Annotated in this window: 197 protein-coding genes, 9 pseudogenes and 1 riboswitch (1 of these 207 only partly in view); of the genes and pseudogenes, 57 read left to right on the top strand and 149 right to left on the bottom strand. The window is 40.2% G+C overall.

What is annotated here, in order from left to right:
* The 7 genes in view from AC4E8A_RS20340 to pseB are tightly spaced (at most 30 nt apart) and all read right to left on the bottom strand, a layout consistent with a single transcriptional unit that may run on beyond the window.
* A protein-coding gene (locus AC4E8A_RS20340) for an NAD(P)-binding protein (RefSeq protein ID WP_490195603.1) crosses the window boundary here: on the bottom strand, positions 1–42 show its start. 1,338 nt of this gene lie to the left of the window's left edge; the window shows 42 of its 1,380 coding nt (coding positions 1–42); it begins with the start codon at positions 40–42; its stop codon lies beyond the left edge, outside the window.
* 20 nt (positions 43–62) lie between these two features.
* A complete protein-coding gene (locus tag AC4E8A_RS20345) occupies positions 63–749 on the bottom strand; it encodes a WbqC family protein (protein ID WP_490195604.1) in 687 nt (228 codons plus the stop codon).
* A 15-nt stretch (positions 750–764) separates the two neighbouring features.
* The gene (locus tag AC4E8A_RS20350) at positions 765–1,361 is read right to left on the bottom strand and encodes a methyltransferase (protein ID WP_490195605.1); all 597 of its coding nucleotides are present in this window, start codon (positions 1,359–1,361) and stop codon (positions 765–767) included.
* 2 nt (positions 1,362–1,363) lie between these two features.
* Complete coding sequence (pseG, locus tag AC4E8A_RS20355) at positions 1,364–2,446, bottom strand: UDP-2,4-diacetamido-2,4,6-trideoxy-beta-L-altropyranose hydrolase (protein ID WP_490195606.1); 1,083 nt, start codon at positions 2,444–2,446, stop codon at positions 1,364–1,366.
* The gene (locus tag AC4E8A_RS20360) at positions 2,443–3,180 is read right to left on the bottom strand and encodes a cytidylyltransferase domain-containing protein (RefSeq protein WP_490195607.1); all 738 of its coding nucleotides are present in this window, start codon (positions 3,178–3,180) and stop codon (positions 2,443–2,445) included. The genes pseG and AC4E8A_RS20360 overlap by 4 nt, the downstream gene beginning before the upstream one ends.
* 5 nt (positions 3,181–3,185) lie before the next feature.
* Positions 3,186–4,337: a UDP-4-amino-4,6-dideoxy-N-acetyl-beta-L-altrosamine transaminase gene (gene pseC / locus AC4E8A_RS20365; protein WP_490195608.1), complete on the bottom strand. Its 1,152-nt coding sequence runs from the start codon at positions 4,335–4,337 to the stop codon at positions 3,186–3,188.
* Positions 4,338–4,367: 30 nt separating this feature from the next.
* Complete coding sequence (gene pseB / locus AC4E8A_RS20370) at positions 4,368–5,336, bottom strand: UDP-N-acetylglucosamine 4,6-dehydratase (inverting) (protein ID WP_490195609.1); 969 nt, start codon at positions 5,334–5,336, stop codon at positions 4,368–4,370.
* A 224-nt stretch (positions 5,337–5,560) separates the two neighbouring features.
* Between pseB and AC4E8A_RS20375 the strand changes: the two genes are divergently transcribed.
* Complete coding sequence (locus AC4E8A_RS20375; RefSeq protein ID WP_490193931.1) at positions 5,561–6,502, top strand: IS30 family transposase; 942 nt, start codon at positions 5,561–5,563, stop codon at positions 6,500–6,502.
* 281 nt (positions 6,503–6,783) lie between these two features.
* Here AC4E8A_RS20375 and AC4E8A_RS20380 read toward each other — a convergent pair whose 3' ends face one another.
* The 29 genes and pseudogenes from AC4E8A_RS20380 to gnd all read right to left on the bottom strand — a co-directional run bounded on the left by AC4E8A_RS20380 (position 6,784) and on the right by gnd (position 35,207).
* A complete protein-coding gene (locus tag AC4E8A_RS20380; RefSeq protein WP_490195610.1) occupies positions 6,784–8,031 on the bottom strand; it encodes a motility associated factor glycosyltransferase family protein in 1,248 nt (415 codons plus the stop codon).
* Entirely contained in the window at positions 8,028–8,390 is a 363-nt protein-coding gene (locus AC4E8A_RS20385) for a DUF8042 domain-containing protein (protein ID WP_490195611.1), read from the bottom strand. The genes AC4E8A_RS20380 and AC4E8A_RS20385 overlap by 4 nt, the downstream gene beginning before the upstream one ends.
* A gap of 5 nt (positions 8,391–8,395) precedes the next feature.
* Complete coding sequence (locus AC4E8A_RS20390; RefSeq protein ID WP_490195612.1) at positions 8,396–10,186, bottom strand: motility associated factor glycosyltransferase family protein; 1,791 nt, start codon at positions 10,184–10,186, stop codon at positions 8,396–8,398.
* Positions 10,187–10,252: 66 nt separating this feature from the next.
* Positions 10,253–11,071, bottom strand: a complete 819-nt coding sequence (locus AC4E8A_RS20395; protein WP_490195613.1) for a flagellin N-terminal helical domain-containing protein — start codon at positions 11,069–11,071, stop codon at positions 10,253–10,255.
* Positions 11,072–11,223: 152 nt separating this feature from the next.
* Positions 11,224–11,445, bottom strand: a complete 222-nt coding sequence (gene csrA, locus AC4E8A_RS20400; protein WP_490195614.1) for a carbon storage regulator CsrA — start codon at positions 11,443–11,445, stop codon at positions 11,224–11,226.
* Positions 11,446–11,448: 3 nt separating this feature from the next.
* Complete coding sequence (gene fliW / locus AC4E8A_RS20405) at positions 11,449–11,898, bottom strand: flagellar assembly protein FliW (protein ID WP_490195615.1); 450 nt, start codon at positions 11,896–11,898, stop codon at positions 11,449–11,451.
* A 40-nt stretch (positions 11,899–11,938) separates the two neighbouring features.
* Entirely contained in the window at positions 11,939–12,493 is a 555-nt protein-coding gene (locus AC4E8A_RS20410) for a DUF6470 family protein (RefSeq protein WP_490195616.1), read from the bottom strand.
* A gap of 115 nt (positions 12,494–12,608) precedes the next feature.
* Positions 12,609–13,487, bottom strand: a complete 879-nt coding sequence (flgL, locus tag AC4E8A_RS20415; RefSeq protein WP_490195617.1) for a flagellar hook-associated protein FlgL — start codon at positions 13,485–13,487, stop codon at positions 12,609–12,611.
* A gap of 13 nt (positions 13,488–13,500) precedes the next feature.
* The gene (gene flgK / locus AC4E8A_RS20420; RefSeq protein WP_490195618.1) at positions 13,501–15,096 is read right to left on the bottom strand and encodes a flagellar hook-associated protein FlgK; all 1,596 of its coding nucleotides are present in this window, start codon (positions 15,094–15,096) and stop codon (positions 13,501–13,503) included.
* A gap of 17 nt (positions 15,097–15,113) precedes the next feature.
* Positions 15,114–15,611 (bottom strand): flagellar protein FlgN, encoded by a 498-nt coding sequence (locus AC4E8A_RS20425; protein ID WP_490195619.1) that lies wholly within the window; start codon positions 15,609–15,611, stop codon positions 15,114–15,116.
* Positions 15,612–15,673: 62 nt separating this feature from the next.
* Positions 15,674–16,114, bottom strand: coding sequence for a YaaR family protein (locus AC4E8A_RS20430; RefSeq protein WP_490195620.1), 441 nt, complete (start codon positions 16,112–16,114; stop codon positions 15,674–15,676).
* A gap of 107 nt (positions 16,115–16,221) precedes the next feature.
* Positions 16,222–18,030, bottom strand: a complete 1,809-nt coding sequence (locus tag AC4E8A_RS20435) for a flagellin N-terminal helical domain-containing protein (protein ID WP_490195621.1) — start codon at positions 18,028–18,030, stop codon at positions 16,222–16,224.
* 3 nt (positions 18,031–18,033) lie between these two features.
* Positions 18,034–18,486: a flagellar export chaperone FliS gene (gene fliS, locus AC4E8A_RS20440; RefSeq protein WP_490195622.1), complete on the bottom strand. Its 453-nt coding sequence runs from the start codon at positions 18,484–18,486 to the stop codon at positions 18,034–18,036.
* Between the two features lie 43 nt (positions 18,487–18,529).
* Positions 18,530–18,826, bottom strand: coding sequence for an EscU/YscU/HrcU family type III secretion system export apparatus switch protein (locus AC4E8A_RS20445; RefSeq protein WP_490195623.1), 297 nt, complete (start codon positions 18,824–18,826; stop codon positions 18,530–18,532).
* Positions 18,823–21,318: a hypothetical protein gene (locus AC4E8A_RS20450; RefSeq protein ID WP_490195624.1), complete on the bottom strand. Its 2,496-nt coding sequence runs from the start codon at positions 21,316–21,318 to the stop codon at positions 18,823–18,825. The genes AC4E8A_RS20445 and AC4E8A_RS20450 overlap by 4 nt, the downstream gene beginning before the upstream one ends.
* 48 nt (positions 21,319–21,366) lie before the next feature.
* Positions 21,367–21,672, bottom strand: coding sequence for a flagellar biosynthesis anti-sigma factor FlgM (gene flgM, locus AC4E8A_RS20455; protein WP_490195625.1), 306 nt, complete (start codon positions 21,670–21,672; stop codon positions 21,367–21,369).
* A gap of 47 nt (positions 21,673–21,719) precedes the next feature.
* The gene (locus AC4E8A_RS20460) at positions 21,720–22,136 is read right to left on the bottom strand and encodes a TIGR03826 family flagellar region protein (RefSeq protein WP_490195626.1); all 417 of its coding nucleotides are present in this window, start codon (positions 22,134–22,136) and stop codon (positions 21,720–21,722) included.
* Positions 22,137–22,204: 68 nt separating this feature from the next.
* Positions 22,205–22,918 (bottom strand): ComFC family protein, encoded by a 714-nt coding sequence (locus AC4E8A_RS20465; protein ID WP_490195627.1) that lies wholly within the window; start codon positions 22,916–22,918, stop codon positions 22,205–22,207.
* The gene (locus tag AC4E8A_RS20470; protein ID WP_490195628.1) at positions 22,915–24,414 is read right to left on the bottom strand and encodes an ATP-dependent helicase ComFA; all 1,500 of its coding nucleotides are present in this window, start codon (positions 24,412–24,414) and stop codon (positions 22,915–22,917) included. Before AC4E8A_RS20470 ends, AC4E8A_RS20465 begins: the two co-directional genes overlap by 4 nt.
* Before the next feature lie 184 nt (positions 24,415–24,598).
* On the bottom strand, positions 24,599–25,267 hold the full coding sequence (locus AC4E8A_RS20475; RefSeq protein WP_490195629.1) for an IS30 family transposase: 669 nt from the start codon (positions 25,265–25,267) through the stop codon (positions 24,599–24,601).
* A 132-nt stretch (positions 25,268–25,399) separates the two neighbouring features.
* Positions 25,400–26,245, bottom strand: coding sequence for a DegV family protein (locus AC4E8A_RS20480; protein ID WP_490195630.1), 846 nt, complete (start codon positions 26,243–26,245; stop codon positions 25,400–25,402).
* A gap of 231 nt (positions 26,246–26,476) precedes the next feature.
* Positions 26,477–26,839, bottom strand: coding sequence for a hypothetical protein (locus AC4E8A_RS20485; RefSeq protein ID WP_490195631.1), 363 nt, complete (start codon positions 26,837–26,839; stop codon positions 26,477–26,479).
* Between the two features lie 136 nt (positions 26,840–26,975).
* Positions 26,976–27,212, bottom strand: a pseudogene (locus tag AC4E8A_RS20490) (chemotaxis protein CheW); the annotation flags it as partial.
* 670 nt (positions 27,213–27,882) lie between these two features.
* A complete protein-coding gene (locus AC4E8A_RS20495; RefSeq protein WP_490195632.1) occupies positions 27,883–28,785 on the bottom strand; it encodes a DMT family transporter in 903 nt (300 codons plus the stop codon).
* Positions 28,786–28,996: 211 nt separating this feature from the next.
* Positions 28,997–29,944: a methyl-accepting chemotaxis protein gene (locus AC4E8A_RS20500; RefSeq protein WP_490198950.1), complete on the bottom strand. Its 948-nt coding sequence runs from the start codon at positions 29,942–29,944 to the stop codon at positions 28,997–28,999.
* Positions 29,942–30,784: pseudogene (locus AC4E8A_RS20505) on the bottom strand (HAMP domain-containing protein); the annotation flags it as partial. The pseudogene AC4E8A_RS20505 and the gene AC4E8A_RS20500, both read right to left, overlap by 3 nt.
* Before the next feature lie 248 nt (positions 30,785–31,032).
* On the bottom strand, positions 31,033–32,568 hold the full coding sequence (gene gntK / locus AC4E8A_RS20510) for a gluconokinase (RefSeq protein ID WP_490195633.1): 1,536 nt from the start codon (positions 32,566–32,568) through the stop codon (positions 31,033–31,035).
* A gap of 72 nt (positions 32,569–32,640) precedes the next feature.
* Positions 32,641–33,984 carry a GntP family permease gene (locus tag AC4E8A_RS20515; protein ID WP_490195634.1) on the bottom strand — a complete coding sequence of 448 codons (1,344 nt, stop codon included), beginning with the start codon at positions 33,982–33,984 and terminating at the stop codon, positions 32,641–32,643.
* 320 nt (positions 33,985–34,304) lie between these two features.
* Positions 34,305–35,207 carry a phosphogluconate dehydrogenase (NAD(+)-dependent, decarboxylating) gene (gene gnd, locus AC4E8A_RS20520; RefSeq protein WP_490195635.1) on the bottom strand — a complete coding sequence of 301 codons (903 nt, stop codon included), beginning with the start codon at positions 35,205–35,207 and terminating at the stop codon, positions 34,305–34,307.
* Between the two features lie 152 nt (positions 35,208–35,359).
* Between gnd and AC4E8A_RS20525 the strand changes: the two genes are divergently transcribed.
* From AC4E8A_RS20525 to treC, 3 genes are all read left to right on the top strand, one after another.
* Positions 35,360–36,214 (top strand): MurR/RpiR family transcriptional regulator, encoded by an 855-nt coding sequence (locus AC4E8A_RS20525; RefSeq protein WP_490195636.1) that lies wholly within the window; start codon positions 35,360–35,362, stop codon positions 36,212–36,214.
* A 497-nt stretch (positions 36,215–36,711) separates the two neighbouring features.
* Positions 36,712–38,127: a PTS system trehalose-specific EIIBC component gene (gene treP / locus AC4E8A_RS20530; RefSeq protein WP_490195637.1), complete on the top strand. Its 1,416-nt coding sequence runs from the start codon at positions 36,712–36,714 to the stop codon at positions 38,125–38,127.
* 252 nt (positions 38,128–38,379) lie between these two features.
* The gene (gene treC / locus AC4E8A_RS20535; RefSeq protein WP_490195638.1) at positions 38,380–40,074 is read left to right on the top strand and encodes an alpha,alpha-phosphotrehalase; all 1,695 of its coding nucleotides are present in this window, start codon (positions 38,380–38,382) and stop codon (positions 40,072–40,074) included.
* 393 nt (positions 40,075–40,467) lie between these two features.
* Here the strand turns inward: treC and AC4E8A_RS20540 are convergent, their stop codons facing one another.
* Entirely contained in the window at positions 40,468–41,085 is a 618-nt protein-coding gene (locus AC4E8A_RS20540; protein WP_490195639.1) for a Cif family virulence factor, read from the bottom strand.
* A gap of 114 nt (positions 41,086–41,199) precedes the next feature.
* Here AC4E8A_RS20540 and treR point away from each other — a divergent pair, with 114 nt between their 5' ends.
* Positions 41,200–41,919 carry a trehalose operon repressor gene (treR, locus tag AC4E8A_RS20545; protein ID WP_490195640.1) on the top strand — a complete coding sequence of 240 codons (720 nt, stop codon included), beginning with the start codon at positions 41,200–41,202 and terminating at the stop codon, positions 41,917–41,919.
* A 145-nt stretch (positions 41,920–42,064) separates the two neighbouring features.
* Here the strand turns inward: treR and AC4E8A_RS20550 are convergent, their stop codons facing one another.
* The 13 genes and pseudogenes from AC4E8A_RS20550 to AC4E8A_RS20610 all read right to left on the bottom strand — a co-directional run bounded on the left by AC4E8A_RS20550 (position 42,065) and on the right by AC4E8A_RS20610 (position 58,526).
* A complete protein-coding gene (locus AC4E8A_RS20550; RefSeq protein WP_490198951.1) occupies positions 42,065–42,652 on the bottom strand; it encodes a methyl-accepting chemotaxis protein in 588 nt (195 codons plus the stop codon).
* A 1,138-nt stretch (positions 42,653–43,790) separates the two neighbouring features.
* Positions 43,791–44,147, bottom strand: coding sequence for a response regulator (locus tag AC4E8A_RS20555; protein ID WP_490195641.1), 357 nt, complete (start codon positions 44,145–44,147; stop codon positions 43,791–43,793).
* A 22-nt stretch (positions 44,148–44,169) separates the two neighbouring features.
* Positions 44,170–44,625, bottom strand: a complete 456-nt coding sequence (locus AC4E8A_RS20560; protein ID WP_490195642.1) for a chemotaxis protein CheX — start codon at positions 44,623–44,625, stop codon at positions 44,170–44,172.
* A gap of 15 nt (positions 44,626–44,640) precedes the next feature.
* A complete protein-coding gene (locus AC4E8A_RS20565) occupies positions 44,641–45,003 on the bottom strand; it encodes a hypothetical protein (RefSeq protein ID WP_490195643.1) in 363 nt (120 codons plus the stop codon).
* Positions 45,004–45,032: 29 nt separating this feature from the next.
* Positions 45,033–45,989, bottom strand: coding sequence for a methyl-accepting chemotaxis protein (locus AC4E8A_RS20570; protein WP_490198952.1), 957 nt, complete (start codon positions 45,987–45,989; stop codon positions 45,033–45,035).
* Positions 45,972–46,835: pseudogene (locus AC4E8A_RS20575) on the bottom strand (methyl-accepting chemotaxis protein); the annotation flags it as partial. The pseudogene AC4E8A_RS20575 and the gene AC4E8A_RS20570, both read right to left, overlap by 18 nt.
* Entirely contained in the window at positions 46,832–47,548 is a 717-nt protein-coding gene (locus AC4E8A_RS20580) for an EAL domain-containing protein (RefSeq protein WP_490195644.1), read from the bottom strand. The gene AC4E8A_RS20580 and the pseudogene AC4E8A_RS20575, both read right to left, overlap by 4 nt.
* Before the next feature lie 332 nt (positions 47,549–47,880).
* Positions 47,881–49,331 (bottom strand): annotated as a pseudogene (locus tag AC4E8A_RS20585) (IS1182 family transposase).
* Between the two features lie 346 nt (positions 49,332–49,677).
* A complete protein-coding gene (locus AC4E8A_RS20590) occupies positions 49,678–50,406 on the bottom strand; it encodes a LytR/AlgR family response regulator transcription factor (RefSeq protein WP_490195645.1) in 729 nt (242 codons plus the stop codon).
* 2 nt (positions 50,407–50,408) lie between these two features.
* The gene (locus AC4E8A_RS20595) at positions 50,409–53,057 is read right to left on the bottom strand and encodes an ATP-binding protein (protein WP_490195646.1); all 2,649 of its coding nucleotides are present in this window, start codon (positions 53,055–53,057) and stop codon (positions 50,409–50,411) included.
* Positions 53,058–53,211: 154 nt separating this feature from the next.
* Positions 53,212–56,034, bottom strand: coding sequence for a bifunctional diguanylate cyclase/phosphodiesterase (locus AC4E8A_RS20600; protein WP_490195647.1), 2,823 nt, complete (start codon positions 56,032–56,034; stop codon positions 53,212–53,214).
* 640 nt (positions 56,035–56,674) lie between these two features.
* On the bottom strand, positions 56,675–57,355 hold the full coding sequence (locus tag AC4E8A_RS20605) for a response regulator (protein ID WP_490198953.1): 681 nt from the start codon (positions 57,353–57,355) through the stop codon (positions 56,675–56,677).
* Between the two features lie 28 nt (positions 57,356–57,383).
* A complete protein-coding gene (locus tag AC4E8A_RS20610; RefSeq protein ID WP_490195648.1) occupies positions 57,384–58,526 on the bottom strand; it encodes a sensor histidine kinase in 1,143 nt (380 codons plus the stop codon).
* Positions 58,527–59,027: 501 nt separating this feature from the next.
* On the opposite strand from AC4E8A_RS20610, the gene AC4E8A_RS20615 reads away from it, so the two are divergent.
* The 3 genes and pseudogenes from AC4E8A_RS20615 to AC4E8A_RS20625 all read left to right on the top strand — a co-directional run.
* A complete protein-coding gene (locus AC4E8A_RS20615; RefSeq protein WP_490195649.1) occupies positions 59,028–59,663 on the top strand; it encodes a YigZ family protein in 636 nt (211 codons plus the stop codon).
* Positions 59,664–59,866: 203 nt separating this feature from the next.
* Positions 59,867–60,883, top strand: coding sequence for an LCP family protein (locus AC4E8A_RS20620; RefSeq protein WP_490195650.1), 1,017 nt, complete (start codon positions 59,867–59,869; stop codon positions 60,881–60,883).
* 295 nt (positions 60,884–61,178) lie between these two features.
* A pseudogene (locus tag AC4E8A_RS20625) lies at positions 61,179–61,481 on the top strand (transposase); the annotation flags it as partial.
* Between the two features lie 127 nt (positions 61,482–61,608).
* Here the strand turns inward: AC4E8A_RS20625 and AC4E8A_RS20630 are convergent.
* Positions 61,609–62,661, bottom strand: a complete 1,053-nt coding sequence (locus tag AC4E8A_RS20630) for a glycosyltransferase family 4 protein (RefSeq protein ID WP_490195651.1) — start codon at positions 62,659–62,661, stop codon at positions 61,609–61,611.
* Positions 62,662–63,247: 586 nt separating this feature from the next.
* On the opposite strand from AC4E8A_RS20630, the gene AC4E8A_RS20635 reads away from it, so the two are divergent.
* Positions 63,248–64,636, top strand: a complete 1,389-nt coding sequence (locus AC4E8A_RS20635; protein WP_490195652.1) for an O-antigen ligase family protein — start codon at positions 63,248–63,250, stop codon at positions 64,634–64,636.
* A gap of 1,040 nt (positions 64,637–65,676) precedes the next feature.
* Here the strand turns inward: AC4E8A_RS20635 and AC4E8A_RS20640 are convergent.
* The 3 genes from AC4E8A_RS20640 to AC4E8A_RS20650 form a co-directional block, all read right to left on the bottom strand.
* Positions 65,677–66,765 (bottom strand): glycosyltransferase family 4 protein, encoded by a 1,089-nt coding sequence (locus AC4E8A_RS20640; RefSeq protein WP_490195653.1) that lies wholly within the window; start codon positions 66,763–66,765, stop codon positions 65,677–65,679.
* Positions 66,766–66,796: 31 nt separating this feature from the next.
* Positions 66,797–68,308, bottom strand: coding sequence for a murein biosynthesis integral membrane protein MurJ (gene murJ, locus AC4E8A_RS20645; RefSeq protein ID WP_490195654.1), 1,512 nt, complete (start codon positions 68,306–68,308; stop codon positions 66,797–66,799).
* Between the two features lie 155 nt (positions 68,309–68,463).
* Positions 68,464–71,595, bottom strand: a complete 3,132-nt coding sequence (locus tag AC4E8A_RS20650; RefSeq protein ID WP_490195655.1) for a hypothetical protein — start codon at positions 71,593–71,595, stop codon at positions 68,464–68,466.
* Between the two features lie 276 nt (positions 71,596–71,871).
* On the opposite strand from AC4E8A_RS20650, the gene AC4E8A_RS20655 reads away from it, so the two are divergent.
* The 4 genes from AC4E8A_RS20655 to AC4E8A_RS20670 all read left to right on the top strand — a co-directional run bounded on the left by AC4E8A_RS20655 (position 71,872) and on the right by AC4E8A_RS20670 (position 74,662).
* Positions 71,872–72,597, top strand: a complete 726-nt coding sequence (locus tag AC4E8A_RS20655; RefSeq protein ID WP_490195656.1) for a glycosyltransferase family 2 protein — start codon at positions 71,872–71,874, stop codon at positions 72,595–72,597.
* A 5-nt stretch (positions 72,598–72,602) separates the two neighbouring features.
* Positions 72,603–72,947 carry a DUF2304 domain-containing protein gene (locus AC4E8A_RS20660; protein ID WP_490195657.1) on the top strand — a complete coding sequence of 115 codons (345 nt, stop codon included), beginning with the start codon at positions 72,603–72,605 and terminating at the stop codon, positions 72,945–72,947.
* Positions 72,944–73,288: an EamA family transporter gene (locus AC4E8A_RS20665; RefSeq protein ID WP_490195658.1), complete on the top strand. Its 345-nt coding sequence runs from the start codon at positions 72,944–72,946 to the stop codon at positions 73,286–73,288. The genes AC4E8A_RS20660 and AC4E8A_RS20665 overlap by 4 nt, the downstream gene beginning before the upstream one ends.
* 129 nt (positions 73,289–73,417) lie before the next feature.
* Positions 73,418–74,662: an ArnT family glycosyltransferase gene (locus AC4E8A_RS20670; RefSeq protein WP_490195659.1), complete on the top strand. Its 1,245-nt coding sequence runs from the start codon at positions 73,418–73,420 to the stop codon at positions 74,660–74,662.
* A gap of 233 nt (positions 74,663–74,895) precedes the next feature.
* Here AC4E8A_RS20670 and galU read toward each other — a convergent pair whose 3' ends face one another.
* From galU to AC4E8A_RS20705, 7 genes are all read right to left on the bottom strand, one after another.
* On the bottom strand, positions 74,896–75,786 hold the full coding sequence (gene galU / locus AC4E8A_RS20675) for a UTP--glucose-1-phosphate uridylyltransferase GalU (protein ID WP_490195660.1): 891 nt from the start codon (positions 75,784–75,786) through the stop codon (positions 74,896–74,898).
* An 88-nt stretch (positions 75,787–75,874) separates the two neighbouring features.
* On the bottom strand, positions 75,875–79,021 hold the full coding sequence (locus tag AC4E8A_RS20680) for a M14 family zinc carboxypeptidase (RefSeq protein WP_490195661.1): 3,147 nt from the start codon (positions 79,019–79,021) through the stop codon (positions 75,875–75,877).
* A gap of 283 nt (positions 79,022–79,304) precedes the next feature.
* Positions 79,305–80,822, bottom strand: coding sequence for a murein biosynthesis integral membrane protein MurJ (gene murJ, locus AC4E8A_RS20685; protein WP_490195662.1), 1,518 nt, complete (start codon positions 80,820–80,822; stop codon positions 79,305–79,307).
* Positions 80,823–80,842: 20 nt separating this feature from the next.
* Positions 80,843–81,325 carry a PssE/Cps14G family polysaccharide biosynthesis glycosyltransferase gene (pssE, locus tag AC4E8A_RS20690; protein WP_490195663.1) on the bottom strand — a complete coding sequence of 161 codons (483 nt, stop codon included), beginning with the start codon at positions 81,323–81,325 and terminating at the stop codon, positions 80,843–80,845.
* Positions 81,322–81,789, bottom strand: a complete 468-nt coding sequence (gene pssD, locus AC4E8A_RS20695; RefSeq protein WP_490195664.1) for a PssD/Cps14F family polysaccharide biosynthesis glycosyltransferase — start codon at positions 81,787–81,789, stop codon at positions 81,322–81,324. Before pssD ends, pssE begins: the two co-directional genes overlap by 4 nt.
* Positions 81,790–81,895: 106 nt before the next feature.
* The gene (locus AC4E8A_RS20700) at positions 81,896–83,035 is read right to left on the bottom strand and encodes a polysaccharide pyruvyl transferase family protein (RefSeq protein WP_490195665.1); all 1,140 of its coding nucleotides are present in this window, start codon (positions 83,033–83,035) and stop codon (positions 81,896–81,898) included.
* A 251-nt stretch (positions 83,036–83,286) separates the two neighbouring features.
* Positions 83,287–84,705 carry an N-acetylmuramoyl-L-alanine amidase gene (locus tag AC4E8A_RS20705; protein ID WP_490195666.1) on the bottom strand — a complete coding sequence of 473 codons (1,419 nt, stop codon included), beginning with the start codon at positions 84,703–84,705 and terminating at the stop codon, positions 83,287–83,289.
* A gap of 366 nt (positions 84,706–85,071) precedes the next feature.
* Here AC4E8A_RS20705 and AC4E8A_RS20710 point away from each other — a divergent pair, with 366 nt between their 5' ends.
* The 4 genes from AC4E8A_RS20710 to AC4E8A_RS20725 all read left to right on the top strand — a co-directional run bounded on the left by AC4E8A_RS20710 (position 85,072) and on the right by AC4E8A_RS20725 (position 92,646).
* Positions 85,072–87,345, top strand: a complete 2,274-nt coding sequence (locus AC4E8A_RS20710; RefSeq protein ID WP_490195667.1) for a S8 family peptidase — start codon at positions 85,072–85,074, stop codon at positions 87,343–87,345.
* Between the two features lie 199 nt (positions 87,346–87,544).
* Positions 87,545–89,719 carry an S-layer homology domain-containing protein gene (locus AC4E8A_RS20715; RefSeq protein ID WP_490195668.1) on the top strand — a complete coding sequence of 725 codons (2,175 nt, stop codon included), beginning with the start codon at positions 87,545–87,547 and terminating at the stop codon, positions 89,717–89,719.
* 379 nt (positions 89,720–90,098) lie between these two features.
* The gene (locus AC4E8A_RS20720; protein ID WP_490195669.1) at positions 90,099–91,241 is read left to right on the top strand and encodes an acyltransferase; all 1,143 of its coding nucleotides are present in this window, start codon (positions 90,099–90,101) and stop codon (positions 91,239–91,241) included.
* Positions 91,242–91,515: 274 nt separating this feature from the next.
* Positions 91,516–92,646: an S-layer homology domain-containing protein gene (locus AC4E8A_RS20725; protein WP_490195670.1), complete on the top strand. Its 1,131-nt coding sequence runs from the start codon at positions 91,516–91,518 to the stop codon at positions 92,644–92,646.
* 71 nt (positions 92,647–92,717) lie between these two features.
* Here AC4E8A_RS20725 and AC4E8A_RS20730 read toward each other — a convergent pair whose 3' ends face one another.
* From AC4E8A_RS20730 to AC4E8A_RS20815, 18 genes are all read right to left on the bottom strand, one after another.
* The gene (locus AC4E8A_RS20730) at positions 92,718–92,945 is read right to left on the bottom strand and encodes a hypothetical protein (protein WP_490195671.1); all 228 of its coding nucleotides are present in this window, start codon (positions 92,943–92,945) and stop codon (positions 92,718–92,720) included.
* Positions 92,946–93,086: 141 nt separating this feature from the next.
* Entirely contained in the window at positions 93,087–93,464 is a 378-nt protein-coding gene (locus tag AC4E8A_RS20735; RefSeq protein WP_490195672.1) for a hypothetical protein, read from the bottom strand.
* 581 nt (positions 93,465–94,045) lie between these two features.
* Entirely contained in the window at positions 94,046–95,494 is a 1,449-nt protein-coding gene (locus AC4E8A_RS20740; RefSeq protein ID WP_490195673.1) for an IS1182 family transposase, read from the bottom strand.
* A 1,141-nt stretch (positions 95,495–96,635) separates the two neighbouring features.
* Positions 96,636–100,949, bottom strand: coding sequence for a S8 family serine peptidase (locus tag AC4E8A_RS20745; protein WP_490195674.1), 4,314 nt, complete (start codon positions 100,947–100,949; stop codon positions 96,636–96,638).
* Positions 100,950–101,365: 416 nt separating this feature from the next.
* Positions 101,366–102,814 carry an IS1182 family transposase gene (locus AC4E8A_RS20750; RefSeq protein ID WP_490195675.1) on the bottom strand — a complete coding sequence of 483 codons (1,449 nt, stop codon included), beginning with the start codon at positions 102,812–102,814 and terminating at the stop codon, positions 101,366–101,368.
* Between the two features lie 573 nt (positions 102,815–103,387).
* Complete coding sequence (locus tag AC4E8A_RS20755; RefSeq protein ID WP_490195676.1) at positions 103,388–104,080, bottom strand: hypothetical protein; 693 nt, start codon at positions 104,078–104,080, stop codon at positions 103,388–103,390.
* Positions 104,081–104,924: 844 nt separating this feature from the next.
* Positions 104,925–106,748, bottom strand: a complete 1,824-nt coding sequence (locus AC4E8A_RS20760; RefSeq protein ID WP_490195677.1) for an S-layer homology domain-containing protein — start codon at positions 106,746–106,748, stop codon at positions 104,925–104,927.
* A gap of 812 nt (positions 106,749–107,560) precedes the next feature.
* On the bottom strand, positions 107,561–107,953 hold the full coding sequence (locus AC4E8A_RS20765; protein WP_490195678.1) for a hypothetical protein: 393 nt from the start codon (positions 107,951–107,953) through the stop codon (positions 107,561–107,563).
* Between the two features lie 12 nt (positions 107,954–107,965).
* A complete protein-coding gene (locus tag AC4E8A_RS20770; RefSeq protein ID WP_490198954.1) occupies positions 107,966–108,265 on the bottom strand; it encodes a tyrosine-type recombinase/integrase in 300 nt (99 codons plus the stop codon).
* Positions 108,262–108,690, bottom strand: coding sequence for a tyrosine-type recombinase/integrase (locus tag AC4E8A_RS20775; protein WP_490195679.1), 429 nt, complete (start codon positions 108,688–108,690; stop codon positions 108,262–108,264). Before AC4E8A_RS20775 ends, AC4E8A_RS20770 begins: the two co-directional genes overlap by 4 nt.
* Positions 108,691–108,895: 205 nt before the next feature.
* The gene (locus tag AC4E8A_RS20780) at positions 108,896–109,096 is read right to left on the bottom strand and encodes a hypothetical protein (RefSeq protein ID WP_490195680.1); all 201 of its coding nucleotides are present in this window, start codon (positions 109,094–109,096) and stop codon (positions 108,896–108,898) included.
* Entirely contained in the window at positions 109,093–109,410 is a 318-nt protein-coding gene (locus tag AC4E8A_RS20785) for a hypothetical protein (protein ID WP_490195681.1), read from the bottom strand. The genes AC4E8A_RS20780 and AC4E8A_RS20785 overlap by 4 nt, the downstream gene beginning before the upstream one ends.
* A 15-nt stretch (positions 109,411–109,425) precedes the next feature.
* Positions 109,426–109,902, bottom strand: coding sequence for a RadC family protein (radC, locus tag AC4E8A_RS20790; RefSeq protein ID WP_490195682.1), 477 nt, complete (start codon positions 109,900–109,902; stop codon positions 109,426–109,428).
* A 234-nt stretch (positions 109,903–110,136) separates the two neighbouring features.
* Positions 110,137–110,832 carry a hypothetical protein gene (locus AC4E8A_RS20795; protein WP_490195683.1) on the bottom strand — a complete coding sequence of 232 codons (696 nt, stop codon included), beginning with the start codon at positions 110,830–110,832 and terminating at the stop codon, positions 110,137–110,139.
* On the bottom strand, positions 110,814–112,454 hold the full coding sequence (locus tag AC4E8A_RS20800; protein ID WP_490195684.1) for a hypothetical protein: 1,641 nt from the start codon (positions 112,452–112,454) through the stop codon (positions 110,814–110,816). The genes AC4E8A_RS20795 and AC4E8A_RS20800 overlap by 19 nt, the downstream gene beginning before the upstream one ends.
* A 2-nt stretch (positions 112,455–112,456) precedes the next feature.
* Entirely contained in the window at positions 112,457–113,323 is an 867-nt protein-coding gene (locus tag AC4E8A_RS20805; RefSeq protein WP_490195685.1) for a hypothetical protein, read from the bottom strand.
* A complete protein-coding gene (locus AC4E8A_RS20810; protein WP_490195686.1) occupies positions 113,320–114,102 on the bottom strand; it encodes an ImmA/IrrE family metallo-endopeptidase in 783 nt (260 codons plus the stop codon). Before AC4E8A_RS20810 ends, AC4E8A_RS20805 begins: the two co-directional genes overlap by 4 nt.
* Positions 114,095–114,487 carry a helix-turn-helix transcriptional regulator gene (locus AC4E8A_RS20815; protein WP_490195687.1) on the bottom strand — a complete coding sequence of 131 codons (393 nt, stop codon included), beginning with the start codon at positions 114,485–114,487 and terminating at the stop codon, positions 114,095–114,097. Before AC4E8A_RS20815 ends, AC4E8A_RS20810 begins: the two co-directional genes overlap by 8 nt.
* A gap of 324 nt (positions 114,488–114,811) precedes the next feature.
* On the opposite strand from AC4E8A_RS20815, the gene AC4E8A_RS20820 reads away from it, so the two are divergent.
* The 5 genes from AC4E8A_RS20820 to AC4E8A_RS20840 all read left to right on the top strand — a co-directional run bounded on the left by AC4E8A_RS20820 (position 114,812) and on the right by AC4E8A_RS20840 (position 117,280).
* Positions 114,812–115,660 (top strand): helix-turn-helix domain-containing protein, encoded by an 849-nt coding sequence (locus tag AC4E8A_RS20820; protein ID WP_490195688.1) that lies wholly within the window; start codon positions 114,812–114,814, stop codon positions 115,658–115,660.
* Positions 115,661–115,681: 21 nt separating this feature from the next.
* Positions 115,682–115,951 (top strand): site-specific integrase, encoded by a 270-nt coding sequence (locus AC4E8A_RS20825; RefSeq protein WP_490195689.1) that lies wholly within the window; start codon positions 115,682–115,684, stop codon positions 115,949–115,951.
* 66 nt (positions 115,952–116,017) lie between these two features.
* A complete protein-coding gene (locus AC4E8A_RS20830; RefSeq protein WP_490198955.1) occupies positions 116,018–116,554 on the top strand; it encodes a tyrosine-type recombinase/integrase in 537 nt (178 codons plus the stop codon).
* The gene (locus AC4E8A_RS20835) at positions 116,551–116,787 is read left to right on the top strand and encodes a hypothetical protein (RefSeq protein WP_490195690.1); all 237 of its coding nucleotides are present in this window, start codon (positions 116,551–116,553) and stop codon (positions 116,785–116,787) included. Before AC4E8A_RS20830 ends, AC4E8A_RS20835 begins: the two co-directional genes overlap by 4 nt.
* A gap of 334 nt (positions 116,788–117,121) precedes the next feature.
* Entirely contained in the window at positions 117,122–117,280 is a 159-nt protein-coding gene (locus tag AC4E8A_RS20840; protein WP_490195691.1) for a hypothetical protein, read from the top strand.
* Positions 117,281–117,385: 105 nt separating this feature from the next.
* On the opposite strand, the gene AC4E8A_RS20845 is transcribed toward AC4E8A_RS20840, so the two are convergent.
* The 3 genes from AC4E8A_RS20845 to AC4E8A_RS20855 all read right to left on the bottom strand — a co-directional run bounded on the left by AC4E8A_RS20845 (position 117,386) and on the right by AC4E8A_RS20855 (position 121,313).
* Positions 117,386–118,741, bottom strand: coding sequence for a recombinase family protein (locus AC4E8A_RS20845; protein ID WP_490195692.1), 1,356 nt, complete (start codon positions 118,739–118,741; stop codon positions 117,386–117,388).
* A 2-nt stretch (positions 118,742–118,743) separates the two neighbouring features.
* Complete coding sequence (locus AC4E8A_RS20850; protein ID WP_490195693.1) at positions 118,744–120,168, bottom strand: recombinase family protein; 1,425 nt, start codon at positions 120,166–120,168, stop codon at positions 118,744–118,746.
* 911 nt (positions 120,169–121,079) lie between these two features.
* Complete coding sequence (locus AC4E8A_RS20855) at positions 121,080–121,313, bottom strand: hypothetical protein (RefSeq protein WP_490195694.1); 234 nt, start codon at positions 121,311–121,313, stop codon at positions 121,080–121,082.
* Positions 121,314–121,726: 413 nt separating this feature from the next.
* Between AC4E8A_RS20855 and AC4E8A_RS20860 the strand changes: the two genes are divergently transcribed.
* Positions 121,727–122,095: a hypothetical protein gene (locus tag AC4E8A_RS20860; protein ID WP_490195695.1), complete on the top strand. Its 369-nt coding sequence runs from the start codon at positions 121,727–121,729 to the stop codon at positions 122,093–122,095.
* Positions 122,096–122,365: 270 nt separating this feature from the next.
* Here AC4E8A_RS20860 and AC4E8A_RS20865 read toward each other — a convergent pair whose 3' ends face one another.
* Both AC4E8A_RS20865 and AC4E8A_RS20870 read right to left on the bottom strand, forming a co-directional pair.
* Entirely contained in the window at positions 122,366–123,055 is a 690-nt protein-coding gene (locus AC4E8A_RS20865) for a restriction endonuclease (RefSeq protein ID WP_490195696.1), read from the bottom strand.
* A 36-nt stretch (positions 123,056–123,091) separates the two neighbouring features.
* Positions 123,092–123,913, bottom strand: coding sequence for a nuclease-related domain-containing protein (locus tag AC4E8A_RS20870; protein ID WP_490195697.1), 822 nt, complete (start codon positions 123,911–123,913; stop codon positions 123,092–123,094).
* Between the two features lie 375 nt (positions 123,914–124,288).
* Between AC4E8A_RS20870 and AC4E8A_RS20875 the strand changes: the two genes are divergently transcribed.
* Positions 124,289–125,428 (top strand): transposase, encoded by a 1,140-nt coding sequence (locus AC4E8A_RS20875; protein ID WP_490195698.1) that lies wholly within the window; start codon positions 124,289–124,291, stop codon positions 125,426–125,428.
* A gap of 573 nt (positions 125,429–126,001) precedes the next feature.
* Here AC4E8A_RS20875 and AC4E8A_RS20880 read toward each other — a convergent pair.
* The 11 genes and pseudogenes from AC4E8A_RS20880 to AC4E8A_RS20930 form a co-directional block, all read right to left on the bottom strand.
* The gene (locus tag AC4E8A_RS20880) at positions 126,002–126,535 is read right to left on the bottom strand and encodes an NUDIX hydrolase (RefSeq protein ID WP_490195699.1); all 534 of its coding nucleotides are present in this window, start codon (positions 126,533–126,535) and stop codon (positions 126,002–126,004) included.
* A gap of 82 nt (positions 126,536–126,617) precedes the next feature.
* On the bottom strand, positions 126,618–126,956 hold the full coding sequence (locus AC4E8A_RS20885; RefSeq protein ID WP_490195700.1) for a hypothetical protein: 339 nt from the start codon (positions 126,954–126,956) through the stop codon (positions 126,618–126,620).
* A gap of 872 nt (positions 126,957–127,828) precedes the next feature.
* Positions 127,829–128,302 (bottom strand): hypothetical protein, encoded by a 474-nt coding sequence (locus AC4E8A_RS20890; protein ID WP_490195701.1) that lies wholly within the window; start codon positions 128,300–128,302, stop codon positions 127,829–127,831.
* 192 nt (positions 128,303–128,494) lie between these two features.
* Positions 128,495–129,133 (bottom strand): HD domain-containing protein, encoded by a 639-nt coding sequence (locus AC4E8A_RS20895; protein ID WP_490195702.1) that lies wholly within the window; start codon positions 129,131–129,133, stop codon positions 128,495–128,497.
* A 112-nt stretch (positions 129,134–129,245) separates the two neighbouring features.
* Positions 129,246–130,187, bottom strand: coding sequence for a LysR family transcriptional regulator (locus AC4E8A_RS20900; protein ID WP_490195703.1), 942 nt, complete (start codon positions 130,185–130,187; stop codon positions 129,246–129,248).
* 170 nt (positions 130,188–130,357) lie between these two features.
* On the bottom strand, positions 130,358–130,888 hold the full coding sequence (locus tag AC4E8A_RS20905; RefSeq protein WP_490195705.1) for an AAA family ATPase: 531 nt from the start codon (positions 130,886–130,888) through the stop codon (positions 130,358–130,360).
* Positions 130,889–131,008: 120 nt separating this feature from the next.
* On the bottom strand, positions 131,009–131,551 hold the full coding sequence (gene lepB / locus AC4E8A_RS20910) for a signal peptidase I (RefSeq protein ID WP_490195706.1): 543 nt from the start codon (positions 131,549–131,551) through the stop codon (positions 131,009–131,011).
* A 206-nt stretch (positions 131,552–131,757) separates the two neighbouring features.
* On the bottom strand, positions 131,758–132,231 hold the full coding sequence (locus AC4E8A_RS20915; protein WP_490195707.1) for a DUF4367 domain-containing protein: 474 nt from the start codon (positions 132,229–132,231) through the stop codon (positions 131,758–131,760).
* A gap of 194 nt (positions 132,232–132,425) precedes the next feature.
* Positions 132,426–133,007, bottom strand: a complete 582-nt coding sequence (locus AC4E8A_RS20920) for an HIT family protein (RefSeq protein ID WP_490195708.1) — start codon at positions 133,005–133,007, stop codon at positions 132,426–132,428.
* A gap of 411 nt (positions 133,008–133,418) precedes the next feature.
* Positions 133,419–133,736, bottom strand: a pseudogene (locus AC4E8A_RS20925) (redoxin domain-containing protein); the annotation flags it as partial.
* Between the two features lie 1,299 nt (positions 133,737–135,035).
* Complete coding sequence (locus AC4E8A_RS20930) at positions 135,036–135,839, bottom strand: M23 family metallopeptidase (protein WP_490195710.1); 804 nt, start codon at positions 135,837–135,839, stop codon at positions 135,036–135,038.
* A 944-nt stretch (positions 135,840–136,783) separates the two neighbouring features.
* Between AC4E8A_RS20930 and AC4E8A_RS20935 the strand changes: the two genes are divergently transcribed.
* Positions 136,784–137,743 (top strand): LCP family protein, encoded by a 960-nt coding sequence (locus AC4E8A_RS20935; RefSeq protein WP_490195711.1) that lies wholly within the window; start codon positions 136,784–136,786, stop codon positions 137,741–137,743.
* A gap of 419 nt (positions 137,744–138,162) precedes the next feature.
* On the opposite strand, the gene AC4E8A_RS20940 is transcribed toward AC4E8A_RS20935, so the two are convergent.
* A complete protein-coding gene (locus tag AC4E8A_RS20940) occupies positions 138,163–138,606 on the bottom strand; it encodes a hypothetical protein (RefSeq protein WP_490195712.1) in 444 nt (147 codons plus the stop codon).
* Positions 138,607–140,006: 1,400 nt separating this feature from the next.
* Positions 140,007–140,447: a hypothetical protein gene (locus AC4E8A_RS20945; protein WP_490195713.1), complete on the bottom strand. Its 441-nt coding sequence runs from the start codon at positions 140,445–140,447 to the stop codon at positions 140,007–140,009.
* 810 nt (positions 140,448–141,257) lie between these two features.
* Here AC4E8A_RS20945 and AC4E8A_RS20950 point away from each other — a divergent pair.
* Positions 141,258–142,922 (top strand): LysM peptidoglycan-binding domain-containing protein, encoded by a 1,665-nt coding sequence (locus tag AC4E8A_RS20950; protein WP_490195714.1) that lies wholly within the window; start codon positions 141,258–141,260, stop codon positions 142,920–142,922.
* A gap of 77 nt (positions 142,923–142,999) precedes the next feature.
* Here AC4E8A_RS20950 and AC4E8A_RS20955 read toward each other — a convergent pair whose 3' ends face one another.
* Positions 143,000–143,647, bottom strand: coding sequence for a hypothetical protein (locus AC4E8A_RS20955; RefSeq protein ID WP_490195715.1), 648 nt, complete (start codon positions 143,645–143,647; stop codon positions 143,000–143,002).
* 671 nt (positions 143,648–144,318) lie between these two features.
* Between AC4E8A_RS20955 and AC4E8A_RS20960 the strand changes: the two genes are divergently transcribed.
* The 4 genes from AC4E8A_RS20960 (at position 144,319) to AC4E8A_RS20975 (ending at position 145,705) form a co-directional block, all read left to right on the top strand.
* Positions 144,319–144,930, top strand: a complete 612-nt coding sequence (locus tag AC4E8A_RS20960) for a sigma-70 family RNA polymerase sigma factor (RefSeq protein ID WP_490195716.1) — start codon at positions 144,319–144,321, stop codon at positions 144,928–144,930.
* Between the two features lie 5 nt (positions 144,931–144,935).
* Positions 144,936–145,100, top strand: coding sequence for a YvrJ family protein (locus tag AC4E8A_RS20965; RefSeq protein ID WP_490195717.1), 165 nt, complete (start codon positions 144,936–144,938; stop codon positions 145,098–145,100).
* 5 nt (positions 145,101–145,105) lie between these two features.
* Positions 145,106–145,351 (top strand): helix-turn-helix domain-containing protein, encoded by a 246-nt coding sequence (locus AC4E8A_RS20970; protein WP_490195718.1) that lies wholly within the window; start codon positions 145,106–145,108, stop codon positions 145,349–145,351.
* A gap of 165 nt (positions 145,352–145,516) precedes the next feature.
* The gene (locus AC4E8A_RS20975; RefSeq protein ID WP_490195719.1) at positions 145,517–145,705 is read left to right on the top strand and encodes a hypothetical protein; all 189 of its coding nucleotides are present in this window, start codon (positions 145,517–145,519) and stop codon (positions 145,703–145,705) included.
* Between the two features lie 13 nt (positions 145,706–145,718).
* On the opposite strand, the pseudogene AC4E8A_RS20980 reads toward AC4E8A_RS20975, so the two are convergent.
* The 4 genes and pseudogenes from AC4E8A_RS20980 to AC4E8A_RS20995 form a co-directional block, all read right to left on the bottom strand.
* Positions 145,719–145,999 (bottom strand): annotated as a pseudogene (locus tag AC4E8A_RS20980) (AbrB/MazE/SpoVT family DNA-binding domain-containing protein).
* A 133-nt stretch (positions 146,000–146,132) separates the two neighbouring features.
* Complete coding sequence (locus AC4E8A_RS20985; protein ID WP_490195720.1) at positions 146,133–146,381, bottom strand: DUF3006 domain-containing protein; 249 nt, start codon at positions 146,379–146,381, stop codon at positions 146,133–146,135.
* Complete coding sequence (locus tag AC4E8A_RS20990) at positions 146,368–148,074, bottom strand: S-layer homology domain-containing protein (RefSeq protein ID WP_490195721.1); 1,707 nt, start codon at positions 148,072–148,074, stop codon at positions 146,368–146,370. Before AC4E8A_RS20990 ends, AC4E8A_RS20985 begins: the two co-directional genes overlap by 14 nt.
* A 201-nt stretch (positions 148,075–148,275) precedes the next feature.
* On the bottom strand, positions 148,276–149,406 hold the full coding sequence (locus AC4E8A_RS20995) for a phospholipase D-like domain-containing protein (RefSeq protein ID WP_490195722.1): 1,131 nt from the start codon (positions 149,404–149,406) through the stop codon (positions 148,276–148,278).
* A 154-nt stretch (positions 149,407–149,560) separates the two neighbouring features.
* Here AC4E8A_RS20995 and AC4E8A_RS21000 point away from each other — a divergent pair, with 154 nt between their 5' ends.
* A complete protein-coding gene (locus tag AC4E8A_RS21000; protein ID WP_490195723.1) occupies positions 149,561–151,060 on the top strand; it encodes an ATP-binding protein in 1,500 nt (499 codons plus the stop codon).
* Positions 151,061–151,809: 749 nt separating this feature from the next.
* A complete protein-coding gene (locus AC4E8A_RS21005) occupies positions 151,810–152,853 on the top strand; it encodes an IS30 family transposase (RefSeq protein WP_490193527.1) in 1,044 nt (347 codons plus the stop codon).
* Between the two features lie 287 nt (positions 152,854–153,140).
* Here AC4E8A_RS21005 and AC4E8A_RS21010 read toward each other — a convergent pair whose 3' ends face one another.
* Positions 153,141–155,627, bottom strand: a complete 2,487-nt coding sequence (locus AC4E8A_RS21010; protein ID WP_490195724.1) for an S-layer homology domain-containing protein — start codon at positions 155,625–155,627, stop codon at positions 153,141–153,143.
* Between the two features lie 472 nt (positions 155,628–156,099).
* Here AC4E8A_RS21010 and AC4E8A_RS21015 point away from each other — a divergent pair, with 472 nt between their 5' ends.
* Positions 156,100–157,071 (top strand): C40 family peptidase, encoded by a 972-nt coding sequence (locus tag AC4E8A_RS21015; RefSeq protein ID WP_490195726.1) that lies wholly within the window; start codon positions 156,100–156,102, stop codon positions 157,069–157,071.
* 157 nt (positions 157,072–157,228) lie between these two features.
* On the opposite strand, the gene AC4E8A_RS21020 is transcribed toward AC4E8A_RS21015, so the two are convergent.
* Both AC4E8A_RS21020 and AC4E8A_RS21025 read right to left on the bottom strand, forming a co-directional pair.
* On the bottom strand, positions 157,229–158,677 hold the full coding sequence (locus AC4E8A_RS21020; protein ID WP_490195673.1) for an IS1182 family transposase: 1,449 nt from the start codon (positions 158,675–158,677) through the stop codon (positions 157,229–157,231).
* 319 nt (positions 158,678–158,996) lie between these two features.
* Positions 158,997–160,424, bottom strand: a complete 1,428-nt coding sequence (locus AC4E8A_RS21025; protein ID WP_490195727.1) for an S-layer homology domain-containing protein — start codon at positions 160,422–160,424, stop codon at positions 158,997–158,999.
* Between the two features lie 207 nt (positions 160,425–160,631).
* Between AC4E8A_RS21025 and secA2 the strand changes: the two genes are divergently transcribed.
* Positions 160,632–163,004 (top strand): accessory Sec system translocase SecA2, encoded by a 2,373-nt coding sequence (secA2, locus tag AC4E8A_RS21030; RefSeq protein WP_490195728.1) that lies wholly within the window; start codon positions 160,632–160,634, stop codon positions 163,002–163,004.
* Positions 163,005–163,070: 66 nt separating this feature from the next.
* A complete protein-coding gene (locus AC4E8A_RS21035) occupies positions 163,071–163,970 on the top strand; it encodes an accessory Sec system S-layer assembly protein (RefSeq protein WP_490195729.1) in 900 nt (299 codons plus the stop codon).
* Positions 163,971–164,022: 52 nt separating this feature from the next.
* Here the strand turns inward: AC4E8A_RS21035 and AC4E8A_RS21040 are convergent, their stop codons facing one another.
* The 6 genes from AC4E8A_RS21040 to AC4E8A_RS21065 form a co-directional block, all read right to left on the bottom strand.
* A complete protein-coding gene (locus AC4E8A_RS21040) occupies positions 164,023–165,240 on the bottom strand; it encodes an ISL3 family transposase (RefSeq protein ID WP_490195731.1) in 1,218 nt (405 codons plus the stop codon).
* Positions 165,241–165,592: 352 nt separating this feature from the next.
* Positions 165,593–166,306 carry a WecB/TagA/CpsF family glycosyltransferase gene (locus tag AC4E8A_RS21045; protein WP_490195732.1) on the bottom strand — a complete coding sequence of 238 codons (714 nt, stop codon included), beginning with the start codon at positions 166,304–166,306 and terminating at the stop codon, positions 165,593–165,595.
* 38 nt (positions 166,307–166,344) lie between these two features.
* Positions 166,345–167,622, bottom strand: coding sequence for a nucleotide sugar dehydrogenase (locus tag AC4E8A_RS21050; RefSeq protein WP_490195733.1), 1,278 nt, complete (start codon positions 167,620–167,622; stop codon positions 166,345–166,347).
* Between the two features lie 114 nt (positions 167,623–167,736).
* Entirely contained in the window at positions 167,737–169,038 is a 1,302-nt protein-coding gene (locus tag AC4E8A_RS21055) for a UDP-glucose dehydrogenase family protein (RefSeq protein ID WP_490195734.1), read from the bottom strand.
* 255 nt (positions 169,039–169,293) lie between these two features.
* Entirely contained in the window at positions 169,294–169,956 is a 663-nt protein-coding gene (locus AC4E8A_RS21060; protein ID WP_490195735.1) for a ribokinase, read from the bottom strand.
* A gap of 11 nt (positions 169,957–169,967) precedes the next feature.
* Entirely contained in the window at positions 169,968–170,159 is a 192-nt protein-coding gene (locus AC4E8A_RS21065) for a PfkB family carbohydrate kinase (RefSeq protein ID WP_490195736.1), read from the bottom strand.
* 308 nt (positions 170,160–170,467) lie between these two features.
* Between AC4E8A_RS21065 and AC4E8A_RS21070 the strand changes: the two genes are divergently transcribed.
* Positions 170,468–171,637 carry an MFS transporter gene (locus tag AC4E8A_RS21070; protein WP_490195737.1) on the top strand — a complete coding sequence of 390 codons (1,170 nt, stop codon included), beginning with the start codon at positions 170,468–170,470 and terminating at the stop codon, positions 171,635–171,637.
* Positions 171,638–172,031: 394 nt separating this feature from the next.
* On the opposite strand, the gene AC4E8A_RS21075 is transcribed toward AC4E8A_RS21070, so the two are convergent.
* The gene (locus AC4E8A_RS21075) at positions 172,032–172,496 is read right to left on the bottom strand and encodes an SRPBCC family protein (RefSeq protein WP_490195738.1); all 465 of its coding nucleotides are present in this window, start codon (positions 172,494–172,496) and stop codon (positions 172,032–172,034) included.
* Positions 172,497–172,611: 115 nt separating this feature from the next.
* Between AC4E8A_RS21075 and AC4E8A_RS21080 the strand changes: the two genes are divergently transcribed.
* Both AC4E8A_RS21080 and AC4E8A_RS21085 read left to right on the top strand, forming a co-directional pair.
* Positions 172,612–172,893 (top strand): hypothetical protein, encoded by a 282-nt coding sequence (locus AC4E8A_RS21080; RefSeq protein ID WP_490195739.1) that lies wholly within the window; start codon positions 172,612–172,614, stop codon positions 172,891–172,893.
* Positions 172,894–172,905: 12 nt separating this feature from the next.
* The gene (locus AC4E8A_RS21085) at positions 172,906–173,154 is read left to right on the top strand and encodes a phosphatase (protein WP_490195740.1); all 249 of its coding nucleotides are present in this window, start codon (positions 172,906–172,908) and stop codon (positions 173,152–173,154) included.
* 197 nt (positions 173,155–173,351) lie between these two features.
* Here the strand turns inward: AC4E8A_RS21085 and AC4E8A_RS21090 are convergent, their stop codons facing one another.
* From AC4E8A_RS21090 to AC4E8A_RS21115, 6 genes are all read right to left on the bottom strand, one after another.
* Entirely contained in the window at positions 173,352–174,002 is a 651-nt protein-coding gene (locus AC4E8A_RS21090) for a hypothetical protein (protein ID WP_490195741.1), read from the bottom strand.
* 107 nt (positions 174,003–174,109) lie between these two features.
* On the bottom strand, positions 174,110–174,919 hold the full coding sequence (locus AC4E8A_RS21095) for a carbohydrate ABC transporter permease (protein ID WP_490198956.1): 810 nt from the start codon (positions 174,917–174,919) through the stop codon (positions 174,110–174,112).
* Between the two features lie 225 nt (positions 174,920–175,144).
* Positions 175,145–176,026, bottom strand: coding sequence for a carbohydrate ABC transporter permease (locus tag AC4E8A_RS21100; protein WP_490195742.1), 882 nt, complete (start codon positions 176,024–176,026; stop codon positions 175,145–175,147).
* Positions 176,027–176,098: 72 nt separating this feature from the next.
* Positions 176,099–177,340, bottom strand: a complete 1,242-nt coding sequence (locus tag AC4E8A_RS21105; protein WP_490195743.1) for an ABC transporter substrate-binding protein — start codon at positions 177,338–177,340, stop codon at positions 176,099–176,101.
* Between the two features lie 358 nt (positions 177,341–177,698).
* Positions 177,699–177,833: a hypothetical protein gene (locus tag AC4E8A_RS21110; RefSeq protein ID WP_490195744.1), complete on the bottom strand. Its 135-nt coding sequence runs from the start codon at positions 177,831–177,833 to the stop codon at positions 177,699–177,701.
* 209 nt (positions 177,834–178,042) lie between these two features.
* A complete protein-coding gene (locus tag AC4E8A_RS21115; RefSeq protein WP_490195745.1) occupies positions 178,043–178,510 on the bottom strand; it encodes a hypothetical protein in 468 nt (155 codons plus the stop codon).
* 191 nt (positions 178,511–178,701) lie between these two features.
* Between AC4E8A_RS21115 and AC4E8A_RS21120 the strand changes: the two genes are divergently transcribed.
* From AC4E8A_RS21120 to AC4E8A_RS21130, 3 genes are all read left to right on the top strand, one after another.
* On the top strand, positions 178,702–178,851 hold the full coding sequence (locus AC4E8A_RS21120; protein ID WP_490195746.1) for a hypothetical protein: 150 nt from the start codon (positions 178,702–178,704) through the stop codon (positions 178,849–178,851).
* A 213-nt stretch (positions 178,852–179,064) separates the two neighbouring features.
* Positions 179,065–179,997 carry a UDP-N-acetylmuramate dehydrogenase gene (gene murB / locus AC4E8A_RS21125; RefSeq protein WP_490198957.1) on the top strand — a complete coding sequence of 311 codons (933 nt, stop codon included), beginning with the start codon at positions 179,065–179,067 and terminating at the stop codon, positions 179,995–179,997.
* Positions 179,998–180,169: 172 nt separating this feature from the next.
* Entirely contained in the window at positions 180,170–181,930 is a 1,761-nt protein-coding gene (locus tag AC4E8A_RS21130; protein ID WP_490195747.1) for a dihydroorotate dehydrogenase, read from the top strand.
* Between the two features lie 339 nt (positions 181,931–182,269).
* Here the strand turns inward: AC4E8A_RS21130 and AC4E8A_RS21135 are convergent, their stop codons facing one another.
* Complete coding sequence (locus tag AC4E8A_RS21135; protein ID WP_490195748.1) at positions 182,270–183,199, bottom strand: acetamidase/formamidase family protein; 930 nt, start codon at positions 183,197–183,199, stop codon at positions 182,270–182,272.
* Positions 183,200–183,337: 138 nt separating this feature from the next.
* Here AC4E8A_RS21135 and AC4E8A_RS21140 point away from each other — a divergent pair, with 138 nt between their 5' ends.
* Positions 183,338–183,541 (top strand): hypothetical protein, encoded by a 204-nt coding sequence (locus tag AC4E8A_RS21140; protein WP_490195749.1) that lies wholly within the window; start codon positions 183,338–183,340, stop codon positions 183,539–183,541.
* Between the two features lie 36 nt (positions 183,542–183,577).
* Here the strand turns inward: AC4E8A_RS21140 and AC4E8A_RS21145 are convergent, their stop codons facing one another.
* Complete coding sequence (locus tag AC4E8A_RS21145) at positions 183,578–184,618, bottom strand: GGDEF domain-containing protein (RefSeq protein WP_490195750.1); 1,041 nt, start codon at positions 184,616–184,618, stop codon at positions 183,578–183,580.
* Positions 184,619–184,688: 70 nt separating this feature from the next.
* Positions 184,689–184,775, bottom strand: a riboswitch (cyclic di-GMP riboswitch).
* A gap of 274 nt (positions 184,776–185,049) precedes the next feature.
* Here AC4E8A_RS21145 and trhO point away from each other — a divergent pair.
* Positions 185,050–186,021, top strand: coding sequence for an oxygen-dependent tRNA uridine(34) hydroxylase TrhO (gene trhO, locus AC4E8A_RS21150; protein WP_490195751.1), 972 nt, complete (start codon positions 185,050–185,052; stop codon positions 186,019–186,021).
* A 176-nt stretch (positions 186,022–186,197) separates the two neighbouring features.
* Here the strand turns inward: trhO and AC4E8A_RS21155 are convergent, their stop codons facing one another.
* Complete coding sequence (locus AC4E8A_RS21155; protein ID WP_490195752.1) at positions 186,198–187,007, bottom strand: RDD family protein; 810 nt, start codon at positions 187,005–187,007, stop codon at positions 186,198–186,200.
* A gap of 136 nt (positions 187,008–187,143) precedes the next feature.
* On the opposite strand from AC4E8A_RS21155, the gene AC4E8A_RS21160 reads away from it, so the two are divergent.
* Positions 187,144–188,115 (top strand): stage II sporulation protein M, encoded by a 972-nt coding sequence (locus AC4E8A_RS21160; protein ID WP_490195753.1) that lies wholly within the window; start codon positions 187,144–187,146, stop codon positions 188,113–188,115.
* A 415-nt stretch (positions 188,116–188,530) separates the two neighbouring features.
* On the opposite strand, the gene AC4E8A_RS21165 is transcribed toward AC4E8A_RS21160, so the two are convergent.
* The 5 genes from AC4E8A_RS21165 to AC4E8A_RS21185 all read right to left on the bottom strand — a co-directional run bounded on the left by AC4E8A_RS21165 (position 188,531) and on the right by AC4E8A_RS21185 (position 193,584).
* On the bottom strand, positions 188,531–189,886 hold the full coding sequence (locus AC4E8A_RS21165) for a DUF58 domain-containing protein (RefSeq protein ID WP_490195754.1): 1,356 nt from the start codon (positions 189,884–189,886) through the stop codon (positions 188,531–188,533).
* The gene (locus AC4E8A_RS21170; protein ID WP_490195755.1) at positions 189,837–190,766 is read right to left on the bottom strand and encodes an AAA family ATPase; all 930 of its coding nucleotides are present in this window, start codon (positions 190,764–190,766) and stop codon (positions 189,837–189,839) included. Before AC4E8A_RS21170 ends, AC4E8A_RS21165 begins: the two co-directional genes overlap by 50 nt.
* Positions 190,729–191,889: a DUF4350 domain-containing protein gene (locus AC4E8A_RS21175; protein WP_490195756.1), complete on the bottom strand. Its 1,161-nt coding sequence runs from the start codon at positions 191,887–191,889 to the stop codon at positions 190,729–190,731. Before AC4E8A_RS21175 ends, AC4E8A_RS21170 begins: the two co-directional genes overlap by 38 nt.
* A 12-nt stretch (positions 191,890–191,901) precedes the next feature.
* Positions 191,902–192,543 (bottom strand): DUF4129 domain-containing protein, encoded by a 642-nt coding sequence (locus AC4E8A_RS21180; RefSeq protein ID WP_490195757.1) that lies wholly within the window; start codon positions 192,541–192,543, stop codon positions 191,902–191,904.
* Positions 192,544–192,636: 93 nt separating this feature from the next.
* Positions 192,637–193,584: a glycerophosphoryl diester phosphodiesterase membrane domain-containing protein gene (locus tag AC4E8A_RS21185; RefSeq protein ID WP_490195758.1), complete on the bottom strand. Its 948-nt coding sequence runs from the start codon at positions 193,582–193,584 to the stop codon at positions 192,637–192,639.
* 296 nt (positions 193,585–193,880) lie between these two features.
* Here AC4E8A_RS21185 and AC4E8A_RS21190 point away from each other — a divergent pair, with 296 nt between their 5' ends.
* On the top strand, positions 193,881–195,248 hold the full coding sequence (locus tag AC4E8A_RS21190; protein WP_490195759.1) for an FAD-binding oxidoreductase: 1,368 nt from the start codon (positions 193,881–193,883) through the stop codon (positions 195,246–195,248).
* A 758-nt stretch (positions 195,249–196,006) separates the two neighbouring features.
* On the opposite strand, the gene AC4E8A_RS21195 is transcribed toward AC4E8A_RS21190, so the two are convergent.
* Positions 196,007–197,143, bottom strand: a complete 1,137-nt coding sequence (locus AC4E8A_RS21195) for a sensor histidine kinase (protein ID WP_490195760.1) — start codon at positions 197,141–197,143, stop codon at positions 196,007–196,009.
* 197 nt (positions 197,144–197,340) lie between these two features.
* On the opposite strand from AC4E8A_RS21195, the gene AC4E8A_RS21200 reads away from it, so the two are divergent.
* Positions 197,341–197,778: a hypothetical protein gene (locus AC4E8A_RS21200; protein ID WP_490195761.1), complete on the top strand. Its 438-nt coding sequence runs from the start codon at positions 197,341–197,343 to the stop codon at positions 197,776–197,778.
* Between the two features lie 433 nt (positions 197,779–198,211).
* On the opposite strand, the gene AC4E8A_RS21205 is transcribed toward AC4E8A_RS21200, so the two are convergent.
* On the bottom strand, positions 198,212–198,733 hold the full coding sequence (locus AC4E8A_RS21205) for a type 1 glutamine amidotransferase domain-containing protein (RefSeq protein ID WP_490195762.1): 522 nt from the start codon (positions 198,731–198,733) through the stop codon (positions 198,212–198,214).
* A gap of 73 nt (positions 198,734–198,806) precedes the next feature.
* Positions 198,807–199,220: a hypothetical protein gene (locus tag AC4E8A_RS21210; protein ID WP_490195763.1), complete on the bottom strand. Its 414-nt coding sequence runs from the start codon at positions 199,218–199,220 to the stop codon at positions 198,807–198,809.
* 740 nt (positions 199,221–199,960) lie between these two features.
* Between AC4E8A_RS21210 and mntA the strand changes: the two genes are divergently transcribed.
* The 4 genes and pseudogenes from mntA to AC4E8A_RS21230 all read left to right on the top strand — a co-directional run bounded on the left by mntA (position 199,961) and on the right by AC4E8A_RS21230 (position 201,954).
* Positions 199,961–200,365 (top strand): type VII toxin-antitoxin system MntA family adenylyltransferase antitoxin, encoded by a 405-nt coding sequence (mntA, locus tag AC4E8A_RS21215; protein ID WP_490198958.1) that lies wholly within the window; start codon positions 199,961–199,963, stop codon positions 200,363–200,365.
* A pseudogene (gene hepT, locus AC4E8A_RS21220) lies at positions 200,355–200,764 on the top strand (type VII toxin-antitoxin system HepT family RNase toxin). Before mntA ends, hepT begins: the two are co-directional and overlap by 11 nt.
* Positions 200,765–200,814: 50 nt before the next feature.
* Positions 200,815–201,552, top strand: a complete 738-nt coding sequence (locus AC4E8A_RS21225; protein ID WP_490195764.1) for a hypothetical protein — start codon at positions 200,815–200,817, stop codon at positions 201,550–201,552.
* Between the two features lie 66 nt (positions 201,553–201,618).
* Complete coding sequence (locus AC4E8A_RS21230) at positions 201,619–201,954, top strand: SEC-C metal-binding domain-containing protein (RefSeq protein WP_490195765.1); 336 nt, start codon at positions 201,619–201,621, stop codon at positions 201,952–201,954.
* Between the two features lie 246 nt (positions 201,955–202,200).
* On the opposite strand, the gene AC4E8A_RS21235 is transcribed toward AC4E8A_RS21230, so the two are convergent.
* From AC4E8A_RS21235 to AC4E8A_RS21275, 9 genes are all read right to left on the bottom strand, one after another.
* On the bottom strand, positions 202,201–202,731 hold the full coding sequence (locus AC4E8A_RS21235) for a chromate transporter (protein WP_490195766.1): 531 nt from the start codon (positions 202,729–202,731) through the stop codon (positions 202,201–202,203).
* Entirely contained in the window at positions 202,728–203,291 is a 564-nt protein-coding gene (locus AC4E8A_RS21240; protein WP_490195767.1) for a chromate transporter, read from the bottom strand. Before AC4E8A_RS21240 ends, AC4E8A_RS21235 begins: the two co-directional genes overlap by 4 nt.
* A 297-nt stretch (positions 203,292–203,588) precedes the next feature.
* Positions 203,589–205,193 carry a gamma-glutamyltransferase family protein gene (locus AC4E8A_RS21245; RefSeq protein ID WP_490198959.1) on the bottom strand — a complete coding sequence of 535 codons (1,605 nt, stop codon included), beginning with the start codon at positions 205,191–205,193 and terminating at the stop codon, positions 203,589–203,591.
* Between the two features lie 8 nt (positions 205,194–205,201).
* Positions 205,202–206,197: an ABC transporter ATP-binding protein gene (locus AC4E8A_RS21250; RefSeq protein ID WP_490195769.1), complete on the bottom strand. Its 996-nt coding sequence runs from the start codon at positions 206,195–206,197 to the stop codon at positions 205,202–205,204.
* The gene (locus AC4E8A_RS21255; protein ID WP_490195770.1) at positions 206,166–207,170 is read right to left on the bottom strand and encodes an ABC transporter ATP-binding protein; all 1,005 of its coding nucleotides are present in this window, start codon (positions 207,168–207,170) and stop codon (positions 206,166–206,168) included. The genes AC4E8A_RS21250 and AC4E8A_RS21255 overlap by 32 nt, the downstream gene beginning before the upstream one ends.
* Positions 207,171–207,177: 7 nt before the next feature.
* Positions 207,178–208,713 (bottom strand): glutathione ABC transporter substrate-binding protein, encoded by a 1,536-nt coding sequence (locus tag AC4E8A_RS21260; RefSeq protein WP_490195771.1) that lies wholly within the window; start codon positions 208,711–208,713, stop codon positions 207,178–207,180.
* A gap of 221 nt (positions 208,714–208,934) precedes the next feature.
* Positions 208,935–209,837, bottom strand: coding sequence for an ABC transporter permease (locus AC4E8A_RS21265; protein WP_490195772.1), 903 nt, complete (start codon positions 209,835–209,837; stop codon positions 208,935–208,937).
* A 26-nt stretch (positions 209,838–209,863) separates the two neighbouring features.
* Positions 209,864–210,805, bottom strand: coding sequence for a nickel ABC transporter permease (gene nikB / locus AC4E8A_RS21270; RefSeq protein ID WP_490195773.1), 942 nt, complete (start codon positions 210,803–210,805; stop codon positions 209,864–209,866).
* Between the two features lie 435 nt (positions 210,806–211,240).
* Complete coding sequence (locus AC4E8A_RS21275) at positions 211,241–211,690, bottom strand: Lrp/AsnC family transcriptional regulator (RefSeq protein WP_490195775.1); 450 nt, start codon at positions 211,688–211,690, stop codon at positions 211,241–211,243.
* A 247-nt stretch (positions 211,691–211,937) separates the two neighbouring features.
* On the opposite strand from AC4E8A_RS21275, the gene AC4E8A_RS21280 reads away from it, so the two are divergent.
* The gene (locus AC4E8A_RS21280; RefSeq protein ID WP_490195776.1) at positions 211,938–212,639 is read left to right on the top strand and encodes a hypothetical protein; all 702 of its coding nucleotides are present in this window, start codon (positions 211,938–211,940) and stop codon (positions 212,637–212,639) included.
* Positions 212,640–212,686: 47 nt separating this feature from the next.
* Here the strand turns inward: AC4E8A_RS21280 and AC4E8A_RS21285 are convergent, their stop codons facing one another.
* The 5 genes from AC4E8A_RS21285 to AC4E8A_RS21305 form a co-directional block, all read right to left on the bottom strand.
* Complete coding sequence (locus AC4E8A_RS21285) at positions 212,687–212,884, bottom strand: hypothetical protein (protein WP_490195777.1); 198 nt, start codon at positions 212,882–212,884, stop codon at positions 212,687–212,689.
* Positions 212,885–213,030: 146 nt separating this feature from the next.
* On the bottom strand, positions 213,031–214,233 hold the full coding sequence (locus tag AC4E8A_RS21290) for a M20 family metallopeptidase (RefSeq protein ID WP_490195778.1): 1,203 nt from the start codon (positions 214,231–214,233) through the stop codon (positions 213,031–213,033).
* A 91-nt stretch (positions 214,234–214,324) separates the two neighbouring features.
* Entirely contained in the window at positions 214,325–215,059 is a 735-nt protein-coding gene (locus AC4E8A_RS21295; RefSeq protein WP_490195780.1) for an amino acid ABC transporter ATP-binding protein, read from the bottom strand.
* Positions 215,052–215,711: an amino acid ABC transporter permease gene (locus AC4E8A_RS21300; RefSeq protein WP_490195781.1), complete on the bottom strand. Its 660-nt coding sequence runs from the start codon at positions 215,709–215,711 to the stop codon at positions 215,052–215,054. The genes AC4E8A_RS21295 and AC4E8A_RS21300 overlap by 8 nt, the downstream gene beginning before the upstream one ends.
* 26 nt (positions 215,712–215,737) lie before the next feature.
* A complete protein-coding gene (locus AC4E8A_RS21305; RefSeq protein ID WP_490195782.1) occupies positions 215,738–216,496 on the bottom strand; it encodes a transporter substrate-binding domain-containing protein in 759 nt (252 codons plus the stop codon).
* Between the two features lie 244 nt (positions 216,497–216,740).
* Here AC4E8A_RS21305 and AC4E8A_RS21310 point away from each other — a divergent pair, with 244 nt between their 5' ends.
* The 3 genes from AC4E8A_RS21310 to AC4E8A_RS21320 all read left to right on the top strand — a co-directional run bounded on the left by AC4E8A_RS21310 (position 216,741) and on the right by AC4E8A_RS21320 (position 220,733).
* Positions 216,741–217,814 carry a glycoside hydrolase domain-containing protein gene (locus AC4E8A_RS21310; RefSeq protein ID WP_490195783.1) on the top strand — a complete coding sequence of 358 codons (1,074 nt, stop codon included), beginning with the start codon at positions 216,741–216,743 and terminating at the stop codon, positions 217,812–217,814.
* A gap of 126 nt (positions 217,815–217,940) precedes the next feature.
* Positions 217,941–218,660, top strand: coding sequence for a DegV family protein (locus AC4E8A_RS21315; protein WP_490195784.1), 720 nt, complete (start codon positions 217,941–217,943; stop codon positions 218,658–218,660).
* A 414-nt stretch (positions 218,661–219,074) separates the two neighbouring features.
* The gene (locus tag AC4E8A_RS21320; protein ID WP_490195785.1) at positions 219,075–220,733 is read left to right on the top strand and encodes a M4 family metallopeptidase; all 1,659 of its coding nucleotides are present in this window, start codon (positions 219,075–219,077) and stop codon (positions 220,731–220,733) included.
* 176 nt (positions 220,734–220,909) lie between these two features.
* Here AC4E8A_RS21320 and AC4E8A_RS21325 read toward each other — a convergent pair whose 3' ends face one another.
* The 6 genes from AC4E8A_RS21325 to AC4E8A_RS21350 all read right to left on the bottom strand — a co-directional run bounded on the left by AC4E8A_RS21325 (position 220,910) and on the right by AC4E8A_RS21350 (position 225,469).
* Positions 220,910–221,338 (bottom strand): hypothetical protein, encoded by a 429-nt coding sequence (locus AC4E8A_RS21325; RefSeq protein ID WP_490195786.1) that lies wholly within the window; start codon positions 221,336–221,338, stop codon positions 220,910–220,912.
* A gap of 77 nt (positions 221,339–221,415) precedes the next feature.
* Positions 221,416–222,264, bottom strand: a complete 849-nt coding sequence (locus AC4E8A_RS21330; protein ID WP_490195787.1) for a hypothetical protein — start codon at positions 222,262–222,264, stop codon at positions 221,416–221,418.
* On the bottom strand, positions 222,265–222,993 hold the full coding sequence (locus tag AC4E8A_RS21335) for a hypothetical protein (protein WP_490195788.1): 729 nt from the start codon (positions 222,991–222,993) through the stop codon (positions 222,265–222,267).
* Between the two features lie 166 nt (positions 222,994–223,159).
* A complete protein-coding gene (locus tag AC4E8A_RS21340; protein WP_490195790.1) occupies positions 223,160–224,053 on the bottom strand; it encodes a hypothetical protein in 894 nt (297 codons plus the stop codon).
* Positions 224,054–224,119: 66 nt separating this feature from the next.
* The gene (locus tag AC4E8A_RS21345) at positions 224,120–224,869 is read right to left on the bottom strand and encodes a hypothetical protein (RefSeq protein WP_490195792.1); all 750 of its coding nucleotides are present in this window, start codon (positions 224,867–224,869) and stop codon (positions 224,120–224,122) included.
* Between the two features lie 54 nt (positions 224,870–224,923).
* A complete protein-coding gene (locus AC4E8A_RS21350; RefSeq protein WP_490195794.1) occupies positions 224,924–225,469 on the bottom strand; it encodes a signal peptidase I in 546 nt (181 codons plus the stop codon).
* 341 nt (positions 225,470–225,810) lie between these two features.
* Here AC4E8A_RS21350 and AC4E8A_RS21355 point away from each other — a divergent pair, with 341 nt between their 5' ends.
* From AC4E8A_RS21355 to AC4E8A_RS21365, 3 genes and pseudogenes are all read left to right on the top strand, one after another.
* Entirely contained in the window at positions 225,811–228,198 is a 2,388-nt protein-coding gene (locus AC4E8A_RS21355; RefSeq protein ID WP_490195795.1) for an immune inhibitor A domain-containing protein, read from the top strand.
* Positions 228,199–228,323: 125 nt separating this feature from the next.
* Positions 228,324–229,474: pseudogene (locus AC4E8A_RS21360) on the top strand (IS3 family transposase).
* A 388-nt stretch (positions 229,475–229,862) separates the two neighbouring features.
* The gene (locus AC4E8A_RS21365) at positions 229,863–230,663 is read left to right on the top strand and encodes a transporter substrate-binding domain-containing protein (protein ID WP_490195796.1); all 801 of its coding nucleotides are present in this window, start codon (positions 229,863–229,865) and stop codon (positions 230,661–230,663) included.
* Positions 230,664–230,686: the final 23 nt, after the last annotated feature.

Raw genomic sequence — 230,686 nt, forward strand, 5'->3', positions numbered from 1 at the left:
TATATTTTTCATATTCTTCTCCTGTATAAAAATTTCCAACATTTTATTTATTATATATATTTCTAATTAATATAATACTCAGCTGAGGAAAAGCCTACATTTGCAATTAAATCAATAATAGAAAGAAAAGGAGTAAAAGCGTGATTACTTTGTTGTATATACTCTTTAAATTCATAGTTTTGATAGGTAAGTTTAACCGATGAATCACGAAAAAGCCCTTCTTTTTCAATATACTCTTTTGAACCATTGGCACTAATATATTCGCTAACCCCTAAATATTTACATATATTAAGCAAATATTCTGATTTAGCACCTGTAACAGGAATCTCACTGCTTACCATTAATTCAGTTTTTATATTTAAATGTCCTATTAGTTGTTTGATTAAATCTTTATTTAATTCAGAAAGATGTGAGTGTTTTTTTTCAAGACTACTTCTAATAATATCAATTACTTCGCGTCCATGTAAATGCCTTCCATATGAACCTTGGATTGTTTGGATATGATCCTTGATCCACTCTTGACTATAATCAATTATAACTTCGTTTATTAACTGATTACTCTTTCCTTTAGTCTTTACAGGAACGGTCAAGTATTTTTCTTTACAATCCAAGAGTATTCTATTTCTTTGTTGCCAAGATCTTTTATTAAATTGAACATCATCTAAAAAGATAAAACAGTCCACAGAATTTAATAAATTAAAGTAACCTGTCCAAGGTAAGTAAGTTGGCTGCATAATTGCACATTTCATAAAATAACCACCTAATTATTTGAAATAAATATAAACAGTAAATTCAAACGGTATTGTATCTTTTTTTAATTGATATTCATTTCTTATAGTGATATAGGGTGATATGTTATCTTTTACAAACTTAATAACATTTTCAGGCTTTTCATAGAATAATCCCTTATCATAATAATCAACATAAGAACTCAACATATTAAATGCTATCCCTTTAGACGCATTAGAAGCAAGTCTTTGTAATGTTTCTTTATAAAAATCCATATTATTATTAGTTTTATTATTAAAGACACCGCTTATAAAAATATAATCATAGATGTTCTCACCTAGTTGTTCTTCTAACAAAAATATATGTTCGGGAAATTTTAATTTCGCACAGTTAATCATTTCTTCAACTATATCTACACCTGTATAGTTAACCTTGACAGATTGGTCATTTAAATAAGATGCTAAGGATGCCGTACCACATCCAAAATCTAATATTTTTGAATTTTGAATATCATCAATTTCTGTTAGAATTTGAAACCTTTTCTCTTGTGTTTCTTTACTAGACCATTGAGCAGAGAGATATGTGTCTCCATATTTGTTAAACAGTTTCCTGTAATGTTCTTTAATGTTCATAACTATAAATTTTCCTCCTGATGTAGAAAATCCACGATTCTTCTTGTTCCATTTCCATCAAATAATTTTTTACCAATGTTAATCATTTCATTAATGTTTTTCTTATCCATATTTAATACTCTACCAATTGTTGCTATATAATCTATAATAGTTGGATTCACTAACATATAAAATATACCTAACTGTTCTAATTCCTTCATAGGTTTTACTTGGTTTTCAGCAATTGGTACTACTATACTAAATAACCCTACACAACATCTTTCCCAGGTAGTGCTTCCGCCTGCACCTACTGCTAAATCACAACTACTCATTAACTGCGCCATATTTTCAACATTTGTGTAAAGAATAAACCTTTTATCCTTCTTATATTTCTTTTTAATTGTTTCAATATGAGGATTAGCATATCCCAAAACCACATGCACTTTATATTTATTTGAATTCGGTAACCTTTGAAATGCACTTAATACCTTATCTGTTTCATTAGTTAGATCGACACCACCAAAATAAACAAAAATTTCCCTTATAACACTTTCTTTTTTTGCAGTTTTCAGAAGTTGAGTATTTTTAAATTCACTCCTTAAGAGTGCATATTTGGGTCCTAATAGGGTCATACAATTCTTAGGTATTAAAGGGTCATATCTCTTTTCATTCTTGAAAAAATTCTGATCTAATAAAATGTCACATTTATGGACTCTGTTTGCTAAGTCATCTATTACGAATAATCGTTTAACATAAGATCTTACAAGACTTTCCCATTTAATATCTATTCCATAATGATCAATAATTAGGAGATCGACTTCTGCCATTTCTGATATCATTGAAATTGTCTCTTTCGCATCATTTTCCCAATTAATCTCTAACCAATCTCTTGAACTCATTACCTCAAAATGATTAATAGGGGCTGTCAATTCTTTAACTCCATAGCCACGTTTCTTTATATGTGTAATTAAGTTCCCGTTTAACCTTCTACAAATGAAAGTGACATTATTCCCTGTCCGCTTTAACTCCTCAGCTAACGTTAGAGTACGCATTACATGGCCAGAACCAATATTTAGAGATGAATCAGTTCTTATGGCTATATTCATTGTTCACACATACTTTTCTGAGTAATTTTTGAGTTTATTTGACTGAGATGTGGATTGTTTTTTAATACAGTTATTATATCGCTAAGAGTATACTCATAACCTTCTTCTGGTACTAATCTTTCCAATAGTGATTTTATTAATGTGTAATCTTCTTGCGTATCAACAGTAAGGCGATAATTACTGTGATTCTCATCGTTAAAAATAAATTTTAACTTAAAATGATTATTTTCATTATATATATATGGAGTTACATGTTCTTTTTCGCATCGTTTGTTAGCATTTTTTTGTGCTATTTTTAATACGGCATACGAAAAAACTTCTACATCCATGCCCCTTGGGTATGAATTATCAACCGAGTTTGATACATAATCAAAATTACCAGAAGCAAACACTTTTACTACTTCATCAATGATTCTATAGTCAATAAGTGGGCAATCAGAAGTTAGACGCACAATTACATCCACATTGTATTTCTGAGCAGCCTCGAAATACCTAGATAATACATCATCTACTGAACCTCTATAATACGTGATAGAATTTTCTTCACATAATTTTACTATTGAATCATCTTGTTTATCGATAGTAGTAGCAACAATAATCTCAGTAACCTCTTCTGATTTTTTCACTCTCTCAATTTGATATTCTAATAGTGATTTACCTAATACAGTCTTTAATACCTTCCCTGGTAATCTAGTTGACCCCATTCTGGCCTGAATTATGGCTGCAACCTTCATTTTTTTCACTTCTTTCTATATTTTTCAACAGTATTTAATACAGCAATTATGACATCATTTACATCCTTAGTGGTCATAGCTGGAAATAAAGGAAGGGTAATAATATTCTCATATAAAATTTCTGCTTTAGGACATAACCCTTTATCATAGCCTAATTGTTGGTAATATGGATGGTAGTAAACAGGAATATAGTGTACATTAACCCCTATATTTTGAGCATGTAAATCATTAAAAATTACTTTACGATCCACTGACAAATGATTGGGGTTTAGTCTGATTACATATAAGTGCCAACTAGAAGTACTTCCCTCCTCTTGGTAAGGTGTAATTATTTCCTCTATATCTTTAAACGCTTTATTATAAAGATTCACATATTTAGTTCTTATTTCTATAAAGCTATCCAATTTTTTCAATTGACTATTACCTAGAGCAGCTTGTATATCTGTCATTCTATAATTAAATCCTAAAAATTCCATTTCATAAAACCAGGCTTCCTTACTAGACACATTTCTAGTTATACCATGGGAACGGAACTGAATAAGTTTTTGATAAAGTTCCTTGTGGTTTGTGGTAATCATTCCACCTTCACCCGCCGTAATATGTTTTACAGGATGAAAACTAAACATTGTCATATCACTAAGGGAACCAGTTTTATCTCCCCAATATGATGCACCTAATGCATGAGCAGCGTCTTCAATTACAGGTAAGTTATATTTTTTAGCAATTTGATATACAGCACCTAGGTTAACTGGTTGACCAGCAAAATTAACAGGAATAATTGCTTTTGTCCTCTCTGTTATGTGTCTTTCTATTAATAGAGGATCTATATTATAGGTTCTCTCATCAATGTCGCAAAAGACTGGCTTTGCTCCTTGATACAACACACAATTCGCTGTTGCAGCAAAAGTCATTGGTGTTGTAATTACTTCATCACCTTGGCCAATCCCTGCTGCAAAACAAGCACCATGTAAAGCTGCTGTCCCGCTAGAAAAGGCAACAGCATATTTGGCCCCAACATAATTAGCTACTGCTTTTTCAAATTGTTCAATATAAGGGCCAGTTGTTAAATAATCTCCTTTTAGAACTGTTATAACTTCTTCAATATCATCATTATCAATCCACTGTCTTCCATATGGTAACAACGATGTCCTCTGCATAATTTCCACCCCTAAAAAAAGAAGAAATGATTATACTTCTTCTACTAATGATTTTAATTCATCAATAGTTAACCAGTGATTATTTGCATCACTAGTATATCTAAAGCCCTCTGGCAGTTTCTTGCCTTCTTCGTTAAATTCATTTGCCCACCATGGAAATTCAGGAGTTATTACATAATAATGACTAAACTCTAATGTCCGTCTCGCATCATCTTCTGTAACCATTGCCTCATGTAGCTTTTCGCCAGGACGAATTCCTACGTTTTTAATATTGCAATTGGGTCCAATTGCCTTTGCAAGGTCAGTCACTTTCATACTTGGAATTTTCGGAACGAATATTTCACCACCACTCATTCGCTCCAAGCTATCAATAACAAACTGAACCCCTTGATCCAATGTAATCCAGAAACGTGTCATCTTGTCATCCGTAATTGGTAATTCACCCGTTATAGCCATTTTCTTAAAGAAAGGAACAACACTTCCACGACTCCCCACAACATTTCCATATCTAACTACCGAAAATCGTGTATCTTTTTCACCAACATATGAATTGGCCGCAACAAATAATTTATCAGAAGCAAGTTTTGTAGCACCATATAAATTAATAGGTGCAGCCGCTTTATCCGTGCTCAAAGCGATAACCCTTTTTACTTGGCGGTCAATTGCAGCTTCTATTATATTCTGAGCTCCATATATGTTTGTTTTTACTGCTTCAAAAGGATTATACTCGCATGCTCCAACATGCTTTAAAGCAGCAGCATGTATCACTATGTCCACGCCGTCAAAAGCTCTATATAGTCTTTCTTTATCTCGGACATCACCAATGAAAAACCTTATCCTCTTGTCATTTATTTCTTGAGCCATTTCAAATTGCTTTAACTCATCTCTACTAAAAACTATAATTTTCTTAACATTTCGCTTAAGTGCTTCCTTAACAAAATTTTTACCAAAAGAACCTGTACCACCTGTAATCAAAACTACTTTATTAGTTAATGTCATGTTCTCATTCCTTTATGCAATTAATTTATTTTATTTTCTCACGTTCTGCTCTAAGCAGTAAACGCCCAACACTTTCCATTATCATGTAGATAAATTTAGTGTTTTTCCTGGTATGTTTTTTTTTTATTTTGTAGATTATCATATTAAGTCGAACGGCTCGTAAATTAAAATAGCTCAAGTGGGTACACAATAGTTAACGCCAATCAACTAAGGAGTGTTCCCAAATGAGCTATACCCATATCGTACCACAGGAACGTGTATTAATCGAAAGTTATTGCCTGGAAAAGAAATCGCTGTCTTACATTGCCTCACAGTTGAAAAGAAGCAAAAGCACCATTCATTACGAGCTAAAACGCTGTAAACCTTATAATGCCCTGCAGGCTCAGCTCGACTACGATGCCAAGAGGGAAAACTGCGGTTCTAGACGCACGGTCCATCAAGAAGATATTGACTATATTTTGACCAAACTTAAGCTAGGCTGGTCGCCTGAAAGCATTGTAGGCCGGTATTGTAAAATGCATAAGAACCCTTTTCCAATCAGTGTATCAAGCATTTACCGGTACGCTGCCCTCGGTCTGTTTAAGCTGTCCCAAAAGCTTCTGATTCGAAAAGGGCGGAAGTTAAAAAACAACATGACGGAAACGCGAGGCAAGATGCCCCGTCTTAAAAAAATTCATGCTCGTAGTGCGCCTCGAAGCCAAGTCGGGCATTGGGAAGTCGATACAGTCATTGGCAAGTCGCACAAAAGTCAGATTCTCACGTTGACCGAACGTACCAGCCGGTTTGAGATTATCTATAAACTGTCAGCAAAAACGGCGAGTGAAACCGCCCAGTCCATCATCCATGTGTTGAAAAACTTGCCTAAAAAAGTGGTGAAGTCCATCACCGCAGACCGTGGCAAGGAATTTCATCTTTGGGAAGAAGTGGAGAAAGGGCTGGAAGTTCCCTTTTACTTCTCGGATCCCGGCAAACCAGGTCAGCGTGGTACCAATGAAAATAGCAACGGCCGCATTAGGCGCACATACCCAAAAGGAACTGATTTCAGCCGGATGACCCAGAAGGACATTATGGACTTTCTCTTGACGTTTAACCAGGTCCCCCGGAAAGTGCTCAATTATAATACGCCATTTGAGGTATTCATGAATTTCTTGCCGTGTTCGACTTGAGTTGACAATTTATATTTTTATATTCACCAATTATTTATACTCAGAAAAAAATAATTGCCTTTACTCAAAAAAACCTATATCATATATCGGGTAAACCTAAACGATAGTTTATGGCGTCGTGAGCTATTTTAAATATAATCAAATCTCATTTCCTTATGAAAATGTTGCATTTATAAATTTTTCATTAAACACCTAAGTGTAAGGGAATAGAAAATGACATTCTTGATTATGAGTTATCCTTGAAACTCCTAATCAAAGAATGTCACCCTTCACCAAAAATATTAGAACTGTCTTAGGTAAGTTTTAAAATCCTCATGCTTCCATCCATTAATATAAACCCCTCCCTCGGTGCAATTCCAAAATTCCAGATTACTTTTTCCAATTATATATTTTTCAAACCAATCTAAATAAATTGAAAGATTCTTCGAAGTATAGACTTCTCCATTTTGATAGTAATTTTGTCTTTTTCTAAGGAATGCTGAATCTACTAATTTTCTCTTTCCATGAGTGTCATCTGCATGGCTCTCTCCATAGGTGAACGCTAAATCTTGACCTATTAATGCAATTTTCTTAGCTCCTAAATAGACCATTACATCTAATAAACCGGTAGCAACTGAACCTCCTGTATGTAATAATGGTTCGCCTCTTTTATTTGCTTCTTTCTCAGCTAGTTCAAATCCATCTTGCCATAATATATATCGCTGTCCTTGAAAATTATTTACTGCACTATTATTAGCTGTACATAAATAAAGAAGAGTGGAATTTGCAGTTTCATAACCTGAAAACTGTTGAACCATGGCTTCCTTTGGGTCCGAAATCATTACAAAATCAGGAACTACCCCCGCCTTCATAAGGGGTTTGTAGGCTGTACCTACTGCCCCAATGGTAAACCGCTGGCTTAATGATGCCTTTTTTAACAATGGCAATTGCTTGGTTAAAGATGGACCAGCTGAGACTAATATCATTAAATTGTTATCTGGTCTTTTAAAATTTGTTATTCCCGGATCATTTAAACTTTTATTCAGAGAAAAATTTTCATGAAATTGATGTTTTTGATCTACTAATGTACGCTCGTGAAGTAAATAATTTTCAAATTTTTCTTGGATATTTTTATAATGATCAGGGAAAAGTTTTAAAGTTGGTTGATAAATTATGATATTTTCATCTAAATATGAAATGAATTTTTCAAATCCACCTTTACTATTTATTGAGTGGTAATCAATTTTTTCATTTGATTTCAAATCATCTATCAACCCACTTTTGAATAACCACTCAGTGTAATTCTCATTAAAATCAAATACAACTATTTTTTCAACATCAACTTCAGACAACAGTACTCTGATATGGTGTCCAGCGCCCATTCCTACAACAACTATATTTGATTGGTTCTTTTTCTCAGCTTCAATTCCACTTACCCACTTATAGGCTTCCCTAATAGGATCATATCTACTATGTAAATAAAATGAATCGTTTTCAATTGTCACCCTTACAGTTGGATCTGTTCGAGTTTCTATGACTTCACATTTCAAGACTTTTCTCCATTTAAATTATCTAATTGTTCTTGCCACGAAATCAATATCTCTGCAACTTCATATTGCAACAAATCAGCTAATAGAACAAAATCCTTTCTTCGAAAAGCATCTTCTGATTCACGAAGAACTTTGTTCATTTCATTGATATTTATATCGTTAACAAATCCTAGGTTCTCCATACCCCTTAATGACCTTATCGTCCATCCTAAACCTTCAACAATGTTCTTAAACAATTCAAAGGCTAACGTCTCATCATTTTTTATTAACAAATCAACTTCATTTTCTATAGCAGCAATCAACTTTGGTAGATACTCTCTTAGAAAGTTAATATTATCCTTTATTAGTTCTTCCATCATATTACTCACTCCTTGCTTATTTCCTTTGAAATATTCTTTAATAATTCATCATACCAAATGATAGATTTTTCTGAAGAGGTTTTTATACCTTCATAAAGAGCAATAGATTTTAAAAATACTCTCTTTTGTTTTTCATCACTTGTTTCAGCATCTTTTTCTAGAAAATTATTATTCACACTAAAGATAACCTCTTGAAATAAATAAAATAATAATTCGTTTTCAAGTATTATTTTCAGTCGCTTATCCAATTTATTCAGTTTCCGAATGATACTATCTGTAAATTCAGGGTTCTCTGGATTTAATTTTAATAATAAATGAGAAGCTTTATTACATAGAATACGAGCTTTTTCACTTTTTTGTCTTTCATCCACTACAAAATTATATAATTCTTTCCATTGTTCTTTTGTTTTCTCTATAGCAAGATCGTTTAGTAATGAAGTAAAGTCTACATGTACTGGCTGCTCACAATACTCATTTAAAAATGATTTGAAGGAACGGTTCTCGACTCCTTCAATCCATGCTCCTCCTTCCGTACAGTTGAAAATATTTGTATGTCCATTAATTTGGTTAATGTACTTTAAGTAATTCTCAAAACCTACTTTCATGGAAAACAAAGGATAATCAGTTAACACTTCTTCCCCATAATAACCATTTACCTTAAACATCTTTCTTTCTTTTATTTGCTTTTCATCAATAACAGCATAATTTTCATTTCCTTGTGCATGTGTTACATTATCCGTATAAGCCAAGTCTTGGCCAATTAAACAAATAGGTCCTGTTGTTAATTTATTTGCTATATCTAAAGAAAAATTAGCAACAGATCCTCCACCTAAAATTTCTCCAACATCATACTGAAGTATATCATTAATTATTTTTCCACTTTGACTATGACTTTTATTATTAAAGATAACCTTCTTGCCTTTATGTAATTTTAGGATATCTTTATAAATCATAGAACTGTAAAATAGGGGGACATCAAAATCTTTAATGTTTTCAAAATGCTTAAGATTCCCTTCCCCCCCATCTATTGAAACAACTGCATCTGGTATTATCTCATTATTTAACAAGGTATTAATTGTTGAACCTGCACAAAGAAGAAAAAATTTATCTCGTTTTTCTTTAATAGAGGGGATTTGTTTGTTTAAAGAAGGTCCTCCAGAGGCTATTACTATAGGACAGTTTAATTTCCCACTTAGTAGAGAGAATGGAATCGATTCATAAGCTGAAATTATATTATTTATAAAGTTTCCTTGCCAATCATCAGCAAACTGTCTTAATGTATTACGATTGACAACTTCTAACATTAACACTTCCTCTATTTTCAACATTATATGTTTAATAAAACGAGGATACACTTTATCGTAATTTGGAGAAATGATTAACTGGATTCGATTATTAAATTGAGTTACAACAGAAGATAAGTACGCTTCAAGCTCTTCAAACGCTAAACCCGAAATGATGGTTATTCTTTCCAATCTATCAATGCAACTATTTTCACTTATCACTTTTAATACTTTTTCATTTGGCTCAACGATTAGCAACCTTTCATTATTATCTAATAAAGAATGTAATTCTTCTGCAATATAACCTGAACCTAATCCTAACAGAATATGAAGGTGATGTTTTTTATAATTATTAACACTTATTTTTTGGGCTTCATTTCTAGGATAATATTTACTGCTTGTTAAATAGCCATCAACTTCTACAATCGGCAAGTTGTCTCTTGATTGTATTATATTAATATCTGTTGAAATTTCTTGACATATTATGCTGTATAATTCGTTAGTTAATCGCAATATGTATACCCATCCTTGTAAAGAAAATGGGCAACCCTTATTAGGTTGCCTCATCTTCAAATTCTATTAACGAAGTAGTTGAAGAACCCCTTGTGGCTGTTGATTAGCTTGTGCAAGCATAGCTTGAGCAGCTTGAGAAAGGATGGAATTTTTAGTTTGAGCCATCATTTCTTTTGCCATATCAACGTCACGGATACGTGATTCTGCAGCTGTTAGGTTTTCTGCTCCTGTGTTCAAGTTGTTGATTGTATGCTCTAAACGGTTCTGGTAAGCACCTAGCTTAGACCGTTCTTCAGATACTTCTTCAATTGCATCATTAATTCTTGTTAATGTAGCTTGGGCATTAGTTGATGTATCTACTTTAATTGAAGAAGAAGTTCCAATGCTTAAGTCAGAAGCCTTCATCCCATTGATTGACAAGGTAATTGTTTGTCCTGAGTTAGCACCAACTTGGAAAGTATAGCTACCACTAGTTTGAATTAGTTTCTGAGTATTGAATTCAGTTTCATCGGCAATACGAGTGATTTCAGTTTGCAATTGAGTTAATTCTTTAGAAATAGCTTCTCTATCTTTAGTAACATTAGTATCATTAGAGCCCTGCACTGCTAGTTCACGCATACGTTGTAAAATAGAGTGAGTCTCATTTAAAGCACCTTCAGCAGTTTGAATCAGCGAAATACCATCCTGAGAGTTTTTAGAAGCTTGTTCTAATCCACGGATTTGCCCACGCATTTTCTCTGAGATAGATAAACCAGCTGCGTCATCTCCAGCTTTATTAATACGAAGGCCAGAAGATAATTTTTCCATAGATTTAGCTTGTCCACCTGACGCGCTGTTCAATTGACGATAAGTATTAAGTGCCGCAATATTATGATTGATTCTCATTATAAATTTCCTCCTTGAATGTAAAGTTCACTTCCTTGTGAACTGTTAATTAGTTTGCGAAGAGTACGAAAGGTCGGCCGCCCTTTGTTGCTCTTGCTTACACTATTATTATCGGAGGATACTGAGAATCTTTAATAGTTTCGACGATTTTTTTATTCTTTTTTTGCCAGGATGTTGAAGAGATCGCTGATTCCTTTTGATGCCTCGGCATTTTCTTCTTGTATGGCTGCGTAGATTTCTTTTCGGTGGATTTCTATGTGTTTGGGTGCTTCGATTCCAAGTTTGATTTGGTCTCCTTTGATTGAGAGGATCGATATTTCGATATCTTCTCCTATTTGAATGGCTTCTCCTTTTTTTCTTGTAAGGACGAGCATGGTTTATCCCTCCTGACTCTGCTTTTGAGGCTGCTGGAAGATGAAGTGCTTTGTTTGAAAGTTGGTTTCGTTTAAGATGACTTGCTTAGCTTTATTGTTAGCCAGGTTTATTATTACTGGTGCTTGAAGATTTGTTGTGGTTTCATGGAGCGGCTCTTTCACGGTTACAATGGAAAGCACCTTGATATCCTTTTCTGCCGGTTCGTTCAGGTGATTAATTGAACTTGCATCCAGTTTGAAATCAAGGTCCTTGAAAAATATGAAAGGGTCGGTTACTACGAAACCAAGTTCAGGTGTGTTGACAGATTGAAGAATATTGAACCACTCATTTTCAGGTAATGGGAGCAAAACAAATTCTTTTTCATCACCGAATCCTGGTATTCCTTGGCTGAACTTCAATATATCTTTTTCATCAATTTCGATACTGCCATGATATTTTGTTTCTATGGTCATTTCATAACTCCCTTTCTACTATAGGTAAATCTTTGCAAAATTACACACTAAAATCAAATTGAATCGAGTTTTGCTGCAGAAGGTTAAAATCAATGGTTCCAGGCTGGTATTGAATAATTGGTTTTTGCGGTGTTATTTCGCTTACTACATCCTGAGTCTGGTGAGTAAGGTTAACGGATCCTGGCTGATAGTCAATTCTAACACTGAACGGAGAAGGGATGAAGTCAATGCCAAACTCATGTTTTGGAAGCTGGCCGTTACGTTTTGCTTGAGCAGCGATTGCTCCTCCCCCGTTCTCAATTTTCATCAGTTCACTGCCTTCTTGCGCTGTTTTGGAGAGATATTGAGCCCAAGCCTGATACCCCTCCTGTGCTATTTCTTTATTTCTTCTTAATATCCCCTTCAGATTCATGTCTGCCCACGCTTCTGTTTGGTCGATTGTCAGTTTTCCTGGAATTTGCCGCATGTGGATAGATGGCTGAGGCTGGTGAAGGTTAACTTGTGCTTTTGGCTGTTGTATTTGAATATTGGCCCTTGCTTTTTGTATACCCAATTGGGCATTAGTGGTTTGTATCTGCAGCTGTGTCATTCTCATAATAATCACCTCATTGAAAAAGCTGTCCACTGTTTTCTCACACATACAATGGACAGCTCGTGATCCTGCTGATTATTTTTTATTTATAATAGCCATCCAAATTCAAAGGCTGATTTTACCTTAGGAAATCCATCAGTGTCGGCTGGATGATTTTACCACCGACGCTCAAAGCAGCACGGTGGATGCTTTCTTGTGTCGTCAAGTCGGTTATTACTTTTTCTATTTCAGCATCTTCATTGTCAGATAAAATACGGTTTGCTATGATTCCCGTCTGTCCTAATCGGTTTTCAATCATTTCCAGACGATTGTATCTGGCGCCTAGTTCAGATCGTTCCGCCTGCAGTGAATCGATATTCACATCAAGTTTTTCAAGCGCAGTATTCATCTCATCCGAACTATAGCCGCCTTCAAATAACTTAACGACATTTTGAAGGTTTTCAAATAAGTCCTGATTGAAGACTTTCCCGGGATTGATGTTGGCCTTCAAGTTAACTCCATCCGACACTGTTACCTTATAATCCTCTGTATTCAGTGAAACGGTAGGAGGGGTTCCGTGTTGAACCGGTGCAGCATCAACATTCGTTCCGTTAAAAATGTATCTGCCGGAAATTTTGGTGTTCCCCACTTCCACCAGATCCTGCTTCAATTGTTCAATTTCCTTAGATATGGCTAACCGGTCCTGCTCACTGTTCGTTCCATTCTTCCCCTGAACGATCAGTTCCCTTACTCGCTGAAGGGCACTGTTAGCCTGTGAAAGCCCAGCCTCAGAGTTATCCATCCAGAGATATGCCTCTGAAGTGTTACGCTGATACTGTTCCACTTCACTTAAATTGGATCGGTAGAACATTCCTTTCATTGCAACGACCGGATCATCCGATGGCCTTGTAATCTTTTTCCCTGTAGCCAGCTGGTCTTGATATTTTCCCAGTCGTTCATAACTTTGACTCAGATGCCTTAATGAGTTGGATGCAAGCATTCCTTGTGTTACACGCATATCATTTCACCGCCTATCTTCCGCCGGTACCCATACCGTTGATTATTTTATCAAGTAACTCATCCTGTAATGTGATCATTCTGGCTGAAGCATTATAAGCATGCTGGAATTGAATCATGTTAGTCATTTCTTCGTCCAGAGAAACTGCACTAGTTGACATCCTTCTTTCTTCAACTGCCTGCCTCAATGTCCCGCTATTTGCTGTTAGTCTTAATGCATTCTGTGTATCCACAGCCATTCCGCCTACAAGGACTTCAAAATAGTTTCTGAAACTGGCTTTCTGAGAGTCTGATGCGGTTCCATATTCCAACTCTTTGTTAATGACATCAGCCAGTTCCAATAACACGCTTGCGTCTCCTGTTGTTGCTTCTCCGGGGACTGTCCCGTCTGCGTTTGCAATGTTATCAAGACTTGCTTTGATCTTATCTGAAATTTCTATCCGGCTGGCGAATCCTTGTTTATTCGTATCAGCCAATGCTCCACTTTCTGAATCTGCAAAAAAGTCAATTGCTAAATTAACAGGTTCAGTCTCCCCGCTGGCATTTTGATAGTTGATTTCATTTGGACTCATACCATCCGAATGGATTTCATTAAACTTTTTTGCAAAGGTATAAGCCAGATTATCTAATTCTTCAAGCATCTTTGGATAATCTCCGGTTCTCGTTCCATCAGCTTTTTGCATACCAAATGATTCTATTAAGGCCTTTAATTTTCCGTCCGATTTAAAATTTTCAATACTTGTTGTCGTTCCATTGATGGTTATGCCAGTCACATATGTATCAGGGACTGCACCGGCCGTTTCGACTGAAACTTCTTGATACCCGCCGATACTTACCACATTAGCAATTTTAGAGTTATTTCCGTCAACAATGTTGATGACTGCCTTTCCTTCTGCAATATCCAGCGAATTACCACCTGAAGATTGGTAAGAAACATCGATATTCACTAATTGTGACAAACGGTCAATCAGTCTATCACGCTCGTCATATAAATCATTGGGCAAATATCCATTTGGCTCTACATCACCGATTTGCTCATTAATATTATGGATTTGGGTCACTAAAGAATTCACTTCTTTTTCAGTAATCTGAATTTCATTCTTTAAATCCTGGCGTATTCCTGTTAAAGAATTAGAGAGATAGTTGAAAGTTTCAGCAACCGCTATCCCCCTTTGCCTGACTACTGAACGGGCACCGGAATTCTTAGGATTGACAGCCAAGTCCTGCAATGACTGCCAGAACATGTCCATCGTCTTGGCCAGTCCCGAATCCGAAGGTTCATTCATGATTTCTTCCATTTTCGTGAGTGATTGCGCTTTTGACTCCCAATAACCCAATTTGTTATTCTCTGCACGGTACTGCACATCCAGGAAGGAATCCCTGATACGCTGAATGCTGCCCGCCTCAACACCAGTTCCCATTTGGCCCGGCATTTGCGGCCGATTAATGGCTGGTGCCGGGTATGGTTCCGTCTGTTGGAAATTCAGCCTTTGCCGTGTATATCCCGGCGTATTGGCATTCGCAATATTATGGCCGGTAACACTTAATGCACCTTGCTGGGTGAACATTCCCCGCCTGGCCGTTTCCAATCCGTGAAAGGTAGAAACCATTTGTAAAACCTCCTCTTTTATGCCTTAGAGTCAAATAAAGACCGGCTGTTTGACTCTTCTTCTAAATCCCTTTGGTCTTTTGAGTAGTTGGGTGATTCCTGCCTCCCCATCAGCAAATCCAGATTTAAATTTATAAACTGTAAAGACTGATTAAGAAGACTTTGATTGAATTCATTTGCATTTTTCAACTCTTTTATTGTTTGAAGGAGCTCCTTTTGAAGTCCCTTTAGTCTTTCAGTATCAATAAAATTGCCAGCTTCCAAGATCTGCGAGATGGATATTGAACCAGATTCAGATTCAGCAAATATGACAAGTTGCCGCTGGAGGTTTTCCCGTTCGTTATTCAACATCTCAATTGCCTTTATATGTTTAATTTCATCCCTTAAATTCTTACCGAGGGATTCAACGTCCCCTTCTTTAAGGATTTCCGTCTTCCGCACCGCTATCTCCAGCAGGCTTTTATGCAAGACAAGTAGTTTTTCAAGAACTGTAATCAGGTTGACTTCTGCAGACAATTGAATCCACCTCCTATTATGCTCATTTATTATATCGGCATGTCTCTACCGGTTTAAAGCTATTAGGTGTAAATGTTGATCAACATTCCCTGAACCTCTCCTACCATGTTCAGGATACTCAAACTTTTGGATTCTTTTTGCAGGACTTCATTTGTAATATCAATCAACTTCCTGTCCACTTCTTTTACAATCTTGTATACTTTGGTCCTTCCCCTTCTATTGAAACCACGCTGGTCTTCAAGCTGCAAGGCATTGTTCACAGCTTCTTCAAGAAGGGATTTGACCATCTTTTTATATTTAATTAGATCTTCCACTGTGCGGGATTCAGCAAGGACCCTACCTTGATCTTCAATATCTTTTGCCATGGCAGCGAATTTTTCATGCAGCACGTTAGTCCGTTTCTTTGCCATTACTTCTGAAAAGCTTACCGATTCAGCTGCAGCCTCTTGCTTCTTGACAATTTTTTGGCCCGAGTTCACTTTACTTACTTTTTGTATATCCAAAAGGATCACTCCAAACATTATTCTACTAATCTCACTCTATTGTAATGTAATGGTAAACAAGAAAAAAGAGGAAGAGCCATGGTATGACTTTCCTCTCCTTCCAATTATTATTTCAACAGCTGAAGGATTCCTTGAGGCAGTTGGTTTGCCTGAGCAAGCATCGCTTGACCAGCCTGGTTAAGAATATTATTACGGGTGAACTGGGTCATTTCCTGAGCCATATCAGCATCTCTTATACGTGATTCAGCAGAAGTCAGGTTTTCATTCGTGGTTTGAAGGTTTGTGACAGTATGCTCTAAGCGGTTTTGGATAGCCCCAAGCTTACTGCGTTCTTCTGAAACCAAACGGATGGCGTTATCAATTACGGAAATCGCTGTTCTTGCTGCATCAGGTGTTCCAAGGTCGATACCTGCCTTTGCGTTCACACCTGTTGTTAAGATGGTCGTGTGATCGCTATCCCTTGCCAAGCCGAGTTTGGCAGCATCCATGACGCCAAGTGTCAGATTCATCGTTTCTGAACTGTTTGCTCCGATTTGCAGCTCTACCGACAAATCTTTGTTTTTGTTTGCTTCAAAATCATGGTCTATGATCCTAACATCCAAACCATTTGCAGCCCCATCATCCGTCTTGTTCGTGAAGAGGGAGAGTGTATTACCTACCACATTATGGGATGTCAATGCAGCAACATCATTTGGAGAATCATTTTTGGCTTTAGATAGGATTGAATCAATTTCCCCTAGTACTGTAAAAATATCTTTCCCTGCTACATCGATTGTGGCTGCGTTCCCACTTGCATAGGCTGTTGGCGGAGTAGCTGGTGTTTCAAAGTTTATTGTTAAACCATCTATTTGAAGCTTTTCACCTGCTTTTGGCACTTCTGAGAAAGTTAGTGTAAGAGGTTTAGCACTTATACCATCTGTCTTGCCAACAAATTCCCCTGAGTTCGCATTAAGGTTTTCCGGATTCAGGAAATTCACTCCAGCTAAAGATGTAGTTGTGGCAGGTAGTGCCGCTGCTTCTTTTGGTGACATATTTGTGGATGTTACTAATGTCAACTTGCCGCTATCAAATATTCTATCTGCAGGATCAGCTAAACTATCAGGATAAGCTACATCAAACTTCCCGCTATTAAAAGCTGGGTCATTCTTAGATATTGCATCTGAAAGCTGGTCCATTAAGTTTTTAATGTTCGCAACGGCATCCTGTTCAGAAGTCGCACCAGTTTCCTCCCAAGATGTTAAATTAAGCACGATATCACCATTAACCAGTTGGTTGCCGTTGGTACCTGTTGCCGAAGTATCAATTTTATAAGTTTTCCCATTTATATTAAAGGTTTTTCCATTAATAGCTGCACTATTTAGTTCACCAATTCCTGATGGAAACTCTATCATCAACTCAGCAGGTTCAGTAGGCTCTGCCGTAACTACACCTTTCCATGTACCATTACCAGTATAAGCTACTTCATCAAGGCTGGGTTCTGCAAAAGCTGTCCCCTGATCATCACCGCTGAAGAGTTTCTTTTGGTTAAATTGAGTAGTGTCTGCAATACGATCAATCTCGAATGTCAATTGATCGATTTCGTTTTGGATGGCTTTGCGGTCATTGTCCTCAAGTGTTCCGTTTGCAGCCTGAACTGATAATTCTCTCATTCTTTGAAGGATTTCATGAGTCTGGTTCAATGCACCTTCACCTGTTTGAATTAAGGAGATCGCATCAAGGGAGTTCCTTTCAGCTGTATCCAATCCGCGGATTTGCGAACGCATCTTTTCAGAGATGGCAAGACCCGCAGCATCATCAGCGGCACGGTTGATTCTCAGTCCGGATGAAAGTTTTTCCAGACTTTTGGAAGTTTGACCCATTGTTTGCGACAGGTTCCTATACGCGTTCAGTGCCTGTATATTGTGATTGATTCTCATCTGTTATTTCCCCGCTTCCACAGTAGTAGATTCTTGTTCATATACCATTACGTTTTTTTCATAGGCTGTTGTTTTCTTATTCGGTTTATGTAAACCATGCTTTTGCTTATTTAACAGGCTTTCTCTCCAAGCACCAGACAACTCTTCAGCGATGTCTTTTACCTCTTTAAGTAAAGAAAGGTCCTTCGCTGCGTTCGCTTGTATTATTCCATCTGCCATATAGTTATAAAGGGCATCCAGCTGATCAGCTATGATTCCGGCATCATAATTCAGGCCTGCTCCAAGCCTTTCTAATATATCATTGACCTTTTGGAGTTTCTTGTTTGATTCTATGATCCTATTATTCTGGATATCGGCAATGGCCCCCTGTAAATTAGCCAGCAATGCCTCATATAGTAAAGCAGTAATTTCCTGCGATGATTTTTGGTAGATAAACTCTTTTGTCAGTAGATCCATCTTGCCCACCTCCCTCTCTTATATCGGCAGCATTGACTTGTGTTTAATATTGATTTTCCATCTCTTCAATTAATAGAAGAACTTCGGCTATGACTGAGTATAGCTGAGGCGGGATATTATCGCCAAGGTCGATATCCAATAGGTTCTGAAGAAGGCTTGAATCCTCTTGCATGGAAATGTTGTGCTCTTTAGCCAACTCCAGAATCTTTTCAGCCAGGTGCCCTGACCCTTGAGCAACTACCTGTGGCCCTTTACCTTCCAACTCGTCATATCGGATGACAGCGGCACTCGGTCCATTGATTGCGCGGCGCTTTTTTTGATTGTAGTAGTGGCCCATCATACAGTAAAATCATATCCTTTCTCGGCAGCCTTAGATACACGTGCCTCCGCAGGAGCAGCTTTTTCCTTTTCACTGGCATTTGAGTCTGTCTCTCTGCCTAGAGGGGTGAACTTCAAACTTCCTATCATATAGCCGATCTCCTCCAGCCTCGACTTTGCTGCATTTGCTATAGGCTCCATCTTATTTTTGAAGCCCTCTTGATCATTCTTAATCTGAACAGACAGAACACGATCAGACACGTTCAAAGCTATCCCCACTTCTCCCAGCTTCTTTGTTTCTATCAAAAAGAATAAATTGCAATTTTCCCAGTCTACTTTTTGATGTTCATTCTTAGATTTGATATAAACCTTCACATCTTCCACCTTATCCTGCAGCAGAAGCGGAAGAGTTAACATCATGTTTTGCATGCCAGAGGGGTCATTTTTACTCATTAACTGCTGTCCAGTTAAATTTTGGAGAAGGGCATCACCTTTATACGAGCCCTGCATTTCCATATCGGAGTGACCAAACTTCATAAGAATGTTCTTCAGCGAGTGCTGGAGGTCTTCTCTCGCTCTTCCCGAATTGACCAGCGATTGTGCTTGCTCTGATTCGAATGTATGACCCATGTTTCTAATATACTCAAAAGCGTGCCTTGACGAGGGTTCGTGAGCAAACGACTGAACCGATTGTGAAACTGAATGACCAAGCTTACTAGTAAGAGGTGCAGAATCGTAACGCAGTACCTCTTGGGAAACGAAGTGCTTAACCCTGATATCAGAAGGTTTAAAGATTACTTTTTCCACATTGGCCTTCACTTCCTGAACAATCCTATTCGCAGTTGAAAAATCACCTTTGGACAGCATTTTCTTTGCTTCGGCCAACTGCGTACTCGCCTTCATCAAACTCTTCTCTGTTTTCATATCGGCATAAAGCATGATATCACTTTTCAAGATAGCCTGATCCAATTGCTTAATTGTCGTCTCTAGCATTGGCTTTGCAGTGATGGATGCTTTTGATTTTGATTGTTGAATGACCTGCGAAACAGAATCCAGATTTCTGGATATCTCCCTTTTTAGCGCCTTGAAATCTATAGCAATCTGTGAGAGTTTCTTAGTGATCGTATTGACAATTAAATCTTTTGATTGAACTGGAATCATCGATAACATTTCGTCATTTAAACTGTACATATCAGCCTGCACTTGGGTATCAATATTTGACGGCACCGGAGGACTTGTACTTTTCTCAATAGCGGATAGAGTATTTAATAATTCCTGCCTTGCTGCAAGTTCTTTCCCCTCCTGAGCCAATATGCCTGATTTACTCAAGGCATCCGTCAATGCAATTTTTAGATTTTCGCCTAACTCCGAAGTAAGTAAACCTGTTTTAATAGAGTCCATGATTTTCGAGAACTGAGGTTCCTTTTGAACCATTTTTATTTGATTTTTAACCGATCTCTGAAAATTCATTGAATCAGATCCTGCAACGCTTCCCGCCGAAGTTTGCAATAGAAGCCCTTCAATTTTAGATGTTAGTTCTCCTTTATAATTGAGGAGTTTCACCACATCACTTATCAGTGCTGAAGCAGTATTAGAAATCGAAGCTTTAAGTAATCGGTTCAATTGATTCTGCAGCTCGGCCCCTTCTTTATGGCTGATTGAATCCTTTATGGATAAAAGCATTTCGACTCCCTTTGACATCCCTGCGCCTTTTAAGGAACGTAGTGCTTCCTCCAGTTTTTGCCCTATGGCACTATCAACCCGTTTTCCCGTGTGAACCAGTCGTTCGATTTCACTCATGGAAGATGAACCTGTTTTTAATATGGATTTCGCTGCTTGAAGTAGTTCAGAAAAGTTTCTCGACTGACTTTTTTCAGTTGCAGCAGAGGACCTGTCATTTTCCAAGGCCTTCCTGACATCTTTCCAACTGAAATCAGGATCAGCGGCTTTTAATATCTTATCCAGTGATTTGCTGACACCTTCTCCATGGAGGGCTTGATCTACAGCCTTTAGGTTTCCAGGCGAAACCTCTAATCTTTTGGAAGCCAGCACTTGGACTGTTTCCATCTTTTGCAAAGAGGTCCTGTTTGTTTCTCCAATATAATTTTTTAGTTGCTGGATAGCCTCATTATTGAGCTTTATCCCTCTGTTCGAAAGCAGATCCATCGCCTGCCTCACCTCTGGAGAGCCTTGCCCATCAGGGCCAATCTTACCTGTTTTTTCTTGGGAGTTAGCAGATTGGGAGACAGTGGGAAGAGGATTATGCTTCAATACTCTTCCCACTGGTGGTGAACTATTGGGGTCATTTATTTCAACAGTTACTCTGTCACTTGCAGAGTACTCACCTTGAAGTTTTACTTTCACTTCTTGGCCTCTTATAGATAGTGTTGCTTCTTGATCGGGGAGTTTTTCTTTAACAATAGCAGAAGAGACTTCCCCCTCTTTAAAAGAAAGAGGTTTTAATTCAGGGCTGGCTGATGCCATTTTCATGTCATTTTTCACTTGCATAATCAAATTCACACTCCGTTGAAGTATCCGGATGGCTGGCCGCCCGTCATAACATTATCTCTTATAGAATTTCAGAAGGCCTTTCGCAACATTCTGGGGATCGACTTTATAGTTGCCATTCTCAACTTGGATCTTTAGTTCCTCTACCTTTGCTTGGCGTTCTTTAGGGATTTTCAAGGATTCCTGCATTTCTTTCGCCGACGCAGATATTTCCACTTTATCCGCTTTCTTTTGTCCTGTCTTCGCCAACTGATCAATTTTATTCAACTGCTTCTTATATGGATTAACGCCTGAAGCACCAATACTATTTATTTTCATTGTACTTCCCTCGCTTTCATCACCGTAATTTACCTTACTCATTATATCGGATGCTCTTTGAGTATGTTAAATGGTCGTTATTTCCTAATTTAATCACGATTCTTATCGGCATAATATGTGGCTTGATTGCGTTTTTTTAGTGTTTCTTTCCACTCTTCTTCGGCCGCAAAGGCTTTCAGGTCCTGTGCCAGATTAACTGAACATGCTTCACAAAGTTTGCCTTTCGGTATAATCTTCCCACAATTGTCGCATGGATAACCCATATTAGGGAAATGCGCAGGCTGAAGCCTTCTTTTCCTCACCCATTTATGAATAAGTTTTTCTTTTACACCGGTTACTTCCACTACACGTTCAATTGAAGCCGCCCGGTTTTCACGTTTTCTTAAAAACCCATATACTTCTTCAAATTTCTTCTCTTCTTCTCTATAGCATTTTTCACAGGTTTCCCTGAAGATGTTTTTCACAAATAAACCATTACATTCCGGACAATTTTGTAAGTCTGCCATTTTCCTTGCTCCCCTCGGTAAACCTTCTAATTATTTTATCGGCTGTTTTGTGTATCTGTTTAGTGTTGTCAGCCTCTTGCGATGGTCAGGGAGAAGATTTCGTATGCGCCTGCCAGCTTGAGGAGATTGGCTGCATGGCGGAGGGTGGTACCGGTGGTGTAGATGTCGTCGATGATGAGAATGGATTTGTTGGTGATGTCGGTTATGAGGTCGGGTTTTAGTTGGAAGACCTCTTCACTGTGTATGCGCTGCTGTCTAGATTTTTTGGATTGCTTTTCAGAGTGTTTGCGGATGAGCAGGGGGTGGGTGGTGAGGCCGGATTCCTTTGTTAGAGCCTCTGCCTGGTTGAAGCCCCGCTCTTTAAGGCGTTCGGGGCTTAACGGGATGGTTGTAAGAAGGTCGAAGTCTATTTTGGAGATTTCTTGCTGGACCGCTTCTGTGAATGCTTTTACCAGAAGATAATCTCCTCTGTATTTGAAGCGTGCGAGGTATTCTTTTAAAAAATCATTGTAGGTATATATGGAGGTGTTTTGCGTCAGTACACCCGCCAGATTCGGATCCTGCTCCCACCGGATGCAGTCGAAGCAGGTTCCTTCTTTTATATACTGAGGTTCCAGAAAGGACAATGGTCGCGAACAAATGTGGCATCTTTCACCTGTGATGAGCTGCAGTTCCGAAGAGCATTTTTGGCAGAGCCATAATTCCTCTGGGGTGAAGAGTAGAGAGTTCCATGTAATGGGATAATCGATTTCGCTGTGGCAATCGAGGCAGTGGGTGTTCATTTGTTGATGAGCCCCCTTTTGGCGCCCTGGTGGTTCATCTCTTTTATATGGTTGATAGCTTTTATCATGGAAAGTGTCTTTCCGTAGTGAAAAAAGGTGATGTCCCCTGAAGGGTGCTTGGCACTCCTGCCGACACGGCCGGCGATTTGGACAAGGGCGCTTTCGGTAAAAATCTCTTCTTCGGCTCCCATTACAGCGACGTCAATATTGGGAATTGTGACGCCTCTTTCTAATATGGTGGTTGTGAGTAAAATTGGGATCTCGCCGTCTCTCATTTTTTGGACCTTCTCTTTGCGTTCGGGATCTTCGGCATGGACGGAGAGGATGTCGGGGTGGAGTTTTTGGAACAGCGGAAGTGCTTTGTCCATGGTAGTGACGCTAGGGAGAAAAATGAGAGCTTGCTTGTTTGCAGTTATTCGGGTTTCTGTCCATTGTGTGATTGGTACAGGCAACTTAGCTTTTTCGAATTTCGTTTTCCAGCTGCCGCACCATTTTAATGAGGGAACCGGCAGAGGATGTCTGTGGTATCTGGCCGGGATGGTGATGGTGTTTCGCTTCCCTTGCTTGGATTCCCTTTGCAGTCTGCTGTCGGGTGTGGCGGTCAGGTAAATCAGGGCGGACTGCGGTTTGCGGGCTTTTTCCGCAGCAAATTGCAGTGTCTTATCAAAGGAGTAAGGAAAGGCATCGACCTCATCAACAATGACGACATCAAATGCAGAGTGGTAGCGGTAGAGCTGGTGTGTTGTCAAGAGGACGAGCTGGGAATGCTTATGGCGGTCTTCGCTCCCTCCGTAAAGGGCGATGGGGGTTGCTGTTGGGAAGACTTTTTGGAGGCGGGGTGCCAGTTCAAGGATGACATCCGTTCGTGGGGTGGCGATACAGGTGCTTTTGCCATTTTTTAATGCCTCGTGAATACCGTTGAACAGCACCTCGGTTTTTCCTGCTCCGCAGACTGCCCAGACGAGGAGATCGGTGTTTTGGCTGATGGCTTCGATTACTTTGTCGGACGCGGTTTGCTGACCTTGTGACAGGGAACCTTCCCATGCGAAGGATCCTCCGATCGTCTTATTTTTGGACGGGCCACTCCATTGGATGAGCGGGGTACACTGTGAGACTCTTTCCATCATGATGCAGTTCCGGCAGTAGGTGCATTCCTCGCAGCAACGGCTGCAAGGGAAGCTGGCGAATAAGGAGGCGGATTGATTTCCGCAGCGGTTACAGCAGGGTCTGTCTTTGGTTGTTTGGATTCCTTTGGTGTAAATGAGATAGCCAGTTTCGTAGTGTTCGTGGATTTCTTTTAGGGAATGAGGAATTTCATCAAGGAGGAGGGCTTTGCCTTCTAGAAGGGATTGAAGTTCAGGGTTGAAAGTGAAGGTGTGGTTAAGGGGCTGTTGTGGAAGATCGTCAGGCAGGTCAGAGATTCGTTTGAATGTCTGGGTAGTTTTTGGAGCGAGGATTTCAGGGATGATTTCTTCATTTGAATGGTGAAAACGCAATTGCATCACTCCTTTTCTTTTTATATTCTCCTTGCAAGTGGCAATTCCTTTTTCAAATGTAAATTGTCAACTCAAGTCGAACACGGCAAGAAATTCATGAATACCTCAAATGGCGTATTATAATTGAGCACTTTCCGGGGGACCTGGTTAAACGTCAAGAGAAAGTCCATAATGTCCTTCTGGGTCATCCGGCTGAAATCAGTTCCTTTTGGGTATGTGCGCCTAATGCGGCCGTTGCTATGGACTGGGCGGTTTCACTCGCCGTTTTTGCTGACAGTTTATAGATAATCTCAAACCGGCTGGTACGTTCGGTCAACGTGAGAATCTGACTTTTGTGCGACTTGCCAATGACTGTATCGACTTCCCAATGCCCGACTTGGCTTCGAGGCGCACTACGAGCATGAATTTTTTTAAGACGGGGCATCTTGCCTCGCGTTTCCGTCATGTTGTTTTTTAACTTCCGCCCTTTTCGAATCAGAAGCTTTTGGGACAGCTTAAACAGACCGAGGGCAGCGTACCGGTAAATGCTTGATACACTGATTGGAAAAGGGTTCTTATGCATTTTACAATACCGGCCTACAATGCTTTCAGGCGACCAGCCTAGCTTAAGTTTGGTCAAAATATAGTCAATATCTTCTTGATGGACCGTGCGTCTAGAACCGCAGTTTTCCCTCTTGGCATCGTAGTCGAGCTGAGCCTGCAGGGCATTATAAGGTTTACAGCGTTTTAGCTCGTAATGAATGGTGCTTTTGCTTCTTTTCAACTGTGAGGCAATGTAAGACAGCGATTTCTTTTCCAGGCAATAACTTTCGATTAGTACACGTTCCTGTGGTACGATATGGGTATAGCTCATTTGGGAACACTCCTTAGTTGATTGGCGTTAACTATTGTGTACCCACTTGAGCTATTTTAATTTACGAGCCGTTCGACTTAATATGATAATCTACAAAATAAAAAACCCGCTGGAATTTCAGCGGGGTCAGCATTACATTTTTTTGGACCAGCCCATGCCCATCGAGCCTTCACCAAGGTGAGTGGCAATAACGGGACCAAAGTAGCTGATGGTGAAATCAGTGTCAGGGTATTTTCCTTGCAGTTCTTCTTTCCATTTTACCGCTTCTTCCTCACGGTTGGCATGGATGATGACGACTTGCATCGGATACCCTTTTTGACTATCGTTGTCGAGCAATTCGACGATCCGCTTCATCGCCTTTTTGCGTGTACGGATTTTTTCAAACGGGACGATGACCTTCTCCTGGAAATGAAGGAGCGGTTTGACTTGCAGCAGGCTTCCAATGATAGCCTGTGCGGCGGAAAGGCGGCCGCCACGCTGCAGGTGTGCCAGGTCATCGACCATGAAGTAGGCGCTGACCGTCTCTTTCATTTCGTCTAATTTACCTATGATTTCTTTAGGGTTCACTCCCGCTGTTGCCAGCTTTGAGGCATAAATGGGATAGAACCCTTGGACCATGCAGCTGATTTCAGAATCATAAGGATAGACTTCGATTCCTTCGACCATATCGCCAGCCTGGACAGCTCCTTGATATGTGCCGCTGATGCCGCTTGAAAGATGGATGGAAATCACGGCATCATACTCTTTTGCCAGGTTTTCATACAGTTCGACGAAACTTCCAACTGATGGCTGCGATGTGGTAGGCAGCTTTTCTTCATTTCTGACTTCCTGGTAAAAGTCGCTCGCGGAAATATCAACCTCTTCCCGGTAGGATTCACCGCTGAGGATGACGTTCAGTGGAAGCATTTTTATATCATATTGATCTCGCAATTCTTTGGGGATGTAGGCCGTACTATCCGTCACAATTGCAGTTTTCATTAATCGTAACCTTCCTTAATGTTTATTTTACCGGACTGAACCGATAACTTGTCTTCTTTCACTCTATGTATAAAGAACATTTTATATGAAAAAGGAATTATTTGCATTACAATCTGGAAAAAACCTCTTTACCGCACTAAAGCACTGAAAGGGACAGTCCCCTATGGCGCTTTACAGCGCTAAAGGGGACTGTCCCTTTTAGGACGGTGAAGTATTAAAGAAGCAAGATTCCTACGTATAAAAAGGACTGCTTATTTCTTCCGGCAATATATATTGCTGTTGATGAAACAATGTCATTACTAACGGTATCTCCTCTTTTACTTTTTCAATGTCTCCTTCGAGGAATTTCTTCAATAGCAAGTCGATCGAATCAATTAGTTCTGCTTTCTTGAAGTAGTCAAAATCGTTCTCACTAAACGCAGCACTTTTAATTATTTCATCTTTCGCTAATGAAATGAATCTCACAAAGGAGGAAAGGAATGTTTCCAATTCAGATTGGTTAAATGAATGGAGGATTCCTTTGTTCTTTATATAGGAAGGGTTTGCTGTGTCTGAATGATTACTGATTTCCTGATATAACTTTTTTGTTCCCATTGTTGTTCTCCCTTCTCTAAGGAGCAGACAAGTGATTACTATCATTTTCTTGCCGCTGTCTATTTATGCTCTTATCGGTTCATCCTTCAAGTTTTTTAAATTCGGCACTTTTAAAAGAACTACTGGTTGTATTCTTTCAGGAGAAATAACCACTAACTCCTGACTTGAACCCACCAAAACACCAATAAATAGCTCTTCCATATAAATAAATAAGAACTGAAGAATTATTATTTATCTTTGTTTTACGAAGGTGTAATAGCTCTTTCAAATCAATTACCGGTATAATTTTTCCTAGAAGAATTAGGACACCCCTTACGTACGAATCTACTTTCGGAAGTTCAGTGATCTCTGGAATCTTTTCAATAGATTGGGTCTGAAATACACTGACTCAAAAATCTTCATAGCCCAATCGGATTCTGTAATATTATCCTTCCCTGAATAACATTTCCAAATAGACCCCTAAATGAAGAGATTTTTAATATGGGTCCACCTCAAAACCTTCTTCAATTAAATCGTCGTATTCCTTTAATATTTCGGCTATCTCTTCTGAAGAAATACCCTTTTGTTCATCTTCAGGCGCAAAGTCTTTCATTGTTTTTTCTCCTAAAAAATATTTGAACCACATTTCAGTTCTTATGACCTATGAATCAAATTACACTATAATGATTTCTTACAAAAATGTCCATATCCCCTAAACTCTTTAAAACGTCCTTCTAAACTTAAGAAACAATATATTAAGAAGAAAAAGTCATCCTTTCAAACATAACATTTTCTGTTTTATTCCTATGTGAATTGTCATAGTTTAGACATTTTTCCAACTTCCGATAGACACTTTCACATTACAGAACAACCTCAGAGGGCAAAAGAAAAAAGAGCCAAAATGACTCTTTCACAGAAACATCTGGCATCCCCTTCTCCTTTTCCAGTTTCGCTTCGCTATTCTCACTAAGTGAATCTGGAGGCATATTTCCCCGTGGCTATTTCCTCAATCTCACTAGATCTATAAACTGTTAATCAAACGTTTGATTAACAGCTGAAAACCCTTAGTTTGCCAGCGTTTTGCCCTCTGTTCCCTTTTTCTTTCCTTTCCTTGAGGAGAGGAAGACTCCCGCAAAGATGATTACGAGTCCAAGTATGAGATTTGAAGTGATGGGCTCTCCCAGGAGAACAAATCCCCACACCATAGCGGAAGCCGGTATTAAATAAGTTACGGTTGAGGCAAATTCCGGGCTTCCGTTTGTCAGCACATAGAAATAGAGCAGTGCGGCAATTCCCGAGCCGAAGCATCCCAACCCTATGATGGATAAGATGATTTTCGGCTCTGCCAGCGCTCCCCATTCGATTCCTCGCGTGAACAGCATGCCGACCACACCGGCAGCCATGCCGACAAGAAGCTGAAAGGTCGATATGGCAACCATGCTGACACCCTGTAGTGCCCGCTTTGTATACTGTCCGGCAAATCCATAACAAATGGTGGCCAGAAGCATCGTCCCTATCCCAATGAAGTTGGAAGTGAATAATCCTGCCAGCTGGAAATCCATCAGTACAAGGATACCTAAGAACCCGACCAAAATCCCCATCCATTGAAATCGGTTCAGTACTACAGAAAATAACGCAAACCCAAGTAATGCCGTCCAGAGCGGGGTCGTCGCATTGAGAATGGATGCGGTATTGCTGTTGATCTGCGTCTCACTCCAGGCAATCAGCGACCAAGGAAGCCCGGCATTCATCAATCCCACGATTAGTAATTTCCCTATTGGAAGAGGCGCTTTCTGTTTTTTCATCCGATTTCTGATAAACAGCGGCAGCAAGATCAAGACTCCCGCAAGACACCGCAGGAAAGTCGTCCCCCACACACCGGCAGGGTCGACGATCAATTTAATAAACACAAAGGAAAGCCCCCAAATCAAACTAAGGGTGATGAGTGCACCATATAACCTGACCATATGTATTCCTTCTTTCTGTTTAACCTATTAAAAAAATGGGTTCGTTTTATGAATATCTAACATCATACAATATTCAGTAGAAGATGACTGCCGTTTTTGCTCATGGGTGGTATTTCCTTTTTTCTTTCGACAAAAAACACCAAAAACCGGGTGGTGCGGCACCCCAAGAACAAAAAAATCCGGCGGGAACCCCACCGGATTTTGGAAACTATTAAACTTCAAACTTACGGATCAATACATCAAGCTTGTCTGCAAGGTCATTGAGACCTTCCGCGTTACGGGCCACTTCTTCCATGACGCTTGTGGACTGCTGGACGGTTGCCGAAGTTTGCTCGACTCCTGCCGCAGATTCCTCTGAAATGGAAGCAATGTTTTCAATGGATTGGTTCATTTCAGACCCTTTGCTGTTGATTTCCACGAGGTTCGTAGAGATTCTGTCGATATTATGAACCATGGACGAGATCTGGTCTCCCAGCGCGGTCAGGCTGTCCTTCGTTTTTTCAATGCTTTCCGTACCGCTGCGAACCTCTGTGTATCCATCGTTTAACGAAGTCGCAATCGTATTGGACTCATTTTGAATGCCGTGAACCACTTTCGAAATTCCTTCAAGGGACTGTGAAACCTGGACGGCGAGTTTTCTGACTTCCTCTGCCACGACCGCAAATCCTTTTCCGCTTTCACCTGCCCGTGCCGCTTCAATGGCTGCGTTTAAGGCAAGCAAGTTCGTTTGGTCTGCGATTCCCTGAATCACATTTACAAGACTTGAAATTTCGTTGGAACGCGCTTTTAACGACTCTACTTTTTCAACAGATGTTTCAACCACTGTGTAGATTTTCTTCATCTGTTCAACTGAATTGGACATCAACGCAGAACCTTCTTCTGCTTTAGAAAGTACAATCTTAGAAGATTCACTGACTTCCTGTCCAAATCGATTGGATTCTTCAACCGCTTTTGTAAAACTAACCATCATCTCATTCAATTCTGAAGCCGAGTTTGCCTGCTGGTCCGCACCTGCTGATAAATCCTGCATAGTGACCGCTACCTGCGAACTTCCTTCCCTTACTTCAAGGGATGATTGAGACAGGGCCGCACTTTGCTCGTTAACGGTTTCCGATACCTGACGCATATCCCTCACCATGGAAGCGAGATTATTTTTCATGTTATTGATTGCTGAACTTAATTGCCCGACCTCGTCTTTACCGAGATATGTCAATTCTTCCGCATTAAGCTTCCCTTCGGAAATAGCATTTGCCGTTTTGACAACCCTGTTCAGGCTTCTGGAGATCATGCGGTTGATGATGATAAGAAGGGCGATTCCCAAAAGGGCAGAGACAATGATGGCCGCAACCATGATGATCTTACTTTCTCCAATGCCATCGTATGCTTCTTCTAGGGCAGCATCTTTATCTGCCATGACGATTGTACGGAGCTCATATAGCTTTTTTACTGTGTTTGGCGCGATGATGCCGGCTTTCTTCAACGTCGTATCCAGAAGAACTGTTGAATTTCTGTCCACGCTCGGAACCACTTCATCATGGAAAAGGCTGTTTAGTTCTTTATCGCTTTCAATAATAAAATTGAATAATTCCTGCTCTTGCTTATTATTCATTTGCGATGTAAGTTCTTGAGTAAACGTGATGAACTTTTCTTCTTGAGTGTTAAAATCTTCTACAATTTGTGGATCTTTTTCATTGGCATAGCGCTGAAGAAGCAGTGCCTTGTCACGGAAGATACTGCCCATTTCCGTCAGTTTCACTGAACGGACATTGCTGGCATCCACTTTTTCGATATTGCTTTGGATCTTGTTGTATTGCATAAAAATAATGACAGATGAAATTAAGAAAAGAACGATTGTTACATTTAAGGCAGTTATATATTTCTGTCCAATCTTCATGTTATTCCACATGCTGTGATTGGAACCAGATTTCTTATTTGGCTTCGTTTGCTTTTCCACCTTATCCTTCGGTTTCCGTTTGAACATGTTCCCCAGTTTCTTCATCTTTCGACCCCTCACCTTATGTAATTAAGACTATGAAATAAGAACCATCATCAGTGCAAAATAAGTGTCCTTTTCAACAAAAAGGACATTTACGAAATTGTCTTACTATTTATTTCGACAACATTCACAAAATTTACATAAGATTTTCTAAATTTCTCAATATTTATTACCGAAAGCGCTTTACCGCTTTAAAGCAGTCGAGGACAGTCCCCTGTTACGCTAAAGTAACAGGGGACTGTCCCCGGAGGTTAGGAGTGTTTTCGCTGGAATTCGCTTATGGCTGCGTATTCAGTTTCGAGCAGGCGCGGGATGCGGATGAAAATCGGCATCAGTTCCCGGTAGACTTCTGAGTTCTCCCGGTTGGGCTTGTGGGAATGGACGGAGCCGACCATTTCCCCGACGACGTCGAACGAGTCGATTTCGCCCTGGCCATACATGCCAAGCACGACTGCACCCAGGCAGGAGCTTTCGAAGCTTTCCGGCACGCTCACTTCTCCATCGAAGATATCAGCGAGCATCTGCCTCCACAGCGTGGAACGGGCAAAGCCGCCTGTCGCCTGGATTTTCGTTGGCGTTCCAATCAATTCTTCAAGCGCGAGAAGCACACTGTAAAGGTTCATGACGATTCCTTCAAGGACCGCTCTGACCATATGCTCTTTCTTATGGTGCATCCCGAGTCCGAAGAACGATCCGCGGGCATTGGCATTCCATAGCGGCGCTCTTTCTCCTGCCATATACGGATGGAATACCAGACCGTTTGAACCGGCAGGGATTTTTTCCGCAATGTCCGTCAGCACTTCATATGGATCTTTACCAAGGCGCTTCGCCACTTCCATCTCGGACCAGGCAAGTTCATCACGGACCCAGCGGAAGATCATCCCGCCGTTGTTGACCGGCCCGCCGATGACCCAGTGATTTTCCGTCAGCGCATAACAGAAGATCCGGCCTTTCGGGTCCGTAACCGGGCGGTCAGTAACCGCACGGATAGCGCCACTTGTTCCGATTGTCACCGCAACCACACCAGGTTCAATTGCATTCACGCCAAGGTTGGATAAAACGCCATCACTGGCACCGACGATGAACGGCACTTCTTCTGGAAGCCCCATCATTTTCGCATACTCAGATTTCAAGCCTGTCAACGACTCCGTTGTAGAAACCGGACGGGAAAGCTGCTCAGGAGTAACCCCTGCCACTTCAAGTGCTTCGGCGTCCCAATCGAGGTTTTCCAGATGAAACATCCCCATGGCAGAAGCGATCGAGTAATCCACCACATATTCTCCGAACAAACGATGGAAAACAAACTCTTTGATCCCGATCATTTTATTTCCTGCAGCCAACAGTTCCGGCTGTTCCTCTTTTAACCAGGCAAGTTTTACAAGAGGAGACATTGGATGAATCGGTGTTCCTGTACGCAAGTAAATCTCATGTCCATTCTGTTCATTCTTTATTTTCTCCGCCCATGCGGCACTGCGGTTGTCCGCCCACGTGATCGAATTCGTCTGCGGCTGGCCTTCATGATCCACAACGATCAGGCTGTGCATCGCCGAACTGAAGGAAACGAAACGGATATCTTCCCCGCTGACTCCTCCTGTGGTCATGCTTTCTTTTATAACCGTCAGTACTGCCTGAAAGATTTCTTCAGGATTCTGTTCAGCTGTCCCAGGCACCGGTGTATATAGTGGATACTCCACGCCAAAACGGCTGACCGCTTTTCCTTTTTTATCAAACACCACTGCTTTTGTGCTTGTTGTACCAATATCAACGCCAATATAATAATTTGCCATGTTGAAAATCCTCCCGTACGCAGAAAAGGAAGAGGCGATTGCTCGCCCTTCCCTTCATCTGAATTAATTATATTATGCTACAAAGAATGATAGGATAATCGCTACACCGAATCCGACGAAACCGATCAGCGTTTCCATTACGGTCCATGTTTTCAATGTATCTTTCACATCCAAACCGAAGTAACGGTTCACAAGCCAGAAACCGGAGTCGTTGACGTGTGAGAATACTGTCGCACCGGCAGCGATTGCGATAACCATCAGGCCAAGGATCGGGCCTTCAAGACCAAGTGTCCCGATTAATGGAGACATAAGACCAGCGGCTGTAACCATTGATACGGTCGCAGAACCCTGCGCCACACGAACGACTGTCGCAATCAAGAACGCCAGCACTAGCGGAGGCAGCGGAGATCCAGCCATCATATCACCAAGGACTTGTCCTACACCTGAGTCGATCAATACTTGCTTGAATACTCCACCGGCACCTGTTACAAGGATGATGATTCCGGCAGGCTCTAGAGATTTCGTCGCGATGTCTGCTACATCTTGACGGGAGTATCCGCGCTTTGTTCCCAAGAATGTAAATGTCATCAATGTTGCGATTGTTAACGCAACGAATGGGTGACCAAGGAATGTTAAAATACTGCGGATCGTGTTCCCTTCATCCAATAATACACCTGAAACCGTGTTCAATAAAATCAATACTAATGGAATGAAGATGAGTGATGCTACAAGCGCAAAGCTTGGAAGATCTTTATCATACTCTTTTTCTTCAGCATTCATGTACTCTGGAACAACAACATGAATTTTTTTAGAGATATATTTTGCAAAAAGCGGACCGGCAATGATCATGGATGGAATACCGGCAAGGAAACCGAACAGGATGACCCATCCAAGGTCAGCACCGATCAAATCAGCAACCGCAATCGGCCCTGGAGTCGGCGGGATGAAGCTGTGTGTTACCGCAAGACCTGCAAGCAATGGAATTCCATAGTATAAAAGGGACTTTCCTGTTTTCTTAGCCAACCCGTAAACGATCGGAACCAAGATGATAAAACCAACATCAAAGAATACCGGGATCGCGACAAGGAAACCCGTGATACCAAGTCCCCACTGCGCTTTATCCTCACCAAACTTTTTAATCATCGTCTGTGCCAGACGTTCCGCACCGCCTGAAACCTCAAGCATACGGCCGAACATCGCACCTAAACCAACAACTACGGCTACGAATCCGAGGGTCCCCCCCATACCGCTTTGTATCGAAGCAACAACTTCATCTAAATCCATGCCCGCCGCAATACCGACAATCAAACTCACAAGCAATAAAGCTACGAAAGCATGAAGCTTTGTTTTAATAACCAAAAATAATAGAAGAAAAATACCTGCTAATGCCACAAGAATTAACATTTGATCTGACATTGTCTATTCCTGCCTTTCCTAAGAAGTTTGTAGAATGATAGGTTGGAAACGCTTGCTATAAAATCTTTTTATTTGGCGCCTGGTACAAAATGCTCGTTTAGTACCAGGCACCATTTTGACAGTTTGCAGGTTGAAGATTTCCGCTCCAGGTGCAGGGCTCTGCCAGGCGCTGAATTTACTTCCTCGGCATTGCCTGCGGTATAAATTCCGGTAGGTACATCACTCTGATCTAACCTTTCCCGCTAATCCCGCAGACGGCCGCACACCTTCCACTTCAATCAACAATGCCGTTAATCGACATATCACTGCTTTTAATTCACTTATTTATCACTTTTCTCAACAGCATGGCCGCCGAATTCATTTCTTAATGCAGCAACGACTTTTCCAGTGAACGTGTCGTCTTCCAATGAGCGGTAACGCATCATCAGGGACAATGCGATGACCGGTGCAGCTGTCTGCAGGTCAAGCGCCGTTTCAACCGTCCATTTCCCTTCTCCGGAAGAATGCATAACCCCTTTGATGCCATCAAGTTTTTCATCTTTGGAGAACGCATTTTCCGTCAGCTCCATTAACCATGAACGGATAACCGAGCCATTATTCCAAACGCGCGCCACTTTTTCATACTCAAAATCAAATGGGCTCTTTTCCAAGATTTCAAAGCCTTCAGCAATGGCTTGCATCATGCCGTATTCCACACCATTGTGGACCATCTTCAGGAAGTGGCCGCTGCCGGCTTTGCCCGTATAAAGGTAACCGTTTTCAACGGAGACATCAGAAAAGATCGGCTCAATTCCCTTAAAGACTTCTGCATTTCCACCGACCATTGTGCAGGCACCATAACGGGCACCATCCACTCCGCCGCTTGTTCCGCAGTCGAAGAAGTATACACCTTTTTCAGCAGCCTGCTCGTCTCTTCTCAATGAATCTTTATAATGAGCATTCCCGCCGTCAATGACACGGTCGCCTTCTTCAAGGTGAGGAAGAAGGCGACCGAATACAGATTCAGTAGCATCCCCCGCTGGTACCATCATCCAGATCGTTCTTGGTTTTTCTAATTTAGAAACGAGTTCCTCAATTGTTGAAGCTGTTTGAACTCCTTCTGTGGAAATTTTTTTCATCGCATCTTCATTCAAGTCGAAAGCGACTACATTATGTTTATGATCTGTAAGGTTCAAAGAAAGCTGATATCCCATCTTTCCTAAACCAATCATGCCGATTTGCATTTAAAACACCTCAGTTATGAAAATTATTTTCGCGTTACCTCTATTATAAAAAATATTTTTCTTTTTGCAAGCGATTCCAGAAAAATATTTTTTCTTTCTCTGTTTTCTAGTATAATGTAATCATGAAAACCCTTTCAGGAGAGTGGAGAGACATGAAGAAAAATCACCAGCACTGTTTGGCGAGCATTCGATCACATTACTCCCAGTTCAGTGAGACAGAGAAAAAAATTGCCAATTATATCTTAAACAATCCAGCCAATATTATTCATTCCACAATAAATGGGCTTGCCGATACACTCGGTGTTGCCGATTCAACTGTGTTCCGTTTCTGTAAAAGAATCGGTTTTAAAGGATATCAATCCATGAAGATTGCCCTGGCAGCCGAAATCGTTACACCAATGAGGGACATTCATGAAAATGTGGACGAAAATGACAGTCCCCAAACAATTGCGTCAAAAGTATTCCGTTCTAATATGAAGACCATTGAAGATACCCTGATGGTTTTAAAAGAACATCAGTTTCAGGAAGCCGTTAATGCGATGGTGGCTGCTGACCACATCGAATTCTTCGGAAGCGGCGGTTCCGGGATCGTCGCCATGGACGCTTATCATAAATTCATCCGGACCGGCCTCCGGGTCCATGCGTCGACCGACAGCCATATCCAATTGATGACCGCTTCACAGATGAACGAAAATGACTGCGCCGTACTCATCTCCCATTCGGGATCAACCAAAGACATGCTGCATGTAATGAAAGTTTTGAAGGAAACCGGAGCGAAGACCATTGCCATCACCAATTTTTCGAAATCTCCGCTCAGTGATAAAGCCGATATCTCCTTATATACCGTGTCAGAGGAAACTGACTACAGATCAGAAGCCCTTTCTTCAAGGATCGCCCAGCTTTCCATTTTTGATGCCCTGTACGTCAGCATCATGCTGAAACGGGAGAAAGAAGGACAGGACGCTTTGAAAAAAATGCGGAATGCGATTTCTGTGAAGCGGATTTAGTACAGGTCACTTTTTCCTGCAGTGCTTGTTCCTCATATGATAGTGTGCTCAGAACCGTGACAGTCACGCCTTAAAATAAAAGTGTATAAACCAAAGCCCATGATAACCCTCACAACCAGGGTTATCATGGGCTTTTTTAATGGCAGTTATATCTGTTGTCGACAGAAACCGGGGAGTGACTGGCACGAAAGTATTGACAACTTGTATATACAGGATTACAATTACCTCATAACTTGTATATACAGCAAACAACAAGTTGATCGGAAATGTAAGCGGTTATTTGTAAGCGTTATTTTAGTTTAATCTGCAAGTGCTGGGGAATATTTGAAAAAAGTGGATCATTTCGTCCCATTTTTTTCATTCGTAATTGAAATCATTTTTTATACTTGCCTGCAGATTCTAACTTTATCCTATTTTCTAACACTTTCTACTGGATTGTTTTTGAAAATAGCAACTTAAAAACAAGGGGAAGAATACCCCGCGCGGGAGGGAAAACCATGAGCGTAAACAGAGAATCTGTACGCGAAATCATTGAAGCGATCGGCGGTAAAGAAAATATCAATACTGCGACGCACTGTGTAACTCGGCTTCGTCTAGTCTTGAACGATGAGAGTTTGGTAGACAAAGAAAGACTTGAGGATATCGACCTTGTCAGAGGTTCATTCTCCACAAACGGACAATTCCAAATTGTTATCGGGCAAGGTGTTGTTGATAAGGCTTATAAAATCCTGGCGGAAGAAACAGGAGTCGAAACCGCATCCAAAGAGGATGTAAAGAATGCGGCAGCAAAAAAAATGAATCCGCTTCAACGTGCTGTTAAAACACTTGCAGACATTTTCATCCCGATTCTGCCTGCAATCGTAACCGCTGGTTTATTGATGGGGATCAACAATATTCTTACCCAGTCAGGGATTTTCTGGGAGGGTGCAAGTGTTGTTGAAAAATTTCCGCAGTGGGCTGACATTGCCTCCATCATCAACTTGATTGCCAACACAGCCTTCGTATTTCTACCCGGCTTAATCGGCTGGAGTGCTCTTAACCGGTTCGGCGGAAGCCCTCTGTTCGGTATGGTTCTTGGTTTGATGCTTGTTCATCCTGACTTACTTAATGCATGGGGGTATGGTGCTGCCCAGCAGGAAGGGGACATTCCGACATGGAACCTTCTTGGGTTGACCGTTGAAAAAGTAGGTTATCAAGGACAAGTCCTTCCTATCCTAGTTGCTTCATGGGTTCTAGCGAAAATTGAAATTTGGCTCCGCAAACGAATCCCGGATGCTTTCCAATTACTTGTGGTAGCGCCAGTTGCATTGCTCGTTACAGGTTTCTTGGCTTTCACAGTTATCGGACCTATCACTTTCACAATTGGTGGTTGGTTAGTAGATGGCGTTACGGCAATCTTTGATGCGGTGCCGGCAATCGGCGGTCTACTATATGGCGGCCTTTATGCACCGCTTGTTATAACAGGTATGCACCACACGTTCCTTGCCGTAGACCTCCAATTGATCGGATCCACTGGCGGAACATTCTTATGGCCAATGCTTGCCCTTTCAAACGTAACTCAAGGTGCAGCCGCATTTGCAATGCTTGTCGTTGAAAAAAATAATGAAAAAGTAAAAGGTCTTGCCGTATCTTCTGGTGTTTCAGCTTGGCTGGGGATTACTGAACCTGCAATGTTCGGGGTAAACCTGAGGTATAAATATCCATTCATTGCTGCCATTATCGGGTCTGCGATTGCGGGTCTGATCATCACAGTCGGCTCTGTACTTGCACAATCCATCGGTGTCGGCGGCGTCCCTGCATTCTTCTCTATTCCATCACAATTCTGGGGAATCTTCGCCATTGGTATGCTGGTAGCAATAATAGTGCCTTTTGTACTGACATTAGTATTTTCCAAGTTTTCAAAAGCAAAGTAAGACATTTTCATGAAGAAGAATCGGTGTCCAGAAGACTGGTGCCGGCTCTTCTCTTTTATTTTTATGGCTGTCTTCGTAAACATTGGTGGACGGAAACAGCACACTAGTTACGAGGCAACTTAAAACAACGAAAACAGCGGGACAGTCCCGCACCGAATTAACGCGTTAAAGCAATGGGGGACAGTCCCCTGCCGCGGTGAAGTGCTAAAGTACACCCTCAACAAAAATACTTATCTGGCAGGTGTAATTACTATGAAAAAACAGCAACCATGGTGGAAAAAGTCGGTTGTTTATCAAATTTACCCGAAAAGCTTTAATGATACATCGGGGAATGGTGTCGGCGATATCAAAGGAATCACCGAGAAACTAGACTACCTGAAGGAACTCGGCATCGACGTTGTCTGGCTCACACCGATTTATAAATCTCCTCAGCGCGACAACGGCTACGACATTGCCGATTACTTCAACATCCATGAAGAATACGGCTCCATGGAAGACTTTGACGAACTGCTGTCAGAAGCACACGACAGAGGCATCAAAATCATCATGGATATCGTCGTCAATCACACATCCACTGAACACGAATGGTTCATTGAATCCCGCAAATCAAAAGACAACCCTTACCGTGACTACTACATCTGGCGTGACGGCAAGGAAGACGGATCCGAACCGACAAACTGGCAGTCCAAATTTGGCGGAAATGCCTGGCAGTATGACAATGAAACCGGCCAGCACTACCTTCATCTGTTCGATGTCACGCAGGCTGACCTGAATTGGGAAAATGAAGAACTGCGTACGGAAGTGTACGACATGATGAAATTTTGGCTCGATAAAGGTGTCGACGGCTTCCGCCTGGACGTCATCAATCTGATTTCCAAGAACCAGGACTTCCCTGATGATGACGGCTCTGCAGCACCGGGAGACGGGCGTAAATTTTACACAGACGGCCCTCGTGTTCACGAATTCATGAATGAAATGAACCAAGAGGTATTCTCAAAATATGACATCATGACTGTTGGAGAGATGAGCTCAACGACAATCGAAAACTGCATCAAGTACTCAAATCCTGAACGCAACGAACTGAGCATGACATTCAACTTCCATCATTTAAAAGTCGATTATCCAAACGGCGAAAAATGGACAGTTGCAGACTTTGACTTTTTACAATTAAAAGATATCCTGTCCACTTGGCAAAGCGAAATGCACAAAGGCGGCGGCTGGAATGCCCTGTTCTGGTGCAACCATGATCAGCCGCGTATCGTGTCCCGCTATGGTAATGACGGCGAGTACCGCAGCCTGTCAGCCAAAATGCTGGCCACGACCATCCATATGATGCAAGGAACACCATATATCTACCAAGGTGAAGAGTTCGGGATGACCAACCCGAAGTTCACAAGCATCGATGAATACCGTGATGTTGAATCCATCAACATCTTCAATATCCTAAAAGAACAAGGAAAATCCGAGGAAGAAGTCCTGGAAATCCTTCGCCATAAATCGCGTGACAACTCACGTACGCCAGTCCAATGGGATAGCAGCGAAAACGCCGGTTTCACCACCGGCACTCCATGGATCCCGGCAGCCCGGAATTATCATGAAATCAACGCAAAGATGGCAGTAGAAGACAAAGACTCCATCTTCTATCACTATCAAAAACTCATATCCCTGCGGAAAGAATATGACATCATCACAGACGGTGACTATCAGCTGCTGACACCGGAGCATGCCGATGTCTTTGCCTATGTACGTAACGGCGAAAACGAAAGACTCCTTGTCGTTAACAACTTCTATGGCAATAAAACAGTATTTTACCTGCCGAACGAGGAACTGGATATCGGCGGCTGGAACAAGGAAATCCTGATTTCCAACTATGATGACAGCCAAACAGACCTGGAACTGATCAAACTTCGCCCTTATGAGTCTGTAGTATATCGTTTAACAAAATAGTTTCTGATACCCGCTGCGAGCCAGCGGGTATTTTTTTGCCCGTTTACCCCTTTTACGGCCCAACACTCCTTGTTTCCCTCTTCCTCATTGGCCCATTTACCTCTTTTACGGCCCAACACCCTTTGTTTCCCTCTTCCTCATTGGCCAATTTATCCCTTTTACGGACCATCACCCTTTGTTTTCCTCTTCCTCATTGGCCCATTTAGCCTTTCTCCCAGCCACTTCCCTCATTAATGCTGTCCTTTCGGCGGTGCCTGCCACTTACCAGCCATACGATGCTGGTACAAGCTCGGTCACATTAGGAATCACAAACCGCTCGATTTGTCCAAGGTAATAAAACTCCAAAACCACAAAAAAAGCACCAGCCTAAAGGCCAGTACTTCCTATAACACTTTATTCGGTCTCAGACTTGGACTCTGTGGCAGCCGCATCTTCACCCTCATCCTGCTTAACCCGGATCATCGATACCTTCCAGCCCTCATCTGTCTTCTGGAAGATCGTCAACTGTCTTCCAGTCGTGGTCGCTTCACGGTCACTGTTAGGATCTTTTGTCGTTACTTCCAATTCAGCGTAAACGTCTGCTTTCTTGCCTTGATAGTTGATGATTTTCACATTCGAGGCTTTTCTTCTGACATCGAGTTTGCTGAACACGTTATTGACAGCAGCTTCTTCCTCTTCCAGCGTAAAATTCACTGGTGTTTTAGAAAGAGTCGCCATATATCTTTCTGCATCTTCATCATTGAAGGATTCGATATATTCATTGAACGCATCCAGAATGGCCTGCTTTTCTTCTTCCGGGATATCTGCCGCTTCCTTCATATCCTTAGCTTCCTCAAGGATTTGAGCCGTCTGCTCTTCAAGAGGGTTGGCTGATTCTTCTGTCTGCTCTTCCTGTGTGCTCTCGTCAGGCTTGTCCGTATTACCGGCATTTTCATTATTGTTACAGCCTGCAAGAAGAAGGCTGCTTACGCCAAGACCAATCATGAATTTTTTCCAAAGCTGTGTAGTCAAAATCCTTCACCCTTTTCTAAAATATGCGATAAGTCCATTTTACCTGAATAATCCCAAAACTCACAAGCTCTTATTGAAAATACCTAAGTATGGTAAAATAAATATGGTGATATTATGACAAAAAACAATAAATATATGCACATATACCAAGAAATCGCGGACAAGATCCAAGACGGGGGCTACCCGCCGAACGAAACACTGCCATCAGAGAATGAACTCGCCGAACACTATGAGACGTCCAGGGAAACCATCCGCAAAGCCCTGACCCTCCTTTCACAAAAGGGATTCATCCAGAAAATTCGCGGAAAAGGATCCCTTGTCTTAGATGTGTCGAAACTGAGCTTCCCCATCTCAGGACTTGTCAGCTTCAAGGAGCTCCAGGGGTCGCTCGGTGGAGAATCGCAAACGATCGTCTACGATTTCGGCCTCATCAAACCTGATCAAACCCTGGCTGCGCAGCTCGGCTGCAATCCGGATGAAGAGGTGTGGAAAGTCGTCCGGGCCCGCAATATCAAAGGAGAACGGATCATCCTGGATAAAGACTATTTTTTAAAAAAGAACGTCCCTCTCCTGACTAAAGAAATCTGCGAGAAATCCATCTATGAATACCTGGAAAATGAAATGAAGCTTCCGATCTCTTATGCAAAAAAAGAAATTGTTGTCGAGAGATGTACCGAGGAAGACCGATCATACCTTGACCTGGACGGGTTCGATCATGTTGTGGTTGTGAAAAACTATGTACACCTAGAAGACACCACACTTTTTCAATACACAGAATCCCGGCACAGGCTTGATAAATTCCGCTTTGTCGATTTTGCGCGGAGGAAGCATTAAGAAGGGAAGGGATATAACCAATCCCTGGTGGCGTCTCAAAAAAATACAAAAAAACTCAAAGCAGGTTTACACTTTGAGTTTTTTTATTCATTTGAAAAGATTCCGTATGATTGTTACTTCAGAACTCCTAAAAACCCGCTAAGCATTACACCTTAAACTTATGAATCAATTTATTTAAGTCATCTGCCAAGTAGGAAAGAGATTCAGACGAAGCAGAAACCTCTTCTGTTGAAGCCAGCTGTTCTTCTGTGGCTGCCGACACCGTTTCCATACTGTGGAGGGAGTTTACCACTACTTCCTTTACCGCATCAACAGAATCTGTTACTCTAACGGTGTTGTTCCCGATTTCATATGTCTTGGCAGAAACCGTTCTGATTTCTTTTTCCAATTTTTCAATTGCCGTTTGTATATCTACGAAGGTATTATTCAAAGTCGACACCTTCTGGATTCCCGAGGTAACGTCCCCTGTTGAGGTGTCCATCGTTTTCAAGACTACTGTTGTTTCTTCTTGCATCGTTTGGATTAAATCACTTATTCTTTGGGAGGATTCAGAAGATTCTTCGGCTAATTTACGAACCTCACTTGCCACTACTGAAAAACCTTTTCCATGTTCACCCGCTCTTGCTGCCTCAATGGCCGCATTCAGCGCAAGTAAATTGGTTTGTTCTGAAATCCCTCTTATTACACCAATAATATTGCCGATTTGTTGTGAGTGTTCCCCTAACTTTTGCATTGTAGAAGACAATTGCTTGACTGAATCCCCGATAAGAGTAAGCTGACCCAGTGCCACTTTTATTTCCTGGCTTCCTATACTTGTTTTTTCAGAAGCTGTACTTGTCAGTTCTTCCACAATTTCTGTACTTTCAGAAATAACCCTGATATCTTCCACTAACTTATCAATGACTTTTTTGCTTTCTTCCACTCGTGCCACTTGATCTTCCGCCACAGTGAGCTGTTCGTTCATAGTTGCTGAAATATGTTCACTCGCAGACGAAGTTTCTTCCGAGGTTGCAGAAAGCTCTTGTGAAGAGGAAGCAACCTGGTGACCTGTACTTTGTATCTCCTGAATCAACGCCTGCATATTATCCGCCAAGTTGTTAAAAACATGTCCAATATCTTCAAATTGATCCTTTGTTTTTAGATTGACTCGCTGGGTAAAGTCATTATCATTAAAAAGTGCCGCAATGTCCAGCAACTTTTCCAAGGGCTTTTCCACTACCATTTTTATCAAGACAAAAATAATTATAGCTCCAGCCAGTATAGTAACAGCCGCGGAACTGATATTAATCAATAGCGCATGCTCAAATAGTGAGTCAGCTATGCCCACTATAGTGGTCCTAATTAAAATCAGGAAAAATAACAAGCTTGAGAGACTTAGAGTCAATTTAAATTGCAAGCTTTTAAGTTTCACAAAAAGTAACCTCCAAATATTAAATGCTAATATCGGCATATTTCCTATACTCGACATTAAAAACTATACAACCTGTATTTCCGTTCCCGTAGGATAGAATATATTATCAGGAAAAGATGCAATTAAACGTAAATCAAGACACTGGTTGTGGTAGCTACCCTATTTTCAAAGTTCAACACTTCTGCTTCAGATTTACGACCAAAAAGGCTGAATAAAGCTTATCGGCATATTTTTCAGCAAGATATCCATAATTGATCCGATAAACCCTGTTATTGTATTCTCAGCAGGTATAAAACAAGAGGATTTTTCTGTTTTAAATCTCAATACAGGATGATAGATGTCTATCTTACACTCATACCATCACCTGAGAAGAAAATTTGGTTCCTGACATTAAAAGGTTTTTCCGTCACTATTCCCTTCCATGTCCCTGAGGTTCTTAAAGCAGCTCCTGAATATAGAATCACATCACTTTACGCAAAGCTTCTTCCAAGCGTTCGTCATTGAATGGTTTTACTAAGAAATCCTTTGCTCCTGCCTGAATTGCCTCTACAACCATGTTTTGCTGACCCATGGCTGAGCACATGATAATAGTGGCATTGGGGTCATTCTTCCTGATCTCTTTCACTGCCTCTACACCGTTCATTTCCGGCATTGTAATGTCCATCGTGACTAAATCAGGTTTTAATTCTTTATATTTTTCAACAGATACCAAGCCATTCTCTGCTTCTCCTACAACTTCATGCCCAATTCTGGTGATCATATCTTTCAGTTGCATACGCATAAATGCAGCATCGTCTGTTATTAGTATTCTAGCCATTTCAATCTCCTATCTTTATTCATTACTTATCCTTCAACAAATATAAAAACATTGAACCATTTTCAGGAAACATTACCTCTAATTCAATTGCACTTTCAAACCCTGAAAGCTTTGAATTCCCCTCTATCATTGTAGGAGCCGTTATATCCAAAACAGTTCCTCTTTCTGATAGATAGGTACAGAGACTCCCGGACAGCATGTTTCCTAACTCACCAGAAAAGGAGCTGAGCATATCCCCTTCAAGAGGCATACCGAACATGACTTCCCCGATAGAACTGAAAATGCCCGGCTCTCCCTTGAAGACTAATTTACCTTTCAAATCCCCTGTAAATCCGATAAGTACACCAAACTCCAATTGTAAATACTCATTTAATAGGTGAGGGGTTTTCTTTTCATAAGGTAATGGAACAATTTTATTCAAAGAATGCAGCATTCCATTCAATAGATCTGTAACCGGCTCAGTTACCGCAGTTGACATTGTGTATCCTCCTTTTTAATCTTGGAGAATGACAGAGCCGTCATTCTCCCAATATATATCGACTTGTTCCCGGATCTCTTCTTGCAGTGTCTTGCTATGTGCTATATAAAGGCCATTATTTTGTTCTTGAATATCACCAGAAACATCTTGGAGGCCATTTACAATCATGCTCAAATATCCGTCAGCTTTTGCGCCTCTTTCCCTTATAATCTCAACATCTATTATTACCCTTTCAATTTCACTTATAGGGAAGCATTGAAATATCTCTTTCACAAACGCCTCGGGAGATCTTATACTTGTATTGATAGTGCTTCTATATCGCCTTAAATAACTGACTAACTTACTTTTCAACTGTGCTTTATAAATTTCGTTTTCCATTTTCCCTGCCCGTTTCTTATTTAGATAGGTCATACACGGAACTTGCCGACAAGTCCGTTAAGATTCTCAGCGAGCTTGGTCAGCTCGGTTACATTTTGTGAGATTTCCTCCATCGAAGCAGATGTTTGCTGGGATGAGGCTGCTGTCTGTTCTATTCCTGCAGCGGATTCTTCAGAAACAGCTGCAATGCTTGAAATCGATTGATTCATATCTTCCCCGGTTTCTGAAATATCATGGAGATCTTGAGTTATAGTATTTATTTGTTCAACCACTGTTAATATTAAGCTATTGATTGTTTTGAATGTTTGACCTGTTTCCTGGACTTGACGCGTTCCAATTTCTACTTGGCCATATCCTTCCTCTAAAGAACCAGCAACTGCACTGGATTCAAATTGCACCTTTTGCACAATGCCTGTAATATCCACTACAGAAGAAGATACCTGTTCCGCAAGCCTTCTCACTTCATCTGCAACAACCGCAAACCCTCTCCCTTGTTCTCCTGCGCGGGCAGCTTCAATAGCAGCATTAAGTGCCAGTAAATTGGTTTGCTCTGCAATATCCTGGATAACAGAAACGAGTTTAGTTATCTCCTGAGATTGCTGATCCAGTCCTTTTACCTTCTGAACAGCTTCTTTAACAATTTTATCTATTGAATTCATTTGAATGACAGATTGCTTCATATACTCATTTCCTTGCTGTGTCATTTCCACTACATTTTCAACGGATTTACTGACCGCCGTACTTTGATCATTGGCACCTTTCAGCTTAGAAATAAAGTGCTCCATTGTCGATGCAATTTCAGTGGATATTGACGCTTGCTGCTCAGCACCGGAAGATAATTCCTGCATGGTCGATGCAACCTGTTCACTTGATTCCTTCACTTCACTCGAAGCCTGCATCATCTCTTCGCTTTGGGAAGTAACCGTTCCAGAAACATTGTCAATTTCACCAATCATTTCACGAAGGCTTCTAAGCATGGTGTTCATAGAATCACTTAATTCTCCAATCTCATCCTTGCCCTTATATTGACTTTCTTCTATTAGAAGATTACCTGAAGAAATCTCTTTTGACATTTCAATTACTTTATTCAAATTGTTCTTAACTAATCTATTAACAGCCATCACTATGAGAGTCCCCAGAATCGTTGAAATCAGTATCGAGATGACCAAAACAAGAATAGACTGAGTCAGACTGGATTTTGCCTCCTGAATGGACTCTTCTCTCTGATCGTTAATCAGAGCTCTCAATTCGTCAAATACTTCAACGGTTTTCAATCGAAGCAGACGAGCTTTTTGACGTGTGAATCCTATTTCTTCCGGGTTTCCCTCTTTAACAGCAGGAATGACTTCATTCAGGAATATATCATTTACCTCTGTGTCATTTGCTGAAATTTGTTTAAAGAAATCAACCTCTTCTTTTGTATCCATTGATTCCTTAACCTCTTTTTCCAAGGCATTATACTCTTCTCGCTTTTCTTCAAATTCGCTAATATAAATCGGTTCAGAAGTATTGATGTAATCAACTATTCTAATATCCTTCGTCCGGAACAATGATGCCATTTCCGTAACCTTGATGGCCCTGTCCCCTCTTATTTCCAAGGTTTCAATATCATTTTTAACACTTCCAACTTGGAAAAAAATAATGACCGCGGAAATACAGAAAAGTACCATGGTTATTGTTAGTGCAACACCATATTGCCAACCTATTTTCACATTCTGCAATAGCTTTGGATTGAACTTGATGTTCTTGGTTAACTTGCCTATCTTAGAAAACATACTCATGCTCCTTTGGGTTCTTAGTTGTCTATGATTCTTAAAATGGTCTAATTTCATAATCTTTCAGGCCTTCCCATTAAATACCCCTGACCGATAGGAACTTTTAGTACTTTGGCCAAAGCCAAGTCGATGGGCTTTTCTATCCCCTCAATAATTAAGACAATATCTTCTCCATCACAGTACTGAGAGATAAGAGACACCATTTTTTGTTTTTGTTCCGACTTACTCAACTGTTGGGAAAAATAACGGTCAAGCTTCACATATTTGGGCTGGAATTCAATTATTTTGTTCAGTGATGCCGCTCCTTTACCCAGATCATCCAGAGCAATATAAATCCCTATTTCCTTGAGCCAGCTGATTTTATCCTTCAAGTCGGGCATCTGCCATATATGTTCTTCCTCGCTGGATTCATTTAGTTCAAGGATGAGCTTATTAACAATATGGGGATAACTTGTTACCATTTCTCTGATAAATTGAGGGAATTCTTCATGAAGTAACGTAGATGGATATAGATTCAAAAATAAATATTGAGAATGAAAGTTCGGGAAAGATTCAATGGCTTTACGCAATGAATAGGTATCTAATTGAAAGAGATAAGCACTTTTCCTTGCCTTTAAAAAAGCCTCATCTGGAGTAACATGGGTATCACTTCGAAACAGGCCTTCATAACCGTAAATCTTCCAGGTTTGCAGATCCCAAAGCGGTTGAAATTCATGATAAACATTTAATTGAGTGAATGGTTCCGTTTTTTTCAGTTTATTTATCGCCATTATGTCCAACCTTTTTTAAAATCATTTTATAATACTTAAGTCCTACAAACTTACTTGTAAATCATATGTATTTTTTCCTGTAATGTCCAATTCCTTTCGGGGTAGCAATCAAGACATTCAAACCCTCTCCAAGTCCATTTCAACACCATTCCAATCCCTTTAGACGATATTTCATTAATCCTAAAAAAAATCAACTCATGATTGGAGACCACTGAAAATCTGCCGATTTCTAGAATCAAACTTTGATTAATACAAAAAGACCCGACTCTTCTTCCTATAAAAGGAAGGAGAATCGGGTTTTTTCTTGAAATGTATCGTATAGGGGACTCTTTTTATCCCATTAGTTTTAGAATCCTTTTGATGTTCACCGCAAATATTGCCATGGCCCCTTGTAATTCCATGCCAATTAGACCCGAGGAATCTGCCACATTATACCCGTGTCTGTGTTTTAACTCACTATTTTTCGCTTCTATCTTATATCGTTCTTTCGCCTTTTCCTTAAAGTATTCACTTTCCTGGAATTTTGCCTGAGTGGAATGCTGGTCGGACTTTAAGGAAACGGAATAGGTCTTACTTTTGGCTCCTTCCTTGTAGCACCCTTCTCTAAGAGGGCATCTCTTACATTTATCTACGTCAAAATAGTAAGTGTCAACTTGGTTTGTGCCTACTCCTTTTTTACCTTGCCTAGCTTTCCGTATGGCCATATGTCCTGCCTTACAGACATACATGCCTGCATCTTTATTAAAGTCGAATTCGTTCTCTTTTTTTCGAGCACCTTGAGTGATTAGAGGGTGTAATCTTGAAACCAGTTTGATTCCTTTTTCCTTACTAAATTCAATATTGTCTTTCTCCGAATAAGCCGCATCCCCAATAACCGTCTCAACTTTTATACCCGCGTTTTTACTTTTTTCAATCAGTGTCTGAAGTTCTTTTCCGTCACTTTTTTCTCCGGTGGTAATGGTTGCGGCTGTGATAATACGTTCTTCACTCATCGCAAGATGGGTTTTGTAGCCGAAGAAGGAGGAGTCTGCTGTTTTGTGCCCTACTTTGGCATCCTGATCGTGCATGGACTGGAGTTGCTCAATATCATCGGCAACCGTTTCTTTCAGGAGATTAAGCAGTTCCTTAACTTTTGGATATTCTAAAAAGGTCTCTTCCTTCTCTATCACCTCAATGAGCTTCTGTGAATAGGCGATCTCATCTTCCAGCACATCATTGGTTGGTTTCAAAGGGAATTTCTCTTTCATACTTTCATCGATTTTATAAATTGTTTTCCTAAGATTCTTGGAGCGCTCCATAAGGATTTCTTTTGGTTTCATTTGATTATAGCGGGCCTTGGTATGGGTGGCATCGACAATAATGGACTTACATTTTATGATTTCTTTCTCTATGGCGATCTCAACCGTCTTGTTTACAAGCATGTCTAACAAGTTCATGTCCTTTAACCTAAGTTTCCGAAACTTAGTTAAAGAACTTGAATCAATGACGGGCTCTTCTGGAGCCATATTCAAAAAATACTTGAAAGACATATCATACTTAGACCGCTCAACAATATCGACATCTGATACATCGTGAATGGTTTTCAAAAACAAATATTTGAACATGCGAAAAGGATCAATCGCATTTCGCCCATTATCATGACAAATTTATCCTTTAATTCATCAAAAATAAAGGAGAAGTTGATTAAATCATTTATTCTCCGTAACATATTGTCCTGAGGAACGACGATATCATAAAGGTCCATATACTTACTGAACATCATTGTTTGTTGTTGTTGAATCACTGGAAACCACCCACTTATATTGTTAGTACTATTATAAAGTAAGGTTTTAATAGCGGGTAGTGTTATTTTTCTCAACGTTGATTGGAGTGGAAGGTGCGCGACCTCCTGCGGGACTAGCGGGACAGGTGAGACCCCGCAGGCGAAGCCGAGGAGGCTCAACGCCCGCCCCGCGGAGTCGCACACCTGGAACGGAAATCAACACCTTTTCATAAAACGGGAAATGAAAAAGGCAGAATCGTTTTTTAAAGTAAACGATTCTGCCTTTTAGTTTTTTATTGGACTTTTTCAGTGGCCTCCATGATTGAGCTGATTCTTTTATGATGCAACTTCTTGATTTAATTGGCTATCATCGTCCCTTCAATCTATGGCTAACATCTTTTAGATGGTGCTTTGATATTTTGGCTTTTCTATCATAATGGTGAAAAGCTGCATAGTATGTCTGCCCTCTTGCCTCTATATTTGCTAGATGGTTTAAATTAATGATATAAGAGCGGTGTGACAAAATGAAATCCTCCGACAGGTCCTTCAGAATTTCAGAAAGAGGTTCATTATTTTGATATATACTCCCTTTGGTATGAATGGACGTCTTTCTATCTGTTTTTTCTATAAAGATAATTTCATTATAAGGAATGACGGATAAGTTATTGTAATGTCTCAAAACAAGGTTCTTTTCACTCTGTTTCCTTCTTACAGTCGTTGTGCCTGGAGGGCTGGCTCCCAGCAATGCAGCCCGGTCCAAAGCTTTCATAAACCTCTCCCTCTCTATTGGTTTAACAATATAGTCTGCAGCATTAATATCAAATGCTTCCAAGGCATACTCATCATATCCTGTCAGGAAGATAACTTGTAATCCCGGCAGCATTTCTCTACAGGATTTGATGGCTTCCATACCATTTAGCAAGGGCATCCCTATATCTACAACTGCAATATCAGGTTTTTCCACAATGAGATGTCTTATTAACTCTTCACCGTTCTTCGCTTCTCCTACTACCGTATAGTCAGAAGCTTTTGAAATAAAATGATTCAATACCTTTCTGGAAGCAGTGTCATCTTCAGCAATAACAATTTTCCTCATAATTAATTTTTCTCTCCCTTTAAATATTGACCAAGTACTCTATAAAGTTTACTGGTTTCAATCGGCTTGGTAATATAGTCATTAAATCCTTGAGCTAAAGCTTTATCAATATCATTCTTTAAAGCATTGGCACTTACGGCTATAACAGGTACATCACTGTTCTCCTGATGCCTGATAATATCCAGGACATCCAAGCCACTTATATCCGGGAGGTCCAAATCCAACAGGATTAAATCAATGATATTGGATTTAAACGCACGTATCCCATCCAGTCCATTCGATGTCAATATTAAATCTATTATCTGGTCTTCATGTTTTAACAAACTTACCATGAACCGCTGATTCATTTCACTATCTTCAATATATAATATGCGAGATGGGGATATTTTCAATTGATTATGACCGTTAAAGACTTCTCGCTTTTTAACAACAGAGGGGGCGTTATCCATAATCAAAGGCAGAAAAACATTAACCGTTGTGCCTTTTCCAATCTCACTATTAATTTCAAGATTCCCTTCTAACAGATCTATTATCTGCTTAACAAGCGTTAGTCCTATTCCTGCTCCAGGGGCAGTTGATTTTATGGAACGACTGCGATAGAAAGGCTTTGTGACTTCACTCATTTCGTCTTTTGGTATACCGATACCAGTGTCAGCTATAGAAATGCACACCTTCCTGTCGACCTGGACAGCTTTAACGGCTATACTTCCTCCTCTTTGGTTATATTTAACCGCGTTATCAATGAGGTTAATAAACACCTGTCTTAATTTAGTGCTGTCAGCTCTAACCGCAAAGTCCTCATCTGCCGCGTGAAAATGGATGGTTATGCCTCTATTTTCGGCTTCTGATTCGACCATTTTTATACTTTGCTCCAGTATTGTATATACCGAAACCTCTTTAATAAAGAATTGAAGACTGCCAGATTCAATCCTCGATAGATCCAAAACAGAATCAATTAACTTAAGAAGATGGCGTCCGGCTGTATATATCTCCTTTATATGCGACTTCTGAGTCTCTGTGAGATCATCGTCCATCTCTAGTACCTGTGTAAATCCCAGAACTCCATTTAGAGGTGTTCTTAATTCATGGCTCATTTTGGAAAGAAACTCAGACTTTGCATTATTTGCTTTATCCGCCTGCTCTTTTGATCGCAGCATTTCCCTTTCTGCAACCTTCTGCTGAGTAATATCAACAATGGTACTGATCACTTCTATTGTTTTTCCTTCCTTCTTTACAGGCATCAAGGTACTCAGTAAGTTCATGCCATTATAGGAATATTCATAGGCCACTTCCTTGCCATTCCATGCTGTATTATATTGCTGCAAATGAAAGTTAAACATATCCTCTGATAAAGATAAATCCTCCAATGCCTTCCCCATAACTGACTTTGGACTTAGTCCCGCTCTATATAATAGCTTTCCATCTATTAAAGTATGAATATACCTGTTATGTATTTTCTTGAACTTACAGATGATACCTAATTGATTTTTTAAAATCTGCCTTAATTCCTCTTCTGCTGTTTGCTGTCTATCCAATGCCTCATTCCTATCGGATAAATCTCTGGATATCAAGTAAATCCCTACAATACTTTGATTTTGTATAATAGGGAGGAATACCATAACAATGGGGAGAAAATCACCATCCTTTTTTACGATCAAGACTTCATTAGTGATTTTTGACTTTTGTATCAAAGCTTTTTGAATGGACTGATGAATGAGGTCTCTGTACTCTAAAGAAAACATAGTATAAACACTTTCATTCAATACTTGCTCTTTCGTATATCCCAGATGCTTTAAAAAGGGTTGGTTCGCATCTTTGATGTACCCCTCTTTATTCAATTCAAGTACAAACAGAGAGTTATAATGGAAAAGTGACTTATACTTCTCATCCAACATAAATTTTTGATAAAGCACTCTTTCATTCTGCACGTAAATGCCGATGATAAAACTAATGAACATTAAAATATTTGCCAATGCGAGAGATAGAGCGATAATCAGCATTTTTTCACTATTTTCGACAGTAAGAGTATTTATCCTCGACGGATGGACAACCCCTTGGAAAACAGTGACTTGCATTAGGGTAAGGGCTCCTCCCATCAAAAGTGACTTGTAATATTTCTTGAATAACCTTTTCCCACTATGTTCGTTCTGATTAATTGGGATGTGCAAGAAATATAGAAAGGAATAGGCTGTAACCAAAGAAAAAAAGAAAGAGATACATATAAATAGCCAGCTGAATTCGAGTTCTCCAGGTGTATCCAATGCTGTAAATCCAATATAATGTAAGAAAAGTTCAACAGTACCGATTGCAAAGCCGCTTACTACATACTTAAAAACAGATATCACTTTAAGGGTCACAAAGTAAAAAACACAGAACGAAACAATGCAGTGCACAAGAAAGGAGAGGATCAGCACCCACCAATTATAGTCAGTAAGACTCACAGCAGAATAGTAACCAATCAATCCTATGAAATGGATACTCCATAAGCAAAACCCCATTGCAATCGAAATCAGAAAGAGGTTGGGAAGCTTATAATTTCTCTTATTAACCAAGTGTTTGGTTGAAAAAACCAGCGACACCATCGATCCAAAAACTGCTATTATGGCAATAATTATAATAAACCTAGAATCTAAAACACCTAAATAAACCATAGTTGTTTCTTAATCTCCTCTGTATTCTCGTTTATTACATATATTACAGAATTATACCATTTCTTCAAAGGTTAAATTTTTTCCAAAATCAACGCAAAATGCTTGTGCCTTAAAGTCATTAGACACAAGCTCCTCTTCCTATAATCATCTATCTTTATAAAATGTTTTGATTTCCTTTATAGAATAGCCGTTCCTGTTCTAAAAGGGTCTCAAGCTTTACACTCGATATCGGCGGACTGATTAGGAACCCTTGGACTTCATTACAATGCAAATCATGAAGATAATGTAATTGCTCTTCTGTTTCCACACCTTCAGCAACCACATTCAACCCCAGCTTACTTGCCATTGAAATAACGGCAGTAGCAATAACGGTATCATCCGGTTCTGTTAGGAGATCCTGAATGAACGTGCGGTCAATCTTCAGCGTATCAACCGGAAATCTCTTCAAATAATTCAGTGATGAATACCCAGTACCAAAGTCATCAATCGCGATTGAGACACCAAGCTTTTTTATTTGTTTAAGTGTGCGGACAATTGAACGTTTGTTCTCCATGATGGCTGTCTCTGTTATTTCAAGTTCAAGCCAAACGGGATTCAAGCCCGTCTCTTCCAATACTCTTTTCACAGTGTCCACTATATCGCTATGTTTAATTTGCAAAACTGAAAGGTTTACAGACATCTTAATCGGCGGGTATCCAGCCTTCTGCCATTTTTTATTTTGAATGCAAGCCTGTGATAATACCCACTCTCCTATTTGGACTATCATTCCACTTTCTTCAGCTATCGGAATAAATTCGGCAGGTGAAACCATTCCCAGTTCTCCCTGCTCCCAGCGAAGCAGAGCCTCCATCCCTGACAGCTTACCTGTTTTGGTATCCATCTTAGGCTGGTAATGCAGTTCAAACTCTTCTCTTTCCAAAGCATCACGCATATAAGTTTCTAATTTGAATTTGTTGGATAAGATGGAGTTCATTTCATGATGATAGAATCTATAGGTGTTTTTCCCTTGATTTTTAGCCTGGTACATAGCTGTATCCGCAAACTTAATAAGAGATTCGACATCTTCGCCATCTGCTGGATACATACTTACACCAATACTTGTTGTAGTAACAAATGATTGCTCATCAATTTGATATGGTTGGGCAAGGGCGTGAATCAGTTTTGATGCTATACTGCTGACTTGTTGCTTATCTTCAATCCCAGCAAGGATGACAGTGAATTCATCTCCACCAAGCCGTGAAATGGTATCCCGCTCATCCAGACATTCTTTCAGCCTTGTACTCACGGCCTGTAAGAGTTTATCCCCCATATTATGGCCAAAGTGATCATTGATATATTTAAATCGGTCCAAATCCATAAACATAACTGCTACTTGATTTTGCTCCTCAGAAGCAAGTCCTAATTCCTGCTCCAAACATTTCTTAAACTTATAACGGTTAGGTAACTTTGTTAAGCTGTCATGGGAAGCGTGAAACTTAATCTTCTCCTCATTAAGTACTCTATCCGTAATATTGGTTGCAAAACTAAGGACAGAATGACATCTACCGTCATCTTCGATGATGGGGATCTTCACAACCTGCATCCAATGCTGATTTCCTTGGCTATCTATCAGAGATGCCTCAGGAATAAACTGTTCTTCTTTATTTTTGATAACTTCCCGGTTAATCCTCAGATAAAGTTCAACATCATCCTTATTCGAATTGAAATCAGACTCTTTCTTGCCGATAATCTCTTTCGGCGTAGTCCCCAATAAATCAGTGAATGCATGGTTCGATAAGGTATAATGGCCTTGTTTATCCATTATGTAAATTGCACTTGGACTCTTATCAATAATTTGCCGTAAAAACTCCTTTTGCGTTTTCAAGGATTTTTCTTTGGCAGCTAATTTATCCCTCGTCATTTTCAGTGACATTATCATTTCGTTGAATCTTTTTGAAAGGATGCCAATCTCACCTTTGTCACTCATCCCCTCAATAGGGTCAATAGGATCATGATAACTTCCATTTGCAATCCGATCTACTGCTTCGTATAACTTCCTTAAGGGCTTTATGGTTGCCATCGCATGGACGGCAGACATGACTGTTAACAAAGCAATAATACAAGCCGAGATTATCCACAAGGTTCTCTGAAATTCAGTGGACCCTAGAAGGACTGTTTCTCTGGGGACTTGGGCAACAACTCCCCAATTTAATCCAGGGATGTATTCATAGGACGAATACATCTTGGTTCCAAATTCATTTACTAAGGACATATAACCGGTTTCTTTACTCAATATTTTTTTGACTGCCTCATTATCAGACACGTTATCTCCCAGCATCCCCTTTTGAGGATGCGCAATAAGTTTTCCTGTTGAATCCACTATGTACGCATAGCTGTCCATTCCAATATTCAAATCTTTAAAGAGGGATTGGAAGAGTCCCTGATTATCAAGGTGTATCGATAAATGGATCACCTTCCTCAGAACACCCTTTTCATTTTCTACTGGTATTGAAAACAAGATAACAGAATTGCCCGAGGCAGACTTTCTTTTTAATACATTGCTAAAGTAAGGGTTATTTCCCTCTCTGATCTGCACAAGATATGGCAAATAGTTGGTTTCCTCATATTTATCCAAGTCCAAATACCTGGAGACCAGTACATTTCCCTGTTCATCGGTAATCGTTCCCCCGTCAAAGAAAGGCGATGTATCAATAATTTGATTCAATTCTCGATTAAGATACTTTAGATTACCTGACAGAAGCTCTTCATTCTGTTGACTGCTTTCAGCAATCGAATTTGCATGATCCAGCAGTAGGTTGGCTTGTTCGGCTAACCTGTTGACAGCCAAATCAGTCATTTCCTTAAACTGCTCCTGCGAAATTTTCGGAAGAATGACACTAGATGCAATGAAAATAAAACTGAATAAAAAAAGAATAGTTATAAACAAGACTAAAAAAATTCTCCAAAAGATTTGTGATTTGTATGCCTTTTTTTCCATAAGTAATGCCCCTATTTTGAAAAGGGCTGCTTACACCCTGTGTGTTAACAGCCCTTTTCCTTATTAAATAATAAATTTCTCTATTTCTTGTTTCATTTCCTGTGAACGGGAGGCAAGCTCTAAGCCAACTTATTTAATTTCACATTAATGACTCCAATTTATGATATGGACATGCTTTTCTAAATCCACAAAAATGCAATCGGCACTTCATATTTCATTTACCTGGTAGACACCTAACCAATCGATACTAAAGTCCCTATTTTATTACAATATTAATAAAAATTACCTGAAATGTCCAACTGGTTTATGTCCTTTTGCATGGGCTCATCATCCTGTCAGCTTTACTGTTCATTCATTTGACTCTAATTCCCATCCCCTTGAACTATTATAAGGAACACTTCTCTGATCAGACATTATAAATGAAGTTCTGCAAAATACGTTGAATGTAGAGGAATAATAACGAAACCACGGAATGGATACTAACTATGTGCTCCTTTCACGTTGAGAAATTATAAAATAATTTTGTATACACAATTACATTAGCTTCTTATTAAGGTGAATTTTGCGTGGGGATTACATGTGTTATCACACAAAAGAAAAAGGACAAGTCCCTTTAAATAGGCACTTGTCCAAATGCGTATTATCTAACTTCCACCCAGCCATTCTTGATTCCAGTAACTACAGCCTGGGTACGGTCATTCACATTCATTTTTTGAAGAATGTTACTTACATGGTTCTTAACCGTTTTTTCACTGATATAAAGTGCTTCGCCGATGCCGCGGTTACTCTTACCGTCCGCCAGCATCTGCAGGACTTCACACTCGCGGCGAGTCAATAAATGCAGCGGGCGCCGCACTTCGCTTTGTTTAAAGCCGCCTGTTTCCTGTGAATTGGCCAAACGGCGGTAATCGTTAATCAGGTTGTGCGTCACCTTAGGGTGAATGTAAGAACCACCAGCAGCAACCACTTTCACCGCTTCTATCAGTGCTTCGGAATCCATCTCTTTCAACAGGTATCCTAAAGCGCCTGTCTTCAAGGCATGGCTTACATAGTTTTCATCATCATGGATCGACAGGATGATGATCTTGGTGTCAGGATACTTTTGAATAAGCTCCTGAGTCGCTTCCACTCCATTTAATTGCGGCATATTGATATCCATCAATACCACGTCAGGATTGTGCTCTTCCACTAGTGAAATCGCCTCTGATCCGTCATCGCCCTCTGCCAATACGTTGAAACTTGGTTCAAATTCTAAGATGCGTTTTACCCCTTCTCGAAATAACTGATGATCGTCTATAATGACAATGTTTGTTGCCATGATTTCGCCTCCCTATGTGTACGAGAAAAATTTATGCCTTTAAAGGAACCTGGACAAGGATGACGGTGCCAGAACCGACTTTGGAGTCGATGCTCATTTCACCCTCAAGGATTTCAACCCGTTCCTTCATACCCATAATTCCAAAGGACCCGCTTTTCTTCTCTTTTGTATCGAATCCTTTTCCGTTATCTCTAATGATGACTGTCACTTTATCTTTGTTGATTTCTAATTTGACCAGGATCTCAGCCGCTCCCGAATGCTTCAATGCATTTTGGACGGATTCCTGGATCAACCTGAACAAGGCCACTTCATATTTGGATGGCAGCCTTTTTTCCTGGCCGACATTCACAAACCTTATAGTTGTTCCCTTGTGATATTCTTCGATAGTACTTAAGTATTTTGTGAGGGTCGGAACCAAACCTAAATCATCCAGTGCCATCGGTCTAAGGTCATAAATGATTCGGCGGACTTCATATAAGGCAGAACGGACCATTTTTTTAAGATCCTGTATCTCGCCTAAAGCAGCACCCGCTCCATTTTCACGGTATACCCGATCAATCAAATCTGACCTCAGCAGGACATTGGCCAGCATCTGAGCCGGTCCATCGTGGATTTCTCGTGAAAGCTTCTTCCTTTCTTCCTCTTGAGCCTCGATGATTTGCAGCCCGAAGTCATGCCTTTCTTTGGCATCTTCAAGTGCTGCACCCATCAACTTAAGGTCACTGCTCAAATAATTGAGCACAACGGAAATCTGGGAATTCAACTGTTCTGCACGATCGATGGTATCCTGCAGGTTCTTGATACGCCGTTCCAGGTCATCCCGGCGCTCGCGCAGCCTCGCTTCCGTCTGCCGGTTCAAGGATAGTTTCATTTGCAGGTCATGTGCCTTCTCATACGCTTCCCTCACCTGCTCCTCAGAGAAATTCTGAAAGTACTGGCTGACTTCGGAAAGCCTTCTTCTGGCAAAGCGGGATTTCTGTTCAAGCTCGTCACCTTCTTTGATGACTTTAAAGACAGACTCCCTTATGACTTTCAATTCTTCAGTGATGGATTCATAATCCTGACGACACTGTTCGCCGATTTCAAAAACATCATGTTTACTGCGGCCGACCGTGTCGATCATCTGCTCTAAAATGTTATCCAGCATCTTGGTGTTCACCTTTCTAATTGACACGGGACCCTCCTCCTAGTAACAATCTCATTGTACATGGAATTTATTTCATTACTATTGCAGAATAGTTAAAAACGTGATGCATGCACAAAAATAGATAAAAAGGCACAGATCAAAATTATTTTTTGTAAACCTTTAATCCTATATCGTTTCCTCAAAAATAGTTGTTCTTACAAAATTCCATATATTTACCTGTAAATCCTTTATTCATTTAGGCATATTTTGAATACGTTTCACTGAACGGAATCCATGTCTATTATACCATGTCACATATTGTCGAACATTAAAGTTTCGTTACATATTATTACCCATAGCAATGGACTCTTTATCGCTTTAAAGGACTAAGAGGGACTGTCCCTCTTAGTCCTTTAAAGCGATAAAGCAATACGTCAATTAATGCTAACTAAGTCTATATATAGTAAAATAAAAGGTATGCATATTGTCGAACTATGAATGACTACCCGATTGTGAAAGAAGATAAACCTATCGGAGAGGAGCATTATTTTGCTGCAAAAGTATTTAACGGTGAAAAAAGACGCAGGAGAACACGAAATCACAATAGAGCGCTCCCGCTTCATCGCCCATATAAAACGTGTCGAAACAGAAGAAGAAGCTCAAGGCTTCATCCAACAAATCAAGAAAGACCACTGGAATGCCAACCATAACTGTTCTGCCTACATGATCGGCGAGCATAATCTTATACAAAAGGCAAATGATGACGGCGAGCCAAGCGGAACCGCCGGTGTGCCGATGCTGGAGGTCCTCAAGAAACGTGACCTCAAGGACACTGTCGTCGTTGTCACGCGTTATTTCGGCGGAATCAAGCTTGGAGCCGGCGGATTGATCCGGGCCTATGGAAAAGCCGTCTCAGAAGGCCTCAATGCCGCAGGTGTTGTCGAACGGACACTGATGCGCGTAATGAAGACAAAAATCGACTATACTTGGCTGGGAAAAGTCGAAAACGAAGTCCGGTCTTCGAAGTACCCTCTAAAAGAAATCAACTACTTGGATACCGTCGAAGTTGTGACTTATGTCGAAGAAGATAAAACAGAGGAATTTGTCGAGTGGATGACAGAGTTGACGAATGGGCAGGGGGAAACGTCTGAAGGCGGTCTTGAATACTTAGAGAAAAACGTTTAATTATTAAGTGACCCTTCCCTATTCAATATCATCTTGAGAGTTAGATGTAACATTGAATAATCCAATAGTAAGGCACGTGTCATTGAATTTCCATTTACGCAACGGAACAAGGATAGTAAAATAGAGTTTAGTGTATTTAGTCGATTATCGGGGAAATACATTAGTAAGAGCTTTTATGAAAAGCAGCCAAAGGAGTTTATAATATGTCTGAAGAAAGAAGACATTTAAAGTCTCAAAGAAAGAAAAAGCGAAGGAGGCGAATTTTCTTCTTCCTCGTCGTGCCATTTCTATTAATTGCCCTTTCTGCTGCTGGCTACGGTGCATATCTCTATAAGAAAGCCGAGAGTGCGGTAAATGATTCCTTTAATGATCTTGACGGTCGGGATAAATCAGATAAACGCGAAACAGAGGTTAACCCTGAAGACGACAATATATCCATCTTATTCATTGGAGTCGATGAAAGTGACAGCAGAAATTTTGGTGATTCTGTCCGTTCTGATGCTTTAATGCTTGCTACATTGAACGAAAAAGACAAATCCGTTAAACTTGTCAGTATCCCACGTGATTCCTATGTCTATATTGACGAGGTGGGATATAAGACTAAAATCAACCACGCATTTGCTTACGGCGGTGCAAAAGCCTCGATGGAAACAGTTGAAGAACTTCTGGATATACCCGTTGATTACTATGTAAAAATGAATTTCTATGCCTTTATTGATGTAGTAAACGCTCTTAATGGCATTACTGTTGATGTTCCCTACGAACTTTCTGAAAAAGATTCAGAAGACACCCACAACGCGATTCACCTTCTACCTGGTGAGCAGCGATTAAATGGTGAAGAAGCACTTGCTTTCGCAAGGACTCGGAAGCTGGATAATGATATTGAACGTGGAAAAAGGCAACAGGATATACTAAAGGCAATCATGCAGAAAGCCTCTCAAGCAAACTCAATCACCAAATATGATGATGTCATTGAAGCGGTGGGAGAAAATATGGAAACCAATATGACCTTCTCTGAGATGAAGTCGCTAAGCAGCTACGGTATCAACAAAGATCTTGATGTTGAAACATTGACGTTGGATGGAACTGATTCATACATTGATGAGGTATATTATTGGGAATTGGACACAACTTCGGTTAACACTATTTCAACAAAATTAAAAAATCACCTGCAAGTGTCAAGCAAAGAAGACCAGGATAATGTAGTTCAAAAAAGGTAATTCAAAGCCGCAAAGGATTTATCCCGAGCGGCTTTTTATTTTTTACAAAATAAAAGAGACCTCTATGAGGGCTCCTCAGCTTGAAGACAAAGTCCAATATGGACCATGTCTACAAGCTTTTTTTGTATAGTGAAGTTGTAAATACTGTTTAGCTAAAAAGTTGATTTCTGCTACAGGCGGACGACTCCGCGGGCCGGGGGAGTTGTACTAAAAAGCGGAAGCCGCCGTTCCAACGACGTACGGGAGCGCTTGTGTATGAGATAAAGGAATCACAACGAACAACGTAATTCTACAGTGTAAGGACTGCCTGTTATTACAAAAATGCACTCAAAGTCAGAACCATACTAAAACATACTAAAATGATTCACAGACACCTCTGGCAGGATTACATAAATGGGGTGGAATATCTAATGCACACTAATCAGAACAAAACACTTTTTACGCCCAGCGCAGAGAAACAATCGAAAGAGTTTTTGCTGATTCGAAACGAGAAGCTTGGCGTGCGTTGGACGACCTTGAGAGGCTTTAAAATGCTTCAATGCAGGCGATGCTAACATTTGCTGCCATGAATCTTAAGAAACTGACAAACTGGACATAGCGGGGGCCAAGTCCAGTCTAATTCCTACATATTCACTCAAAAATTAACAAACCCCACTCCAACCAAAAGGTTGGAGTGGGGTTTGTCGGTCTGAAGAGCCCCCATAGAGGGCTCTTTATTAACTCGATTAATTATCTCTTCGTGCCTTCATCATTTTAAGTAAGGGTTGGTAATTATTGCCTACAAGACCAATACTTTCCACAAAAATCTCAATCGCCACAAGAAGGACACCAATCAAAATGACAGAACCCCAAAAGGTCGCTTGAGAGAAAATAACGGCTGCAAGACCAAACATGGCGGCAATGGCATAAATGATAAGCACTGTCTGACGATGAGAATATCCCATGCGCAGCAAACAATGATGCAAATGTGACTTATCTGGAGCTGATAAAGGCTGTTTATTTACGATTCTCCTGATTATTGCAAAGAATGTATCAGAAATCGGTACACCGAGAATAATAACAGGAATAATCAATGAAATGACGGTAATGTTCTTAAACCCTAACAAAGCCAAGACAGCTATCATGTACCCAAGGAACAATGCACCGGTGTCTCCCATAAAAATCTTTGCTGGGTGAAAATTATAAAATAGGAACCCTAAAGTGCTGACAAGAAGCAGAGAAGCCATCACAGCAACAAAGGTATCTCCCATAATAATGGCCATTCCAGATATAGTAATCAATCCAATCGAAGAAACACCAGCAGCCAGCCCGTCTAGTCCATCAATCAGGTTGACTGCATTTGTAACTCCGACAATCCAGACTATTGTTAAAGGGATACTTAAATAACCAAATTCAAGTGTCCCCCCGAATGGAAGGTTAATGAAATCAACCTGAGCGCCTCCCCATACAACGACAAGGAGTGCAGCAATAATTTGTCCAAGCAATTTGAGTTTTGCAGATAACTCATAGACATCATCAAGAGCTCCTGTTAATACGATGACAACGGCACCTGCGATAATTGCATTTGCATTGGTATAAGGATCTGAAGGCTGGAGGATAATAACCCCAAGGATGAAACTTAAGAATATAGCTAAGCCTCCAAGACGAGGCATAATTTTTTCGTGAACTTTTCTGTGATTCGGACTGTCGGTTGCCCCAATTTTTATGGCAATCTTTTTAACTAACGGTGTCAAAACAATCGAGGCAATAAAGCAAAGGAACAAGGTCAGGTAAACCATGTGATACCTCCTTAATAATATCATATCCAATTTTATCTGATTTCAATTTGTTACTTTTAGGCAATTTAAGGTTTAATAAGCTAGCAATAATAATAATCACAAAAATGATTATACCACCTAGCTTCTATATTTGATATATAAAATTTCAACAATATATTCTTTTAATCCTTTTTATCTATCAATTTCCGACCATATAATTCTATTCCCTCATATTTAGACGGAAAAACTCTTTCAAAAGTTTCACATACTTAAAAATTTCTATTTATTTTTTTCAGATTCTTTAACAGGACAGTAATGGCCAACTAATCATATGTTAAGAAATCCCCCTAAAGTACAAAGTATTTGTCTAGATAATGAACATTTCACTTTGGTATAAATTACCCTGAATACAAAATTGTAATGTCGAATATTGGAACTAACCTTGTTAAAATGTATAATAGTTTTGTATTTGTGGAAATTTTTATTAATAAATAGACAAGTCTCCTGCCTTACTCTTTTTTACCATATTAACTTTTTCCATTTACCCGCGATGAAAATTATTGTATCCTAATTGAAGACAAACTGACCTTGGAGGGATAGAAAATTCATGCATTCAATGATTAACAGCAAGAGGTTCCTTAATCTCTTTTTAATATTTATTTTAATTCAGCCTGTCATTGATATTTTGACCACTTATACGCTGGTCCAACTGGAAAGTGGTGCAACATTTGGTGTACTTATAAGGGTAGCTTACATGTTTGCTGGACTGCTGTTCCTTTTCTTACACTTCAAAAGTAGTAAATTCGCAAGAAACTCCTTCATATACCTTGTGATACTTGGATTATTTGTTGGAGTAAACCTTGTGGTCAATTACTTTACAAAGTCTCCTTTTTTTATGGGACAGGAGATTAAGTTCTTCATTAAAGTTGTCTATATGAATATAGTGTTCTTAAATTTCATCCTTGTCCTTTCTTTACTTAAAGAAAAAGGAAGCAATGTCATTTCAATGGCCACCTATTATATTCTGATCGCATCTTTAATCATATCAGTATCTATGGTAGCAGCAATAATGTCCTCTACTTCACTTGAAAGCTATGAGTCAGCGAAAGTTGGATATACAGGCTGGTTCTTCGCAGGGAATGAAATCGGTGCAATTATTGCCATCATTCTGCCTATTCTCTGTCTTTATGCAATCAGAAAGACAAAGAACTTAAAGGAAATATATTATTGGCTACCCGTAGTCCTTGCCTCTTTTTCTTTACTAATGTTAGGTACAAAAGTTGGTTATGGAGCTATACTAATTGTCCTACTGGCTTCATTAGTCATTTGTGCGATTACATTCTGGAAGAGTAAAGGCACCGAAGGACACAAAAAAAGCAGAAGCAACTTGATTACTTCATTTTTATTATTGTTGTTATTAATAATCTCAACTCCATTCACCCCTGTCTTTAACAATATAAATGTTCATCTGGGTTTCCTCGGCTTTAATACTAGCCAGGATGAAGTAGAGACTCCTGACGAACAAGGTACAATACAGGAGGATGAAACAGAACAACGACTAAATAAAAAACAAGTGGAAAACTTAATCTACAGCAGCAGGGAGGAGTTCTTAGCCCATCATAAAGAAGACTACATGAGCTCGCCAATTCTGCAAAAAGCTTTTGGATATGGTTTGGCAGGTAATTATGAACAGCCCAATCCAAAAATGATTGAAATGGATTTTTACGACTTATTTTTCTCGTTTGGATTCCTTGGTTTCTTTATCTATATAGCTCCTATTCTTTTCTACCTTTATATCGCAGGGAAAAAACTACTGAAAAATATCAAGTTGGTGTTTACACCTGAATATATCATGCTTTTATCTAGTATTGCCTTGACCCTGGGTATCGCCCACTTTGCAGGCCATGTACTCACTGCACCAGCGGTAAGCATTTATTTCGGTTTGATTTTTGCCCTTACAATAGTTGAACTGCACTCTTCAGAAACAGTAGAATAATCATGCAAATCAGTCTGAAGTTATGGAAGCACTGAAAAAGTCTTGCGGAGATTAAAAGGCAGAATCGTTCACTTCAATGAACGATTCTGCCTTTTTCACTTCAGGTTTTCGATGGATCAAATGTTGATATAGTTTAACAATCGAAATATGATGTCTATCAATTTTTTTTGAATTATGCCTCCTGAAAAAGCCGGTATTGATTTAAGTGCTTTGACTATGTTTCTTCAGATTATGTTTATAATGTGAATTTATTAGACATGCTTATCATCAAGTAGTCCATTTTTGTCGATGACACCCCTACCAAGGCACGCTATAATTAAATGAAACACTCATTGGGATAAATAGAACGCACTGCGTCGAAATTGAAACGCTAATTCGGGATACGACCTTTTTGGTGAAAGAAACTTTCTTTCGTATATAGTCAAAGGAATGAAATCTTTAAAATTTAAATTCACTCAAGATGTTCAAATACAGAGAATGGACTCGAGCTCAATAAGGCTTTCGGCATATCTATCTGCAAGGCAGGGCATATGGGCATTCGTAAGGCTAGGCATAGAAAAAAATTGAGTAGGTAAAGACCAAGTTGACACCTATTTTACGTCGATAAATGAAAAAGGTGCCCTCTCAGAGAAGGATGCTTAAAGTAGGGGCCAAGGTAAAACGTATTCCGCTTGCATAGATTCCGACCAGCACTCCGTCCAGGCAAAGTTTCAGGAAAGCGAGTACAGTTAGCAATATGAAAAGGACGATATAAAATCCAAGTAAAAGGTAATGAATTAACCCTCGAATCTAATTGCTATGGAATTACCAGCTGCCATATTACCGGTGAATATAAAAAGATATCCTCAGACTACCAGAGCCCAAAAAGCTAACCTACTCATATATTTTCAAAAAGCCAGTACTCCTTCCTTTTTGGAAAAAAAGTCAGCTTTTTCTGCTGGGCTATAATAACAGCGAGAAGATCTTCAAATGCGGCTAACGGCTGGCGTTCTCATTGAAGATAAAAATATGGCCTGCAGATTGACTGCAGGCCATTTCTCTTACTTGAAAATCTCCACCAGTAAAGGTTTAATATTTTCGACTTCGTATTCATTCGCTTTTTTCATAGCATTTTCTTTCATTGCTTGCTGCTGATTTTCACTCATACCGAAATAATTTCTAATCTGGCTTGCCAGTGCTTCACTGTTATCAGGCTCGAACAAGAAACCGTTTTTTTCATGCTCTATATAATCCAGAAGACCCCCGATGGCACTGCCGACTACTGGTGTTCCGCAAGCCATGGCTTCTAAGCCAACGAGACCGAGGCTTTCACCTTTTCTCGTCGTGGGAAAACAAAAGATTTCCAAGCAGTTATAGATATCAGCCAAAGACTGCTGCGGCAAGAGAGAAAAACGTACAATATCATTCTCCAACTCCAAATCCTTAACCTTGGCTTCGAATTGAGGACGCTGTTTTCCATCCCCCACAATGATAAATTTCACGTTATTAAGTGCTCGTTCTCTTTTTAAAGAAGAAATGGCGTCCAGAAGCACATCCCATCCCTTCCCTACATCGAGTCGGCTCACAAAGCCTGCATACCGATATTGCGTGTCCAGTTTGTACTCGGAAAACAGATCTGCCTTATTAGACTTCGAATAGAATAACTTTTTGTCTACGCCCCCAGAAGGGAAGACTTCAATCGGAGTAGTCACTCCGTATTTATCCCTAACCAAGTTCTTATAGTAGGTAGAAGGGGTGATTATTTTATGAGACCTTTCAAGAAGTCTCTTTACATATTTTTGGAACTTTTCCTGGGAAGGCACTTCAGGCACTACATCAGAACCATGGACATTTGTAATGATTTTTACATTCTTATTCAAAGCCTTGAGGATAAGCAGCGGTATAGAATTGTGAGCCGCATAATGGACGTAAGTATAGTTATATTCATTAGTTAGCCCTTTTTGGATAATCTTCAAGGAATAAGCAGCATAGCCAAATAATTTTTGAAACTTAGAAGTCTTCTTTGTCAAAACTGTTCTATCAACCGAGATTCCCGCGGATTCAAGGATTTTTTCGGTGTTCTTTACAAACACCCCATAACTTGGGGCCACTTCACTGGGATACATGTTGGCTATTAAGTGTATTTTCATTCCACTGATCCTTTCCTATTAAATTAAACTATTAATTAACCGTTTTTCCTCTGCTTATGACCATACGAAGAGGGTCTGATTTAAGAATAAACAAAATTACCAAGTAGATGGCAGCCCCAATAACACTTAACAGCGGAACACTGACAATATTATGAAGCGACCCAATTCCATCTATTCTTTTTAAAAGGAATACGGTAAGACCTGCTGGTATGACAGCAACTATAACCTTAAGATATTCTCTAGCAATAAATCCAAGGTTAAACCCTCCTGCAATTCTATAGAGAATAATAAAGCACAGTACCGTGTAAATTAAACCTACTACAGATGAAGACAGGGCCAGACCTTTGTAGCCAATCCATTGAGAGAAAATATTGTTTAAAATAACATTGATGACAACGGATAAAAACCCGATCCGAAGAATTAAATGGCCTTTTTCCAAAGTATAGAAGCCTTTAGCTATAATAACCTGAATGGAATAAAAGAGAACAGATCCGATATAGTAAAGTGCCACTTCACTCGTAGCCAGTGTAGCCTCCCTGCCGAATGCTCCCCGTTCATAAACAAGTCCTACAACTTCCGTTATCAGAATCATCATGATGGTTATTGTCGGGGCCAATAGTAAAATCATGACATTCAGCCCTTTTTCAATACCGGTTTTGAACATATCAACATTATTATTTGCTTGTGCTTTGGACAAGATTGGGTAAATAATCGTTGCTGTTGTTACCCCGAAAATCGCCTGTGGTATGCTCACAAGCCTGAATGCATAGTTCAAATAGGAAATAACCCCTTCACCAAATTGTCCTGCAAACAGGAAGTTAACCGTCAGATTTATTTGACCCACCATTATGGTCAAGCCTACAGGCAAAAAGATTTTATAGTAGCTGTATACCTCTTTCTTATCCATCCTTTGTTTCCAATTTATAAAATTCCGTGGCTTTAAATACAAGAATTTTATTAAGAAAGAGATGATGGTTCCGACGAGATACCCTAATGCCAAGGAGTAGCCGCCTATAGATTCATGAAGAAAAATGGCACTACCAATTGTGCATAGCACTACAATGGTCTGTGAGAAAGTCGCAAACGAGTATTTTCCTTTAGCATCAAAATATCCTTCATAAATTGCATTGATACCGACCAGAAAGACCGTTGCGAAATAAATGGCCGCAGTCCATATACCCAAATTTATGGCACTGTCGGTGAATTCAGGATACATTAACGGGTAATAAACCGGGGCAAATATTGCTCCTATTATCGAAATGATCAAACCAATAATAAAAGTTCCCTTGACGATATTTGTAAGATGTTCTTTCCCTTTCCTATCAGCATCATACTTGATATAGCTTGGCACAAAGGCATCTTTCATCCCTGTAAGCATAAACAAGATGAAGGCATTAGGGATGATCATGGCTGCATTATAGGCATCGACTATAAAAGTGGCCCCAAAATAATGTGCTATAACCAAGTCTCTTAGCATGCTGGAAAACTTCAAAAATAACGTGGAAATCAGAAAGATGATACTAGCAATTTTTAGTTTTGACATATCAATACCTCGTGCACATAGAATTTTACTTAATCAAAAGTTGAAATAGAAAACATCCTTATCTTAACATAAAACAAACAGATAAGAACACTGTCAGGAAATGTCTATAAGCAAACATAAAATAGCCCCGGTCATTATTGACCGGGACTTCTTGTTTATTTACCTGGGTCTCCGCTATAAACCGGAATATCGAAGGTTTTCGGTTTAAGGCCGAGCTTTGCATAATAGGTAGAAAAATAATTAACTGCCTGTTTCACTGCCCAGCCAATATCAGTTGCATATTGATGTGTTCCTGGAATCTCAGGATTCCACCTCATTTTATAAAGAGTGTCCTGTTGATTTCCTGGTCTATGAATATACGTTTCCCCGATAAACTTGGCACCGCCGATAATTGCAGCTTCCACTGAGAACCAACCTTCTTCATACGCAAACTCAGCTGCACACACAGCAGGTGATCCAGGACAACCATCATAGGCTGCGATTCCGTAAACATTGTATACGGTTCTTTCAGTGACTGGTTTTCCTTTGACACTGGTAACCTTATACCCTTTCAACAATGTGGATTCTCTCGAAGACCCTGCTCCTGTTTCAAGGATGGAATGGGACACAAGATAAATCTCATTGATATTATGAAGTTTACCTGCTTCAACGAAAGCAGCTCCTTTACCAGTTAAGCCACCCTTGTTAGCAAGCATCAGTTCATTGATTCTGTCTGCATTAGCATCAGCAGATTCAGATAGCTTCAAGAATTGAAATCTTGCATTCTCGTTATTCACAAAGTTTGCAGGATCCAGATAGTACGCTACATCTGTACGGCTCGCATTCACAAATGCACGATAATGAGTTTTGTAGTTACCATTGCCATCAAGCCGATACGTTTGATAAAAGTTAATTTGATACCACTTTTCCTTGGCTCCTGAAGAATTTGTGATTGTTTGTTCTCCAAGTATTTGAACTTTTTCTCCATCCATAAGCGGGCCATTTACTGCGACCACTGAAGAAGAGTTCAGTTGCCAATAGTTGGTCCCAGGGCCGCCCCTGACATTCCAGACATCTTTAACATAACCAAAGTTACCTTCGATTTTAGTGAACGCTCCAGAATGAACATAAGCCTTGTACTTTGTAGTATCGTTCTGGGGAGCCCTTTTCAACTGTGTATCCAGTGTTTGATCAAATGTACTGGAATATTGAGTGCTTTTAAGGGTAGGGCCAATTTGGACACCGGTCTTATATACATAACCGATATGTCCGCCGATACTTATTTCAATCCAATTTCCAGTAGTACTCCTATAGGGATAAACTTCTCCATTATGGATAACAGCAATTTGTTCTAAACTTCCTGATCCGTTATCAAAAACGGGTACATCCTGCAATGCAACAAAAGTCTTTTCACTTGATGCTCCTGCAGTGTTGTCAGCTGATTTGGTTTGTATATTATTAGAAAAGCCTAATGTGGTCCCTTCCTTATAGACAAAGCCATAATAATTCCCAAAGTACAGCTTATGCATATTTCCTGCATCTGCCACACGTTTAAAGGTTTGACCTTGTGTCAGTGTGCCGACTTTCTCCATTCCACCACTACGCTTATCGTAGATAACAGCCTCTTCTTTTGCCTCAAAATATTGGTCGCCGGATAAGAAATTAGTGTAGGTTGCCGGTTCATAAACATAACCGATTCTTCCGATAAAATCGATCTTGTACCAGTTACCCACTCTTTCAATAACCGGATAGCTTACTCCCGGATCAATAGAACCAAATTCAACTAACTGGCCCGAGGTGTTATCATAAACAGAGAGATAACGATCAGAATAAATTTCTCTGTTTGTATTTCCCACGCCATTATTGAAATTTTTTATGGAGTGGCTGAATGCCGGCACTGCTGAATCTTTCCATACAAATCCATAACTATTACCAAATTTAAGTTTGATCCAATTACCACTAATTGATTCAATAGGATATTGTTGGCCTTTATGAACAGCGCCAACCTTAACAAGGTTCCCATCTCTATTCTGGTAGATTGATAGATAATTATCGGTAATTTGGAAGTATTTATGGCTTGTATTGAAAACGATCTTCGAGGCAGGTTTGTAAATGTATCCTACCCTTCCGGAGAAATCAATTTTCAGCCAGTTTCCTGCTTCAGATATAATAGGATAGACTGTGCCCGGAGCAATATTACCCATTTTCACCAGACTTCCGGAAGTGTTGTCATAAACGGACAAATAAACATCACTTTGCACTTGGTAAATTGGCGAATAGCTATAGGTTAAATGGTTTTTGATTTTATCACCGGTAGCAGGAACGGTAGAATCTTTCCAAACAAAACCATATCCAAGTCCAAACTCGATTTTCATCCAGTTTCCCATTTGCGATACAATGCGGAATGATTGATCTGCAACAATATCGCCAACTTTAACAAGGCTCCCTGTACTATTGTCATAGATTGTCAGAGTAGGAGTCTTGGACATTAAATAACCAGTTTCCTCATATGTCAATGATGACTCCTGTGCTGTCAATGTCATCGTAGATTTACTGTCAGCTGAAGCCTTTGCTTGTTGCTCTTCCTCTGAAAGAATCTCAGCACCATCTTCTGTCAGTTTTTGCCCTGATTCTTCCTTAAGCTTTTCATCCACAACATGAGTTTCATCAGTTATTATAGTTTTCTCTTGAGAATCAAATTCTTCCTTTTCAGGGTCAGACACATTCTCTTCTTTATTAGGATTTTCAGCATCTGAATCTTCCTGAGTAGTTACATCAGACTTAAGAACAAAGACCTCTCTATTACCAAGAATGAATGAATAAGCAGAATCTCCTTCATTAGCAAGAGGATATTCTACAGCTTCTGTTGTGATTGCTGCCACTTCTTCTGTTACGGCATCGTAAAGGTTAATTTCTGCGGGAATGGTAATAAGACTGTCCCCTGCTTCCTCCAAGTTCTCGTAATCTTTGTAATCCTCGGAGTAACCCTGAGTCTCAACTTCTTTAAATATATCAGACGATAATTCAAGATTTAAAAGTCCAATTTGTACACTTACTTTTCCCTCTTCAGTGGACTGCGAGTAAAGAATCTGCCCTTCCTTCAATATAATCCCGTTTTCCAGAGAAACGTCAGCAATAACCTTACTCAAAGCTGCCTTCTGTTCTTGAGCTTCCAGATTTTCATCCGCTTCAGCCTGGATAGTTGAACCTTGGGCGTTAGCGGTAATCGGCAAGACCAGACAGAAAATCGACAGCGCTATTAGACATTGAGTCATAACAGCCTTGATCTTTTTCAACCTGATGTGCAAAATCTTTTCCTCCTATTGAAATATTTGTAACTTGTACATAATATAGTATATTGTTGTTAGAGTGAGGTTTCAATAAAAATTTCGGGGCAGCTCATACCAAAAATTGGCTTATATTTTATAATTTAATTATAGAATAATATGTCGTTTCGTGTTATTCTATCATTTGTTTCAAATATATATTGCTGTCCTTTTATTACAAAAAAAGCACCATTGATAGTTTTTTCAGCACGTAACTGAGCTATACTATATATATCGGTAAAAAAAGGAGTGTTACTCTTGCAAGACAAATTAAAGGTAATACCAAAAACGCTCATTATTGTTCCTGCATATAATGAAAAAGATGCGATAGAAAAGACTCTACAGAACCTCATGGATTTAAAAGCTGAGTACACAAATCTAGAGATTTGTGTAGTAAATGATGGTTCTAAAGACAATACAGCAGACCTTGTTAGAAATTTTGATGTGGTTCTACTGGATTTACCTCAAAACCTAGGTATTGGAGGAGCGGTGCAGTCTGGATATCGATATGCTTATGCGAACGGATATGAGATAGCCCTACAATTCGATGCGGATGGACAACATAACATAGGTGATTTTGAAGAGATGATTAACCCTCTTATCAATAATGAATGCGATATGGTAGTCGGGTCAAGGTTTCTTAAAAAGACTGATTACAAAGGGTCTCCGATACGTCGAATCGGAATAATTTATTTCACAGCAATACTGAGGCTTCTAACTGGTAAAACGTTTACTGACCCTACTTCAGGTTACCGCGCTAAAAATAGAAAAGTCATCAAAATGTTCTGTGATTATTATCCTAAAGATTATCCAGAACCTGAGGTTTTAATCCTATTACATCGAAAAAAGGCTGTAATAAAAGAAGTTTCAGTAAATATGAGTTCAAGACAAGGAGGAGTCTCCTCAATTAATTCTTTACGCTCAATTTATTATATGAGTAAAGTCAGCCTCTCAGTCTTTATGCAAAAAGTAAACAAGGGGTGAAATAATTGGATATTATCTGGGTGTCATTAATAGTGATTATGATATTATTTGTAGCTATCATTGAAGGTGTCAGGCGGAATTTCTTAGAGACAAACTATTCCCTCCTCTGGTTCTTCACCTGTATTTCTATGGCATTCTTAATTTTTAACAGATCTCTATTAGAGAGAATGGCTGATGTTCTGGGAGTCGTCTATGCACCATCCCTTTTATTCCTATTTGGCATATTGTTTCTTATTTTAATCATCTTTGATTTAACTAGAAGAATCTCTAAAATTAATGATCGGGTTATTGCTTTAACACAATCGCAGGCCTTGCTTAAAGAAGAACTTGAAAGGAAAACAAAGAAATGACACTTCCAATATTATTGATTACCAATATTCTATTACTTGTCACAGGACAAGTTTTATGGAAGCTTTCCGTAGCAAACATTTCTAATTGGAACCTTTCTGCTTTTGGAGAACTAATAATATCCCCATACTTTATTGGTGGTGGAATATTGTATGTAGTTGCGACGGGAGCTTGGGTAGTTATCCTCTCAAAACTTCCCTTAAGCATTGCTTATCCATTCCAGAGCTTATGTTACATCCTTGGAATGGTACTAGGAATTATCATCTTTAAAGAGACTGTGACTCCTGTTCAATGGACTGGTGCGTTTCTTATTATTGCAGGGGTCTTTCTAATAGCAAAATGATACTTTAAAAAGGATTTCTTCGACTCTCTGCATCGAAGAATCCTTCTTCTTATTTTCCAAACAATTGAAACAAAACAATAAATAATTGTTAAAGTTCAAATAAATTTATTTCGCTAAGGGAGATTGAATATGTACGATTTTTTTAAGAAGCACAAGGTTTTTATTTGTCTTGTACTCTTCTCTTTCTTTATTCACCTTGCTTTTTTAATTGCTCATCCAGCTTGGGGAACAAACCCATATGGAGCTAGAGATGCAAAAAAATATGCGGAAATGGCTTGGCGTCTAATTGAAAACGGTACCTATGGATATCACTCTTCAGTTGATGCCTATGTTACACCGGGGCAGCCGATTTACTTAATGATAGTGTTCTTGATTTCAAAGTTGACTACAATTGATCACCTATTACTTGCAAGAATCACCAATATGCTAATGAGCGTTTCTACTGCTGGCCTTCTATATCTCATTGCTCAACGGCTTTTCAAATTGCAAGCAGTTGCTATCATGAGCTCTTTACTGTATATAACCTATATAACACCTTATCATCGTTTTCGATCTTTATTGACCGAAGTTCCATCTATATTCTTTTTTTGTTTAGCGTTCTTTCTGCTCCTGTTGGCATATGAAAGAAACAGTAAAGTCCTTCATCTTCTTTTTGGAATTATAGCATCTGTAACCATTATGTTCAGACCGATCTTCGCCCCTATGTTGCTCGTTCCTATGCTCGTTACGATTTACAAGCACGGATATAAATCATCCATTCGAATCGGACTTTTATGGATGGTCGGAGCTGTTTTGATTATGGGGCCATGGGTAGGCAGGAATGTGATAAGCTTGGGTGAACCTTACTTGTTCTCCTCTCATTCTGGAAATCCAATGCTTGGAGGGACTGATCCTTTTTATCAGCATGACTTTCAAGAACTTATCGACAAAGCAAATGAACTTGGAATTACGCAAAAAGAGTATGCAGAATGGCGAATTGCCAGTGGACTAAGGCATGAATTCGAACTGTACTTCTCCTGGTTTACCATCGGAAAGACACTTTGGTTATTTAACCAGGCTGACACAGTCGATTACTATTCAAATGTTTTTCCAAAGCCTATCTATCTTGGGATATATCTTCAACACTTCCTCGTAGTGCTGGGAGGATTATTGGCATTTTTAACTCTCCGTAAAAATAAGGCAATACTTGCACTATCCTGGGGAGTAATAATCTATATCGCATTCTCAAATATTTATTTACCGATTCCAAGGTTTGGTTTTTGTATTATACCGGTTTTCTGTTTGTTAACTGGTTATACAATCATTACTTATTATCAAAAGCTTTCTGCTTATTTGAAGGATCCCTACATTCCATTCAGAAAAAAAGAGTCCTAAAAGGGTGAAAAATCCTTACTTTGATGATGATGAAGACACAGCTTGTAGACGCAGTCCAGAATTGGACCTTGTCTGCAAGCTTTTTTTATTCAATGAACTAGTAATAGCCGGTTTTCGCTGCAGTCATACTACTCCGAGAGACGACGGAAAGCATCTTCGTTTTTGCCACTTTAAAGATGATAATTAAAACAAAAACAACAGCCCTGGTTATTAACCGGGGCTGTTGTATCAGATCAACCATTATTCAGTTCATATTTATTAAGCATGTCTTTCATCGATGATATCAAGCTATCTCTTATGTCATCATCCTGAAGAGCAAACTCCAATGTTGTCTGAACAAAACCAAGCTTTTCACCTACATCATAGCGGTTTCCTTCAAATTCATATGCAAATACTCGTTGAATCTGGTTTAATTTTTGAATGGCATCGGTCAGTTGGATTTCCCCGCCTGCACCCACTTCTTTTTCTTCAAGGAACTTAAAGATCTGCGGAGTGAAAACATAGCGGCCGATGATCGCCTGATTAGATGGAGCTGTACCTTGTTTCGGCTTTTCAACAAACTCTTTCACCTGAAACAGGCGGCCCATCTGTTCTAACGGATCAATGACTCCATATCTGTGTGTTTGAGACTCAGGAACCGACATGACACCGATAACAGAGGATTCCAGTTGTTCATATTGATCCATCAACTGTTTTAAACATGGAGTGTCAGACTGAACGATGTCATCTCCCAGCAGCACAGCAAATGGCTCATCCCCAATGAATTTCTTTGCACACAGGACAGCATGCCCAAGGCCAAGAGGGGACTTTTGGCGAATATAGTGAATATCCACCAAGTTAGAAGCTTTCTGCACCTTCTCCAGAAGTTCAAACTTATCTTTTTCTTCAAGCATCTTTTCTAATTCAGGAGCACTGTCAAAATGGTCTTCAATGGCCCGTTTCCCTTTACCTGTTACAATGATAATATCTTCAATTCCAGCTTCTATTGCCTCTTCCACGATATATTGAATAGTAGGTTTATCAACAATTGGAAGCATCTCTTTTGGCATAGCTTTGGTAGCAGGCAAGAATCTCGTTCCTAAACCGGCTGCCGGAATAATTGCTTTTTTTATTTTTTTATTCACGATTATCCACTCCTATAGACAGTCATACACACTTTATTATACCTCATCTGTAAATGTGATAAAACCATGCCTCTATCTTCCTTAAAAATCAATAGGACTTAGCTTCGTCGGCGATGACAAGTCCTATAGTTTTGTTCTTGTTCCAGATGCTGTCGAAATAATATAAAGGTACTTCTCTTTCAACCACATGCGGTGAAATTTCGATTGTGAATCCAGGCTTTCCTTCCTGTCTGATAAACCAATCCTGTGAAGCACCACTCGGACTATAGATTGGACTTACCAGGGAATAGCCCGTAATACTGCCAAGCTTCCTTGCAAGTGCAAAATCCCTTGCATAGTGATCTGTCTGGTTGAAATACCAATATAGAATCTGACCAGATGAGTGGTAGCTTGCAAACGCTTTGAAATCGTGACTCAAGATAAAGTTGGACACTGCCTGTGCTTCAGGTTCTGTTAAAGGAGCCCGCCCTTTGTAATTTTTCGTGGACGGCCTTCCGGTATTATTAATGATATTTTCCCAATCCGCAGGGAATTGCCGATTAATATCGACTCCTCTGATATTGGCTTTCCAAGAAGTAAAGTTTGTGCTCAAATTATTGATTCTCAGAACTTCCTGAGGATTCTTCGCACTTGTATGACCTTTTTGGACCAGGGTCACTCCATCCGGATTAACCATCGGCACGAACCAAATGCTTGTCTCGTTTAAAATTTTGCTTACATTCATACCTTCAAAAAGCTGATGTGTTGCATATGAATAAGCATAGTTATCAAGCATAGTCATGACAATATTGGTCGTCATATGCTCCCTGGCGTGGGTTGAAGCATCTACCAAGATCTCTTTTGACCCTGTTCCAAGTTTCAGTGCATATAAATCTCTTCCATCTACAGATTTTCCAATGGTCGTCAATTCTGTAAATGAAGGATACATTTTTGCAAGTTCGTGCAAGTCGTTTACCATTTCATCGTAGGTATAAACTCTTTCTCTTGCGTTAACTACCTTGGAGGCATTTAATTTTGTTGCAGGAGCATAAACATAAGCTTCCCTGCCCGAGAAGTTAATCTCATACCAGTTACCCATCTGGCTGATGACGCCAAACACTGAACCTCTTTCAATCTTACCGATGTTTACTAATTTACCTGTTGAGTTATCATAGACACTCAAAGGCTCCAACGCAGTAAAGTAGACAGATTTTGCCTGACTTCCGGATAATGGAGGTATGCTGCCGCCTCTATATGGTATAGTGGCATCTTCCCAAACAAAGCCCTGCACTTTCCCAAAATCAATCAAATGCCAGTTGCCATAATCTTTTACTCTTTTATAGATTTCACCTTTTACAAGAGAGCCTGCATCGATCAACCTGCCATTTTCATTATTAACAACTTTCACATTGTCCTGAATGACTTGGAAGTATTGATCACTATCCTCAAAATCCACCTGTACTGCATCCTTATGAATGTATCCTTCTCTGCCGGCTACCATAACTTTATACCAGTTGCCTGCTTTACTGATGTAAGAGTAGGATTTGTTTCCATGCAGAAAAGAAATAGGGACAAGGCTTCCTGACGAATTGTCATAGACAGTAGCGTCCAGTTCCAGTGTTAATGTTCCAGAACCTCTGAATCGATCTGAGATAGATGCGTCTGCTTGTGCAGGACTGGTTGCCTTTTTCCAGACATACATCCTGATTCCAGCTATTTCTATTACATGCCAGTTCCCCGCATCCCCTACTCTCTTGAATACCTCTCCTTCTGAAAGGAAGCCTTTTGTTTCCAACTTGCCATTGTTATTCACTACTACTGATACATTCTCCTGATCAACCCTGAAATAACGATCAGAAGAGGTGAAGTTCAGTTTTACAGCTGAACTGTGGATATAGGCTTTTCTCCCCAGCATTTCTATGATGTACCAATCTCCGGTCTTGCTTATATAGTCCAAGCTTTGACCCTTTAGCAAAAATCCAATATCAACAAGGGATCCGCTCGAGTTATCATAGACAGTTGCATTATCAATCAATTCAAGCTCCATAGAGCCTGTATCATTTATGTACGGAACTTCAGCAGCAGACGCAGATACCACCGCTTTCTTCCCTACATAAGCTTCCCTTCCGCCAACAGTCACCTCAAACCAGTTGCCCAGCTCTCTCACCTTACGGAATGTTTCACCTTTTTCTACCTGCCCCAGCTTTGTCAGAGAACCTCCTTCATTTGAATAAATAGAAGTGCTGGCCTCTACAACCTGAATATAATCCGATTCAGGGACTGCCGCTGCAGTATAGGACGCTACCTCTAAGCTGTCTTTCTTGATAAACCCTTTTCTACCAGCCATATGAAGTTCCAGCCAATCACCATTTACTGAATAATACTGGTTCTCAATTCCTTTCGCCAGTTTCGCCATTTGGAAAGGTTCTGCCGAAGACAAATCGTATACGGGAATATCCTCAATGGTCTTAAATACAGTCCCTTGCTCTTGAGGTGCAGTCACTTCGTCAAGCTCATCCTTTGAGACTGCTCTGACCGCCTCTTTCCAAACGAAAGCTTTATGCGGCCCGTACTGGAGTTCCAGCCAGTTTCCATATTCTCTTGTCAGCTGATACGAAATGCCTTTTGTTAACTCTCCCTGCTTAATCAGTTCTCCTTTGCTATTCTTAATATAAATGGAGGTATGATCGGATACAGCAGTAAAGGTACGCTCTTCTGAAAATGAATAAGAAGGCTCAGCTGAAGCTGTTTCCGTTTGAGCCTTATCTTCTTTCACAGGCTTCTCCTCTGCTCCATTCTGATCCTCAAGATGATAATATCTATTTCCGATTACAACCTGAGTCTTCTCTTCATTCACAGACAATTCCATATCTGATTCCAAGATAATTGCGGGCTCTCCCTCATTTAACGAAAGGACTGTACCTTTAGGGATCACTTCCTTGGAAAGCGAAGATTCTGGAATGTATGGCGGCATTTCTTCCTTCGCCTCAATCACTTCTACACTTTCTTCTGCCAGCCCCATATCTTTCCCATTGAGATAAATTTTATAGGAGCCGCCTTCAAGCCTTTCACCAAAAAACTCTGCTTCCGGTGAAATTCGCACTTCCCCTCCCCCGTTTACGTTCACAATTGTGGGTTTGGTAACTTTCAGATAGTTTTGATTCTCTTTTGCAGCTTGCACATTTATGCTTAAAGCCGGCAAAAGTAAAAACAAAGACAATAGTACACAAACAACCTTTCTTCCGTTTATTACCATATGAACCTCCAATCTATGTATAAAAAATTTATATTACTATATCATTCTATATATCTCTCATTATATATTCAAGGACACACCATTATCTGGAATAAGCTATTATCCAATACGTAGTCATATAGTAACGCCTATCGTTTTTTACTTAGTATTAAAATATACACTTGTAAAAATCCTGGCCATCCCGGACTTACCTTCCAGCCCAAACACCTTGTTATAAAAGAAATATAGTCATAAAGAGGCAAAAAAAACCAAGCCTGTCCAAGACCTGGTTCATAAACGCATCTTACTTTTTCACCATTTGTTTCAATGTCTCTAACTCTCTCACTCTGAATAATCGTGCAAAAACAAGAGTTAAACTTACAAGCAGGACTCCAGAGATAAGTAATTCTGCCGGATTCCATTCCAGCAGACCAATCCACTTCTTTGCATAAAAGAGCAGAACATATACCAGTACAAAAACAGCACCCTGTTTAGTATAATTCCAAGCATTTTTCAGTTTAAGATTCAGCCTTTTCATTAACAGAATAATTAAGAGCAACATCTGTACATATGCACTAATTGTTGTCGCCCAAGCAATCGCTTCTTCACCGTACTGATCAATAAAGAGCAGAGAAATGACCATATTCACACCGAACACGGCAATCAATCCTGTAGTTATCGCTGAGGTTGGCTTTTCCATAGCATAGAAGAATCTGGTTAAATACACATTGGCTGCATGGGCAAGCATACCGACAACCAAAATTTTAAGCAGGTTTGCCGTGAGGGCCGTCGAGTTTTGATTAAATTGGCCATATTCGAATAACAGCTTGATTAATTCCCCGGAATATAGAAACACAAATATTGACGCTGGCACCATAACGAATACCATCAGGGACATCCCTCTGTTAAGGATGTCATTTAATTTATTATGATTATTGGCTGCAATAGTTTTAGCAATCAAGGGATAGATGACAGTTGTCACAGCCGTCATCAATATCGTTTGCGGCAATTGTACAAATTTTGAAGAATAATTTAGTGCAGCAATGGCCCCTTCTTCTAATTGAGCAGCAAAAATCCGATGAATCAAGAAGTAAAATTGTAAGGTAGCCCCCCCAAACAAAATCGGAAGAGCTATAAACAGGAACCGCTTTAAGTATCCTTCCCCGGCTTCAGGCAGCTTCCAAGTAAATGCAGGCGAAAGCAGTTTTTCTTTTCTCAAGGAATAAAAAAGGAGGACAAACATACAGACAGCTCCCAGCAATGCACCATATGCATACGCCGTTATTCCGGCAACGCTATAGAGTCCTGCTGCTGCAGCCACAAACAAAATATTATTCAGCAGAGGACCCAGAGCTGAAGTTCTAAAGCGATTATGGACATTCAGGATTCCTGTAAAGTACATGGATAGAGCAAGAAACAAGGTTGAAATACCCATCCATCTAAATAATTCTGCTGTCAACACCTCTTCTTTTCCAGTGAACCCCCAAAAAACGATATCAATCCAGAAACGCGGAAAAAGGAAGAAGGCCAGGCTGACTGTTAGAAAGAAAAAGAAGGAATAGGTGAAAATGGTCTGCCTAAGGGCCTTTTGCAGTGAATCCTCTGTTTTCGAATACACACTAATAAAAGCAGTGGCAATTGCTCCCCCTGCTGCGATATAAAGGAAATTTGGAATTGTATATGCCGCCACAACGCTGTCCGCTTCCATTGATGTGCCAAAATGGTATCCAATCAGAACCTCCCTGAAAAAGCCGACAAAACGGGATAAAAGATTAATGATGGCCACTGTCCCGATAATTTGAATCAACGATTTTGCTTTCAAGCTAACACCGGCCCTCTTAGCTAAACATTCTTTCTGATAAAGTCATCTAATATAGACAGGATCTTTTCCCTGCCGCTTACAAATCCCCTCGGCTGAAACGTTTCTGCTTCCTTCAGGATATCCTTCAAGTCAAATCCATCATCCCAATATAAGATGTGGCCGGCATCATAGAATTGACGGACGATTTCAAGCTGATGATCGTCATTATGTTCTCCATGCCTTTTCCAGCGGGGAACAGCTATCATTTTCTTGCCCATTTTGACTCCGGATGTTATAGATCCGGTGCCTCCATGAGTAATAATCAGCCTGGCTTTCCTATAGTAATCTTCCATTTCCCCATAGGTCATAAATGGAATGAATGTCATATTCGGGCTCCTGTAAGGAGTATGCCCTGATTGAACGTTCACATCTTCCTGAATGATACCCTCTTCAATAAGAGAATCAATTTCTTTCAAAAGTCTTGTAAAAGGCAGTTCATGCGTTCCCAATACAATAAAAATCAATAGATCGACCCTCCCAGCACGGCTTTAGGGTAATGCTTCTTCATTCCCTCCCATTGAACAATGAACAGATCAGCAATAGGATACACCATTTTGCCTGATAATGTGGGTGTCGACGTTTTAGCAAAGCTTTCGATGAACACAACTTTTTTCCCAAAAAGCTTAGCAATGTAGCACATGGGCACAGCTGTATGAGCACCAGTTGTCACCACAACATCGGGCTTGTATTTAAAAAAGAAGAAGAATGATTTCAGAATATTATAAGTGAACTTAAAGAAGTACTTAAATGGATAATTCCTTGCCCCATAAACAAGAAATGACATTGGATATTCAGAACTCAGCTCTTCCGTAATAATCGATTTTTCCGTAATAATGTGATAGTCATATGACCCGAAAATCGGCTTTAACTGCAATAATTGGGTCAGATGGCCGCCAAGTGATGATATAAATAAAACCTGTTTTTTCATAAAATCCTACCCTCCCAGCAGGAAGTAATAGTCCTGCAAGGTATATAGTATACTTAGACTGTTTCTCTATTTTACCATATCAGAAGCATAACACTACTTCTGAAAATTAATTTAAAATATCTTTCAAAAGCTTCCTGGAAACCCTGGTTTCTTCCTTCAATTCATCAGAAAGAGTAATATAACGCTCCTGAATCCTTGACCAGTCTTTCCCTGCAGTATCAATCAAATCCGCAAACACCTTCTCATTATCCAATTCATCCATTGAAACATAGGTATCCAGTTCGCCTATTCTCTTCATGAACGACTGGACCTTAGGGTGATAACCGATGCCAATTATCGGGGTTCCTGCCGCAACCGATAGGATAAGAGAGTGCAGTCTGGTGCCTAAAATAAAGTCCATACTCCTTGACAATTTAATCAGTTCTTCAGGATGAAGATTTTCTTCATTAATAATGGCAGCTTGCTTCTGCGTCATTTTCCCGTAAATATCTTTAGTTGCTCCAACATCCTGAGGAAACTTTGTTGAAAAAAAGGTTATTTCAACATTATGTTCCAATACTGCCTGATCCAAACATGCTGCCATATTATTTATATAGCTGTCATAAATAGTTGGATCGCTGACTGGCCAATAGGCAGCACTGTAATAAGGAAGAACCGTTACACCTATCCGTTTGATTTCAAGAGTTTCCTTTTTTTGAGAAACATCTCCTAAGGCAAGGGCAGGATCCGGAATGACATCTATTTTCTTCCTTACTCTCAATGATTGCAGAAGACTCTTTGATTCAACATCTCGTACTGCTATGACTGAGGATGAGGCGATCATACCCTTAATAAGGTTCTTGCCGGTAAAGGTTGTGATCGGACCTGCCCCCGCTCCGTAAATGGCAACTTTACACCTGAAAATCTTAGCCAGAAATACCAATGTACTGTAAATCGGAGTGTCCCTTTTAAACATGTCCATCAGCACTCCGCCACCGCCCATAATGAGGACATCCAATTTCTTCACTTCATTGAAATGCTGTGATAAAGTCGCGGCCACAGATCTTAGCATCGACCCCTTTTTCTTGATTAAATAATGTGATTCTATATTATAACGGGCATACGTATTTTCCGGATTATTACTGAACAGAACAATACTTTCACGGCCAATTCCATATTCTTCACTAAGCTGGATTAAGATGCCTTCCAGTATCGCTTCGTCTCCGTTATTATCATGTCCGTAATTACCTACTATCCCTATTTTCATTGTTTTACACCTATCGTCTATTTTATTTCGATTTGTTTTGTCGAAAAGAGAGTTTCCTTTCATCTAATAAAGAGTAGCATATGAAGGAAGGATAATAAAGTATGAAAAACGTGAAGTTTCTTCATATTAAGGAATACAGTTAGAGATAAGGTAATTCCTTTGCAGCATGGTAAGTGTTGTCTTTCTGAATTCATTTTGGCAGAAAAGAATAAAAAAAAGAGCGAGGTAGACACCCCCGCTCATCTATCATTCTAGTATTTGCTGTAATAACTTTTGATTCCACGATAAATGGCTTCTGCATAACATTCTTTGTACTGGGAGGAAGTGAGTTTAGAAAGATCGCCACTATTCGAAATAAAGCCTAACTCGACAAGCACAGCAGGAATTTCCTGATACTTGATGACATACCATTCTCCTTCTTTTGTTCCGCGGTCAGACATGTCAGCCATGCTGACAATTTGTCTTTGGATTTCTTTAGCCAGATTATAACTTTCTTCACTATTGTCGTTGGAACTATTATTATAGTAAGTTTCAGAACCCTTTGCCGCCGAGGACCCCGCAGCGTTGACATGAATACTTACGAAAAGTTCAGCAAAACGATTTTCCGAATACTCGACTCTCTCCTCCAGTGATAGGAACTCATTATATTCAGAACGGCTCGTCAAAACTTTTGCTCCGGCAGTCTTCAATTTATTGGCTACCCGGTTCGTTACATCCATAACGATATCCTTTTCATATACAGATCCATTCACAGCCCCTGAATCCTTTCCGCCATGGCCTGCATCTATTACTATTATTCTGTCCTTAAGAGGATTAATTCCTGTATTGACCAACTTGAGGTACGTTTTATGAACATAGGCTTTTTTATCATTGTACTCGATTTCAGCCCAGTAGCCCCCGATGGAATACACTTTCACAACGTCACCTTTATTCAGGCGTCCGGCAATTGAAGAACCTGTAGTAGGAGCAGTTCGGACATTTAAGGAGGAAGCAGTAACCTTCCCTTCTGTTACAGCTCTTTCTGTAACAGTCAATTTATATTTATCAGAAAGTGCACGGCTTAAAAATACTGAAAATTGTGCTCGTGTCGTGCGATTTTCCGGTCTGTATTTATTCATTCCGCCATCGGTAATTCCATTATAATAAAGTGTATTGATATAAGAAGCTGCCCAGAAATCAGAAGGAATATCATCAAAAATAATCGGCTTAGCTGAAGAAGCTCCAATATCCAGACCAAAAGCCTTTGAGACGATCTTACTCATTTGTGACCTGGTCAAATAGCCTTCAGGATCAAAGTTTCCGCTGGTCTTACCTTCAAAGTAACCCAGGCTGACTGCCCGTTCAATCCAGCCGGCTGCCCAATGATTCGAAGGAACATCAGAAAAACGTGCACGATTTGGTTTTAATTCGCCATACCCTTTTGATAAAACCAGCATCTTTGCTGCCTGAGCCCTGGTTACATTATTCTCCGGCTTGAAGTATGTACCATTTGATCTATCATACCCTCCGATTACACCCTTGGAAGACAAGTAATTTATCTCGGATTGAGCCCAATAACTTGATTCCACATCATTAAACATTCCACCAGCCATGACCTTACCCTGTATCCCAAACACAAACCCAACTAGTAACAGGCACATAGTAAAGGCTTTTGCCCACTTCGCCGACATACAACGAAACTCCCTTCATTTCCCTTATTCGACAGTTTTCACTAATTATTACGTTAATCTGTCAATTTCTATATCGGAAAGAAGTAAAAACTCTTTATACTTTTTCAGAAAATTAAACATGAAATATATTCCAATTAATTTATACTTAAAAAAGTACAGCTTCTTACTGCTGCACTAAAGTTCTGCTCTCACAGAAATATATGAGAATCTCGGCTGGTTAATGATATATTATCATACACTGACACCGTCTATAATTAGATAATATTACCATAATAATATCAATTATTCTATTGATATTATGTTGGATTTCAGCTGTATACTGACGATATAATAACAGAAGGAAAAAGTTACTAGGGGGTGGATTTGTTGAAGTTTTATATAATCAGTTTTCTTATTGCATTAGGAGTAATATTCTCTTTCGGCCAAAAAGGGTATGCAGACAGTCATGAATGGGTTACATATTTTAATAGTGAAGTTTCCGCCGAAAACTTTAAAAATCAGTTTCCGGACAAAGTCCTGTCCCAGATGGACTCTATCTTAAGAGTGAGGGGTTTTGAAGAATCTTTCTTTAATAATTTTCCGGATATTTTAAATGTGGAACCAAATTATATCAAGCATGCTGCTGCGAATTCAGTGAATGATCCATATTTAGGTGAGCAATGGTACCTTGATACTATCCATTTTAATTCGGTTGTTAATCGATACCCCACTCCGCAGTCGAACTTACTGCTGAATAAAGAAATAACCACCCCAAGCGGGAATGTCAGATATTCGGGGCAGCCTCTTTCTTCTGCCGCCATCACCTTCCCGTCAATAAACCAGACTCTGAACCGTATTTCGCTCGAACTTGAATCAGCAGATGGGCCGTGGACATTAACAGTCAGAAACTCATCAGGAAGCATCATCGGTACAAATACGGGTGATTTAAAAAAACTTGATGTTCTTATTCCAGAAAAATCCTATCGATCTATCACTCTGGAAATCAACACAAAAACCAAATGGAATACAGCTCCTTCTATAACTCAAATAACAGGAGTGAATCATGTGCGAATTGGTGTTTTGGATTCCGGAGCAGCCCTTCACGAAGACCTCTGCGGAAATATATTGTACAGTCTAGGGAAGGATTACAATACTCCAGGCAGACTACCCTATGATCAATATGGTCATGGCACCCATGTGACGGGGATATTAGCCGGATGCAGCAATAACAGCATCGGTATTTCTGGTGTTACCGGAAATGCTCCAGTCGATATCATTCCCTTTAAGGTCCTTGATGATGTTGGTACAGGCGGAGACTTTGAAATCAGCCAGGGAATTGAAGGTGCCATCCACATGAATATAGATATTGTAAATTTGAGTTTGTCCGGCCAAGGCGAAACAATCATGCTGGAGGACGCCATAAAAAAAGCCTACCTGAATGGTGTAATGATTGTAGCGGCAGCTGGAAATTATAACATCTCTACAGAGAGGGTTTTTCCCGCTTCGTACCCATATGTTTATACAACCGCATCTGTTGATGACCGGTTAAGGAAGGTGAACTCTTCTGATTATGGCTGGGAAGTCGATATCAGCGCTCCAGGACAGGGGATATATAGTACATACCTTAATAACTCTTATAAACAAATGACAGGTACATCGATGGCCGCACCCATTGTAACCGGTGCGGCTGCCCTTATCATGCATGAACACCCTGATATATCAGTGACAGAATTAAGAAATCTGTTGTCCTATTCTACTGATGACATCCTTTCCAAAGGGTTTGACATTTACAGCGGCACCGGTATCATCAATTACTCCAAGATTTATGACCAGCATGCCGCCAAGCCACTCGAATGGTTAGATGCCAGGGAAGCACAGCCTCATACGAAAACTGGTTATCTGCTTTCTCTTTCAAACGAAATGGCAGGGAAGGAACTGTATGTATTCAATAATGAAGAGTTGGTTGTACACTCAACTGTGAATTCAGTATTAGAAGATGTGTCTTTGGCCCCTTCTTCATCCAAATCCAAGTCAAAGATTCTCACATTAATTGTAGATAATGGCCATGTGTACGGAATGGATTATACCTATTTAAATAATCCTAAATACAGTGAGTCCGACTATTTAGATGTTCCTGCAGCCTACTGGGCTTATAATGATATTATAAAGTCTTCCTTTTACGGATATATCCACGGACATGATAACCACCGATTCGAGCCAACGGATTATATCACCAGGAGACATGCTACAATGATGCTTAACCGGTTATTCAGATGGGAAACACTCAAAGAAACTACATCCCCATTTACGGATGTATCAGATGAAGTAAATGCCATCAATCTGGCAATGCTGGCAGCTTCCAATGAACAGGTGATCAAAGGGTATCCTAATAACCACTTTTATCCTGAGAACAGTCTTACGAGGGGGCAAATGGCATTAATACTGGCTCGGGCATTGAACGTGGACAGCCGTTCCATAACTGATGTCCCTTACCGTTTCAAGGATGTTACAAAAGGCAGTGAAATTTATATTCCTATCACCAATCTCGCCGAGCTTGGAATCATTACCAAACAGGACTATTACAAGCCTGCAGATAAAATAAATCGTGCTCAATTTGCTGCAATGATCAACCGGACACACGATTATTTAAGTGAAAATTAGGATGATAAAAGAACACACATAGAACTTCTATGGTGTTCTTTTTTTTAGTCAGGATCAGCTCTCCCTTTTTGGACCTGGCTCAAATCAAGCCTTCTAAACTCTTAAATTTACAAACCTTTCGAAATAAATTTACAGACTTTTAAAAATAGAATGTTAGACTTTAAGATGTTAATAAAACTAATACCAAAGGAGAAAAAACATGCCTAATAATTCAAAAAAGTTAGTTGGTCTTACCGCAGCTCTTGTTCTATCTGCTGGTTCGTTCAACGCCCTCTTTCCTTCTATTCCTGCGAAAGCCGAAACGGAGAACATTAAGGTACAACTTCTGAGTTTGAACGACTGGCACGGACAAATAGATACGACAACTACTATTGACCTTGATGGGGACAGTACAAAAGAAACAGTGGTGGGAGGCGCCCAGTATCTTGCAACACACCTGAAAAATTATGAAGAGCAAAATGAGAATACTCTCATTGTCCATGCCGGAGATATGATAGGCGGTTCTCCTATGATTTCATCCACTTTCCAAGATGAGCCTACTGTAGAAGTTATGGAAGCTATGGGAGTGGATATCGGGACTGTAGGCAACCATGAATTTGATGAAGGAATTTCTGAATTTAAGCGTATGGTCAATGGCGGTGAACACCCTGAAGGAAAAGGGACTGAAGGTTACAACGGAATGAATTTCCCAATTATTGCGGCTAATGTATATGACAAATCCACCGGGGAATTGATATTGAACCCTTACGCAATTCAAGAAATTGATGGAGTGAAAATCGGTTTTATCGGTGTTTCCACTACCGCTACTCCTGGTATGGTACAAGCTAAAGGCAATGAAAACCTTGTAGTGGCCGATGCACTGGAAGCCATTAATCACTATACGGAAGAACTTACTCAGCAGGGGGTGGAATCTATCATTGTTCTTGCCCATAATACTGCTGAAGAAAAAGATGGGGAACTTATAGGGGATGTAAAAGAATGGGAAGCGAAATTGAATGACGAGGTTGATGTCATTTTTGCCGCACATAATCACAAAACGGTGAACTCCAAAATCGGTGATAATGTTGCGGTTATCCAGGCGTGGGAATATGGCAATATGTTCGGAGCGGTTGACATTGAAATCGATCCTGAAACCGGTGATATTGTCCGAGAAAACACTAAATCAAAAGTTGTCAATAACACTCATGATGTTGCTGAAGATTCTGCAGTGAAAGCCATCCTTGATAAGTACGAGGCAAAGATAGCTCCGGTTAAAGACGAAGTAGTCGGAGATAGTGAATATGACTATGTCTCGCAGCGTTATCCTTTTAATGAACGAGCATATGCTGACCATGGGCTCGGAAATATGATTGCCGATTCAATGAAATGGGCAATGGACTCTGATTTCGCTCTTATGAATGGCGGAGGGATCCGTGCGGGTCTTGACACTGGGCCCGTTACTTTCGGCGAGCTATATACTATTCAGCCGTTTCAAAATATGCTTCAAGAATTCACCACAGACGGGAAAGGGCTTCGCAAAATCCTGAATGACCAAATTTCTCAATATGGCCTTGATTACTCAATTGCTGGATTTAACTATACTTACACTTTTGATCATGATGCAAAGACTGGAAAGGTTGAAGATATCACCCTTCCTGACGGGACACCTATTGGAGAAAATGAGCACTATACCGTAACGACCAACGACTTCAGTTTTGCAAATAAAGGCATGCACGAAGTGGCTGTCGGTGAAACAGAAATGGGGCCGATTGACTCCGATGCAACGGCTGATTATGTAAGACAATTAGATGGACTAATAAATTGGAAGTCCGAAGGGAGGATCATGCAACTATCGAAAACATTCAAAGATGTAGCATTGTCCCATTGGGCGAACCCTTACATTTTTGACTTATCCCACAACGGGATTGTTAAAGGAAAGACACCTGAGTATTATAATCCTCAAGGTTCTTTAACACGTGCACAATTTGCTTCTATGCTTACAAGGGCATTGGACTTAGAAGCATCCGGCAAAACACCTTTTACAGATACAGTTGATTTAAAGCAAGAGACTCAGGAAGAAATCGAAGCTGCTTACGAAGCAGGGATTATCGAAGGGGCTAAACCGACTCGATTTGAGCCAAACAGACCAATCACACGTGCACAAATGGTGACGATGTTAATGCGTGCTAATGAATATGAGAATGGGGAAGCCTATATCCCTGCAGAAGGAAATGTTTTCAATGATATAGGCATTTTCAATCAAGAAATGCAAACAGCGATCAATGCAGCAGCAGAGCTGGACCTTATAGTCGGTTACGGAGACTCCTTCAAGCCAAGAGAAGGCTCCACACGCGGACAGGCTGCTAAAGTTTTATCCCTATATTTACTAAAATGATACAGGTGTAGAGCAAGCTGTTTAACAGCTTGCTCTATTTTTCACCCTCTTGGTTGAATCCAATTTGATCATCTAGCAGCATACCTCTGAAAGTATACATAATGCAGATTACCATTTCTTTGACACTAGCTAACCTCTACTATTTTCCACCGTTCTTATCCTCTTTATCCAATTCCTTTTTGTAGTCTTTGGATAACAAATCCCTTTAGCAATAACCTTCAAGCCGGCATCAAATTTAATTGACAGTTTAATAAAGATAGACTATAATATTTAACTTATTTTATAAATTGGGTTCTTTTATTAGAGCAAACCTATACAGCGGGAATAACTTCCAATTTAATTGAGTCCAAAAAACCCTAGGAAAAAGGAGGATCACCTCATGAAAAGAATAGAATCAATTTATTTCTTGCGGTTATTTGCCATGATGATGGTCGTACTAGTTCACGTAACCGGCACCTTTTCTTCCACGCTGCCGATGGATGGCGATGCTTTTGCCAAGTATCACTTCCTAAATCGCTTTATTAGAATAGAAGCCGGTATTTTCATCATGCTTACCGGATTGGTATTCTTCTATAACTACTCTAAGAAAAAACTATCAATTCCTTTATTCCTTGATTACTATAAAAAAAGAGTCTGGTATATTGTAGTTCCCTATCTTTTTTGGGCCGTTTTTTACGAGCTTTATGCTCATTTTACAATTAACAGAGGGCTGGAATGGGCGGTGGTAATCAGTAGAATCCTTCATGGCGAGTCTTATTATCAGCTTCATTTCATCTTTCTTATTGTACAGTTCTACCTTGTATTTCCCTTATTCATTATATTGGCTAAAAAATCTCTATTTTTCAGAAAGTACATGTGGCTGATCGGCATTCTGGCTCAAGTACTCTATTATTATCTAAATACTACCTACAATCTCTTTTCTTTTAAAACGTTCTTCAGCATGCTTGGCCCTTATTTATTGGGGGGCTGGATCGGCATGTATTATCAAGAGCAGAAACAGAGGGTTTACAATTTTAAGTCGACAATCCTCTACGGTGTTGTTTTCTTCATCTTCGGCACCGCAATATCACTGCTTTATTATTATCTTTACACCATTAACGCCTTCCGTCTGGATGGCCTCTATTATGTAATGATAGAAGTGGTTTATCTGACCGCGGGAAGCTATTTTCTATTTAGAATAGCCGAGATTCTTGAGGATAAAGTATCCGACAGGGTGATGATTATCGTTCGGAATATCGCCTTTTATTCATTCGGTTTTTACCTGCTGCATCCCATAGTCTTAAGAGAGGCAGGCAAGTTCATCCCTATTCACAGCAATTATCTTTTCCATGTGGAAGTTCTTTTAAGATATGTCGTCACTTTAACAGCCTGCTACCTCATTATTTGGATGGTACACCGATTCTTCATTTATCCTGGAATCATTTTCGGCAAGCTGCCTAAAAAGGCCGTTTCGTTATCACCTGCCAATTTTTTCATGAGAAAACGTGTCTCCTATGAGAAAAAAGAGAAAAAAAGTGTATAATGATTTATCCACCCGCTTCAGCAGCGGGTGGTTTTTTGTCTTTCTAAGTAGTCGTTACATTTTTATTTCATTTGCATCCTGTTATCTCTTGACCATGCTCCCCTGATTAATCAGCACCCTCCCTTCTTCAATGTAACTGTATTTCATCCCCTATCTTCATTAAATCTGCCCTCTTAATGCTACCTTTAAAATCCGCAATAAGAATTTAATAATCGTAAAATTTCTGTCATCTTTTTTCGTGTCAATGGGTATGATATTAAAGGGAGGGTAATAAATGAAAAAATTATTATTACTTTTTGGATTGAGTTTTGTTCTTATGTTTTCTTGCTGTTTTTCTGTAAGTGCTTCTGGGGGATTCAATGATGTTCAATTATACAAAAAAGAGATTAATTATTTAGCAGACTCAGGGGTTGTTAAAGGATACGGAGATACTTTCAAGCCGGAAAACCCTGTGAGGAGAATCCAGGCAGTCCAAATGATTTTAAGAGAAAAAGGGATCACAGATTTTTCAGATGCGGCTGATCCAGGATTTACGGATGTATCAAGAGGTGACTATGGATATGGCGAAATTGCCAAAGCGCTAGAAATGGGTTGGATAGAAGGTAAAACGGCGGAAGATGGCAGCAGATACTTCGACCTCTGGGGTTCTTTGACAAGAGGGCAAATGGCCAAAATCCTTGTAAAGGCTTATGACTTGTCAGGAATGAATTCAAATGATTTTAAAGATATGCCAGCTTCCCATTGGGCGCATGATTATGTCAGTACTCTGATTCACCATAGAATAACCAAGGGCTTTCAGGATAATACCTTTCATCCTCAAGAAATTTTATCCCGCCAGCATTTTTCAGTATTTTTGGCAAGGCAGATAGACAATGACTTTCGACAACCGGAAGTTCCCATTACATTACAACATGGAAAAGTCTATTTTCAAGGAGTGACTTTATGGTCTTCCAAGCAGGAAGTCATTAAACACTTAGGTAAGCCCTTTACAATAGAACCAAATGAAATGGGAGCAGGAGAGCTGTATCTCTATTATCCTTCTTCTTTTTATGATGATACACTCGTCATTTCTCTTACAATTTCAGGAAGTGTGGATTTCATAAACTATAGAACCTTCACGAGTTTCCCTCTAAGTATTGATAATGAATTTGTTACTCATTTTAAAGGTGATATATACGGAGAAATAAACGAACAGAACCCGCCAAATGATAATTGGTGGCTCCATTATTATTTCCCTCACGGCACTTCTCACGTCTTCATGACTGACTCCCATCCTCAAGAAGATAGCAGTTACTATAATCGATTTAAGTTGGGGCCGCAATATGAGGGTGTTCCTATCGAAACGGATGAATATTTTGAACGGTTATCAAAAGACGAAGCCATTGAAGACTATTCTAAATATTGATGGTTGCTGTCTTCCTGGTTATAGTTAACGCAGCTGTTGATACTTTGCTTGGAGTAAGTCTATAAGAGAATTTAAACTAGCTTAGAATGACAAATAAAACTTTGAAAATTTTGGCACCTATTTTTTGTCGACAAAATACGACAAAAAATGATATGATTTAATTTCGGTAAGGCTGTGGTTGGTTCACCAACCCTGCCTAAAGACATCAGCCCTGGAAAAGCTGGTGTCTTTTTTGTCTTTTCTTTAGAAATGTTCCCCGCCAGCATGACATCTAATTCATCAGTATGATCAAGACTCATGCTTAGTTTCTAAACACCTTTTAAACCAGGGCATGTTATCGCAATCTTCCCCACATTCGCTTTCACTTCACATGTGGAAACCTCTAAAGGTTACAATCTCATAAAAAAAAACCCTTTCCAACTTGGAAAAGGATTTTAATATTATTTATTAACTTTTAAACTGGTAAGAACATTTTGTCCCGCTTCATTTTCATAAAATTCTACAGTTACGCTGCTCCCATCTGAAACTGAATCAAAATCTATATCCGTTTCAAGAGTTCGAAGCACATAAGTCTCATCATCAGTCTTAAATTCAATAGATTGTAGATCTACCTGGCCGACAAAAATACCTTCCAGTGTTACTGTTTCTTCTTCACTCTGGGCTTCTTCCGAATTCGTCTCATCATTTGTTTCTTCGCTTACAACATCCTGATTATTATTTTCATTGTTGCTCTCACTTGCATTGTTAGTATTACTTGTTCCACAGGCAGTGACCAGCAGGGCCAACAAGACGACAATCATACATTTTAGTAAATTCATGGAGACCACCTTTTTTATTAATATACCTACATACCTTTTATCGGAAAAATAAAAAAAGACTTTAGTGTCAATAAGTAAAAACTGGACTTTCTATTCATTCTACGATCCCTCCCCTTTGTCCAGTTCCTCACGCCATAAATAAACTAAGTTGTTTTCACACCAGCATACTCGATACCAATTGTCCTTCTCATTGTAATAGGGGTACTTTATATCATGAAAAGAATTCCAATTTAAGAGAACTTTGAAATCTAGAGATAATTCCCTATAGATTTCCCTTGTTCCCTCCATTAAATAAGGCCTTTTTAATTGATAGCAGATTATACATTTTGCGCCTTAATACTCAAGAATATTCTGATAATAATTGATAATATTAGAGCACGGTAATGTTTGGGTTGGTCTACCAACCTTGACCATAGGACATTGGCTTTGGAAAAGCTGGTGTCTTTTTAAGAGGGCACTGAAAATCTGCCGATTTCTAAACTATAACTAAAATTAATAAAGAAAAAGCCACCCCTTCTTCCTATAAAAGGAAGAAGGGGTGGCTTTTTCTTGGATATAAACATATATGCTGCCCTTTATTATCACATTAGTTTTAGGATCCTTTTAATATTTACCGCAAATATAGCCATGGCACCTTGTAATTCCATGCCAATTAGACCCGAGGATTCTGCTACATCATACCCGTGTCTGTGTTTTAGTTCACTATTTTTCGCTTCAATTTTATATCGTTCTTTTGCCTTTTCCTTAAAATACTCGCTTTCCTGGAATTTTGCTTGGGAGGAGTGCTGATCGGACTTTATAGTAACGGAATACGTCTTACTTTTGGCTCCTTCCTTGTAGCACCCTTCTCTCAGTGGGCATCTCTTACATTTATCCACGTCATAATAATAGGTGTCTGCCTGGTTTTTGCCTACTCCTTTTTTACCTTGCCTAGCTTTCCTTATAGCCATATGTCCTGCCTTGCAGACATACATACCCGCATCCTTATTGAATTCGAATTCGTCCTCTTTTTTTCGAGCACCCTGAGTGATTAGAGGGTTCAATTTTGAAACCAGTTTGATTTCATTTCCTTCACAATATTCAATATTATCTTTCTCGGAATAGGCCGCATCCCCAATAACCGTCTCCACTTCTATGCCCGCGTTTTTACTTTTCTCTATGAGTGTCTGCAGTTCTTTCCCGTCACTCTTTTCTCCAGTGGTAATGGTTGCGGCTGTAATAATACGTTCTTCACTCATCGCAAGATGAGTTTTATAGCCAAAAAAGGAGGAATCTGCTGTTTTGTGTCCCACTTTGGCATCCTGATCATTCATGCACTGGAGCTGCTCAATATCATCGGCAACCGTTTCTTTCAGGAGATTAAGCTGTTCCTTCACTTTGGGATATTCTAAAAGGATTTCTTCCTTTTCTATCACCTTAATGAGCTTTTGTGAGTAGGTTATCTCATCTTCCAGAACATCATTGGTTGGCTTCACAGGGAACTTGTCCTTCATACTTTCGTTAATCTTATAAATCGATTTTCTAAGATTCTTGGAGCGCTCCATAAGAATTTCCTTTGGCTTCATTTGATTATAGCGGGCTTTGGTATGGGTGGCATCAACAATAATGGACTTACTTTTTATAATTTCTTTCTCTATGGCAATCTCAACCGTCTTGTTGACAAGCATGTCTAATAAGTTCATGTCCTTTAACCTAAGTTTACGAAACTTAGTCAGAGAACTTGAATCAATGACGGGCTCTTCTGGAGCCATATTCAAAAAATACTTGAAAGACATATCATATTTAGACCGCTCAACAATATCGACATCTGATACATCGTGAATGGTTTTCAAAAACAAATATTTGAACATGCGAATAGGATCAATCGCATTTCGCCCATTATCATGACAATATTTATTCTTTAATTCATCAAAAATAAAGGAGAAATCGATTAAATCGTTTATTTTCCTTAACATATTGTCCTGAGGAACGACGATATCATAAAGGTCCATATACTTACTGAACATCATTGTTTGTTGTTGTTGAATCACTGGAAACCACCCACTTAATATTGTTAGTTCTATTATAAAGTAAGGATTTATTAGCGGGTAGTGTTCTTTTTTCTCAATGTTGATTGGAGTGGAAGGTGCACGACCTCCTGCGGGACTAGCGGGACAGGTGAGACCCCGCAGGCGAAGCCGAGGAGGCTCAACGCCCGCCCCGCGGAGTCGTGCACCTGGAACGGAAATCAACATTTTTTCGTAAAATCTGAAGTAAAAAAGGCAGAATCGCTCTTTGAGGTGAGCGATTCTGCCTTTTAGAACTTTATTGGACTTTTTCAGTGCCCTCCTTTTTAATTGGCTCTTTTTTTAAACTATTTACTATTTAGATACGAATTCAAACATCAATGCCTTAATTCCCTTGAAAATCCTTGGTAAGAGAGCAAGATAGGAGCTACTCTCCCTGTCGAGTCTAGTAACCTGTTTTCCCTTTTGGGGTAATCATCAATATACTTTTTCCCTGGTCAACATGAATGAAATAAACCTTTAATGGTTCCTTGGAGGCCCTAAACGGTCATCAAGCAAACGCGCCATGAGTGCAGAAAAATGCTTCCTCAATACCTTTTTTTCAGCTTAATTTTCCCATCGTCATAGCCGGTTGTATTTTTATTGGCTACCAATCTATCTACTTACTCATACGCCCAATGTTTGCGTGTTACATCTATAGATGGTTTAGAATATACCCCTTCAAGATTATAGACTTTCAATAATACCTTAGCCATCTGCCTTCTTTTAAAAGAACTAAACTTATCAAATACTTTGTGCCGTCTCTCGCTGTTTTTCCATCCACAATCACTAATTAAATTACTTTAGCCACTTCTGTATAGCCAAATTCCCCAGGCTTAAAAATCAGTAAATCCGGAATCTGGAATAATTGAAAGGTCCGTTACGTCGATTCCGGCATTAGAATGATGTTATGGACTCTTCCATTCCCATTCCCCTTCTATTATCATTCTGATGCCTTCTTCCTCACTCGCATCAAACAGCCTAAGTCTTTGCCAGGGTATTAATCATCATGTGTTTAATCTTTGAGACACAAGACTTCACCCTATCTTGGCAAAAATCATTTATACCCGGTGAACAAAAAGACACCAGCCTTTGTAAGGCTGATGTCTTTTCACTATCCGGCCGATTACTTAAAGCGATCGTCCTGGATTCTTGCTAAGAACATTGCAAATTGAGCACGTGTAATTTTATCTTGCGGCTTGAATGTATTATCTTGGTATCCTGTTGTAAGGCCATTGGCTGCCAATGTGTTGATATAACCTGCAGCCCAGTATCCTGAAGAAACATCTCTGAATGAAGCTCTCGTTGTTCCTTTCAGCTCGTAAGCCTCAACTAGAATTTTGGACATTTGAGCACGAGTCAGAGTACCCCAAGGATCGAACTTTTTAAGGTCATTCCCTGTCATGATTCCTTCATCGGCAATTGCTGCGATGACCTCATATCCATAATCTCCCGGCTTAACATCTTTTAAATTAGGATTCGGGCGGTTCGCCGTATCCAGGTTCAAGGCACGTGCGATCATCTGTGCTGCCTGAATTCTTGAAATTGATTCTGTTACACCAAACTTTCCATTATCGTAACCGTTGATAACTCCCTGGACATTCAATGTTTCGATTGCATCCTTAGCCCAGAATTTGCTATCAACATCTTTAAAAGATTTAGGCGTTTTGTTTGTCTTATAGATTGTAATGTTTTTGATTGTCGTGTTTCCAGCTAAGTCAACGAGCTTCAATTCAAAGTGGTTTTCACCGTCTTCCAGCTGAACTTTTTCACTTAATGATTTGCGGTGTGTTTCCATCACATATGGTTCTCTCAATTCATGGTAATACTTTTCACTGCCATCAATGTAGAATCTCATTTCACTGAAGTTATCAGTCAAATCAATATCCAGAGTCGAAGTGTCTTTGTCTGTATAGAATGGTGTATTAACATTGACCTCCGGCTTCGAGGAATCAATGAAAACCTTTCTCAAGAAAGAGATTTCATTTCCTGAAGAGTCTACACCGATAAAGCGGATTTCCTGTACACCATCTGACTTAAATTCAACAGTTGTATTGAAGTCGTAACGGCTTTCTTTAGCATTCCAAGTCAATGTAGTATTCTTACCATTGATCAGAAGCTTTTCAACAGAAGACGAATCGTTCACATATCCTGTTACGGATACTGTTCTTTCATTGTTCGTACCAAGAGCTTCAGGAGTAAGAGCGGTTACAAATGGAATAGTTGAATCTTCTCCGAATGTATCGGATCCTGTATTGCCTGCCCAGTCATAAGCAACCACTTTAACAAACTCAACATCCTTTACATCTTTAAGAACATAACTTACCTGGTTTGCAGCAAGCGGCGTTTCTAACACACTCTTTCCATTCACAATGATGTCGAAGTGTGAAACTCCAACTCCTTCGTCTTGTGCAATCCAAGTGACCTTATGGGTATCTGGATTATAAGCAGCAGAAACAGAAGGGCTCTTCGTGTCTACATAGAACGGAATCAGTTTTGACTGCCAATCAGCATCAGGGTAATCAACCACTGACTCAATTTCATAATAGTATTTTCCATCAGGTAAAATTTTGCCTTTATACTTACCATCCCAAGCAGCCCCGGCAAAGTCTGTGTGGTTTTCACCAGCTCCGCTGTCATAATAGTGCTTTGTCACCTCATTTTGAGTACGAAGCGTTAGAATTACATCCTGATTTCCATCCAATACCTTGAATTTCAAATGCTTGGCATTTCTCAAGAAGGATAGAGAAGGCAGAACCGTATCTTTCACTCCATCTTCATTTGGAGAGATAGCAGCCTTATCGCCGAAAGCTTCTTCAGAAACAGGGTTGGTTCCTAAGAAAGTGTAGTTATCCCCATCAGGAGTAACCAGTCCGGTTTCTCCATAAAAAGAATCCTCTTCATAGATTGAATCATCCACTATAGGAGCTTCATCCCATTCACCGTTAAACCCTACATATGGAACCGTCAATTCAGGGTTCACATCATTTATATCCGTGAATGAAACGAATCCTTCTACGAAGTAGCCATGTTCAAAGACATCCTCCAATGGACCTTCCTCAACCCAATCTACTGCATCCGTTAAATCAATGGATACTTCTACTTCAATTGTATCGTTAGCAGGAATAGTCACTTGGTACTGCCCATCCACTTCATTTCCATTAACAGAAGTAATTTCAATCGGAAACTCGCCAATGCCAGTCTCTTGATCGATTGTACCTTCTTTATAAATACCAGCTGTTTCAACAAGATTTTTTCCGTCCATTGCCAAGTCTGTTTGAACAGTACCATTGGCTTCATAAACGGCAGCCTCATCTGTGACATTGGTTAATTCAAGCTTAAAGCTCGCTTCATCATCAATTTCTTTAAGCGCAGCTTTACCGATTCCTGATTCTTCCTCAACAGCTATTACCGGTGTGCTCATAGCAGCATGAAGATCCATTAACCCTGCACCTTGGCGGCGAGGAGAATAGGGAAGTCCTGTCACGTAATAGTCATTATAAAGACCCGTATCAAGCTGAGGCCTGGAAGTATTCATAAGAATATTCTTTGCCATATTGACTCTTTCAGAGCCTGATAATGCGAAGTCCTCATCAACCCTTTGCATGACAAGCGCAGATCCTCCGGCAACGTGAGGAGATGCCATGGAAGTACCGCTCATTAATCCATACTTATCGTTATTTAATGTTGATAGGATGCTTCCGCCTGGTGCAGTGATTTCCGGTTTAAAGTCCAGATTCGGAGTCACACCCCATGAAGTAAATTCAGACATCTGCGTATTGGTAGGGTTCAAAGAAGTGACTTTCTCTCCTTTAAACGCAGCCTCTACCTTCTTACCTTCTCGAAGGGCACCGGCTAATGTATCTCCTGTTTGTTTCAAGATAGCCAACTGAGGTATGGCAATTGCAGGATCTGATGCCATGTTGATGTAGCCGGAGACATTATTATAAATAACTACTCCTGCTGCACCCTGCTCCTGGGCATTCAACGTTTTGGATACAAAGCTGGACTCGCCGCGCTGTATCAAGGCGATTTTCCCTTGTAAATCTATTTCTGCAAAGTCGTTGGCACCCGGGTTATCCGTGGAATCTCCCGGCATTCTACCCAGACCAGCATCAACTAATTCATAATAGTTCTCACCGAGCGAACTTGGTTCTGCTGAACTAGCAGATTGAAATGCTACAACATCTCCAGCCTCGCCATCGATTTGGACATTGAATCCTTCTAGATCCAAATATTTGTTCTCGAAGGAAGCAACTTGCAAGGACTCACTAGAAAGCCCCGGGGAACCGACCAAGCCAATATCAGGATTGCTTGCAAATGGATTAGCATGCCCTGATCCGAACCTGTCAGAGTTTCCAGCTGAAATCGCCATCATAACCCCATTATCAACTGCCCTTGCAATCGCTTTTTGTTCAGGATCATCCGGAAGTACGAAGCTTGCAGTGGAACCGAGGCTCATATTGATAACATCCGCCCCAAGAATGATCGCTTCATCAATGGCTTTCACATAGATGTCACTCCAAGTAGAAGGCATTTCCGGATCGTTTCCGAACACCTTCAAGCCAAGAAGCTGAGCTTCCGGAGCTACACCTTTAATACCGCCCTTGTCTTCATCACCGTTTGCCCCTACCGTACCGGCAACGTGCATACCGTGCATACTAGCATCTGGTCCGATATCAAGAATCTGATTGTTTTGATCAGCGTAGTTATAAGCATATGGGACTTTTTCTGTGTAATACTTACCAGCAAGATTTTTCTGGCTGATAAGTTTATCAACATCCGCCTTCGATAGTTCAGGATCTGTCTCATCACTCAACACCATGTCTCTGTGTGATGGATCGATACCTGTATCAATAACGGCAACCGTCATGCCCTCGCCTTTATAGCCGTAATCCTTCCATGTCTGCTGTGCTTTGACAAGCTCTTTGCTGTACAGCATTTCCGGCTTTTCTTCCGGTCTTTGGTATTCATGAGCAATGTACACATTCTCTACATTATCAAGACTTTCAATGACTTTAACGGATTTATATGTAACTTCACCGCTGAATCCATTCACTACTGTTGTAAAGCTTTCTTTGTAATCCATCGGAATGGAGGAGTTCTTAATATCATCTTTAACATCGGCTTGTGCAGCTAATGCCTCACCTTTCAACTTCTTTTTAGTAGTTTCAGATAATTCATTATAGCTTTCACCTGCACTTTGAGCCGAAAACATCGCGGGTTTATCTTTTAATTCGACAATTACCCTGACTTTATCACCCGGCTTGTACGTTTCTTCCTCTTCTTTAGGAGATGACTTCACCAAGGACTGTTCTGCCTTCTGGCTGCTGTCCTGCTGTATCCTATTTACTTTAGCTGATGCTGCGCCCATGCCAACATTCGCAAAAGCCAATAGGAAAATAACCATTCCCAAGAAGAACTTATTAAACTTCTTCACTAAAAATTACCCCCTTAAAATATTTGTCATCTTATGGATAAAAAGGTAAATAATCCACAAAATTCGCAACTTTATTTTAATTCAAATTTTCAGACAAGTCAATTTTTGACTGCCTTTGTATTTTTTTGTTTGGCCCTTAAAATTCAATTCTCTTATTCTAACAACAGGCGTTACCAGAAGGGATATTTCCTATTCATTGGCGGTGAAATTTTAACAAAGTGAAAACCAATAGACTGCCATGCTTACATAGTTTTCCGCAAACCAAAAAAGCCCCCAATCTGGAGGGAGGGCACTGAAAATCTGCCGATTTCTAAACTATAACTAAAATTAATAAAGAAAAAGCCACCCCTTCTTCCTATAAAAGGAAGAAGGGGTGGCTTTTTCTTGGATATAAACATATATGCTGCCCTTTATTATCACATTAGTTTTAGGATCCTTTTAATATTTACCGCAAATATAGCCATGGCACCTTGTAATTCCATGCCAATTAGACCCGAGGATTCTGCTACATCATACCCGTGTCTGTGTTTTAGTTCACTATTTTTCGCTTCAATTTTATATCGTTCTTTTGCCTTTTCCTTAAAATACTCGCTTTCCTGGAATTTTGCTTGGGAGGAGTGCTGATCGGACTTTATAGTAACGGAATACGTCTTACTTTTGGCTCCTTCCTTGTAGCACCCTTCTCTCAGTGGGCATCTCTTACATTTATCCACGTCATAATAATAGGTGTCTGCCTGGTTTTTGCCTACTCCTTTTTTACCTTGCCTAGCTTTCCTTATAGCCATATGTCCTGCCTTGCAGACATACATACCCGCATCCTTATTGAATTCGAATTCGTCCTCTTTTTTTCGAGCACCCTGAGTGATTAGAGGGTTCAATTTTGAAACCAGTTTGATTTCATTTCCTTCACTATATTCAATATTATCTTTCTCGGAATAGGCCGCATCCCCAATAACCGTCTCAACTTCCATACCCGCGCTTATACTTTTCTCTATGAGAGTCTGGAGTTCTTTTCCGTCACTTTTTTCTCCGGTGGTAATGGTTGCGGCTGTAATAATACGTTCTTCGCTCATCGCAAGATGGGTTTTGTAGCCAAAGAAGGAGGAGTCAGCTGTTTTGTGCCCTACTTTGGCATCCTGATCTTTCAAGGACTGGAGCTGCTCAATATCATCGGCAACCGTTTCTTTCAGGAGATTTAGCTGTTCCTTTACTTTTGGGTATTCTAAAAGGGGCTCTTCCTTTTCTATCACCTCAATGAGCTTTTGTGAGTAGGCGATCTCATCTTCCAGCACATCACTGGTGGGTTTCAAAGGGAATTTGTCTTTCATATTTTCGTTTATCTTATAAATCGATTTCCTAAGATTCTTCGATCGCTCCACAAGAATTTCCTTTGGCTTCATTTGATTATAGCGGGCTTTGGTATGGGTGGCATCCACAATAATGGACTTACTTTTTATGATTTCTTTCTCTATGGCAATCTCAACCGTCTTGTTGACAAGCATGTCTAATAAGTTCATGTCCTTTAACCTAAGTTTACGAAACTTAGTCAGAGAACTTGAATCAATGACGGGCTCTTCTGGAGCCATATTCAAAAAATACTTGAAAGACATATCATATTTAGACCGCTCAACAATATCGACATCTGATACATCGTGAATGGTTTTCAAAAACAAATATTTGAACATGCGAATAGGATCAATCGCATTTCGCCCATTATCATGACAATATTTATTCTTTAATTCATCAAAAATAAAGGAGAAATCGATTAAATCGTTTATTTTCCTTAACATATTGTCCTGAGGAACGACGATATCATAAAGGTCCATATACTTACTGAACATCATTGTTTGTTGTTGTTGAATCACTGGAAACCACCCACTTAATATTGTTAGTTCTATTATAAAGTAAGGATTTATTAGCGGGTAGTGTTCTTTTTTCTCAATGTTGATTGGAGTGGAAGGTGCACGACCTCCTGCGGGACTAGCGGGACAGGTGAGACCCCGCAGGCGAAGCCGAGGAGGCTCAACGCCCGCCCCGCGGAGTCGTGCACCTGGAACGGAAATCAACACTAATTCGTGAAACCTGAAGTGAAAAAGGCAGAATCGCTCTTTGAGGTGAGCGATTCTGCCTTTTAGAACTTTATTGGACTTTTTCAATGCCCTCATCTGGAGGGAGGCAGTTTGCCATTGCAGGTTGCAGAGCAAGGTTGTGAAACATATATCCTTTTGTGTGACTATCACAGCCAGACAACAATCATGTTCTAAATTTCTTTATATTCATTAATAAACCTTTGGCCCCTGGCAATATTGAAACGAGTTATGACTGATATCAAGAGATTTTAGAAGTAGAATAGAACATAAAAACAGCACTGTAACTCCTTTAATAAAAGTTACAGTGCTGCTGTCACCAATTATGATATAATTCACAGGGAATTTTAATTAAAACTGAAACTCCGCCTGCTGTTCTGGAGTTATATCTTCATATGAATCTGGATTAAACGTATTACCGATAATAAACTTTATTGAATTTAATTCCTCAATATTGCTTTCAGTTATAACTCCGATCGTCCCTTTTGTTTTTGTTTTTCCGTAAAAGGTGCCCTCAAATTCATTTGTTTCCCAAATAAAATCATTACCAATAGCATCTAACTGTTCTCCTGTATTAGTAACAATCGTTTGGATTCCATTCCACCCAATATTACTGTCTTCTGTATTTTCGGCAGAGTAGTTTATCTGTATATAATTCAATTTCTCAGGCAGTTCGTTTCCATTTGTATATTGAAGTAAAAAGTCCGCGAAGTCATCTCCTACATTAGTAAGTTGTATGACTTTCATATCTTCTACTGTGAGTATAACCGGTGCTATTTCAACTGTTTGATTAACATCTTTTACTTTCAATAATTCAGCAGTTGTTCCGTCTTCATCGGTTGCCTTGTGTCCGACTTCAGTTAAAATAATATTTCCATTTTCGTCTTTCTTTGGTTTGCTATCCGGCTTATTTGTTACATCTTTCTGTTCTGCCGGTTTAGCCTCTTCCTTTGGTTGAACTGCAGCCTTTTCCTCACTGCAAGCAGTAAAGATGGCCGCTATGCATATAACCATTCCTAGCACAAACAATCTTGATTTCTTCATCTTATTTCCTCCTATGATGTCAATAACAAAGCAGTAATGAACTTGCAACATTAATATTATACTAATGTAACAATTTTGTGTATAAGATTCATTAATTACCAAAAAATAACTCAGGAAAAATATTTGTTATCTATTGGAAAATCCCAATCTACTCTTTTTCGAACTCATCATACTCAAGATGTCCCTAGCTTACAGTATCTTATAAGAGTTCCTTTCGCTTATGTTTAGTCACTGCCAAATTTTTTTGCTAACATCTCAGGCGTCAGTCCTATACAGCCAAGCGTAGCCCATTACTTTCCCTTCTATTAGCCTTAATATTTATAGCATTGTGCCTTGGTAACCCCACTGAATGTTTATCTTGCATTAATAAGTATTTCTAGAAGGGGATATTAGTGAGCAAAATGGAAAATCTCAATATTTCCATTAATACCTATATTTATCGGTCAATTCCGAAATCGATCAAGTGTAAATATCCAAAGATAATAGTAATTCAACTTGGTAACTCTTTTTGACAGTGTCAGGGAAACAATTTTTATTTTTCCAGAATAATCACTTTTGAACTTCTCCAATGAATAGTCCGTATTTATTTGATCCTCCGATTTTAGTCCGGATTAAGCAGTTTGAATATTTTAAAAAAAGTGCAAAATCTCCTTTTTTATATTAAAAAGTTATTTCAAAATAGATATATAGTAAGAATTTTGACAGTAGGTTCCAAATAATTAAAAATAGAGAATATATTGGTTACCTAAGGATCAATGGAATCAAAAATGATCCCTGCACAAGACAGAGATCATTTTTTCCTACTTCAATCTATTATAGTTATTTGCTCCATTAGACTTAAACTTTAGATTCCTCCAGGTATCCCCATATCTTCCGGGTGAACAGGAGGTGTATACCCTGAATCTGCTTCCACCGTAATGTCTCCAGTCACAGGAACCGTAACCTTAAAGTATTTTTTTGTTCCATCTGTGAATTCAGCCTGTAAAATCGATGTATCTTCATAAGTCCTTCTAGTGTTTGTTGTATAAACATCAGATGTGTAGATTGAGCCAGATCCCTGTACAATCAGCCAAGTTATGGTCTTACCATCAAACATAGATGGAAGATTTATTGTAGCACTATCACCTGAGGGATTATTCACAGCTAAAGTTAATTCATCATCATTTTCTACTTCTATAATATATTGAGTTAGTGTCTTACCACTTTCAGATAAAGGAGCAAGAACTGAAGCATCAAGAATAATATCAGTTCCTTCAATATATAGCTGACCAGTCTCATTCATAATGCTATACCACTGAGGAGAGCCATCTCCTGCAGTAATTGCGGCACGCAATCCATCTACGGTTGTATTGTTCTTTATATTCAGTACATAGAGTTCTTCACCCAACTGTGTAAGTGAATTAATCACTGTTTGACCAGGTTTTAGATCAATGGTAGTATCGTCACTGCGCGGCAATACTGTTACCTCAACAATTTCATCCAGATAACCAGAAGCCTTTATGGTCCATACATAATTCCCTGGTGAAGTATATCCTCCATATCCCATTACTACTATGTCAGAACCATTATCCATCCGTAGCTCATTATTCTCTGCAGTATATGAGATTGCTTCACTTCCGTCTTTTTGAAGGGTCACTTCTGTAATGGCATTATTATACTGTTCATTCATCACATGCCTAAAGTGAGGCAGAGATCCTACCTTACTAGTTTGAGTTTCTGAAACAGGAGGCGCTAATACCGGTACTGGAAATAGTTCCGGTGCTGGTGCCGGCTCTGGCGTTGGTTCCGGTATTGGTATCGGCTCTGGCATTGGTTCTGGTGCCGGTATTGGTGTCGGTTCTGGCATTGGTTCTGGTACCGGTGCTGGTGTCGGTTCTGGCATTGGTTCTGGTACCGGTGCTGGTGTCGGTTCTGGCATTGGTTCTGGTACCGGTGCTGGTGTCGGTTCTGGCATTGGTTCTGGTACCGGTGCTGGTGTCGGTTCTGGCATTGGTTCTGGTACCGGTACTGGTTCCAGCTCCGGCGCTGGTTTACTATTCTTATCCTTAACCTTGATAAATGATATAGCTACTTTTGCTACTTGCTCTCTGGTGGCATTTCCTCTTGCGTCAAAACTCCCATCTTTCTTACCATCCATCAAGCCTATTTGCACTGCATATGCTATCTCATTTTTATAAAGAGAATTAATTGTATTTTTATCACTAAAGTTCAGCTTTTCACCATACCCTGATACATCAATTCCTAAGGCTCTCACGAATACAAGAGCCATATGTTCACGGGATAAAGGTGCGTTACTTTTAAATGTACCATCTGAGTAACCTTTAATAATGCCGGCTTTTACCGCAGCTTCCACATAAGGGTACTCCCATGAGGTTTGAGGAACATCTTTAAATGTCGGACTGCTTGACTGGTTAGTAATATCCAAGTGATTAGCAAGAACCAAGACCTTTACGAATTGAGCTCTAGTAAGCATTCCTGCAGGATTATAAGTACCATTTTCATATCCGCTTATGATACCTGCATCTTGAAGCTGAATAATTGCATCTTTGGCAAAGGAATTATTAATGTCTGTGAAACTTGTACTTGCAAAGCTAGGGGTAGATACTACCAGTGGGGCTGCCAGAATGGTTCCAGCTGCGATTAATCCTTTGAGTTTTTTGTTTTTCATGATGTTCCTCCGAATTAAATAATAGTGTTTAGGACTTTTTTGCTAAACACTTCATTTAATTTATCGGTTCTGAAGAAGTATTATTAAAGGGCTTCTCTAAAATATTTTTCTTGAGAGAACCCTTATTATATATACCTCTCATTATTCAAATTTTATATTTCTCTTCATCATATTTTCAGACTTAAAAACTAAGTTCTTCCTTACATTGGTCCTTAATTTTACCAGACTGTTCATTGGGAGCAATTCCTGAATGATGACTAGTTCTTCAATAAAGACTGCTTTTTCTTTAACTCCTTTAGTTCAATTGGTTTCCCATTTAGCATTATATATTTTTGGTCTTCATTCATCTCATCTATGTGTGAATATCTTCCAACTTTTCTTCTGCAAAGTGATCATGCGCCTTCATCTCTTCTTCTCCTTCTTCTAATGCTGACTCATGTTTCTCCCAATCAATTGATGTAGATTGGTATTCTTGTCCAACTCTGCTTTGATCAATATTTCTTGTATTTCTCTCATCCCGTTGTAATTCATGAATTGCTTCCCTTCAGTTACAGTGACCGTAATTACATCTATGTTGATGTAGATGGGTATATAGACCCGTTATTATTTTTGTCCCTCTGTACTAATAGATAAAAAAAGAATGTGACTACCAGTGGAATACAAGATAGCGAATTAATAAAAGATTCCTGCCTGTTCATCTTTTATCCCTGAACAGGCAGAGCCTCTTTATTAGTAGTCAGAAGGGAATTACATAAGCTGACTTTGACCATCATCAATACACCAGATGGTATTGCCCATTGAGGTAGTGTGCTTTAGCTCGATGAGCAAATGCTATAGAGAGGCTCCTCCTGCCGATGAAGGTGAATCTCTTCCATTTTCCGCTCGATTGTTCCTTTGAGAAAGTAGACTAAGCTCTTCTCATGATCCTTCATCAATCCAATTCTAAAGTACCTATTTTCTTCAGTTGTCGCATATTCAACGAATTCAATTTGAAGCTGGTCAGATATAAAACTCGGATCCTCCTTGCTCTCCAAGTAATAGAGGCACGAATAACTTTCCAACCTGAAGGTAGTGACTGATTCGCCATTATTACCTGCTTCAAACCATTCAAGAAACTGCCATTCTATGATTTTGAGATAGGGTAGAGGTAATGTCCCCCTTGCCTTTAGCTCTTCAATATCGGCTAAGGTTTGTATAACTTTCATGATTCATCTCCTTTACAGTTTTTCTACTGCATTCTGCTTATCCTGTCGTGTTGTTTGAATATAGAATTTGGCAATCATATTAATGGTTGAGTGGCCTGTCAGCTTACTTACAATCGTGAGATCGTCTCCCATTCGAAGTAGCCTTGTAGCAAATGTATGACGGAACAGATGAAGGTGGAGTTTAATATCGATTTTTTTCGAAACATTAGCCAACCAATCCCTTATGGCATCCCTGTGCATCTTTTTCGCTCTCTGACTGAGCAGAAGAAATCCTTGATATTCACGAGTTCCGAAACCCGGACACCTGTTTATAGAAGTAGATAGATAATCAGTTTGATTCTCACGCTCACTTTTGTGTGATCCTCCATATAGAAAAGCAGTCGTTCCACTTCCTTCTCTGAAAGTGCTGTGACATGTTCACTGCCTGCTGCAATTTGAACTCGATCCCTCTTTAACTGATTGAAGCTCTTGTCGACCAATCCCTTCTTTTGAAGAAAGTTATTGTAGACTTTTAGATTGTTTACCTTTTTATTAATGGTTGCAACAGTAAACAATTGATCGAGCAGGCGCTGCTTGTATTGAACAAAGGAAAAGCGAGAAAGCAAAACTTCATTGTCTGCCTTCGCGCTAATAAAACTTTGATATTGCTTTACATCATTGCTGTAGGATTCAATGGTTTTAGGAGCTTTGCCCTCTTCGGCCAGCCACCGTTCAAACTCATTTAACAGATCGTCCATCTTTTTTCCTCCTAAACGTAAAAAAGATTCTCCAGTGCTGCAATGGCATTAAAGACTCTTAGTTTGTAAATCCTTTAAAGGTTGACTTTATTTTGTACCCGTAAACTCCAGGCATGTCTTAAGTTATTCGAATCTAGTATCCTGAAGTGCTCTGTGAAGATATTCTGCTGAAACTTCCAGCAAGTTCATTCTGGACCATCTCTCGCTAGAATGGACTTGGGATATAGTTGATCGCCCTGTCGATCTCCTGCTCATCAATTTCTATCTCTGAATCTACCACCTCCTCCAATAGCTGCTCAATCAAGTCCTCTTCAGATATCATCTCCGTCTCATAGTATCCAGTGGCGCTATCGAATTCTCTAAACATCACCTTTCCATTGATTGTGATTTTATGAAATCTAGTCATCTCTCATTCTCCTTTTCAAGTCTTTTCCTCAATACCGGCTCCCCATCCTTCAGAATGACCTGGATGAGCCACTCTCTCGTTTCGGGATGAAGAGCTATCAGTCCGAGCCACTCGGTTCCTTCTTCCTCGTCATCAAACACCATTGTCTCGAACAATAGTGTTTCCGGCATTTCCTCAGTCAATTCTGCAGGAATCAACTCCTCATCCACTTCATCCAGATAGAGTACATTTCCTTCAGAGCTGATTTGTTCAATAACAACCTTTACCTGAAACTCTTTTTCTAACACACCGACAAACCAATTCAGTTCTTCCATTGCTTCATCATCCTTTCAAAGGTATCCCTTTTCTTTCAGAGAAACGAAATTGTCATCTCCAACGATGATATGGTCCAATAGCTCAATGCCTACTATCTTTCCTGCTTCTGCTAGACGTTTGGTAACTTCTATATCTTCTCTTGAAGGTTCGGGATGCCCTGATGGGTGGTTGTGACTAACCATAAAGGAAGCTTCATTTGAAAGAATTCCAGACTTCAGTACTTCTCGTGGGTGGACGATGCTAGCATTAAGGCTCCCGATGCTAGAGCCGTTGATGGAAACTGGTTGATTTTTGGTGTCCAGGCTAATGACAATGAATGCTTCACGATCCAATTCCCCTAGGAAATGCTTCATTAGTTTGTACCCGTCTTCTGGTGACCGAATGGATCTTTCTTTGTAGAGCAGGCTGGATTCCCTAACCAGCTTCAGACTGACTATGTTGATTCTCTTTGCAGGTATAGTTTTGACTGGGCCTTCCTTGAGCAGTTGCAATTGTTCTTAATTTTCCTTTACATACTGTTTCATTTCAATTCCTCCTCAAATAGAAATAGCCCTAACTCCTCGAAAGGAATTAGGGCATACAATATTGTCTTCATAAAAATAATATATGTTTGTCATTCTTTTTGATTCGATCTTTAATAACAAAAGGCCCTGTAAAGATTTCTCTCCACAGGGCCTTTTATCACTTGGACATAGTACTTTGACAATGTACTAAAGTCTTATTTGTTACTCGCCAGCAGGTGCTGCAGGTGCTGTAACTGAGATAGTAGTAGTCATTTCGTCACTTGGAGAGTTCATGTCACCAGCAGTATTACCATGCTCATCAAATACCTTTTGGAAGATATTAAAGTCAGCATCTCCATCAGCCGCCAATGCTTTGATAGCATCTAGTGCTGCTACTCCATCAGTATCAGCAAATGTTAAAACCCACTTTTGAGTTGTAGCATTGTAAGTAGCTGATACTCCAGCTGCAGTTGCTGCGTCAAGGTTAGTAGTAGAACCTTCAGTATCTCCCCAAACATTTGCAGAATCAGCATAAAGATTGAATTCTGGTAATTCAGCATTATGATCTAGCTCAATGTGGTGTAACTTGCTTACATCACTTGCATCAAATTCAACTACAAGAGATTCGGCATCTTGGTCAAGGTTTGTAGGTGCTTTTACAGAAGCTAATGAAGCTTTAGTATCAACAGTAACATTAACTTTTACACCATTTAAGTCAAGATCGTATGATTCTCCATCCTTGCTTACAGTAACTGTATCCACATAGATTGATACTGTTTCTTCGATTGTTGACCCAATTGTTACTGATCCAACAACTGATGAATCATTATCAGCGATTGTTGTAGCCTTTGTAGAAACGAAATCGATATCTGTAATTGATGCACCATCTTCTAAATCAATTACTTCTGTTCCAAACAAATAGTGAAGTCTTCAGCTGCACTAATTGTAAAGTCATTACCAACCATTGTGTAAGTAGGAGCTGTACGAGTATCTTCTACTTCGAAAGTAAAGCTATCAACAGTTAATGATCCTACTTTGACAACTGCAGTATAAGTTTCGCCAACTTGGTAAGGAGTGCTTCCAGTACTATCAGTGTCATCAATAGCAACTGTTGCTGTTCTTCCTGAATAAGTTTTTTCGAAATCTTTACCAGTTACTTTAACAGAGAATGCAACATCATCACCGGCTACTTCACCGTTAGCATCTACAGGAGATACGGAAAGTGCCATTTGATCAGCATTGTAGTTCTCTTTAGTGTCGTCTGAGCTTGTATTCTTATCAATAACAGCTTTTGCACCTTCTACATTATAGCCTGCTACTTCTCCTGATTCTTTAACAGAAACAGTGATTGTTTTTGGTAATTTACCTGAAGTTAGTTCAACAGTTGCTGTACCTGACTTATCAGCAGTTGTAGAAATAGTTAATGTGCCGTTCAGATATGAAGCTGTTACTAGGTCCTTACCTGTTTTCACTGTTGCTTCAACAGATGCACCAGCTACTTCGCCCTCATATTGGTCTTCTACAGATACATCTACTGTAGTAGTTCGAGTTGAGCTAACGTTGCTATAAAGAGTTACAGCATCCTTATCAGTTACAATTGCAGTTGCTTCAGCCTTCGCTACTACATTCACTTGAACTGTTTGACTTAGAACTGTTTCAGAACCTTGTTTCACAGTAAGTTTAACTGGAGCCACACCTGCTTTACGAGGTGTTATTGCACCAGTTGATGCATCAATAACTGCTACTGCAGGATCAAGAGATTCAAACGTTACAGAGTATCCACTTGGAAGCACATCACCGAATTGATCTGTCAATTCAGAGTAAAGTTCCACAGACTCTTCGCCCAATGCAATTGTTGCATCTTGTTTATAGTTATCTGCATCAAAGTTTACAGAAGTTGTACCTAAAGACCAATTTGAAAGTTCTTCAGCCACACGAGTTTCACCTGTTACTTTAAAGCGATCACTCTTAACTTCTTCACCATCTTCAGTTGTAGTAACAACTTCTACAAAGATAGTGGAATTGTTGCTTAGATTCACTTGACCATTAGTAATTGTTCCATTAGTAGCGAAATCTACTTCAGTACCTTCGGTGATATCTAATCCATTTTCATCCAATACCTTGTATTCTAGAGCAGTTGCCTCTCCTGCAGGAACAACTTGGTCTGCAACAACGATATCAGCTGGTTCACCGATAACAAAGTCTAATGTTTGAGTTAATGTTTCTTCTCCAACTTTAACTGCAAACGTATAAGTTTCGCCTGATTTTAGAGCATCATAGAACTCAACTTTAACTTTAGAACCATTAGTTCCAACAGCAGCTGCGCTCATTTCGTCTACAAGTTCAACAGACTTCACATATTGCTTTTCGCCGGCTTCGTTTGTAACAACAACATCACCTTTAGCAATTTCTTCGATTGCAACGTTTAGGTTTAAAGTTACTGCTTTAGTGTTAATCGCACATGCCACATTAGTGCCAAACCTGAAACTTTTAACAATAAACAAAAAAAGGAGAATACGTCCATCTGTATCCTCCATCATTTCTAATATATAATCTCAATTTCATCACGACTCAGCAGTTGTAGAAATTCTTCATTACCTATTTTCTCTTTTTGTTGATTTAGGTTTAGTACTTTGTTTATTTTTCGATGATAACGGGTTTTTCTATCTGGCTTTCTATAGATAGGTATAAGGTCAGCTAGATTGTGATTAACAGTGTTTCTGAATAGACTTTGTAGAAGTGTATCATTGCTAAGAAAGGTAATATTGTTGGAAAATGGACTAGCTTTAGTTGCAGAAAAAAAGCTTCTTTCAACAAAATCATATAAATCATGATCTATTCCTACGAATGTCACATCTGCCTTGCCAGGTAGTTGTTCAATTATTGTAGAAACCCATAATAAAGATAATTCGCCTCTGTTTATATCCTCATTCTCAGAAAAAAAAGAGTGATATTCTGAGAATATCATTTGTTCCGCCTTTGAAAAATGTCGTTTCGCATCTTTCACACGATCTCTCAACAACTGAATACTAGAAAAGGCCCGCTCACTAGCAATTAGGAACTTACTTTTAGCTGCGTTTAAGTCATATTCAACTTTAAGCAGGTCTATTAGGTCTTCTTCTTTTACATAAAGGACTTTTCTAAATTTAGATAAATAGTTTAAATAGCGAAATTCCTGATCCTCAACTAATCTCATTTCTTTTGCAATGGTGTCTGTTAGAAGTAAGGGCGCACCTTTAGTATAGGTGTGAAATGTTAGGTCCTGATAATTATAAAAGGCTAGTTCATGTGAGGATATGGCCGAAGTATCATAGAGGTAGACTTGTTTCATATCATATAAGACATCGACTATTTCTTCCATGTCAGTAATAAATGGCGTTTCTTTTTTGATGAATTGATCCAGACTCATTTTTGTTTCTCCATTCCTAAGTCAGAAAAGAAGCGCTCGATTTCCTCAAATACTTTCTTATTAGATGTTTGAGCCACACTAGGTAAAGAATTTTGAGCCATTAGGGTTTCTAAACTCTTAAAATTTATTACATTGCTTGGTTCAAAAATATAGGTATCTTTGCCAAGTCTATGAAACTCTTCTACAAAATTTATCTTTTTATCAAATAAGGCTTTTAAATCATCTATCTTTATAAGGTTAAGCTCATATAGTCGGATGAGAATCGCCTTATAAGGAGCCTTAAACGCAATCATACATAGCAAAATTTTCGTGTAGAGCGTTTCTTTTTCATTTTCAGGACCAGTAAAAAAAGAAGCCAACTCATATTCATCGAGTAATAACAGTGCAGCAAAATAATCTGCCTTTCTCTCTTCACTGCGATTATCAATCTCAGCTTCAATAAAATGTAACTTTTCTATTTTCTTAAAACTATTGAGTAGATGATATAATTCATGAAATATAACAAAGTTTTGATACATTCTAGGTTGAGCTGAATTAATATAACAAATCATTTTCCCGGTATTTGTCGTGCGTATGAAACCTCCGAAGGTTAAGTCACGGATGGGGGCTTCAATTAGATAATGCTTTTTCTCAATGAGTTTTTTAGCACCATCGATTCGGCTCCAGCCTTTAGGATGGTAATTTTGTAGATAGTGATTGACCGCCATATGAATTTCCGAACGAATTCCTTTATTTTCTTCTAACAATTGAGGTAAGTCATCAAATGTAATTTCAGGCATTTGGATGTTCCTCCGTGTTATAAGTTTCAATTAATTCGAAAACCCTAAACAGCTGATGTAACCCTTCTTCACCTTCTTTAGACAAAGTACCTGCTGAAAAAGCGATTGCCTTTAATTCTTCAGAGCCTACTGGTTGGTAGTCAAATTCAGAATTCATAAAGTAGGTTTCCTCAAGTCCTAAAACCTCTGCTAATCGAATAGCAAAATCAAGGATATTCTTCGGTCTTTTCCCATTCAAATAATCCGAGAAATTAGATTCGGACATTCCAATTTTTTTTGCAAGCCTTTTCCTCTTTAATCCCTCACCATCGATAAAAACATTAATATTCTCCAATGTTTGCCTCACATGAGGTTTTAAAGAAGGTTGTTCATGAAAACCTGCCATTGATATCAACTCCTTATTTTAATTATAACATCACATATGTTAATAATCCATTATAGGCGAATAAACTTAGTGTTAAATCAGAAAATAAAGCTAACATAAAAATTAATCGCAAAAAAATTCGTTAAAACTGTAAAAGTGTATATGTTCTGTAGGTTTTTATTTTTATCTATCATTTATTAAATGCTTAATCTTTATGTAAGAGCATATAGAAATATCTTTTATACGGTTAATTGTTATTATATTTGTCAAAAATGGCAGTTAGACCATGTTAAAAAGGAGGGTAGAATTTTATTCATTTACATTCACTAAACAAGGAGGAAAAGAATGAGTAGTAATAATGATCGAACAGTAGCTTTAGGTAATCGATTAAAGGAGCTTCGTAATAAGCACAACCTAACCATTTCTGGATTAGCTGAAATCTTAGGTATCTCTCATAGTTATGTAGGGTTTTTAGAAAAGGGGACAAGAAAAGGATCTGAAGAAATCTTGAAGAAGTTTGCTGATTTCTTTCGAGTATCGCTAGATGAATTATTAGGACTACAGAATTTAGTAGTAGACACGAACCAAAAGTCTTTGCATGAAGGATTCCAACAACCAACAGATAAGATTGTTGAGTTAAATGGGTTATTGATGAAATTAAATGAGGAAATCCAAGCTTCATTAGTAGAGCAATTTAAGGTGCAGGTTCAACAGGCTCTTTACAACCTTTTGACACCATACGATATTTCAGATATTAAGCGAACTATCACAAAACTTAAAAACACATGGTTTTCTGAAAGCGATGAACTACTAGAAGAACCTCAAACCCAGAAAGGGTACATCAGTTTACCTAGTGGTCAAATGTACTTCCAACTAGAGCTAGAAGAAAATGCATTGCGTATTCAGCTACTATATGAAGACCGGAAACAACTAAGTATTTTTGAAAATTGGTTAGGCGAATGCTCGGCCTCCTATAAGACAGACGAGAATATTCAACACATTAATGAGCCACAAAAAATATTGAATATTCTATGGTTAAGTCCAAATTTGTCTTACAGAAAGCAATATTATTACTTAGCCGATAAGGATTTACTTTCATTAGAGTTAGACTATTCAGACCCCAAATTAGAATGGTATATTCACAACTACCATAAACGGAATTCCATCCAAGACATCGATCAGAATATAAGTTAAGAAAGAGGGTGAATTCAACCAATGATTATCCAGCCAAACTTTGATTTACCTACGTTCGCAAAAAAGTTCTTTCGGCATTTAAAAAGGAAGAACTACTCACCAGAAACGATTAAAGGATATGAAAAAGATTTAAATAAATTTACATCCTTTATTTACAATCTATATGATGGTTACATTTTAACAGAAGAAATTAGTAAGGATGACATTCTCGAATATCTAGATTTTTTGAGAGATCAGCCTTACAAGGCAAATTCAATCGCTCGGTACTTTTCCAGTATTCGATCCCTGTAGTTAGACTTTAAAACGAATCCAACACTAGGGATTACAACAAGAAATGTCTATGTTCCTTTACCGGAAATCTTAGACACTGATGAGATGGGACTACTCTTATCTACAGCTAAAGAACATTCTGAACTTCATCACGTGTTGTTAAGCTTGATATATTATACTGGTTCAAGAATTACAGCAGCTCGAACACTGTTGAAACAAAATGTTGACTTAAAAAACAATAAAATCTATTTTCCGCGGATAAAAGGTGGAAGAGATCTCTATTTACCGTTACATCCTACATTACTAGAATTGTTAAGTGATTATTTGCTCAAAACAAGGAACAATGGATCAGATTTTTTGTTTCCATCTCCTAAATTTATCAATAAACCAATCAGTGCGGCTGATATTCGGGTGAATTTGAAAAAGATTGCAAAAAAATGCAACTTAACAAAACGAATTACACCCCATGTTATTCGACACTGCACGGCGACACATTTAACACTGGAAGGTGTTGATCAAAAGTATGTTGCCTCTGTATTAGGTCATACTGATTCTCGTTCAACAGCTCGGTATCAACATTTAAATGTTGAGGACCTACGACCCGCAATGGGGAGATTAAGATGAAACTTGAAAATCTTCTTAAAATCACGATGATGGCAATACTCTTACGTGAACATAACTTACCAGTGGAACAAGCCCTTTGGTTAAGAAGAGAGCAAATAGATGCAAGCAAAAGAATAGTGGTTATAGAAAATTTAACCGTGTTGAATAACATTGACCCACTTTTTTGGGATTGCTATGAAGCCCTAATAAAACTAAATAGCAACCCCTCACCAAGTGAATATGTGTTTATCTAAGAAGAAAGGGATACTCTCCGCCGAGAGTATCTCTTTCTTCTTTCTACTGGTAAAACATCTTTTCATGGTTACCATTAAGAGATACCATATCCATAGTAGAATTTTCGCCAATTATTGTTTCATATATACAAAATAACTTCATAAAATTTCAATTTTATGAAGTTATTTTATATAAAAAATGGAGAAACCCCTGTACAGAAGGGATTTCTCAGCAATAGTCATTTCTAAAAAATGAGAAGTTCAGTATAGTCAACTTCTCATTTTATTATACACTTTTGGATTAAAAATTTTATCCCCTGTCTATACTTTCTACTGTAGATAGGGGGTGAAACAATTGAATAAAGATGTAGAACTAAAATCCACACAAATAGACTGGGTTGCTCAATTCCTAAACTTGCCCCCCAAAGATCAAATTGAATTTCTGTTCCGTCAGACGTTAGAAATGGAAATTCGTAAGGAAGTCGAAAGAAAAGTTTTCGGTAATATCGATTAAGCAGCCAGTATGAGTAGAGAGAAGTGGCTTTCTCTCTACTTGCTATTATTAATAAAAATACTAAACACAATACATTTCCAATAAAAAATCATCCCCAACCTTTCATTAAGTTGCGGGATGACTTCTTATTGGTATGAGTTCCATTTGTTCATTGAACGTAAACTTCAACTGTTCTTTAATTAACCGTTGTTTTAATTGCTTTAAATCATTGCTCTTAATTAGGGACTCATAAGTTTCAGCACCCGTTATATAAACAAGTAAATCCCTTCCCTCTTGTTGCTGCTTTAGTTGGTTATTTAACACCTCCATATTTCTCTCAAATGTTTCCGATGAAATTAATGCTTTTGCAAACTTCAGTTCACATCGTTCCTTTTCCATCATAATATTTTGATATTTTTCTTCGTTGTTCTTTTTCTTACTTGGAGGAGTAACCTGTTTTTCAGAATCCATTTCTATCAAATAGTCGTAAACAAATGACTCAATTTTTTCTTTATCTACTTTAGGACAAGAAGTTTTATTGATTTTCTTATTATAGCAAGCATATATACCTCTTTCTGCAATGCCGTACATATTCGAATAGCATCTGGGACATATTAGACTACCTGATAAGAAATGAAAATTCTTCACTTCTTTCTTCTTATGACCTTTTCTGGGCCGGAGTCTTTGAACATTCTCAAATATTTCTATACTAACAATAGCTGGATGTTCCTTATCAGATACTGGGATATATATGAAATTCCCGTCCTCATCCTTTTCTTTTTGATAGATTAAACCTGTATACGTTTTATGCTCCAGTATATTATTCACTTTGGCATTTGACCACGGTTTTACTTTTCCCTTATCATATAAACCTTCTGCATTTAACTCTCTCGCAATTAGAGTAGTTCCTTTTCCTTTCAAATACTCTTCATATATTCTACGTACAACAGCAGCTTCCTCTTCCTTAATTATTAAGTAATAGTTTTCGTCAACATCATAACCATAAGGCTTCTTCGCATAAATGAATTTTCCTTTGCGAAATTTTTCTCTAGATGATTCTATGATCCGTTGATTCCTTTGTTTATTTTCTAGCTCTACTTGAAGTCCCATCATTACAATTTGTAATGGTGACATAAAATGCGAGGTGAGATTCTCAGAAACACTTACGAACTCAATTCCTTGTTCAACCATATCATTCATCGTTAAAATAAATTCATAGGAATCTCTAGCAAGTCGATCAGAAAAAGCTACGATAACCATATCGATTTGCTCATTCATTATTAATTTTTTAAGCTCTTGATATTGCTCCCTCCCCTCAACCTTTGTTCCTGTTTTACACTCATCAACAAAGATATGCTTGAGGATGATGTTATTCTTTGTACAGTATTTCTGAATTGTGTCCATCTGAGTTGGAATACTGGATTTTGGATTAATAATCCCAGACGTTCTTGCATAACCAACAGCAATCCTAATCCCTTTCATTTCTACAATTCACCTACACTTTGAAAGACTTCTCGGTGGAACAACACTTTAATTTGTTTTTTTGAGAAATCTACAGTTATCAAGTAGGGTAGTGCAAACAGAGAAGAATGAATCCCTTGTTTAATTAAGTCCGTCATCTTCTTGTCATTAGTACTTCTTACAAAATCAATCAAATGTTCTGTCACTAGCAGCTCTTGTTGTTGAGTTGCTATGGTTTCTGTGTTTACTAACATCATTTTCTCTTTGGATGTATGGTGGTCCGGTAACAACTCAATTCTTTTTCTTCTTTCATCGAGTTCTTTAATCTTCTTCATATGGAACTTCCTTTTTAACTGATACTGATTAAGAAGGCTATTTCGCTCATTCTCTAAACTAAAATTATTCAAAGCACCCTGTATCAATTTAGAGACTTCCGATAAAAACACTTGTTTAATTTTTATCAACTCTACCTCTCCGTTGCAATTATGGCAGCGTACTATATTCATTTCTTCTACTAATGGCTCCGAACAAGCCAAGCATAAAGTGAAGTGAGGAGAGCGGTTTGAAGTTTTTCTTTTTCTACCACTTTTCTCAAACTGAAGCTTTTTTTGAACAAGTCCAAATGCTAAAGGATCAACAAGTGGCACCACATTTGCTTTTTCGACTAAATAGTTTTCTGCGTTTTGTAATGTTCCTTTAAGAACCCCGCAGTAAATTTCATTAGAGAGAATATATTGGACTGATTTATACGTCCACTCTTTTCCTCTTCTAGTAAAACCAACACGCTGATTTAGCATTTTTGCAATTTGTCTTAAGCTCATCCCATACAGATAAGAATGAAATATGGCTTGTAATATGAGCAACCCCTGCGACATTTGAAGATCATTCGTATGTTCAAATGTTGCAGGAACTAGCTTTTCCTCACTTTTAACGTAGCCAAGTGCCGGGTAATTCCCATCAAAACTCTTTCGAGTCAAAACCTTTGCTTTTCTCCCATCGGCCATTCTTTGGAGAATCCGTTCTCGATTTTCTTGAGCCATGCCCGTCAACATAAGAAATAATATTTTGAAATGTTCTGAGTCACTTGCAATCCGCTCCGCTACAAACACAACTTGTTTAACATAGTTCAATATTTCTAGCATTGTTTCAATATTATGTTTTAAATCTCTCCCAAATCGATCAACTGAATACACAACTAGAATATCTGCATGAACGGTTCCAGATTTTAAATCTCTTAACATTTCCTGAATTTCAGGCCGATTGGTATCTTTTCCAGAATATCCTACATCACTATATTCTTTTACCAGTTGCAATTGATGCAACTCCGTATATCGTTGGTTCGCTGCTTGTTGATATTGAACACTTTCACTCGCTGACATCCCACTAACCGTGATAGACTTTCGACAATAACTTATATAAGTCTTTAAATTGGAGTCAAATAAGTTCAAAAGCTTGTTCCCTCCTAACAGTACAAGTAGAATTTGAGTAGAGTAGAAAAAATGTTTCAACTGAGTATAACTTCTACAATGGCGGTTATAATAAGAAGAACAACATAGCCATTCCAAAACTACAAATAGTACATTTGTCTTCCACTTTGGGATAAGTGCTTTTTGCCATATTCATTTCCTTTTTCAAACGAGGCAATTCTCATTATGTCCAATTCTTTTCTATAATAAACTTAAAATAAAAGACAAAGGTTATCCCTCTGCCTTAAACAAAATTATTTAATTCTTGGTATATAAACTCTTCCTTTTTTTCTTCAAGACCAATCTACATAGGTATCTACGAAGTTATACTATTCAATGTATCCACTAATCTAAGCTGCTAACCAATTCAACAATTCCTACTCAACCTCAAAACATCTTTCATGCGTTCATCTAGTCTAGTTTTAAACAAGTTAGATATAGTTTGATTAACTCATGAATAATCAAGTACGGAACGTCTTAATTGAGCATATCAATAAAGAGCGACATTGTAATGTCGCAATTGTACCTTGAATGAAAAAAGTTTCTGACACAAGACCTATATTATGTAAGGAATGGTTGGCGAGAAAGTTCATCACATCGACGTTATTCAGGAAATTGTCCGCCCACCTAGCAGTTCATCTACTTTTACATTTATTTACCTCCAAGTATTCTTCACGAATTTCCTTTAACCTTGCTATTTTAGCTCTACTATTAAAACACCTAGCTATGACGGATTGTTTTGGCATGATAAGTTAAGTCTTCACAATTCTCTCTTTCGCCTTTTTTCATATATACCAAACCTTAAGGAGACAAATCTCATAAAGGGTGCTGATTAAGTAGAACTATATTAGCTCCCCAGAGATCAATTTCACAAAGCCCTTGTTATTTGTTAACTAAGCCCATTTACATAAACTCATGACTTCTCCTTTTTGAAAGTTCAATCGATAGTTCTCATTAAACGAAAGTGTTTCATTCGCTTGAAAGGTATGTAATGCCTCTCCAGATTCCATAGAATCCATAAAACGTATTTTTGCAACTGCATGCGCCTCTCCCAAAGATAATGCATCTATTACTCCTACTTGTTCATCCTTTTCTTTTGTTGATCGAATAATATAGTATTGATTCACCTCAAATACCCCATTTCCTTTAGATTTTGCATAAAGCAATATTGAAGCTACTTTTAGTCTATAATCGAACATGTATTTGTACAAATTAGAGTTTGAGAGATTGCCCTTCAAACTTCCATTTGACACATTCAGTTATATATGCCGAATCTGCTTTTAAAGAGAATTTATGTACTGAACTTAATTGGTTAATATCGCTATGTCGAATTTTTTTAAAAAGGAAATTCTCTTAATATTACTTATTGGGTATAGAAACAGGAGAATAATTTTTGAGGCTTTTAATATGTTCTCATTGTAACTATATTTCACGCTATTCATAGCACCATTATTTCTAATTTTTTTTAAATACACTCTAAGAATATCTTTAATAAACGGGTACAATAATTCAAACACTAAGTTAATGGAGGTATATGAATATGAGTGGAGTATTAAATCCAATAGACACACACTTTAAGCTAAAAATTCTACGTTTAAGGTATAGTAACTTTAATGATATTTATACAACAGCGTTTAGTAATGACAAAGATAAAATCCTTAACTATGTACTTGAAAACTTGGCCTGTTTTCATGAGATATATCCTATTGATTTGGATGAATATGAGGAAAACTATTATTTTCACTGGGATATTACACATGATCCTGTCATTCCTTATATTTTAGGCTTGTCAGAAAAACAATATGCTGACTTTGTCAGCCATAATTGTAAACACTTAATAACGATTCACTACTACTGTAATATTCGTGGTGAGGAAGACTGGAATCTATGTCTATTTGGTTGTTCTTAAAAAACTTCAAAAAACCCACAGACTGTTAGCACCTTATTCTGTGGGTTTCCTATCATATATTAAACGTAGAGTTGCAAGAGGTGTTAAAACTATCATAGAGGTTGAATTTGATCTTTATAGCCCCCAATTGTCTGAGTCCTATTAAACCAAAGAGTTTTATCTTTATATAAGGAATTAGCAAGTAAACTCGACCTCAAAAAGCCTTTGGATTTGATTTAGCTGGATCACGTCTTCCAGACAAATCTTATCCAAGGGTATCTGAGGTGCATATCAAATAGCAGCTTTGCTTCCTCCAATTTTTTTCCTTTCCGATACCTGCCACTTTTCAATCTTTCTTTTTACCCATTCCCTGCCATGACACTCCATCTTAAACGTATCTGCCTCTCTTAATGCATCCTGCGTAAATCTTGAAGTGGTAATAAAGCTGGTAAGTAAACAGTTGTGATTTCTTTTAGCCGAATTTAGTTCTCTAATCTCTTTAACAGTGATAGCATTGCCGGAAGCTACATAATGCTTGATTTGGATTGCTTCATTAGCTTTATGGTACTTATTGTAGATAATTAAATCGACACCACCATCTGCTCCTTCGGATGTCTCCTGGGGTTTATACCCCTTGGCTTTATAGTATAGAAAGCATAGCCTTTCAAACTCTCTCCATGACAATTCTGGAATTGAGGACTGGATAATCTCCTTGTCACTTCGTAAATGGTTTCTATGTATCTTCTCTTGCTTCGGTGATGAATGCCTTTTAGATATCGCTTTTCTTTTTTTGTTATTTTTAGGTTTCTTAGCAGGTAATACTCTAAATACGAATACTTCTATAATTGGTGTTAAGATAATGATTCCAAAAAACAGGTAGATGTTATGTGAATCCAATACAAACCAATATATAGATAAAAAACAAATTAATATTATTCCTGAAATAGTACTAGATATAGCTTTTCTTTGATTCTTAGACACCTAATTACTCCCTCTCCATAAATTCACAGACTAAAATCATTTTGCTTTAACCTGTGATTTTTGATGTTCGTAACAAAAAATATTCCCTTCAAACCTTTTAACAGAATCGCAATAACGCTTAACCTTTTCTGAAACAGAACCACCACACACTGAACATTTATATTCTTTTTCATCATTCGAAGCTGATTTCTGTTCCTTCAATTTAGCTACATGCTTTTCTCGAATAATAGGATCTGTAATGTTGGCATTCAATAGTGTATCATACATTTTTTCAACTTCTTCTTGAGATATAAGTGGTTGTTTATGAATTAATTTAAGAACCGATACTTTCCTATTGATATACTCAGTCAGTTGAAGATCATAAAGCACTACTTCATCTGATTTCACATCCCGAATCTCTAAATCCACTTTAAGGTTACACCTTTTAGTAAATGTTACAAAGGAATAGAACATATTTTGGTATTCTGGTTTTACCTGGTTTTTTAGAGCTTGTATATGACCATAATTTTGCTTCAAAGGATTCAACATTTTGAATTTCCCATTAATTAACCAGTTTTTGCTGTCCTTTCCGCCATATATAGTTCCCTGATAATTCTTCGTTTCAATAATAATAACGCCATAAGGGGTAATGATAACATGGTCAATTTGTGAGTAACCGGTTCTTGAATGTGAATTCTTAATCATTAGATCACTTAGGCAGCGGTGGTCTTTGGGCAACTGGGCCAATTGAATATCAATTTTATACTCTCCCAACTCTCCCTTTCTTGTTGCTATTTTCTCCGAGTGCCTAGTCTGCTTCTTATTAGATGGCTGCTTTTGTTCTTTTTCACCCAGAAATCTTTTTAATAATCCCAACATGAAGAATTGCCTCCTTGGTTCATACTATTCCTTCTTCTGTAATATCGGTATATATACTGAGTGATAAATAGTCACGAGGAGTAAAGGGAAACTTTTACAGAAAAACAATTTACAAAATTCGTTTTCCTATGCTTAATTTATGTCTTCCCAAAGCTTGGATGGCAATAAAGTTTTGTTTATCGACAAAGTCCAACAGCTTTTGTAAGTTGTAAACTTACAAATTTGTATTTTACCACCAAATTAAAACCAGAAAAGCTCTTCAGCGACTTCTCACTGCAGAGCTTTACATACCTTTAACCCGAACCTGTCCCTTTGTCCTTCATTATTTACTATCTAGCTACTAATCTTCGACAAAATTTGTAAGGTGTGATTACAATGATGATAGACTTATCTGCAAGATTCGGGGAGGGGATTTATTTGTATCTTATTCGTTCAATCTATAGGTGCATGAAAGAATGGCTGAGTTATCTTGCACAGTTTCTGAAACTTTATCTCAAATCATCAAACGAAATTAAATTGGAAAATATCGCTCTACGCAGTCAATTAGCATTATATGCTCAACGTTATGAAAAGGAAAACCTGGCTAAGCCGAGACCCACTCAGGCGTTTCGACAGCTTTTTGTATTCCTCTCCAAGCACTTAGAAAACTGGAAAGAAGTATTAATTATAGTAAAACCTGATACGGTCATTAGATGGCATCGAACAGCTTTCAAATTCTATTGGAAACAAAAGTCGAAAAAAATTGGACGGCCCACTCTACTGCCAACAACTGTTCGTTTGATTAAAAGAGTACATAAAGAGAATCCCTTGTTATCACCAGAGAAAATCCATGAAAAACTTCAGATTCTAGGAATTGACAACCCTCCTGCACCAAACACCATTGCAAAATACCTTCCTAGTACACGCAAGAAACCTTCTGACAAACAGATTCAATCATGGAAGACATTTTTGAAAAACCATCAACATGAAATATGGGCAACTGACTTCTTTACGATTCCCACACTAACTTTTAATGTGTTGTATGTACTGGTCATTATTCATCACCAAACTCGTAAAATCATCCATTTCAATGTCACCACTAATCCTACTGCCAATTGGACGATTCAACAATTCAGGAATGCAACACCCTATGGGAAGGTGCCGCACTATCTTATTCATGACAATGATCCTGTATTTTGCTCCAAAGCATTTCAAGCCTTTTTAACTTCATCGGGAATAACATCCAAGAAAACGGCCTACCGTTCTCCTTGGCAAAATGCCTATGCCGAAAGAGTCATCGGCACGATTAAAAGAGAGTTAACAGACCAAGTAATCCCTTTAAACGAGCAACACACATATCGTCTCCTTAGAGAATATATCAACCATTATTACAATACTGACCGCACTCATCAAGGCATACATGGGCAAACACCGATTCCGACGCCTAAGCACATGCCTGTGAAAGCAGCAGATCTTAAGTTAAAAGCAACTCCTGTCTTGAATGGACTCTACCATACATACAAACGGATTGCTTAATCTCACATTCATAGAATAAAAGGTTAGCCTTTTTAAAACGGATTTATAAAGGCTTTTTTGTCATGGTAAATTTTAATATGGCTTTTCATTCATTATCACATGGAGGACCAATTTATTTCTTATTTATCATATATTTTTCAATAAACTCCATAAAAAAGAAATCCATCCAAGGAATTTCCATGTGAAATCTCCTCGGATGGACTTTTTGAAGTGGACAGCGGCTGCTTGTTCAGCAAACGCCACCGACAGTTCAAGAAGTTCTAAATAACTTAGTGTTTAGTTCTTCTAAAATATCTATATAAATTTCCTAATCCTATTAAAATTAAAACGGTCAACGAAATGCCGTAAAAAAGCGACTTAAATGTGTAACTAAGCGAATTCATACTACTAACCATAGCAGAACCTAAAACAAAAAATAATACCACTACCAGCACCAATCCATTTTTCATATACCTTCCCCCATAAAAATAAACTCCCTTATTCAACAATACTGCCCCTTTAACTAAAGAAAGAATATTATAGTAACTTATCAATAAACTGACAGCTATAATCAAATGAAATTGGCCTAGTATTTTATAGGAACTTACCAAAGGCTCTTAAAAACAGTTTGTAAGAGAAAATTTTCATAGGAGAAACTCTTATTGATTCCATAACCATTTCATCTCTAAATTTTAGATAATTTCTAATTTGTTTCCTTCTATTTGGAATCATAAAAAAGGGCAACTTACCAGGATTAAACCACTCTACCTCTGCTGTTTCTGGACCATCCACAATCGGTGATCCACCCTCTAATTTCCCCAAAAATAAATGTTGGACATCATTGTATTGAGGTTGATAGTATTGCCCGATTTTTTGTTTAATTGAAATAGTAAAACCCGTTTCTTCTTTTGTTTCTCTTATAGCACAAATTGCTAATTCTTCATCCTTTTCTACTGTTCCCCCAGGTAGATCCCAGAGAGGATAATCTTTTCGCTTGGCTAACAAAATATTACCTTCTTGATTAATAACAATAGTAAAACAACCTGCAGTGTTCCCCATATATATGCCTCTTCTCTTCATTTCATTTAACTTAATACCAATTATTTCAAAATCTAGCAGCTTACTCAAGAAAAACTTCAGACAAAAAAAGGAGCTCTTCCTGTTCCAGATAAGCTCCCTTTAACGGAATACTAATTGTATGTATCTTGCTTTAAGTTAGTAACACATTTAAAACCTTAATATTATCTTCAGAATAATAGAGATATTGAAACTTATACTCTCCATCAGTCGTTTTAACGTTACCTTTCCCCTTCCCACTAAAGTCATGGGATAATTTCACATCATCTAAATTCCATTCTGCATTATCATCACCTTTTTTATAACCTCCTCTGTTTAGACGTTCTATTATCTCAACAGAAACATTTTGTGCTATTTCTTCATACCTATTTACATCATTTGTTCCAAGAATAATCATAGGAACCGCTGTAACAGCAAACAAAATAATGAAAACAATAATCCCTAATGAATGTCCTGGTGAATCCAAACCCATTTAAACACTCCTAAATATGTAATTTTTACGTGATGTTCTCCTTGCTGAAATTGTTTAACAACCCCAGACACTATTATTCAATAATTAATAACATAGTAAAAGCCGATTGGTTATATACAACCTTCGGCTTTTATTAACTATATAAACGGACCTTAATACCTCCAATATTGGCTTATTTTCACACAAACTCTCCTTTTACTTCTTCCATTAACCTGATCAATTGAAGAGGCAATAGTTAGAGGTCATCGGCTGATTTCAGTTTATGACCCCTTTAACTGTTTTATATATAAATTTCGCTTATCCATACGCAATTTAATTGCTCATAATTTTTTCGATAAACCTTCATCTATGGTTTCTAAATTAATTATGTATCTAATACTTTCTTTCCCCATAAGATTTAATAATCCTGTAAAATATCACCCAAAAACTGATCACCAATATATAAATTGCAAATGAATAATAGATGGTATACCCATGTCGATAGTGAAAAATCCCTATAGATACTGAAAAAAGCTCTATACCGACACTTATTAATGTCCAAATTAAGATGTAAACCAGAGAATAATGTGGCTTTATATTAAAATAATCATATAGATAAAAGAAAAGATAACTATATGGTCCGTACATTACATGGGACAAAAAATCCATCAATTCAAAGGATGAACTATCGTTTATTACATAATAACTTACTGGTAACACACTTAATGTGTGGTCGAATAAGAATCCAAAAAACATGCCACACATAAGATAAACTAAGGCTGTCTTTTTTGTAAACCGCTTTGGTAGTTTTAAAACCAATAAGGCTCCAAAAATGAGTGAAATAATAATACACCACTCGTTAGCATTAAAACCATTATCATAACGGGTTATATTCATATTATTTTGGATTCTCCCTCCACAAGGCCAATAAACCATCGGGCTATGCACCATAACAAGAATATAAAAATACCATACATGATAACGGAATGAAATATATTCCATCTTTGGAATGCTAGAAGACCAAGCCACAAATATATTTTTTCTTCCAAGCATAAGAACATTACGATTGTCCCCGACAGTCCCCATTTCCATTTGGTCTTCATTTGAGAGGTAAGCACGCATACAGACAAGAGAATTTGAAAAGGTATCAAAATAAAGCGATCAATATACATTGCAAAAGATCCTTCTACACTTCTAGTGAGTGGAACCCACTGCAAATTGACATCAAGTATGGTGTAAAGGGTAATAGTTAATATAACGATAAGGATGTACAAAAAAACCATTTCAGTAAGAGTTAATCCTTTAGGAACAACAGCGAATACAATCAACACTAACCAAGCTAACATTGCTATAACAGCAATGGACATAGGCATCATCCTTTCAAGAAAGTTGACATCTATAAGTATTGTTCCCAATAGGAATAACAGAATTCACAATAATATTTAAAGGAAGTCCTTCTTCCGTTAACCTGCCCCGTTTTATTACATAAGAAAAGCCACCTGATTTGGCAGCTGATCTTCAACATAGCATCCAATTGTTAAGGTCAATTTATTAAACAATTATTCCGTCCATTGCGAATGTAAAATACAATGGCAGAAATTCTTATTCCTATATTCCGGTTGGAAATGTTGAACAATATCTTCTTTCATGTTGCCAAATGTAGTTTCCGGTTTATGCTTAAAGCCCTCGTAAAATGCTTGGATAATCTCCTTTTTAAAATTGTTTCGCGGGAAGATTTTTATAATTTCATCACGCAGTTCTTTTGGGAATCGTTCAAACCCATCTCCCATAACATCTAAACCAACACCATGAAAAAGTAATGCTACTTCAGACTGTTTATGCTCTGCAACTCCAGGAGTCGTATGCAATGCAATGGCATCCCAAACAAGCTGTATGGTAGCATCTGAAATGTCATAATGCTGTAAAAACTGCCTTGCCGCATTCGCACCATCTACTTCAAACCGTAAATCCGAACTGCTATATTGTTTTGTTAAGCCTAAGTCATGGAATAAAGCACTGACATATAACAATTCCAAATCGTAATTTTGCTTCGCTTGTTTTCCATTTATCGCCCCAAATAAAAAGACACGATTTGAATGATTCCACAATAAGTCATTACCTTGCTCGCGTAAAATATCCGCTGCATCTTTCGCCAATTTGGAATCAGGAATCTGAATACCTGCTATTGTTTGTTGCATAATTAAAACCCCTTTACAATGTTTATTACTCATCTTCACGAGTTGTCTTCATTGTAAAGCCCTCCACATCATTTATCTATTCCATCATTTCTATAATAACGATAGAAAAAAACTATAATGCATAAGGGTGCAAAGAACAAATCGCTGCATGATCTGTGCGAAAATGGAGCTTTTCAATTTCACTTACTAATAACTTAATATATTGACGTGCTGCAAAGTTTATAAAACCATTCTTTTTCATCACGATAGAAACATGACTTGTCAATAACGGCTTTTCAATTTGTTGGTAAAATAAATCATTTGTATCATAAAATTCAAACAATGTACGTGAAACTATGCTACGGCCTAAACCACTTCGTACTAGATTCAAAATGGATTGAATACTAGATGTTTCTACAATCGGCTCAATTCGAATTCCAATATCAAAGCTAGTTTGATCAAGTATTTTTCTACATTGATGCATATTTGGGAATAAAATTAGAGGTTCATCTACGACTGAGGACAATGAAACTTTCTCTTCCCCATTACATCGATTGCTAATCAGATAAAATTCTTCTTCATATAACTTATTCACTTGCAATAAATCATTTGGGTAAAGATGAAATCCAATTCCAAAATCAGCTCGATTTTCTAGAACGGCCACTTCTACCTGATCTGTAGTCTCAATAAACACTTTTACGTTGGGATGTAACTGGTTAAATCGTATACACAAGGTGGATACCAACTCTGTTATTTCTCCAGGTAATACAGCAATTTTTATTTCACCTATTTCTAGTTCCTTCATTGCTTTAATTTGAGATGACATACTCTGCAGGGAACCTTGTATATTCAAAGTTTCTTGCCGTACAATTTCTCCTATCTTAGTAAGCTCAATTTTCTTTCCAATACGGTTAAAGAGTGGATATCCTATATCATTTTCAAGAATTTTAATTTGGTGACTTAAAGTCGGTTGAGATATTCCTAATTTTTCAGCTGCTTTAGTAAAATGTAATTCATTACTAACCATTAAAAAATACTCTAAATGTCGTAATTCGATTATTCTCAATCCTTTCAAATGTAATAGCTATTTTATCTATTACTATAAAAACTTCTATCTGTTAAATAAAAATATTCAAGAAATTATGCCATAGATTGTCGTTATTGCAGTTAAACTAAACTGCCCCAATAGTTGAACCAAGGGCAGGTGCTTGTCAGCAAACGCCCCCATTTATTGAAGAATATTTTTTAAGGGAGATTTAACTTTTCCATTACAGTATCAACAACCGCATTAACACTAACATTCTCTGTGTCAATGTACTCTCCAAAATTATATTCATTATATGCTTTTATACACTTATCAGTTTGTTGAAAACACCAATTCCCTTCTTCTTCCCCACGTTCTCGTAGCCTTTGATAAATAGTCTCCTTACTTGCTGTTAAACAGAAGTGGTATGTATTGCTATCAATGCTGTTAAATCCATTAATAATATAGTTAAAGTATTCAGGCTTTCTAATAGTCATAGGTACAATTAAGTTGACGCTATATTTTGAGATTATAGTTCTTGCTACATTAACTGTTAACTCTTTCCATAGTTGTAAGTCTTGAAAGTCTCCTGTCTCTGCTTCAAGTCGTTTTATATCTTTAGGTAAAACATTTCTTAACATATAGCCTACCTCTTCAGGGTCATATAACACACTATTTTCAATAACGTTAAGAAGTTCATTAGATATTGTAGTTTTCCCCACTCCGAAGGCACCATTTATCATTACTATCATTTTGATTTCTCCTCAGTCCAAAAATTTTATTTTTTTCTAAGGTGTTCTTATTTAACTCTTCTGCCCTTTACTTGAACAAAGGACGTATGCTTTTTGCAAACGCCCCTCTTGTAAATTTTCTCAATTTTTAATTATCCTTATATCGTTAAACGGATAGAAAACAAAATTTGTAGTACCTATAACCTCTTCAATAGGAATTGCTCCTATTTGTCTGCTGTCTTTACTGAATCTTCTATTATCCCCCATTACAAATAGATGTCCCTCTGGTACAGTTGATTTTCCTACAGCCGTATCCTCTAATTTAAAGGAATTTGTCAAGTTACCCTCAGTGTTTTCTTTTTGCGTTTTTAAATAGGGTTCGTCATAGGGCTTTCCATTTATAAATAATGTATCATCTTTATACTCAATCTTATCACCTGGCAAGCCGATAACACGCTTAATATAATCCTGCTCTTCATTTGCGTGAAAAACGACAATATCAAACCTTTCTGGTTCACCTACTTTAGAAACAATCATTCGTTCTTGGTCGTGTAATGTAGTATTCATTGAAGCACCCTCGACTACAATGGGGGTTATTAAGAAGGAACGCACTATAAATACAATTACTACTGCAAAGCCCAATGCTTTCATCCATTCTAAAACCTCATTTTTCTTTTCAATCATAACTGATTCTCCCTTTATTTAACTTTCATTGCCCATAACATAAATATTAGACGCTTTTAAATTAAGTATAGTTTCGGGATTATTCCGTTAAACTGCTCCAATAATTGAACAAGGGCAATAGCCGGATCAATTAGTAAATCTTCAGTTATTGCCCCCTTTAACAGAACAAAGGAACCTAATATAGATTGCCATTTTTCAACCTCAAATTATTCAAATGATTCTGCTGTCTTAATCAAATCTTCTTTCGTTATTTCTTTATCTGATTGTTTCCCGAAATAAGTGAGGTCATAAGAAATACCATCTTCAGTCCATTTCAGAATCATTGCTTCAGAATCATTTACAGCATATTTGCCTTCTTTATCCCCTATCTTTACATCTTCGAATTCTATATCTGAGTTTTCAACATTTTTTCCATTTACAGCCATCAAACCCATATGGTTGCTGCTTTCACTTGAACTCATTAAATCAATAATCAAAACAGTATCTTGGCTTGGTGGATGACTAACATTTGCATCTGTCACTTGAAATGGAGTTTTAGTTGGCAACTTAGGTTGAAACGCTTCGGCACTAATTTCTTCTTTTAAATCTGAATTATCAAAGTCTTCGAGACTGCTGACAGCCCCACTGTTCCCACAAGCGGCTAAAAACAATATCATAACGAAAACCAATAACTTCTTCATAAACTCCCTCCTAGTTTATTACTTTTACGAATAGAAAGTGTAAAAGTTTCACTTTTCAATAAAACAGTATTCAATTAACCTGCCCAGTAATTGAATAAGGGGAATAGTCTGAGTAGATTGACTGGACCATCAGTTTTGTCTCTGCTTCTTTGATAAGAGTACTTTCTTATTAGTGACCTTTCTAACAAATATCATCATTTATTCGGGATATTTTGTTCAAACCATGATCTAAGCTTTTCAGCATAGGTTAATCGTTCAGTAGGGTTGCTTAAACTCCCATGTGTTAGATAAAGATTGTCATTAAAATATCTTGGATAAACGTGAAGATGATAATGCCACACATCTTGACTACCACCAGGTTCATTATGTTGTCTTGTTGAGATACCATCACAATCGTAACATTCCTTGAGTGCCAGAGAGACTTGTTGTGACAGTTTATGTATTTTCGTTGCTATTTCTATAGGTAAGTCAAAAATATTTTCATAGTGTTGATTCGGTATAATAATCACATGACCCTTATTATTAGGCCACCATAATGTTGCAATCAAAGCAGTTACGACACCGTCATCATAAATAATATCTTGCTGCTTAGTTTGAACTTTCCTATTCATTGTGTCCTCTTCTCCTTTAACAGCTAAACAAAAAGGACAAACATAGTCTGGTGGCATATGGCTATATTGTTTCAAAGATATTCCCCTTCCGACATTTCCATTTGAATTGATTATTATTAAACTAAACTGCTCCTTCAACTTAATACCAATTATTTCAAAATCCAACTGCTGACTCAAGGAAAACTTTCATTTAAAAAAGAGCTTACCCTGTTCTGGATAAGCCCCTTTACTTGAACAATTTATGCCTGCTTTTTCTTCTGCACAAATACCCAAATTAAGTAAGAGAAATAACCAATAATAAGTGGTAATACAGGTGCAAAATTATATTCCCTTGGTAAGTAGGCAAACAAGCCAAAAGTTAGTATAAATGCTGGAACCATAATCCATAACCATACTCTTACTCTTCAATTTTTCAAATTTAATTCAAATCTCAATTTATTACCCCCTTGTATTTAACTAAACGCCCCGTTAATCAAGTAACTTCACAAAAAAAGCGTTAATCCTTCTTAGATCAACGCCGCCGTTTATCAGGGTAGCCTAGAAGGAATTTGACATCTTTATTAAGAAATAAATGAATTATCCCCTCGGCAAAATTTCATTAACCCATTTGTCAATATCCTGTCTACTCATTTCTCCTTGATACATTCTATTTACCTTACCTTCAGGTGTCACAAAAAATGATGCGGGAAGATTATAAATGCCATATTGATCATATACTTCGCCATTTTTGTCAAGAACCACAGGTATGGATAAGTCGTTATTTTCGAAAAATTTATTGATTGTGAACTCAGACTCTCTAATATTTATCGCTACAACTTCGAAATTTTGATTCTTATAGTGTTCATAAGCTTCTTGAATCGCTGGCATTTCCTTCTTACACGGTCCACACCAAGTTCCCCAGAAATTTTAGAACAGCCTTCCCACGGAGATCACTTAAGCTTAATTCATCTCCACTTAAGCTGGTCATAGTAAAGTCAGGAGCAGTATCCCCAACCTGCACTCTTTGATTTTCTTCTTTATTAAAAATGTTAGCATATAATGTGTAAGCTACCGCACTCAAAAGAATCAAGTGAATTATAGTCCTCATCAATAACCGCTTTTTTTTCTTCAACTAAAACACCCTTCGCTTAATTCAATATTTAAGTAGAAATTTTCATTGCTGATTAAATATTTCATTAGAAACAGTTGCTTATTGTCTGTATTCTAATTATAACAATCCTGCACAATTTTTCTTGTAAACTTTATGATAAACCTATGAAGCTAATGTTACTAGTTATTTTTTAAAAAGAATCTTCTAAATATAAAAGGTGATTATAGCAATCATTGGGAGAGAAGCAGGTAGCCACTATAGTTTAAAGGTAAAAGAAAAATTACAAGAGGGAGTACACAAATACCCCAGCATCTAAACACTATTCAATTAACTTGCCCGTTAGTAGAATAAGAAGCTACTTATGGCTTTTTCAATGATGTTTATACTTTTGTTTCATTTTACAAGGGAGTATTCATTTTGTGTCATAAAAAATGACACAAAAATACTGATTGGTTACTATAAAACTACAGTAATACCCATCTCCTTTGTGTCGCTCATCAGTGAAAGTATAACAATGAAAAAGAGTTTACTTATAATGCAGCATCTATGCAGCTTCCATAACAACTGGTATAGCTGTTTCCATCTACTATATTCAATATTGACAGTCTGAATAGACCACATGATAGATTATAGAGGAAGTTACAGGAGGATCATTACCTACAGCCAAACTCATTAATTAACTTAATAAGATCAGAACTGCCGTTTGTCTTATTTAAGTAATTGGCAAGATTTGAGTGAAATACTTTACATAAGGACTAATATAGAAGGTGAGAGTAGCAACTACTCTCACCTTCTATTAATTACTTTGTTCCCTGCGTATAATCTTGAATGTTAAGCAAAAATTGTTCATTGTAATAGTTGTCTAATTCCAGTTTGAAATATTCTCTCTAAAACCCTAATACTTTCATTTCTTGTTCAGCCCAGTGCAGTTTTCTCTCTAAGGCTAGTTTTTCCTTCTTCACATTTCTTTCTTAACAGGTTTTGGATAATATGTAAATATTATTTTCCTTTTGTACGCAAAAAAACACCGGTCCCCTTGTTAGGAAATCGGTGCTTCAGAAGATGTTTTTTGGATCAAATGTATTTTAGCACTGTTTTAGCTACTATCTGATGGTAAACTTATTGATGATTGTCTTACTTCCGACAGTAGAAACTATTTTATACTCACCTTTAGGATAATGGTAATCTAACAGTACCGATGTGTCAAAGCGTCCGCCACTTGAGGTCGTTCCTTCCAATGTTTTATATCGGACTGTTTCAGTTCTATCGCTGTTATATTTATATATTTTATGCACAACTGACGTACCGGAAATTGCTTGTCCTGAATCTGTTTCATCAACTGTCCATAGTTTTAAAGTGTCGTTTGTATTAAAAACACCGTACTGACTTATCCTTACCTTTGTTCCATCGATATCAGGGTTGTATGACATATAATTTTCTGGGTTAACAGCATTCGATTTAGAATTATTCCAATAGCCTCTATGAATCTCGAAATGAAGGTGCTGACCAGTAGAATAGCCTGTATTTCCCATCATTCCTATTCTTTGTCCAAGACTAATCGTTTGTCCTTCATAAACCTCATGGCCAGGCATATGACCATAAAGGGTTTGCCAAGTTTCACCATTTATATTATGAGTTAAAATGACATAGTAACCATAACCATCCCCATCATAAGCAACTCTAGATACTGTACCCGACCTTGCAGCAACTACGGGAACAAATCCATTATTCGCTATATCTACACCATGATGACTTGGACGGGAAGGTGTTCTAAATCCCGATGATATAACACCTTCAGAAGGGATTAGAAATTCAGGAGTCGCTGCATTCGCACTCTCCTCAAATCCTACAAAACTAACCAATGGCAATAAAAAGACAATCAATAGATAAAAACTTTTTCTCACCATTCTTCATCTCCCCTTCTTAATATTTTTTATCAATAGAAAAAAACCCCATCAACTATTTCATTCTAGTATAATGGTCTCTTCTATTCTACAATTATTCCCAAAAGAATATTCTTAAATGCTGAACGAAAAACCTTTCTGTTAGAAGGGTGAGATAACAGAGAATGGTAGAATACCCTAATAAAGAAGAATTAGGCGCAACTAAAAATTGTGCTGTTCAACCCCTCCCTTCAAGGACTGTTGTTTGCTTAAAATAGCTTTATAACAAACGCTCTAGTGTTTCAATCCAAATTATCTCTTACCCTTCCTCTAAAGATTTTGAATAATCTATAATAACATTGCCCAATTCCTGTTTTTCGTGTAATCTTGTCCATATGTGCGACTTTTTCATCAAGATGAACAAAGAATAATTTCCAGTACTCCAATCAATCGGAATGATTTTCTTATTTCAAAATCATTATTATTGTTTTATAGAAGAATGAATATACAAAAGAAGATAACCCCTCTCTGCTGGATAACCTTGTATACGAATATCTTATATTATTGACTTTTTTTCACAAATCCCAACATCATCGAGGTTATTTTAACGTTCTTATTTGCCCTCTAATGCTATTTTAGAAGGTAAAGAATGAACCTTATTCCCTCTTTACCTTTGGAGTTGAGGTTGTTTTAATGTGAAGTAAACAATCAGTACAAACATATTAAACGGATCCAGTTTACAAATGCCGAATAGGCTCCCTTATCATTTAATAGTTTTTTGAAGTCTTTCACTAGTTGTAAGATTAGTGATTTACTAACAACTAGACATTACTGGTAAGGACTGCTTTAATAGCCTTAAACAATTGTGCCTTTAAAGTAAATATTGATCTTGGAAAACCTAATTATTTTTTGCAAATAGTATAAAAAGAGCAGTGTATATTATTAAAATTAGAGAGAGGTAAATATCAATGACTTATACAAGAAGCCATAAAACTGAGATGAAAAAGAAGCGAAAAAAGAATAGGTTTAAAAGAATCATTTTGCTATTTTCTCTTACTTTCATGCTCATTTTCTTATTAATTAGCGGTTATATATTAACTCAATATCTTGAGGGGAAGAATAGTGTAGCGGAGGATTATACTGATATTAAAGATGAAGATGTTAAATTTAATGGTGTTGACACCGATTCACCACAAGTAAATGTATTATTGCTTGGCACGGATGCAAGAGGGGATGAAACTCCCAGAACTGACACGATCATGATTGCCCAGCATAATACAGAAACAGGGCAGTCTAAATTAATCTCAATTATGCGGGATTCATACGTTGAAATTCCAGATCATGGATACAACAAAATTAATGCAGCATATGCATTTGGAGGTTCTGAACTCCTAAGAAAAACCATTAAGTTAAACTTTGATATTGATATACAATATTTTGCTATTATAGATTTCAATGGCTTTGTTCAAATTATAGATGAGGTTTTTCCTAAGGGAGTAAAGGTTAATGTGGAAAAAGAAATGACAGCAGGAATAGACCCTCCACTTTCGCAGGGCCTTCAAAGTTTAAATGGCCAACAATTATTAAGTTACGCTAGATTTAGGAAAGATATAGAAAGCGACTTCGGCAGAGTACGCAGACAACAAGAAGTTCTACAGATATTAACTGAAAAATATACTGATTTTAATGGCATGTTGAAAATCCCGAAAACGATTGGAATAATGCAGCAGTATATAGATACAAATATAAAGAAAACATTATTGTTATCCTTAGCTACTTCTACATTAACTGAAGGAAGTAGAAATATAGAGACATTAAGAATACCAATAGATGAAGCATATACAGATGAAAACTATGAGGGTCCAGGGGCTGTTTTAGAGTTAGACATGAAAAAAAACAGACAAGCTATACAAGAATTTCTAAACTAATTAAATAAACCAGACATTCAGCCTGTAGATTCAGTAGTAATATACTAAATCTACAAGCTTTTTTATTTTTACTAATTAGAAAGACTTCTATATAATTAGTGAGCACACCTTCGGGTGTGTCATTAATATTCAGACAGTATTTTAGTCTGGTCATTGTCGCAGATATTGGAATTACACGATGAGGGCATTAGGCTTAGAGGTATTACTTAAAGTACTAGTTAAAAGCAACAGGGATCATTGACCTTGCTGAAAAGAAGCGGATAGCATGTCCGTTAGAGGGAGAAATGACGAATACAGAATCCTCCTTTTTTTCTTCAGGTTCACAGAGCGAAGGTCTGGCTTCTGGATATTTCGACCGGCAAATGCAGACAACATTAGAGGGGGGCTTATAAGCAAGCCCCCCTCTAACACATGTATTTTTATTTTACAACATTTATTGATGTCCAAACTGACCCTAAGTAATTATTACGAGCAGAATCAGAATATAGATATACCATGACTTCATAATAATCATTTGGTTCATCATAGGAACTATAGTCTCTTACGAGATCCCAGCTGAAGTACTTCGTTGGAGACTGGTTTGAAAAATATCCGCTGAATTTTTCAGGACTTGCAGTGTGGCCCCATTGATCTACTATTTCCATTGAATAATACAGCTTCCCACATTGACCATTTTGAGTTACCCAAGCATCAATTGTTCCAGCACCTTTATAGTAAGTGTAGTAATCTGACCATACGTCAACTTTACAACTTCCTTTGGTAAAGGTTGGACCAACACTTGAAGCAGCACTAGCGCTTCCTATGCTCGTAAATATTAATCCAATAACAAATATTGACGTTATAATAAGTTTAAAAGTTTTCAAATAAATCCCTCCCTAATGTTTTATCTTATCCTTGTTTGTTGCTCCAATTTAACTACCAGAATTCCCGTATATGCATGACCTAAGTAAATTCGATGAACAGTATAAGTAACCAAAGTAACCTTAACCAGATCTTTTCTGTAAGAATATAATTTCTAACCTTATTTATCCCCACTGAAATATTTTGTGGGATATTGACTTTAGAAACACCCACTGATTTAAAATAAAACCTTCATACTATAAGATCCTCTTCCCAAGGCATCCAATAGTGCCTGCACAGAATAATAAGTATAGTAATTACTATTGAATTCTACTTTGCAATTTCCACTCGTTCAATCTTTACCATTATTTGATGCTGAACTAGTCTGACTTACCTGAGAGACACGAACAAGAAGTGAATTCACTAATTTTATACATTTTTAACAAAAACCCCCTTTCCTAAAATTCTAATTTATCTTAACATATTGAAAATAATATTTGAGGAAATATAACCATAAGAATAAATATTGTAGAAAAATGCAGTATTTTGAATAATAAGTATGGTTTCACTCACAATTTGAGTATATTTGACGGATTATAAGTAAAGTTTAGTAGCAAATATAGACGTGCTAAATATTTGCTCATCGGTTTCTATTAGGTTTCTTTCTGAAAAATTAAGATTTTATCCGGCATGACTGGTGTGTGTGACTTGGAAAAGCGACAGCTTTTCGCAGATTTACAAATCAACTGGAGTCATTCAGTTTAAGCTACTTTATTTATTAGACTCTAAGCTGACTCAAGCCACTTCTGTAAGGGAACCTTAAAGAAATATTGCCTTAAAGCAAAATTCTAAAGGAGTGATGCTAAGCGCTTTACAACCGTGAATCTTACGATATATTAGATTTTTGCTATTTTGAAATGATGCATCAGGACTGATTAATAAGCTGGCGACACATTCTCTCTGTTCTCAGCTCAAAGCGATGAAAGAATCATTGATGACCGAATGGAGTTAGAGTTGATTTTGAAGGAGGGAACTCGCATGAAGGAAGCCGTTGGAAGAGTATGTACTTTGAGGTGATACTGAATGGTTGAGTTAGCGGTTGGAAAGTTCATAGAGGTTACAAACTGAGGTATAGCGAATGGTTTGACCTCAACCTCGGTGGTGCAGAGTGTTGTCAAGCCGTCTGGTAATTAGGAGAGACTGGAAAGTCATAAATTCCGTTATAATTTGTAGCAAATGAAACCTATGAGGTAGATTTATAGATTATTTTAGGGAAGCCTGAAAAGCCTCCCTTTCTTTAAATGGAAATAAATCCTCAAGTATAGGACAAAGTGAATTCCCTAATTGTTTTTAAGAATCTCTACTTAAACAAATAGGGAAGTAAGATATAATAAATATATACTATTAAAAAGCAAAAAACTCTTTAATAGTGAATTCTAAATGAGTTTGAATAAGCACTTCCTAAATCAAAATCATCATTAGCGTAGTTTCTCAAATTTAACCTATACGTGCCAGAAGATCCAAAATGCTGATTAATGTTTATTTTTTTCACAGGCGAACTAGTTGTAAAATATCCATTATAAGATGTTAAAGTCTTATGTAATTTCCAGCTTCCATTTACATACTTCTCAATAAAAACGTAATAATACATTCTATCTCCACCGCAAGTGCTTGAAGGTTTATTAGCGTAAAAATCCACTGTACTTGCCCCAGGTTGATAATAATTGGAGGCATCGACCCAAACTCTTATAGAACAAGGCGTACTTGACGAGCCCCCATTCCATGCAGCGCTAGTCTCATTAATTGACAAGAAAAATACCGAAAATATTAACGGAACGATTAAAAACATTTTTTTTAGTTTCATTAGAATTACACCTCACTAAAGATTTTCATACAATTCTTATATTCTTTCTTGCTATTCCACGTTCTTTTGCCTTAGCCAGTATCTGAATAAAGGATTATCAACATTAAATGCTTCGAAGTACCCAATTTATGATGGTCAGGCATACTCTTTTGCTGCACAATTACCTCTTACATAATCAGCAACCGACACATTACTTATTGAAATTCTTCAATAGCAGCTAATTAAATATCAGGGATACCTGTACTAATTTATTTTTCATTCTTACTCTCCCTCCTTTATTTGTAATTCTTTTAAACAATTACATATTAACACAAAAAATTACAAAAATATCAATTTATTCCTACAAGAATATTTTTTGTATGATTATGTAAAATAAGATCCTATGATAGTATTAGTAACTTTAATATATATATAAGCTATCGTCATTTTTTACTCTTTTGGTGTTATAAATAATAGAAGAAACTCGTATTTAAGAGGAGATAGTTAACCCACAATTACCTTGATAAGATTACTATGAGAAAATTGTATTCCATAACCATAGAAAATCACGTAAAGATTGTTTAACTGGGCAAATTAATTACTTAAAATCATACTTAATAAAAGGGGCCCAAAAGAAACAATCAAGCCCTGCTATATTAGATACTTCTCCGTGATAAGAGCATGTAATCAGAGGTTGTATAGGGAAATTGATGCTAATAAAAAACATTTTTAAAAATTTTTCAACTTAAAGTTGTTATTATGCCGGCACAGGTTTCTATATGAGATACAGTTGGCCAACTGAATCATATTAGAAAAGAGATGGTATTCATTATGGCAACAACCTATTCAACAACTACTTACACAGTAAAATCTGGTGACAACTTAGGTAGTATCGCCCTTAAGTTTGATATGACACTGGCTGAAATTATGTCTTTGAATAATATTAGTGACCCGGATAGGATTCAAATCGGACAAGTTCTGAAAGTCTATAGTACCGGTTCAGGCGGCGGGTCAACTCGCCCAACTACTACTTATACTATAAAATCTGGTGACAACTTAGGTAGCATTGCCCTCAAGTTTGATATGACACTGGCTGAAATTATGTCTTTGAATAATATTAGTGACCCGGATAGGATTCAAATCGGACAAGTTCTGAAAGTTTATAGTACCGGTTCAGGCGGTGGGTCAACTCGCCCAACTACTACTTATACTATAAAATCTGGTGACAACTTAGGTAGCATTGCCCTCAAGTTTGATATGACACTGGCTGAAATTATGTCTTTGAATAATATTAGTGACCCGGATAGGATTCAAATCGGACAAGTTCTGAAAGTTTATAGTACCGGTTCAGGCGGTGGGTCAACTCGCCCAACTACTACTTATACTATAAAATCTGGTGACAACTTAGGTAGCATTGCCCTCAAGTTTGATATGACATTGGCTGAAATTATGTCTTTAAATAATATTAGTGACCCGGATAGTATTCAAATAGGACAGGTGTTAAAAGTCTACGACAATGATAGCGGATCAGGTTCAGGCGGGGGTTCAACTCACCCAACGACGACTTATACTGTGAAATCTGGTGACAACTTAGGCAGCATCGCAATCAAGTTTGATATGACGCTGGCCGAAATTATGTCTTTGAATAATATTAGTGACCCGGATAGGATTCAAATCGGGCAAGTCTTGAAAGTTTATGACAATGGAAGTGGTTCTGGTGATACTGACTCTGGAGGTTCTACGCCTAAAACAACAACTTACACAGTTCAACCTGGAGATAATCTGGGCAGCATTGCACAACGATTTGGAATGTCCCTCTCTGAGATTCAGTCGTTGAATAACATTAGTGATCCTGACAAGATTCAAGTTGGACAAGTGCTGGAGGTTTATGACAATGAAACTGATTCTGGTGGAGGATCTAATCCTGGAACAGGAGATATTGGCGATGGTGATGCAAATGTCACTCGTGTAACCGAAAGCCAACTAAATGAACTTGGTTGGTCAAGTAAATACCTTACCGATGCAATCGTTCAGGATTTAAATAATTGTTTGGAAAGATTTGATATCACAACTCGTTCAAGAATTTGTCACTTCCTTTCCCAATGTAGTGTAGAATCCCAAGCTGGCTACTATCGTGAAGAGATTGCTAGTGGCTGGGATTACGAAGGAAGGGAAGATTTAGGGAATACTCAACCTGGTGATGGTCCTAAATTCAAAGGGGGCGGTTATATTCAAATGACTGGTCGTTATAATTACACGCAATTTGCTAACTTTATCGGTGATCCTGAGGTTATAAATCAAGGCGTTGAATATGTTGCTACTTATTACCCATGGACTAGTGCAGGTTTTTGGTGGCACAACAATAATATGAATGCTTTATGTGACACCAATCCTTCAGTACGAGCAGTAACAATTCGGGTTAATGGTGCTATTCGTGAAACGACTCACCTAGATCGACGTGAAATGTATTACAACAGAGCCATTCAAATATTTTAATAACTACTAAAACTCAAGGGGATGTTCAATATAAATGAACATCCCCTTTTCTGTGTACTATATTAAATAATTTAATTTTATGGAAACAAAACATCAGGGTCGGTCTCTATCTTCCCTGTTTTAATATCTACGCCGTATCGCCCAATTGTAGCAGAACGTCCTGAATAGAGGGTGGAATATCTTACTATAACGTAATCATTTACTTGGCCATCATAACTAACAAAATGATCCTTATCTTCAATTAATTCATCTTTACTACGCAAATAGTCTTTGACTATAGAAATTGCTTTATTCTGTTCTTCTATAGGGGTATCTGTACGAAGATCATTATTCTGGGTTGCATTTTTATTGTTAGAGTTTTCTGCGTTCTGCTGTGTATTATTTTCTTCTTTTACAGTTTGATTGTCTGTCTCGGCTTTTGATAGGTTTTCTTCAGAATCATCACCATTGTTTTGATTTTGCTTGTTTTCTGCTGAAGTGCTATTTCCATTCGAGCTGCCATTTTCATCTTTGTTTTCAGATAAATCATCAGATGACTCTTTTGTGGATCCTTCCGACTCTGTTGAGGAATCTGATTCAGTATTAGATTCTAAGATCGATGAGGATTCAGTCGTTGAAGAATTTACTTTGGTTTCCTTGTCTGTATCGTCTGAACACCCAACTAGTAATAGAACGAACATTAGTAGAACAGTACTGCAATTAAACACTTTGTTTATTTTCTTCATGTAACCATCCCTCTCATTTTATGACAAGCTTCTCACTTAATTTTCCGCTACTGTATCACTAGTAATTTCACAACTTTGTTTTCTGTACTAGTAACAGAATTGGATACCCACTCCATATTAACCTATTGTCACCAGCATGTAAATTGTCGAATTGTACTAGATTTTGGATAAAGACAACAGTATATTTCCATAAAAATACTGGAACAAAGTTGTGAAAATTCTATTAGAGACTTCTTTATTATTTAAGAAAAGAGGAGGTAGATATATTTTATTTAATAAGCAAAAAGTCTAAGATCACCACTTTACAACAGCTCTTTTATACCTAAAAAGCAGGGGGATTTTGTCAAAAAAGCTAGATTATAAAGGTCTAAAACGGTATAATTAAGGTATATTGATTTTAACCAGTAGCTTGTTCTTCATCCCAAAAATACCCCTTAAAAGACTAATCAGTTAGTCATTTTTTTTACATCTAAAATAGAACATACGTTCTCTTTCAGAGGGGGTGATGAGGGCAATAATTCTCTTATTATCTGGTTAAAAGTACAGAAGGTTGAAAAAAAAAAGAATTGTATCAGTCATAAAGTATGGACGACTAATTAATTAGTCATTTTTTTACACCTAAAAATAGAACATACGTTCTTTCCCGGAGTAGAAGGAGGTGTTTTTTCACGTTGTCACATGTTGGAGATCCCGATAGTCAGAGAAAAAAATACGAGGAGTATATCAGCCAAAATAAGAACTTTTTTGATAATAACTTGATAAAGACATTCTTAGAAGTCAAGGAAAATGAAGACCTATTAATCGAGACAATTTGTAAACCTTCTGAAAACAATAAAACTCTTTTGGATAGGAAATTTAAAAACTTTTATTTCAACATCAAATTTACTTCATATATTTCTTCAGCCCTTTATTTTAATGCTATAAATTTTGACAAAAGGCATAGAAAAATACAAAAACGACATCCACTAACTGTTGATAAACCTACCGGAGAATCTGAAGGCGGCAGCACTTTTAAAGACCAGATACCTGATAGCAATGCAGAAATCAAACTTGAATCTGTCACCGGGAGTAAAAATATATTGGATTATATTGAAGATCCGATACTTTATGAAGCATTAAAAACTTTAACTAAAAAACAAATTGAAATCCTAAATCTTGCCTATATAAATGGTTTATCCGATACAGAAATAGCTCTCATTTTAAAAAGGTCTCAGCAAACAATATCGAAAACTCATAAGAAAGCACTTCAAAATATTTATAACTTTATGGTTAAAGGAGAGTGAAGAACATGGCTACAGTTGATATGTCCCAATGGGTCATTATACTTGGTAATTTTGGTTTCCCAATTGCGATAACTATTTATTTATTTGTGAGGTTTGAAAAGAAAATAGACAAACTAGAATCGGTCATAACAAAGCTTGGAGATGTCATCAAAGAAAGTAGGAAGGGATGAGCACTATGCCTTTAGCGTTATATGACTTAGTAAAGGAATCCAAACAGAATAATCACGCCATGAATGAACTAATTAAATTATTTGAACCTAAGCTAAAAAAGTCATTATCCATGACTCACTATGATCAAAGAGAGGATTTAAATCAAGAGTTGAAGTATAGGTTAATCACATATATACAAAGATATAATGTAGACTCAATACCTGGATTTTGGGAGTTAAAAGATCAGCTTGAGAATAATAAAGCGGTTTAACGATAGAGTTTTTTATTTCAAAAACAACTAATAAAGTGTTGGGTTTTCGTCTGTTGCATAAAAAGGGGCCATAAATATTAAATTAGTGTGTATACAATTATGCTCTTTTTGTCTCTTGTAGGATGTTCTCCTGACTCTAGGGACCCTTTAGGTGAGGATGGTGAAATGTTGAATAGTAATTATTTTGGATTAAAGGCTGAGCTTGCTGAAATTAAGTTAAAGCTAGCACATATAGGATTATCACTTTGTGATAAAAATACTTCTAGTGAAGAGGCAGCTGAGGAATTAATGGATGCAATAAGGCTGTTTGAGGAGCTTGAAGATAGGTTAAGAAAAAATGCCCCCACAAATTAGTGAGGGGCTTTGTTTAACTCGTTACTAACTTCTTCTGAAGTTCTTGAGTGAGTATCTCTGCACCTTTGCGACTAATAATCAGGTCACTATCTGAAAGCTTAATGTTCTCATTTGAAACTTCACCTGTAATAAAGCAGGCCATGTTTGGTTTATATTTTTGTAATATTACTTTTCCCCATCCATGAATATTTCTAAAGGATCTTTAATGTTAATTCCCAAGGTTCTTCGCAACTCTCTTGGTATTACAATCCTTCCTAACTCATCTACTTTACGAACTATGCCAGTTGATTTCATTACACTCTCCCCCTTAAAATCATCTTACATTAATTGTAAGATATTCTACCGAAATTACAATATGCTTTTACAATAAAATGCAATTTTTACAAGAGTTAATAAGCCCTCATTCCTAAAGAAATGAGGGCCTATGTTACTTATTTTTATTTATCAATTTATTCAAAAGGGCATCTGCTTTTTTTCTAGCAGATTCAGTTTCTTCCTTAAGCTGAGTGAATTTCAATTCCCCGCTTGAATTACTAACTTCAATGATATCCCCTTCTTTGACTTTAAAAGGAAACATCGAAACCGGCAATTCTTTTCTTACGCTTTCGTCTTCCTTCCACAGTAAAAGGGCAATCCCATTTTCAGTTTGATCTACAGTGTATTTACCTAAATTCATCAACTAACTCCCCTTGTGAATTGTAAAGTAATGCTGCATCCCCACTATTGTTCCAGATATATCCGTTTGTCCATAAGTGATAATACGGTAGCGCCTGGTATGCATCTGGACCAGATAAAACAGTAATGTGGTTACCAGCCTCTATAAAAGATCCCTCAGGGAAATCATAGCGCTGATTTCCTTCTTCACTGATCAAATACCAACCAGATATATCTCCACCAAGAGTTGAACCATTGGATATTGTAACGGTTTCCCCTGATAAATCAACATTTGAGATATAAATATCTTCTGGCATTGGCTCTGGATCAGGTGTTGAAATAACATCTCCTTCAACATAAGTTGTTCCATCCTCATGGTACATCGTAACAACATTGTTTTCTAATGTTGAGAATAGCGCCACATTCTTAATCATCAAGCGATTTACTACCTCTGAATGAGGGTGGCCATAAGCATTATCTTCTCCATAAGAAAGAATTCCATAAGATGGATTAACTTCATCCAAGAACATTTGTGATGTACTTGTGTTTGAGCCATGATGACCGACTTTTAATACTTCTGCTTCTACATCAAATTGTTCAACCATATTTCTCTCAGCATCAATTCCTGCATCTCCTGTAAGCAAATAATCAAAATCATCTTGAGATATTTTCAATACCACAGAAGCCTCATTATTATCACTGTGACCTTCTCCACTGTTTAGTACTTGTATGTCAATTGAAGGATCAAGGTCAATCATCTCTCCAGTTTCCGCCACATGAAAATTGATATCTTTTTGATCAATTAAGGAGAGATATTCATAATACGTCTCTGACGTATGGCTCTTTCCACTGTCTAAAACTTTCTTGACTTCTTTTTCTTTTAATACATCAATTAGTCCACCTATATGATCAGCATCCGGGTGTGTCGCTACTAACAAATCAATTGTATTTATCCCAAGGGAGTCAAGATGTGATAAAACTGCTGTACTACCTTGGTATCGATTTCCACCATCAATCAAGATTGTCTTTCCTCTTGGAGTTATCATCAGTGTACTATCACCTTGACCAACATGGATGAAATGAGCTAATAAAGGATCATCTGAAGGTTTAAAATCATCATTTAAGTATCTAGCCATAAATACAGCAAAGTGCTGTCTCGATAACTTATCTTCAGGTTTAAATGTTCTGTTATCATAACCAGTGGTTATACGATTAGCTGCTAAGGTATCTACATAGTCTACTGCCCAGTGTTCTTCAGTTACATCTTTGAAAGACTTATAGTATGTACCTGTAAGATTATAGGCTTCTACTAATATTTTTGCCATTTGACTTCTTTTTAAAGGACCAAACTTATCGAAGTACTTGGAACCGTCACTCGCTGTTTTTCCGCCTACTATTCCAATTTGTACACCTTTAGCAATGACATCATATCCATAATCTCCAGGTCGTACATCTGTAAATCCAGGGTCAGGTGCATTAGAATAATCTGTAATTCCCATTTCCCTTAAAATCATTTGAACAGCTTGGACCCGCTTAATGGGATCTTCGGGTCTAAAGGTGCCATCATCATATCCATTGATGATTCTAAGGTTGGTAAGATAGTTAATTTCGTCTTCATACATGTTCACATCATCAAATGAACTGGCTGCATCTGCACTAGGTATGAAACTTATAATAACTAGCACACTCAGAAACAAAGAAATTATTCTTCTCATAACCATTTCTCCTTTTCTCTAATTTTAACAAATTATACAGGAAAATGGAATTTTTGCATGCCAACAATAAAAAAAATATAGCATAGTGAATATGCAGCCTCTGTAATTTGGCTTTCTGGGTTTTAATTAAATTTGAAACTCCTGAAATTATCGAGGAGACTATAAAGAATATTCATTGTATTAAGGGATATGTAAATACTATCATTTATAATTTTCTATCAAGTCAATATTTTTAATAACAGTTCTTTTGATCATGGAGTCTTTCAACTCCTCAATTAATACTTCTAATTCATTGATACAATTCTCAATATTTTCAAAGATAATAATTATAGCAGAACCTTTCGCCTCTATCTGCTCAAACTTGGTTTGCTTTTGCTCCCTTACATAATCTGAAGCAACACTAAGAGCATCATCAAGGTTGTCTCCTAAATCAAATTCACGAAATTTACTCCACATCATTGACTCTTCAATGTTTGTTACAAAATTTGCAAGCACATCTAGTTCTGCCACAAACGAATTGACGAGATACTCTAAATCTTCTAACTTACCTGTGGCCCTCTTCACGTTAAATTCTTTTGGATATTCATTTATTAGATTTTCAACTATCTCCTCAAAACTAAAGTGGAGGGATTTGAAACTCTCCCACTTTTCTTTATTGAAGTGCGCATTATCAATATCTAGTATTTCAATCTCTGATGTAAAAGGGGGATCTCCAACCCACGTAAAAATATCTGTTCTTATGTCTTGTAATGAACTTCTTAAAATCTCTGCTAGTTCCTCCATGACTACAGCATACTCTGAGGTAGAATATAAAATGGAATTCCCCTTAATTTCATTAAATATATCTCTTGTTATTTGTGAGATTGATATTTTATCTTTTACAACCAAGCCTAATTCAAACTTCTCTTTACTAGCATCCGAAAAATTTTGGGATCCTATATACGCAACATTATTTGTCATGATTAGTTTGGCATGATTATCAAAATTAAAATATACATTTAGGTCTCCAAATTTTTGCCGTTCTAAAACCCTTAAAGTATATTTAATTTTTGTTGCAGCAGTCTTCACTGCTGAATGATCAATTCCTCCAGATTTTTTATCAATATATTCTTCTCTACGGGCTGGAATGTTTAGAATTATAGTTATAGGGATTGATTTATCTACTTTTCGTAGATCCTTTAATAACTCAGTACTTGGTTCGTATGTATTGATATTATAGGTTACTATATTAATGTATTTTGCATTGTAAAAGTCCTTAATGACCTCTTGAAATCCGTTGGCTTGATATGAGAGAACAACTTCCCCCTTAACATTTTTTATTATCTTTTTCATGTAAGATATCCTCCAGTCATTGTATAAAGCTACAATTAAATTTTTTGTGATTAATTATTTCAGTCCTTCATTTAGAAGCTAGGCAGCATAAAATTATCTATTTGATATAATAAGGAATAAAAGGTTTTCTACCATATAAAGGAGATGATAAAAAATGAAACCTGTTAACTTATATTCCATTATCTCAGCATATAAAAATCTAACACCGGAAGTCTTTGAACTTTACTTGAATAATTTCAGCATCAAAGTCAAAAAGGACGAAATTAACGATTTGCGTTGTTTAGTTAAACAGATAGTAGAGAATACAAATAAGTTTGTAATTGATATTTTAAATCAGTTCTACCTAGGTTTTACAATACAACAGATTAGCAAAGAGTTCGATTTACTACGATTTGGAAAAGATTATATTGTGAACATTGAGCTTAAAAATAGTAGTACTGAGCAAAAAATAAAAAAGCAACTACTTAAAAATAAGTATTATTTAAGTTTTCTTAAAAAGGAGCTATTTAGCTTTACTTACGTAGTTAATGAAGATAAATTATATTACCTTGACCAAAATGAAAACTTAGTTAACATTGAATTTGTTTTTCTTGTAGATAAATTACGAGATCAGGAAGTTCAAGTATTTGATGACATAAATCAACAATTTGACCCATCTCATTATTTAGTTTCTCCCTTTAACTCCACTTCCTCTTTTATAGATGGTCAGTATTTTCTTACGGACCAACAGGAAAATTTCAAAAAAGATATATTTAAACTACTAAAAAATGAGTCCGGTTCAAACTTTATTAGTATCGAGGGGGCTGCTGGGACCGGTAAAACTCTTTTAACATACGATATAGCAAAGGAATATTTAGAAAAACTAGGAAGAGTCCTAATTTTCCACTGTGGTCGATTAAACAGCGGCCATAAAATACTTAGGGATGAATATTCTTGGGAAATAGCAGTAACTAAAAATTGCGAGGATTTTTCACTTAGTGAGTTTAATCTAATTATTATTGATGAAGCACAACGAATTGAGACTAAACAACTAAATTACATTTTTGAGAATGTTGAATATTCTCAAACCAAGTGCATTTTCTCTTATGATTTTAAGCAATATTTAGCTAGTTGGGAGAAAGATAGACAGATACCCGATATAATTAAAGAAAGAGCTGCCCCTTACACTTTTAAGTTAACTGGTAAAGTTAGGAACAACAAGGAAGTTGCTTCATTTATTAAAAACTTTTTTGATTTGTCCCAGCGAAGCCCAAACCAAACTTATTCTAATATTCAGGTACAATATTTTTCAAATTTAAAAGCAGCTAAACAGTACATGCTCCTACTTAAGGATGAAGGATGGAAAAGAATTAACTTTACACCATCTAAATATAAAGAATATCCATATGACAAATACCAACTCTCTTCTGAAGAAAGCGCTCATGATGTAATTGGTCAGGAATACGATAAGGTTATTGCTGTAGTAGATGAGTACTTTTTTTATGATAAGAACGGAAAGTTATCTACCCAGGGTTGGTCTAATGATCCTTACTATCATCCGACTCAAATGCTTTTTCAAATAGTTACACGAACTAGAAAACAACTAACACTTATAGTATTAAATAATGAGGAAGTATTAAGGAAGGTCTTAAAGATTATAAATCCATCTAGATAAGTTGGAGTCCCTTCCAGACAGGAAGGGACTCTTTGGTGTCAATTCAACATACATTTATCAAGAAAAGGAGGAGCTCTTCGATACCAACCATACTCAGCAAGACATGCATGGGCAAATCCCGATTTCTTCTACGCCTAGGCTCCTGCCTGTGAAAGCAGCAGATATTCAATTAAAAGCAACTCCTGTCTTGAATGGACTCTATCATACATACAAACGAATTGCTTGATCTCACAAATTTATAAAATAAAGGTTAGCCTTTTTAAAACGGATTTATCAAGGCTTTTTTGTCATGGTAAATTTTAATATGGCTTTTCTACATTATCACAAGCAGTTCCTATTGATCATTTATTTCCCAATAAAATGCATAAAAAAGAAGTCCATCCAAGGAATTTTTGAGTGAAATCTACTCGGATGTACTTTTTGAAAGGGGCGGCTTTTCCTTTTTTAAATTTTTTATATAAAAATAGCCTAATCCACCGTCATTGTAAAGATGGGATTAGGCTATCGTCGTTATGTAATTGCTTTCAAGTCTGACAAACACATTGGCGAACTTATTAACATTTAACGTCATAGACATTGATTGAAGACATCATATTCAAATATTTCAACTTCTAATAGTTTGTTTAATTTTAAGTTATTGTCAGGTGGTTAATTGTAAAATGAAATGCAACACCAAAAAAATAGAAAAGTCATAGGGGAACCTGTAACATTAATGTCGACTAAAACAATTAATTACGGAGGTTTTCCCTATGACTCAAATTCATTCTAGCACAAAGACTCGCAGCTTTAAACACCTGAGCGATTCCGAGAGAGGAGAAATCCATGCTTACCTGAAAATGAATCTTTCTCTCAGAGAGATCGCAAAGCGTACAGGCCGTCATGTCAGTACAATCTCTCGAGAAAAGAAAAGAGGGACCGTCACGCAGTTGGATACGCGTCGTAAACCATACGAAAAATACTTTCCTGATGTCGGAGCTCATGTATATAAAGAAAACCGTCAAAACTGCGGAATGCCAACCGTTTTCATGAAATCGTGGGCCTTCATTCTCTATGCAGAAGAGAAGATGCTAGAAGATAAGTGGGCACCCGATACAATCGTCGGCCACGCGAAGAAAACTAACATTCTAAAGAACTCTTACATTCCAAGTACCAAGACCCTTTACAATTGGATAGATGCCGGTAGGCTTTCTGTTCGAAACATTGATTTAGCGATGAAATTGCGTCGCTCAACCAAGAGGAAACGGTTACGCAGACCGAAGCGCATCTTTGGTCAGAGTATTGAAGAACGTTGTGACTCCGTTGAAACAAGGGAGGAATTTGGTCACTGGGAAATTGATACGGTCATTGGACAGAAATCAAAGGACGAAGCCTTACTGACACTGATTGAGCGTAAGACGCGAAAAGAGCTCTTGATGCGATTACCAAGCAAGACAGCATCCAGTGTCCAAGACGGAATAAAACAACTATTTGCCCCATTTAAAGACAATCTTTCGAAGGTGTTCAAAAGTATCACCGCGGACAACGGTTCAGAATTTAGTGAATTAGGTGCGCTTGGTGAGAACAACGGGATTTCCGTTTACTTCTCCCATCCATATGCGTCATTCGAGAGAGGAACAAACGAACGACACAACGGGATAATCCGAAGGTTTATTAAGAAAGGGCAGCCCATCCATCGTTATACAGACAAGACGTTACAAGAGGTTGAAACCTGGATGAACGAGATGCCCCGGAAAATTCTAGATTACGAGACGCCAAATGAACAATTCGCTCGTTGTGTAGAGTTGGTGGCCTAGGCCACCAACTCTACACAACGAGAAGTTCCCCTAGGATTGTATAAGGGTGTTGCATTTAATATTGCAATTTACGGTTATTGTCAGGTTCATACGTTACCTGTTTTTTATCGAATCCTAAAAATTCATCGATTATTACTTTTAACATCGTACACCCCACTAGTCTTTTAATCTTGCAAATCAGAGTTCTAAATAAATCAACATATGAAAATAACCTGATTCCAAAAGGAACCAGGTTACATTTTATGTTTGAAAAGGAAATATCAAAATGATATGCCTTGCCAACCCAATTATTGGATATCTTTTGCTACTGTGTAGCTATCGAATGATGTTAGTGCATTACCAGCTTCATCTTCAACATCAGCTGCATCAGTAAGTTCAAGAGTTAGAGTTTGAGCAATTTGCTCACTGCTAAGACCTTGATCTCCAGCAGTTACTCCATCAGTATCAAGAGTAAGTACATATGTTGTATCAGTTGCATTACCAGATTCAGAAGCAATTACATAAGTACCTTCAAATGCTTCTCCATCTAGTAAAAGATCTAAGTCAGCTTCAGTTAAATTCGCAACTGCTTCACTGAAAGTTACTTCAATTTCAGTTCCAGATACAAGAGTAGCAGAAGTTAACTCTGGAGAAACATTTTCATCTAGATCAAGCTCGATAGGATCAACTTCTACTAAAGTTCCATCTTCTGCTTTCACACCATCAATAACAAGGTCATATGCACCAGATGCTACAATAGAACCTTCTTCGAAAGTCAGTTCTACAACTGCTTCATCATCACCATTTGAAGTTAATACAGCTGATTTAACTGTAGCACCTTCTACTTGGTAGTTTGCTTTATTAACAGCAGTTGCACCAGATAGTTTGCCGTCAAATGTCAATGTTACAACATTATCCAACTCGCCAGCTACAACAGAAAGTTCAGATGGATCAACAGCAACTTCATCTTCTCCACGAACAAATGTAACTTCATCTGCTTCGAAAGCGTTAGCTGCTTGAGAAAGATCTGTAACAAATCCATCTCCTAAATCAACTGTCCAAGTTCCTTCCGCTGCATCTTGTAGAGGGATGTTCACTTTTGAATTATCATCTTCATCTACAACAGGTACTGCATCGAAGCTTGCCGCATCATCTGTTACATAATCTACTTCTAATGTACCAGAGAATGTTTGAGATGCTTCATTACCTAATTCAACTGCTTCAGAGAATGAAAGTTGAAGGTATTCTTCACCATCTTCGTTTACTAATACACTTGAACCTTCAAGTTCAGGTGCAACATCATCAACAGACACTACGAACTGACGAGTGAATGCTTCTCCTGTATTACCTGCGATATCTTCATATGAAGTAACTTCAACCTTGTTAACTCCATCCTTAAGATCTACATTTAGGTAGTAAGTGACTGTATCTTCATCTACCTCAATATCAGCAGCGTCAACTAATACATCGTTAATTTCAAATGCTGCATCTCCTAGTTCCTCAGAGAATACTACTTTTACACGAGAGTCAGAAATAACGCTTACGCTTTCTACTTCTGGATCAACAGTATCTTCTGCTGGACGTTCAACATTTACTTTCACAGGGTTAGGTGTGATTAAGTTACCAGCAAAATCCTCAAGACCAACTATAGTCACTGTTCCTGCTTCTTCATTATCAAGATCAGTTAAATCAACTAGAATAAAATCTTGTCCATTAGTAAAAGTAGTGCTTGCAGTAACACCATTCAAAGTAACATTGCCAATATCTGCAACCGGCTCAGATAATGAAATTTTTGCAGTGTTTGAGCTTGTATAAGTAACACCAGTTACTGTTGGACGAGCTACATCATCAGCAGTAAAGAATCCAGCATAGTCTGCAAACTCGTTTCCTTCAGTATCTTCTGCACCAACAACAGTTACTGAATAACGACCATCAAATGTATCAGCAGCTGTTAATGTAAGAGTTTCGCCATCTTCACTTAATTCACCAGTAAGAGAAGTATAGTCAACCGCATCGCCAACAGTGTCAATTGTTACTACACCATCAACTAGTTCGCCTGTTTCTGCATCTGCAATAACAGAATCAACATCAACGGCTTTATTGAATTTAACTTCAACTTGTTTAGCGTTAATCGCACTTACACTTTCAACCGCTGGAGCTTCAACAGAATCTTCAACGTTCATCGCCCGGTATACAAATGTAGCAAACTGAGCACGAGATACTTTTTCGCTTGGTCGGTATTCACCGCTAGGTACAACCGTTACTCCGTTTTCTTCAAGGACTTGGATGTAATCAACATATTCAACGTTAGAAACATCAGTTAGATCAGTCAGGCTGCTTTCAAAATCTTCGCTTCCTTCAAGATCGAATGCTTCAACAAGTACTTTTGCCATCTGTTCACGAGTGATGTCGTTTGCAGGGTTGAACTTGCCGTTGTTTCCAGTGAAGATTTCTGCATTGTACACTTCGTTAACAGCTCTAACTAGTTCTTCTTCAAGTGAAACAGGAACATCAGTGAATACTTGCTCAAGTTCTCCTTCTCCTTCAATCAAACGAGAAAGAATTTTCGCAACTTGACCACGGGAAATGTAGTCATTTGGACGGAATGTGTTGTCATCATAACCTTTTACGATGTTCTCTCCTGCCAATGCCATGATTGCATCGTGATGAACGCTATCTTCAGGAACATCTGTGAAAGATGCTGCACTTGCTGCTGGTGCTACTGCAGATGCTACGATAGCAGCAGTTACAGAACCAGCTAAAAATTTACGGTAAGACTTTGGTTGGTTAGCCATTTTAAATATTTCCTCCCTTGATATGTGTTAATAATATGTTAGTAAATTAAGAGATATGTAATAGGAAAAAACTCTTAATCTAACTTACAAAAACCACAGGGTTTAGTATAGAAATTTTTAGCAGAAATGTCAAGAATTTTTATTTCTGTACTGGAAATCCAGGACCGTTCTGGAAAATTCTATTACCCACATCTCTTATTCTACAAGTTTTTCTACGGATTTCAATAGCAAATTAACATTTTTTTACCTTTTCAGCTATTTTTTTAGTAATTCCTCCAACTTCTATAAGGAATAGTCAGTAATTTACTATTTTTGAAAATTATATTTTTTGTATCACCCACTTTACGTAATATTAAACCTTTAATCCTAGTTTTGTTACACACTTGTAAACTTTCTTATAATTTATATATGCTAAAATTACTTCCATAGTATGTCGAAAGTTGCTTAATAAAGGAAAGGGGTCTAAATGCTGATGAAAAAACTAGCATTCTCTGTCGGATTGCTCATTCTCTGCCTGATCTTTGGACATTCTTCTGCTTCAGCTGAAGAAAATTATGAAAAATTGATTCCGGTAGCCAAGAAGTATCTGGGTGTGCCATATGCATGGGGAGGAACTTCCACTTCAGGATTTGACTGCTCAGGCTATATTGTGACGGTGTATAAGGAGCTTGGGATTACCCTGCCGCGCACTTCTTCTTCCATGTATAACGTCGGATCTTATGTATCAAAAAGTGACTTGAGGGTCGGGGATCTTGTTTTCTTCAATACATCCGGAAGCGGAGTAAGCCATGCCGGGATTTACATAGGAGACCATCAATTCATCCATGCCGCGAACAATGGTGTTACCATCACAAATATCAATGATCCGTATTATTGGAGCAGCCGCTACGTCGGTGCCAAGAGAGTTCTATCCTATAATTCGGCACCTGGACAGTTCCGTGATGTCGGCAGCTCCTTATGGGTCTATCCTGCTGTAAACAAATTAGCCAATGAAAATATCGTTCAAGGATATGAGGACAGCTTATATAAACCAAATCAATACATAAAACGCTCTGAGGTTGCTGGTTTGATGGCACAGGCGTTCAAACTGAAAATGAACAACCGTTCCGAAACTTTTCATGATATTTCTGCCACTCATTGGGCAGTGGGGGTAATTAACGCAGTCAAAGCAGAAGGTATCTTCGAAGGCATCAATAATTCTTTCCGTCCTGATGAAAATTTAAACCGGGCTCAGATGGCAGCCATCCTGGTACGAGCCTTTGATTTGAAAGGGTCTACTTCCAAACAGTTCACTGATGTTCCAACGTCCTTTTGGGCCTATGATTATATTAACAAACTTGCTGCATCGGGTTTGACGACTGGTTATGATGATGGGTCATATAAGCCGGGCAATCCTGTAACAAGAGCTCAGTTCACTGCTTTCTTATATAGAGGAATGTATTAAATAGGAAAAGGTGGCCCCTGATAATAGGAGGGCACTGAAAATCTGCCGATTTCTAAACTATAACTAAAATTAATAAAGAAAAAGCCACCCCTTCTTCCTATAAAAGGAAGAAGGGGTGGCTTTTTCTTGGATATAAACATATATGCTGCCTTTATTATCACATTAGTTTTAGGATCCTTTTAATATTTACCGCAAATATAGCCATGGCACCTTGTAATTCCATGCCAATTAGACCCGAGGATTCTGCTACATCATACCCGTGTCTGTGTTTTAGTTCACTATTTTTCGCTTCAATTTTATATCGTTCTTTTGCCTTTTCCTTAAAATACTCGCTTTCCTGGAATTTTGCTTGGGAGGAGTGCTGATCGGACTTTATAGTAACGGAATACGTCTTACTTTTGGCTCCTTCCTTGTAGCACCCTTCTCTCAGTGGGCATCTCTTACATTTATCCACGTCATAATAATAGGTGTCTGCCTGGTTTTTGCCTACTCCTTTTTTACCTTGCCTAGCTTTCCTTATAGCCATATGTCCTGCCTTGCAGACATACATACCCGCATCCTTATTGAATTCGAATTCGTCCTCTTTTTTTCGAGCACCCTGAGTGATTAGAGGGTTCAATTTTGAAACCAGTTTGATTTCATTTCCTTCACAATATTCAATATTATCTTTCTCGGAATAGGCCGCATCCCCAATAACCGTCTCCACTTCTATGCCCGCGTTTTTACTTTTCTCTATGAGTGTCTGCAGTTCTTTCCCGTCACTCTTTTCTCCAGTGGTAATGGTTGCGGCTGTAATAATACGTTCTTCACTCATCGCAAGATGAGTTTTATAGCCAAAAAAGGAGGAATCTGCTGTTTTGTGTCCCACTTTGGCATCCTGATCATTCATGCACTGGAGCTGCTCAATATCATCGGCAACCGTTTCTTTCAGGAGATTAAGCTGTTCCTTCACTTTGGGATATTCTAAAAGGATTTCTTCCTTTTCTATCACCTTAATGAGCTTTTGTGAGTAGGTTATCTCATCTTCCAGAACATCATTGGTTGGCTTCACAGGGAACTTGTCCTTCATACTTTCGTTAATCTTATAAATCGATTTTCTAAGATTCTTGGAGCGCTCCATAAGAATTTCCTTTGGCTTCATTTGATTATAGCGGGCTTTGGTATGGGTGGCATCAACAATAATGGACTTACTTTTTATAATTTCTTTCTCTATGGCAATCTCAACCGTCTTGTTGACAAGCATGTCTAATAAGTTCATGTCCTTTAACCTAAGTTTACGAAACTTAGTCAGAGAACTTGAATCAATGACGGGCTCTTCTGGAGCCATATTCAAAAAATACTTGAAAGACATATCATATTTAGACCGCTCAACAATATCGACATCTGATACATCGTGAATGGTTTTCAAAAACAAATATTTGAACATGCGAATAGGATCAATCGCATTTCGCCCATTATCATGACAATATTTATTCTTTAATTCATCAAAAATAAAGGAGAAATCGATTAAATCGTTTATTTTCCTTAACATATTGTCCTGAGGAACGACGATATCATAAAGGTCCATATACTTACTGAACATCATTGTTTGTTGTTGTTGAATCACTGGAAACCACCCACTTAATATTGTTAGTTCTATTATAAAGTAAGGATTTATTAGCGGGTAGTGTTCTTTTTTCTCAATGTTGATTGGAGTGGAAGGTGCACGACCTCCTGCGGGACTAGCGGGACAGGTGAGACCCCGCAGGCGAAGCCGAGGAGGCTCAACGCCCGCCCCGCGGAGTCGTGCACCTGGAACAGAAATCAACATTTTTTCGTAAAATCTGAAGTAAAAAAGGCAGAATCGCTCTTTGAGGTGAGCGATTCTGCCTTTTAGAACTTTATTGGACTTTTTCAGTGCCCTCGATAATAGGGACCACCTTTTTTCATTGACCTTCTTTTAATTTCACCGTTCTTTCTAGGAATAAGGCAAAATGCGCTCGGGATGTACCTTCAAAGGAACGGAATGGTGTAGCAGCATCTGCTACAGTGATGCCGTTATAGGCAAGTGTATTGATATCGTCATAATTCCAGAATTCAGCTTGATCAGAGAATTTCAGCTGTTTTGTCGGAGTTTCATAGACATCATCAAATGCTCTGACAAGAATGGCGGCCATTTGGGAACGTGTTAACACTCCCTCTGGATTCAGCCTGCCGTCATTCCCCGTAATAATGCCATTCGCTTCTGTTATGAGCATATCTTCGTAGCCCCAGTCACCAGACTTCATATCAGTTGCCTTCATCTTATATCCGGCCGGCGCTTTTAGATTTAGCGCGTTCACAATCAATTTCGCTGCATGTCTTCTCTTCAGAAGTTGATTCGGTCTGTATGTGCCGTCATCATACCCATTCACGATCTCCTTAATCTGCAGAAAACTGACGGCTCTTGATACTTCTCCCTTATCCAGATCAAGGAATATCTTAAGATTATCTGAATAGATTATATTGGAAGAAGCAATATATCCAGAAAGCCCTCCGTTGCCTTTCACCTTATACATCACATACAGGTTCGCTTCGTTTTCTGTTTCATAAGGCCCTCCTGTAATTTCAAGCGGCGTGTAATGCGGAGTTCTTTCAAAATTATATGGATCGTTTATGTCATGGCGGAGCTTGGAATAATCAGCATCTCCATTCCATGTATAGACAACATCTCCTACTTTAATGTCCTGGGAAGTCCTGATGGAAGTCGGCCACTCGTAGTCGACATCTGCAGGGAAGCTCATAATATCGGACCCATTATAGTTGATTTGAATATCAGGCGTACTTCCGACTCCCTGAAGGGCATAATTCCTTACGTATCTATATACTCTTTCCTGATAAGCACTTGCGGGGTTCAATCCAGGATCATTTACTTTGGAAAGTCCGTTGTATGCCATGACCGCGATGTACCAATCTTCAAGATACTTTTTGTCGTGGTTATTGACATGGGGAAGATTTAGATTCCATTTCTCCAGAAGCTTATTCGCCCCCTGTTCAATATTGTAATGGATATCCCACTTCAGCTTTTCTTCGTTGATTCCTTTTTCAGCCATTTCCTCTTCAGTCATGGTAATCTGCATCAATCCAATTCCGCCATCATCAGTAATGTGCGGAGTTCCATCATCGTTAAATTGTCTTAATTCTGCAGACTCGGACAAGGCAATTGCTTTTAAGATTTCGGGCGGAATTCCTTTTTCAAGGGAGACCTCCCTCAGTATTTCTTTGATTTCGGCATTGGTGTAGGTATCAGCTGTATCAGCGCTGGCGCTGCCGGCAAACCATACCGCTGCAAACAACAATGTTAAAAGAATGGTTCTTTTCATTAGCTTTTGCATATTTCTCCTCCTCTAGTAATCTATCCTCTATTCTATAAGACTTCCGAATTCTGTAAAAGGATTATTGTCAATTTTTTTAAAAAATGCATTTTTAGTTTTTCACTGGATAAAACTGTAATGTATAACTTTGCCAGAGATTAATGAAAGAGCATAGGAACAATGCTATACTAATGTAGGATTGATATATAGGAACAAGGAGAGAACTTTGTGATTACATATATTAAAAATGTCATAGGAACTTCAGACCAGCGGACGATAAAGAAGTACCTTAAAGAAGTAGAAAAGATAAATAGATATGAAGAACAGCTTACTTCATTAACGGATGAAGAATTGAAAGACAAAACTGCCGAGTTCAAAAAATCCTTAAATGAAGGCGCAACGATTCTTGAAATCAGGCCGGAAGCATTTTCCGTTGTCAGAGAGGCTTCTAAGCGAGTCCTTGGGCTGAGACACTTTGATGTCCAGCTTATCGGGGGAATGGTTTTATCCGAAGGAAATATTTCCGAAATGCCGACCGGTGAAGGTAAAACACTTGTTGCCTCCCTGCCGAGTTACCTGCGTGCTCTTGAAGGCAAAGGCGTTCATGTCATTACCGTCAATGAGTACCTTGCCAGACGGGACCGCGACTTAATCGGGAGGATTCATGAATTTCTTGGACTTACCGTAGGCTTGAATCTGCCTGAATTGGATCCCGACAACAAGAAGGCAGCGTATCTTGCGGACATTACTTACGGTATCGGCAGTGAATTCGGCTTTGATTATCTAAGGGATAACATGGTCTATAACAGTGCCCAGCGTGTTCAAAGACCATTTCACTTTGCTATTGTCGATGAAGTGGACAGTGTCTTGATCGATGAAGCCAAAACCCCACTCATCATAGCCGGAAAGAGCGGGATCAATTCTGACTTGAGTTATCTCTGTGCCAGAATCATCAGGACATTCGAGCAAGATGAACACTTTTTATTTGATATAGAAACCAAAACAACCAATCTCACAGATAAAGGCATTGCCAAGATTGAAAAAGGGTTTGGAATCGATAATCTATACGAAATTGAACATCAGACTCTTTACCATTATGTTATTCAAGCCTTACGGGCACGAGTCATGTTCAAGCGGGATGTTGACTACATTGTCAAAGAAGGAAAAATCCTGCTTGTCGATATGTTTACTGGGCGGCCGATGGAAGGACGCACATTGAGCAATGGCCTTCACCAGGCTATCGAAGCAAAGGAAGGCCTTGAAGTGACAGAGGAAAATAAAACGCAAGCCTCCATTACAATCCAGAACTTCTTCCGGATGTACCCCTTCCTTGGAGGCATGACGGGTACTGCCAAAACGGAAGCAAAAGAATTTGAACAGATTTATGGAATGAGTGTTATTCAGGTGCCAACCAATAAGCCTGTCATCCGCGAAGATCTGGATGACCATGTGTTCAATACGGTTACAGCCAAATATAAGGCTGTGGCAGAGAAGGTGAAAACTATACATGAAACGGGCCAGCCTGTCTTGATTGGCACCACGTCCATCCTGCAATCAGAAGAGCTCTCTTCTTACTTGAAAGGGCTCGGCCTTAAGCATGAAGTTCTGAATGCAAAGAGTGTTGAACAAGAGGTGACTCTGATTTCATTGGCTGGACAAAGAGGGAACATTACGGTCGCAACCAATATGGCCGGCCGTGGAACAGATATCATGCTCGGCGAAGGTGTGAAAGAACTTGGCGGCCTTTATGTTATCGGTACAGAGCGCCATGAATCCAGGCGGATTGATAATCAGTTGAAAGGACGTTCCGGACGCCAGGGTGATCCAGGAATATCCAGATTCTTCATATCGCTTGAAGATGAAATGTTCAGCCGATATGCACAGGAAGATTTGGAAAAACTTCAAAAGAACTTGAAGGTTTCCAAAGATGGCGAAGTGCTGAATAGAAATATTGATGAATTCGTCAACCGCGTACAGCGGATCTGCGAAGGCTCGAACTTCTCTATTCGTGAGTATAACCTAAAGCTGGATGATGTCTTGAATATCCAGAGAAATACAATTTACGAACTTCGTGATAAATTACTAGAGCGAGAAGAAGTCACTTCCATTATGATCACCATGCTGAAATCTTATGTAATGGAAGCCATCGAACGCAGCTGCCCTGAAGATGAAAAAGAAACAGAATGGAATCTCTCCGGGCTGGAAACTCAATTGCAAGAAGCCATCCCTGAATTTAGTCTCAGCCTGTCTGATGGAGACCTTAGTCTAAAGATGATAAAAGCAGCGGTTGAAGAAGAACTCGACGCATACATTTCCAGGGTTAATGAACATTTCAGCCAGGAAAGCTTCACAGAGGATGTACGGAAGTTCTTATTGACTGCGACCGACTTCCATTGGCTCGGACATATTGATGCGATGGAAAGACTGAAGGAAGGAATCGGACTGCGCAGCTTCAGCCAGGAAGATCCAATGAGGCAATATGCCCGCGAAGGACTGGAAATGTTCTCGCAGATGTACTATGAACTTGAACAAAACGTCAGCCATCAGCTGGCACAACTGATGGTAAAGTTGGAAAAAAGAAATTCTTTAAAGAAATCATGATCTGGTTGGAAGCAATCGGCAGTGTCCGGTTGCTTCTCCATGTAAATCGATAACGGAGGGGAAAATATGTTCAAATTTCTGGAGAAGTTGAAAAAAGATTCTTTAAAAAATTCAGGGGAAAACAGCACAATCTCCTCAGACCAGCTTTTTGAAGGGAATGAGAAAGAAACAGAAACAACGGTGCAGACAGCGTTATCCCTGTTTCCAGGTGCTTCTATCTCTTCTGAAGAAAAATATTACTTGCAATTTCTGCACAATGAATTACCTGATTTGAAGGAAAATCAGATTTCAATTGCAGGTGTCGATCTTAAGAAGACGGAAGAAAAAGTTATAGTTACAGCGTTTGTACGGAATACACTGGCCCAAGCGGTGAAATTCCAAAAAACTGCCCTTCTCTTATTAAACCCAGAGGGAAACCGTATTGCACGCAAGGAATTTGATCTTTCACGTCTGGGTGAACTGCCAGCCAGAAGCAGCAGACCATGGCTATTCGAATTTCCTCTCGTAGAGATCGAAGCGGAGGAAATCCCCGCCACAGGCTGGACATTAGCTTTTGAATTGAAAAAGTCACCCGCTCCTCACGGTTTGGATCTGGAGGAAAGCTGGAAAAAAAGCCTTGCAGCTTCCGAAGTTGAGAAATTGGAAACAATGGTGAAATCGTTGGAAGCTCCAAAACCGGGAGAAGTGAATTTCATGGGAATTTCCATCAAATTACACGAGGACGGACAGCTGCACACAACTCTCTTGATCCGCAATGGCAGTGAAAAAGATATCAATCTTCAACAGATTCCTTTAGTTGTAGAAGATGCCGAGGGTGATATTGTTGCCAAGGGAGGATTCCAGCTGGAAGCATTAAAGGTAAAGTCTAATACAAGCAAACCTTGGACGTTCATATTCCCGACAGAACTCGTTTTGAAAAAAGAGCCAAATCTATCCAAATGGAAAGCCTATCCAATCACAAAATAAGAAAATAAGGTTCAACGTCAAATGTTGGGGTGAAGTGAATTTTGCTTCACCCTTATCCAATATGTGAACCCAGTCTTTTATACGTATGTGTTAATAGTATTTTCGCTCGAAAACGCGTAAAGCTTCGAAATCCAAATGCGTTTCGTTTCATCACTTTCGTTAAATTGTTAATTCCCTCCAAGAAGCCGTTAGAATAGTTATAGGTAAAGCTATTTAATATTTCAACCTGCCAATTTTTTAATGTTTGCGCTGCTTTTTGAAACTCCGGGATGCCCGCCTCATCAACGGCTTTGTAAAAGGAATATAAGTCATTTTTGGTTTGGTGGATGTTCTCTTCTCCATTTTGTTTCGCCTCATCGAACCAGTGACAGAACAGTTCTTTCAATTCATAGGCCAGCTTTAATTCAGGGGACATGTCCAGATAACGTTGAAGATACCACTGATTGTCCTCTGTTAACTTATAGGATTTTTTATAGAATACATGTCGCATCTTTTTGCATTTCTTTCGATCATAATCATGCCAGCTGGATTGAACTCTTCTCCTCACTCCATCAAGGGCCCAATAGATATATCGAACAAAGTGAAACCGATCCGCCACAATAATAGGCTTCCCAAGGGCTTGTGTGACAGCTGCTTTAAAAGACTGACTCATATCCATGATTACGATTTCCACTTGAGCTCCATACTTTCGGAGATAGTGCTTAATCGTATTTTTGTATCGATTCGGAAGGATATCAATGGGCTCTTTAGTGATGCCATTCGCGATGATGAGCTGGTACTTGCCTTCTCTGGTATCTCCTTTGTATTCATCGATGGCGATCACTTTTGGCAATTCTTTCACTTCTTCGTTGACTGTCTCTTTGGCCAATTGATCAAAGCGCCTTACGACCGTTGAAGGGGATGTTCCATACACTTCTGCCGTCTCCTTGAACGTCTTGCCTTTAATACTACGAATTTTAACTGCCTGGTTCAGTTCCACTGATAACCGTTGGTATCTATTCACAAAAGGGTTCTTTTCCGCAAACTTCTTTCCACAAGGACAAGCATATCTTCTTCTTTTGTAAAAGATTAGTGTGTGTCTTTCAAATAGCTTTAAATGCTTAATTTTTTGTATACGATAGTCGTGAATCTTATGAGTGAAAGTAGCACAAACCGGACAGCTGTGGGGTGTAACCGGCATCTCTGTATAAATACAAAGTCTCGCCTCCACTTCCTCCATTTTCGTAACCATTGCTTCTTCAAAACCAGGTAGAATTATGTTAGAATTCATTATGCACGAATCTCCAATCTATACTTGTTTCTCGACAACTCAAGTATAAAAGACTGGATGATTACGTGCATTTTTTTTGTTCAAATTGTGTAAGAACCCCAACAAATATTATAGAACCGAAAATAAGAACCCCCTCGAATGTCGAGGGGGTTCTTATTTTCCTTTTTTCACTAGAAAAGAGAGGAAAAACACCTTGCTGCATGCTGCCCAAAGCATTTTTCCAATTGGCTACCAACCGAGATTTTCTTGTATGATAAGAAAGGAAATATTTTCTCTCTGCCTCATATTTTACCATCGATAGCAAATTATCTCAATTATTATTTGAAGATTATAGGAAATTTGTCGGCTGCTCCTATTTCTCTTTTTTTAGTATTTCCAAGAGGAATTTTGGAAGAATCATCTGCCTCTTGATTCTGGAGGGTTCTTTAAGAAGACGGTAAAACCATTCCAGTCCCATCTTCTGATAGAATTCAGGCGCACGCTTGATTCTTCCTGAAATGACGTCGAATGATCCACCTACCCCCTGATAAATACTTGGCGCCAGTTCCTGCATATGACCCAATATCCAATTTTCCTGGACAGGACTCCCCAATGCCACAAAAATGATATCCGGATTTGTTCGATTGATCGTATCCTTAATCACCTGTTCATCCTTCTCATATCCATTCAGCGTTCCGGCAATAGTCAACGAAGGAAATTTTTTTTCTAGTTCTTTTACCGCAGCATCTGCTACCCCGGGTTTCGCACCATACAAGAAGACACTCTTTCCGTTTTCAGAAGCGGTTTGACAAAGGGCCATCATCATATCGATTCCGGTCACCCGTTCACGAATCGATCCGCCTTTCAGTCTTGAAGCAATAATGACTCCGATCCCGTCAGGAATTTGGTAATCAGCCTGGTTCAACAATTTGCGGAGGCTTTCATCTTCTTTGGCCTTCATAATTTTCTCCGGGTTAATCGCTACAATAAATGATTTCTTCTTTTGCTCTATGTCCTTCAATATTGAGGCCGTGATCTGTTCATATGTCAGGTTGCAGACATCTACTCCCATAAAGTTTTCCTTCATTATTCATCACCTATTTCCAGAAGTGCTTTTTAAAGAGTTCATTCGTTTTTTGAGTCTCCAATGACCTTCACTTCGAATCCTTCTTTTTCCCAAGCACTTCGGTCAATGCAATTCTTTGTATCAAAAATCATCTTTGTACGAATATCATTGGAAATTGTGGAAGGATCAAACTCTTTAAATACATTATGGTCTGTAAGCACAAGGATGATATCAGCATGGTTAACAGCTTCATGGACATCCTGTGTCTGCTTCGCCAATTTATTTTCTTTAATATGAGGATCATAGGCTGTGTAATCAACACCCAGCTTTTCTAAATTCTCCAGTACATGAAGTGATGGGCTTTCACGCATATCATCAATATTTCCTTTAAACGCTAATCCAAACACTGCTACTCTTCCGTGCTGGATGCCTTTTTCATCAAGGAGCGCTTTGACTTTTTCTGCTGTATATTGAGGCATATTGTCATTCGTCGTTCTGGCAAGATGAATGATCTGCGCCAGCTCCGGCTGAAGTTCAACCAGGAACCAAGGATCGACTGCGATGCAGTGTCCTCCTACACCAGGTCCAGGCAAATGAATATTCACCCGCGGATGGAAATTCGCAAGCTTGATTGCTTCCCAGGCATTCACACCTATTTTGTCACTGATTTTCGCTAATTCATTTGCAAAAGCAATGTTCACATCACGATACGTATTCTCAATGACTTTGACCATTTCAGCTGTCGTTGCATTCGTTAAATGAATTGTTCCTTTCACAAACAGCTCATACAGTTCTTTCGTAAGCTGTGAGGACTTTTCATTAATCCCTCCGACAATTCGGTCATTATCCACAAGTTCTTCAAATACTTTACCTGGGATGACACGTTCCGGTGAATGGGAAACATATAGCTCTGTTCCCATTTCCAGGCCGGATTCTTTCAGCTCTGAAATCATGACATCCTCGACAGTACGAGGAGGAACCGTTGACTCAAGGATGACCAGGTTCCCTTTCTTTACATATGGAGTAATCGCGGCTGTGGCTTTTCGTACATATTCGAGATCCGCTGTTTTATCTTCTTTGATTGGTGACGGCACTGCAATGATGAATACATCTGCTTCTTCCGGAGTGGTGGCAACGGTTAAGTTACCACTGTTAATCGCTGTTTCCAACTTTTCTTGAAGGCCGTTTTCCTCTATATGAAGCTGTTTGTTTTGAATCATGTTAATTGCGCGTTCGTTAACATCCACACCATGAACCTTCATTCCATGGTTGGCAAACATGACAGCTGTAGGAAGACCGATATATCCTAAGCCGACAACACAAATCTTGTTGAACATCTCACAAAACTTCCTTTCGTAAGTTCTTACCTAAACTTTAAATTTTATTATATCGAATTTAAGGTGGAGTTTACACCATCTTTTTGTATATACCGAAAATCAGGTCTGCTCTTCTTATATTCTTCCTATAGAAAAATATTGAATACCTGCTTTCTCTGCATCTTTTGTTGAAAAACAGTTTCTTCCATCAAACAGTACGGGATTTAGCATATATTGCTTGTAATCCTCTAGTGGGAATGTTTTTATCTCATCCCATTCCGTTACAACGAATGCCATATCCGCATTCTGCAGGGCGGTTTCCATTGTCTCATGATAGGATAGCTTTTCGCCATAGATTTTCTTCACCCTTGGCTGTGTAATCGGGTCGTATACTGAAATATCAACGTCCTGCAGCAAAAGCTCGTTAATGATCTCCAAGGATGGCGATTCCCTGATGTCATCCGTATTTGGTTTAAATGAAAGGCCTAAAACCGCAGCTTTCTTTCCTTGAAGGTTCCCTTTGAAATAGTTTGAAGCTTTTTCAAAAAGCCTTTTCTTCTGGCTTTGATTGACGGTCAGCACAGCATTCATTATATGGCTCGGAACGTCAACCTGTTCCGCTAGTTTAATCAGCGCTTTTGTATCCTTTGGAAAACAGGAGCCTCCGTAGCCGATGCCGGCTCTCAGGAAGTGGGGTCCGATCCGGTGGTCCATTCCCATACCGGCAGCCACCTGCTCGATATCTGCCCCAGTCTTTTCACATAGGTTGGCAATTTCATTTATAAAACTGACCTTCGCGGCTAAAAATACGTTAGAGGCGTACTTTATCATCTCTGCACTCTTTGTATCTGTCCGGATAACAGGGATATCAAAGCTTGAATAAAGTGATTCAACCAGGTCTCCTGCTTCTTTACTTGAAGAGCCGATAACAATTCTGTCACCGTGGAAGGTATCCTTTATGGCTGAGCCTTCCCGCAGAAATTCAGGATTGGAAACAAACCGGACTTTAATGGAGGATGAATCTACTCTTTCCTTCATAAAACGCTCAGCCCAGCCATTTGTCCCGACCGGTACTGTGCTTTTGATGATGAGTACAGTGTCTTTATATATATAATCAGCAATCTTATCTAAAACGCTCTCAACATATTCCAGATTCGCTGCACCGTCCGGTCCTTCCGGAGTCCCAACTGCGATGAAAATACAGTCTTTATTTTCATAAGCTGTTTCCGGGTCTGCAGTGAAATTCAGCCGCGATGCTTCTATATTTTTCTTAAGAAGTTCATCAAGGCCTGGTTCATAGATAGGGGAGCGTCCTTCGTTAAGTAAATTTATTTTGTCTTGTGATATGTCATAACAAGTCACCTGGTGGCCCGCTTCAGATAAACAGACACCTGTCACCAGTCCTACATATCCTGTACCTGCAACAGCAATTCTCATAAGTGAAACTTATCCCTTCTATTATCTTGTTTAGAGATAATCTCCAATAATTGTATTAGCATGTATATAGTAACACCAATTGAACAAACATACATACTATTAGCCTTCATTATAAAGGTTTTATTCAATGAACAATTTTATTACAACTTGACTGGAATAGATACAGGAAATTTCATGTGTAATGAAAGTGTAAATAATTAAATATGTATCCGTCTACCTTACTACCCTGTATATATAGAAGCAAAACGTCAGGAGTCAGGTTTCATTGAGCTCTTTACGAAGAGGCATTCCCGCTTGTGCGCCAAGCTTTGTAACAGACTTAGCAGCAGCTTTGGAAGCAAACAAACAAGCATTCTCCACGGATTTCCCTTCTGCTAAGGCTGTGGCAAGCGCCCCATTGAAGGTATCCCCCGCACCTGTCGTGTCCACTGCCTCTTCTACTCGTTCTGCCGGAAGGCTTTTCTCCTTGCCTTGCATATAAAACACCACTCCCTTGCTTCCTTTTGTAGTGATGAGTTTTTGTAGCAGCTTTTCGTTGTCATCTAAATAGTTCTTAGTTAGCTGTTCGGCTTCTGATTCATTTGGGGTTAGAAAAGTAACTTTCTCAATCCATCGACTTTCAATAGGCTGATAAGGTGCTGGATTTAAAATGATATTGACCCCTGCATCATGAGCTATTTCAATCGCTCTTTCGATGCTGTCAATCCGGATTTCCATTTGTAGAAGAAGCCACTCGCTGCTCGTTATCGTGTCTATGAATTCATCTATTTGTGCTGGAGTAATTTTTGAATTTGCACCTGGAACGACAATAATTTTATTTTCACTTTTGCTGACAGTTATCGAGGCGATCCCCGTTGGGACACCTGAGATGATTTTTATTGCATCTGTGTTGATACCCAAATCTTGCAGATATTCCATATACCTCTCGCTTATATATCGTCTCCTACAGCTCCAATCATTCGAACCTGTGCCCCAAGCTTTGCAGCAGCCACCGCCTGATTTGCTCCTTTTCCTCCAAAGCTTTTATGGAACTTTTCTCCCATGACTGTTTCTCCCCACTGAGGGTCTGTTTGAGTGATTGTCACTATATCCATGTTGATACTTCCGACTACTGTAATCATTAGAGTTCGCTCCTCCCTCATTTACAACACTTTACCACTATAAAGCACCAGGGGACAGTGGTTCGATAAAGCGATTTTTTCATTATTGAAAAATGTTCCTTTCTATAGGGGAACACTTGGGAAGAACTGAATAATACTGCAACTTTTTTTGTGGTTATCTTAGTTTGACGAGCCAAGTATGTAAGCGTGAACATCCAAAGAACTCGCTAAAATCCCTCTTGTATCCGTTTTTGGCCAGGCGTATAATGTGTCCTTGGATGTAACAGAAAACAGTAATTTTATTTACATAAGGGGGATCTCTTCTTTATATGAAGAAGAAACAATCTTGGCTGTCCGTTCAGTTCTTTGTCATCATGTTTACCTGGGGTATTTTCATTCCGTATTGGACAGCATGGCTCGTGGAAAGCAAGGGATTTTCGATTGCCACTGCTTCTTCACTGGTCGCTGCCGGCATGATTGCCCGTTCGTTTTCCAGTTTTTATCTGTTCCCGACACTAAGCCAACGATTTCCGCTTGGAAAGCTCGCACGAATTCTTGTAGCAGCATCTGGCGTTTTACTGCTGCTGTTCTTCCCGCTAAGTTCCTTTTTCGGAATGATGGCCTGCATGGTCCTTTTCAGCCTGGTCTATCCAATGCTGATGCCGCTCGTTGAAAGCATGGCCGCCGTCATGATGAAAAAAGACAATGTGGATTATGGAAAAAGCAGGTCCTGGGGATCGATTGGTTATACATCGGCGTTATTGTCGGCCGGTTTCATAACTTCAATTTTTAGCGAGGGTGCCATCATCTATATGATGTTTGCCGGGATCATCACGATCCTGTTGTCTTCATTAATGAAGCTTCCTGCATCCATGAGCGAACCCCGTGGTCAAGAACGGTTATCTTACCGCAACTTGTTTAAGTCAAAAAAATTCTTGCTGGCCATGGGCATCGTGATTTTCACGATGGGGACCCATGCTGCTTACTATAATTATGGCGTGTTATATTTGAAAGAGCTTCATGTCAGCAACATGTATATCGGCGTCCTGCTGAATGTCGCTGTCATTGCAGAGATTCTGTTCTTCGCTCTCTCTGATAAATTTTTAAAAAGAAAATTGATTTCCGTCATGTTCATGACCGCCAGTTCCGCCGCCATCCTCAGGTGGACCATGCTGTTCCTGTTCCCGAGTGTATCCATGTTCGTGGCAACGCAGCTGCTCCATGCCTTCACGTTCGGACTCACTCATTATGCGTTCATGAGGTTGGTCTATGAAGAACTGGAAAGCAAAGACTTGCCTGCTGCACAAGGTGTTTACACAGCGCTGGGCTCCGGCTTAAGCACCGCTGTATTGACATTTGTCAGCGGGTTCTTATACGAGTATGCATCAGGATATGCTTTTTTAGGTATGGGATTAGTGGCGATTCCGGCCGTGTTGATCGGTGGAATTATGTTTGTTAAATTTGAGAGAAAGCCGGTTGTGCAGAGGGCTTTTCGTTGAATGGAGGAAACCAGTCCACGTTGGGCTGGTTTTTTTGAGGAGTGATTGTATGATTTTCCGGGTCTGGTGCCTGGGCGGGGGGCGGCTTTCGGCGATTTGGGGAGGTCTTTCGGCGGTTTTTGCTGGTCTTTCGCGAATTTGTCCTCTCTTTCGGCGATTTTTGCTGTTCTTTCGACGAATTGATGAAATGCACTCTAAAAAGCGAAAACCGCTTCATTTCCTTGTAGGACTTTTCTAAAAAACGCAGCTTGCTGCATGGACAGTTGTTCTATCGACGAATTTGGGAGTTCTTTCGACGAGTTTAGCCATTCTATCGACGACTTCTCGGGTTCTATCAACGAGTTCAGCACTTCTATCGTCGACTTTGGCCATTCTATCGACGTGCCGGTCATTTCTACTTATCCGCCAGCCCTTCTTCTGCAATCTTTTTCAATTCGGAAGCACGCGCAGCAATGAAGTTCCTCATATATTTTTCTAAAAAGAGTTTGTCTGCCAGGTTGCTGAGCGGTCCAAGAGGCGATGTATACTGAAACCGGTCAATCATAAGGGTGCCGCCTTCTTTTTTGATAAATTGATGGGTATGTTCAAAGGAATGAAACGCTCCCTTTACCATGATATCAACAAATTCTGTTGGCTTCTCCATGGAGGTCACTTTGGCTGTGAGCCTTTGTTTTACTCCAAAGTGAACAGCTTCCCAGGTTACAATGTCCCCCTGTTCTAGTAATCCTTTCGTCACCCCGCCCACCGCTCTTTCCTTGGTTTGGGAGGTCGTTTGGGTATGGATGTCTACATTTCGAGCAAGATCGAAACATAGATCGATAGGGGCTTTTATGAATTGATGATGTTCGATAACAGGCATTTTTTTCTCCTCTTTATCCTAGTTTAACTAAGTAATTATAATTTTCAAAATTTTTATTCCTTTTCCTGCCAATAAGAGATATAATTATCTCATCTTACTATAGGGAGATATCACTGTGAATAATCATATCTTTAAGACTTTTGGCGTTCCAACGTGGAGTTTCTTGATTGGTTTCTTGTTTGTCATTATGTCTGGTTTCGGCGGGCGGATTGCGTCCTCTCTTTCCAGGCAGGGAAGTGAGGAGGTTTGGATGGTGTCGGATGAGCTAACCCGTGCGTGGACTTATATTCCGTTAATCGTAGGGATTGCATTTTTAACCCTGGCTGTCAGTACGTTTTCCATCACGTATTATTTTTGGCAGAAACGCAAGGCTGAAATGGACGCCGGATTGTCTTAAGGAGAGATGCAGTTGAAGCATATCACCATCGGATTGACATTACTATTATCGAGCGCAATTATTTATGCCGCGTCCTTGATAGCAGCTTCTGTTTACTCACTGGCCTTGACGGAAGATGGCGGCCAGGGTTGGGATAGACGATATGGGGTTTATGGGACAGCTCTTAGAGAAATTGGCACCCTTCTGATAGCACTCTCGATTCTGTTTGGATTAGTTGGCGCTGGCATTGTTATTGACTCTGTAAGAAAGAGCAAATTGTGAGTACCTGGACGATCGCTGTTGAAGCGATCTTTTTTTTGTGGAGCATATACCTGCCGGTTGAATAAGCCAATCTATTCCGAGTTTGGCCGGGCTTGATGACAGGGGTGGAGATTCTATCGACGAGTTTTCGGGTTCTATCGTTGACTTTGCTCCTTCTATCGACGGGTTCCGTACTTCTATCGACGGCTTTGCTCCTTCTATCGACGGGTTCCCCATCTATCGGCGACTTTGCTCTTTCTATCAACGAGTTCCTCAATTCTATCAACGACTTTGCAGGTTCTATCGACGAGTTCTGCACTTCTATCGGCGACTTTGCTCCTTCTATCGACGGGTTCCGTACTTCTATCGTCGACTTTGCCCTTTCTATCAACGAGTTCTGCACTTCTATCAACGACTTTGCTCATTATCAACGAGTTATCGGGTTCTATCAACGACTTTGCTCTTTCTATCGACGAGTTCCTCACTTCTATCGGCGACTTTGCTCTTTCTATCGACGAGTTCTGCACTTCTATCGACGACTTTGCTCCTCCTATCAACGAGTTCCGCACTTCTATCAACGACTTTGCATGTTCGGCGAGTTTGCCCTTTCTATCAACGAGTTCTGCTCTTCTATCAACGACTTTGCTCTTTCTATCAACGAGTTCTGCACTTCTATCGGGCGACTTTGCTCCTTCTATCGACGGGTTCCGTACTTCTATCGGCGACTTTGCTCTTTCTATCGACGAGTTCTGCACTTCTATCGACGACTTTGCTCCTCCTATCAACGACTTTTCCCTTTCTATCAACGAGTTCCTCACTTCTACCGGCGAATTCCCCACTTCTATCGACGACTTTACATGTTCTATCAACGAGAGTTCCCCATCTATCGGCGACTTTACCCATTCTATCAACGACTGCTATTTTTCCAGCATCAACACGCAGCAAAAAAGCCTGGAACTAAATCCAGGCCCCCTCTTCACCCCTTCAAAGACCCAGCCATCATACCGGCAACGAAATAGCGCTGCAGGAAGATGTAGGCGATGACCATCGGTGCTGATGCAATGATGACGCCAGTGAAGAGCATCGGATAGTTGGTCATGTACTCGCCTTGGAATTCGAGCAGGGCGAGCGGCAGGGTTTTGTAGTCGCTGTCGGTGATGAAGAGTAATGGATACAGCAGGTCGTTCCAGTTCATGACGAACAGGAAGATGGCCGTGGCCGAGATGGACGGCAGTGATAATGGGACGGCGATTTTCCGGTACATCTGCCAGTTTGAGGCGCCGTCGATCCGGCTGGCTTCAAATAGTGTGCTCGGCAGTGATTTCATGAAGCCGGTCAGGATGAAGACTGCGACCGGCAAGGTGACGGAGATATTGACCAGGATCAGTCCTGTCAGGCTGTTCGTCAAACCGAGGTCAAACACCAATTGGTACAGTGGAATCATATTCACTTGAGCCGGGACCATCATTCCAAGGGTGAACAGGCCGAATAGGATTCTCCCCGGCCATCCCGACAGGCGTGTGATGGCAAACGCAATCAAGCTGGAGAAGAACAAGGTCATCCCCACGGAAATCAGTGTCACGATGACGCTGTTCCAGAAGTAGGTACTCATGGATTCCTCCGTGAACATCGTCACGTAATGATCGAAACCAAAGCTTGCCGGCAGCCCCAGTACATCCTGATACATTTCAGCATTTGACTTGAACGTGGCAAAAACGATCACGATGACCGGGATGATGATCAGCAAGGCATAAATGACAGTAAGAGTGCCTTTTGTCAGCTTCAAGAGCCTTTCCCTCCTTTTTAAAAAAGGCTGTTTTCGCATATATTGTTGCTTCCGAAAAAATCCCAATAGCCGGATTTTTCCCCTGCCTACTACGTTTTTCGCTCTGAACAAAGAGAGAAGCTCTTTTCTCTCTTGCTAAACAGGGGTTTTTCTGGTTCATTACTCCACTATCTTTCGGAATTATTATCAACTAGCAACAAAGTTTACGAAAAGAGCCTAAAAAATCTAGTTTGCCGCTCGATCTGAACGAAGCACTTTGAATTGCAGAATGGTTATGATGGCAATCACGATCATGAATATGACGGATTCTGCTGAAGCGTATCCGAACTTAAAGCTTTGGAAGGCTGTTGAATAAATCAGTGTTGCCAGGATTTCTGTGGCATAGTTCGGGCCGCCGCGCGTCATTGCAAAAATTAAATCAAAGGCCTTGAAGGACTGGATGGTCGTATAGGCGACAACGATGGTTGCTGCCGGTGCCACCAGCGGCCAGGTTACAAAACGGAATCGCTGCCATCGGGAAGCTCCTTCGATTTTGGCGACTTCGTATAAATCATTCGGGATATTCTGCAGGCCGGCAACGAAGATGATCAGCATCTGCCCGGTGTGCATCCACACTTGAACAGCGGCAATCGAGAAGATGGCGATGTCCTGATCTCCCAGCCAGTTTTGCGAAAGAAATTCCAGATTGATTTTTTCAAGCAAGGTATTGAGGATTCCCAGATTCGGGTCATAGACGAATGACCAGATGAATGCCACCGATACGGATGAAAGGATGGTCGGGAAGAAGTAAAGGGCTCTTAAAAAGATGTTCGTCTTGGTGTTCTTGACAAGGTAGAGAGCGAAGACCAGTGAGAATGCCGTTTGAAAGATGACGACAAACAGCATGAACTTCAGGTTGTTTCCGAATGCTTTTACGAAGATTGAATCATTGGTAAAAATATTTATGTAGTTATCCACCCCGACAAAATTGTACTGAGGCGTCAAGCCGTCCCAATCCGTGAATGAGTAAAATAATGCGCTAAGTGTCGGGTAGATAAAAAAGATCGAATATAGAATCAGGCCCGGCAGAACAAACAGATACAGGGCTTTATTTTTCTTAAGACCCATGCAACCCCCTCCTTCTAAACTCCAAAGCATATTCTAATAGGGAAAGAGTCATCCTCTCCCCCTATCAAAACCTTATTGTGTTTTTTGGTTTACGATTTCCTGCGCTTCCTGTGCTGCCGTTTCAGGGTCTTCTCCGCTCAGGACATTCTGGATGGATGCGATGACCGCTTTTTCCACGTCTGCATCCGGAATCAGATAGCGAGGCTGAAAGCGGGTATTTTTGTCCATCCAATCTGCGGCAGCCTTCAATGATTCGGATTCGTAGTTGATGTCCGGAATCGTCAGGAACTGGCCGGTTTCATTGGCATAGTACTCCGCATTTTCCGGCTGTGACAGGAAGTCGATGAATTGCTTGGCTTCTTCTTTGTGCTCGGACTTGCTGTTGACGGCGAGCATGAAGGTTGTCGTATGGATTCCTTCAAACGCCGCTTCATCGGCAGACACCGTGATGGGTGCCAGGAGCCCAAGGTCAAGGTCCGGATTCAATTCCTTGATGTTAGCCATGGCATAGGAACCCGAGGCAAGCATCGCGGCTTCTTCCTGGGCGACCTGGGCAATGGCCCCCTCATGCTTCATACCGAGGGCATCCTTGCCAATATAGCCTTTGTCCATGAGCTCCTGGAATTGAGACAGTGTTTTGACCCACCACTCGTCTGTCAATGCCGTTTCTCCATTCATCAATTCAGCAAAAATGCCTTCCGGTGCATTGTTCATCATCATTGAATTCATCATCTGCCCGGGTCCGATGTCGGCTCCGGGAAACGCAATTGGGGTATATCCGTTTTCTTTGAGGGTCTCACAGAGCGCAAGGAACCCTTCCCAATCATCCGCAGGCTCGAGGCCAAGTTCATCAAATAATGTTTTGTTATAGACGGGCTGGTTATAGACAAGCTGTAATGGAAGGGCCAGTTGTTGGTTTCCATCCTGTCCGGCTGCCAGCAGGGTTTCATTAAAGTTTCCGACAAGCTCCTCCCCTGTTAAATCTTCAAAGAGGCCCGCTTTTTTGATGACTTCGAATTGTGACCCCGGAAAGGCAGTGAAGACATCCCCGGTGGAACCATCGCGAAGCAGGGTTTGGGCAGTGGATTGATATTTTTCAGAAGGATAAACCGTCATTTCTACTTTGATGTCCGGATTATCTTCTTCAAAGCGGCTGATCAACTCTTTAAAAGCATCAGAGTCCTCCCCGCGCCAGTGGATAAAGCTGATTTCCGTTTTGCCGTCCGCTGAACCGCTCTCCGAAGATGAACAGCCGACAAGGAAACCGGAAACGATAAGAACACACATGACCAATAAGGATAGCTTCCTTTTCATATCGAGATCCCCTTTGTTTATGAATGTTTTCTCTGGGTACTATAGTGGTGTTGCAAGAATACTAGAGTGGACGTTTCTGAGAAGTTGGATTCGTGAGGCAATGTAGTGACTGGGCATTCAGTCGATAGAGTGTGTGGAATCCCCCTTTCTTGATTCTTCCCGGCAAGTTCATCGGTTTTCACTTTATGTAAGGTTTTACTTTAAATTTCTATTCTTTTGCCGGTCGCTTAATTACTTCAATACCCCGCTCTCTTTTTTACAAAACATGAATATTCAAAAAACTATATATATTGACAGATTTTTGCGCAAAAAAAGAACCAGTCCATTTTTGGGCTGGTTTTGTTCATGTGTGATAGGGTTATTTCTTCTTTAAGCCCATGGGTGAAGGTTTACTGCGATAAACACGGTTGGCAGATAAGTCCTCGCCGGTCTTCTCAATTCGCTTGGCATCATTTTCAAACATCTCGCGTGCTTTCGTAAACAATAGTGTCACAGTTTCTCACCCTCCTTTGAAAATGTTAGTTTCTAGTTACCCGGATATGGATGGGTAAAACCTGATTTTTTATTTTTTTTTATTAATCAAATGTTGATTAATACCCTTTCCTTACCCTTCGCTATGGGTCACCGAAAATCCTGGTTAACTAGGAAGGTAAACTCTTCCTGTTCATCGGAAAATCCCTGATATAAGAAAACCTTTCTTGATTAGTAATCATAGTTCCACAGTACCTTCCATTCTCCTTTTTCCACAACCGCATAACAGGTTTGCCTGATCTCCATGATCCCGAATTGGCTGTCGTAATGCATGGTTATCTCGGCAGCTGACACATCCTTGAAGACGGGGCCATCTTTGGACATCTTCCACTCATCCAGCTTTTTCATTTCGCCCATTTCGACTTCAAACGTTTCAACGCCCATATGCCCCAGGAATACATGGTTCTTCGTTTGGATATAGGACGATTTCTTGAAGCGTTTCTTCATTTCTGAGTGAAACAGCTCCCATGCATTCCCGAAGTCGCCGTCCTGTTCATATTCATAAAATTGTTCAATGACTGTTTTGGGGGAGTCTGGAGGAGAAGTGCCCCCTGCACAAGATTTGAGAACAATGATCACGATAAAAATAAGAATAAGTCCGAAAGCCATTAAAGGAAGTGGTGATTGTCGTCTCCGCATAGCAGCCTCCTTCACAAAGTGCCTTGGTTTAATCGTATGACAAGTTCTGGCAGTCTATGATGTGAAATATCCATGAAGTCATGGCAACTGTTTCCTTTCCTTATGACGAAAGGCCACTTTTTACAGGAACTGTTTAAATGCTGCAGTAAATGTTTATATAATAGAAAAAACAACACGAGGAGGCCATTCCTTTGAACCCCATGATTAAGATTCGTCAGTTCTCGCATCAATTCATGCTGGGCTATCATAAGAGTATTATGGAAGGGTGTCTGGATGAAACGCTGAAATCAAAGATCAAAAGCAAAATGGAATACCACCGTGTAAGAGTGGCAGAAGAGTAAATTATTATGGTCAACTTCACCCTTTTCCGAAGTTGATCAGATACATATTTATTAAGAGTTGAATTTTAATTTAAAATTTTTGCAGATTGTATTAAGATGAATGGTGTAAAAATAAATTCTCCCGTTCGACGTTTACCTTTGGGCGGGGTTAGGCATATACTTATAGAAGCAAGTCATATACCTACAGGGGAAATAAAACGTGAAATGGGAATGATGTCGATGATCGATAATAAGAAAATTCATGATAAATTGCTGGATGTTGTAAAAACAGAAAATATCAAGGTGGATGAGATGCTGAAGGATCATCTTTATACGAAACTTGGCGGGAAAGCGGACTTCTTCATCACGCCGACAACGTACGAAGAAATCCAGAATGTCGTGAAGCTTTCCAATGAGGAGAAGATTCCGTTTACATTGCTGGGGAATGGATCAAACTTGATTATCAAGGATGGCGGGATTCGTGGAATTGTCATTAATCTAAAGCATCTTGATGAAATTTCCATCTCCTCGGAGGGGACGACACTGGTTGCTCAAAGCGGCGCGCGAATCATTGATGCGTCACGCCGGGCATTGGCGGAAAGTCTATCCGGCCTTGAGTTTGCCTGCGGAATTCCGGGAACAGTCGGCGGCGCGCTTTACATGAATGCCGGAGCTTACGGCGGTGAAATCAAGGATATGCTTGATTATGCTTATGTGGTCGATAAGGAAGGCAATCTAGTGAAGAGGCTGGCATCTGAGCTGGATTTGGATTACCGTACAAGCAATATCCCGGATAATGGGGATATTGTGCTGGAAGCAACGTTTAAATTGAAGCCTGGTGACTACGAGGATATCAAAGCTGTGATGGATGATTTGACCTACAAGCGTGAGTCAAAGCAGCCGCTCGAGTATCCTTCATGCGGATCGGTGTTCAAGCGTCCTCCTGGCTACTTTGCCGGGAAGCTGATTCAGGACAGCCAGCTGCAAGGAACGAATATCGGCGGCGCCGAGGTGTCCACGAAGCATGCCGGGTTCATCGTGAACAAAGACAATGCATCGGCGAAGGATTATATCTCATTGATTGAACATGTCCAGAAGACGGTGAAGGAAAAGTTCGATGTGGAGCTTGAGCGTGAAGTGCGGATCATCGGTGAGGATTTAGAATAATGAAGGCAGGCGGTTTTCTCTTCTTGGAGGGAACCGCCTCTTTAGTGCTTTAAAGCGGTCGGGGACAGTCCCCGACCGCCTTAAAGCACTAAAGCACTTCTGTCTCCATCTCCAAATTCTCCTTTTTAATGGTAAACTATCATTGAAGCTTCTTAGAATGCGAGGAATTAAGATGCCTGATTGGTCTTATCATGTTATTTTCAAACCAATTTTAACGAAACTTTCTCCGGTCACTTCCCGGGAATTCATCCATAAAGGAATGAACAGGATTGCTTCACTTCCATTCGGTGCCCGCGTCATCAATTTTTTAGGGCGGGAAGAAAGCTCGACCTGCCTGTCCAGGCGATTCGATGGAGTGGATTTTTTAAATCCTGTGGGACTTTCGGGTAAAATAGATCCCCTTCTATCCGGAACTCATGCCTTCTCCAACTTAGGGTTCGGTTTTCTCGAAGTTGGTCCCCTTACTATGGAAGGGACCGAGCGATTGGAACAACCGGTTATAGATTATGATCGGAGTCACATTCAATTTCCGGAAGAGGAATCCATCGGGCTGAAAGCTGCATTGGCAAAGCTAAGACATTTCAACAGCAAGCAGCCTGTTTTCTTCAGGCTCAAAGGGAGCTCTTCAGAAATCCAGACAATGGTTGACCAACTCAAGGACCTGGCGGATGCTTTTATTCTGCAGGACACCCATAGCTCTATACAGACGGCAAAACCTATTTATCTATCGATCTCGAATCCAAATGACATAAAGAGTCAGGAGGAGCTGTCAGGATTTTCTGGTGCCGTTCTGGAATTAGGCGAGGCCATCACACAGGAAAAATGCGATGCTGTTCGAAAGTGGCGGGAGAGCGGATATAGAGGAACGATCATCACATCAGGGTCGATCTTAGAGCCTCAGGATGGTCTCCAGCTTTTGGACGCAGGTGCCGACCTGGTTATGCTGGCCGGCGGCTATGTTTTCTCGGGTCCAGGGTTGACGAAGAGAATAAAGGAAGCTCTTGTATCGAGAGAGGACCTGCCCTCCCCTCAGCCTGGCTGGTTTGCCTATTGGCTTTTTGGTTTGTTCATTTTCCTAGGCGGAATTCTTGCCTTACTGTTCAGTATCACTTCGATCGTCCTGCCTTATGACGAATTATTTTTAGAGATGAAGAAAGAAGAAATTTGGTTATATAATGAGCGGATCATGCTATTCATGGCCCATGACAGAATGACACTGGCAGGCACGATGATTTCAGGCGGAATTGTTTATATGAACCTGGCGAGATATGGCGTGAAGATGCGGTTAAGGTGGGCTAAGCAGGCAATTGATACAGGTGCCATCACAGGTTTCCTTGGGATATTTGCCTTTATAGGGTTTGGCTATTTTGACTGGCTCCATTTGCTGTTTTGGCTTGTCCTGCTTCCGGTTTATCTTATTGGTTATTTGAAAACTCGCGGCATCCGTGGGGCTCCGTCTTCCAAAAACAGACGGAATGATCACATTTGGAAAGTGGCTCTAATCGGCCAATTCCTCTACGTACTGCTCGGCTTTTCTTTCGTTCTCGGCGGTCTTGTCATTTCTTTGTACGGAGTGACTTCGGTTTTTGTGCCGACTGACCTTCTTTATCTATGTATGACTCCGGGGATGCTGGAGTCGTTCAATGAACAGCTGATACCCGTGATTGCACATGACCGGGCCGGCTTTGGAAGTGCATTATTAAGTGTCGGTTTGCTCGTTCTCCTGCTGGCGCTGTGGGGTTTTCAAGAAGGAAACAGATGGATGTGGAGGACTTTCCTATTAGGCGGACTTCCCGCTTTCATTGCTGGGATTTATGTCCATTTCGCTATAGGATACACGAATTTCATCCACTTGCTGCCTGCTTACTTTGCCATCCTGCTCTACCTTGGCGGATTACTATTGACCTTCAGGTTTTTCTATAAAAATGAGTAAAAGAGTGACAAGGTGATTGCTTGTCACTCTTTCTATTCTTCGACATATTTCCCCGGAAATTGTAGGAATTTTTGTTGTTTATAGTGTGTTTAGCATTGGGTATTAAGTTTATATATAAAAACTAGGCCAAAAGCAAGGCAGTTCTTCATCAAGAAATCTACATCCATTAAACCTAAAAGGAGCGATTCTTATGAAGATTAAAGTGAAAAGCTGGAGAATGCTTACAACACAGGATAAACTGTTTATTTTAAAAGCAATCAGCCAACGGTCTCAAATGAAGCAAATTGCCTAAAGGAATTTCAATTTGTTGCGCTTGTCAATGGCCGGCCTAGTTATTATTCACCCTCCTACTTCTTCGTCTTCACCACATAAAAATTCCGGTTTTCCTACCTTTTCTATGATATCGTGCGGTACGAAAAACCTCGCCGTCATGAGCGGGTCGACGATTTGTGAGATTTGCGACTGGCCTGCAGCACTGAACAGCATTGTCAGTTCGTTGAGAGACAGCTCTGTCTGCGGCAAAAGCGTATCAACCATGATTTCCACCGCACTTTTAGCCGCTTCGTCAACCGTTTCCTTAGAGACGATGACAGCAAGGCCCTCCTTGTTTTCCACAAATGGATACGGAATCGATGAGCCTTTTAATACGTCCAGCGTTACTGTCACCTTGCCCGGGATCTCGATTCCGCTTACACTGATTTCACCATCCCCCATGGCAGCATGAAGGTCTCCGAGTCCGAACAATGCCCCTTCCTGGAAAACAGGCAGATATAAAGTGCTTCCTTCTGCAATCAGCTTTGTATCCATATTCCCGCCATGCGGACCGGGAGTTCCATTGGAGACCGCCTTTCCTTCAGGGGCTACACCTATAACGCCAACCATAGGGTTCAGCGGGAGCCTGATATCTTCATTAAACACTGCCTCTCCGTCAACAATTGGAATGATTTTTATCTCTGACTCATCGATTCGGTGCCCCATCACGCCAAGACCCGGTTCAACCATCATCACTCCCCTGTCTTCGAGTTCGATTTTATCGATCTTCACTTTCAATATATCCCCCGGCCTCGCTCCTTCTACATAGACTGCCCCCGTGGCCGGATTGATTTGATTCCAATCCATGGCTTCCAGTACGGTATCCTCTGAAGTGATTTGATTTTTAAAACAATCATAGGTTTCGATTGTGATACTGCTGCCTGATTCTACTTTTACTGATGTTGGATTTTCCTTACTGAATGCGTAAAAGAAATTTTCCTTTGTGACTTTCTGCATCGTCATCATCCCTTTTTTCTGAATTTTTCATTACTTTACCGTATTTTTTCTGAAACAAATAGTATTTAGTACACGTTTACCCCAGGGATCATCGGGAAAGTAACAATTGAAATGATAACTTTGAAAGGAGAAAACACAGTGAAAAATTTTCGTGTGGAATTCCATTTTGATAGCGACAAAACGGTTTCTTTTTTTATAGAAGATGAACGTACAGAGGCAACTGTCCTTCATAAAATCTTCGGGAATGATTCGGACCATTTTGTTTTCAAGGAAAATGATGTCCTTTACAGAATTCAGTTAGGCAAAGTCACTCACGTCACCGTGATAGAGGCTCAAGAATAAAAAAAGCAGTCTGGAATTTGCTTCCAGACTGCTTTTTTACGTTTCTTTGGAAACCACTTGGTTCCTCCCGGTTTTCTTTGCTTCGTATAAGGCTTTGTCTGCTCTGTTTAACAGTGAATCCAGAGTGTCGCCTTCTTGTCTTTCGGCTACACCGAAGCTGGCTGTCAGCGTTTCAATATTTTCAAAGTTATGTTCTGAGATATGCTTCCTGATTTTTTCAGCAAGAACGGCAGCCTGTGAGAGATTCTGATCCTTTAGAATCAGCATGAATTCTTCTCCGCCCCAGCGTCCGAGTAACTCTTTTCCCCCTATTACCTGGAGCGTTCTAACAGTGAATTCCTTTAGCAAGCGGTCACCTGCAGTATGGCCGTAGGTATCATTGATCTTCTTAAAATGATCAATATCCAAGTATATAATAGATAGGTCCTGCTGGTTGTCCAGGACCTGGATCAATTCCTGGTCTAATCTTCTGCGGTTGGGCAGCCTGGTTAGATAATCGGTGTTGGCGGTTTCCTCCAATAATTCTGCTTTGATGTAATTTTGTTTCACGGTCTGGAGGAAGAAGAGGGTCACAATGAAGACAAGATTCGCGAAGAAGTAGTGAACCAGCTCGTATATTGCAGGCGTTCCGATTAGATCAGGCAATTTATAAAAAGCTACACCAAGAAACCATAAGTATGTAGAGATGGTTGTAAGCAGGGCCCACTTGGTGTTCAAGAGGAAAAACAGAAACATGTAAAACATAGGCATCCAATAGGTGAACGGCCCAAGTGTCATCGTCCGCTCCAGTTCAAAGCTGACTGCATGGGTGAATCTGATGGAACTTACCAAACAGACTGCAATGATCATAATTTTTTCGGATGTTTCAATCCAGCTTTTCTTGAAAAAGACGATTAATGCGGAAAGAAAAAATAGTATTACAAGAACAGCCAGTATTGTCTTATTAATAAAATCTGGAGACTCCGCACGCCCTTCTTCATACCACCCTAAGCATGATATGAAAAGAAATATAGGCAGCAAAACAGCATAAAATCGATATTTTAACCTTTGTATTGACAATGGCTTTGCATTTGTCATTGTGACTCTCTCCCTATATGACTACTTTGTGGCAATAAAAAAAACGCACTCAAAGAGGGCGCCATCATTTGTGTGCAACTGGCTGGCATATCCTTTTCGGATGGTAGCCCCTGTAGTTTTGCGCCCCAGCCTTTCGACTGATTTGCCCTTAGTCCTTATTCACCTGGTACTTATAGCCTATATCATACACTGGAATTATATTGAAATCAAGAATCGAGTGTTCCCTTTAGCGCTTTAAAGCACTCGGGGACAGTCCCCGGCTGCTTTAAAGCGTTAAAGGATTAATTTGATGAAGCTATTATAATACGTTAATCAGTAATAAAAATTTCCACTAATATTTTTATTGTTTTTTTGCTATAATAGTAAATCGTAAGAGAAATGGCATCTGGCATTTATATCTTGCAAATATAAATCGATAGGTGGAAAAGAATATGAGCGAAACAAAACCATACAGAGTCCTTCTGTACTATAATTATGTAACAATTGAGGATCCTGAGGCGTATACAAAGTACCACAAGAAGCGTTGTGAGGAAATGGGCCTTAAAGGACGCATTCTGATCGCGAAGGAAGGGATCAACGGAACGGTTTCCGGTACGATCGAAGCGACAGAGCAATATATGGACATGATGAAGAACGACCACCGCTTCCATGATACAGTATTTAAAATTGATGAAGCGGATGAGCATGCATTCAAGAAGCTTAAGGTAAAACACCGTTCGGAATTGGTCACTCTTCGTCTTGAAGATGATATCAATCCACATGAAATCACCGGTGAATACCTGAATCCGAAAGACTTTTATGAGCAAATTCAACGTGATGATGTTGTCTTGCTTGATGCACGGAACGACTATGAATACGATCTGGGACACTTCAGAGGAGCAATCAGACCGGATATTGAAAACTTCCGTGATCTTCCTGACTGGGTCCGTGACAATAAAGAAATGCTGGAAGGCAAAAAAGTTATCACTTACTGCACAGGCGGAATCCGCTGTGAGAAATTCTCAGGCTGGTTGAAGCGCGAAGGCTATGAGGATGTGGCTCAGCTGCACGGCGGGATTGTGACTTATGGTTATGACCCCGAGGTTCAAGGTGACCTTTGGGACGGACAGCTTTATGTATTTGATGAAAGAATCGCTGTTCCGGTGAACCGCAAAGAGCATGTCGTTGTCGGCAAAGATTACTATACCGGCGAGCCATGTGAGCGCTATGTGAATTGTGCTTACCCGCCATGTAACAAGAAAATTCTATGCTCTGAAGAAAATGAACACAAATATATGAGAAGCTGCTCTCACGAGTGCCGTACTCACGAAGAGAACCGTTACGTGATGGAGCACAACCTTTCTGAAGAGGAAGTAGCAGAAAGACTTCGTAAAATTGAAGAAGAAGATGGCGTGAAAGCTTAAATAGATATGTAAAAAAGCGTGAGGACGGAGGTCCTCACGCTTTTTATTTGATTAACGCATTAACGCGATGAGAGACAGTCCCCCATCGCGTTAATGCGTTAATATGACAGGGGACAGTCCTTTAATACGTTAACGTAACAGGGGACTGTCCCCGACTGCTTTAAAGTGGTGAAGCATTAAAGTTCGAATTCCCACTCGTCTTTGAGTTTGAGGTAGAGGACGAGGAGGATGTTTTCGAGTTCCTGCTCGGTTTGCCTTTCGATTTCCATCCCGATCTTAATAAGGATGATATCTGCGACCTGCCTTGTCAATACCAGCCTTTGATTCTGTTCCACATGGGTGAACCGCTGGCTGTAGGTCCTCAGGAGCTTCCACTCTTTAGCACCCAAGGCTCTGAGTGCACCTTCTTCAATGTCGAGGCTTTCCTTGCTGAGCCCCCTGGACTCTACCTCCTTTTCGATAGGGCTTTTCTTCTTCGCTTTTTTCTTTCTTCTTTCATGGACGACCATCGTGCCGGCGGTAATATCCCCAAGCCGCTTATGCTTTCCATGGAAGAATACCATCAGCATCCCCACAAAATAATATACCGGCATCATATCGACAATCCTTAAGATATTGCGGATGAAACTTGAGAGAAGCGTGATGCTCTGACCATTATCCTGGATGACCCTGATACCGATCAATTTCTTCCCCAGCGTCCTTCCGCCGGAAAAAAATTCATAAACTAAAAAATAGCCCCAATTCAGCACAAACATGGCGACTACAACGATGGCAATCGTCCCGGAATGAAAGGTCTGTGCCTCGATGAACGGGTTTTGAGAGGAAATATTCAATGTCCACGCCAATATAATGATCACTAAGATATTAATGACTGTCAGCAATATCTGGTCTATCAAGAACGCTGCAGCCCGGCTTCCGAGCCCCGCCGTCCGAAATTGGAGCGACACATACTCGGGTGTTTTGATATCAATCTGTTCCTCGCGCATATCCGATTCCTCATTTCCTGATTTTTATACTATAATAAAGATGACGGAACCATCCAATAATTACATATTTTCCGACAAGTGACAAATGCACCCGAAGTTGCCGGAAATATACCCTATTAAAAAAGCAGGTGTTTTTATGAACTCTAAACAATTCATCCAGCAGCATCGAAGTGATTGGAAAGAGCTGGAGGAACTGATCGCAAGCATGCCTAGACGCAAAAGTAAGATCAAGGGAAAGGCTATTGACCGCTTCAGCCGGCTTTATCAAAAAGCTGCCCAAAATCTTTCCTACAGCCAGACCTACTATCCTCAAGAAGATGTGACATCTTACTTGAATGAACTTGTCTCTAAATCTCACAATCTCTTGTACCGCGACCAAATCTCCAGTTGGAAGCAGATCCGCCATTTTTTCAGTGTCACCTTTATCGGTTTGTTCCTTCAGCAGTGGAAGATGATCCTTTTCGCCATGCTACTTTTCATCATCGGAGCAGTCGGAAGCTTCTTCTCCGTTGCCGGTGACCCGCTTCATATTTATTCTGTACTGCCTGAAAATATGGCCCAGGGATTTGATCCGGAACGGCTTGGTGAAAATGAAGGAAATGTTGATGCCCCAATGATGTCCGCTACCATCATGACAAACAACATCCAGGTCGCATTGCTGGCTTTTGCAGGCGGCATTACATTCGGCCTTCTGACCGTGTACTTGCTGATTTATAATGGCATCATCATTGGAGCGATTGCTGCCCTTTTCTGGCATTACGGAAAAAGCTATGAGTTCTGGGCTTATATCGTGCCGCACGGGATGATCGAGCTTACGGCGATTTTCATAGCCGGAGGTGCAGGCTTGCTCATGGGTTATAAGCTGTTCGCACCGGGCCGTTACTCGCGGGGCTATCAATTAAAGCAGCAGGCAAAACGCTCTGTCCTGCTGCTTCTCGGTACAATTCCTTTATTCGTGATCGCCGGTATCATTGAAGGCTTCATCACACCTTCCACTCTATCACTGGAAGTCAAATACGTAATTGCCGGATTGACGGTAATCGGATTGATCCTTTATGTCCTGATTGGAAGCATGCTCCTGAAGAAAACGCGAGTGAACCTCGTCTAACCGGTGTAAATACGTTGGTAAAAGCATAAGAAGATGCGTGGTCTCCTGCTGGATCAGCGGTGCGGGTGATAAATGGTTGCGCCACGATTGGCCGCTCCCGCTTTTTACTTCATCCAGCTCCAGCGGCCAGCGCCTAGCAGATTCGGCCACTCTCCTTACGAATCCAGCTCCAATGTCCAACAGCTAGCGTACTTCCCGGCTCCTCCTTGCGATAAGTCAACATCAACTCACGAAGTTCGTTGTGTTTCCTTTTATCTCATGCGAGTCCGTCCTGTCCGTCTGCAGCTGATTGGGGCCTTTCTGCCTTTTAACAATAAGTCATCATCGAATCGCTAGTGCTCTTCGTGATTCCTTTATCTCATGCGGAAGACTTCCAGGCCGTACACAGCTGAGCGGGGCCTTTCCGCTTTTCAGCCTAAAGCAGCCCTCGATTCATGATATCAATATAATGAGAAACGGCCACTGCGGCCAGCTTCTCTTCCCTGGCCTCCGCCATTTGGAGGCCTCTTTTTTCCCACTTCACTTTTTCGCGTTTCTTGATCAGCAGTTGCTTCTGTGCCATGCTTTTGATCATCGTATTCTTCACAGACTGGGGTTCATCGCCAGCCCGGTTCAGCACTGTACGGTCTTCTATACCCAGCATTAAAAATAAATGCCGCTGGCGAAGACGGTGAAGGTATGTCAACGCCCCGCCTTCATGCAGGAATGAGCCGACATCACTGAATAATAAAAGCAGGCTGCGCTTCTTCTGCACGGTCTGCAGGTAACTGAGCACCGCTGCATAATTCGATTCCGCAGAATCCACTTCCAGATTGTAGATGCTTTGCAGGATGGTCTGCAGGTGGGCCATGCCTTTTGCAGGCGGGACGAAAACATTGATGTCCCGGGAGAATGCCAGCACCGAAACATAATCGCCTTTCTGCAACGCAGCAGCACTTACGGTCATTGCGGCTTCCAAGGCCCTTTCCAATCGGTTTCCTTTCGTCAACTCGGCTCCCATCATCCTGCCGCAGTCGATTAGTATCGTAATATATTTTCCGTGTTCAGGCTCATATTCATTGGTCATGACTTCGCGCAGCTTGGCCGTCTGCCGCCAGTTGATCAATCTTGGATCATCTCCGACAGCATAGTTTCTTATTTTGGAAAATTCCCCTGCCCCGCTTTTCATTTTCCGGATCTTCATGCCTTCATAGATCAGGAACTGCTGGGCATCCTCAAGGAACCGCTTTGTATCCGTCAGGTCAGGGATGACTTTCACAGTTTCTTCTATCCTGAAAGTCTTTTGCTTTTCCCAGAGGCCAAGCTTGCTTCGATAGCGAAGGAAAAGTTTTTCAATGGCATACTGCCCGCGTACAGGCGCCGCTGTTTTATATAAAAACGATGACTTCCCCTCACTAGATGTACCTTTTAAAGGAAACGGCCTATGGAAGGATTGCGGAATTCCATCGGTCATTTTATAGGAAAACGCATGCCTTGATTCGCTGGAAATTTCCACTTGGACATCATATTCCAACGCCCGTTCCATTTCATCCGGCATTACCCTGCTGACCGAAATCTCGTTTTTACGTGGTGAAGCGGCGAGGTCTAACAGGCTCAGCAAAAGAAACACGAGGTTAACGGTAATGACCAGGCTCCAGGAAATTCCGAAGAACCCGCCCAGGAACAGAAGTAAAGACAGAACGGCCGCTGACATCATCAGCCGTCCGGTTGGAAGGATTCCCTTATCGCGGAACAGGAACCGCCCCCACAAGTTCTTCAATGATCGTATCAACCGTCGCTCCCTCCAATTCCATATGCGGCGAGATTTGGATTCTGTGTCGTAAGGCTGGACGTGCCGTCATTTTGATATCATCCGGTGTGACATAATCGCGGCCAGCCATGTATGCCCATGCTTGCGCCGCTTTACCGATGGAAATCGCCGCCCTTGTACTGGCGCCGAAACGAATGCTGTCAGTGTCCCTTGTTTTGCGGACGATTTTCATGATGTAGTCGAGGACACTGTCTGAAATGGTGACAGCTTCCACTTCTCTGCGGATACTTGAAAATACTTCAGTGGACAGAACCGGCTCCACAGACCCCTGGCTGAAAATCCCTTCGATAACGGATTTCAAGACTCTTTTTTCCTCTTCCAGCTCAGGAAAATCGATGTTCAATTTAAAGAGAAAGCGATCCTGCTGGGCTTCCGGAAGCGGATAGGTCCCTTCAAATTCGATCGGATTCTGGGTTGCCACAACAAAGAAGACATCTGGCAGCGGATAGGTTTCCCCTTGGATGGTCACCTGTTTTTCTTCCATCGCTTCCAACAAGGCAGCCTGTGTTTTGGCCGGTGTCCGGTTGATTTCATCTGCCAGAAGGATATTGGTGAAAACCGGTCCTTTCAGTGTTTGAAATGAACTGTCTTTCATATTGTAGATTGTGCTTCCTGTGATATCACTCGGCAGGAGATCCGGCGTGAACTGGATGCGGCTGAAATCTCCTCCTAGAAGATCTGCGAGCGTTCGGACCATTTGCGTTTTACCGGTACCCGGTACTCCTTCGATAAGGACATGGCCCCCTGCCAACACCGCTGAAAGAAGCAGTCTCAGGTTTGTCCGCTGCCCCAGGATCCGGCTTTCATATTTTTCTAGTAAGGCTATTAATTCTGGCTTCATTATCCTCCACCTCTTTCCTCAATCGGTCGATTTTTTTCGACCATAGTAAGTATTCCTGCTTGCTCACTTTCTCTTTTTGTAACATTTCGGTTAATCCGTTCACAAAGTTCGTGATTTCTTTTTCTGAGACAGACTTCCATTTTCGTGTCAGTCCCTCGGTGCTGTCCGTCCATTCCTTTGAGTAAGCGATGCCCCATTTTTCCTGAAGGAGCAGTTTCACATAATCAGCCTGGATGTTCAATGAATCTGTGAATCTCCTTCCTCTCATATACCAGGCGGCCAGCGCTCGTATTCGTTCATCGCTGAATCTCACGTACTCTTCCCGAGCCACTTCAATCGGGCCAAATCGTTTGCCCTGATGCCAGAGCCACAGGATGAGAAGCAGGGCTCCCTGGATCATGAAGATCAAGAACCACTGCGGATAGAGTGTGGCAACCGTTGAGGCATTACCGCCGCCATGTATATATTCATCAAACAGGATGGTGTCCGGACTGCCTGAGTTGATGAGAGACAAAATGAGGGGCAGGTGATCTTCCTCTAAAATGTTGATGTTCGCCATCCAGTCCGGAGCGGTGGCAACGACCAGACTGCCTTTCCCCACCGGGCGCTTGATCGCGATCGGGCCGGCTTCATCTGAAATGAGGACTTCATCTTTATCTGTTGTTTCAATCCGTATAGGCGCTGGTATAAAGGCATTTCGTTCTTCACCCTGAACATCCCTGACCGGAACTGGATATTCTTCTGCCATCTCAGCCTCAAGAACCTTAATATCAAACATGCCCTGGGGGACGGTTTTAAAAAGCAGAATCGTATTGCCCGACTCCATGAACTCCTGATACTCCCGGATTTCTTCACTTTCCGGCATAAAATAAGGCGCAACCATCACGAGCATCTGGCTTCCACTGGACTTATCCAATAGATTCGGAGAGCGGTCCCAGCGTTCAACACTGCCAAGTTCATTCTCTAAATATGTATAAATGGCCTTCGTTCCCATTGGAGCCGGAGAATTGGATAGGAAGTCCGGATATTCCTTCGGTGCACGGGAGCCGATGATATAGCTCAGTACAGCGAAGACCAGCAGAATGACGGTGAAAATGATTAATTTGGATCTATTTTTGGCCATCCCTTCCCCTCCTTAGGCTTCCATTTCCTGATGGTTTTCGTTGAGCCACTTCATGGCGGTTTGTTTATATGGAATGAATTCCTCATGTTTAATTTCACGTTCTCCATAGGCGGCCTCATCAAACTTCAGGGCAAGGGAATAAAACTGTTCCGCCCATTCCTTGTTCACTTTTTGAAGCTCTTCATAATACTCCCAGTTGGTCTTCCATTTTCTTGCCTGAAGCCACTCTCTTTCATGGAAATTAAGCAGCAAGGCAAGGAACAGGTGGCGGACCGCAAGAGAGTAGTCTTCCTTTTCTTCCAGCTTTTGCGACTCTGCCAAGTGGTCTTTATAGGACCAGTCCTTTTCGGCAAGATGCTGCAGCGGCTTTTGTTTGGCCATTTTCCTCTTGTTGATGATACCGCGGGAAACAAAAAACAGGACGAGGAAGAGTGCAACGAGTCCCAGAATCACGAGGATCAAGGTGACCATCGTGCCGCTCCCCTGGGAAACTTGATATTCCGGGAATAAATTGTTGAGCCAGTCCATGACGGTGTCCCTGATTTTTTCCCAGAGACTTTGAAAAAACCCTTGTTCTTCCGGTTGATAGACGGTGTACTCCCGGTCATTCAAGATGTCCTGTAACTCATCCCTTGCATTACTTTCGTTAAGCAAATGGACTCACCTGACTTTCATTGGCAGCGTTGGTTGGGGTTGGGTGTTTGGTACAAATCAATTGTTCTGTACCTGGCACCCTCTTCGCTGCTCTTATTTATAATCCTCAATCATTTCCTGCAGGTCTTCGGCTTGGTTTCTTGTTTTCAAGTCAAAGAACATGACAGCCAAACCAACCGATGTGATGATGGATGTAATCATCGTCACCAAGTTGATGATGATGGAGTAAAGGACACTGCTGCCGAGTGCCAGACCGAATGTAAATTCGACTGCTGTGGTGATGACGCCCGTAATAATGATCAAGACAAGGAAAATGCCGAATACAGCCCATCCGCGTCCTTTGGAAAGATTCCAGCTTGTTCCGATACCCGGCGCCTTTTTATCTATCGTGACCACGCCAATGTAAAAGCTCCAGCGTGTGACCAAGTACCCGATACCAACCGCTGCTGCTAAAAGAAGTACGATGATGAATAAAATCGTCATTAATGAACCTGCGAAAGAATCAACCGAAAAAGCTTCTCCAAAGCCAAAGGCGAAAATACTGCCAATCCCAAGAATCATGACAGGAACAAAGATCATTCCGAAAATGATCAAGAAATATAAAATCGAGCTTCCAATCAAAGCCCAGAATCGGCTGAATGCTTGCTTAATGACACTTCCTGCAGTAAACTCTTCGTTTTTCCTGACATGGTTAACCCCGATTATGATGGCAGCGCTCGCAATGACACCGAAAATCGAACTGAGGATGCCCAGAAGCCCGGAAGCCAACCCTGCCCATATGCCGGCGCCTGTAAACGGTTCAGATTCAAGCGTCCCTCCCTCAAGGTTGTTCATGAACTGGTCCAACCAACTTCCGCCGGTTCCGACAGCCCTAAAGAAACTCGTTCCCGCCATCAACTCGAATAATGCCTGAAGCAAATAAATCGGCCCGAGCAATATAAGAAAAATCATGAAAAAGTCTAAAAACCTGTTCTTGCTCAGACGAAACGTCTGATCCAAAATCTCGCCAAAACCTTTTGGCCTATTAAGCTCTGAATTCATTCTGTTATCCTCCCAAAAGTAAAATACAAAAAAGACTCAATATAATGACTATTTTATCATTTTTATTGGATAAATCCGACCAATTTGTAATTATTTTGTATTTCCGTGCGCTTCACCCCTTTAAAGCACTAGGGGACAGTCCCCTGTTACGCTAGTGCGTTAACGCGGTGCTCCAGTAGGGGACTGTCCCCAACCCTATTAACGCGTTAATGAACTAAATTGAATATCCCTCCTTATTCTGTGCTATGATATTTTACAAGAATAGTAGTTAGAATATTACAAACGTTTGAGGTGGTATGGTGAATTCAATTTTAATCAATCAATTAACTGAGTTATTAGGAGCAGATCAGGTGAGCATGAGCGAAGGCGATCGGTACCGTCACAGTCGTGATGAGTCCTCCCATCCTCCTGTTGAGCCGGATGTCATCGTCTATCCTGAAAACAAGGAAGAAATCATCGCGATACTGCGCATTGCCCGTGAAAACAATCTTCCCGTCACTCCCTTTGGAACCGGCTCCGGCTTGGACGGCCATGCCATTCCCATCAACAAAGGAATCTCCATCAATTTTGAAAAGATGAACAAGATCCTTTCGTTTAACCCTGAGGATCTGACCGTGACAGTCCAGCCCGGTATCACCAGGAAACAATTGAACAAATCAATTAACCGGCATGGCCTTCAGTTCCCAGTTGACCCAGGCGCAGATGCCAGCATCGGCGGGATGACGGCGACAAATGCCAGCGGCACAACTGCTGTTCGTTATGGCTCCATGAGGGACCAGGTCCTGAACCTGGAAGTTATTCTAGCCGATGGGACCGTCATCAACACCGGGTCCCGGGCCAAAAAATCATCAAGCGGTTATAATCTGAATGGGTTGTTTGTCGGATCCGAAGGGACACTCGGAATCACGACAGCCATCACCCTGAAGCTGCACGGAATACCCGAACATACGGTAACTGCCCGCTGCACGTTTGAAACGCCAAAAGCCTGTGCAGAAGCTGCCCAATCGATTTTAATGAGCGGAATACAGGTGCTTCGCATGGAGCTTGTCGACGCTGCAAGCATCAGGCAGGTCAACTTGACTGGTGAACACTCCTTTCCAGAGGCTCACTCGTTGTTCTTGGAGTTTTCAGGGACGACAGCATCGGCGGAGGAAGATGCCAACCTGACAAAAGAATTGATCCTGGAATACGGAGGAGAGAATTGGGAGAGGGCAAACAGTGCGGCAGAAAGTAATGAATTGTGGCGCGCACGGCATGAAATGGCCTACTCTTTCCGGCATTTGAAGGGGATGGCCAATTCAGGGGGAGATGTCTGTGTACCGATTTCACAGCTGGCCGACATGGTTGTCTTTGCCCGAGAGCTCATAGATGAAAGCGGTCTGCTCGGGGGAGTATTCGGCCATGTGGGTGATGGAAACTTCCATACTCTTGTAGTCTATGATCCTGGTGATCCAGAGCAAGTGGCGGCTTCCGCACAGATCAATGACGTCGTGGCGAGAAAAGCAATCGAGGTTGGAGGCACCTGTTCCGGGGAACACGGCGTCGGTCTCGGAAAAATGAAGTACCAAGAGCTAGAGCATGGAGCTGCCCTGTCTGTCATGAGATCAATCAAGCAGCTGTTGGACCCTGAAAGCCGGTTAAATCCCGGAAAGATTTTTCCCTAACGAGAACCTTTCACACATTACCACTTTAAAGTAATAGGGGACTGTCCCCGAGTGCTTTAAAGCGTTAAAGCACTCCATCTTTAATTCGCGCCACTTTCTCCATCCCTCCGGTTGCAGCAGGAAGCAGCTTTATATTTATTGCAACAATTTCTATGAAAAGAGCATAAAAAAAGTGTCCTTCTAATGACAAGGGCACTTTCATTTTGTGTTCTGCATTCCGTATCTACGTGAAGCGGCCAAACCAAATATGCTCCTGCTAAGAAAATGGATCATAAAAAAAATCAAGATTCCTCCTAAATCATACATCACATCAATCAGGCAGCCTGTACTCGAAAGAAACATCTGTGCAAGTTCAGTGAAAAGGGCGAATGTCCATGAAACATGGACAACTACCTTAAGGCTATGAAACAACGTCATCAAAAGAACGGCTAGAATCAAGAAACGTAAGGCATGGCCAGACTTTTGGCTAATATAAACCGGGTCATTATACAGAAAGGACCGATATTCAAAAAAATTCCGAAAATCCGGTTGGTCCGTGACTAAAAACCGGATCTGTTGATGTTCAATCAAATCTGTAATGCTAGCCGTACACGTCATGATAAATAGTAAACCTAAGTACAAAAAAAACGATCAACAACCGCAAGACGACTCCCTCCCTACTGTCCATCATCCTTGCCGGTTATCAATAGTTCTATTCTTATATTCCGCACTTCACCGCTTTAAAGTAACAGGGGACTGTCCCCCACTGCTTTAAAGCACTAAAGGAACATCCCTTTCACCGGCTCATTCTCAGCGCCCGGTATCGTTACAGTGAACGCTGTTTCTTCAGGGCTGGAGGTACATACTATACTGCCTTCATGTTTCTCGACCAGTTTGCGGCAGATATAGAGTCCGATCCCGGTGCCGAGTTCCTTGGTGGTATAGAACGGTTCAAAGATGGCCTCGATGGTTTCCTCGCTGATCTCCGGTCCGTTATTAGCCACTTTCACCTGAATTTCCTCATTTTCAAATGTACACGTGATCGTGATTTTCCTCTCAGACTTGATCTGCTGAAGCGCATCGATGGAATTCATGATTAAATTCAGGAATACCTGTCTGAGCTCCTCTTTATTCCCCTTAATATAAACCTGTGAATCCAAGTGGGATTTCACAAGGACATCGCCATCCACCAAACTTGGATAAACAAATTCGATCAACTCACTCAGCAATGAGAACACGAGGAACTTCTCTTTTTTACTTTCAATTATTTCTTTTCTTGAAACATGCAGGAACTGTGAAATCCTGTAGTTCAGTTGATCCAATTCATGACTCATCACATCCAGATAAGGCAGCTCGGGATAATCACCTTTTAGCAGCTTAGTGAACCCGATAATAGAGGTTAATGGATTTCGGAATTCATGGACAAAACTTGAGCTCATCTGCCCAAGGATCGTCAGCCTTTCTTTATGGGTATGATCAATATATAGTTCCTTTTCCTTCAATTGCTTATCTTTTTCCTCGGAATAAAACCTGACAGCATAATAAGAAAAACGGTCGAAAACCCGGTTGATTTCCTCGAGATGGGTATGCAGTTCCTCAATCTGAATCCCGGAAGTGCCTACCCATTTAATAATCTCGCTTCTTCCCACATTGACATTGTAGACAAACTCACTGATATTTACGTCGGCCTCCACCCGCTCGAGCGCTACTTTCTGAGCCAGCATCCTGATTTTTTCTTCACTCAGCTCACTGTTTATTGCTCTTTTGACAAGTTCATACATCCTGTTCCCGTTCTTCGTCACTTCTTCCTTATATTTATCTTCTTCAGAAATCACAACATGTGACCTCCAGTTTTGTAAGAATTCTTCAAAATTATCTTCTAGAAAGAACGCCAGCTTTTCGGAAGTTGTTGTCATTCAGCCCCACCCTCATGAATCAATCTTTCTCCTAATCATACCAAATAATAGAATGATTTTTCGGAAAATTTTCCTTTATTTCATATAAATTAGTGCTAAAATAGTGAAAAGGAGGTGAAATTTGGAAAATAAACCCGCATTGCTTTAGTTCCCCCGTTTTGCGGCAGTCCACACAAAAATGACTTGGAGGTCCCCAATTGAACTCTTCCATCACCAATTACACGTCTATTCATGATGATTTCTCCGAAAACAGGGAAAGGATAAAAGAAGATATTCTTTTCATTTACAGTGAACAAATCCCGGATATACTGGAAGCACTGTATGAGGTCGCCCATTTTGAAAAGAAGATACAACATCTCGAACCTTTATTTGAATCTCCTTTTCATTACCGGTTCATCGAGAACTATGGACTCAATCTTTTTATAGACGGGTTCCTTTTCTCCCTTTACTCCAAAACCAATAGGCTGAATGAATTTCTAAGAGAGAATATTTCCTCAGAAGTCAAGGAGAGGCTCGATGCCATGACTGATGATGCCTCGAGAAGATTTGAGGAGGATGCCGTCGATTGCTTCACTCTTACCGCTTATAAGATTTTCGAGTTCGGTGTTGAAAGCGGAAAAAACTACAAGATGTAAAAGAGGTAAGACGGATGGAGACAATCCATAAAGCATAAAGAAATACTGTCTAAAATGAAAACCATCGACGATTGACTCGATAAAGTCAACGGACGGTTCGATCAGATTAATCAAAAATTTGATCGAGTCGATAAAAATTCGATGAACAAGATAAGAAATTCAGTCCCCGACTAAACGGGCACGACAAAGCCTTCGCCAAACAGGACAGCAAGTTTGACAGAATCTCCAGACGCCAATCACGGCTGGAAACCGCTCAGAACGGGATAAAAGAAACCGTTAAACGCATAGAAACCCATCAGGATGAGGTATTAAAAGCATTCCATACCAAGATAGACTCCAATTCTGAGGTGTTGAATAAAAGACTCTTTAAAGCTGAAACAGATATTCAAAAAAAGACGAGGACCGAAGACAATCGGGACTCGTCTTTTCTGTTTTATTTTTCCATCACACTGATGAAATCTCTTAAATAATCCGGTAAATCAGGTGGCCTTCTGCTGGATATAATATTCCCGTCAATGATGGAAGGTTGGTCCACCCATGTGGCGCCGGCATTCTCCATATCATCCTTGATTCCCGGTGTGCTCGTCACTTTTTTCCCCTCGAGGATCTTGGCTGAAATCAAGACCCAGCCTGCATGACAAATCTGTCCGATCGGCTTGTTATCCTGATTCATTTTTTTCACGATTGATAGCACTTCTTCATACCTTCTTAGTTTATCCGGAGACCAACCGCCAGGTACCAGCAGTGCATCGTAGTCATCTGGATCAACCTCTTTGAAGGATACATCCGAAACAGCAGGCACCCCGTACTTCCCGGTATACTCATGATTTTTCTTTTCACCAGCCAGGTGTACCTCCGCCCCTTCTTCTCTCAGGCGCAAAACCGGATACCATAGCTCAAGATCTTCAAAATCATCACTGATGAGCTGAAGAACTTTCTTCTCTTTCAGTTTCAATGGACAAGACCTCCTTTTGCATTCTCCCTACATTTTCGGACAGCCGAGGGCAAAAAGCAAACTTCCCGCGCTGCTAGAGGTTGTTTTTGGTAAGGTATCGCCAAATTTCCTCTCCGATAAAACCTTGAAGATGAATCAATGTCTGATTCCATTTAATCTTATAGTTTTCGTCGGTGACTCCTTGTGCGAGCTGCAGGATTCCCGATGGCGGCAGCGGCTCTTCTAATTTTTCAAACTGGATCAGAGGCATAAAATGCTCTAAGTCATTCTCTCCGGCCTTTTCGATAATGCCGGAACCGATTCCGCGGGCGATAATGCCGTTTCCATTGCTGTACAGGAATATCATGTCATTGGCTTCGATGTGGTTGATGAGGTATTTCCATGGGGAGTAATAAGCAGCGACTTTCTGTTCTTCCAGCATTTCTGCTTCATTGTGGGGGCTTTGTGATTTGTTTGTGTTTACGAGGTAGGCTTTTGGCAAACTCACTTCTTCCTTTCCTTATTAAATTTCTCATTCATCCAGAGGCTTACGGAACTGGTACAATAACCTGGATCATACAGATTAATAGTTAATAGGCATACCTCCTTATCTCTCTAGTATAATCCTTATCCAGCTGAAGATTAAAGGAGAAACCTTTAGAGAAAATTCGACAATGATAAATCTGTAGATTTTTCCATTACTCAGGTATCATGCCATGTTGTTGGGTACACCTCTCCATCCGAATCCCCCAACTCCTGAATACCCTCCTGAGGAAATCCTCCGCCGAAGCATATCAAACCATAAAAAACCCCAAGCTAATATGGCCTGGGATTTACTACCTTATTCTCAAATGTACTGAAGCCTTATTCTAACGAACGAATATCCCAATCAAATCATCAAAAAGACCCTCTTGGATCCAGCCTTTCCCTCAACCTTCATTAAAGAAGCGACCGCGGCTAATTCAGGGGATTGAAGTGCTCGCGAGGTGATATCCTCCTCTGAAAGGCTTTTGCGATAAGAATCACCATCCATTCGCCAAAAGGAGACACTGATGTTCCTGGAAACCCCACATGGCTGTGTAGGATTCACTATTACTATTTCATGCCCGGAATGTGATGAAATAATGAACGAAGATGAATTCTAATTTTTCGAGGGATCTCCAGTCCGTTCACACCTTCCGCCAGTTGCGATTCCCCTTGGATGAGAATAGAATATAAACAAGAACATTCTTTTTTAAGAAGGAGGCAATATCCTTGGACTTAGAAAAAACAATTATACGATACTTGAAAGAAGCGGCCTCCCCCTATCTCATCATAATGTTCGGCTCAACCGTTAAAGGAAATTCCACCGCTGAGAGTGATATTGATATTGCCTACTTAAGCGAAAATGCCCTTGATAAATATACCATTTTCATGACAGCACAAGGACTCGCCTCAGAATTGAATAAGGATGTAGACCTGATTGATCTTAATAAAGCCAACACCGTCTTTCAAGCCCAGATCGTTCATACTGGAAAAGTGATCTTTTGCTCGGATGTACGAAAAAAAATGGAGTTTGAAATGAAGGCTCTGAAAAAATATGCCAAACTTAATGAAGAGCGTGAACCCGTACTCAGAAAAATCAAAGAAAGCGGGGCCGTTTATGAAAAGTGACGTGATCCTTAACAAAGTTAGCATCATCGAACGCTGCATCAAGAGAGTCAAAGAAGAATATGACCATAATCCACAAACTCTCCATAATTTTACTAAACAAGATTCCATCATCCTAAATATACAGCGTGCTTGTGAAGCAAGCATCGATATGGGTATGCATGTGGTGGCAGAGAAAAAGCTTGGGCTTCCGCAGACCAGCCGGTATGCCTTTACTCTATTGGAAAGAGAAGGAGTCATCACTAGTGCTATTTCAGCTAGAATGCAAGCTATGGTAGGATTCCGAAATATCGCTGTCCATGATTATCAGGAACTCAACCTTGTGAAATCCTTCAGAAAATCGTGGAGGGGCATTTAGATGATTTCAGGCAGTTCACTAGGGCCATACTCACGAAGAGTTAAGGTTGGAGCAATTGCCATTTTTAAAATATAGTATCGAAAGGACTGGTTCCATGTCTTCTTTTTTACATAAAATCGAATCTGCTTTACTAAGCGATGACCCTTTTATCCAGCACTATGCTGTCACCATCCTACAAGACAGCCACCTTGCCACACCGAAAACCTTATTCAATGCTTTGGAAGCCTATGACCGGAACCTTCCAACCATATTCCCCAGGTCCATCCTGCCGCATATCAGCTTTTTGCCAGTAGATGAGGAAGGTGTGCAGGAGCTTATTTCCCGCTTAAAAACGGATAAAGAGAATAAAGAATGGTATGTTAATCTCCTGGGTAATGCGGAGACTTCAGTGCTTCTCCGATATGAGAGTGACTTAGCTCCCTATCTGGGCAGAACGTTTTATAAAGAAGTGAACTTGTTTTCAGAGATGAATGAAGAAGATCTCTTTTTAAAACTTGCCGGCATTGCTAATGATTTGGACAATGCTTATGACCACTCGGCCTTTCAAATGGGAAAACGCGTGGTAAATGAGTTGATTGACCGAGGTATTATTGAAGAGTGGGAACCGAAGAACGCGATGGGCGAAATCCTTGAATATTCATTCATGCCATCCATCGGCTTGTTTCAAATTTATATGGCAGCAGAACTCAGAACAGAATCCACCATCCCAGACCTCGTAAGGCTGCTTGTCAGGGATGATGGTGATGAAGCCTTGGAGGAAATCTCTTCTGCGCTTATAAAAATCGGAACCGATGAAATAATCCATGAAATAGAAAAAATTGCTCTTGAATAGAACACTTTCATCTACAGCCTTGATGTACTGGCTAAAATTAAATCACCTGAAGCAGAACAAGCACTGATGAGGCTTTGGCAGAAGACGGATGATATCAGTATCAAAACCACCATTGCCGATGCCCTTTGCCAGCAGTTGTCCATCGAGTCCATTCCCCTTGTGGAAAAACAGCTGGAAGAAGGGTATGACATCATTTTGACTGACCTTGAAATGTCCTTGTATGCCAACCTTGTGCTCAACGGAATCGATCACCCTGGACTTCAGCAAATGAAAATGAATCTGATTGAAAAGGAAAATCAAATGCAACAGGCCGTTTCTACAGTCATAAATGAAAATAAAGTCGGCCGGAATGACCCTTGCCCATGCGGCAGCGGGAAGAAATATAAGAAGTGTTGTTTATAGGCGTTCTTTATTAAAAATGCTTGTTACAAGTAATGGAAAACTCAATGGATACCAAAAGCACTATTCCATAGAACATGCAAAAAGTGAGAGCGCCCCGCAAACTGCCGATAAACCCTTTGTATTGGATAAACGCGCCTTTTGCCTCTTCTTCAAAATTAGAATCAGTTTAAAAAATCCAAGCCAAAACGGCTTGGATTTCCTATTTATTATCGACAAATTTCGGGGGTGTGCCTGTCACTAAGCAAGTTAAGCCAAAAACACCGCCCCATAAACCAGCGCCCCGCCAATCACATAAACCGGGTGGACCTTCATTTTCTCCAGCAGCACAAAAGCTGCGCCGGCCAAAATGATGGTTTGCAGCCAGCCGATCCCTTCATAGGAATTGGAGATGAATCCCCAGGTCATGACGCCCAGCAGGACGGCAATGGTTGGTTTCACAAGATTGGTCATTTTTTTGACTCGCGGTGAGCTTTTGAATTTCATGAGCAGGCTCAGCAGGACAATCATCAAAATCAAAGATGGGGCAACGGTAGCGAAAACGCCGACGATGCTTCCCAGGATACCGCCCTGCTCATAACCGATGTATCCGGCCATCTTTGTAGCGATCGGACCCGGAAGTCCATTTGCTAACGCAATCATTTCACTGAATTCATTGACGCTCATCCAGTTATACCGGTCGACCACTTCATGTTCCACCAGCGGGATCGATGCCGGGCCGCCACCATATCCAAGGATGCCCGGGATAAAGAAGGCCAAAAAGATTTCCCAATAGATCATGAGGCTTTCACCTCTCTCTCACTTGCCTTTTTCTTCTTGCCGACCAGGGCGTACACGAGAAGTCCGACAATTACAATGGCCGGATGGATGCCAAGAAATTCAATCGTGACCAGGCTTCCAATCAGGATACCAATGGTGACAGCCCAGCCCAGTGCCCCTTTGGATTTCACGATAAAGTCCCAGGTCAGAACACCGAGCATCACGCCGACCACTGGTACAACGGCATTCGCCATTCCCTGTACCCACGCTTTGTCTTTGTAGGCATTCAGGACATTCAGGAGCAGAATCATCAGAATGATTGTCGGAATGATGGTGGCAAGCACGGCATTGATCATGCCGACAAATCCGCCGACTCTCCAACCGATGTAACCGGCCATCTTTGTAGCGATCGGTCCCGGCATGGCATTTCCGAGTGCAAGAACATCTGAAAAATCATCATCGTCCATCCACTTGTATTTCTCCACGACTTCTTTATGAACGAGGGGAATCGATGACGGTCCGCCGCCATATCCTAAGATTCCCACCCGAAAAAAGGCTAAAAATAATTGAAGCTGCTTCAAGGTTTCATCACCCTCTTGTTGTTGGATATGCTCTTTTCATTAGGTTTTCTTCCGATTCATAGCTGCTTAAAATAAATGTTTTCAGACTGAAGTGCGTTCCCAAAACCATCATATTCAGGAAACTCCTTCCTCTCAAGCGTTGATTGGAGCGGAGTGCACACCTGTAGCGAAACTCAACCAGCCCTTTTATTTGCAACCAATTTCGGAAAAAAACGTATAAAGAACACGACATCAAGCATAGAAGAAGGCAGGATTAGTATGCCCCACTTCCTCCTGCCTGATGTCCGGACATGATTCTTACCAAGCCGCAATGGCTCCATCTGTTCTCGACTCTGTTCCTCCCATGAGTACGCCTGTCTCTTCATCTCTCCAAATGATCTGGCCTCTGCCAAACATTCCCTCGTCTGTTGCGGTCTGGATTTCATGTCCTTTTCTTGTTAATGCCTGCGCAATATGTGTCGGGAAATTCGGCTCGACCAGAACCTTTTTCCCCTCGATCCACTGCCATCTTGGCGCATCAAGAGCTGACTGCGGATTTAAATGAAAATCGATTGTGTTGCTGACCACCTGGAAATGACCCTGCGGCTGCATGTAGCCGCCCATGACTCCGAATGGGCCGACAGCTTTGCCATCTTTCGTCAGGAATCCAGGAATGATGGTATGAAAGGTTTTTTTACCAGGTTTCAAGGCATTTGGATGCTCAGGATCTAATGAAAAGTCATGGCCGCGGTTCTGCAGGCCAATGCCTGTTCCCGGGATGACAACGCCGGAGCCGAAGCCCATGTAGTTACTTTGAATGTATGAGATCATATTGCCTTCATCGTCAGCTGCCGCCAGGTATACAGTACCCCCTTTTGGGATATCGTACGCTTCCGGCGTGATGGCTTCATCGCCAATCAATGCACGCCGTGCTGCTGCATAACGGTCGGATAATAGTTCATCTACAGGCAATGGCATGTGGTCTTCTTGTGTGATGAACGCCTTTCCGTCCGTAAAGGCCAGCTTCATTGATTCGATATGTTTATGGTATGTATCGACTGCGTCTTTTTCTTGGAATTCGTAGCCTTTTGCAATATTCAACGCCATTAACGCGACCAATCCCTGGCCATTCGGCGGGATTTCCCAAACGTCGTATCCCCGGTAATCCGTTTTGATCGGGTCTACCCATTCAGCTCGGTATTCTTTTAGATCATCCTTTGATAAAAATCCGTCATGTTCTTCCATAAAGGAGCTGATTTTTTCAGCAAGTTCCCCTCTGTAAAAACTTTCGCTATTTGTCTCAGCGATGGATTTCAGTGTGTCTGCATGCCCTTTTGAGGACCAGACCTCTCCAATCCGCGGCGCCTTTCCATTCGGAGCAAACGTTTCGAACCACGCTTTGAACTCGTCACCGGTTAAAATTTCTTTGAATTTTTTATAGGCCAGTGACCAATACTTACCGAGAATAGGTGTGAGCGGATAGCCGTCTTCCGCCAAACGGATGGCTGGTGCCAGCGCTTCTTTTAATGAAAGCTTTCCGAACTTCTCAGAAAGCTCTGCCCATGCAGATGGCACACCCGGCACGGTAACCGGAATGACCCCATGAACGGGCATTTTTTCATGGCCCCGTTCCTTCACTTTCTCGATGGAAATCGATTTTGGCGATGGGCCGCTTGCGTTCAAACCGTGGAGCTTATCCTTTACCCAGACAAGGGCAAAGGCATCTCCGCCGATTCCATTCGATGTCGGCTCAACAACCGTTAAAGCTGCCGCTGTGGCGATGGCGGCATCAATGGCATTTCCGCCTTTCTGCAGGATCTCAAGCCCCGCTTGTGCCGCCAGGGGCTGGGATGTCGCAACCATCCCTTTTTTTGAAAAGACCGTATTACGCTGAGAAGAATAAGGGTGGTATAAAAAATCCATGTTCTCCATTAATTCACAACCTCCTGTTCAACATGATGACAAGCTACAAAGTGATCTTTCTCGATTTCCCTCCATTCCGGTTTTGCCTGTTTGCAAATGTCTGTCGCAAGCGGACAGCGGGTATGGAATGGACAGCCTGACGGCGGATTTGCCGGGTTGGGGATTTCCCCTGTCAAGCGGATGCGGTCTTTCCTTGCCCCCACCTTCGGCCGCGGAATCGAAGAAAGCAGTGCTTTTGTATAAGGATGAAGCGGATTTGCATAAAGATCCTTTGATGAAGCAAGTTCAAACGTGTTCCCCAAATACATCACCAGAACACGGTCACAGAAGTAGCGGACCACCCCGAGATCATGTGAGATGAACAGGTAGGTCAGACCATATTTCTCCTGAAGGTTTTTCAGAAGCTTCAACACCTGCGCCTGGACAGATACGTCCAAAGCCGAAACAGCCTCATCACAAATAATAACAGAAGGATTCAACGCAATCGCGCGCGCAATCCCGATCCGCTGGCGCTGGCCGCCGCTGAATTCATGCGGATAACGGTCGTAATGCTCTTCCTTGAGACCGACTTCTTTTAAAAGATCGTATACTCTCTGCCTGCGCTCGCTGCTTGAGAGATTGGTGTGCATGACGAACACTTCTTCAAGTGCATTTCCGATCCGCTGTCTCGGATTTAAACTCGCATATGGATCCTGGAAGATCATCTGCATTTCTTTTGTGAGTTCTTTCCGCTTACTGCCGCTCAAAGATTGGATCTCGCTGTTTTTATATAGCACCTTTCCGTTGGTGATATCTTCGAGGCCGAGAATGGTGCGGCCCAGTGTTGACTTCCCGCAGCCGGATTCCCCGACAACGCCGATGCTTTCTCCTTCAAATACTTCCAGGCTGACATCTTCGACAGCTTTTACATGCCCCTGGACCCGCTTCAGGAATCCCCCTTTGATAGGGAAATATTTCTGGACACCATCCAGTTTAAGTAGCGATTTTTTCTCGAACACTTCCATCCTCCTGCACCTCCTGAAGCCAGCATTTTACACGGTGTGTTCCATTGACATCATACTCTTTTGGTGAATCTGTTTTGCAGCAGTCCATTGCGAAAGGGCAGCGCGGGTGAAAACGGCACCCTGATATTTTTTCATTCAAGTTCGGTAGTGATCCCGGAATGGCTTCCAACTCAAATGTTGGATCATCAACATCAGGTACGGAGCGGAGAAGACCTTGTGTGTAAGGATGCTGAGGGCTGTTAAAGATACTCTCGACATCCCCTTCTTCGACTTTTTCACCTGCATACATGACCATCACTTTATCCGCCACTTCAGCGACAACCCCCATATCATGGGTCACCATGATGACACCCATGTTCAGGTCATCCTTGAGATCCTGGATCAAATCGAGGATCTGTGCCTGGATCGTTACATCCAATGCAGTCGTCGGTTCATCGGCAATCAATAATTGCGGACGGCAAGCGAGGGCAATCGCAATCATCACACGCTGCCTCATCCCGCCGCTGAGTTCATGCGAGTATTGATTCATTCGCTTCTCAGGATACGGAATGCCGACCTGCTTTAATAGGTCGATGCCTTGTTTATGCGCTTCTCTTTTTGATATTTTTTTGTGGAGCATCAAAGGTTCACGCAGCTGATAACCAATCGTCAGTACGGGATTCAGGGCTGTCATCGGCTCCTGGAAGATCATCGAGATGTCTTTGCCGCGGACTTTTCTTAACTCTTCCTTTGACAGTTTTGTCAGATCACGTCCGGCAAAATCAATCGAGCCGTCTTTGATATACCCATTGCTCGGGAGCAGTCCCATCAAGGATAGGGATGTGATACTCTTGCCGCAGCCGGATTCCCCGACGATGCAGAGGGTTTCGCCCTTATCCACTGAAAAAGAGATGCCCCGTACAGCCGATAGTTCCCCATCAGCCGTACGGAAAGCAGTATTTAAATTCGATACAGATAATAATTCGTTAGACATTGTATCCCTACTCTCTAGAAACGTTGTATAGTGACCATTGTCCTGTCGGGTCTACTTCAAGTCCTTTAACCGATTTATCATAAGCTGCCGTTACCACACCATGGTGCATGATGACCGCCGGAGCATCTTCTACAAGAAGTTTGTTTGCTTCATCAAGCTTCTGCTGGCGTACTTCCTGATCGACATTTGAGCGTGACTCTTCGACAAGCTTGTCGAATTCAGGGTTTGAGTATGCCATGCGGTTGGAAGATCCGATGTTGTCACTATGGAAGTTAGGATATAAAAGCTCGCTTCCATCAGCTGTTGAGTTGGACCAGCCCATGAAGGTGATATCAAAGTTCCCTTCTTTCGTTGTATCAAGGAATGTACCCCATTCCATGGATTCGATTTCGACATTGAATCCAGCGGCCGTCAATTGAGACTGAGCGATTTCCGCCATCATCATATACGCTTCTGTATTTGCTGTAAGGATGGTAAGTTTTTGGTCGCCATACCCATTCTTCTCAACAAGTTCTTTTGCTTTTTCAACATCGTAGTTATACCCGGACTCATTGGCGGATTCATCAAAACCGAAAACCTTCGGACCGATGATACTGTTTCCTTGGACACCAAGCCCGTTCAGCTTGTTGACATAGGCTTCACGATCGAGCGCATAGGCTGCTGCCTGACGGAATTCAAGATTCTTCATTGGCTCTCTGTTCATATTGAAGCCCATGTAGTACATTGGCGTTCCTTCATTTTTGGTGATTTCAACATTTTTCAATGACTCTACACGTTTCAGTTGTTCTGCCGGGATTGCGTCAATGAATTGTACATCCCCTGTTTGCAGCATGGAGATCGCTGTGTTCACTTCCGGTACAACCTTGAACGTCACTTTTTCAAGTTTAGGTTCGCCCTGCCAGTAGTCAGCATTCTTTTCCAGGACAACCTGGTCACCTTGTGTCCAGCTGACGAATTTGAATGGGCCGGTTCCAACCGGATCCTTCATTAAATCCTGGGATTTGTCTGCTTCTGGACTGACGATCGAAGCATTTGTGTGAGACAGCGCCGCCAGCATTGCTCCGTATGGTTTTTCCGTCTTGATTTCGACTGTGTATTCATCAACGACATTCACTTCAGAGATTGGTTCTAACAGTGAAGCACGAGGTGCAGCCGTTTCTGGGTCACGGAATTTATCAAATGTATATTTTACTGCTTCTGCATTGAAAGGTGTTCCATCTGTGAATTGGATATCTTCCTTCAATTTGATCACCCACGTGTTTTCATCGGGTGTTTCATAGGATTCGGCCAATTTCGGCTCTACTTCCATAGTTTCTGGGTTTCTTACAAAAAGAGTTTCATAGACCTGCTCGATAATGCGGGAAGAAACAGAATCATTCGTCATGATGGGTGAAAGTCCTACAGCATCTGATGTCGATGCATACGTTAATTCCGGAGGCGCGTCTGCACTTGCACTTCCCCCGCCCGAACTGCCTGTGTTGCTGGAGCAGCCTGCCGCAAAGGCAAGCATTGCTGTTAGTAGTACTGCCAACCACTTTTTCATTTAGCTTTCCCCCTATTTGTTTATAAGGCTGTTTTTTCGCATTAATCGCTGCTTTCGGAAAAATCCCAAGAGCTGAATTTTTCCCCTGTATTTCTCAGGAATTCCCCCTCGAAAAAGGGAGAGCAGCTCTTTTCTTTCCTGCTTACTGGGGTTTATCCGCTGAATTTGAGATTCATATTGATTAGCAACATAGTTTACGAAAAGAGCCTTTTATAAAAGAATTATTGATTCAGATCCATGTTCGGATCGAGTGCATCCCTTAATCCATCTCCTACTACATTGAAAGCAAATACGATCAGCATGATGGCGATTCCCGGAACGATCGTCATATGTGGAGACGTCCACATGAAGTTCTGTCCCTGGGCGATCATCGCTCCCCATTCAGGTGTCGGCGGCTGGGCCCCTAACCCAAGGAAGCTTAGAGCCGATGTTGAAAGGATTGCAGTGGCCATCCTCATTGTTGCAAAAACAATGATCGGCGCCATGCAATTTGGCAGGATGTGCTTCACCAGGATCCTGAAATCACTGGCCCCAAGGGAGCGCATCGCCTGGATGTACTCTTGTTTCTTGACGGTCAGGACCGAGCCGCGGACAATCCTTGCACAGGATGGAATCGACCAGATACTGATGGCTATCGCTACATTTACAAGGCTTGTTCCCAGGATGGCAATGATCAGCATCGCCAGCAGGATGCCTGGAAACGCGAACAGTAAATCTACCATTCTCATGATGATACCGTCGAGGCGGCGATAGTATCCTGAAATCAACCCCAGGGTGACTCCTCCGAGCAATCCGAGAGTGACTGCCAGAAGGCCGACTGATAAGGAAATCCTGGCTCCATATACGATCCTGCTCCAGATATCTCTTCCATAGTTATCGGTTCCAAGCCAATGTCCCTCTGAGAAAGCAGGTAATTCAGAATCTGCCAATACTTGTTCTAATGGATCATGAGTGGCCATTACCGGTGCTGCAATGGCCAGAAATAGCTGCAGTGCGATGACGAACAGGCCGATGACTGCCAGCTTGTTTTTTATCAATCGTTTAAAGGTGGTGACCAGAAACTTTTCTTTCTTCGGCTTCGATTCCGGCTGAATTTCTTCATTAAGTACTGCTTCTGCTGACAAGATAAGTTCCTCCTCTCCTAAACGGCTTAATCGTAGCTGATTCTTGGATCAATAAAGACGTAGACAATATCAACGATCAGATTGACCAATACGAATAGTGTGGCAACCAGGAGCACCGATCCCTGCACCATCGGGAAGTCCCTTGCCGCGATGGCATCAATCATCAATCTGCCGACGCCGTTAATCGCGAAAACCTGTTCCGTGATGATGGTGCCCCCTAACAGGAAGCCAAAGTTAAGGCCGATAACGGTGATGACCGGTATCATTGAATTTTTCAACGCATGGATCCAAATGACGGTTTTCTCTTTCACACCTTTGGATCTTGCTGTCCGTATGTAGTCTGCCTTGATGACCTCCAGCATGGACGAACGGCTCATCCTCGCAATCATTGCTGCCGATCCGGTTCCCAGCGTGATGGCCGGCAGGATCAACTGTTTCATTCCTTCCACCGTCCAAAATGGAGCGCTCAAGCCCCCAACGGGTAGAATCTGCAGGTTTACTGCAAAGATGAGAATGAGGATGGTTCCAAGCCAAAAGTTCGGAATGGAGATTCCTCCGAGTGCAAACACAGTGCTGGTAACATCCAGCCAGGAATTTTGCTTTAAGGCGGATATGATTCCGGCAATGACTCCGATGACCACTGCGACAATCATGCTCGCGATTGCCAGGTTAAGTGTATTCGGAAAGCGGACGGCAATGGCTTCTGCCACCGACTGCTTCGTTTGATAAGAATAACCGAAATCACCTTGAACGATGTTTTTTAAGTAGTCCCAGTACTGTACAAGGAACGGGTCATTCAAACCAAGGCTGTCCCGGATGGCTGCAATGTCAGAATCACTAGCTGTCGGTCCGCCAATGATGGTGGCTGGATCCCCTGGTGCAAGATGCATGCTGCCGAAGACCAGAAACGAAATGCCGAATAATAATAAGACCAGTTGAATAAATCTGCGTGAAATAAGTGCTATCATCGGTTCACCTTCCCTCTCCTCCATGAAAGCGCTTCATTATTTTAGAAGCCACTTTTTGACATCAGACTCCGTTTGTTAGTTCAAAATAGATTTTAACTTTACAAACGGAAGTTTTTGTTTGTTAGGGACGATTATAAATGATAATTCAGAATATTTCTAGTGTTTTTGCAAAAAAGTTTATTTTATTTATAAAGGACTAATTTTCACGAATTTTATTGGGTATTTCTAACCATCTTTGGAGAGGGGATTCTTCTAAAAGGGGAATTACAGTGGGATGTGTCAGTGCCCTGAGGATTGGGAAAGCAGGATAAGATACGGAGGAGACACAATTTCTGCGTAAAAAAGCATTAAATAAAAAAGACTTAGACAGGCTGTTGAAAGTTGAACAACTTGTCTAAGTCGATGTTGATACTGCCTCCGTTTCGAAAGCAAATCTTATAATTTTAAACCATTTCGGCTTTTGAATCTCCGCAGTAAAATATGGCTCTCTACTCTAGTTATGCCTTCCAAGGCATATAATTCATTGTTAACGAAATTTTCCAAGGCGGAGAAATCGTCGACCAACACGTGCATATGAAGGGTACTCGGCCCCGTCATCTGATAGCAGCTGGCAACGGTGGGAAGTTCCACTAATTTTTCGGCAACTTCTACAAGGTACGCAGGCTCGCAGTCCACTTCAAAGAACGCGGACACTGATTTTCCCACTTTCTCAGAATTGATGACCACACTGAACCGTTCGATCACGCCGCCTTCTATCAGCTGATTCACCCGCTCCCGGACAGACACACGCGACAATCCGAGTTCTTTCCCAATATCCACATATGAAGTCCTGCCGTTCTCCGTCAGGATCTGCAGAATCTTACGATCAGTCTCATCAATTTTCATGACCTCATGCACCACATTTCGGATTTAATCATATACCCTATTATACTGATGATCTTTAGTTTGTGAAGGGTGGCACAGGGTTTCTAGTTTAGGATAAAGCTAGTTTAAGCAGGAAAAATAAGGGTTTCTCCTGTTATTAGTTAGGTAAATATTACTATTGTAATGTTTTTGTAATAAAACTGAAACATTTTTGGATCTCACTTCGTCTAATAGGTAAGAGACGTTTAAATGAACGAGGAGGATTAACATGAAGAAGAAACTTCCACTTGTAGTATTTTTCACGGTTTTATTGCTGGCAGTCGGTGCATTTCATTATCAAGGAACGAAGAGTACGGTAAACGCAACGAATGGGGTAAGTGATGTTTCAGCGTATCAACAGGAGGATACTATCAGCACGGTTACAGAAGAATCGGCCGATGATCAGGGGAAAAAACAAGGTTCTGAAAATGATTATAATAGCGATGATGAAAAATCAGATGTTCCCGCTGACTCTTCATCTGGTGACAAGGAAACTGAACCTGTTGGAGACAAGTCACCGGAAGTGGAAGAAACTTCCGATGAGCAGACATCCCCTCAAATGGATAGCATTAAAGTGGGCAACGAGGAATATGTAGATATAAATGATATGAAAAAGTTCAAAGATTTGGCTGGATTTGCTCAAAAACACGGTGCACGCTTATACGCCATTGAGTATTCCGACTGTTTTGCCATTATCAAGGGGGAAGAAGTATTGTTGTTTTTCTCAGTAGGTACTGTCAGTGCCGGGGTAGAAGACAAAACGGTCTTAAAGGATTACTTTAAATTTCGTGGATTTTCAGAGGAAACTGGAATTGCGGGAAATATTGATGTAGTGGCAGAAAGCGGTGCGAACGTTGATGTGACTTTTAACGAGACTTCCGGATACCATATTTTTAAGAAAGACAGCACGATTATCGTTAATTGGTTATAAGAATCATAATCAGAAAACCGGTACTTCATGTGGTACCGGTTTTTTTGTCACAACGGTTTATTTGGTTCATATGTGGGCTGCTGATGCTGTGCCTGGTACTGCTGGCTTTTCGCTGCCGCTTTCTGGACATCCTCATCAAGTGAAAACTCGGTGTCCGCTCCATTGAATTGATCGGAGTCGTTCTGGGCTTTCACCACTTCCTGCTGATTCTTTTGTGCTTTTTGATTTGGGTCCTTTTCGTCCATAACGGATCCTCCTTGACATGAGTATGGGTTTATAATTTCCACTAAAAAAAGGATTATTCTCAGGAAAGAGTGAATTAAGTATTTTCCATACAAAAAACCCTTTAACAAAGAGTTACGGATTTGTTAAAGGGTTTTTGTTACCGAGATTATTCTACATATTCCGAGGCGTGTCTGTCTCTACTCAAAGCAAACTCCGCCTTAATTTCATTCAGCAGCCCTGGATTCGTGAGCACTTCAACCCCAGTCAATGCCATCGCTTTTGCACCAAGGAGCATTGCATCCCTTGCCTGGTCCGTCATGGCCGCCTGACGGAACTCATGCGTATGGCAGGCATAGGCTCCATCTGTGATTTTGATATAAGGGTGGATGGACGGGACGACCTGGCTGACATTGCCCATATCGAGCGATCCGCTGCCGTCACGATGTTCCTGGATCTCGCTGCTGTCCACACCAAGTGAAACCAGTTCCTTCGTAAAGGCTTCTGATAATCCTTTGTTGGTAATCATGTCGTCATATGAAAATTCATAGAAAGAGTGCTTCATGGAGGCTCCCGTCTGCATTGCAGCACCTTCCGCACACTTCTTCACCTTTTCTGTCAGTTCATTCACATATGCACGGGAGGTCCCTCGGACATAAAACTGGGCAACAGCATAGTCAGGCGTAACATTCGCAGCCTTCCCTCCTTCGGTGATGATTCCATGGATACGTGCAGTAGGCAGGATGTGCTGACGCATGGCGTTGATGCTGTTGAACGTTTGAATCACCGCGTCAAGCGCATTGATTCCGTCCTGAGGGCTTGCTGCCGCATGAGTGGATTTCCCGAAGAACTCAAATTGAATCGCATCCATAGCAAGTGATGACCCGCTTTTCACGCAGCTGTTGAGCGGGTGGACCATTAACGCTACATCCAATTCGTTAAAGATGCCCGCCTCTGCCATCGTCACTTTTCCGCCGCGGGTTTCTTCTGCCGGTGTCCCGTAGACAATCACCTTGCCGCCTGTTTCGGAAATGACCCTGCTCAAGCCGATCCCGGCAGCGATTCCCATGGTGCCAATCAAATTATGGCCGCAGGCATGCCCGACTTCCGGCAATGCATCATATTCGGCCATGAGACCAACAACCGGGCCTTCCTTCCCGCTGTCGAACACAGCCCTGAACGCAGTCGGCAGATCACATGTCCCCTTCTCTACATCGAAGCCATATTCCTCGAGCGTTTCAGAAAGCACCTTGCTTGCCTTGAACTCCTCATGGCCAAGCTCGGGGTTTTCTCCAATATAAATACTGATTTCTTCAAAGACTGCCTTTAACTGATCGATCTTATCAACAATTCGCTGTTTCAATACATCCATGTTTGACTCAACCTCTTCTTTTACGTATTCTGGTGTTGCACGCTTTACCGCTTTAAAGCACAGGGGGACTGTCCCCGGTTGCTTTAGAGTGTTAAAGGACTTTCTCCAGGAACTCTTTGGCGCGCAGGCTTTTTGGGTTATGGAAGAACTCTTCAGGATGGACATCTTCCATCAGGATGCCGCCGTCGAGGAACAGGACTCTGTCTGCAACTTCTTTGGCGAAGCCCATTTCGTGTGTAACGATGGCCATTGTCATTCCTGTGTGGGCAAGGGATTTCACCACATCCAATACTTCCTTGATCATTTCCGGATCGAGTGCGGATGTCGGCTCGTCAAACAGCATGACATCCGGTGACATCGCCAGCGCCCGTGCTATCGCCACACGCTGCTTTTGCCCTCCGGATAATCTATTCGGATAGTCATCCGCTTTCTCAAACAAGCCGACAGAGGTCAGCAGCTTCAATGCGTTTTCTTTGGCAACAGCTTCTGACTCCCCTTTTACGACAACAGGTGCGTACGTGACATTTTCCAGCACTGTCTTATGAGGGAACAGATTGAAATGCTGAAACACCATACCCACATTCTGGCGCACTTTCAAAATATCTGTCTGGGGATTCGTAATTTCATCAGCCCCCATCCAGACTTCCCCGCTCGTCGGTGTTTCCAGCAGGTTCAAGCAACGTAATAGCGTCGATTTTCCCGATCCGGAAGGACCTATGATTGCCACGACCTCCCCTTTATTGATCGTTGCCGAAATCCCTTTTAGAACCTCCAGCTTTCCGTATGACTTGTGAAGGTCCTTTATTTTTATATAATCCTTACTCACTTCGGCGCAGCCTCCTTTCAAGTTTCTTGCCGAGCAGCGTCAATCCCATCACAAGGACATAGTAGATGACACCTGCGAAAATCAACGGCTCGAATGCGGTATACGTATTCGCACTGACGATTTGCGATCTTCTCATAATATCTAAAAATCCGATTGTCGAAACAATTGCGGATTCTTTTGTCAATGTAATATATTCATTCATCAATGCAGGAAGAATGTTTTTTAACGCCTGAGGGAGGATGATGTCCTTCATCATCGGGCGGTATGGGATCGCCAACGCCTCAGCCGCTTCCTTTTGCCCTTTGTCCACAGCCTGGATTCCCGCACGGATGATTTCTGAAATATAAGCCCCTGAATTCAAACCGAAAGCCAGCATCCCGGCCAGAAATGGCGGAATATCAAAGCCAGTCAGCTGAGGTGTCGCAAAATAAATCAACATCAGCTGCAAAATCAGTGGTGTTCCCCTGAAAATGGATGTATATGCATCGGCGAACCACTTTAATACTTTGATTCTGCCAATCTTGAATAATGATAAAACAGTTCCGATGATAAAACCTACGATTCCCGATACCAAAACGAAGAGCAGCGTCACCCAGATTCCGTTCAGTATAAATGGAATAGAAGGCACGATCCGGAGGAAATCCAAATCCATGCCTGTGCACCTCATTTCTTAGAAGTTTATTCTTCTTCCAGCCATTTCTCTTCTAACTTTTCCAACTCGCCGTTCTCTTTCATTTCTTCAATTACTTTACTGAATTCTTCAATCTTGTCGCTGCCTTTAGGGAACGCAATTGCCATACCCGGTGAGATTGAACTCTCATCATCAAACCCTTTCAGATCCACCTCTTTGATGTACCCTTCAGCAACGGTTTTATCAAGATAAATGACATCGATACGCTTTGCTTTCAATTCCTGGATCAACGCAGGAAGTTTATCCAACGCTTTCACATCGATATCTATTGTCCCGGCAAGCTCTTTGGCCGCCGTATCCTGGATGGTACCAAGCTGTACGCCGACCTTGGCACCGTTTAAATCCTCCATGCTTTCAATCTCTGATTCTGGCAAAGTGATGAACATTTCCCCGGAACGGTGGTATTCAACCGAGAAATCAACATTTTCCTTACGCTCATCTGTTGCCGACATGCCGGATGCCACAAAATCCACGGTGTCCGCCTGAAGTGCACCGATCAGTCCGTCAAAGTTCATATCCTTGATTTCCAGCTCGTACCCTAACTCCTTCGTTATGTACTTGGCAAGATCAATGTCAAATCCAACAATCTCCCCGCTGTTATCATGCGTTTCAAAAGGAGGAAAGTCAGCCGATGTCCCCATCACGATTTTTTCTTTCCCTTCTCCGCTCGTTCCCTCTGAAGTACCGCATGCTGCCAATGAACCTGCTACCATAACTGCCATCAAACCTGCCAAAAGCTTTTTCATCTTTTCTTTCCCCCTAAACGTTTTAATTAATATTTATTCAACAAAATGTATTTTAACACATTAGAATAAATATGCAATATGTTTTATAAAAATAATAACCCTCTACCAATATGTATATTTATGTGTGTAACCCGCTTTTATTCTTCCCGAAGGTTCAATGTGCCTGCCACTGGGCTTCAGCCCTCACGCCCACCTCCCTTCCTTTCATATGCTGTAGGAGATTGACGAAAGGTGTGAAGAAGAAGTGTGGCAAAATAAATACGTTGGCCTCCTATTGGCAGCCGTCCTCTTGCTGCTTTCACTTTTTTCCGGTCTTTATATTTATAAAGCCGGACTACAAGATGGAAAAGAATCTTCCACTTCGGCACAGCCTATGGACGGGACGAACAATATCAATAATCAAATCGATAACAATGGCAGCCATTCAGCCGAAAACACGGTTGAGAATCAAATAAAAAATGAAGCTGGCAAGGATGTAAAAAATAATATCACCAACAACATCACGAATAATGTCGAAGTAAACGTTCAAGGTGACGGGGAAGTTGTGAATAACATCAGCAACAATATAAGCAACAGTGTCTCGAATCAAAGCAGCAATGACTCGGGAAACGGGGATGGAAATGGAGATAATGGGAACGGGGGAAATGGCGGTAACTCCGGGGACTCTGACTCCGGGCAGTCTTGGGGCATCGATACAGCCAGCCCTGTTACGGAAGAATTGAATGTGTGTGTGAGGGATAATTTTGGAGATCCAACGATTTTGGGCAGATATCTCGGAGATAAAGAAGGCGTGTCAACGGGCTTAACAGAAGAAGAAGCCGATCTAATCAAATCAAATAATGATAAGATTCTCCTTATTCATAACCGTTTTGATGATGCTGCCGGTTTTGATAAAGGTGTGAAAGAAGCGGAGGAAGCGATTGGGCTCGCCCAGGAAATAGGAGCACCTGAAGGAACGGCACTATTTGCTGACATTGAACCCACTTACTCAGTGAATGCTGATTTTATCATAGGCTGGTATGAAACGGTTTCCTCCTCCTCCTATGTTCCAGGAATTTATGGCATCTTCGAGGGAGATCAAGCCTTGGCTGCTGCGTTCTCGGGGGCTGTTAACCAGGATCGTGCTATACAGGATGATACCTACCTCTGGACTGCCTCACCAAATGTCGGAATTACAGCTGAGGAAAATGCACCTGATTATAATCCTGAGGCACCAGAAGGCTCCAAGGTCATCGGCTGGCAGTACGGGATTGATGCGCAAGCCTGCAATATCGATACGAATCTATTTAGCAATGAATATCAGGATGTGCTTTGGTGATGGGATGAAAACGGCCTGGATGCTTTCCGGCCGTTTTTTGTTTTTTGTATCACTATAAGTTGCAGTGTTAGTCCCGGGATCCTTGAAAATGATAAAATAGCCTTATGCATAAAGGAGGAAAGAGACATGATCCATATCATAACAGACAGCTCTGCGGATATACCGAAAGAGTTGATTGAAAAATATAACCTGCATATTGTCCCGCTTTCGGTCCGGATCGGGGATGAAGAATATAAAGAAGGTATTGATTTAACTCCACAGGAATTTTACGAAAAGATGTTTGCTGTTGATGAGCTCCCAAAAACCTCACAGCCCTCTCCTTCTGACTTTGCAGATTTATTCACACGCTTGGATAACCACGGAGACCAAATCATCTGCTTCACTATTTCCTCTCATCTAAGCGGCACCTACCAATCCGCCTGCCTCGCAAAAGAGATTTCCGATACGAATGTAACGGTATTCGACACCCTCGGCGGTTCATTAGGACATGGCTTTCAAGTACTAAGAGCAGCGGAACGTGCCCGGGAAGGCTTCAATCGCGAGCAGATTCTTGATGAGTTAACGAAAATGCGTGAAAACATGAATATCCTCATCCTATTGGATACTCTCGAAAATGTGGTGAAAGGCGGAAGACTGAGTAGATTTCAAGGCTCGATCGCCAAGGTCCTCAACATCAAGATCGTACTCGAAGGCATGGAAGGAAAGATTGAGTTAATAGAGAAAGTCCGTGGGAATAAGAGATTCTTCAAAAAGGCTTTAGAACTTATCGGGGAACGGAAAAGCGATTTTTCCACTACAACAATTGGAATCACCATACCGGCAACCATGAAGATGCAGAGTTTTTAAAGGGGGAAATTAAGAAGCTTTATAACCCCAAGGCAATAGTAGTCAATTATATGGGGGCTACCATGGGGACTTATGCCGGCAAAGGCGGAATGATTGTATCCTTTGTGTAAAAATAAAAGCTGGTTCAAGGTCTTGCTCCTGTCAGTACTCATGTCCCGCCTGCATCCGTTCTTTACATGTAAGGCTGCCGGCTCGGCCGGCACATCTGGCACTTTACCGCATTAACGCAAGTGGGGACAGTCCCCACTTGCGTTAATGCGGTAAAGGACTTTCTATCTATTTCGCATCACGAAATGTCAGCAAAATCCTTCTTTTGTCACTACTTCCTAAAGTTGTAAGATAATTCAAACTAATCATGCAATTAGTCCTCCCTCCTTTTATACTTGTACTAACATATATAAAGGAGGAATTTGTTTGAATAAGAAAATGATTGCACCACTTGTTCTATCTGCAGGGCTGATCTCTGCTTCCCTTCCTTACAGTAATGTTCTCGCTGTCCAGCCTGAAGCGACAATTCAAAAGGCTGCCGTGAAGCAGTGGAATGAAACAGCCAATGTTCCCCTTTTTGTGAAAGAAAAGCAAACCACCAAACGTTCAACCGCAACAGCAAGTGATGCCCTTAGCTACCTCCAGGAAAATAAAACGAAGCTTAACCTCAAGAACCCTAAAGCCGAACTGAAAGCCAAAAAGGCTGAAAAAGATGAACTCGGCATGACCCATATCCGTTTCAATCAAACAAAGAACGGTGTTCCAGTAGAAGGGGCAGAAGTCATCGTCCACTACAACGCCGAAAATGAAATCACGTCCGTCAATGGTGCCCACAATGATCAAATAGAAAAAAGCAGCATGGATACCACCCCATCCGTTTCACTCACAGATGCTCTCAATACAGCGAAAGCTTCCGTCAAAGCTCCTGCCATCCTGGATCAACGCCCGACTGCCGAACTTGTCATCTACCCATTCGAAGGTGAAAATCACTTAGCACATAAAGTGAATCTCAGCTTCCTTGGTGATGAACCCGGCAACTGGTTTGTGTTCATCGATGCCAAAACCGGTAAAGTCATTGATAAATATAATGCCATCATGCATGCTGATAAAATCAAGACTATAAGCGGAGTCGGACTCGGAGTACTGGGAGATTTGCGAAGGATACATATTTCCACAGACAAAAAACCACGTCAAGGGACATTGTTCCAGATGGCAGACTTCAGCCATAAAGGGTTGGAAGGAATCATCACCTACGATTATTCAAATAATAGACTTGAAGTATTTGAAGGCAGAGGGGCTGCATTCATGTCTGACCATGACCGCCCGGCTGTTGATGCCCAGTTCAATTCAGAAACAGTATACAACTATTATTTAAATGAACATGGCCGTAACTCACTGGATGGTGAAGGCATGCCAATCCAGTCAGTCGTCCATTACGGTGAAGACTATAACAATGCATTCTGGAATGGCACTTACATGGTATACGGAGATGGAGACGGAGAATTCATGGTCCCACTATCGGCCGGACTGGACGTTGCTGCACATGAAATGGCTCATGGTGTAACCTCCAACTCCGCTGGCTTGGTCTACCGTTTCCAATCAGGTGCACTGAATGAGGCATTCTCTGATATCTTTGGAGCTCTGATAGATGATTCTGATTGGGAAATGGGAGAAGACATCATGGCCCCTGCTGCAAAAGAAAGCGGCAGGGATGCCCTTAGAAGCTTGAGCGACCCAAGCCGATTCCCGGTTGGTGCAGACTATGTACCATATGGCAATGGCGATGGCATGTACCCATCCCACATGGATGAATACTATGACCTCCCTGCTAACCTGGATAATGGAGGAGTCCATATCAACTCATCCATCATCAATCATGCGGCTTATCTGACTGCACAGAACATCGGCCGTGAAAAGCTCGGGCAAATCTACTATCGTGCCCTTACCGTGTACCTGACACCGGACTCTGATTTCAGCCATGCCCGTGAATCCATCATTCAATCAGCTGTCGACCTATATGGAGAAAACAGTCCTGAAGCCGCAGCAGCTGCCGGCGGTTTTGATTCCGTCGGGATTACTGAATAATAACTGATAAAAAACCTCTGTCCGCATTGGATAGAGGTTTTTCCTTACAGGCTATTTATGATAGAGAATGCTGCATTCAAAAGTGAATGGTGAAGCACTATTTTTTAAAAAATTCACTTAAAAACAGCAAAAAAGTTCCATTAAAAAGAACTGCCTCTCCCAACCGTACTCCCTTATTACCGGTTCAATTCCTGGTTAGCCAAGTATTTAAGCGCAAGTATTTCGTCCTCATTCAAATTTTTCTGAAGCATGGCCAATATCTCAGATTGTTCCTCAGCTGTCACTCCATCTGATATCTTTGATTGCAGATCCATCAATTCACTTACGCCTACCTTCTTGATGACGTCTTGAACCGCTTCTTCTTTCGTCTTATAAACTAAGGTGCTCTCATCGACATTCTCCAGTCCCTCTTCCAGAAACTTTTTAAGCTCCGGATTAGCTGCAATCTGCCGCCTGGCCTCTTCCACTTGACCTGATTTTCCCATTTCATCGTTGACATAATCAACAATCTTATCCGAAGCGAAGCCGGTGCCGAAATGATAGAGTGCGTACCCGCCAACACCAAGGACTATTGCCAATATCAGAAGTCTTTTAAGTATCTTCATTTGATCCCTCCCACTTTCAAATAATATCCAGGTTGAGTATACCACTTGATGCTTCCCTATGGATAGAATGGATTTCCCTATTCACGGTGATAAACCTTTCCTTCTTCTTCCTCTAAAGATACCGGGGAAATGGTGATTGTACTTCCTTTTTGGAGGAGCCCGCTCTCTTCATACTGGGCATCGTCATTCAATACTATTGTAAAGGATGGTTTAGAATCATTCCCATGAACAATCAGAGAGAAGATCCCTTGCTGTTCAGTATTCTCCTCACTGTAGTAATAAAGCTCTCCATTTTTGGCATAGACAATTTCTCCCTGATCGTACATAAAGTAGTTTTCCTGATTGCCCTCTTCCTGCCATTTGCCGGTCAAAGACACAAGAACATACTGATAACTTACATAATCGGAACTTCTGAAGTTAACGATAATTTGTTCCAATGAAGGACCGTTGTTCCGTTTATAGGTGAAAATCGCCGTGTCCCCGCTCACCCATTTCACTTGATATTGATCTTTTTCAATCGCTTTATAATCGGAACTGCCTTTTAAAACATCCGTCTCTCTGCCGAATAACGGTATAAAAGGCTCCAACCTGAGTGTTTCATACCTGAGATTCTTATATTCTTTTAAAATCAAAGCATGCTCCCCGCTTGCCGGCTTTGAACTCAATACGTTCGTGTTTCCAAAATAATAGAAGAATGTGGTATTGGCCACAATCAACGCTAACGCACATCCTCGGACGCCCCATTTGACATAAGTATTTATCCGGGAGAATAAATACAAAAGCAGGATGATCAGTACATAATTATTGATGTAAAAGATCCAATCATAAACTAAATAAACATTGTAAGAACGGGCAGCCATAACGGCTGATTGAAAAATCAAAAGCAGGCCAACGATTATAGATGCAATCATCTTCATTTTTTTCATCTACTCCACCGCCTTTAACCCGAACTGAGAGAGAACTTCCGGGTAAAGCTGATCATTTTCTGTCACTGGGTCCCAAGTAACCCCAGTATTGACACTTCGATATGCCTGAATTTCGCCGCTCGTTCCAAAACGGCGAAACGCAGCGAGATACCCTACGGCCATTCCCTCTGAAAAATCGATATATAATTGGTCATATCCTTTTTCCAAATCATGTGTCGCGGTTTTGGAGATACTGCCCACTGACCAGGAAACACCTTTATCATATGTGCTGATTATACTGATATTCTCCGATCCCCTGCCGCCATAAACAACAGCAGCGAACTCCTCAGAAACATAAATATTATCCTGGGAGATTGTGCCAAGGTATTCACTGATCCGGGCATAGCCCGCCATCTCGTCATCTGGCACCTTCATCCATGCTTCTTCCACATCCGTCCTTACATACAGTGCACTCTCATGGACAGCGAACAGTTCCTCCGTGTTAAGCGGGATATCTGTCGTGCCAGTACCGTCAACTGAATGTGAGATGAGCCGGTCTATATCTTGTGGAGGCTCCATAGCAAGAATATCTGCCTTCTCCCCTGCCTCTTCACCTCTATTATTCTGTGAAGGATAAACAGGCTGATAAGTGGCGGTCTGATATTCTACAATTTCTGTACTGACCCTGTACGAGCCAAAACCGATGATGATTCCGGCAACAATGATGATGAATATCCATAATGATTTCATAGAGTCTTTTCATCCTCATATTTTCAATATTTGGATTTCCTTCTATTATACTAACCCAGATCAAAGGAAGATGAAACCGAGGAAGCTAGGTTTTGCTGTCCCCGTAATTTCATAAGTAAAGACCTCCAACTCAGCAGCATTGGAGGTCTTTACTTATTCTAATTGATTATGGTGCACTTCCCGGAGTGGGAGAAGTGACTTGTATCTTAACCCCAAGGGAATCAGTTGCAGTGTCTATCCCCTTGTCCCCCGCTTCTTCTTTGTCAGCATCTTCCGTATCTTCATCTTTTATTGGTTCTTCTTTTTCAGGCAACTTCGGCTCTTCTTCTTTATTTTGCTCTTGATCATTTTCTTCTGTTTCGTTATTAGAATCTAAATCACCTTCTTTTGTAACTGAATCCTCTTTAGTAGCTTCTTCCGTAATTTCCTCCTCCACTTCACTATTTTCTTCATTTAAAGCAGAATCCTCTTTAGTGGCTTCTGCTGGTATATTTTCAGCAGTCTCTGTTTCAGATCCTTTCTTCACTGGTCCATCTTTTTCCTGAACTTGTATTGTCGCCTTTAACTGCTCACGATCAATCATTACCTTATGCGTTTCATTGATAAAGTTTTTAAAGGCTTGTACCCGATACACAATTTCCTCTGTTTCACAGTCTGCTGAACGGTCAGTAACTTTTGCAGGGTCACTCTCCACTGTCTCCTCAGGCTTTAACCGTTTTTCTACTATCGATTTTTCTCCATTTTGACTTATAAGATAAATTTTCACAACCGTGTCCATATTAGAAATATTCTTGATTGATAGGCTATTACTAACTGAACAGTTCTCTCCATAAACAATTTCAGAAGTATGTATTTCTAATAGATCAGAAGTCGTTGCGTTTTGAATACTGCCTGAAGCTTGGGTTTGGGAAGTAAACCAAGCATAAGTTCCCGGGCTGGAAGTCAGTGTCACAGCAAGAAGATACAGAGATACCATGATTGCTGTGATGAACAGGGTTCCTATCTTTAAATGTTTATTCGAAAAGAGGCGAGACAATTTCGCAGACAGAATGCTCTTCACTATCACAATCTCCTTTCTAAAGAGTAAGGCAGCCGGAAACCGACTGCCTTCCACCATAAGGAATTATCACTTATTCTCTTTATTTTTATATTTTGCTCCCATGTCTGTTTGCTTTGCCTCAACCATCAAGTTTGCATCATACTGCGCACCTTGGTATTCATTACCTGCTCCATCATCCAGCTTTACGTCAAATGCCATAGTGATATATTCATCTTCGTTTAATGTAAAGAATTCATCATTTCCAATTTTGAAAGTTTTGCTTCCACCTGTCTCAGAAGCTGCTGACTTACTAAAGGAAGCTATAGATGCAGCTTCTTCAACAGCTACTTCTCCAGTAACCACTTCTACCCCTTTAGGAAGACTAGGCATATCCGATTTTGAGGCAGAAGCGATACCCATCGTTCTAGGATTGTGATTCCCATTATAGAAGCCTTTCTCCCAAGCCATTCTCCAATCATTCATTTCATCCATATCAGGCTTTGCTGTGTATTTAAATGCCATATAATAAATCTTGTAAGGATCAGCAGGTGCTTTATCAACTGAAGCTTCATATGTCAACTTCAGATTTTGTGCCAAATCACCAGTATTATCAAGAGTGATAAACTCCCCGGTAACCACCTGAGATGGTGCAAACTTAGCTGCACTAAATAGCTTAGTGGAAATCGCTTCTCCATTATTAACTGACAACGTACCGTTATCAATATCCCCGACTGCACTTGTACTGGATGTGAACCAAGAATATGTACCATATCCTGCACTTACCACTAGTGCTCCTGCCATTGAAGTAGCCAATAACGCCTTTTTAACTTTATTCATTTTTAAATTTCCTCCCCAATAATAATTGATTTATATTTATATAACTATAAATACCTATAGGTCATTTGCTGCTGTGTCTTCTCTTTTATCCAAATAGCGGAAAACCTTCTGGTAAACCTCTATAAGAATAAATAAAAGGAACGGAAGCAGGATAAACAATGAAAACCCTAATTTACTAGTAACAAACTTGGCAGCATACCCTGCATTCGGAATGGTGTGTTCAACTTGTCCAAGGATGTCTTGAGGTTTTACTTCCCACTCATCTGCCACATTGTTATTGTCACCTTTCGTCATGAACGAACCTTCATTTACTTTTGCGATTCGATGGGTAATCAATGTTTTATCAGACAGTTGAAATGTAATGACATCCCCCTCTTGTAGCAGTGAAGCATCTTTCTCTTTCAACAGGATCATATCTCCCGCACTAATCTTTGGAACCATACTGTTTGTCAAAACAGTCAATGGCTTATAACCAAAGAATGAAGGAATCTCGCTTGGATTCTTGTGAGATTGATATGTGGCGAATAATAGAAAAGTGATACTGCCAATTATCAATGTAAACATAAGGGTGGAAAAAACTTTTATTACCTTTTTTTTCAATGAACCACATCCTTTGAGATTTAATAGTAACTGTCTGTATTCACAAATCTACTAGACTTCTTTTCCAGTGTCAACGATATAACGAACAAAAACGTTCTTTATAATACGACAATTTCCTCCATAATTCTTTATGTTCTAACTGCAGCCATATATGAGCAGTAAGTAAAAGAAATTCAGTTATACCAAGGAACATCCCCTTTTTTTACACTGCAGAATAAGCTCTCTGGCAGACTATTATTCTATATAATGTGTCGTTAATTGATGAAAAGATCCCCTACCATTGCGCAATTTTTTAGAATAGTATGTAAAGTGTAACAAAATACTTTTTCAGGGGGTTATTTATGAACAAGCTATTCAAAACCGGATTAACTACAGTAGTAGTAGCAGGGGCGCTCTTTTCAGGCATACCTGGGGTCTCGTCTGTAGGAGCAAAGGAACTAACGGAAGTAACAAAATCCAAAGTGTCTCATTCTTCTCATTATTCTGGTGACCTGGATTTAGCTTTAATTAATGATGAGCGTTTGATAGCATCATTAATCAAGCAAGGGAAGATCTCTGCTAATGCTTCACCAGCAAAAAAACAGCAAGCATTACAAGACTATATTGAGTTAAAGGGCCAAAAGTCAGAAAGTGACACTCTAGGAGATGATCCAATTGCCCCAGCTGTTAAAGCTGCAGAGTCTGCTAAACAAGAAAACTTCAAGGAATTGACTCAGAATGGTAAAAAAGGGAAACTTCAAGGCAGGACCCAGCATCCCAAACCAGTAGAAGAATCTCCTTCCCCTGGCGTTGTTAAAAAAGGAAAACTACTTACGATTATGGTAGAGTACTCCGATTTCGAACATAACCGCATCCAGCCTCATGAAACGGATAACTATTATGAGGATTACAACACTGAACATTTCGAGGAAATGATTTTTGGTGATAATGGTGTAACAGGGCCAAATGGAGAGAATTTCGTTTCTCAAAAACAATTTTATGAAGAACAATCCGGAGGAACTTACACTATCGAAGGACAAGCATACGGATGGTTGAAGGTTCCAGGCACTGCTAAATTTTACGGAGCAGACCGTGCCACAGGGCACGATAACGTCACTCCTGGCGGTTCAAAACAATTAGTACAAGATGTTTATACAGCAGCAAAAGCAGCAGGTATTCCTTTGGAAGATTATGATTTGGAAGATCCACATGATCTTGATGGAGATGGAAACTACTGGGAGCCGGATGGATTGGTCGATCACCTGCAAATCATCCACTCAGGAATGGGACAAGAGGCTGGCGGCGGCTCTTTAGGAGATGACTCTATCTGGTCTCATCGCTCTGCAGTATTGGTAGACCCAGATGGATTAGGTAAAGGACTCCCTGGATTCTACGATTACACAATGATGCCGGAAGATGGTGCAACTGGTGTATTCGCCCATGAATATGGACATGATCTTGGATTGCCTGACGAATATGATACTGTATATTCCGGCACGGGTGAAGCAGTTGGATATTGGTCCATTATGGCATCAGGGTCTTGGGCAGGTAAAATCCCGGGAACAGAGCCAACTGGATTCTCTCCTTGGGCAAAGGCATACTTAAAATCAACTCTTGGCGGTAACTGGACGGTTCCAACTGTTGTAGATTTTGAAGATCTCTCGAAAAAAGGTGCCTCTTTCTTACTGGATCAAGGCAACACGCCAAACGGCCAAAACAATCAGGCCATCCAAGTGAACCTGCCTCAAAAGAAAACAGCCATTAACTCTCCTAAGTCAGGAACTTATGAGTATTGGGGCGGCCAATCTGATGAACTAGACAGCAATATGGTTACAGACGTTGATTTAACTGGAAAGTCCTCTGCCACATTAACTTTTGATGCATGGTATGACATAGAAGAGCAATGGGATTTTGGATTTGTCCAAGTGTCAACTGATGGCGGTTCCACATGGAAATCTATAGGCAATGAAAACACCCGCAGTGATGTTGTGGCAGAAGGCTACCCAACCATTTTGAACTCAATGCCTGGTTTCTCTGGCAATTCAAACGGATGGGAAGCACAAACTTTTGATCTCTCCTCATATGCCGGGAAAGAAATCAAATTGCGTTTACGTTATGCTACCGACTGGGGTACATCACACGTAGGCTTCTTCGCTGATAATATCAAAGTTGTCGCAGATGGTGTAACGGTGGTTACGGATGGAGGCGAAGGCTCTGAAACTCCATTTACGTTGAATGGTTTCACTAAGTCTGACGGTAATAAATATGTCGATCACTACTACTTATTAGAATGGCGAAATCATCAAGGTGTGGACGAAGGCCTGGCTCATATTGCCCGCGGAAGCTCTTTGATGAGTTATGATGGCGGATTGGTTGTATGGTATGTAGATGATACGTATACAGATAACTGGACGGGTACTCACCCAGGAGACGGATTCCTTGGAGTAGTAGATGCGCATGATGACACAAACCTGGTTTGGAGTACAGGTGAGCAGGCAAGCACCCGATACCACATCGCTGATGCTGCGTTCAACTTTATGCCAACATCAGGTTTGAATTTAGATTATCCTGGGCTTCAAAGCCTTTCTTTAAGCCCGCAGCGTGGTATACCTTTATTTAATGATAACAAGGATTTCAACAATATCTTCATGCCGGATGCTGGCCGTAATATCGAAAACTACGGCTTGAAAGTTCTTGTGAATGACCAGGCTAAGGATAAATCGGTTGGATCAGTCACTTTAATGAGATAGTTTTGATAAAAAAGAAAGCCTCCACACTTTACTAGTGACTAGACTAACATAATTAAATGGGACAATATAAAACACCTCCGAAATGGTACACTTACTACAAGTACTAAAAACGGAGGTGTTTTTGCATGGGCAAAAACGTATATTCAAGTGAGACGAAATGGGCCGTTGTGAAAGACAAAATGAGTGGCCAGTTGACAACGAAAGAGATTATGGAGAAGCACGGAATCAAAAATAAGTCACAGATTGAGACCTGGATGAGATGGTATCGGAAAAATGAAATCCACCGCTTTGACCAACCCATTGGCAAGCAATATTCCTTTGGGCATGGGCCGGAATTCGCGAGTGAAGACGAGAAGAAAGATCGCCAAAATGCGCATTTGAAAATGGAGAATGAGATCTTAAAAAAGTATTTGGAAATGAAAAAGGAGTTGAAAAAGAACTAATTCTTCAATTGGTAGAAAAATACCGAAAAAAGTATATACCGTGACAGCGATATTATCTGTGTTGAGTGTACCGCCTGGCTCACTGAAGGCCCCACACACGTATTGAAGGAAGTGGAAGAAGCGATTATCGCGTTGTGCAAGAAAACGAAGTATCGTTTTGGCCATCGGAAAATCAAGAAGTTATTGAAGGAAGAGTACAAGTTGGATCGGCACCGCAATACAGTTCAATCCATTATGCAAAAGCATCACTTGCAATGCCGGATCAAACCAAAACGGAAATGGAAATTACAAGGTGAATCTGTCATCATAGCGCCGAATCTTCTACAACGCAATTTTACGGCTTCTGCGCCGAACCAAAAATGGGTGACGGATATCACGTATATCCAGTATGGAAGTTCAACGATGTACCTGTCGACGATCATGGACCTGTTCAATAATGAAATTGTCGCGTACAAAATGTACGACCACCAACAGACACCGCTGGTCATTGAAACCTTAAAAGAGGCGTGGAGATGCTTGGGAACCCGGAAGGAGTGATCATCCACTCCGATCAAGGAAGTGTTTACACCTCGTATGCGTACCAGGAGTTGGTCAAGAAGAGCCATCTGGTCAGTAGTATGTCACGGCGTAGAAACTGTTGGGACAATGCGGTCATTGAATCATTCCATTCCAATATCAAATCGGAGGAATTCCAGTACGTCAAATTCAATTCGATCCACAATATCCAGGTCGTGGAGAAGGTCAATGAATACATGCGCTATTACAACCAAGACCGTATCCTAGAAAAATTAGGCTACCTGACGCCCAAAGAATTTGGGGCGCAAGCAGCCTAAAGAGGTGTTTTATATGTGTCTCAAATCGCTATGTCAGTCTATCATTTACCAATGCGGTGGAGGTTTGGGACGGCTCAAGCCTTGATTACTATGCTCCTAACGTAGGACTCTTAAAGTCCACCTACCTTCCGGCGAATATAGTCATTGCAGAACTAGTTGAAATCAGAGATTGAATATTGAATAAATTTATGAAAAGATCCTGCGAAATTCATTTCGCAGGATCTTTCTCAATAGGTGACAAAGCATATACTTGTTAGTACGACAAGATAGAATTTGAATCTTAACCTGCTAAAAATAAGTGTTATCTTTTGAAACTTGTTGTAAAAGTTTGTTACCATTGTAACGGTACTGAATTGTCAATAAACTCAAACTATTTTGGAGGGGTTAGATGAAAAAAATAAAACTAACGGGTTTTCTGATGGCAGTAATGCTGATTTTGGCTGCTTGCGGAACAAATAACTCCGCAAACAACAGCACCGGTGATGAAGGTGGAAGCTCAGGAGACAGCGGCGGCACTACATACACTGTTGGAACTGACACTACCTATCCTCCGTTTGAATTTGAAGAAGGCGGAGAGTATAAAGGAATTGATATTGACCTTATCAACGCGATTGCAGAAGAAGAAGGATTTGAAATCGAGTTGAAGCCGATGGATTTCGGCGGTATCATCCCTGCACTTCAGGCCAATCAGCTTGATGTTGCGATTGCGGGCATGAGTATCACTGATGAACGAAAGGAAAAAGTTGATTTTTCCGATCCTTATTTCGATGCAGGTTTGACACTTGTTGTTTCAGAAGATAAAAACGACATTACCACCGTTGATGATTTAAAAGGTAAAACTGTCGCCGTTAAGAATGGTACAACAGGCGCTGATAAAGCTGAAGAGCTGAAAGATGAAGTGGGCATAGCGGAAATCCGCCAGTTCAATGACAGTCCAGCGATGTTCCAGGAAGTTGCAAACGGAAATGCGGACGTTCTGATTGAGGACTACCCTGTCATTGCCTATGCGATTAAAACGAAGGACCTTGGGTTAAAAACTGTCGGAGAACGCCTGAATGGGGACCAATATGGTATTGCGGTATTAAAAGGCGAGAACCAGGAACTCCTGGAAAAAATCAACAGCGGTCTTCAAAGCCTCAGGGACAGCGGCAAATATGATGAAATTCTAAACAAATACCTGGAAGAGTAAGACCACTCAGCGCGCCCTTCTTG

This window comes from Bacillus sp. SRL337, from assembly GCF_984799155.1.

Excerpts from the sequence above, each read along its gene's own strand:
- AC4E8A_RS20345 (WP_490195604.1), bottom strand. The coding sequence starts at position 749 with ATGAAATGTGCAATTATGCAGCCAACTTACTTACCTTGGACAGGTTAC.
- AC4E8A_RS20350 (WP_490195605.1), bottom strand. The coding sequence starts at position 1,361 with ATGAACATTAAAGAACATTACAGGAAACTGTTTAACAAATATGGAGAC.
- pseG (WP_490195606.1), bottom strand. The coding sequence starts at position 2,446 with ATGAATATAGCCATAAGAACTGATTCATCTCTAAATATTGGTTCTGGC.
- AC4E8A_RS20360 (WP_490195607.1), bottom strand. The coding sequence starts at position 3,180 with ATGAAGGTTGCAGCCATAATTCAGGCCAGAATGGGGTCAACTAGATTA.
- pseC (WP_490195608.1), bottom strand. The coding sequence starts at position 4,337 with ATGCAGAGGACATCGTTGTTACCATATGGAAGACAGTGGATTGATAAT.
- pseB (WP_490195609.1), bottom strand. The coding sequence starts at position 5,336 with ATGACATTAACTAATAAAGTAGTTTTGATTACAGGTGGTACAGGTTCT.
- AC4E8A_RS20375 (WP_490193931.1), top strand. The coding sequence starts at position 5,561 with ATGAGCTATACCCATATCGTACCACAGGAACGTGTATTAATCGAAAGT.
- AC4E8A_RS20385 (WP_490195611.1), bottom strand. The coding sequence starts at position 8,390 with ATGATGGAAGAACTAATAAAGGATAATATTAACTTTCTAAGAGAGTAT.
- AC4E8A_RS20395 (WP_490195613.1), bottom strand. The coding sequence starts at position 11,071 with ATGAGAATCAATCATAATATTGCGGCACTTAATACTTATCGTCAATTG.
- csrA (WP_490195614.1), bottom strand. The coding sequence starts at position 11,445 with ATGCTCGTCCTTACAAGAAAAAAAGGAGAAGCCATTCAAATAGGAGAA.
- fliW (WP_490195615.1), bottom strand. The coding sequence starts at position 11,898 with ATGACCATAGAAACAAAATATCATGGCAGTATCGAAATTGATGAAAAA.
- AC4E8A_RS20410 (WP_490195616.1), bottom strand. The coding sequence starts at position 12,493 with ATGAGAATGACACAGCTGCAGATACAAACCACTAATGCCCAATTGGGT.
- flgL (WP_490195617.1), bottom strand. The coding sequence starts at position 13,487 with ATGCGTGTAACACAAGGAATGCTTGCATCCAACTCATTAAGGCATCTG.
- flgK (WP_490195618.1), bottom strand. The coding sequence starts at position 15,096 with ATGGTTTCTACCTTTCACGGATTGGAAACGGCCAGGCGGGGAATGTTC.
- AC4E8A_RS20435 (WP_490195621.1), bottom strand. The coding sequence starts at position 18,030 with ATGAGAATCAATCACAATATACAGGCACTGAACGCGTATAGGAACCTG.
- fliS (WP_490195622.1), bottom strand. The coding sequence starts at position 18,486 with ATGGATCTACTGACAAAAGAGTTTATCTACCAAAAATCATCGCAGGAA.
- AC4E8A_RS20445 (WP_490195623.1), bottom strand. The coding sequence starts at position 18,826 with ATGATGGGCCACTACTACAATCAAAAAAAGCGCCGCGCAATCAATGGA.
- flgM (WP_490195625.1), bottom strand. The coding sequence starts at position 21,672 with ATGAGTAAGGTAAATTACGGTGATGAAAGCGAGGGAAGTACAATGAAA.
- AC4E8A_RS20460 (WP_490195626.1), bottom strand. The coding sequence starts at position 22,136 with ATGGCAGACTTACAAAATTGTCCGGAATGTAATGGTTTATTTGTGAAA.
- AC4E8A_RS20465 (WP_490195627.1), bottom strand. The coding sequence starts at position 22,918 with ATGAACACCCACTGCCTCGATTGCCACAGCGAAATCGATTATCCCATT.
- AC4E8A_RS20475 (WP_490195629.1), bottom strand. The coding sequence starts at position 25,267 with ATGAGCTATACCCATATCGTACCACAGGAACGTGTACTAATCGAAAGT.
- AC4E8A_RS20480 (WP_490195630.1), bottom strand. The coding sequence starts at position 26,245 with ATGAAAACTGCAATTGTGACGGATAGTACGGCCTACATCCCCAAAGAA.
- AC4E8A_RS20485 (WP_490195631.1), bottom strand. The coding sequence starts at position 26,839 with ATGGGAACAAAAAAGTTATATCAGGAAATCAGTAATCATTCAGACACA.
- AC4E8A_RS20495 (WP_490195632.1), bottom strand. The coding sequence starts at position 28,785 with ATGGTCAGGTTATATGGTGCACTCATCACCCTTAGTTTGATTTGGGGG.
- AC4E8A_RS20500 (WP_490198950.1), bottom strand. The coding sequence starts at position 29,944 with ATGAAAAATAATCTCGCTTCCATGGTGAGGGATATGCGTCAGGTATCG.
- gntK (WP_490195633.1), bottom strand. The coding sequence starts at position 32,568 with ATGGCAAATTATTATATTGGCGTTGATATTGGTACAACAAGCACAAAA.
- AC4E8A_RS20515 (WP_490195634.1), bottom strand. The coding sequence starts at position 33,984 with ATGTCAGATCAAATGTTAATTCTTGTGGCATTAGCAGGTATTTTTCTT.
- gnd (WP_490195635.1), bottom strand. The coding sequence starts at position 35,207 with ATGCAAATCGGCATGATTGGTTTAGGAAAGATGGGATATCAGCTTTCT.
- AC4E8A_RS20525 (WP_490195636.1), top strand. The coding sequence starts at position 35,360 with ATGAAGAAAAATCACCAGCACTGTTTGGCGAGCATTCGATCACATTAC.
- treP (WP_490195637.1), top strand. The coding sequence starts at position 36,712 with ATGAGCGTAAACAGAGAATCTGTACGCGAAATCATTGAAGCGATCGGC.
- treC (WP_490195638.1), top strand. The coding sequence starts at position 38,380 with ATGAAAAAACAGCAACCATGGTGGAAAAAGTCGGTTGTTTATCAAATT.
- treR (WP_490195640.1), top strand. The coding sequence starts at position 41,200 with ATGACAAAAAACAATAAATATATGCACATATACCAAGAAATCGCGGAC.
- AC4E8A_RS20550 (WP_490198951.1), bottom strand. The coding sequence starts at position 42,652 with ATGCAAAAGTTAGGGGAACACTCACAACAAATCGGCAATATTATTGGT.
- AC4E8A_RS20555 (WP_490195641.1), bottom strand. The coding sequence starts at position 44,147 with ATGGCTAGAATACTAATAACAGACGATGCTGCATTTATGCGTATGCAA.
- AC4E8A_RS20560 (WP_490195642.1), bottom strand. The coding sequence starts at position 44,625 with ATGTCAACTGCGGTAACTGAGCCGGTTACAGATCTATTGAATGGAATG.
- AC4E8A_RS20565 (WP_490195643.1), bottom strand. The coding sequence starts at position 45,003 with ATGGAAAACGAAATTTATAAAGCACAGTTGAAAAGTAAGTTAGTCAGT.
- AC4E8A_RS20570 (WP_490198952.1), bottom strand. The coding sequence starts at position 45,989 with ATGAACACCATGCTTAGAAGCCTTCGTGAAATGATTGGTGAAATTGAC.
- AC4E8A_RS20580 (WP_490195644.1), bottom strand. The coding sequence starts at position 47,548 with ATGGCGATAAATAAACTGAAAAAAACGGAACCATTCACTCAATTAAAT.
- AC4E8A_RS20590 (WP_490195645.1), bottom strand. The coding sequence starts at position 50,406 with ATGAGGAAAATTGTTATTGCTGAAGATGACACTGCTTCCAGAAAGGTA.
- AC4E8A_RS20595 (WP_490195646.1), bottom strand. The coding sequence starts at position 53,057 with ATGGTTTATTTAGGTGTTTTAGATTCTAGGTTTATTATAATTATTGCC.
- AC4E8A_RS20600 (WP_490195647.1), bottom strand. The coding sequence starts at position 56,034 with ATGGAAAAAAAGGCATACAAATCACAAATCTTTTGGAGAATTTTTTTA.
- AC4E8A_RS20620 (WP_490195650.1), top strand. The coding sequence starts at position 59,867 with ATGTCTGAAGAAAGAAGACATTTAAAGTCTCAAAGAAAGAAAAAGCGA.
- AC4E8A_RS20630 (WP_490195651.1), bottom strand. The coding sequence starts at position 62,661 with ATGGTTTACCTGACCTTGTTCCTTTGCTTTATTGCCTCGATTGTTTTG.
- AC4E8A_RS20635 (WP_490195652.1), top strand. The coding sequence starts at position 63,248 with ATGCATTCAATGATTAACAGCAAGAGGTTCCTTAATCTCTTTTTAATA.
- AC4E8A_RS20640 (WP_490195653.1), bottom strand. The coding sequence starts at position 66,765 with ATGAAAATACACTTAATAGCCAACATGTATCCCAGTGAAGTGGCCCCA.
- murJ (WP_490195654.1), bottom strand. The coding sequence starts at position 68,308 with ATGTCAAAACTAAAAATTGCTAGTATCATCTTTCTGATTTCCACGTTA.
- AC4E8A_RS20665 (WP_490195658.1), top strand. The coding sequence starts at position 72,944 with ATGACACTTCCAATATTATTGATTACCAATATTCTATTACTTGTCACA.
- AC4E8A_RS20670 (WP_490195659.1), top strand. The coding sequence starts at position 73,418 with ATGTACGATTTTTTTAAGAAGCACAAGGTTTTTATTTGTCTTGTACTC.
- AC4E8A_RS20680 (WP_490195661.1), bottom strand. The coding sequence starts at position 79,021 with ATGGTAATAAACGGAAGAAAGGTTGTTTGTGTACTATTGTCTTTGTTT.
- pssD (WP_490195664.1), bottom strand. The coding sequence starts at position 81,789 with ATGAAAAAACAGGTTTTATTTATATCATCACTTGGCGGCCATCTGACC.
- AC4E8A_RS20700 (WP_490195665.1), bottom strand. The coding sequence starts at position 83,035 with ATGAAAATAGGGATAGTAGGTAATTACGGACATGATAATAACGGAGAC.
- AC4E8A_RS20705 (WP_490195666.1), bottom strand. The coding sequence starts at position 84,705 with ATGTCGGCGAAGTGGGCAAAAGCCTTTACTATGTGCCTGTTACTAGTT.
- AC4E8A_RS20715 (WP_490195668.1), top strand. The coding sequence starts at position 87,545 with ATGCCTAATAATTCAAAAAAGTTAGTTGGTCTTACCGCAGCTCTTGTT.
- AC4E8A_RS20720 (WP_490195669.1), top strand. The coding sequence starts at position 90,099 with ATGAAAAGAATAGAATCAATTTATTTCTTGCGGTTATTTGCCATGATG.
- AC4E8A_RS20725 (WP_490195670.1), top strand. The coding sequence starts at position 91,516 with ATGAAAAAATTATTATTACTTTTTGGATTGAGTTTTGTTCTTATGTTT.
- AC4E8A_RS20730 (WP_490195671.1), bottom strand. The coding sequence starts at position 92,945 with ATGAGTCTTGATCATACTGATGAATTAGATGTCATGCTGGCGGGGAAC.
- AC4E8A_RS20735 (WP_490195672.1), bottom strand. The coding sequence starts at position 93,464 with ATGAATTTACTAAAATGTATGATTGTCGTCTTGTTGGCCCTGCTGGTC.
- AC4E8A_RS20755 (WP_490195676.1), bottom strand. The coding sequence starts at position 104,080 with ATGAAGAAATCAAGATTGTTTGTGCTAGGAATGGTTATATGCATAGCG.
- AC4E8A_RS20760 (WP_490195677.1), bottom strand. The coding sequence starts at position 106,748 with ATGAAAAACAAAAAACTCAAAGGATTAATCGCAGCTGGAACCATTCTG.
- AC4E8A_RS20765 (WP_490195678.1), bottom strand. The coding sequence starts at position 107,953 with ATGAAAGTTATACAAACCTTAGCCGATATTGAAGAGCTAAAGGCAAGG.
- AC4E8A_RS20775 (WP_490195679.1), bottom strand. The coding sequence starts at position 108,690 with ATGGACGATCTGTTAAATGAGTTTGAACGGTGGCTGGCCGAAGAGGGC.
- AC4E8A_RS20780 (WP_490195680.1), bottom strand. The coding sequence starts at position 109,096 with ATGACTAGATTTCATAAAATCACAATCAATGGAAAGGTGATGTTTAGA.
- AC4E8A_RS20785 (WP_490195681.1), bottom strand. The coding sequence starts at position 109,410 with ATGGAAGAACTGAATTGGTTTGTCGGTGTGTTAGAAAAAGAGTTTCAG.
- AC4E8A_RS20800 (WP_490195684.1), bottom strand. The coding sequence starts at position 112,454 with ATGATGGAGGATACAGATGGACGTATTCTCCTTTTTTTGTTTATTGTT.
- AC4E8A_RS20805 (WP_490195685.1), bottom strand. The coding sequence starts at position 113,323 with ATGAGTCTGGATCAATTCATCAAAAAAGAAACGCCATTTATTACTGAC.
- AC4E8A_RS20810 (WP_490195686.1), bottom strand. The coding sequence starts at position 114,102 with ATGCCTGAAATTACATTTGATGACTTACCTCAATTGTTAGAAGAAAAT.
- AC4E8A_RS20815 (WP_490195687.1), bottom strand. The coding sequence starts at position 114,487 with ATGGCAGGTTTTCATGAACAACCTTCTTTAAAACCTCATGTGAGGCAA.
- AC4E8A_RS20820 (WP_490195688.1), top strand. The coding sequence starts at position 114,812 with ATGAGTAGTAATAATGATCGAACAGTAGCTTTAGGTAATCGATTAAAG.
- AC4E8A_RS20825 (WP_490195689.1), top strand. The coding sequence starts at position 115,682 with ATGATTATCCAGCCAAACTTTGATTTACCTACGTTCGCAAAAAAGTTC.
- AC4E8A_RS20835 (WP_490195690.1), top strand. The coding sequence starts at position 116,551 with ATGAAACTTGAAAATCTTCTTAAAATCACGATGATGGCAATACTCTTA.
- AC4E8A_RS20845 (WP_490195692.1), bottom strand. The coding sequence starts at position 118,741 with ATGAAAGGGATTAGGATTGCTGTTGGTTATGCAAGAACGTCTGGGATT.
- AC4E8A_RS20860 (WP_490195695.1), top strand. The coding sequence starts at position 121,727 with ATGAGTGGAGTATTAAATCCAATAGACACACACTTTAAGCTAAAAATT.
- AC4E8A_RS20870 (WP_490195697.1), bottom strand. The coding sequence starts at position 123,913 with ATGTTGGGATTATTAAAAAGATTTCTGGGTGAAAAAGAACAAAAGCAG.
- AC4E8A_RS20875 (WP_490195698.1), top strand. The coding sequence starts at position 124,289 with ATGATGATAGACTTATCTGCAAGATTCGGGGAGGGGATTTATTTGTAT.
- AC4E8A_RS20885 (WP_490195700.1), bottom strand. The coding sequence starts at position 126,956 with ATGGGTTTGGATTCACCAGGACATTCATTAGGGATTATTGTTTTCATT.
- AC4E8A_RS20890 (WP_490195701.1), bottom strand. The coding sequence starts at position 128,302 with ATGTCCATTGCTGTTATAGCAATGTTAGCTTGGTTAGTGTTGATTGTA.
- AC4E8A_RS20895 (WP_490195702.1), bottom strand. The coding sequence starts at position 129,133 with ATGCAACAAACAATAGCAGGTATTCAGATTCCTGATTCCAAATTGGCG.
- AC4E8A_RS20905 (WP_490195705.1), bottom strand. The coding sequence starts at position 130,888 with ATGATAGTAATGATAAATGGTGCCTTCGGAGTGGGGAAAACTACAATA.
- lepB (WP_490195706.1), bottom strand. The coding sequence starts at position 131,551 with ATGATTGAAAAGAAAAATGAGGTTTTAGAATGGATGAAAGCATTGGGC.
- AC4E8A_RS20915 (WP_490195707.1), bottom strand. The coding sequence starts at position 132,231 with ATGAAGAAGTTATTGGTTTTCGTTATGATATTGTTTTTAGCCGCTTGT.
- AC4E8A_RS20930 (WP_490195710.1), bottom strand. The coding sequence starts at position 135,839 with ATGGTGAGAAAAAGTTTTTATCTATTGATTGTCTTTTTATTGCCATTG.
- AC4E8A_RS20935 (WP_490195711.1), top strand. The coding sequence starts at position 136,784 with ATGACTTATACAAGAAGCCATAAAACTGAGATGAAAAAGAAGCGAAAA.
- AC4E8A_RS20945 (WP_490195713.1), bottom strand. The coding sequence starts at position 140,447 with ATGAAACTAAAAAAAATGTTTTTAATCGTTCCGTTAATATTTTCGGTA.
- AC4E8A_RS20950 (WP_490195714.1), top strand. The coding sequence starts at position 141,258 with ATGGCAACAACCTATTCAACAACTACTTACACAGTAAAATCTGGTGAC.
- AC4E8A_RS20955 (WP_490195715.1), bottom strand. The coding sequence starts at position 143,647 with ATGAAGAAAATAAACAAAGTGTTTAATTGCAGTACTGTTCTACTAATG.
- AC4E8A_RS20965 (WP_490195717.1), top strand. The coding sequence starts at position 144,936 with ATGGCTACAGTTGATATGTCCCAATGGGTCATTATACTTGGTAATTTT.
- AC4E8A_RS20970 (WP_490195718.1), top strand. The coding sequence starts at position 145,106 with ATGCCTTTAGCGTTATATGACTTAGTAAAGGAATCCAAACAGAATAAT.
- AC4E8A_RS20975 (WP_490195719.1), top strand. The coding sequence starts at position 145,517 with ATGTTGAATAGTAATTATTTTGGATTAAAGGCTGAGCTTGCTGAAATT.
- AC4E8A_RS20985 (WP_490195720.1), bottom strand. The coding sequence starts at position 146,381 with ATGAATTTAGGTAAATACACTGTAGATCAAACTGAAAATGGGATTGCC.
- AC4E8A_RS20990 (WP_490195721.1), bottom strand. The coding sequence starts at position 148,074 with ATGAGAAGAATAATTTCTTTGTTTCTGAGTGTGCTAGTTATTATAAGT.
- AC4E8A_RS20995 (WP_490195722.1), bottom strand. The coding sequence starts at position 149,406 with ATGAAAAAGATAATAAAAAATGTTAAGGGGGAAGTTGTTCTCTCATAT.
- AC4E8A_RS21000 (WP_490195723.1), top strand. The coding sequence starts at position 149,561 with ATGAAACCTGTTAACTTATATTCCATTATCTCAGCATATAAAAATCTA.
- AC4E8A_RS21005 (WP_490193527.1), top strand. The coding sequence starts at position 151,810 with ATGACTCAAATTCATTCTAGCACAAAGACTCGCAGCTTTAAACACCTG.
- AC4E8A_RS21010 (WP_490195724.1), bottom strand. The coding sequence starts at position 155,627 with ATGGCTAACCAACCAAAGTCTTACCGTAAATTTTTAGCTGGTTCTGTA.
- AC4E8A_RS21015 (WP_490195726.1), top strand. The coding sequence starts at position 156,100 with ATGAAAAAACTAGCATTCTCTGTCGGATTGCTCATTCTCTGCCTGATC.
- AC4E8A_RS21025 (WP_490195727.1), bottom strand. The coding sequence starts at position 160,424 with ATGCAAAAGCTAATGAAAAGAACCATTCTTTTAACATTGTTGTTTGCA.
- AC4E8A_RS21035 (WP_490195729.1), top strand. The coding sequence starts at position 163,071 with ATGTTCAAATTTCTGGAGAAGTTGAAAAAAGATTCTTTAAAAAATTCA.
- AC4E8A_RS21040 (WP_490195731.1), bottom strand. The coding sequence starts at position 165,240 with ATGAATTCTAACATAATTCTACCTGGTTTTGAAGAAGCAATGGTTACG.
- AC4E8A_RS21045 (WP_490195732.1), bottom strand. The coding sequence starts at position 166,306 with ATGAAGGAAAACTTTATGGGAGTAGATGTCTGCAACCTGACATATGAA.
- AC4E8A_RS21050 (WP_490195733.1), bottom strand. The coding sequence starts at position 167,622 with ATGTTCAACAAGATTTGTGTTGTCGGCTTAGGATATATCGGTCTTCCT.
- AC4E8A_RS21055 (WP_490195734.1), bottom strand. The coding sequence starts at position 169,038 with ATGAGAATTGCTGTTGCAGGTACAGGATATGTAGGACTGGTGACAGGT.
- AC4E8A_RS21060 (WP_490195735.1), bottom strand. The coding sequence starts at position 169,956 with ATGGAATATCTGCAAGATTTGGGTATCAACACAGATGCAATAAAAATC.
- AC4E8A_RS21065 (WP_490195736.1), bottom strand. The coding sequence starts at position 170,159 with ATGATTACAGTAGTCGGAAGTATCAACATGGATATAGTGACAATCACT.
- AC4E8A_RS21070 (WP_490195737.1), top strand. The coding sequence starts at position 170,468 with ATGAAGAAGAAACAATCTTGGCTGTCCGTTCAGTTCTTTGTCATCATG.
- AC4E8A_RS21075 (WP_490195738.1), bottom strand. The coding sequence starts at position 172,496 with ATGCCTGTTATCGAACATCATCAATTCATAAAAGCCCCTATCGATCTA.
- AC4E8A_RS21100 (WP_490195742.1), bottom strand. The coding sequence starts at position 176,026 with ATGGGTCTTAAGAAAAATAAAGCCCTGTATCTGTTTGTTCTGCCGGGC.
- AC4E8A_RS21105 (WP_490195743.1), bottom strand. The coding sequence starts at position 177,340 with ATGAAAAGGAAGCTATCCTTATTGGTCATGTGTGTTCTTATCGTTTCC.
- AC4E8A_RS21115 (WP_490195745.1), bottom strand. The coding sequence starts at position 178,510 with ATGCGGAGACGACAATCACCACTTCCTTTAATGGCTTTCGGACTTATT.
- murB (WP_490198957.1), top strand. The coding sequence starts at position 179,065 with ATGTCGATGATCGATAATAAGAAAATTCATGATAAATTGCTGGATGTT.
- AC4E8A_RS21130 (WP_490195747.1), top strand. The coding sequence starts at position 180,170 with ATGCCTGATTGGTCTTATCATGTTATTTTCAAACCAATTTTAACGAAA.
- AC4E8A_RS21135 (WP_490195748.1), bottom strand. The coding sequence starts at position 183,199 with ATGCAGAAAGTCACAAAGGAAAATTTCTTTTACGCATTCAGTAAGGAA.
- AC4E8A_RS21145 (WP_490195750.1), bottom strand. The coding sequence starts at position 184,618 with ATGACAAATGCAAAGCCATTGTCAATACAAAGGTTAAAATATCGATTT.
- trhO (WP_490195751.1), top strand. The coding sequence starts at position 185,050 with ATGAGCGAAACAAAACCATACAGAGTCCTTCTGTACTATAATTATGTA.
- AC4E8A_RS21155 (WP_490195752.1), bottom strand. The coding sequence starts at position 187,007 with ATGCGCGAGGAACAGATTGATATCAAAACACCCGAGTATGTGTCGCTC.
- AC4E8A_RS21160 (WP_490195753.1), top strand. The coding sequence starts at position 187,144 with ATGAACTCTAAACAATTCATCCAGCAGCATCGAAGTGATTGGAAAGAG.
- AC4E8A_RS21170 (WP_490195755.1), bottom strand. The coding sequence starts at position 190,766 with ATGAAGCCAGAATTAATAGCCTTACTAGAAAAATATGAAAGCCGGATC.
- AC4E8A_RS21175 (WP_490195756.1), bottom strand. The coding sequence starts at position 191,889 with ATGGCCAAAAATAGATCCAAATTAATCATTTTCACCGTCATTCTGCTG.
- AC4E8A_RS21185 (WP_490195758.1), bottom strand. The coding sequence starts at position 193,584 with ATGAATTCAGAGCTTAATAGGCCAAAAGGTTTTGGCGAGATTTTGGAT.
- AC4E8A_RS21190 (WP_490195759.1), top strand. The coding sequence starts at position 193,881 with ATGGTGAATTCAATTTTAATCAATCAATTAACTGAGTTATTAGGAGCA.
- AC4E8A_RS21195 (WP_490195760.1), bottom strand. The coding sequence starts at position 197,143 with ATGACAACAACTTCCGAAAAGCTGGCGTTCTTTCTAGAAGATAATTTT.
- AC4E8A_RS21225 (WP_490195764.1), top strand. The coding sequence starts at position 200,815 with ATGTCTTCTTTTTTACATAAAATCGAATCTGCTTTACTAAGCGATGAC.
- AC4E8A_RS21230 (WP_490195765.1), top strand. The coding sequence starts at position 201,619 with ATGAGGCTTTGGCAGAAGACGGATGATATCAGTATCAAAACCACCATT.
- AC4E8A_RS21235 (WP_490195766.1), bottom strand. The coding sequence starts at position 202,731 with ATGATCTATTGGGAAATCTTTTTGGCCTTCTTTATCCCGGGCATCCTT.
- AC4E8A_RS21245 (WP_490198959.1), bottom strand. The coding sequence starts at position 205,193 with ATGGATTTTTTATACCACCCTTATTCTTCTCAGCGTAATACGGTCTTT.
- AC4E8A_RS21250 (WP_490195769.1), bottom strand. The coding sequence starts at position 206,197 with ATGGAAGTGTTCGAGAAAAAATCGCTACTTAAACTGGATGGTGTCCAG.
- AC4E8A_RS21255 (WP_490195770.1), bottom strand. The coding sequence starts at position 207,170 with ATGTCTAACGAATTATTATCTGTATCGAATTTAAATACTGCTTTCCGT.
- AC4E8A_RS21260 (WP_490195771.1), bottom strand. The coding sequence starts at position 208,713 with ATGAAAAAGTGGTTGGCAGTACTACTAACAGCAATGCTTGCCTTTGCG.
- nikB (WP_490195773.1), bottom strand. The coding sequence starts at position 210,805 with ATGATAGCACTTATTTCACGCAGATTTATTCAACTGGTCTTATTATTA.
- AC4E8A_RS21275 (WP_490195775.1), bottom strand. The coding sequence starts at position 211,690 with ATGAAAATTGATGAGACTGATCGTAAGATTCTGCAGATCCTGACGGAG.
- AC4E8A_RS21280 (WP_490195776.1), top strand. The coding sequence starts at position 211,938 with ATGAAGAAGAAACTTCCACTTGTAGTATTTTTCACGGTTTTATTGCTG.
- AC4E8A_RS21285 (WP_490195777.1), bottom strand. The coding sequence starts at position 212,884 with ATGGACGAAAAGGACCCAAATCAAAAAGCACAAAAGAATCAGCAGGAA.
- AC4E8A_RS21290 (WP_490195778.1), bottom strand. The coding sequence starts at position 214,233 with ATGGATGTATTGAAACAGCGAATTGTTGATAAGATCGATCAGTTAAAG.
- AC4E8A_RS21300 (WP_490195781.1), bottom strand. The coding sequence starts at position 215,711 with ATGGATTTGGATTTCCTCCGGATCGTGCCTTCTATTCCATTTATACTG.
- AC4E8A_RS21305 (WP_490195782.1), bottom strand. The coding sequence starts at position 216,496 with ATGAAAAAGCTTTTGGCAGGTTTGATGGCAGTTATGGTAGCAGGTTCA.
- AC4E8A_RS21315 (WP_490195784.1), top strand. The coding sequence starts at position 217,941 with ATGATCCATATCATAACAGACAGCTCTGCGGATATACCGAAAGAGTTG.
- AC4E8A_RS21325 (WP_490195786.1), bottom strand. The coding sequence starts at position 221,338 with ATGAAGATACTTAAAAGACTTCTGATATTGGCAATAGTCCTTGGTGTT.
- AC4E8A_RS21330 (WP_490195787.1), bottom strand. The coding sequence starts at position 222,264 with ATGAAAAAAATGAAGATGATTGCATCTATAATCGTTGGCCTGCTTTTG.
- AC4E8A_RS21335 (WP_490195788.1), bottom strand. The coding sequence starts at position 222,993 with ATGAAATCATTATGGATATTCATCATCATTGTTGCCGGAATCATCATC.
- AC4E8A_RS21345 (WP_490195792.1), bottom strand. The coding sequence starts at position 224,869 with ATGAATAAAGTTAAAAAGGCGTTATTGGCTACTTCAATGGCAGGAGCA.
- AC4E8A_RS21355 (WP_490195795.1), top strand. The coding sequence starts at position 225,811 with ATGAACAAGCTATTCAAAACCGGATTAACTACAGTAGTAGTAGCAGGG.
- AC4E8A_RS21365 (WP_490195796.1), top strand. The coding sequence starts at position 229,863 with ATGAAAAAAATAAAACTAACGGGTTTTCTGATGGCAGTAATGCTGATT.